Here is a 230686-nt window from a genome sequence, read left to right on the forward strand (position 1 = left end):
GCCTCGCCAGAACCTCAACGAAGGCGCCTTCCGCTGGGCTCTGAACGAGGACGCCATGGCCACCGAGAAACTGGCTGAGGGCATTCGCCTGTTCACCCGCGATCAGGAAAAGCTCGAAGCACTGCTGGCCGCCAAGGCCTGAAATGACGAAGGGGCGTCAGCCAAGCTGACGCCCCTTTCAATCTGAAAGCCTAATCGAGAACTCAGTGCCGTTCCAGCGCGCTGACCAGATCGTGGAACGCCTCGCGGTTGGAGTCGTTGAGCCCCATCAGGATGCGGTGCGCCTCCAATACCTTGGCCTTGACCACCTCTTCGGACTGATCCTGTGACGGAAGATCATCCAGGCATTCCGGGCACGGAATTGGCCGATCAACGATATTGAATACCTGATCGAAGCCCATGGATTCCAGAAGACGGGTAATGTCGTCGTGAGTGGTGACAACGGTCGGCAACAGACCAACTTTCTGCCGCGACAAAATGGACAATTTAGCCAGCAAGCCAAGAGTAGTACTGTCGATACTGCGAGTTTCGGTCAGGTCGATGACAATGGCCGAAAAATTCAACGCGGTAAAAATCTTTTCAATCGTGGCATCCAGTGCTGAACACAAGGTCAGACGGACTTCGCCGACGAACTTCAGGACGAATGTTCCGTCCTGCTCGGCAAATTGGATGCGACCGGGGCTTATCCCAGGGTTCATGCAAGGTTCCTGCTCAACACCAGCAAGGCGATATCATCCGGCATCTCGCCCAGATTGGCCAGACCGAGAACTTGACGCAAACCGCTTAGCGTACCGCCAGCCTGGCTAACCAGTTGTGGCAACGCCAGTTCCTTCTCTTTCAGCGTTTCGCCCGGCAACAGATCGAGAATGCCGTCCGACAGCAGGGTCAGGCTGAAAGACTCCGGCAACTCCATCACCAGATCACCGTATTCAGCCTCCTGAAACAGGCCGACCGGCAGGCCCCGGCCCTCCAGGTAACGCGCCTGGCCGTTCTCGAACAGCACCGGCAGGGGCAGATGCCCACCGACGCTGTAGGTAAGCATGCCGTTCTCCTCGTCGATCACCCCGCCAAGCATGGTTACATGTTTGCCCAGCTTGCAGTTGATCAGGCCACGATTGATGTGGCCGAGGACATCGGATGGTTTGAATTCAGGCAAGGTGCCGTTGCGCCGCCACTCGTAGAGCAGCCGGGTGGTCATGAACTTGAGCAGCACGGTGACGAATGCCGAGGATGCGCCATGCCCGGAAACGTCGGCCAGATAGAAGGCGATGCGCCGCTCGTCGATACGGAAGTAATCGACGAAGTCGCCGGACAGGTACAGCGAGGGAATAATCTGGTGCGCGAAGGTCAGTCCGTCAGTCTGCCAGGGCGTTCCCGGCAGCATGTTCATCTGCACCTGGCGGCCGGCATTCTGATCCTCCTGCAGCAGGTGCAGGCTGGCCTGCAGCTCGCGGTTGGTCGCCTCCAGCTTCTCGCGATAGCGCTGGTTCTCGACGCGCAGCCGCGAACGATCCAGCGCGCGGCGCACCGAGTGCTCCAGCACGGCGAGGTCTTCGAGGGGTTTGATCAGGTAGTCGGCAGCGCCAAGACGCAGGGCTTCGACGGCATCGTTCATCACGCCTGCCCCCGAGACCACGATCACCGGGACCTCGACGCCGAGCGCATTGATACGTCGGATCAGTTCAAGACCGTCGACCTGCGGCATGCGCAGGTCACAGATCATCAGGTCGGGGCCTTCCTGCTGGAACACTTCCAGCCCCTGCAAACCGTTGTTGGCCTGCAACACCTTGAAGCCGCTGTCCTCGAGGTAGGCCGCGAGGCTTGCACGCACGACATCGTCGTCGTCGATGATCAGCAGAGTGGCACTGGTTTTGTGCATGGGGTATCCAGGCAAACTGCGCCAGGGCAATTTTGGTCACTGCCCGTGGCGCGGCGCCGCTCATTGGCGCCAGGGCGATTTCAAGGGGCAGACGGTACTCCCATCTGCCAGCCGATTCAAGCCGGGACCGGTCGTCGTTCGGCGGCTTTACAGGTCAAATCGACGAGAGTTATAAGAGCCGCGGAAGAGCTCATAAGAAGAGGACAGGGTCCATGAGTCAGAATGATCGAGCGTACAGCGAGAAACGCGACTACATCCGCATGCGACTGGAAGCAGCAGTCGTCCTCCATCACGCTGGCCGGGAAATCCCTGCCCTGTGCCTGGATCTCTCCAGCACTGGCATGCAAATCGAGGCGGAAGTCGCCTTGAGCATGGGTGACAAGGTCAAAGTTCACATCCCTTCCGAACACAGCGAGCTGGCGGGTCTGGATGCCCAGGCTGAGGTGGTTCGGGTAAACGATCTGGGCGACGGTCGACAGTCGCTGGGCCTGGCTATCATATCCATGAGCTGAAATCTGCACTTACGAAAAAGGCGGCTTTGGGGCCGCCTTTTTTTTGTATCCACGGAGCGTTGCTTACGCAGCCGTGAGCTCATCGGATGCTCAGAAATCGTCTTCGACTTGTCCATCCTTGATCTTGTACTCACGGCTCTGCAGGTAGGCATTGCGGATGAAGATGTACTTGTCGCCGCTAATCAGGCGCTCGGCCTGCAGCAGATTGGCTCGGGTGTCGACTACCTGAACGCCCCGGGTAACGTTACGGGTCGGCACGTGATCCATGTACGGGTACGGCGTCAGCAAACTGTCCGGTACTCGCCCCGCGGCATCGCGCACCGTGCTTGGGCCGAGGAACGGGATGACCAGGTATGGGCCACTTTCCAGACCCCAGACGCCGAGGGTCTGACCGAAATCCTCGTTGTTCTTCTGCAGGCCCATGTGCTTGGCCACATCGAAAAAGCCAAGAATGCCGAACGTGGTGTTGAAGATCAGGCGACCGGTGTCGACACCGGCGTTATGCAGCTTGCCCTGCAGCAGGTTGTTGGCCAGGTTGCCGACGTCGCCGATATTGCCGAAGACGTTATGCACGCCATCTTCGAGAAACTGCGGCGTAACCGCCCGGTAACCCTGTGCCACGGGTTTCAGCGCATAGGTATCGAGGGTATCGTTGAAACGGAAGATCGGGCGATTGAAACCTTCCCAGGGGTCTTCTTCCGAAGCAGCCTGGCCCATGGCAGGCAACAGGCTCAGGCTCACCAGGGCCATCAGGCCACTCAGGCGCGCGATCCAGCGAGCACCGATCACATGCATTGAAATCTCTCCTTGAGGGAAATAAGGTGGCCACCGCCAGCGGCCCGAAGGGCGCGTAGTATAAAGCCTGGAGCCCGCATTGGGCAGCATAGCGAAGAAAAGCGATGAGCGATAAAACCCTGCTGCACACCGCGCATATCCCCGTACGCTGGGGCGACATGGACAGCTATGGGCATGTCAATAACATCATCTACATGCAGTATCTGGAAGAAGCCCGCGTCGCCTGGTTCAAACTGGCCGGGGTAGCCATAAGCAACGTGCCGTTCGGCCCAGTGGTGCTGCAGACCCAGCACACCTATCTCAAACCCGTGGTGCATCCCGCCACCGTGGTGGTGGAACTTAAGCCCGGTGCGGTAGGCCGCAGCAGCCTGGTGATCGAGCATCGGCTGAGCACCCTCGAGGATCCGCTGACGACCTACGGCGAGGGATACTGCAAGCTGGTATGGGTCGATCACGCCAGTGGCAAGTCAGTGACTCTGCCCGAGCACGTGCGCGCCCTGTTCACCGTCACCTGACGGTCATATTCCGGTCATCCGATGCCACTAGATTGGCCTGGGCCTTTGCCACGGATGATCCCATGCCCTTCTCCTGCACTGCCCTGATCTTTCAACTGTCCGGCTGCCTGGTCGATTTCGGTGCCCGCACGCTGCCTGTCGCACTGCAACGCTTGCATCCCGAGCACACTGACAGGCCTGTCGCTGGCACACCTCAACAAGCACTGGAAGCCTGGCTGGGCAAACCGGCGACAGCAGCGCAACTGCAGGCGCTGGAGCAGGCCCTTGGCGAAGTCGCAGGGGCGCATGCGGAGCTGACCCCTGGCGCTGCCGAGCTACTGCAAATTCTGCATGACAACCGCACGCCCTGCGCCTGGCTGGACCACCTGCCAGCCGATGCCAGCTTGCGCCTGGCTCAGGCACTACCGGCGTCCATCGAGGCGGTGACCACTGCCCAGACCAGGCCATGGCCTGCACCGGAAAGCTGCTGGCAGGCACTGACTCAATTGGGTGTCGAGCGCCTGGAAGGCTGCATCGTCGTCAGCGGCAATCCCTTGTTGCTGCAGGCTGGGCTCAATGCCGGCTGCTGGACCATCGGCCTGGCCGCCTGTGGCCCACTGTGCGGCCAGGCTCCAGCCGACTGGCAGGCACTCGAGGCAATCGAGCAGGAGCGCCTACGTGCCGAGGCTACACTGCAGCTCTATCGCCTGGGCGCTCATTCAGTGGTCGACCATCTGGGCGAGATCAAGGCCAGCCTCGAAGATATCGGCATGCGCCGCAGCAAGGGCGAAAAGCCCTGAGCGCTTGATCGGGATCAGGCAAAGCCGGCCCGCTTGGATTAACCTTGAGGTACGGGATGAAAACTTCCCGCAGCGCGGGGGGTCAATGTCTATGCCGATTCGACAAGGAGAGAACTCTATGCCAGCAAACGACCTGCAGCAGCAATTGGAAGCCCTCCAGCAGCACCTGGCTCAGGACACGCCTCTCAGTGAGGAAGAACGTGCATCGCTGTACCTGCTGACTCAGGAAATCGAAGTGCAACTGGCGCGTGAAGCCGCAGCGGCGCCCGACGCCACGCTGGTAGATGGCGTCAATCTGGCGGTGGAGCGTTTCGAGGCCAGCCATCCCACCCTCGCCGGCACCCTGCGCAATATCATGCAGAGCCTAGCCAACATGGGCATCTGAACGCCCGCGGAAGCTGCCGAGAACTCAAACAAAATGCCGCCCAATGGCGGCATTTTTCATGGACTACTGACGCGCCAGGCGAGCATTGTCCGGGGTGATCGCTTCGCTGCTGCGGTACGGGTTGATATCCAGCCCGCCGCGGCGCACATAGCGCGCATAGACACTGAGCGATTGCGGCTGCAGCAGGCGCTGCAGATCGAGGAAGATGCGTTCCACGCACTGCTCGTGAAAGTCGGCGTGCTGGCGGAAACTCACTAGGTAAGCCAGCAGACTGGCGTGATCCAGCGCGGCGCCATGATACTCGACCACCAGGCTGCCCCAGTCCGGCTGGCCGGTGACCGGGCAGTTGGACTTGAGCAGATGGCTGTGCAGGCGCTCCTCCACCACGCGACTCGCATCGCAACGCAGCAGCTCAGGCTGCGGCTGGTCGTACTGGCTGACGCGGATGTCCAGTTCATCGATGCATTGGCCCGGCAGCGTCGCCACGCCCTCTGCCGACACCTCGCCCAGCGAGCGCAGGCGCACTGCCACCGGCTTGCCGGCTACCGCGGAGAGGTCCCGCGCCAGGGTGGCCTGCACCTCATCCCAACTGGCGAACGCGGTCTGGTTCAGCGAGTTGAGGTAGAGCTTGAAGGACTTCGACTCGATGATGTTCGGCGAATCGGCCGGAATGGCGAACTCGCCAATGGCCACCACCGGTTTGCCGGACGGCAGCAGCCAGGAAAGCTCGTAGCAGTTCCAGTAGTCGACGCCCTGATAGGGCAAATTGGCGCCATCCAGGCCCAGCTCCGCCCACTTGGTGCTGCGTGAGATGGGGAACAGCAAATCGGGGCTGTACTCGGCGATGTACTGGCTGGACTTGCCCAGCGGGGAATGTTCGGCGGGGTGCTGCATGGCGCGCAATCCGGGGTAGCGAAAAACCGCGCGAGTTTAACGGGTTGCGCGCCAGGCCGCACCCGCGAAGCACGACGCCGGCCACCTGTAGGAGCGAGCTCTGCTCGCGAATTGCCTTACAGCCAGAAGCTTCGCGAGCAGAGCTCGCTCCTACAACAATGAGTTCCGCAGCGTCCTGTGGGAGAGGCTTTCGGCTCGGGCATCCTGCTTCGCTCTACCTCCTGCATCCCTGCAGTCGTAGCCGCGAAGGCTGCAAAAGCTCGCAGCTAAAGCGCCTCCCACAGGATTCAGACCGTCACCGGCTCCTGCTCGATCATCCGCAGCGGCGCCCAACGCCTGAGCAGCAGGTACAGCGTGGGGATCACATAGAGGGTGAAGAAGGTCCCCACCAGCAGCCCGCCGACGATCACCAGGCCGATCTGCTGACGGCTTTCGGCGCCGGCGCCGCTGGCGATGGCCAAAGGCAGCGAGCCGAGCACCATGGCGCCGGTGGTCATCAGGATCGGCCGCAGGCGCTGTACCGAAGCCTCGATCACCGCCTCGCGCAGTGCCCTGCCCTCACGCAGCAGGTGGTTGGCGAACTCGACGATGAGGATGCCGTGCTTGGTGATCAGGCCGATCAGGGTCACCAAACCGATCTGCGAATAGATGTTCCAGGTGCCGCCGAACAGCTTCAGCGCCAGCAAGGCGCCGGCCATCGACAGCGGTACGCTGAACAGGATGATCAGCGGATCGCTGAAGCTTTCGAACTGCGCCGCCAACACCAGGAAGATGAAGGCCAGGGCCAGGGCGAAGATCAGCAGGATACCCGAACTGGACTCCTTGAAATCTCGCGAAGTGCCGGTGTAGTCGTACTGCGTCTCCGGCGGGAATACCTCGCGGGCGGCCGCCTCCAGATGATTGAGCGCCTCGCCCAAGGTGTAGCCCGCCCCGACGTTGGCACTGATGGTCACCGCGCGCAGTTGGTTGAAGTGGTTGAGTTCGCGCGGCGCCACCGTCTCGCGCACTTCGATCAGGTTGGACAGCTGCACCATGCCGCCCTCGCGATCGCGCACGTAGACGCGATCCAGATCCTGCGGGTTGCTGCGGTCGATATCCTGCAACTGCACCAGCACGTCGTACTGCTCGCCGTTCTGCTTGAAGCGGGTCACCTGGCGACTACCGAACAGGCTCTCCAGACTGCGCCCGATCACCGACACGTCGGTGCCCACGGCCGCGGCCTGCTCGCGATTGACGGTGATCTTGAGCTGCGGCGAGTTGAGCTTGAGGTCGCTGTCCAAGCCCTCCAGGCCCGGATAATCACGCATGCGCTCCATCAGCTGGTCGACGTAGCCCTGCAGCTCGGCGTACTCCATGGACGAGCGGATAACGAAGTTGATCGGCTGGTTGCGCGCGCTCTGCCCCAACGGCGGGCGGTTGACCGGGGTGACACGCATGCCGGCAATGTCCTGCAACCTGGGCAGCAGCTCGTTACGTATCTCGAACTGGCTGCGCGCACGGTCGCCCCAGTCCTCCAGCTTCATGAAGGAAATGCCCTGGGCCACGGTCGGGAAGCCGGCTACCACCAGATAACGATTGGTCTCGGGAATGCTGGCATAAGCGGCCTCGACCTCGCGGGCATAGCGGGCGGTGTAGTCGATGGTGGCGCCATCCGGGCCATTGAACACGCCAACGATGGTGCCGGTGTCCTCGGTTGGCGCCAGCTCCGAACGCAGGCCGCTGAACAGCCAGGCACACAGCACGAAGGCCGCCAGCAGCACGCCAAGCACCAGTGGCCAGGCGTGCAGAGCACGATCCAGGCTGTGCTTGTAGCTATAGGTCAGGCCATTGAGGAAACCTTCGATCAGGTTGTACACGCGACCGTGGCGCTGCTCGTGCTGGTGCGGTTTGAGCATGACTGCGCACATCATCGGTGTCAGCGTCAGGGCAACGAAACCTGACACCAGCACCGAGCCAGCCAGGGTCCAGGCGAACTCGGTGAACAGCTTGCCCGTGGTGCCCTGCATGAAGCCGATCGGGGCGAACACGGCGGCCAGGGTCAGGGTCATGGCGATCACCGCGAAGGCGATCTCGCGGCTGCCCTTGAAGGCGGCCTGCATCGGCTTCATCCCCGCCTCGATATGCCGATGGATGTTCTCCAGCATGACGATGGCATCGTCCACCACCAGGCCGATGGCCAGGACCATGGCCAGCAACGTCAGCGTGTTGATGGTGAAGCCCATCAGCGACATCAGGGCGAAGGCGCCGATCAATGATACTGGGATGGTCACCAGCGGGATCAGCGTGGCGCGCAGCGAGCGCAGGAAGATGAAGATGATCAGGATGACCAGCGCCACGGCTTCCCAGATGGTGGTGAAGACGTTGTCGATGGACTCGCGGATGAACTGCGAGTTGTCATTGGCCACCGTCATGTTCATGCCGTCGGGCAACAGCGCCTTGACCTCGTCCCAGGCCGCCGCGAGGCCATCGGATATATCCAGCGGGTTGGCCGTAGCCTGCTTGACCAGACCGAGGGTCACCGCCGGCAAACCGTTGAAGCGCACCACCGACCTCTCGTCGCGCGGCCCCACTTCGGCGCGACCGACGTCGGACAGGCGCAGCAGGTAGCCTTGCGAGTCATCGAGGATCAGCTCGTTGAACTGCTCCGGCGTGCGCAGATCGGTTTCCGACAGCACGCTGAACTCACGCTCGCGCGACTCGATACGGCCGGCCGGGATCTCCACGTTCTGCCGGCGCAGGGCGTCCTCGACGTCCTGCACGGTCAGGTTGTGCGCGGCAAGCTTCTCCGGGTCGAGCCAGATGCGCATGGAAAACGTCCGGGCGCCGCGCACCTGCACTTCGGACACGCCGGGTATGGTCTGCAGACGGTCCTTGATCACCCGCTCCAGCACGTCGGTGATCTCCATCGCGCTGTGCTGCTGGCTGTGGAAGGCGATCCACACCACCGGCTGGGCATCGGCCTCGACCTTCTGCACGATGGGTTCGTCCACCTCGTCCGGCAGCAGGTTGCGCACCCGGCCCAGGCGATCACGTACGTCGTTGGCCGCTTCATCGGCGCTACGGCCGAGACGGAACTGCGCGGTGATCTGAGTGTTTTCCGCACGGCTGATGGAGGTGACGAAGTCCAGACCCTCGATACCCGAGAGCACATCCTCTACCGGCTGCGCCACCTGCGACTCCATGATTTCGGGGCTGGCACCGGGATAGGTGACCTGCACGGTGACGATGGGCACGTCGATATTGGGGTATTCGCGCACGTTGAGACGGTCGTAGGCCATCAGACCCAGCAGCACCACGATCAGCGACAGGACGGTGGCGAAGACCGGCCTGCGAATGCAGACGTCGGAGAGCGTCACGGCTGGCGCTCCCCGCTCTTGCTGCGCACCGCCAGCCCTTCGCGTACGCGCTGCCAGCCTGCGCTGATCACCGTCTCGTCACCCTGCAAACCCTCGCGCACCTCTACCAGGCCATCGAAACGCTTGCCCAGGATCACCTCGCGGCGCTCGACCTTGCCGTCCACCAGCAGATTCACCAGCAGCTTGTCGCCCTGCGGCATCACCGCCTCCTCGGGAATCACCAGCGCGTCGGGGCGCTCCTCGAGGATCACCGAAACGCGGACGAACTGGCCTGGGCGCAGACGGCGATCATCGTTGCCGATATGCGCGCGGATGGCCTGGCTGCGCCCGGCTTCGTCCAGACGCGGATTGATGGCGAAGATCTCGCCGCGAAAGCGCTCGCCAGGGTAGGTATCGAGGGTGATTTCCACGGTCTGGCCGAGCCGCACCTGAGCCACGGCCTTCTGCGGAATGCGGAAGTCGACCTTGAGCGGGTCGAGCTCCTCCAGATTGACGATGTTCTGTCCGGCGCTGAGGTAGTCGCCGACACTGGCCTGGCGCAGGCCGAGCGTGCCGTCGTAGGGTGCCTTGATCTGGGTCTTGTCGAGTCGCGCCTGAGCCAGGGCCTGGCTGGCACGCGCAGCCTGCAACTGGCTCTGCGCCTCATCCAACGCCTGTGCGTTGCTGGCGCCACGCTGGAACAGCATCTGCGCGCGCTGATGGTTCTTTTCGGCGAGATCGAGATTGGCCCGGGCCTGGGCAAACTCGGCCCGGGTAATGGCATCGTCGAGGCTGACCAGCAGATCGCCGGCAGTCACCGCCTGCCCCTCGCGAAAATGCAGGGTGGCCAGGCGCCCTTCCACTTCCGGACGAATCATCACCGACTCGTCGGAACGCAGCGAACCGAAGGTGATCAGCTCGTCGCGCACCTCCATCTGCCGCACCGGCACGACCTCGACCATCGGCCCTTCGGCGGCCACTGCAGGCAACGCGCAAAAGCCCAGCAACAGCCACGGAAGCGCACGCAACAGCCCGGTCATGATCAGCCCCTTCTTCTTGGTAGAAGCGGAGTCTAACCGGCTGCTGCGTCGGTGCCAGCCTTACAAGTTATTTCGCTATGTGTTGACGTGGACAGGCAGAGGATAGGCAGTTACGAAGAGGGCTTATAGGTGTTCAGCGGTGTAGACGGTGTCCGGCAGAATCGCGGCTGAAGCCGCTCCCACGGAATAGTGAAACCAGTAGGAGCGGCTTCAGCCGCGATGCTGTCGAAGCGCCCCGGATTACATCCGGACTACGCGATCAGGCGAAGAAATTCGCCTGATCGCGGCTCATCACTGACGCATGCCGCGACCGCTGATCAGCAGACGAATGCACAGGGTATAGAGCACGGCAGTGGCCAGCAGCATGAAGCCGATGGCTACGCCGATGCGGATGTCGGACACGCCGAGAATGCCGTAGCGGAAGGCGTTGACCATATGCAGGATGGGGTTGCCCATCGACACAGCCTGCCAGAACGGCGGCAGCAGGGAGATGGAATAGAACACCCCGCCCAGGTAGGTCAGCGGCGTCAGTACGAAGGTGGGGACGATGGAGATGTCGTCGAAGTTGCGTGCAAACACCGCGTTGACGAAACCGCCAAGGGAGAAGATGGTGGCCGTCAGCAGCACCACCAGCACCGTCACGCCGAGATGATGCACCTGTAGGTGGGTGAAGAACAGCGACAGGATGGTGACGATAACACCCACTGCCAGCCCGCGCAGCACGCCGCCGATGACGAAGCCGATGAGGATGGTGTGCGGTGATACCGGCGACACCAGCAGCTCCTCGACGTTGCGCTGAAACTTGCTGCCGAAGAAGCTCGACACCACGTTGCCGTAGCTGTTGGTGATCACCGACATCATGATCAGCCCCGGCACGATGTACTCCATGTAGGTGAAGCCGCCCATGTCGCCGATCTGCCGGCCGATCAGGTTACCGAAGATGACGAAGTACAAAACCATGGTGATGGCTGGCGGCAGCAGCGTCTGCGGCCAGATGCGCACGAAGCGGCGCACCTCGCGATGAACGATGGTACGCAGGGCCACCAGGTTGGCGGCAAACTCGCTGTTGATGTACTGGGTATTCATTGCGCCACCTTGGCCAGGTTCTTTTCCACCAGGGAGACGAACAGCTCCTCCAGGCGATTGGTCTTGTTGCGCAGGCTGAGCACCTGCACCTGCTGCTGCGCCAGCTGCTGGAACAGCGCGTTGAGGCCCTGGCTCTTCTCCACCTGCACTTCCAGGGTGTGGTGGTCGAGCAGGCGCGCCGGATAGCCCGTCAGCATCGGCGCCTCGCTGTAGGAGTCCTTCAGATCGAGCAGGAAGGTCTCGACATGCAGCTTCTTGAGCAGGTCCTTCATGCTGCTCAGCTCGACGATGCGGCCGTGGTCGATGATGCCGATGTTGCGGCACAGCTGCTCGGCCTCTTCAAGGTAGTGGGTGGTGAGGATGATGGTGATGCCCTGCTTGTTCAGCTCGGTGAGAAAGCTCCACATCGAGCGGCGCAGCTCGATATCCACCCCGGCGGTGGGCTCGTCGAGAATCAGCAGGCGCGGCTGATGCACCAGGGCGCGGGCGATCATCAGACGGCGTTTCATACCGCCGGACAGTTCGCGCGAAGCGACGTCGCGCTTTTCCCACAGGCCGAGCTGGGTCAGGTACTGCTCGGCCCTCTCCTTGGCGATGGAACGCGGAATGCCGTAGTAACCGGCCTGGGTGACGACGATGTCGAACACCTTCTCGAACTGGTTGAAGTTGAACTCCTGCGGCACCACGCCCAGGCAGCGCTTGAGCGCATAGGGTTCGCGGTCAAGGTCGTGGCCGAATACGCTGACCGTGCCGCTGCTCTTGTTCACCAGCGTGGAAAGGATGCCGATAGTGGTGGATTTGCCGGCGCCATTGGGGCCGAGCAAGGCAAAGAAATCACCTTCGGCGACGTCCAGATCGATACCGTGCAGGGCCTGGAAGCCGTTTCCGTAGGTCTTGGTCAACTGGCGGATGGTCAGGGCGGAGCTCATGAAGATGGGGTTTCCCGCGCGAGAGTGAAGTCTTGGTAGATGTGGGCGAAGGCGCTCGATTGCAACCGCGTGTTTCGCCCACTCTGTGCTGGCATGCACCCTACCGACCCTGACGCGCGGAGAAAAGGCCGTCCTGGCGATCTTGATTATCGACTCAGTCGATAACACCGGCCTCGCGCTGCATGTCGCCGCTCACTTCCAAGCCCCCAGCCTCGAACAGATGTGGATAGCAATCACGCAGGTGCGCGAAAAACAGCTGCTCCGGCAGATCCTCGAACTGGCCGTGGTCCTGCAGGTACTCCATATAGCGCTCGCCCCGCGCGTTGTAGGGATGAAAGACGCTATCGTGCACGCCATCGAACTCCAGCGGCGCCACCTTGAATACGCGGCACAGCGCCTCGTTGAACGCGGGCGTGGCCTTGACCCAACGCCCGCCCAGATACAGCTCGGTGTAGCCGTGCATGGCGAACACCTCGCTGCGCAGCAGCTCCAGCAGGCGCGGCGTCGACAGGTGATTGCGTACATCGGCCAGGCCGATACGCGCAGGAATGCCGCAATGCCGTGCGCATGCGGCAAGCAGATTGGCTTTGGGAACGCAGTAGGACTCCCCGGCCGTCAGCGCGTGGCTGGCCTTCAGCGTCTGCGCATCGAGGCTGAAGGCATAGGGGTTGTAGCGAATCTCGTCGCGCACCGCGAGATAGAGCGCAATGGCCTGACTGATCGGTTCTCGTGAGGCGCCACGCCAACGTTCGGCGAACTCGACTACCAATGGATGGTCACTGTCAATGAAGCGGCCGGGGCGAAGATAGATCTGCATGACGGGGTTCCTGAAGTTCGCTTCAGTCTAATCCGCCAATTGCGCGATGCTTACGACGATCCGGCCAAGCTCACCGCCCCTCGCGCCATTTATGGCTATGCTCGGGGCGTTGCCCGCTCGAATCATGGAGGAATGCACATGCTCGTCATCTGGTTGCTGGTGCTGCTGCTCGGGGTCATCTACCTGGCCCATAGTCGTACCGCCGCCCGCCCCGCCCTCGGCATCACCGCGGCCTATCTGGTGGCCATGGCCCTGTTCAGCCCGGTACCCGGCTGGCTGCAACTGCTGCTGTGGATCATCACTGGCGCAGTCGCCGCCTTCATCCTGCTCGGCGATCTGCGCCGGCAGCTGTTCACCCGCCCGTTGTTCGCCTGGTTCCAGCGCGTGCTGCCGCCCATGTCGGCCACCGAGCGCGACGCCATCGAAGCCGGCACGGTGTGGTGGGACGGTGAGCTGTTCAGTGGCAAACCGGACTGGGACAAGCTGCTGGCCTACCCCAAGGCCAGGCTGACCGAAGAGGAACAGGCCTTCATCGACGGCCCCACCGAAGAACTCTGCGCGATGATCAGCGACTGGCAGGTCGGCCAGGAAATGGACCTGCCGGAGAAAGCCTGGGAGCACATCAAGCAGCACGGTTTCTTCGCCCTGATCATTCCCAAGGAATATGGCGGCAAGGGCTTCTCCGCCTACGCCCACTCGCAGGTGGCGATGAAACTGGCCACGCGCAGCGGCGATCTGGCCTCCACCGTGATGGTGCCCAACTCCCTCGGCCCGGCTGAGCTGCTGCTGCACTACGGCACCGAAGAACAGCGCAACCATTACCTGCCACGCCTGGCGCGAGGTGAGGACATCCCCTGCTTCGCCCTTACCGGCCCGCTGGCCGGCTCCGACGCCGGTGCCATGCCGGACACCGGCGTCATCTGCAAGGGCCAGTTCAACGGCGAGGAAGTGATCGGCCTGCGCCTGAACTGGGAGAAGCGCTACATCACCCTCGGCCCCGTGGCCACCCTGCTCGGCCTGGCCTTCAAGGCCTACGACCCGGACCACCTGCTGGGCGACAAGGAAGACCTCGGTATCAGCCTGGCGCTGATTCCCACCGATACCCCCGGCGTGGAAATCGGCCGCCGCCACCTGCCGCTGGGCGCAGCCTTCATGAACGGGCCGAATTCGGGCAAGGACGTATTCATTCCGCTCGACTACCTGATCGGTGGCCAACAGTACCTCGGCAAGGGCTGGATGATGCTGATGAACTGCCTGTCGGTGGGCCGCTCCATTTCGCTGCCGGCCGTCGGCACGGGCGCGGCCAAGTTCACCAGCCTCGCCACCGGCCAGTACGCCCAGCTGCGTGAGCAGTTCAACGTACCGCTGGCGGCCTTCGAAGGCATCCAGGAAGCCCTGGCGCGCATCGGCGGCAACGCCTGGCTGATGGACAGCGCACGCATTCTCACCGCTAATGCCGTCGATCTGGGCGAGAAGCCCTCGGTGCTGTCGGCTGTGCTCAAGTACCACCTGACCGAGCGCGGCCGCGAGTGCATCAGCCATGCCATGGACGTGCACGGCGGCAAGGGCATCATCATGGGCCCGAACAACTACCTGGCCCGCTCCTGGCAGGGGGCGCCGATCTTCATCACCGTCGAGGGCGCCAACATCCTCTCGCGCAACCTGATGATCTTCGGCCAGGGCGCCATCCGCTGCCATCCCTACGTGCTCAAGGAAATGGCGCTGGCTGACCGTGAGGACAAGGACGAGGCACAGATCGAGTTCGATTCGCTGTTGATGAGTCATATCGGTTTTGCCGTGAGCAACGCGGCCAGCAGCTTCCTTCTCGGCCTGACCCTGAACCGCCTGGGCACGGTGCCGGGCGACGACCTCAGCCAGCCTTACTACCGCGCCCTCAACCGCCTGGCCGCGGCCTTCGCCCTGTGCGCCGACAGCAGCATGATGCTGCTCGGCGGTGACCTGAAGCGTCGCGAACGTCTGTCTGCGCGCCTGGGTGATGTGCTCAGCTACCTCTACCTGGGCTCGGCCGCACTCAAGCGCTACCACGATCTGGACTATCAGGAGTCCGTCAGACCGCTGCTGCGCTGGGCCCTGGAGGAAAACCTCTACCGCGCCGAGCAGGCACTCGATGACCTGCTGAGCAACTTCCCCAATCGTCTGTTCGGCTGCCTGCTGAAGGTACTGGTGTTCCCGCTGGGTCGTCGTCATAACGGCCCAAGCGATGAGCTGGATGCCGAAGTGGCCGCAATCATCGGCCGCCAGGCTGGCGACCCGGCACTGGAATCGGTGCTGGAAGGCTGCTATCGCCCGCAGGCCGATCAGGACTCGGTCGGCGCCCTGCAGCATGCACTGAACCTGGTGCAGGCCAGCCACGACGCGCGCAAGCGTCTGCACCAGGCACTCAAGGACGGCAGCCTGCAACCGGCTCCGGGCCAGGACGCCATCGAAGCGGCGATCGCTGCCGGCATTCTCGATGGCGAGCAGGGTCAACGCCTGCAGGCGGCCGAGGCGGCGCGGCGGCGGGTGATCGATGTCGACGACTTCGCCAAGGAAGAGCTCGAACTGGGCATTGGCAAGGTGCGCTGACGCAAACGGCTAGCGGGAGGGGCTTTACCGCGACTCAAGAAGCTCGCGGCCACGACTGCAGGGATGCAGGAGGCAGAGCGAAGCAGGATGCCCGGGCCGAAAGCCCCTCCCACGAAGGCCTGCTATGCAGGACAGCGGGCGCCAGGAACTCTATACTCCTGCGCCCGTTTTACCTTTCAGGACACTGCAACATGGCCAGCCATCTCGAACATCACCTCGCCCTGCTCAATCACCTGCGCGGTATCCTCGTTGCGCTGGGCGAAGCCGAACAGGTGCTCGACGACAGCCACGCCCTGTTCCTCGAGCGTTACGACGAACTGCTCGCCGAACTGCCGCGCGACCCGGTGTCCAGCCAATACCTGGGCCAGGACCTGATCAGCCAGGTATTCCATCGCTATCCGCAGATCGCCCATCTGGTACCGCGCGATCTGCTGTGGTTCTTCGGCGGCGACTGCCTGCACTTCATGCCGGACGAAGAGATCGCCCTGTACCAGGCCCTCGACGAGCGTCGCTTCGAGGCCGAAGAGAACGACGAACCCTTCGACTGGAATCAGGAAAAACAGCTGTTGGCCCTGCCCACAGACGGCGCCAAGCACTGATCGAAGCAACGACAAAAGGCCCGCACGGCAAACCGGCGGGCCTTTAGATTTGTCTTTGTAGAGGACAGAAACGAAAACGCCGCTCGATTGAGCGGCGTTTTCGTTTATTTGGAGCGGGAAACGAGACTCGAACTCGCGACCCCGACCTTGGCAAGGTCGTGCTCTACCAACTGAGCTATTCCCGCAGTACAACTTGAAGTGGCGTCCCCTAGGGGACTCGAACCCCTGTTACCGCCGTGAAAGGGCGGTGTCCTAGGCCACTAGACGAAGGGGACCTGGAACTTCTTTTGAAATCCTGCCGAAGCAGCATTTCTAAATTTTGGAGCGGGAAACGAGACTCGAACTCGCGACCCCGACCTTGGCAAGGTCGTGCTCTACCAACTGAGCTATTCCCGCAGTACAACTTGAAGTGGCGTCCCCTAGGGGACTCGAACCCCTGTTACCGCCGTGAAAGGGCGGTGTCCTAGGCCACTAGACGAAGGGGACACACCCCGGAACATCAAGCAACTTTCCGGCTTCCTTCGCTCTGCATCAGGCTTTGCGCTGGAAGTGGCGCGCATTCTATGGAGACTTTTAAAGGTCGTCAACCACTCTCTAAAAAATTTTTAAAATCAAAGACTTCAGCCCATAAATTGACATGACACTAGGAGCGATGCGAGCAAGCCACTACACTCGGTCGAAAAGTTGATTCTCGAGAGGTCCCAAGCAGTGTCCGCACTCGTGATAACCCTGCTGATAGCCGGCGGCATCGCCCTGTTGATGGTGATTGCCTACATCAACCACGCCGTCGAGAACAGCAAGCTGGAGAAAGCCCGCCAGCGCGCCGACCTGCTCGACCGCATTCGTCGCTGCCAGGACATTTCCGAACGCATGCCCGGCCAGTTGATGACGCCGCAGTTGAAGCTGCTGCTGAGCCAGCTGCAGCTTCAGGTCAGCGAACGGCTGCTGCCGCTGGATAAGCAGAACGCCACGCTGCAGAACGATATCGCTACGCTGAAGAGCGAGATCGCCAAGGGTGAATCCATTGCGGTGCAGAACCCTCCACAGCCCATCGTCAACGAGGCCAAGGCCAAGGACGTACGCTTCCTCCTGGAAAACCTCCATGCATTGATCACCGGCTCGGTACAGGGCGGCCTGCTGCCCGCCAGTGAGGGCAAGCAGTGGCTCAAGCAAATCCGCCAGATGCTGGTGCTGGTGCATATCGAGTTCTTCAGCACCCTTGGCCAGACGGCGATGCAGCAGAACCAGCCTGGTCAGGCGCGTCTGGCCTTCGAGCGCGGCGTGCAGTACCTGCGCAAACAACCCGAACCTGCGCTCTACCAGGCGCAACTCAAACGCTTCGAGGAGCAATTGGCGCGCGCCAATGCCATGGTCCTCAACAATAATGTACCCGCAGCGGAAGAACCGAGCGAGTTGACCGAAGGTCTGAAAGACCTGGAAGACGACGGCTGGAAAAAGAAGAACATCTACGACTGAGCGGCCACATGGCAACCATGGCCTTCGCTCAGAACACGCTGACAGAGGATTAGGAGCTGCAATGAGCATGACCGTATACGGGGCGCCACTCTCCCCGTTCGTCCGTAAAGTCTGTCTGTGCCTGATCGAAAAGGGCCTGGAGTACGAACTCGAAGTAGTCATGCCCTTCGGCCAGCCCGACTGGTACCGTGAGCTCAACCCACTGGGGCGGATTCCCGCCTTTCGCGACGGCGACCTCAAGCTGGCGGACTCCAGCGTGATCTGCCAGTACCTTGAAGAACAGCACCCCGAGCGCACGCCCCTCTACGGCGCAGATGCGCAGCAGCGGGCAAAGGTGCGCTGGCTGGAAAAGTATGCCGACTACGAGTTGGCGCCCCTTTGCACCTTTACCGTATTTCGCAACCGCGTGCTGAAAGCCACCATGGGCCAGCCGTGCGACGAGGAAAAGGTGCAGCAGGCGCTCAAGGACAAACTACCGAGTCACTTCGACTATCTTGAGGCCACGCTGGGTGATGCACCCTATTTCCTCGGTGAACAGCTATCGATGGCTGATCTGGCGCTCGCCTCCCAATTGATCAACATGGAGCACGGCGGCGAGGTACCGGACGCTACACGCTGGCCAAACCTGACCGCACACTTTCAGCGCATCAAGGCCGGCGCGTCCATGCAGCAACTCCTGCCACGCGAACTGCGCACTCTGGAGAAGATCGGCGCCAAGCGCTGAGCACGTCCTACCTGATCGAGTCCCGACCGACGAATCGCCACCGGCTGGGCCGCGCCAATACTCAGCAGTCGGTGGCGGCCAGAAAGATCTCCGCCAGTGCTTCGATGCCGGCCTGATCCGCCTCGGCAAAGCGCCCCACCGACGGGCTGTCCAGATCCAGCACGCCGATCAGGCGCCCGTCCTTCACCAAAGGGACCACCAGCTCGCTGTTCGACGCACTGTCGCAGGCAATGTGCCCGGCGAAGGCATGCACGTCTTCGACTCGCTGCGTCCGCAAAGTCGCCGCTGCAGCGCCGCAGACGCCACGACCGAAGGGAATGCGCACACAGGCCACCTTGCCCTGGAACGGACCGAGCACCAGTTCGCCATCCTTGACCAGATAGAAGCCAGCCCAGTTGAGGTCGGCCAGCTCATGAAACAGGAAGGCGGAGAACTGCGCGGCATTGGCGATGAAGTCGCGCTCACCGGACAGCAGCGCCTGCAGTTGCGCGCTCAGTAGCGGATAACCGTTGAGGTCAGCCCCAGCCTGGGAAAGATCGATCATGCCTGTTGCTCCAGCAGTTGCAGCCCGACCCAATGGCGGGCGAATTGATAGGCGCAGCGGCCATTGCGGTTGCCGCGGCCCAGCGCCCAGCGAATGGCGGCTTTCTCCAGCGCTTCGTCCCAGCTCCAGCTGAGCCCGACCTGGCGCGCCTGCACATCCACCCAGTGGCGCACGACGATCAGGAAGTGCTCCTGGCTGAAGGGATAGAACGACAACCACAGACCGAAGCGATCGGACAGCGCGATCTTGTCCTCCACCGCCTCGTTGGGATGCAGCTCGCCGTCGACCCTCTTCCAGTTCTCGTTATCGCTCTGATGCTCGGGCACCAGGTGCCGGCGGTTGGAGGTCGCATACAGCAGCACGTTGTCCGGCGCCTGCTCCAAGGAGCCGTCGAGCACGCTCTTGAGCACCCGGTAGTCGCCCTCACCCGCCTCGAATGACAGATCGTCACAGAACAGCACGAAGCGCTGCGGCAACCCGGCCAGCAGTTCCACCACGCGCGGCAGGTCGGCCAGGTGGTCGCGCTCGATCTCGATCAGGCGCAGGCCGGCCCTGGCGTGCTCGGCAAGCAGTGCGCGTACCAGCGAGGATTTACCCGTACCGCGGGCACCCCAGAGCAAGGCATGGTTGGCCGGCAGACCGGTAACGAACTGCCGCGTGTTGCGCGCCAGTTGCTCGCGCTGGGCGTCCACACCCAGCAGATCGCTCAATGACAGGTCGAGACTGACCTCCAGCGGCATCAGGTAGCCACTGCGGCCATCACGTACCCAACGTGCCGCCACGCACTTGTTCCAGTCTACCTGCGGGCGCAGCGCAGGCAGCAACGGCTCGAGACGCTCCAGCACCTGCTCGGCGCGGGCGAGAAAGTCCAGCAATCGGGAATCCACGGTCTACTACTCCTTTTGCGCAGAGCCGCACGTTGCAGGCTCTGCCGGTACAGGGTCGCTATCAGCTATGCTTGGCAAGGCGCCAAGGATCAGAGACTACGCACGCATTTATGGATATTTCGCTCACCAATCGCCTGTCATTCAAACAGGCCGGCCTGACCGTGCTGGTGGCGTTTATCCTTGGCACGCTGCTGAGTGTCACCCAGGTGGCGATCGATTATGCCAGCGAAGAGGCCTCCATCAACCGCGAGATTCGCGCGCTGCTGGAAATCAGCCACAACCCCGCTGCCCGTATCGCCTACAACATCGACGCGGAGCTGGCCCAGGAACTGGTGCTCGGCCTGCTGCGCTCACCGGCGGTAACCCGCGCCGAGCTGATCGACAACAGCGGCCTGGTGCTGGCCAGCGTCAGTCGTCCGCGTAGCGAGAGCCGTTACCGTTTCATGAGCGACAGCCTGTTTGGCGCCGAGCGCGCCTTTCAGGACCCGCTGTTCGTCTCCCACGCGCCCCACGAGCCGCTGGGTTTCCTGCGCCTGGAGATCGATACCTACGCTTTCGGCAGCCACTTTCTGCGGCGCTCGCTGCTGACCCTGCTCACCGGCTTCGCACGCAGCCTGCTGCTGTCGCTGATCCTGCTGGTGCTGTTCTATTTCATGCTGACCAAGCCCCTGACAGGCGTGATTCGCGCACTCAGCCAACGCAACCCGCAGGATCCACAGCATCGCCCCGTACCTTGCCCCAAGGGCCATGAGCGCGACGAGATCGGCATTCTGGTCGAAGTCACCAACCGCCAGCTATCGAGCATCGCCCAGGAGATCGAGCAGCGACGCAACGCCGAAGACCGGCTGACCCAATACCTCGGCGAGCTGGAAAACATCGTCTCGGCGCGCACCGCCGAGCTCAAGGCCACCAACGCCCGCCTCAGCCAGTCCAACAGCGAACTGGAGGCCGCGCGTACCACCGCGCTGAACATGGCGCAGGCTCGCTCGGCCTTCCTGGCCAACATGAGCCACGAGATCCGCACCCCGCTCAATGGCCTGCTGGGCATGCTGGCATTGGCGCTGGACGGTCCGCTCAGCGCCGAACAACGCCAACAACTCGGCATCGCCCACGACTCCGGCAAGGTGCTGGTGGAACTGCTCAACGACATCCTCGATCTGTCGAAATTCGAAGCCGGCCAGCTGGAGCTGGAAGAAATCCCCTTCGACCTCGGCGCCCTGGCGGAGGAAACCGCCAGCCTGCTGTCGCAGAACGCCGCCAGCGCGGTGGAGCTGACCTGCCTGATCGACCCGGCACTGCCGGCGCAGGTGCTGGGCGATCCGACGCGGGTGCGCCAGATCGTCAGCAACCTGCTGTCCAATGCACTCAAGTTCACCCGTTTCGGCCGTGTCGACCTGATCGTCTCCCGCAGCGCGGACGGCATCAGCATTCGCGTGCGCGATACCGGCATCGGCATCGCCGAAGACGCCCAGGCGCGCATCTTCCAGCCCTTCGCCCAGGCCGAGGTGGGCATTACCCGCGAGTACGGAGGCACCGGGCTGGGCCTGGCGCTGACACGGCGTCTTTGCCAGGCGATGCACGGCAGGCTGACCCTGCAATCGAAGGAAGGCTTCGGCAGCGAGTTCTGCGCCGAATTGCCGCTGCGCGCCCATGCGCAAACCGCCATCCAGCCCTCCCTACAGGGCCGCATCGTCGCCATGACGCCGGCCAGTAGCGGGCTGCAACAAATGCTCAGCCAATGGCTGCCCTCCTGGGGCCTGAGCTATCAGCGTCTGGACACCGATGCCAGCCTGCTCGGCGTGGAGGCCGATCTGCTGATCAGCGACTGCCCGGAGTGCCTGCTCGGCATTCGCCCGGCGATCACCACACCGGTGCTGCTGGTCACGGCCTACGGCAATTTCCTGCCCCATGACCAGGCACAACGTCTCACGCCCCTGTTGCAGATCGCCCGCCCCCTGGCGCGCAACGGGCTGTTGCAGATGCTGCGGCACATTCTGCAGAGCGACGACACCGACCCGAGTAACAACGCCCAGGCGCAACCTCGTCGCGAAAGCTCGGCGCGCGTACTGTTGGTCGAGGACAATCCGGTGAATCAGATGGTCGCCAAGGGCATGCTGGCCAAGCTCGGCTACCAGGTACTGGTCGCCGGCCACGGCGGTGAAGCGCTGGAAATACTGGAGCAACAGCCCGTCGACCTGATTCTCATGGACTGCAACATGCCGGTGATGGATGGCTACGAGGCCAGCCGGCGCATCCGCAGCAACGGCCGCTGGCCGGAACTGCCCATCGTTGCCCTGACGGCCAATGCGCTGTCCGACGAGCGCGAACGCTGCCGCGCCGCCGGGATGAACGACTACCTGGCCAAACCCTTCCGTCGTGAAGAACTGGCAGCCATGCTCGACACCTGGCTGCCCAGCGAGGTCACCCGCTGAGCCGCGCCAGCAGGCGATCCAGGCTACGACGCAGCCCTTCCATCTCCAGCAGGTCCTGATCACCGAACTGGCAGAGCAACTGCGCCTTGAGCGGCAGAACCTGCGCCTGCAGCGCCCTGCCGGTCTCGCTCAGCGCCAGATGCACCTCTCGCTCGTCCGCCTGGGCACGACGGCGCTGCACCAGGCCCATCTGCTCCAGACGCTTGAGCAGCGGCGTCAGGGTCCCGGAGTCCAACTGCAGGCGTTGTCCAAGCGCCTTGAGCGTCGGCTGCTCGGGCGCCCGCGCCTGCCACTCCCACAGCACCAGCATCGCGAGGTACTGCGGGTAGGTCAGGCCCAGGGCATCGAGCATCGGCTTGTAGGCACGGATCACGGCGCGCGAGGCGGCGTAGAGCTTGAAGCACAGCTGGTTGTCCAGCTGCAGGGTGGCGGTATCGAAAGCGGTCATTTCAGCAGCGCTTCGATCTCGCTGCTCAGTTCTTCCGGCTTGGTGGTCGGGGCGAAGCGCTTGACCACCTGGCCATCCTTGCCGATCAGGAACTTGGTGAAATTCCACTTGATGCCCTGACTACCCAGCAGGCCGGGCGCGCGCTTTTTCAGTTGCACGAACAGCGGGTGGGCGTCGGCGCCGTTGACGTCGACCTTCTTGAACAGCGGGAAACTGACGCCGAAGTTCAGCTCGCAGAATTCCGAGATGGCGCCCTCGTCACCCGGCTCCTGCTTGCCGAACTGGTTGCAGGGAAAACCCAGCACCACCAGCCCCTTGTCCTTGTATTGCTGCCACACGCTTTCCAGGCCCTTGTACTGCGGGGTGAAACCGCATTTGCTGGCTGTGTTGACCACCAGCACGGCCTTGCCACCGAAGTCGGCCAGGGTCTTCTGCTCGCCCTTGATGGTAGTGACCGGGATATCGAAAAGTGCATTGCTCATGGGGAATCGTCCTGATGGGCTGAAAGTGATGGACAAAATAGCGAGCAATTAAATTGCATGCAATTTAATTGCTGCAAGATAAGGCATGCAGATATCGCGCTATCCGTAGGGGCTAGCGGCGCCGACTGCCAGATTTCCAAAACGCAGATGAACTCAGCGGGCCTGACCCAGCAGGCGATCTATCGCGGCGCGCCGATGGTGGGTTACGCCGCACCGGACTGAGCAAACTGTTCGATAGACGTGACAGGCGGCTAACCCACCCTACGAAACGGTGGCGCCCAGAGCTCGCACCAATGCGGCCAGTGGTAACGAATCCCCCTGAATGCGCACGGTCAGCCCATCGATCTCGCGGCGCATCGGGTAGTGCTTGCGCAAGCGGTCGAACGCCGCGCGACGGGTATCGGCATCGCCCACCAGGCTACGGCGGAAATCCGCATCGTCGCGGCGCGGGTCGTATACCGCACGGCACAGGCTGGCCAGGGCCCAGGCCGGATCGGCGTTGCCGTCGATGCTCAGCTCGCGGAGCCAGGGCGCTGGCAGCAGCTCGGCCAGGCTCACCTGCTCAGGTACGCCCAGCACGCGGCAGCAGGCCTGGTAGATCTGCGCGGTACCGCGCAGCTTGCCATCCAGGCTGTAACCGGCGATATGCGGCGTGGCCAGTTGGCACAGGGCGGCCAGCTCGACATCGACCTGCGGCTCGCCTTCCCAGACGTCCAGCACCACTTTCAGGTCGGGACGTTGCGGCAGTAACGTGCGCAGCGCGGCATTGTCCACCACCGCACCGCGGCTGGCATTGATCAACCAGGTTCCCGGCTTCAGCGTCGCCAGGCGAGTCGCATCGAGCAGATGGCGCGTCGAGGCGTCCAGCGGCGTGTGCAGGCTGATAACGTCACACTCGTCGATGATCTGCTCCAGGCTGACGAAATCGCCACCCTCGGTGGCCTGGCGCGGCGGATCACAGACGCGCACCTGCCAGCCGAGACCACGCAGCAGATCGACCAGACGCCCACCGACCTGCCCCGCCCCGACCACGCCATAGACGCGCGCAGCCGGGTCGACGCCCTCGCGCTCGGCCAGGGTCAGCACGCTGCCCAGCACGTAATCCACCACGCCGCGGGCGTTGCAGCCCGGCGCGCTGCTCCAGGCGATGCCCGCCTCGGCGAAGTAATCGAGATCCAGATGGTCGGTGCCGATGGTGCAGGTACCGACGAAACGGACCCGGCTACCTTCGAGCAGCGCACGATTAACGGGAGTGACCGAGCGCACCAGCAGCAGGTCGGCATCGCGCACATCGGCCGCCGTGATGCCGCGCCCAGGCAGGCGGCGGATACTGCCGAACGCAGCGAAGAATTCATCGAGCAGGGGAATGTTTTCGTCGGCAACTATGTGCATGGCAGGCTCCATCGGGCAGGTCGCCATTCTATGCCAGCGTGATCACCAACGTCGCCCTGCAGAGCGCCGGACAGAGCCTCACGCCGCACTTTCCTGACCGCTGCGTCAAGGCGTAAACTACGCGGTTTCCTGTTATCCCGAAGAGTCGAAATGTCCACCGACACCCGCCTTGGCCGCGTGCGCACGGAACTGCGCAACCTGCTCATCCTGGCCACGCCCATCATCATCGCTCAGCTGGCGCACACCGCCATGGGCTTCGTCGATACCTTGATGGCCGGGCGCGTCAGCCCGCGGGACCTGGCAGCCGTGGCGCTGGGCAACTCGATCTGGGTGCCGGTGTTCCTGCTGATGACCGGTATCCTGCTGGCTACCACGCCCAAGGTGGCGCAGCGCTTCGGTGCCGGCGAGGAAGCAGAGATCGGCCCGCTGGTGCGTCAGGCCCTGTGGCTGGCACTGGCCGTAGGCGGCAGTGCCGCAACGCTGCTGTGGAACGCCGAGTTCATCCTGCGCATCATGAACGTCGACCCGGCGCTGATCGCTCCGGCCATGGGCTACCTGCGCGCCGTGGCCTGCGGCTTTCCAGCGGTAGCGCTGTATCACGTGCTGCGCTGCTTCAGCGATGGCCTGGGTCACACCCGCCCAAGCATGGTACTGGGTATTCTCGGCCTGCTGCTGAACATTCCGGCCAACTACATCTTCATCTACGGCAAGTTCGGCCTGCCGGCCATGGGCGGCGTCGGTTGCGGCTGGGCCACCGCACTGGTGATGGGCTTCATGCTGATCGGCATGCTGGTCTGGGTGAGGTGGGCGCCCTGCTACCGCGCCAGCGCGCTGTTCACCCATTTCGACTGGCCACAGTGGCCGGTCATCAAGCGCCTGCTGAGCATCGGCGTGCCGATCGGCGTGGCGGTGTTCGCCGAATCGAGCATCTTCGCGGTGATCGCCCTGCTCATCGGCGGCCTCGGTGCCACCGTGGTCGCCGGGCACCAGATCGCCCTGAACTTCAGTTCCATGGTGTTCATGATCCCCTACTCGCTGGCCATGGCCGCGACGGTGCGCGTCGGCCAGGCACTGGGCCGCGGCCAGCCACGCGAAGCGCGCTTCGCCGCCGGGGTGAGCATGGGCGCGGCACTGGGCTACGCCTGCGTATCGGCCAGCCTGATGTTCCTGCTGCGCGAACAGATCGCGCAGATCTATACCCCCGACAAGACGGTGATCGCCGTGGCGGCAACGCTGATCGTCTATGCAGCGCTGTTCCAGTTCTCCGATGCCATCCAGGTGACGGCAGCCGGCGCCCTGCGCGGCTATCAGGACACACGCATCACCATGCTGCTGACCCTGTTCGCCTACTGGGGCATCGGCTTGCCGGTGGGTTATGCGCTGGGGCTATCCGACCTGTTCGGCGAACCGAGCGGCCCCAGCGGCCTGTGGCAAGGTTTGGTGGTGGGCCTGACCTGCGCCGCAGCGATGCTCACCGTGCGCCTGGCACGCAGCGCGCGCAAGCGCATTCGCCGGGCCGGTTGAGATTGGATAGGTCGGGCATCCTCTCTAGACTGAGCAGATGATCCGACCTGCCCTGCTCCTCTGCTTCCTTCTGATCGCTGGCTGCGGCCCGGCCAACGACGGCCTGGCCCTGCAGAACGATTACCTCGCACGTCTGCAGCGCTCGCTCGATGCGGCCGACTTCCCCACTTTCGACAGCCGCAGCGCCAGCCAATATCGTTTACCGCCACGCCGCGAGCGCCTGCTGGAGTTGCCGGAACTGCGCATCGGCCTGCTCGATCTGGTCATCGATGCGCGGCGCTGTCCGCATCTGCAGCAGTTGATCAGCCAGCGCAACAGCAGCCTGGGCAAGCAACTGATGCCCAGCCAGCGCCTGGGCTACGAAGGCGACCTGCTGCGTGCCATCGATGACTGCCTGCCGCATCTGCAGGACGACTCCAGCCTCAAGGCCACTCTGCAGCGCCTGGCCAGCGACAAGCGCCAGCAACTGCCAGCGGTGTTCTGGAATGCCCTGAACGGCAGCCCGGAGTTCGAGAACTACCTGCGTTTTACCGACCAGGCCTTGCCGGTCGACAGCCAGGAAGACAGCGCGGCACTGGACGCCTTGCAGCGGCTGGCCAGCATCGGCGCCGGCATACCGGCACAGTTACCACCGAGCGCCGGGGAGCTGGAACCGCTGTTCTTCGCCCTCTATGCCAGCGAACAGGGCAGCCAGTTGATCACCAGCCTGGCCAGCCTGCGCCACACGCTCGACGCCGGCAGCGAAATGCTCGAGCAACGCCAACAAAATCGCCCGCTTTGCCCACTGGGCCAGGCGACCCCGCGCGGGCGCATCCTGCAGAACATCTTCATCAAGTTCTACGCCGGCGGCCTGCAGCCTTATCTGGCACAGGTCGACCAGCGCGGCCAGCAATGGCAGGCGGTGTTGCTGCAACTGCAGCGTATAGAGGGCATTCCGCCAGCTACCGGCGAACATCTGCAGCGGCTGGCTGGCGAGCAGGATTCGTTATGGCAGGATTTTCGCGCGGCCACGGCGCGCCATGTCAGGGCCTGGCAGAAGCTACTGAACAGTTGCGGTCTGGCGCCGGGACAGGCGGGATGGAATAGCGCGGAACGCGACGTGGAGCCTTAAGGGGTCACACGTTCAACCCAGCCTAATCGGCCTTCTTGCGAATCCAGTACAGATAGGTGCCGTCTTCCTCGGCCTGACCGAGCAGTTCATGGCCGAGAAACACGCAGAACTTGGGAATGTCACGGCGGGTCGAGGGGTCGGTGGCGATCACCTTGAGCAAGCCGCCCGGCGACAGGTCGCGCACCTTGTTGTGCAGCATCATCACCGGCTCCGGACAATTCAGGCCGCTGGCGTCGAGCAGGTCATCGTGGTTGAGGGTCAGGGCTTCGGACATAGGGGGCTCCACAGGCAGGCGCGCATTGTCGCGCAAAGCTGACCTCCAGGTCACCCCGCGCGCACAACCTTGGATGGGCAGCGCATGCCTGCCAACTGCGGCAAAGTGCCTGCGCTCCGGCGAATCATGGAGGGTTCGCACGCCAGCTTCGGGTGGAGCCCAAAGCGACGCGGGAGTCCGGGCCGGACGAATGTCCGCGCCCGGTTCACTCCGTTATTTGCCGTGACGACGCAGATGACAGGTCACTTCCTCACGATCGTGATACAGCTGCTTGCAGCCGATGCCGACCTTCAGACCGCGCTCGGCCAGCCCCGACTCGATGCGATCGAGCAGGCGCCGCACTTCGGCGTAACGCTGCTTCATCGGCAGCTTGAGGTTGACCACCGCCTCGCGGCACAGCCCCTCACCCAGCCAGGTTTCGATCATCGCCGCCGTTCGCGCCGGCTTCTCGACAATGTCGCAGACCATCCAGTGCACCGGATGGCGCGGGCGGAAGGTAAAGCCATCGGCGCGCTGGTGCACGACGAAGCCGGAATACATCAGGCTTTCGGCCATCGGCCCGTTGTCCACGGCAGTCACGCGAATCTCCCGATTGACCAGCTGCCAGGTCCAGCCACCGGGGGCCGCGCCCAGGTCGACGGCGGTCATGCCCGGCGCCAGGCGCTGATCCCATTGTTCACGCGGGATGAAATGGTGCCAGGCCTCCTCCAGTTTGAGCGTGGAACGGCTCGGCGCCTCGCGCGGAAACTTCAGACGCGGAATGCCCATGGGCCACATTGCCTGGTTGTCCGCCTCGGCGATACCGGCGAACACCTCGCGGCCGCTCTTGAAGGTCAGCAGCAGGCGCGGCTTCTTCGCGTCATCCACCAGCTTGCCGGCCTTGAGCAGTGCCTTGCGCAGCGGCGCTTCGAACTTCTTGCAAAAGGTCGAGACTTCCTTGCCCTCGTTGGTATCGACCACCTCCAGCCACAGACTGCCGCACACGGGATAGTCGGCCAGGGCGTCGAGCAACACGCTGATACGATCACTTTCCGGCAGGCTGACGAACGCGCCGCGCGCCCATTGTCTGGGGAAAATCAGCTGATTGAAACGTACGCTGCGCATCAGCCGCTCGCTATCAGCCGCCTCGCTGCAGACGAACTCGGCGCAGGCGCTGCCGGGCTTGGCCCTGGAGTAGCCCGGCACATCCAGACGCGCCGCAAGGTCGGTGATCTCGGCGCAAACCTCCCCTTCGAAACCGGGGCGGCAATGCAGAAACAGGGTATTCATCAAAGGGTCTCCTCGAGGCGCGCATGATACCCGAGACCGGAACCCCGAGCCGCTAAACCTGTCCAGCTACATATGCGCTGCCAGCGGATACGGAACCGCCATCATCGCTTCTCGATGAATTCCGGCCATCCATTCCGCGCCGTGCATAGCAACCGATAAAGGATATGCGCTAGCCAGACCGCCCAAGCCGAACTAGCTTGAAGGTCTGCCGCCATCAGACACAGCCCGAACCGTGCGGGCCCAAGGAGATGTGCAATGCCCTCCCTCGATAGCCTGAACTGCCGCCGCGAACTGAAAATCGGCGACGCCACCTACCACTATTTCAGCCTGCCCGAAGCCGCCCAGCGCCTCGGCAACATCGACCGCCTGCCCAAGTCGCTCAAGGTGCTGCTGGAAAACCTGCTGCGCAACGAAGACGGCAAGACCGTACAGCCGCAGGATCTGCAAGCCATGGTCGACTGGCTGGACAAGCGCGCCTCCGACCGCGAGATCCAGTACCGCCCGGCGCGCGTGCTGATGCAGGACTTCACCGGCGTGCCAGCGGTGGTCGACCTGGCCGCCATGCGCGACGCCATGGCCAAGGCCGGTGGCGATCCGCAGCGGATCAACCCGCTGTCACCGGTGGATCTGGTCATCGACCACTCGGTGATGGTCGACCGCTACGCCTCCTCCAGCGCCTTCCACGACAACGTCGAGCTGGAAATGCAGCGCAACGGCGAGCGCTACGCCTTCCTGCGCTGGGGTCAGCACGCCTTCGACAACTTCAGCGTGGTGCCACCGGGCACCGGCATCTGCCACCAGGTCAACCTCGAGTACCTGGCGCGCACGGTATGGACCAAGGAAGAAGACGGCACCACCCTCGCCTTCCCCGACACCCTGGTCGGCACCGACTCGCACACCACCATGATCAACGGCCTCGGCGTACTCGGCTGGGGCGTCGGCGGCATCGAGGCGGAAGCGGCCATGCTCGGCCAGCCGGTGTCGATGCTGATTCCCGAGGTGATCGGCTTCAAGCTCAGCGGCAAACTCAAGGAAGGCATCACCGCCACCGACCTGGTGCTCACCGTCACCCAGATGCTGCGCAAGAAGGGCGTGGTGGGTAAATTCGTCGAGTTCTACGGTGACGGCCTGGCCGACCTGCCGTTGGCCGACCGTGCCACCATCGCCAACATGGCCCCCGAGTACGGCGCCACCTGCGGCTTCTTCCCGGTCGATGAAATCACCCTTGGCTACCTGCGCCTGTCCGGCCGCCCGGATGCCACCGTGCAGCTGGTCGAGGCCTACAGCAAGGCCCAGGGCCTGTGGCGCGAACCCGGCGACGAGCCGCTGTTCACCGACAGCCTGAGCCTGGACATGGGCAGCGTCGAAGCCAGCCTGGCCGGGCCCAAGCGCCCACAAGACCGCGTCTCGCTGGGCCAGGTCGGCCAGGCTTTCGACGACTTCGTCGGCCTGCAGCTCAAGCCGAGCGCCAAGGAAGAAGGCCGTATGCTCAGCGAAGGCGGCGGCGGTACCGCCGTGGGCGGCGACAAGCAGAGCGGCGAAATCGACTACGAGGACGAGGGTCATACCCATCGTCTGAAAGATGGCGCGGTGGTGATCGCAGCCATCACCTCCTGCACCAACACCTCCAACCCCAGCGTGATGATGGCCGCCGGCCTGCTGGCCAAGAAGGCGGTGGAGAAAGGTCTGCAGCGCCAACCCTGGGTGAAAAGCTCCCTGGCACCCGGGTCCAAGGTGGTCACCGAGTACTTCAATGCAGCCGGTCTGACGCCCTATCTGGAGAAACTCGGCTTCGACCTGGTGGGCTACGGCTGCACCACCTGCATCGGCAACTCCGGCCCGCTGCGCGAGCCCATCGAGAAAGCCATCGCCCAGGCCGACCTGACCGTCGCCTCGGTACTGTCCGGCAACCGCAACTTCGAGGGCCGCGTGCATCCGCTGGTGAAAACCAACTGGCTGGCCTCACCACCCCTGGTGGTGGCCTATGCGCTGGCCGGCAGCGTGCGCATTGACCTGACCCGCGACGCCCTCGGCACCGGCAAGGACGGCCAGCCGGTGTACCTCAAGGACATCTGGCCAAGCCAGAACGAGATTGCCCAGGCCATCGCCCAGGTCGACACCGCCATGTTCCGCAAGGAATACGCCGAGGTCTTCGCCGGCGACGAAAAGTGGCAGGCGATCGACGTGCCCAAGGCCGACACCTATGCCTGGCAGGGCGACTCCACCTATATCCAGCATCCGCCGTTCTTCGAGGACATCGCCGGCGACCCGCCACGCATCACCGATATCCGCCAGGCACGCATCCTCGCCCTGCTCGGCGACTCGGTGACCACCGACCACATCTCGCCGGCCGGCAACATCAAGGCCGACAGCCCGGCCGGGCGCTACCTGCGTGACCATGGCGTGGACAAGGCCGACTTCAACTCCTACGGCTCACGCCGCGGCAACCATGAAGTGATGATGCGCGGCACCTTCGCCAATATCCGCATCCGCAACGAAATGCTCAGCGGCGAAGAAGGCGGCAACACCCTGCATGTGCCCAGCGGCGAGAAACTGGCGATCTATGACGCTGCCATGCGCTACCAGGCCGAAGGCACGCCGCTGGTGATCATCGCCGGCAAGGAATACGGCACCGGCTCCAGTCGCGACTGGGCGGCCAAGGGCACCAACCTGCTGGGGGTCAAGGCAGTGATCGCCGAGAGCTTCGAGCGTATCCACCGTTCCAACCTGGTGGGCATGGGCGTGCTGCCGCTGCAGTTCAATCCCGGCACCGACCGCAACAGCCTGAAACTGACCGGCAAGGAAGTGCTGGCCATCGAAGGGCTGGAAGGCGTGGAGCTGCGCCCGCAGATGCCGCTGACGCTGATCATCACCCGTGAAGACGGCCAGCATGAGGAAGTCGAAGTGCTCTGCCGCATCGACACCCTCAACGAAGTCGAGTACTTCAAGGCAGGGGGCATCCTGCATTACGTGCTCCGTCAGATGATCGCCAACTGATACACCCGCCCTGCTATCGCGGTAGCAGGGCATGCCAGCCTCCGTCGGGCCATGGATGGCCGACGTCGCGACAAAATGTGACGCCAGTCACAAAGCGATTACACTCGCGAAAACGGATTCAGCCCTCAACTTTGCCGCTCGGCGGCCGATGACAGGGGCATTACAACGACGGATACCTGCCATGCGTAACAACCAGCCGGTCACCCAGCGTGAGCGTACTTTTCCTGCACAACAACGTCTGATATCCACTACCGACCTCAAGGGCCAGATCACCTACTGCAACGACGCCTTCGTCGAAATCAGTGGTTTCAGCCGCGAAGAGCTGATGCGCGCGCCGCACAACATCGTGCGCCACCCGGACGTGCCGTCCGCCGTGTTCGACCACATGTGGACGACCCTGAAAAGCGGTCGCCCGTGGATGGGTATCGTCAAGAACCGCAGCAAGAATGGCGACCACTACTGGGTCAACGCCTACGTCACCCCGATGACCGAGAACAATCAGGTCGTCGGTTACGAATCCGTCCGCGTCAAACCTACAGCCGAACAGGTGCGCCGCGCCGAAGCGCTGTATGCACGTGTCAATGCCGGCAAATCGGCCGTGCCTGCCAGCAATCAGTGGCTGCCCGTCGTACAGGCGTGGATGCCCTTCATTCTGGTCAGCCAGATCGGCTTCATGATCGGTCACTGGATCGGCAGCAACTGGGGCTTCATCCTTGCTGCCATACTCTCCGTCCCGCTGGGGCTGGCCGGCATAGCCTGGCAGACCCGCGGCATCAAGCGCCTGCTGAAACTGGCCGAGCAAACCACTTCCGATCCATTGATCGCGCAGATGTACACCGACAGCCGCGGCGCCGAAGCGCGCCTGGAAATGGCCATGCTCAGCCAGAATGCGCGCCTGAAAACCTGTCTCACCCGCCTGCAGGACACTGCAGAGCAACTGACCCAGCAGGCGCGTGAAGCCGACCAGCTGGCGCACAACAGTTCCGATGGCCTCGAGCGCCAGCGCCAGGAGACCGAGCAGGTCGCCACGGCAGTCAACGAAATGGCTGCCACCACCCTGGAAGTGGCCAGCAACGTTGCCCGCACCGCCATCGCCACTCAGGAAGCCAACCGCCTGACCGGCGAAGGCCGCACCATCGCCGCGGAAACCCGCGAAGCCATCCAGCGCCTGTCGCAATCGGTGGGTAATACCGGGGAAACCGTCACCCGCCTCGCCCAGGACAGCAACGAGATCGGCGGTGTGGTCGACGTGATCAAGGGCATTGCCGATCAGACCAACCTGCTCGCTCTCAACGCCGCCATCGAAGCCGCACGTGCCGGCGAAATGGGCCGCGGCTTCGCCGTGGTGGCCGACGAGGTTCGTTCCCTCGCCCAGCGCACCGCCGAATCCACAGAACAGATTCACGGCCTGATCGCCAAACTGCAACGTACTGCCGAAGAGGCCGTACTGACCATGGAAATCGGCCGCAAACAGGCCGACGAAGGCGTCGAACGCGTCCTCAAAGCCGATCAGGCACTGTCCGGTATCAGTGACTCGGTCGCCAACATCGCCGACATGGCCAACCAGATCGCTGCGGCGGCGGAAGAACAAAGCGCCGTGGCCGACGAGATCAACCAGAACATCACCACCATCGCCCAACTGGCCGACCAGACCGCAGGCGAAGCGCAAAGCACCGCCAAACTCAGCGAAGCCCTGACCAAAACTGCACAGGGCCAATACGCACTGGTCGAACGCTTCAACCGTTGAAACAAAAGGCGCAGCGGCTCACCGCTGCGCCCTCTCTGCGACCGGCATTTGTGAGAGGGCCAACTGACTACGATCTTGCCCCGACTAATGCTCAGACCGACTATGCAAGAGTGTTCATGACCATACGACGTTTCCCGAATCCTTCAAACGCGAGGCAGTAGACCAGGCCCTTGCCGCTACGCCGCTTTGTCAAGTAGCCGAGACGCCGTAGATCGCTAAAAGCCTATTTGGCGAATGGAAGGCAGCAAGGTGATGATACCTCTCGGGGTAACAGCAGGCAGCGTGGGGAGCACACGTGACAGCGCCGTCTACGCCAACAACTGGCTCACCCTAGAGCGCGAAGTCTTAAAAAGGCGCTAGCCATTCAGCGAGAGAGAAGGCGAGTCGGCGCCTGAGCAAGGAGCTCAGTACAATGCACCGTGATGGGGACAGGTCAACGGCCAAACCGAATCAAGGCAGAGTTGGCGGCAATGAGGCATGCGCGCGGTCGACATAGATTGCGCTCGAACTCTATTCGCGATTCGCGCGCCTTTGTCGGTTGAGCGATACACCGCCGCATGCAGAAAATACTGGCACACGACGCGCTAGAGATTGCGCGTCGCATGGTTATATCTGAAATAAGAGTAGCGTCTGCATCCACGGCAGCAAACACTACACACTCGCACGCTAAGACCTAGTGCTGCGTTTTTAATTTGGCTCCGCGACCTGGACTCGAACCAGGGACCCAATGATTAACAGTCATTTGCTCTACCGACTGAGCTATCGCGGAACATAAGGCGTATGTTACTGATTAAAAAAGAAAAGTCAACCACTTGAAGTAAACATCCTACTGAGCTATGAGCTTGATGAGGCAGCTTCGTAAGATCATGAAGTTGCATTTCATACCTACGGGTGAGTTGAATCGTACGCGCCGCTAGCCAATAAGCGAGCGGGAGCGGGGGGAATCAGCCTTCGACTAAGGTCTCGCGGCTACGTCGCCTTCGCGCCGCCAAGTTGATGCACTTCGCGCTGCACTGCGCAGCCAAATCAATCTAACTGCTCAACCAGACCGTGGCCCTGCTGGCCGTAGCATTCTGAACACGCTGCGCAAGACCGCGTCAGCATTATCCACTTTCGTGCGCGTCGGTTGATGCAAGAGCCTGGCTTGATCAGCAACGACCAGGCTCGCAGGCCTACAAGCAGCCTAAGGTTAGTGGCTAGGCATCCCAAACGGGCTGAACCGCCAGCTTGGCTCCGAACACGGCAATTAGATCCGATGTGGCGACATCACTCACACATCCAAGCATAAGCCACTGGCATTACCTGACGGTGCCGCTGGATCTGCATGCAAGGCAAGCAATCGGTTAGGCGCTTTCTGCCAAGCCGGAGGCTAAACTGATTATCAAGTCGCCGAAGATTGCCCACGAACAACTAGGCAACCGCAGCAGGTGCTAGTTCATAAGATCAGAGCAGCCAGTACGCTAGCTGGCCCGGCAGAGTTCCATCTCAGATGGATCAGAACATGAACCTAAGGTAAATGCGCCAGCACAAAATTATTACTGGGCTAATCCGCTCACTTATATCATGCGGTTATTAAAATTACACAAATTACAGAGCCACTTAAAAAAATTGAGACTTACAATCTCTATTGAAAGCCGGCGAAGCCAAACACAGCCCGTTTCTACCTTAACGTTCTTTGCTTCTTAGATGAATCCAGTCAACAATTTCACCCTCAGGCACATAACCATGCACAATTTCGCGAAGTAGAGTGCGTACTAGAGTATAGTCATCACGACCGACTGCAGCGAGCAGCTCCTGCAAACGGGCCTTGAGCTCGTCCCAAGATAACATATCCTCCTCAGCGCGCATGATCATAGGATGCTCAGTGGGTTTCACATCCTCACCGATCAATAATTCCTCGTAAAGTTTCTCACCAGGCCTGAGGCCGGTAAATTCGATGGAAATATCACCAACAGGGTTACACTCATTTCGCACGCTCAGCCCAGAAAGGCGTATCATTTTCTCCGCAAGATCAGCAATTCTTACAGGCTCGCCCATATCCAGCACAAACACGTCCCCCCCTTGCCCCAACGAACCGGCTTGGATAACGAGCTGTGCTGCCTCAGGAATGGTCATAAAATAACGAGTAATATTTGGATGGGTGACAGTTACCGGTCCGCCGTACTTAATTTGCTCCCTAAACAACGGAATAACCGACCCAGAAGAACCCAGCACATTACCAAAGCGAACCATCGTAAAGCGCGTTTTATTTAGTTGATAGACCCCTCGATCTTGCCCCAAAAGTAGCGGAGCGGCTTCCCGACTCAGAGCCTGTAGAACCATCTCAGCTAAACGCTTAGTACTTCCCATGACATTGGTAGGTCGTACAGCCTTATCAGTTGAGATCAGTACAAAATTTGTAACGCCCGCCTTGATTGAAGCTTGCGCGGCATTAAGCGTTCCGACTAAATTATTGAGTACGCCTTCCGCAATGTTATGCTCGACCATAGGTACATGCTTGTAGGCAGCCGCGTGATAGACCGTATTAACTCGCCACGTATCCAAAACATGAAACAAGCGCTCAAAATCACGGACGGATCCCAGGATTGGAATCAGCGCGACTGGCAATGATTCGCGCTCAATACGTTGACGTAGCTCACCGTGAATAGCGTAAAGATTGAACTCGCTATGCTCGAACAGCAACAGCGTTCGAGCTTCACTGGCTAGAATTTGCCGGCACAATTCCGAGCCGATGGAGCCACCAGCGCCCGTCACGAGCACAACCTGCCCCTTAATACATCGTTCGAAAAGATCCTGACGGGGCGGTATCGAGTCTCGTCCTAAAAGATCGGATATATCTACTTCCTGAATATCCTCAACCTTCACACGCCCACTGGCCAAGTCGGTAAAGCTCGGAATACTACGCACATGCAAAGAATAAGACTCAAGCGCCTCAAGAACCTCACGCCGACGAGCATGAGAGATTGAAGGCATGGCCAGCAAAATCTCCTGCGCACCAGTTTCTTTAATCATCTGCTGGATATGTTTAGGAGTATAAACTCGCAAACCAGCAATCATACGGTTAGCCACACCCCCGTCATCATCAATAAAGGCTACTACTCGCATCGCCCTACTAAACCGCAGCGCAGCCAGCAGCTGGTTACCAGCGGTGCCCGCTCCATAAATCGCTACCTTAGCCACGTCAATCTCGTCATCATAATGCCGGCTTCGCGGTTCCAACCAGTCACCAATAAAGAACTGACGCATGGCAAGACGCAAACCGCCTAACAGTAAAAGACTTAGCCACCAATAGTTAAAAATCATTGAACGCGGCACCAACTCCGGCGACCCACGGTACCAATAGAGCACAAGCGCCAACACCAGAGCAGCCAAGGAAACAGCCTTAGCAATGGCGATTAGAGCATCGCTCCCAACATAACGCATTACGGCGCGATACATCCCCATCCTGATGAATATGGGCAAAGCGATTAGAGGCGCTGCAAGAAACAACCAGCCATGCCCACCAAATGGTTTAGCTGCAAAAAAATCACCCATACGTACAGCAAAAGAGAGCCACAGCGCCATCCACACTAAAAAAACGTCAGCGACCACTTGCAGAAGACGCTTGCGCCTTCTGGGCAATGACACAAGAAAATCACGCATAGCATCAACCTCTACCGAATTTAAAACATCATGAAAAATAACACAAATAGCCCACTAAGATTAATATCAGGCGCCCACAAACGAATAGAAATCCAAAATCATTTTGCCGTAACCAAAAATCTACCTATTCCAAGATCTCTGATCACAAGGCGAACCTTAGTTCAAATTAACGTTCAGCCCAAGATACCACGCACACTCTCTAAAAGCTTGATAGCGGCACTTGAAGGAGACTGTTCGGTACCTTGAAAAAAGCTGCGCTTCGCACAGCGATGCACGAACTGCCCCTTCGCAAAGGTTACTGCTATACAACGGCCACAAAACCAGCACATGCTGGAATCTAAGCCTCATGGTCCAAATTGAAGCGGTCGTCATGGGCGAACACGTCCTTGAATCTGGAGGCCAAGCTGCACTGTCTCCGAGCCGAAGTGAGGTGTGCCTCAGTATAATGGCGCATTTGAGTAACGAGGTTATTGATCGCCCCCGTTTCGAGCAAGCCAATCTGCGGCGGGACGATAACCGATGCGAAAGCCAGTGACATCCCCTTTCGCTGATTGCCGCTGCGCCCCCCTTAGACAGCCAAACCGCAGCGGCGATGATAGGTCACCTTAATCAACCATCGGACCACAGTTTATGTTCAACGAGGCACGAAAGAAGGCTTTATGCGTCTTGAGCCGTAAAAAACGGCAACCGATAGATGTTGATTAAGACATGCCCTTGACAGAGCCCTAGTAAGGCTCCGCCGTTTCTTCAAGAGCCTCGAGCCGCCTTGCCAGCGCCCTCCACCAGCACCTTACCAGCCTATCTCTACGACTTCCGGACTCGGATTATTTCCTCACCAAACCCGCGCTCCATGCCGTTCCTGCACCGCATCGGCGCGGAATCGGGCCGTTTTATCCGGCTTTTTCATCAACGCCTTGCAAGCACGCAACTGACCGCAAGGTCAAGTTTTTGATCACAAGAATGCTGTTTTTTGTGTGCAATTTATCCGAAAGCCATATTCAGCAACGAATTTTCTGTGTACAAGACAAACAGGTTCCTACCGAAATACTGTTGAAATGACTGTATACACAGATTCAGTCATGACGCGAATACAAATTCGGAACGAAACCTGCAGACAAACCTCCTCATACGCCATCGCGGCGCAAGAACAAAACTGGGAGCTGTCCATGTCCAATGCCGAAGATTTCCGCATCAAACACATCGATACCTCGCTGCACAATGAGGATCTCGCCCCCCTGGCTCCCGAGAAACGTACCTGGGGCTGGTTCGAGATCTTCAATGTCTGGTCGAACGACATTCAGAGCCTGTTCGGCTACACCCTGGCGGCGACACTGTTTATCTCTTACGGCCTAAATGGCTGGGCGGTATTGGCCGGCATCGTCCTTGCCGGCTTCATCGTCATGGGCCTGGTACAGCTGACCGGCAAACCCAGCGTCAAGTACGGCATTCCCTTCCCGGTGTTCGCCCGCGCCAGCATGGGTGTGCGCGGCGCCAACTTCCCCGCCCTGGTACGCGGTATCGTCGCCATCTTCTGGTACGGCGTGCAGACCTACTTCGCCTCCACCGCGGTGGCGCTGCTGCTCAATTCGCTGCTGCAACCGCAGGACCCGGCCGTATACATGGGCCTGACCGCCATCGGCTGGCTGTCCTACGTGATCGTCTGCCTGTTCCAGGTGGCGTTGTTCGTCTGCGGCATGAGCTGGATCACCCGCTTTCTCAACTGGGCCGGGCCGCTGGTCTACGTGGTGATGATCGCGCTGATGGGCCTGATCTGGTACAAGGCCGGCCCCAGCCTGCTCAGTGAACTGGGCAACATCTTCAGTGGTACGGGCGAATACAAGGCCGGCCCGGTGGCTGCCTTCTTCGCAGTAGTCGGGACCATGGTCGCCTACTTCGCCGCGGTGGTGATCAACTACGGCGACTTCGCCCGCTTCGTCAAAAGCGAGAAGCAAATGACCATCGGCAACTTCCTCGGCCTGCCGGTGAGCCTGGCGTTCTTCTCGCTGATCGCCCTGGTGATCACCGCCGGCACCGTGGTGGTGTTCGGCGAGACGCTGACCAACCCCACCGACATCGTGGCGCGCGTCGACAACCTGACCCTGACCATCATCGCCGCGCTCACCTTCTTCGCCGCGACCGTGGGCATCAACCTGGTGGCCAACTTCATCCCGCCGGCCTACGACCTGGCCAACCTGGCCCCGGCGCATATCAGCGCGCGCACCGGCGGCTTCATCACCGCCGGCATCGCCTTCTTCATCGGCGCATTGTGGGTCGCCTTTATCAGCAGCGTCGGCATCGCCGCCTTCGTCGACACTCTGGGCGCCGTGCTCGCGCCGCTGTACGGCATCATCGTCGCCGACTACTACCTGGTGCGCCGGCGCAAGCTCGACCTGCAGCAGCTGTTCAGTGCTGAAGTCGGTTCCGCCTACTACTTCGATGGCGGCTGGAACCGCAAGGCGCTGATCGCCTTCGCCATCGGCTCGGTGTTCTCCGTCGCCTCGGTCTGGGCGCCGGCACTGAGCCAGCTGTCGGGCTATGCCTGGCTGCTTGGCGCCCTGCTTGGCGCAGTGCTGCACTATGGCCTGATGCACGGCCAGGCGCAGGCGCTGAAACGCGCTACCGTCTGAACCCTCATCGAGCGGACGAAGCCGGTGCCTGTGCGCCGGCTTTGGCTTTCTGGCGTTCGAGAAAGTCCACCTTCCATTGCTCGACGCCCATGTATTCGCTATCCAGGTTGGCCTCAACGCGGTGACTCGCCTTGAGCGTCGCGACCTGAGCCGAGCGCTCGCTGAGGAAATGATCGAAGCGGGCGATCAGTTGCGGATGACGCTGGCTCGACAGATGAAAACTGCCGCGGGTGTGCGGCAAGCTGGGATCGAACACCAGCGCACCGGGCCGCGCGCGGATGTTGTCCAGATAATGCGTGGCCACCACCACATTGAAATAGGCGCCATCGGTGTCCTGCTTCAAGGCCTGGCGGATCATCTGGCGCAGATCGTCGCTGTAGCTCAGCTGGATCTGCCCGCTGTCGATGGCTTGCTCGTAACCGCGCGGCGTCCAGCCCTGGACCATGGCCAGGCGATGAACCTTCTCCAGCGCCTGGCCCTGACGCTGTGGCGCTACCAGCACACCGTCGACATAGGCGACCACGGCCCGGCTGTAATACAACGTCACGCCCGCCTTCTGCGCGCCGGCCCAGTGCGGGCTGTCGGGATACTTGAAGTCGATCTCGCCGCGCTGCAGGGCCGGCATCAGTTGATCCACCGGCAGAGCCCTGTAGGTCAGGCTGACACCGCTATCGGCGGCGAAGGCATCCAGCACCTCACGCGCGAAGCCACGGTATTGCCCATCGGCATCGAGGCTGTAGTGCGGCGCGAACGGCAGGTCCTCGACGCCGACCACATAGGTCTGGGCCAGGACATTCGGGCTCATCAGAACGGTAGATAACAGACACAGTCGTACGGGCTTCACGCAGAGCCTCCTTATTGTTGTTGTGAGAATCAGAAAGCGGGACTATCCGCCGGTCATGCTCATGAAGCGCACCACCTGGACCTGCTCGTCGGTGGCGAAGTGGTGTCTTTCGGGCTTCAGGCGCAGTGCCTCGACCAGAGCCTGACGCAGGCGTTCACCGTCGCCCGGATGGGCGCGCAACAGGCGCTTGAGATCCAGCGCGTTGTCGTGGCCAAGGCAGAGCACCAGCTTGCCCTCGGCGGTGACCCGCACACGATTGCAGTCGCCGCAGAAGTTGTGACTGTGCGGCGAGATAAAGCCGACTCGCGTATCGCTACCGACCACCTGCCAGTAGCGCGAGGGGCCGCCGGTTACGGTGCTGCTACGCAGCAGCGAGTGCCGCTGCTCGATACGCTGGCGCACCTCGTCGCTGGAGCAGAAGGTCTGCTCACGACTGTGGCTCACCACGCTGCCCAGCGGCATTTCCTCGATAAAGCTGATATCCAGACCACGGTCGATGGCGAACTCGACCAGATCGAGCACCTCGTCGTCGTTACGCCCGCTCTGCACCACGCTGTTGAGCTTGATCCTGTCGAAGCCGGCAGCACGCGCCGCGTCGATACCCGCCAGTACCTGGCCGAGTTTGTCGCGGCGGGTGAAGGCGGCGAAGCGCTCGCGCCGCAGCGAATCCAGGCTGATGTTCAGCCGGCGTACACCGGCCGCACGCAACTGCGGTGCGAGCGCGGCCAGCTGCGAACCGTTGGTGGTAATGGCCAGGTCATCCAGCTCGTCACGCTCGCCCAGGCGCTGCAGCAGGCTCAGCAGATTCTTGCGCACCAGCGGCTCGCCACCGGTGATGCGAATACGCCGTACGCCAAGGCCGATGAAGGCGTCGGCCACGGCGTAGAGCTCTTCCAGGCTGAGAATCTGCGCGCGCGGCGCGAACTGCATGTCTTCGCTCATGCAGTAGGTGCAGCGAAAATCGCAGCGGTCGGTCACCGACAAACGCAGGTAGGTGATGCGTCGACCGAAGGGATCGACGAGCTGACTGGTATTCACGTTGGTCTCCTGCAGCGTCGCGCGCCGAGACTTTTGCTCATGGATGTAACTGCTCGGGATAAGAACAGAAAAGCCATTTCCTGTACACAGAAATTTGACCCACAAGTCAGCTAAGCGCTGCGCAGCCCGTGGCCGCTGCCTTGAGCCTCGCGCAAAGCCGGTGCTACCATGCCCGACCGCCGCTCGGCGGCAGAGAAGACACAGGGCCTTATGACCAGCATTCGCGAGCGCAACAAAGAGCTCATCCTGCGCGCAGCCAGCGAGGAGTTCGCCGACAAGGGCTTCGCCGCCACCAAGACCAGTGACATCGCGGCCAAGGCAGGCCTGCCCAAGCCCAACGTCTACTACTACTTCAAATCCAAGGAAAACCTCTACCGCGAGGTCCTGGAAAGTATCGTCGAGCCGCTGCTGGCCGCCTCTGCCCCCTTCAACCAGCCGGGCCACCCGAGCGAAGTCCTGACTGCCTACATCCGCTCGAAGATCCGCATTTCCCGCGAGCTGCCGCATGCCTCCAAGGTGTTCGCCAGCGAGATCATGCACGGTGCGCCGCACCTGTCACCGGAACAGACCGAACAGCTCAACGCACAGGCCAAACACAACATCGCCTGCATCCAGCACTGGATAGACCAGGGCCTGATGGCAAAGGTCGACCCACATCATCTGCTGTTCAGCATCTGGGCTGCGACTCAGACCTACGCCGACTTCGACTGGCAAATCTCCACCGTCACCGGCAAGGCCAGCCTGGACGACGCCGATTACGAAGCCGCGGCGCAGACCATCATTCGCCTGGTGCTCAAAGGCTGTGACGTCGACCCGAAGGCCTCCGAACTGGTAAGCAGCGTCTAGGTGACTGTCCGTCTCAGTATGGATCGCGCTCTACCGATACACCTCTGGTGGATGTAAAAGGCGACATCCACCCTACGCAGCCCTGTAAACCGTGGGAGGCGCTTTAGCGGCGACGCTTCAATGCCCCAGTCGCGGCTGAAGCCCCTCCCACAGTCGTAGCCGGATGCAATCCAGGGCATCGCGCAGCCGCGATCAAGGCGGTGCGCAAAGCCTCCCTACGCCCCCGCATCCGCCTTCAGCCCAAGAGATTCCAGCGCGCTGACCGCACACTGCTCATCGATGTCCGAGGTGTCGCCGGTGATGCCGACGGCGCCGATCACCTGCCCCTGCGCGTCACGGATCAACACCCCACCCGGGGCCGGCACCAGGCTGCCCTGGGCCAGATTGTTCACCGCACCGATAAAGGCCGGGCGCTGCTGCGCATCGGCGGCGATCAGGCGCGAGCCCTTGCCCAGGGCCAGCGCGCCCCAGGCCTTGCCGATGGCGATCTGCGGACGCAACAGGCTGGCACCATCCTCACGCTGCAGGCTGATCAGATGCCCGCCGGCATCCAGCACCGCCACCGTCAGCGGCGCAGCGTGAAGCTCACGCCCGACGGCGAGCGCGTTGTGGGTAATGCTCACGGCTGTGGACAGGTTAAGCGCATTCATAAGGAGTCTCCGAAAACCGAACAGGAAGTCACCGCACGCACCAATGACGACGTGCGACATGAGAAAGCGCCTTATGCAATAGCCGAACAGAAGGATTGTTTCAACAAAAAAGAACAAAATAAATTGAAAATGTACACAATAAACTTATCTGATAAAAACAAGACAAGTATCGAATAACCTCTTCACCCTCCCCGTACTTCCCAGTACCCCGGCGCGTTGTAGATGTCCTTCAGGTAGTCGATGAAAAAGCGCACCTTGGCCGGCAGGTAACGTTGCTGTGGGTATACCGCCTGGATGTCATAGGCCGGGATTTCGTAATCATCGAGCACCGTGACCAGCTCGCCGGCCTTCAACTCCGCCTGGATTTCCCAGGTCGAGCGCCAGCCGATCCCCAGCCCCTGCTTGACCCAGTCGTAGAGCAGTTCGCCGTCGTTGCAATCGAGGTTGCCGGCCACCTTCACCGCCACCTGGCGTCCGTCGCGCAGGAAGGTCCAGCCACGCTGCTGACCCCCCTGCAGGTTGAACGCCAGGCAATTGTGCCGCGCCAGGTCTTCGAGGGTGCGCGGCACGCCATGCAGCTCGAAGTAACTGGGCGCACCACAGACCACGCGGCGGTTGGGGAAGAGCTTGACCGCAACGTAGTTGGGATCGGTCACCTCGCCGATGCGGATGCCCATGTCGTAACCCTGGCGCACCAGGTCGACCAGGCTGTCGGTGAAGTTGAACGACAGCTTCAGGTCCGGGTAGCGCTTGAGAAATGCCGGAGCATGAGGCGCGATATGCCGCCTGCCGAACGCCGCAGGCGCGGATACCACCAGGTGCCCGCGCACCGACCTGCCCCCACGGGCCACGCTGGCGTCGGCCTCGTCGAAGTCTTTGAGCAGGGCGCGGGCGCGATCGAGGTACTGCTCACCGAGGTCGGTCAACTGCAGGCCACGTGTGGAGCGATGCATCAGCTTGACGCCCAGGTGGCGCTCCAGCGCGTCCAGGCGGCGCCCCATGACCACCGGGGTGACACCTTCGCTCAGCGCAGCTGCGGCAAAGCTGCCGTTGTCGGCTACCAGAACGAAACTGCGGATGAGGGTATGACGGTCCATTCGGTACTCCAGGTATCGACAGAACTGAAGTATCCAACAATTCCGCCGCACCGGTACAGCCGTCATCCTTGCTCCCAAGAAGAAAAACCACTGACTCGGAGAACAATGGTCATGGCCAGAATGAGAGCAATCGAGGCAGCCGTACTGGTGATGCGCCGCGAAGGCGTCGATACCGCGTTCGGCGTCCCCGGCGCTGCCATCAACCCCCTGTATGCCGCCCTGAAGAAACTCGGTGGCATCGATCACGTCCTGGCCCGTCACGTCGAAGGCGCTTCGCACATGGCCGAGGGTTACACCCGCACCAATGCCGGCAATATTGGCGTGTGCATCGGCACCTCGGGCCCGGCCGGCACCGACATGGTCACCGGCCTGTACTCGGCCTCCGCCGACTCCATCCCGATCCTGTGCATCACCGGCCAGGCGCCGCGTGCGCGCATGCACAAGGAAGACTTCCAGGCGGTGGACATCACCAGCATCGTTGGCCCGGTGACCAAGTGGGCCACCACCGTGATGGAGCCCGGCCAGGTGCCGCGCGCCTTCCAGCGGGCCTTCCATGAAATGCGCAGCGGCCGCCCCGGCCCGGTGCTGATCGACCTGCCGTTCGACGTGCAGATGGCCGAGATCGAATTCGATATCGATGCCTACGAGCCGCTGCCGGTAGCCAAGCCGAGCACCAGCCGCGTCCAGGCCGAGAAGGCCATCGCCATGCTCAACGAGGCCGAGCGCCCGCTGCTGGTCGCCGGTGGCGGCATCTTCAACGCCGATGCGGCGGACAAGCTGGTGGAGTTCGCCGAGCTGACCGGCGTACCGGTGGTGCCGACCCTGATGGGCTGGGGCGCGATCCCCGACGACCACAAGCTGATGGTCGGCATGGTCGGCCTGCAGACCTCGCATCGCTACGGCAACGCCACCCTGCTCGCCTCCGACCTGGTGTTCGGCATCGGCAACCGCTGGGCCAACCGCCACACCGGCTCGGTCGACGTCTACACCGAGGGCCGCAAGTTCATCCACGTCGACATCGAACCGACGCAGATCGGCCGCGTGTTCAACCCGGATCTGGGCATCGTTTCTGACGCCGGTAGCGCACTGAATGCCTTCCTCCAGGTGGCCCGCGAGTGGAAAGCCGCCGGCAAGCTGAAGGACCGCAGTGCCTGGGTCGAAGCCTGCCGCGAGCGCAAGCGCACCCTGCAGCGCAAGACCCACTTCGACAACGTGCCGGCCAAGCCGCAGCGCGTGTACGAGGAAATGAACGAAGCCTTCGGCAAGGACACCTGCTATGTCAGCACCATCGGTCTGTCGCAGATCGCCGGCGCGCAGTTCCTCCACGTGTACAAGCCGCGCCACTGGATCAACTGCGGCCAGGCAGGTCCCTTGGGCTGGACCATTCCGGCAGCCCTCGGCGTGGTCAAGGCCGACCCGACTCGCAACGTGGTGGCGCTGTCCGGCGACTACGACTTCCAGTTCATGATCGAGGAGCTGGCCGTCGGCGCGCAGTTCAACCTGCCGTACATCCACGTGCTGGTGAACAACGCCTACCTGGGCCTGATTCGCCAGGCGCAGCGCGGCTTCGACATCGACTACTGCGTGCAGCTGGCGTTCGAGAACATCAACGCAGAGGAGCTGGGTGGTTACGGCGTCGATCACGTCGCCGTGGTCGAGGGCCTGGGCTGCAAGGCGATCCGCGTGTTCGACCCGAACGAGCTGCAGAACGCCTTTGCCGAAGCCAAGCGCCTGATGGCCGAGCACCGCGTACCAGTGGTGGTCGAGGTGATCCTGGAGCGTGTCACCAACATCTCCATGGGCACCGAGATCAACGCCATCAACGAGTTCGAGGAACTGGCCGAGCGCGGCGTCGACGCCCCGACCGCCATCTCGCTGCTGGATTGATCCGTACGCCGGGCTTGCCAAGCGCACCCGGCTACCACGACGTAGCCCGGATGCAATCCGGGAAGACCGCAACACCGCCCCGGATTGCATCCGGGCTACGACAAGGAGCACACCATGCCCCGTTTTGCTGCCAACCTGTCCATGCTGTTCACCGAAGTGGACTTCCTGGACCGTTTCGCCGCTGCCGCCGAAGCCGGTTTCAGCGGCGTGGAATACCTCTTCCCCTATGACTTCGCGGTGGAAGAAATCAAGGCCCGCCTGGACGCCAACAAGCTGGAACAGGTGCTGTTCAACCTGCCGGCCGGCGACTGGGGCAAGGGTGAGCGCGGCATCGCCTGCCATCCGGATCGCGTCGAGGAATTCCGCGCCGGCGTCGACAAGGCCATCGCCTACGCCAAGGTGCTGGGCAACAAGCAGATCAACTGCCTGGCCGGCATCCGCCCGCAGGGCGTGGATTGCGCGACCGTCGAGAAGACCTTCGTCGACAACCTGCGCTATGCGGCCGACAAGCTTGCCGGCGCCGGTATCCGCCTGGTGATGGAAGCCATCAACACCCGCGACATCTCCGGCTTCTACCTCAGCACCACCCAACAGGCCCTGGACATCCGCAACAAGGTCGGCAGCACCAACCTGTACCTGCAGTACGACATCTACCACATGCAGATCATGGAAGGTGACCTGGCCCGCACGGTTGAGAGCAACCTGGCCGCCATCAACCACGTGCAGCTGGCCGACAACCCGGGTCGCAACGAGCCGGGTACCGGCGAGATCAACTACCGCTTCCTCTTCGAGCACCTGGATCGCATCGGCTACCAGGGCTGGATCGGCTGTGAATACAAGCCGGCAACCACCACCGCTGCCGGCCTCGGCTGGATGAAAAGCCACAACGTGATCTGACGGCCGCATATGTAGGAGCGGATTCATCCGCGAACACCGGCGCAGCCGGTGCCATCACCGCGCTGTCTGCTTCGCGGGTAAACCCGCTCCTACAGGGCTCTGCGGCATCTGATTCAACACTTAAGACGAGGTTATCTCTCATGGCAAAAATCGGATTTATCGGCACCGGCATCATGGGCAAACCCATGGCGCAGAACCTGCAGAAAGCCGGCCATACCCTGTTCCTTTCCGAGCATCACGACCCGGCTCCGGCCGACCTCGTAGCTGCCGGGGCTATCGCGCTGGCCAACCCGCAGGAAGTCGCTCAGGAAGCCGAATTCATCATCGTCATGGTCCCGGACACCCCGCAGGTCGAGGACGTGCTGTTCCGCGCGGACGGCGTTGCCAGCGGTGTTGGCAGCGGCAAGGTGGTGATCGACATGAGCTCGATCTCGCCCTCCGCCACCAAGGCCTTCGCCGAGAAGATCAAGGCCACCGGCGCCGCCTACCTTGACGCCCCGGTATCCGGCGGCGAAGTCGGTGCCAAGGCCGCGACCCTGTCGATCATGGTCGGCGGCTGCCCGAACGCCTTCGAACGCGCACTGCCGCTGTTCCAGGCCATGGGTAAGAACATCACCCTCGTCGGCGGCAATGGTGACGGCCAGACCGCCAAGGTGGCCAACCAGATCATCGTCGCGCTGAACATCCAGGCGGTGGCCGAAGCGCTGCTGTTTGCTGCCAGGAACGGCGCCGACCCGGCCAAGGTGCGCGAGGCGCTGTCCGGTGGTTTCGCCGGCTCGAAGATCCTCGAAGTGCATGGCGAGCGCATGATCAAGGGCACCTTCGATCCGGGCTTCCGCATTAGCCTGCACCAGAAGGACCTCAACCTGGCGCTGTCCGGCGCACGCGAGCTGGGCCTGAACCTGCCCAACACCGCCAATGCTCAGCAGGTGTTCAGCACCTGCGCGGCCCTCGGCGGCAGCGGCTGGGACCACTCCGCCCTGATCAAGGGTCTGGAGCATATGGCCAACTTCAATATCCGCGGCGAGTAACAGAGCGCCCTCTCCCCCGGCCCCTCTCCCGTAAACGTGAGAGGGGAGACAAGCAGTTCGGCGTTACACGGATTTTCGGCGTACGCCAAGCCAGTCCCCTCCCATAAATGGGAGAGGAAGAGACAAGCAGCTTGGCGTTGCACGGACTTTCGGCTTACGCCAAGCCAGTCCCCTCTCCCATTTATGGGAGAGGGTTAGGGAGAGGGGCTTTGCTTCTGGCCCACCCTTTCGACCTTCCTGGCAGGAGGTGTCACGGCCCGATTGCCAGGTTGGTCGATTCCATTCCCCAGATGCTGCGCGCGGCATCTGCGGACTGGAATCGATCTGCAAGAGACCACCGCCATGACCTTCGACCCGCAACGCCTGCTGCGCGACCTGTTCGCCACCGCCATCGCTGCTGCCCATCCGCGCCAGGTACTGGCCGATCATCTGCCTGTCGACCGCAGCGGTCGTGTCATCGTCATCGGCGCCGGCAAGGCCGCCGCAGCGATGGCCGAGGTGATCGAGCAACAGTGGCAGGGCGAAGTCAGCGGCCTGGTGGTGACCCGCTACGAGCACGGCGCCGATTGCAGGAAGATCGAAGTGGTGGAAGCCTCCCACCCGGTGCCGGACGATGCCGGCGAGCGCGTGGCGCGCCGCGTGCTGGAGCTGGTGTCGAACCTGGCCGAAGACGACCGGGTGATCTTCCTCCTCTCCGGCGGCGGCTCCTCGCTGCTGGCCCTGCCGGCCGAAGGCATCAGCCTCCAGGACAAGCAGGCGATCAACAAGGCGCTGCTCAAATCCGGCGCCACCATTGGCGAGATGAACTGCGTGCGCAAGCACCTCTCGGCGATCAAGGGTGGCCGCCTGGCCAAGGCCTGCTGGCCGGCGACCGTCTACACCTACGCCATCTCCGACGTGCCCGGCGACGAGGCTACGGTGATCGCCTCCGGCCCCACCGTGGGCGACCCGACCACCTCGGCCGAAGCCCTGGCCATCCTCGCCCGTTACGGCATCGACATTCCCGCCAACGTGCGCGCCTGGCTGGAAGATCCGCGCTCGGAAACGGTCAAGCCGGGCGACCCGGTACTCGCCCGTAGCCACTTCCAGCTGATCGCCACCCCGCAGCAGTCGCTCGACGCCGCCGCAGCCAAGGCCGAAGCGGCCGGCCTGCCGGTGCTGATTCTTGGCGACCTGGAAGGCGAGTCGCGCGATGTGGCCAAGGTGCATGCCGGCATCGCTCGCCAGGTGCAGCTGCACGGCCAGCCGATCAAGCCGCCGTGCGTGATCCTCTCCGGTGGCGAAACCACCGTCACCGTGCGTGGTAATGGTCGCGGCGGGCGCAACGCCGAATTTCTCCTGAGCCTCACCGAGAGCCTCAAGGGCCTGCCCGGCGTCTACGCGCTGGCCGGCGACACCGACGGCATCGACGGTTCCGAAGACAACGCCGGCGCCATCATGACGCCCTACAGCTACGCCCGCGCCGGAATCAAGGGCCTGAGCGCCCGCGACGAGCTGGACAACAACAACGGCTATGGCTACTTCGCCGCCCTCGACGAGCTGATCGTCACCGGCCCGACCCGCACCAACGTCAACGATTTCCGCGCCATTCTGATTGTAGGGGCTGTTGACGCTCCGCTCGCGGCCGCGCCGGAACCTGCTTTTGCGCGAGACAAGGTGTGAAAAGAGATTTGTATTGCAAATAAATGACGAGTAGCACAGCGCGCAAAAACAGCCCCGGCCCTCCGGGTTGCGCGGCAAATGACGCCATGCGTCGTTACGGAACTTGGCAAGGGGACACCATTCCCTGCGTCCCGTGCCTAGCCTGGCGCCATTTGGCGCAGCAACGCGACTCGCGCCGAAACGTCAACAGCCCCTAGAGCCCTGCCCAATGAACGCCGACAAGAAAGTAAAGATCCTCGCCACCCTCGGCCCGGCCATCCGCGACGCCGCGCATATCCGCCAGTTGGTGGAGGCCGGGGTCAACCTGTTCCGCCTCAACTTCAGCCATGGCGAACACGCCGACCACGCACAGCGCTACCAGTGGGTGCGCGAGGTGGAGCGCGAGCTGAACCAGCCCATCGGCATTCTCATGGACCTGCAGGGGCCGAAGCTGCGCGTCGGCCGCATCAAAGGCGGCAAGGTGCATCTGGTCAATGGCCAGAGCCTGCGCCTGGATCTGGACGCCACGCCCGGCGACGCCAGCCGGGTCAACCTGCCCCATCCGGAAATCATCGAAGCCCTGCAGCCGGGCATGAGCCTGCTGCTGGACGACGGCCGCCTGCGCCTGAAAGTGACCGGCAAGCAGGCTGATGCCGTAGACACCTGCGTCATCGCCGGTGGCGAGCTGTCCGACCGCAAGGGCGTCAACGTCCCCGAGGCGGTGCTGCAGCTGTCGCCACTGACCGAGAAGGATCGTCGCGACCTGGCCTTCGGCCTGGAGCTGGGCGTGGACTGGGTGGCGCTGTCCTTCGTACAGCGCCCCGAGGACATCGTCGAAGCCCGTGAGCTGATCGGCGGCAAGGCCTTCCTGATGGCCAAGATCGAGAAGCCCTCGGCGGTGCAGCACCTCGAAGAAATCGCCCGTCTGTGCGACGCCATCATGGTGGCGCGCGGCGATCTGGGCGTGGAAGTGCCGGCCGAGAACGTGCCGCGCATTCAGAAGGATATCGTGCGCACCTGCCGCCAACTGGGCCGCCCGGTGGTGGTCGCCACGCAGATGCTGGAATCCATGCGCTTCTCCCCGGCGCCGACCCGCGCCGAGGTCACCGACGTGGCCAACGCCGTGGCCGAAGGCGCCGATGCGGTGATGCTGTCGGCCGAGACCGCCTCCGGCGACTACCCGCTGGAAACCGTGCACATGATGAGCAAGATCATCCGCCAGGTGGAGAACGGCCCGGACTACCAGAGCCAGCTCGACGTCGGTCGCCCGCAGGCCGAGGCCACCGCCAGCGACGCCATCAGCTGCGCCATCCGCCGCATCAGCTCGATCCTGCCGGTGGCGGCATTGGTCAACTACTCGGAATCCGGCAGCTCCAGCCTGCGCGCCTCGCGTGAGCGGCCCAAGGCGCCGATCTTGAGCCTGACGCCGAGCCTGACCACGGCCCGCCGCCTGACCGTGGCCTGGGGCATCTACTCGGTGGTCAACGAGCGCCTGCGCCGGGTCGAGGAAGTCACCAGCACCGCGCTGGAGATCGCCCAGGCCCAGGGCATGGCCAAGCGCGGCGAAACCGTGGTGATCACCGCCGGCGAACCCTTCGGCCAGCCCGGCAGTACCAACAGCCTGAGGATCGAAACGCTGCAGTGACGTCCGTAGCCCGGATGAAATCCGGGGGAAATGTTCCGCCCCCTGCCCCGGATTACATCCGGGCTAGGCACTGAGCCGGCGCGAACTACACCGCTCCTCCGGGCCACACGGACGGCTCCCCTCTCCCATTTATGGGAGAGGGGCTGGGGGAGAGGGCTCTCATGGCCAATACATCATGTCCCCATTACCAACATCCCACGTCATCCTGCAAAGCCTGCGCGCCCTGCTCTGCGGCTTCGCCCAGATCTTCCTGCAACAGAGCCCCGGCTGCGGAGCACTGGTGCTGCTCGCCATCCTGATCGGCGCACCCGAACTGCTGCCCGGTGCCCTGCTCGGCGGCCTGACCTCGATGCTGATTGCGCAACGCCACGGCTACCCCAAGGCGGACATCGCCATCGGCCTGTACGGCTACAACGGCGCCTTGCTAGGCCTGCTGCTCAGCCTGAAACTGCCATGGACGCCGCTGCTACCGGTGCTGATCGTCGCCAGCGCCGCCCTGTCCAGCCTGCTGCTGTCGCACTGGATGCGGCGCATGCGCCAGCATGGCTGGCTGCCCGCCTTCACCTTTCCCTTCGTGCTGCTGGGTTGGCTGTTGCTGGCGCTGTTCGCCCCACCCGATCAACCACATACAGCCCCATCGCACTCAGTTGAGCTCGAGGCTGCACAACTGCTGCAGGCCATCCTGCGTGGCCTGGGTCAAGTGATCTTCCTCGACTCGCCACTGGCCGGCCTGTGTCTGCTTATCGGTTTGCGCCTGGCCGATGGCCGCACGGCGCTGTGGGCGCTGCTGGGTTCCAGCGGAGGCCTTGCCCTGGCGATAGCGCATGGCTGGCCCAGCGATGCCGCCCTGGCCGGACTCCACGGCTACAACGCCACCCTCGCCGCCATCGCCCTGGCCCAGGTGTATCGCTGCGCCCTCGTGCCTGCTGGGGGAATCGTTCTCGCCCTGCTCCTGCAAGCCGGTTTCAGCGCACTGGGCCTATCAGCGCTGACCATGCCCTTCATCCTCGCCTGCTGGCTAATCAAAGCCTTTGCGCTGAGGTGGCAACGGGCAGTGAACAACAGAGTTTCATGACGCAGCGCTGAAATGCGACAAACAGCAGATGAACTCAGGCACGCAATAGCGCTCAGAATTTTCAGCCGTCAGGTTTATCGGCGGTGACCTTACTGGGTCAGCCCGGTTGTCTCTACCGAATGATCGGTATCGCGGAGCAGAATCGACCGAAGCCAGATAAAAATACGCACAGGGAGCGTTGCCCAATGATCCTCGAAAACAAGACAGGCGGATTGTCCGCTTTCGCGCTTGCTCTATTGGCCGGCTCGCTATCGTCAGCAGCGAGCGCTACGGATGCCGAATTCAACGCCACGCTTTCCGAGGCAGCCACTCGGGTGATGACGGCGCGGACGATCAAGGATCTTTGCGACGAACGCAGCCCGCAAAGCGAAAGCGCGCGACGCGATGCCTTGGCAAGCTGGAGCCATCGCAACGACATCGCCGACTACGACCAAGTCATTAGCGAACTGGTGCGCAGTAGCGAAGCGTTTCGCAAGGAAATGGAAAGCAACCTCGCGCGGGCCCGCACCCAGATCGCGCCACTGCTTGCTGCAGACCCCGCACCCTGTGCCGACCTGGCGACATTCCTCGCTGACGAGAAGTACGCCATCAAACCCCTCGTGCGCAAAATGCGCCGCCTCGCCGGCAACTACGGGCTGGACCTGGCGCAACCGGTAGCGGATTCGCCGCCAGGCAAGCTGCCGGTCATGGGGTTGGCGCACCTCACGGTACTGGCCGAGGCCGAGATGGCCAAGGTCGGCTCTTACGCGGGGGCGCTCGAGGATCGGAATCTGCGCAAAGCACGTGAGGATCGCCTGGAATCCTATCTGCAAAATCAGGGCGCGGTCGCCGGTTACGGTCGCGTCGTTTCCGACAATCGCCTGCGCGAGTGGCGCGGGGCTCGTCAATCGCGCTTCTCGCTATCCTGCCGCAGCTTCAAGGACAACACGCATAAAGCGCGGATGAACGAGTCACGCGGCAAGGACATGGTCGTCATTGGCCGGGTGCGCAATGTGATCGAAGGCAAGAACGCCGAGATCTCGCTGCGTGACTGCCAGCTCTTCACCCTGGAGCAAACCGGTGCGTCCCTTGCTCGAGTGGATGATCAGTCCGGTCTCGTGCACAGGCCACCGGAGGCCAACGAGGTGCATGCCGGACCGGGTAAAGGTATCGCCATGGCCGACGTCGATCGCGTGCTCTACGTCGCGGACTTCGCTCACCGTCTGGACGGTTTCGGCAATGGCTACACCAGCCGCGACGAGGATATCTATGTCCTGCTGTCGGACGCGAGCGCCTATCGCCATACCTGGAAATTCCCCTTTACAGACCTGGATGTGAGCGCCTCGAAGAGCCGCGAGCCAGAGAACTGGTTCACCTGGTCAAAGAACTGGACAGGCGAAATCGCGCTATCGCGTGACGGAGAGAAGGTCGACCTTTCCAAAGCACAGGAACTGGCACCGCTGCCGGCCGATACGCGGCTCCACCACAGCTATTACTTCCTCAATGTCGGCATGGGCGGCGCCCGCAGCGATCGCTCCTTCGTGTTCCGCTCCGATGGAACCGTCACGCACAAGCGCAGCGGCTTCGTCGCGGGAAGATTCGCCACCAGCTACATCATCACCGGCAGCAATCGCGACGACAGCGTTACCTCAAACTACCGCTTCGAGGATTACGCCCTGGTACTGTCGAGCCCTCATGGAGAGGAGCGCCGCTTCTTCGCAGTGTTCGACGATGCCGACAAGAGCAAGCCGGAGGACGTCATCGTCGACGGTCAGGTGTACTGGACGCGCAAGAAGGAGTAGCGCCAGCGCGGTCATCGGCGAAGAGGCTGGGCCGTGCATGAATCCCGAAGCCATGATGGAACAGATCATGCCGACGCTACCGATTCTGCACGATCGCTCGCCAGGTCGCGCAGCGATATCGGGCCATGTACCGCGACCTTCTGCTTCGGCAAGAAGTGAACTCCCGCTGCGTTCGGCGGGCTAAGTCATATCTGCCATGACGAGCGACGCCGATGCCCGGCCTTGTCCTTTACCCGACCCTGGCCCTTTCACCACTTGTCTACCCACACTCTCAGGGGGGGCGACGATGAGCCTGGCACCTGGCGACATCGAACTACCGGCCGACCTGCGCTATGTCGACGACAGCATGCCGGGCATCAGCCGCCGCAAGCTGCGTGGCAAGTTCTGCTACTTCGACACGCAGGGCCAGCGCATCCGCGACCCCAAGGAGGTGGCTCGCATCAATGCCCTGGCAGTGCCGCCCGCCTACACCGATGTCTGGATCTGCCCACTGGCCAACGGTCATCTGCAGGCAACCGGCCGCGATGCCCGCGGGCGCAAGCAATACCGTTACCACGCCCGCTGGCGCGAAATCCGCGATGCGGACAAGTACGCCAGCCTGCTGGCATTCGGCAAAGCCCTGCCGGCGCTGCGCGAAGCGCTGCAGCAGCACCTGAACCTGCGCGAACACCGCCGCGAGAAGGTGCTGGCAACCGTGATCATGCTGCTGGACAACACCCTGATCCGGGTCGGCAACGCCCGCTACGCGCGGGACAATCGCTCCTATGGGCTGACCACCCTGCGCAACCGTCACGTCGAGGTGCAAGGCAACACCATACGCTTTCACTTTCGTGGCAAGAGCGGCATCGAGCATGAGGTGCAGGTCAACGATCGACGCCTGGCGCGCATCATCCAGCGCTGTCTGGAACTGCCCGGGCAACACCTGTTCCAGTATCTGGACGAGCATGGCGAGCGTCGCGCGGTGACCTCCACCGATATCAACGAGTACCTGCGTGAACTCACCGGCGCCGACTTCACCGCCAAGCACTACCGCACCTGGGCCGGCAGCGCGCTGGCCCTGACGCTATTGCGCGAACTCGAATGGCAGCCGGAAAGCGCAGCCAAGAAGCATGTGGTGGCCATGGTCAAGGAGGTGGCGCAACAGCTGCGCAATACGCCGGCGGTCTGCCGCAAGTGCTACATCCATCCGGCGCTGATCGATGCCTTCCTCGCTGGCGAGCTGGCCGGCATCCGACTGGCGACATCGCGCAAGGGCCTGCGCGCCGAAGAAAGCCTGCTGATGCGCTTTCTGGAAAAACTGCCGCCCGCTTGAGCCTGATGCCCGGGGATGTTCTGAACACCAAGGCTGCACGACGCCTACCGGACGCAGAACGTCCGAGGGTCACGTACCCACACGGAGCTTGGCAACGGATCAACCGGACATGTGGCTTCTGTAGGAGCGGCTTCAGCCGCGATTATCTTGCACCGCATGATGCCGAGTAGCGCTGAAGCCTAGGCCCCAAGGACACAAGCGCTCCGGGGCGAGCCCACGCAGAGCGTGCCGACGATCCTGGCAGCGATTCGCGGCTGAAGCCGCTCATACAGAGGCGGCACATCGGCGCTCTGCCGCCGCGATCACTCCCCAGCGCCAGTATCCGCAGCCTGCACGCCCCCCGCCTGCCAGCCACCGCCCAGCGCTACGTACAACGCCACCTGCGCGGTCGCCAGTGCGGTGCGGCCTTCCAGTGCGCGCTGGCGCGCCTGCAGTGCGCCACGCTGGGCGTCCAGCACCTCGCTCAGGTTCGCCTCGCCCAGCTCGTAGCTGCGCTGCGCCAGCCGGTGCGCGCGCTCGCGGTGCGCGCGGGTGCGGCTGAGGGCAGCGTGCCGACGCTGTTGTCCGGCAATGCGCGTCAGGCCGCGTTCGACCTCCTCCAGCGCGCGGGCCAAGGCCTGCTCGAAGGCGATGTAGGCGCCCTCACCTTCGGCATCGGCCAGTTCGATGGCAGCGCCACGGTTTGCATAGTCCAGCAGCGGCAGACCGAAGGTGGCGCCGACCCGGGCGAAGTTCGAAGCGCTGGAAATGGTGTCGCCCAACGCGAAGCCGGAGCGCCCCACGGCAGCCTGTACCGCCAGTTTAGGGAACAGGTCGCGGCGGGCGGCCAGTGCCTGCAGTTCGGCGGCATCCAGCCGCGCCGCTTCGGCGATCAGGTCCGGGCGACGGCGCAACAGGTCGATGGGCTGACCGGCGGCGATGCGCGATTCGGCCAACGGCACCGCCGTACTGGCAGCGAGCTGGACGGCGGTACTGCCCGGCGGCTCGGCGAGCAGGGTATCCAGCGCCAGCTGCGCTTCGGCCAGGTGGATGTCCAGCTCGTCCAGGTCGGCTTCCAGCGATGCGCGTTCGGCGGATGTGGCCTCCACGTCCAGCCGCGTCACCTCGCCGGCATGAAACAGCAGCCCGGCGATGCGCTCCAGTTCGCGCGCCACTTCGATGCCTTCGACCAAGAGCGCGCGCTGCCCCTGCAGCGCGCGCAGCTGCAGATAGCCCTGCGCGGTGTTGGCAGCCACGGCCAGGCGTGCGGCCACCGTCTGCGCCTCGGCCGAACGCAGTTGCTGGGCGGCGCTGTCGCGCCGGGCTCGGGTGGCGCCGAACAGGTCCAGTTCCCAGGTCGCCTGCAGCGCCAGTTCCCAGCTGTCGAAGGCGATCGGGTCGTCATCCGGGATGAAGTCGGCCAGCGGGCTGCCGGGTTCGGCGTCCTGGTCGTTCTCGATCCACTGGCGGCTGGCCGAGCCCGGCAAATCGAAGCTCGGCAGCAGGCCGGCGCGCGCCTGGCGCAGCTGCGCGCGGGCGCTGTCGACCCGCGCCATGGCCAGGCGTACATCATGGTTCTGCTGCATGGCGCGGTGGACCAGCGCGGTGAGCTGCGGGTCGTGGAACTGACGCCACCAGCTGGCCAGCGACTCGGCATCGGCCGGGTGGGCGCCGGCGGCGCTGAACCAGGTATCCGGCAGTTGCGGCGCCGGATGCTGCGGGGCGCTGGAGCAGGCGCTCAGGGCCAGGGCGAGCAGCAGCGGAGCGGCCAGGGCCTTGGCAGTCATGCGGTTTCCTCCGGGCGCACTTTCATCAGCAGCAGGTACAGGCAGGGCACGGCCAGCAGCGTCAGCAGCGTGGCGAAGCCCAGGCCGCCCATGATGGTCACCGCCATGTTGGCGAAGAACGGGTCGAACAGCAGCGGCACCATGCCCAGCACCGTGGTGCCGGCGGCCATCGTCACCGGGCGCAAACGCGAGGCCGAAGCCTCGATGATGGCGGTCAGGCGCGGCACCTCGGCGGCGATCTGCCGGTCGATTTCGTCCACCAGCACCACGGCGTTCTTGATCAGCATGCCGGTCAGGCTGAGCAGGCCGAGCAGCGCCATGAAGCCGAAGGCCTGACCGGTGAGCAGCAGGCCGAAACTCACGCCGCAGATGGCCATGGGCACCACTGCCCAGATCATCAGCGGCTGACGCACCCTGGCGAACAGCAGCACGGTGACCAGCACCATCGCCAGATAAGGCACCGCCAGCGTGCTGGCCAGCGCCTGCTGGGCATCGGAGGACTGCTCGTAGTCGCCGCCCCATTTCAGGCTGTAGTTCACCGGCAGCTCGATGCCCTCGATCAGCGGACGGATGCGCTCATGCGCCTCGTTGGTGTTCTCGCCGTCGCGCGGTTCGGCGCGGATGGAGATGGTGCGCTCGCGGTCGTAGCGCACGATGATGCCGTCCTCGCTGCTCGGTTCGATGCGGTCGGCGACCTGCGCCAGCGGCACGTAACCGTTGCCGGCCGGGCTCCAGATCAGCCGCTGCAGCAGGTTGTCGGCGTCGATGCGGTCATCCGGCGCGGCGCGCAGCAGCACCGGGATCAGCTCGTCGCGCTCGCGCAGCAGGCTGACGCGCTGGCCCTCGCTGCCGGCAGCCAGTGCGCGCGCCACCGCCTGGCGGGTCAGCCCGGCATCGGCGAGGCGATCCAGCGCCAGCTGCGGGCGCAGCACCAGCACCGGCTGACGCCAGTCGTCGCGCACGTTGAGCACCTGGCCCTGCTCCTGCAGGCGCTTGCGCCCCTCGGCGGATATCTCGCGCAGCACCTCGATGTCCGGGCCGCTGATGCGCGCCTCCAGCTTGGCCTCGGCATTGGGGCCGAACATGAACTGGGCGGCGCTGACGTCCGCCGATGGATAGCGCTGCGGCAACTCCTGGTTGATCTGCCGGACCAGGCCGTCGATCCGCTCGGCATCCTCGGTGCGCACGAGAAAGTGCATCAGCGAGGCATTCGGCTGCTCCGGCATGTAGGTGAGCATGAAGCGCGAGGCCCCGGCGCCGATGAAGCTCGACACATCGCTCACGCCGTCCTGCTCGGCCAGGTACTGCTCGACCTCGTTGGCAGCGCGCGCGGTATCGCGGATATGCGTGCCCTGCGGCAGGAACAGGTTGACGTAGAACAGCGGCGTGCTCGACGGCGGGAAGAAGCTCTGCGGCAGGCGGGTGAAGATCACCGCGCTGATCACCGTCAGCACCAGCAGCGCGCCGATGGTCAGATTCGGCCGGCGCAGCACGCCTGTAGCCAGCCGGCGATAGCGCGCGTACCAGGGGCCGTCGTATGCGGCATCGGCATCCTCGTCGGCGCCGGCATTGCGCAGCAGGTAATGGCCGAACAGCGGTACCAGCAGCAGGGCCAGCAACCAGCTGAGCAGCAGCGACACGGCGATGACGAAGAACAGCGAGAAGAGGAACTCGCCGGTGGTGTCCTGGGACAGGCCGATGCCGGCGAAGGCCAGGATGCCGATGATGGTTGCCCCCAGCAGCGGCCACTGCGTCTGTTGCAGCGTCTGCTGCGACGCCTCGAGAATGCTCTTGCCCTGGCGCTGACGCACCAGCATGCCGTCGCAGACCACCACCGCGTTGTCCACCAGCATGCCCATGGCGATGATCAGTGCGCCGAGGGAAATCCGCTCCAGCTCGATGCCGACCAGCCACATCACCAGCAGCGTGCCGAGCACGGTGAGAAACAGCACCGCGCCGATGATCACGCCGGCGCGCAGGCCCATGGCGATGCACAGCACACCGACCACGATGGCCACCGAGAGAAAAACGTTGAGGGCGAAGCTGTTCACCGACTCGTCGACGATGCGGTGCTGCTCGTAAAGCGGGTGCAGCTCGGCGCCCAGCGGCATGCGGTGCTCAACGGCCTGCAGCACTGCCTCGACGCTGTGCCCGACCTCGACGATGTTCGCCCCGGACACCCCGCTGATACCCAGCGTCAGCGCTGGCTGGCCGTTGTGGCGGATGATCTGCTGCGGCCGCTCGGCGTAGTCGCGCGAGAGCTTGGCGATGGCGCCCAGCTCGACCCGCTGCGGACCCTGGCCGACCGGCAGCGCGCGCAGCTCCTCCAGAGAATCGAATGCCCCGCTGGGGCGCAGGCGCACGAAGAAGTCGCCGGCATTGACGCCGCCGGCCTCCACCGCGGCATCGGTATCGGCCAGCGCTGCGACGATCTCGTCCGGGGCGATGTTCATTGCCGCCAGCTGCGCCTGATCGACCTCCACCAGGATGCGTTCCTCCTGCACGCCGGCGATCTCCACCTTGCCGACGCCGTCGGCGGTGAGCAGCGCGCGGCGCAGGTCCTTGGCCGTTTCGTGCAGTTCCTTCAGCGTCAGACCGTCGCCGGTCAGGGCGTAGAAGATGCCGTAGACATCGCCGAAATCGTCGTTGACCTGCGGCGGCTCGATGCCCGGCGGCAGGTCGCCCTGGGCATCGTTGATCTTGTTGCGCAGCTCGTCCCAGATCTGCGGCAGCGCGTCACCGTCGTAGCGGTCTTGCATCTCCACGCGGATCTCGGCGATGCCCGGCATCGAGCGCGAGCGGATCTCCTTGATCTGCGACATCTGCTGGATGGCGCTTTCCAGCGGCTCGGTCACCTGCTGCTCTACCTCCAGCGCCGTGGCGCCGGGGTACTGCACGTTGACGATGGCCTGCTTGATGGTGAACTCGGGGTCTTCCAGGCGGCCGATCTCGAAGAAGGCGAGGATGCCGCCGAGCAGGCAGGTGAGCACCAGAATCCAGATATTGACCGGCCGAGTGATGGCGTAACGGGCGAAATCCATCGGCTCAGTTCCGCTCCCGCGCTTCGATCGGCTGGTCCTCGTGCAGCTTGCTGCCGCCGGCGACGATGATCGGCAGCTGCGCCTGCAGGCCCTCGCCGCGGATCAGCGCCTGGTCGCCTTCGACCTGCTGCAGCTGCACCACCAGCCGCCGCGCGCGACCTTCATCGGCCTGCCAGATGAAGTGCTTGCCGTCGCTGCCGGTCTGCAGCGCCGACAGCGGCAGGCGAAAGCCCTCCTCCTCTGTCTGTGACTGTGCGGGGCGCTGCAGACTGACGCGCATGGCCATGCCCGGCAGCAGGTTGTAGTCCTCGGGCGGCTCGCCCTGCAGCACCAGCCGGTAGGTGCGCGCACCTTCGCGCGGCTGGGTGCTGTGTTCCTTGTAGCGCAGCGGCAGGCGCAGGTCAGCGATCACCAGCTGCGCTTCGGCCTCAAGCTCGGGCCCGAGCGGAATGCTCAGCGCGGCGCTTTCCGGCAGATCGACGCCGACCTCGATCTGCCGGTTGTCCTGCATCTCGAACACCGGCGTGCCGACCGCTACCACCATGTCCGGCTCGGCCAGGCGGCGCGCCACCACGCCATCGAACGGCGCGTTCAGGGTGCTGTGGTCGATATTGCGCTGGGCGCTGTCGCGCGCCACCCGCGCGGCCACGGTGTTGGCCTCCAGCGCCTCGATGGCGGCGGGGGCGAGAATGCCTTCGGCAAGCAGGGTGCGCTTGCGCGCCAGATCCGCCTCCAGCTGACGCAGGCGCGCCTCGGCTTCACGCAGCTGCAGGCGGTAGTCGGTGCGATCCAGCTCGGCCAGCGGCTGCCCCCGCCTGACACGGGTGCCCTCATCGATCAGGATGCGCTCGATGCGCCCGGCCACCTCGAATGACAGCTGGGTGGTGGTCACGCTCTGCACCACCCCGGAGAAACGCAGCGCCTCGGCCTGCGGCGCGGCGGGCTGCAGCGGCTCGACCAGCGCCACCCGCGGCGGCTCGGGTGCCGGCTCGGCCTCGGAGGAACAGCCGCTGAGCAGCGGCAGCGCACAGGCGACGATCATCAACCAGGACTTGGGCAAGCGGGATGCTGGTATCGATGTCATCGGGACTCCTTGTCTGCGCTGCTTGACGACCACAGGTTCGGGCCGCGGGGACAGACAATAGAGCCCCCTTTATGCGCAGGAGTTCGGCGACAAGTTATGAACACCGGCGTGACCAGGCAGTCGCGCTTCGCCGCATGTACCGAACGCAAGCAGTCCGAAGCAGGCTGAACGCAATGATCAGGACGTTTCCCTGGCTACCGATGCCGCTGCCACGACTGGCTCGTCCCCAGGTCCCTGCTAGCGTGCATTACCTTTCACCCCTATCGAGCGAGAACGACATGCTGCACAGCATCAAGCAAGGCATCACCCTGGACGAACTGGAACTGGCCGGCACCCTCGAGGACATCGGCGTGGAAATGCTCGAAGGCGACAACGCCATGTTCGCCCTGACCACCTTCGCCACCGAAGACGAGTCGGTCAGCGCCGGCTACTTTGGCGTGCGCCGCAGCCGCTTCCGCCTGCCCTACACTTTTCACGAACAGGCTGTGGTGACCCTCGGCGAAGTGAAGATCACCGATGAAGCCACCGGCGAGACGGCGCACTACAAGGCTGGCGACTCCTTCTTCGTTGCCAGTGGCACCAACACCCTGTGGGAAGTGGTGAGCGACAGCTTTACCAAGCATTACCTGGCCGTCGACTGAAACCGCTTCAGAGCAAGCACTCGCTGCCCGGCGCAGTTCGTTGACCGGGCAACGACGCTCCCAAGGCCATGGGACGCATAGCAAAGGATCGCGAAAGACATGGATAGACGCACACTTGGCCTCAGCCTGCTACTGGCAAGCTGCAACGTAAGCGCAGAAAAAGATCCCCACCCTGCTCGGCCCGGTCAACGATATTCAGGTAAGCGAGGACGCACTCGGACCAGAGCAGGACAACTGCCGGGAATGCAAGGTCAGCGAAGAAACTGTCGCGGACTTCCTGCGCCACGCCATCCTCATCACCCATCGCCAGGAAAACGACTGGTACCTCTATGACCCCTGTCAGGCTAGAGGCACCTTCAGCACCCGCTACGGGGAATGGCAGTGGCAACTGCACAATCTGGGCACCGCACGTATCACGGCGGTGACGGGGGAACAATTCATACTGGCCGATCCGCGAGAGGAGTCATCACTCGCCGAGCACTGACGAGACACTTAACTCAGTACGGCGATGGCGCTAAGCTGGTTTTCCGCACATTCCGAAGCACCTTAATGAAAGTCTTCACCCTAACCCCGAGCACGCTCTCCGTGCCGGGCTTCTGAGCATCGCCTCATGCAACCAAGTACTGCCATGCAGCAGCCCTGGAATGGCCGGCTCTGGCTAGCGACTGATCACTGCCTGTTCGAAGGGCAGTCTGGGGATACCCGTCCGCACGCCCATTACGCTCACCAAATCCTGTTGGTCGACAAGGGCGAGCTGGGGATGAAGATTGCCGGAAAGTCATACCAAGGCTCGCGCCTAGTAGTACCCTCGCTGCAGCAACATGCTTTCTGCGAAGCGGGCCAACCACTGCTGGCTCTATACCTCGAGCCACAGGCGTTTCACCTGCAAACACTGCAGGCATGGCTAGCCAAAGCGCCGTGCGAGCCACAGGCAGTTCTTGCGCAGCTTCGTCATTGGTCACGTCCAGCACTGGATGGGCGTGTGCAGCAAACCCTGCAGACTATCGATGCGTTGCTACTGGAGCGTATCGACGCCAACGCACTAGCCAGCCGCGCCCATATCTCTTTGAGCCAGCTGGAGCGGCTGTTTGGCCATCAGGTCGGCCTGCCGGTGCGCAAACTGATACTCTGGCGCCGCCTGCGGCTGGCCCTGAGCCTGGTGCTGCGCGGCAGCAATCTCACCGAAGCAGCGCACGCGGCGAATTTCGCCGACCAGGCACACTTTTCACGCACGCTACGTGGCATGTTCGGCATCCAGGGCCAGACCCTGCGACAACTGCAGCTACAACTGCTCGACTGAACCTCTCAGCTCGGCTGGCGGCGCAGGTGATCGCTCAGATCGCGCCCGACAGACGAATGGCTCAAGCAGTTGAGCCAAGTAGCCATCGGGGTATTCCGGCTGGCTACCGATACCCAAGTCCTTGCTGCCAACCTTGTAGGGTGAGTCAAAAGCGGTACCAAGCAGGCGGTCCCAGAGACAGAAGAACATTGCGAAGTTCACGTCCCCCGCACGCCCATAGCGTAGGTGATGAAAACGATGCACGGGTGCCCAAGCAATCAGGTGGCGTAACGCGCCGATGCGCATGTCTACGTTGCTGTGCTGCAGCAATAACTGAATCGCGATGGCAAAAGCCAGTAGTGCCGCCACCGTCACCGGCATTCCCGCCAGCAGCAACGGCAGAGTTCCAGCCAGCGCCTCCAGCCCCTGATGCAGTGGGTGTTTCATCAGGCCGTTGAGCCCGTACATGCGGCGCACGCTGTGGTGTACGGCGTGCAATCGCCAAAGCAAGGCGCTACGGTGGCTGAGCCAGTGCATCAAGGTGATGCCCAGGTCGGCCACGACGATGGCAATCAGCACCTGCAACCATAACGGCAAGGTGTGAGGCCAAAGCGTATTGTCCGGCAGCAACCTGGCGAATAGTGGGATGCTCAAGATGCCCACGCAGTTGAGGGCCTCATTAACCAGCGCGTGCAATCGGTCACGGCCAATGTCGCCATGATTGAGGTTCCACTGGCGCTCATAGGGGGCCAACGCCTCTGCCAACATGGACAGACCGATGGCAAGCAAAAGTAGCACCGGCAGGCACCACAGGCCCATCGGCCAATGGCCTACCAGCCAAACCGACAGCCCCGTGAACCCCAGGCTGAAGCAGGGAGCGTAAAGATAGCGGAAGAAAAATAGGTGCATGTGACTCTCCATGGTGAAAGGAGCACACAGCCTGAAGACTCGCGGGCACTCAGCGCTTGAACAAACCGCGCACGCATTACCAACCCGTGCCTATTGCCTGCTCGGCCCTCTCCTGCCTAGGCTTGGCCCTCGCATCATTAGGAGAGTCACGCCGTGGAAAAACGCCAGACCTGGCGTCAGCGCCTCTACATCATCATCTTCGAGACCAGCACGCCCGCGGCTCAGCGCTTCGACAACTGGCTGCTGGTGACCATTCTCGCCAGCCTGGTGGTGGTGATGCTCGACAGCGTCGAGCACTTCCATAACCAGTACGCCGAGGTATTCAAAGCGCTGGAATGGTTCTTCACTGTGCTTTTCGCGATCGAATACGGCTTGCGTCTGTATATATCGCCCAAGCCCATGCGCTATGCCTTCAGTTTCTTCGGTCTGGTGGATCTGCTGGCGGTACTGCCTGCCATCCTCGCGCTGATGTTCGCCGATGCGCAGTACCTGATGATCGTTCGCGCCATACGCCTGATCCGCGTCTTCCGCGTGCTCAAGCTGCGTCAGTATCTGTCCCAGGCGAATTTCCTGCTGGTGGCGCTGCGCGGCAGCAAGCAGAAGATCATCGTCTTTCTGGTCAGCGTTTCGACCCTGGTCACGGTATATGGCGCGCTGATGTACGTGATCGAAGGCCCGGCCAACGGCTTCACCAGCATACCGATCAGCATCTACTGGGCGGTGGTGACGCTGACCACCGTGGGCTTCGGTGATATCACGCCGCAAACGCCCATCGGTCAGATGCTGGCCACGCTGGTGATGATCACCGGCTACTCGATCATCGCCGTGCCGACCGGCATCTTCACCGCCGAACTGGCCAATGCCATGCGGCTGGAGGGGCAGATGGAGCATGACTGCCCGCATTGCCGGAAAAAGCAACATGAATACAACGCGTCATTTTGCAGTCGTTGCGGAGGACCGCTGTTTGGCAGGCCGGCGGCCTCCGCATCGCCAGCACGAAGCTCACCTGAAACAGACTGAAGCAAAACCGAACGGCCATCGCGTGGTCATAAAGTCGCCCTGTGGGCTATAAAGCCCGACTTTTTTAGCTGAAGGAAGCGCGCGATGGCCGTTACCACCAATGAATCCACGGCGCCAGCCAAGGCCGCCTGGATTGGCCTGATTCTAGGCCCATTGTTACTGCTCGTTTGCCTGGTCACGGAGCCGCCGGGCAGCCTGTCCAGCGCCGCCTGGGCCACCATCGGCCTGACCCTGCTGATGGCCACCTGGTGGTCGACCGAGGCCATTCCGATTCCGGCCACCTCGCTGCTGCCGATCCTGCTGATCCCGGCGCTGGGCATCGATAGCCTCAATGCCGCCACCGCGCCTTACGCCAACCCGACCATCTACCTGTTCCTCGGTGGTTTCGTCCTGGGCCTGGCCATGGAGCGCTGGAATTTGCACAAGCGCATCGCCCTGATGACGCTGCTGGCCATGGGCAGCAAGCCAAGCAAGCAGATTGCCGGTTTCATGATGGCCACCGCCTTTCTCAGCATGTGGGTGAGCAACACCGCCACCACCATCATGATGCTGCCCATCGGTCTTTCTGTAATCGGTATGCTTACCGGCGAGAAGAGCGCGGGCGATGCCGACCGTGAACGCTTCGCCACCGCCCTGCTGCTGGCGATCGCCTACGCTGCCAGCGTCGGCGGCATCGCCACACTGATCGGTACGCCGCCCAATGCCCTGCTGGCGGCCTTCCTCGCCGACAACTATGACGTACAGATCGGTTTCGGCCAGTGGATGCTGCTGGGCGTGCCGGTGGCGGTAATCATGCTGGCGATCATCTGGTGGTGGCTGACCCGCGGCGGTTTCAACCTGGCCGGGCATGACAGCACGCAGCTGATCCGCAGCGAACTGGCCGCGCTCGGTCCGCTGAGCCGCGGCGAAAAACTGGTGGCGCTGGTATTCGTGATCACCGCGCTGGCCTGGGTGTTCCAGCCACTGATCGCCGGCTGGGTATCGGGCGTCAACGACACCAGCATCGCCATCGCTGCAGCGCTGGCGCTGTTCATCATTCCCGTGGATACCAAACAGCGGGTGTTCCTGATGGACTGGGAAAGCGCCAGCAAGCTGCCCTGGGGTGTACTGCTGCTGTTCGGCGGCGGCCTGTCGCTGGCCGGGGTGATTCGCAGCACCGGCCTGGCCGAGTGGATCGCACAAAGCCTCGGTGCCCTGGGCGCGCTGCCAGTAGTCGCGATGATCGGCGTGGTGGTACTGGTGATCATCTTCCTCACCGAAGTCACCTCCAACACCGCTACCGCGGCCGCTTTCCTGCCGCTGCTGGGGGCTCTGGCGGTGTCGCAGGGCATGCCGGCCGAACTGCTGGCCATTCCTGCCGCCATCGCTGCCAGCTGCGCCTTCATGATGCCGGTGGCGACGCCGCCCAATGCCATCGTGTTCGGCACCGGGCATATGAAGATACAGTCGATGATCAGGGCGGGCTTCGCCCTCAATCTGTTCGGCGTAGTGCTGGTGACGCTGATCAGCTACCTGCTGGTGGGCCTGATCTGGGCGCATTGAGCCTGGATCGCAGCCACAAAAACGGCGCCTTCGGGCGCCGTTTTCATTTGTGCAGGGCGACTCGCCAAGCTCATGTAGGCTTTACCCGCCCCGGAGATCAGCGACCCTGATACTGCCGGAACAGCCCCGGTGGAATGCCCGAGCTGTCGGTTTCCTTCCACGGCCCGCCAGCTTGCGGCGACCAGCTCCAGCCGCCGTCCCAGCGGTAGAAGACGCGCTCGCGATAGTAGAGATCGCGCGTTCCTTCGACCACGTACACGCCCAAGGCCGGATTCCAGTGGCTTTTCACCCCGGGCGGCGGCGCATAACGCGGGTGCGAGGGTTGCTGGACAGGCGGCAACTTGCCAGCGGGCGTACCGGGTTGCTGCACCGGTGGCAGCCCCCCGACCGGGGCGCTGGGCTGCTGCAATACGCAGCCACTCAAGCCAAGCCCGAGCGCGCAGGCCAGCGCCAGGCGCTTCACTGGGCCTGCCCGTCGCGGCTGTCGATCAGCAGCGTCTGCACGTCACGAGCGGTATTGGCAACGGGGCCGGTCTGGCCGACCCACTCGCCCTGAGTGGCATTACCCGCGCGGGAAACGCGCGCCACCAGTTGCACCTGGTCGAATTGCGACATTTTCAGTTCCGGCATCATTGCATCCACATCCGAGAGACTGATCTGCACCGGCAGATCGGAAACCTTCAGGCGTTTGGCCGCCAACGGCATCGGCGGGCCGCTGAGTGCACGGGCGAAGACGAACACGGCATCGTCCGGCTGCACCTTCTGCTGCACCTCGGGCGACAGCGACACGCTGACTTCCAGCGCATGCACCTTGGCGCTCGGCTCAGCGGCAGCGCTGGGCTGCTCGCCCTCACCCATCTGCTGCCGGGCGCGTTCGATACCGCCGGCGATGGCCGTGCGGGACGGGTCCTGCTCCGGCAGCACGGCGACCAGACGCTCCCAGTAGCGCACTGCATCAGCATAGCGCTGACTTTCATAGGCCGCGATGCCGAGTAGCCCCAGGCTGGTGACCTCTTCCGGATCGGCCTTCAACGCCTCGTCGGTGAGCCCCTGCAATTGCTCGTTCCACTGTTTGCCTTCGGCGAAATACAGCGCCTGCGCCCACTGGCCGAGCAGTTCCGGGGCACGCCCGGCGATCTCCACGGCGCGCTCGAAGGCCTTGGCGGCGTCGCCGGCACGCTCCTGCGCCATATAGGTACGGCCAAGGAAGTACCAGCCTTCGGCGGAGTCCGGCTGCTGTTTGACGGTCTGCTCCAGGCGCGCGGTCATTTCCTCGATGCTCTGCGGCTGCATGGCCGCCAGCTGACGGGTCTGCTCGACCTGATCGAGCGCGCCCCAGTGCAGGTACAGGGCCACGCCGAGCACCGGCACCAGCAACGCCGAAACCAGCGGGATCTTGCCGCCGAGCACACCGCTGCGGCGCTGCACGCCTTCGGTATCGTCGAGCAGCTCGCGCGCCGCTTCGGCACGACCGGCCTGCATCTGCGCTTCATCGAGCACACCGGCCTGGCGCTGGGCTTCCAGCTCCTGCAGGCGTTCCTGATAGAGGGTGACGTTGAGTGCGGTACGGTCTTCTTCGGCCTGCAGCTTGCGAATGCGCAGTACCGGAATCAGCAGAAACGCCAGGGCAGTCAGCAAAAGCAGCCCGGCGGGCAACCAGAAATCGATCATTGGTCTTTCTTGTCCTGAGAGGCTTGGGCGAGCAGCGCGTCGAGGCGCGCCTGCTCATCAAGGGAGAGGCCAGCGGCGGAGCGATCCTTCTGCTGGCCACGGCGGCGCAGGACGATCACCCCAAGCACGCCGAAACCTATCAGCAGCAGGCCGGCCGGACCGTACCAGAGCAACAGCGTGCGGCTGGTCAGTGGTGGCTTGTAGAGCACGAAGTCGCCGTAGCGGGAAACCAGGAAGTCGATGATCTCCTCGTTGCTCTTGCCCTCTTCGAGCATGCGATAGATTTCGCCACGCAGGTCCATGGCGATCGGCGCATCGGAGTCGGCGATGTTCTGGTTCTGGCATTTCGGGCAGCGCAGCTCTTCGATCAGGTTGCGATAGCGCTGGCGCTCGGCCTCGCTGGCGAACTCGAAGGTATCGATGGCGGCATGGGCGCTGGCCAACAGGCCCAGCGCCAGACCGGCGGACATCAGCAGACGTTTAGGCAGGCGCCATGAAAACGTCGCGAGCGAAGAGCAGGCAAGGCGAAAGCAGGCGAAGAAGCGGAGTTTACAAGTTGTAAATGAGCATTTGACCGGGCTGGCGCTCCAGCCTGCTTTCAACGCAGCATGATCGAGCGCAGTAGTTTTCATGGTGCCTGTGCCTCGTCGACCAGTTCTTGATAGATCGGCGCCAGCTTTTCGCGCCAGATGCGCTCGTCGATGGCCCCGACGTACTTGTGGCGGATGATGCCCTTGGCGTCGACGAAGAAGGTCTCCGGCGCGCCGTACACCCCCAGGTCCAGCCCCAGGCTGCCCTTGGCATCCTCGATATTGAGCTGGTAGGGGTTGTGCAGGTCACGCAGCCACTTCTGCGCCGGCTCGCGCTGATCCTTGTAGTTGATGCCGTGGATGACCACACCGGCCTCGGCCAGCTTGTTCAGCACCGGATGCTCGTGGCGGCAGGCCGGGCACCAGGTGGCCCAGACGTTGACCAGCGCGGGCCTGCCCTTGAGATCATCCGCGCTCAGGGTGCGCTCAGGGTCATCCAGCGCCGGCAGGCTGAAAGCCGGGAACGGCTTGCCGATCAGCGCCGAGGGCAGCTCGGACGGATCGAGAAACAGGCCGCGGTAGAGAAATACGGCAATCGCCAGAAATGCCAGCAGCGGCAACAGCAGCAGCAAACGTCTCATGCGCTGGCCTCCTGCAAGCCCAGGGCGTCGCGCACACGGGTGCGGACCTTGATCCGGTAGCGCTTGTCGGCCGCAGCGAGGAAGCCGCCGAAGGCCATCAACAGGCCGCCGAGCCAGATCCAGCGCACGAAGGGTTTGATGTGAATGCGCACGGCCCAGGCGCCCTGCTCCAGCGGCTCACCCAGGGCGACGAACAGATCGCGAGTGAAACCGGCATCGATGCCCGCCTCGGTCATGGTCGACTGCTGCACGGTGTACAGGCGCTTCTCCGGGTGCAGCACCTTGATCTGCCGCTCACCATCGAAGACACGCACCGTGCCCTTGTCGGAGATGAAGTTGGGGCCTTCGTGATGCACGGCGCCGTCGAACTGGAAGCGATAGCCCGCCAGCTCCACCGAATCACCCGGCGCCATGCGCAGGTCGCGCTCATAGCTGCCCAGGCTGGTCAGCACCACGCCCAGGGCACACACGGCGAACCCCAGGTGCGCCATCTGCATGCCCCAGTAGCTGCGACCGAGACTCGGCAGGCCCTTGAGCAGGCCTTTGTGGCGCGTCTTGTCGAGAATGTCGCGCACGCCGCCGAGGATCACCCAGAACGCCAGCAGGCAGACGGCCAGCACCGCCCAGTGGAAATCAGCATGCAGGAAGGTCGCGGCCACCGCCAGCACCACGCTGGCGACCAGCACCGGCGTCAGCATGCTGCCCAGCCATTTCAGCGGGGTGTCCTTCCAGCGCACCAGCACGCCGACGCTGATCACCGCCATCAGCAGCGCCATCAGCGGCAGGAACAGCGCGTTGAAGTAAGGTGGGCCGACCGACAGCTTGGCGCCGGTCAGGGCATCGAGCACCAGCGGGTAGAGGGTGCCGAGCAGGATCATCGCAGCCGACACCACCAGCACGATGTTGTTGACCAGCAGCAGGGTCTCACGCGACCACAGGCCAAAGCCGACCTGGCTCTTGACCACCGGTGCGCGCACGGCGAACAGCGCCAGCGAACCGCCGACCACCACCAGCAGGAAGGCAAGGATGAACACGCCGCGCTCGGGGTCGGTGGCAAAGGCATGCACCGAGGTCAGCACGCCGGAACGCACCAGGAAGGTCCCCAGCAGGCTGAGGGAAAACGCGGCGATGGCCAGCAGTACGGTCCAGCTCTTGAACACACCGCGCTTTTCGGTCACGGCCAGTGAGTGGATCAGCGCCGTCCCCACCAGCCAGGGCATGAACGAGGCGTTCTCCACCGGGTCCCAGAACCACCAGCCGCCCCAGCCCAGCTCGTAGTAGGCCCACCAGGAACCGAGCGCGATACCGATGCCGAGGAAGGCCCAGGCGACGATGGTCCAGGGACGCGACCAGCGCGCCCAGGCGGCGTCCAGCTTGCCGCCGAGCAGCGCGGCGATGGCGAAGGCGAAGGCCACCGAGAAGCCGACATAGCCCATGTACAGCATCGGCGGATGGACGATCAGACCGAAGTCCTGCAGCAGCGGGTTGAGGTCGCGGCCGTCGACAGGCGAGTTCGGCAGCAGACGCTCGAAGGGGTTGGAGGTGACGATCAGAAACAGCAGGAAGCCGACGCTGATCATGCCCATCACCGCCAGCACGCGGGCGAGCATCTCTTCCGGCAGGTGGCGCGAGAAGATCGCCACGGCGAAGGTCCAGCCGGCCAGGATCAAGGCCCACAGCAGCAGAGAGCCTTCGTGCGCGCCCCATACCGCGCTGAACTTGTAGTACCAGGGCAACGCGCTGTTGGAGTTGTTGGCCACGTAGGCGACGGAGAAGTCGTCGACCATGAAGGCGTAAGTCAGGCACAGGAAGGAGAACAACAGGAAGGCGAACTGACCCCAGGCGGCCGGCTGCGCCAGGCTCATCCACTGGTGGTCACCACGCCAGGCACCGATCAGCGGCAGCGTCGCCTGTACCAGGCACAGGCACAGCGCCAGGATCATCGCCAGATGGCCAAGCTCGGGGATCATTGTGCGCTCTCCTGCTGGTAGCCGCCTTGCTTGGCTGCTTTGGCCTCATCGTGCTTTTGCATCATCCCGCTCTTTTCCAGCGCCTGCATGACCTCAGGCGGCATGTAGTTCTCGTCGTGCTTGGCCAGCACCTCGTCAGCCACCAGCACGCCCTCTTCGTTGACGCGGCCCAGGGCAACGATGCCCTGCCCTTCACGGAACAGGTCCGGCAGGATGCCGCTGTAGCGGATGGTCACGCCATGGGCGCCGTCGGTGACGACGAAGTCCACTTCCAGCGAATCGGCCGAACGCTTCACCGAACCCTCCTCCACCAGACCACCGGCACGAATGCGGGTATCGACTGGCGCCTCGCCGTTGGCGATCTGGCTCGGGGTGTAGAACAGATTGATATTCTCCTGCAGCGCGGTCAGCGCCAGGGCGACGGCGATGCTGACGCCGCAGAGGATGGCCAGAACGATGTACAGGCGTTTCTTGCGAACCGGATTCACTTCGACTTCTCCCGGCGCAAACGGCGCGCCTCGTCTTGCAGGTAACGGCGGCGAGCCAGGATCGGCAGCACCACATTCAACGCCAGAATCGCCAGGCTGATGCCGTAGGCGCTCCAGACGTAGGCGCCATGGGTGCCCATGGCGAGGAATTCGGAAAAGGACGAAAAGCTCATGCCTTGCCCTCCACCAGGTTCTGCACTTCGGCCTTGACCCAGCTGCTGCGCGCTTCGCGCTTGAGTACTTCCAGACGCATGCGGTACAGCAGCACGGCGCCGAAGAAGCAGTAGAAACCCAGTACCGCCAGCAGCAGCGGCAGCCACATTTCCACCGGCATCGCGGGTTTTTCGGTGACCTTGAAGGTGGCGGTCTGGTGCAGCGAGTTCCACCACTCCACCGAGTACTTGATGATCGGGATATTGATCACACCGACGATGGCCAGCACGGCACAGGCCTTGGCGGCGCTGTCGCGGTTGCTGATGGCGTTGCCGAGGGCGATGACACCGAAATAGAGGAACAGCAGGATCAGCATCGAGGTCAGACGCGCATCCCATACCCAGTAGGTGCCCCAGGTCGGCTTGCCCCAGATGGCGCCGGTAAGCAGCGCGATGGCCGTCATCCAGGCGCCGATGGGGGCGGCCTGCTGCAGGGCGACATCGGCCAGTTTCATTTTCCAGACCAGGCCGACCAGGCCGGCGACGGCGAGCGTCACGTAGATGGATTGAGCCAGGAACGCGGCTGGAACATGAATGTAGATGATGCGAAAGCTGTTGCCCTGCTGGTAGTCCGGTGGCGCGAAGGCCAGGCCCCAGACCAGGCCGGCGACGGTCAGCAATACGGCAGCGATGCTGAGCCAGGGCAGCCAGCGGCCACTCATCTCATAGAACCACTTGGGCGAACCCCATTTGTGAAACCACGTCCAGTTCATGCTCGACTCATCATTCAGGCCTGGCTCGACTGCTGTCGGTCAGGTATCACGGTTCGTTCTTATTCGCCGACACTGATGGTCAGGCCGGCGGCTATCGCAAAAGGTGTCAGGGTAACCGCCAGAGCGGTGAGGCTCGCCAGCCACAACAGGTGACCGGTAGCCGGCAGTCCTTGCAGGGCCGCCTGCAACGCCCCGCTGCCAAGAATCAGCACCGGGATGTACAGCGGCAGGATCAGCAGCGCCAGCAGCAGGCCGCCGCGCTTGAGACCAACGGTAAGCGCCGCGCCCACCGCACCGAGCAGGCTCAACACCGGGGTGCCGAGCAGCAGGGAAATCAGCAGTACCGGCAGGCAACGCCCGGGCAGACCGAGCATCAGCGCCAGCACAGGCGCCAGCAAAACCAGCGCGAGACCGCTGAAAAGCCAGTGTGCCAGCACCTTGGCCAACACCAGAAGAGGCAGGGGGTGCGACGAAAGGACCCACTGCTCCAGCGAGCCGTCCTCGAAATCGCTGCGGAAAAGCCCGTCCAGCGAGAGCAGCACGGCCAAAAGCGCTGCCACCCATACCAGGCCAGGGGAAAGGGTTTGCAACAATTGCGTTTCCGGCCCTACCGCCAGCGGGAACAGCGCGATGACGATAGCGAAGAAAACCAGGGGGTTGGCCAGATCGGACGGACGGCGAGCGAGCAGACGCATTTCGCGTGAAAGCAGCTGTGTGAAAACGTTGCTCATGCCGCGTACTGCCCCAGATCCAGATCGCGATAGGTGGCCGGCTTGTGCTGCAGACTGTGGTGAGTGGTCAGTACCACCACACCACCGCGCTCGCAGTGGCCGGCCAGGTGCGCTTCGAGCTGCGCCACCCCGCTCTTGTCCAGCGCGGTGAAGGGCTCATCGAGCACCCACAACGGCGGCGTGTCTTCCAGATACAGGCGCGCCAGGGCCACCCGGCGCTGCTGACCGGCGGACAGGGTGTGACAGGGAACGTCCTCGAAACCGCGCAGGCCGACCGCTTCCAGCGCCTGCCAGATGGCGTCGCGGCCGGCCGGGCGATGCAACGCGCAAAGCCAGGCCAGGTTCTCTTCGGCGCTCAAGAGCCCCTTGATCCCGGCTGCATGGCCGATCCATAGAAGATTGCGCGCCAGTTCGCTGAGCTGCTCGGCCAGAGCCTGGCCCTGCAGGAGAATGTCGCCGGAGGTCGGCTGCCGCAGCCCGGCGATCAGTCGCAGCAGGCTGGTCTTGCCGCTGCCGTTGGGACCGCTGATCTGCAACATGTCGCCTGGCTGCAGGGCGAAATGCAGCTGCTCGAAAAGCATGCGCCAGTCCCGCTCACAGCTGAGCGCCACGGCTTCGAGAAGAGGAACAGGACGGGTCATCGATACCTGGCAGGGCTAAAGTCGACGGTGCTCCGGCCGCTATACTGACGCGTGCCGGAAGTGTGGTGCGCAGCGGGCCGGCATTATACATGGCGCATCGCTGTCCCCGCAGTCAGCATTTTCGACAGGGTGTTAATCGCGTAGGGTGTGCCATACGCACCAGCAGTCGAACCCCGTGCGCAGCGCCCCCTGCCGCACCTGCATAGGACGGAGCCTCAGCAAAGCCCATGAGCGAAATCAGCAGCCCACGCCCGCTTCCTCCTTCCACGCAGGTGATTCGCACCGCTGCGACCGCTGCCGACATGGCGGTGCGCCTGCTGCAGCCGCTGGAAGGCATGCTGGCAGCCGGCGAAAGCGCCAAGGCCGAAGTGGTCGCGGTTCGCGAGCAGGCACAGAGTTTCCAGCTGCTGCTGAAACTCACCCTCGAAGGCGGCAAGCAGGCGACTCTGCAAGCCGAAAGCCCCAGGCCGCTGGCTCAGGGCAGCGCCCTGGTGGTCACTGCGCTTTCCGACACCCGTCTGGCGCTGGCCCTGCAGGCAGGCGGCGACAAGCCGCTGACCAGCCTCGATCTGCAGCAACTGCCGCCCGGCACCCTGGTCCAGGGCAAAGTCGTCAGCCGCGACGTTTTGCCGCCGCAAGGCGCGCAGACGATCTATCGCCTGGTGGTCAATCTGCTCAACACGCCGCTCGCCAGCAAGCAGCTGGCGCTCGACAGCCCGCTCGCCTTGCCGCTCGGCAGCCTGCTCAGCGCCCAGGTCCAGAGCAGCCAGAGCCTTGCCTTCCTGCCGCTCAGTGGCCGTCTCGATCAACTGGTACTGGGCCAGCAACTGACCGCCCAGCAGAATCGCCAGGCTTCGCTGGAGGGGCTGTTCAAGGGCCTGCAGAATCTGAGCGGTGGCGATGAGGCACTGCGCGGCAGCATCGACAAGCTGCTCGGTGCCCTGCCCGACAGCACCCAACTGAGCACAGCCAAAGGTCTGGCGCAGGCCCTGGAAGGCAGCGGCGTACTGCTCGAAGCCAAGCTGTTGCAGGGCCAGACCAGCGCACTGGCGCAGGATCTGAAAGCCAACCTGCTGCGCCTGATTGCCCAACTGGTGCCACAGCTGCCTGGTGGTGCCGGTACCCTCGCCGGCCTGCAGAACGCACTCAACCAGAATCTGCCCAACCTGGCCCGGCAACTGCTCGGCGTCAACGCAGCCGGCTCGTCGCGGCAGCAGGCGCTGACCTTTCCCCTGCCCTCGCGCCTGCTGCAGAACATGGATGGTGAGGCCGATCTGGAAACCCTGCTGAAGCTCGCCGCGGCGGCCGTCTCGCGCTTGCAGACCCACCAGTTGTCGAGCCTGGCGCAAACCCAGGTGGACGCCAATGGCAACCTGCTGACCACCTGGCAGCTGGAGCTGCCCATGCGCCACCAGCAGGAAGTGATTCCCCTGCAGGTCAAATTGCAGCGCGAAGACAGCGGCAAGACGGAAAAACCGGAGCAGAAGGAGACGCTCTGGCGAGTGGAACTGGCCTTCGAACTCGATCATCTCGGCCCGTTGCAGGTACGTGCGCAACTGCTGCGCGGCAGCCTGTCCAGCCAGCTGTGGGCCGAACGCGCCGAAACCACCCATCTGATCAATGCAGAACTGGGTCATCTGCGTGAGCGTCTGCAGGCCGCCGGACTGGAAGTCGGTGAACTGGCCTGCAGCCAGGGCATGCCGCCACAGGGGCCGAAGACTTCACTGGAACAACGCTGGGTGGATGAAACCGCATGAGCCGCAAGCCGCAGCCCGAAGCCCGTCAGGCCATAGCCCTCAACTACGACGGGCAAAACGCGCCGGTGCTCAGCGCCAAGGGTGATGACGAACTGGCCGAAGCCATCCTCGCGATCGCCCGCGAGTACGAAGTTCCGATCTACGAGAATGCCGAGCTGGTGCGTCTGCTGGCGCGCCTGGAGTTGGGCGACGCAATTCCCGAAGCGCTGTATCGCTGCATAGCCGAAATAATCGCCTTCGCCTGGTACCTGCAGGGCAAGACCCCGCCCGGCTTCGAAGCGGACGCGGAGCGCGACGTCACGCCGCCACTGCGCCAGCTCAAGGGGCCGGCGAGCTGAGCAACTGCTGCCCTATGGACGCGTCGAATAAACCAAGTCTGGTAATTGCGCGGGCAGCAGCGCCTGCCCGGATACGCATCGACGATGCGCTCAAACGCAGAGTGTTATTGCGCCTGCCCTGCCTTCGGTTTGTGCAGACGACTGATCAGCTCGGCCTCGGCCTTGCTCAGGCCACAGGACTGGGTCAGGTCCTCGACGCTGGCACCCATGCCTACCAGGCGCGCCGCCTGGGTGAAGGACAGGCTGCTGGGGTCGCGCTGCTCGATCTGGCTGACCTTGTCCGGCAGCGGCGCCACCACACGGCGCAGCTCATGCAGCTCCTCGCCCATGCGGATGCTGCCGGTCAGGTAGGTATCGAGGCGCTTGCTCAGCTCCTTGATCCGCGCATCGCGCGCGGCATCACGCTTGGCCTGCTCGGCCAGCAGGCGCTGCTGGTTGCGATACAGACCATTGCAGACGATGCCCAGTGCCACGCATAGCAAGGCCACAAAGCCCAGGGCCGCAGCGAGCATGGCAAACTCGGACATGGCTCAGATGCTCTCCAGCTCCGACCACTCTTCCTCGGACATCATCTTGTCCAGCTCGACCAGGATCAGCAGTTCGCCGTTCTTGTTGCACACGCCCTGGATGAACTTGGCCGACTCGTCGTTACCGACGTTCGGTGCGGTCTCGATCTCGGACTGACGCAGGTAGACCACTTCGGCCACGCTGTCGACCAGGATGCCGACCACTTGCTTGTCCGCTTCGATGATGACGATACGGGTGTTGTCGGTCACCGGCGCCGAACCCAGGCCGAAACGCTGGCGAGTATCGATCACGGTCACCACGTTGCCACGCAGGTTGATGATGCCAAGCACATAGCTCGGCGCACCCGGTACCGGGGCGATCTCGGTGTAGCGCAGGACTTCCTGCACCTGCATCACATTGATGCCGTAGGTCTCGTTGTCCAGGCGAAAGGTCACCCACTGCAGAATCGGATCTTCGGCACCTTGTGCAGAACTTTTCTTCATGTCCCTAGCCTCATCAAAAACCGCTCAGTGCGGCATGTGCGGGTCGAACCGCTTGTCATCAACTATAGAGCCCGATGGCGCAGGCTCACCAATTCTTAATGCACTTTTCCGCCATTCAGGCGTTTCGCCGCGCCGCTGGCGATCAATTCCGCCAGCGCCGCCACGTCGAGCAGTGCACACATATGCTCGATCACCGTACCGGCCAGCCAGGGCCGCTGGGTACGCTGACTGCGCCATTTGACCTCGCTGGGGTCCAGGCGAATCGAGCGACTGACCTGATGCACCGCCAGCCCCCACTCGTAACCCTGCACGGAAATCACGTACTGCAGGCCTTCGCGGAAGTCCTCGCGGTAGCGATCGGGCATCACCCAGCGCGCAGTGTCCAGCACCTTCAGGTTGCCTGCCTGGCTCGGCAGGATACCGAGGAACCAATCCGGCTGACCGAACAGCGGCGTCAGCTCCTGGCCTTCGAGCGGATAGATCGAGCCCAGGCAGATCAGCGGTACCGCCAGGGTCAGCCCCGCAACGTCGAACAACAGACACTCGAAGGGTTCCTCGGCCCAGGCCGGACGACCATCAGCGAGCAAGGCAGCCGGTTGCGGCGCCAGTTCGACAAGGGGCGCAACCTCTGGCGGCGCCTCTTCGACCACCGGCGCCTGTACGGGCACGAGCAACTCTACCGGCGCAACGGGGGCCTGAACCTGCGGCTCGACCACAGCCGCGAGCGCGACTGGAGCAACAGTTGGCGCTACCGACTCGACCAGGCGGGCATCGCGTACCTGCTCCTCGAGCACCGCGGCCTCGAATTCGTCCAGGCTGACGGACACCTCCAGCTCGGCAGCGGCTTCCTGCAACAATCCGTCGAGGTAGGACTGCAGGGCCAGCTGGGAACGTGTAGCGGTGGCGAGGTTACGACTCATGACAGGAACCCGAGATAAGATCTTTACAGCCTATCGGCCGCAGCATGCTCCGACTTGAGCAACCAAGTTCAACACAGTCATACATTTCAAGCCACCTGCGCCGCCGGCTGATGGCTCAGCAGATGCTTGAGCAGCGCCCGGTAGGCGATCACGCCGCGACTATTGGCATCGAACTGCGACGGCGTACGCCCCGCCCGGCTGGCATCGCGCAAACGCGTATCGACCGGGATATAGGCCGGCCACAGGTGTTCCGGATAGGTGTTGCGCAGCACACGCAGGGTACTCATGGACGCCTGGGTCCGACGATCGAACAGCGTCGGCACTATGGTGTAGGGCAGCGCCTGCTTGCGCGAGCGATTGATCATCGCCAGCGTGGTGATCATGCGCTCCAGGCCCTTGACCGCGAGAAATTCGGTTTGCACCGGTATCGCTAGCTGCTGACTGGCCGCCAGGGCGTTGACCATCAATACGCCGAGCAATGGCGGGCTGTCGATGATCGCGTGATCGAAATCCTCCCACAGCTGCGCCAGGCTCTTGGCGATCACCAGGCCAAGGCCACTCTGCCCCGGCGACTGGCGTTCGAGCGTGGCCAGCGCGGTGCTCGACGGCAGCAGTGAGATATTCTCGTGGCTGGTGCTGTGCAAAAGCTGCTTGGGCAACCCTTGCGGCACATTGCCCTGATGCAGGAACAGATCGAAGCAACTGTGCTCCAGCGTATCGGGATCATGACCGAAATAACTGGTCATCGACCCATGCGGGTCGAGATCGACGACGATCACGCGCTTGCCGGCATCGGCCAACAGGCCCGCCAGCGCGATGGAGGTGGTGGTCTTGCCGACCCCACCCTTCTGATTGGCTACTGCCCAGACTTTCATCTTCTCTCATCCTCCCGGCAAGAGGCGCTCAGGCCGAGAATGGCTGTCGCACGCACACGGCAGGCGACTTGGATTTGACGGCTCACGACTGTGGAACCCCCGATGCTGACGCCGGTGCAGTTTGCGTGCCAGCCTCGGACTGCTGGGTCGCGGCACTGCCAGCGCCACGTCGGGTATCGAGGTTGCGCGAAATCACCAGCACAACCCGACGGTTTCGCCCCCTGCCCTCCGCAGTGGCATTGTCGGCCACCGGCTGAAATTCGCCATAACCCACTGCGGCCAGACGTGAAGGGTCGACACCATCCATGGCCAGCATACGCACGATGCTCGACGCGCGCGCCGAAGACAGCTCCCAGTTGGTCGGATACTGGGCGGTTTGGATCGGCAGATTGTCTGTGAAACCTTCGACCTTGACCGGATTCTGGTACGGCGCCAGGATTTTGGCGACCTTCTCGATGATATCGAACGCCTGGTTGTTCGGAATCGCATCGCCGCTGGGAAAAAGCAGACTGGAGCTGAGCTCGATCTCGATCCACATCTCGTTGCCGCGCACCGTCAGCTGATCGCTCTGGATCAGATCGCCAAAAGCCTCACGCACGCTGGAGGCGATACTCTGCAGGGTCGAGTCCGAGCTCGGGTCGTCCATCGAGGTGTCGTCCGGCTCGCTGGTACGCGGCCGTTCCTCGCCGACAGGAATCGGCTTGATCGAGCGATCCGGCTGATTGAACACGCCGGTCAGCGACTCCGAAAGAATCTTGTATTTGCCTTCGTTGATCGAAGAGATCGAGTACATCACCACGAAGAAGGCGAAGAGCAAGGTGATGAAGTCGGCGTAGGAAACCAGCCAACGCTCATGGTTCTCGTGCTCTTCATGTTGCCGCCTGCGTGCCATGCCATGCCTCCATCAGTCCATGAAGCCTTGCAGCTTCAGTTCGATGGAACGCGGATTCTCACCCTCGGCGATGGAGAGAATGCCCTCTAGCAGCATCTCGCGGTAACGCGACTGGCGCAGCGCGATGGACTTGAGCTTGTTGCCAGCCGGCAACAGCAACAGGTTGGCAAAGCCGACGCCATAGATGGTGGCAACAAAAGCCACGGCGATACCGCTGCCGAGCATGCTCGGATCGGCCAGGTTGCCCATCACGTGGATCAGCCCCATCACGGCACCGATGATGCCAATAGTCGGCGCATAGCCGCCCATGCTCTCGAATACCTTGGCGGCCTGTATATCGCAGGCCTCCTGGGTATAGAGATCGACCTCCAGAATGCTGCGAATGGACTCGGGCTCGGCACCATCGACGAGCAACTGCAAGCCTTTGCGCGCATACGGATCCGGCTCGGCATCGGCGACCGACTCCAGGCCCAGCAGGCCCTCCTTGCGCGCCACCATGCTCCAGCCAACCACGCGGTTGATGCCACCGATCAGATCGATGCGCGGCGGAAAGAAGATCCAGCGCAGGATGCCCATGGCACGCTTGAACACCTGCACAGGCGCCTGCAGGAAAGCAGCTCCCAGCGTACCGCCAATGACGATCAGCGCTGCCGGGCCGTTGAGCAAGGCCCCGGCATGACCGCCTTCCAGATAATTGCCGCCCAGAATGGCAACGAACGCCAGGATGACGCCGATCAGGCTCAGTACATCCATACGCTTGTTCCCGGCTTAACCCTGGTCACTGGCAGGCCTCGGTCAAGTGTCGACCGATATCGTCCAGGCCGTAGACCGCATCGGCCAGGTTGGCTTTGACCACCGCCATGGGCATGCCGTAGATCACGCAACTGGCCTCGTCCTGCGCCCACACCTGGCTGCCACCCTGCTTGAGCAGGCGCGCGCCTTCGCGGCCATCGGCGCCCATGCCGGTCAGAACCACGGCCAGTACCTTGTCGCCATAGGACTTGGCCGCCGAACCGAAGGTGATGTCGACACAGGGCTTGTAATTGAGGCGCTCGTCGCCCGGCAGGATTTTTACCGTGCCGCGGGCATCGACCATCATCTGCTTGCCGCCAGGCGCCAGCAGCGCCAGGCCGGGGCGCAAAATATCGCCATCCTCGGCTTCCTTGACCTGAATGCGGCACAGCTTGTCCAGGCGCTCGGCGAAGGCCTTGGTGAAGGCGGCCGGCATGTGCTGGATCAGCACAAGCGGTGCCGGGAAATTGGCTGGCAGCTGGGTCAGCACACGCTGCAGCGCCACCGGCCCGCCGGTCGAGGTACCGATGGCTACGAGCTTGTACGCCTTACGCTTGGGTGCGGCCGATGCGGCTGCCGGTGCGGGACGCGCCGGCGCAGGCGCCGCGGGGGCCGGCACAGCGGGCCGTGTCGAAACGGCTGGACGACTAATCGGCGCCGCACTCGGACTGGCCGCAGTTGGCGCCGGAGCCACCGCGGCCGAACTGAAACGACGGTTGCTGCGCGCGATGCTGTGCACCTTCTCGCAGAGCAGTTGCTTGACCTTCTCGGGATTGCGCGAGATGTCTTCGAAGTTCTTCGGCAGAAAATCCACCGCGCCGGCGTCCAGCGCATCGAGGGTCACTCGAGCGCCTTCGTGGGTCAGCGAGGAGAACATCAGTACCGGCGTCGGGCAGCGCTGCATGATGTTTCGAACCGCGGTGATGCCGTCCATCATCGGCATCTCGTAATCCATGGTGATCACGTCGGGCTTGAGCGCCAACGCCTGATCGATGGCTTCCCGCCCGTTGGTGGCCGTGCCCACAACCTGGATGCTGGGGTCAGCAGACAGGATTTCCGAGACGCGCCGGCGGAAGAAGCCGGAGTCGTCCACCACCAGAACCTTAACAGCCATACACACTCCTAGACGGCGCGAAGCCAATGGCCCGCGCCGCGAAACATCAGAACCGTCGAGCGTAGCGCTTGAGCATGCTCGGCACGTCGAGAATCAATGCGATACGTCCATCGCCAGTGATCGTGGCGCCAGACATCCCGGGCGTGCCTTGCAGCATCTTGCCCAGTGGCTTGATTACCACTTCTTCCTGCCCGACCAATTGATCGACGACAAAGCCGATGCGCTGACTGCCGACGGTGAGGATCACCACGTGACCTTCGCGCTGACCTTCGTGGAAGGCCTGCGGCACCAGCCAGCGCTTGAGATAGAACAGCGGCAGAGCCTTGTCGCGCACGATCACCACTTCCTGGCCGTCGACCACGTTGGTGCGCGACAGATCGAGGTGGAAGATCTCGTTGACGTTGACCAGCGGGAAGGCGAAGGCCTGGTTCTCCAGCATCACCATCAGGGTCGGCATGATCGCCAGGGTCAGCGGTACCTTGATGACGATCTTCGAGCCCTGGCCTTTCTGCGAGAACACGTTGACCGTGCCGTTGAGCTGGGAAATCTTGGTCTTCACCACGTCCATGCCGACGCCGCGGCCGGACACGTCGGAAATCTCGGTTTTGGTCGAGAAGCCCGGCGCGAAGATCAGGTTGTAACACTCGAACTCGTTGAGACGATCGGCCGCGTCCTTGTCCAGCAGGCCCTTCTCCACGGCCTTGGCCCGCAGCACGTCGGCGTCCATGCCCTTGCCGTCATCGGTGATCGACAAGAGGATGTGGTCACCTTCCTGCTCGGCTGACAGCACTACACGACCAGCGCGGGCCTTGCCAGCCTTCTCGCGCTCTTCGGGGGTTTCCACGCCATGGTCGACGGCGTTGCGCACCAGGTGCACCAGCGGGTCGGCCAGGGCCTCGACCAGGTTCTTGTCAAGGTCGGTTTCCTCGCCCACCAGCTCGAGGTTGATTTCCTTCTTCAGGTTACGCGCCAGGTCACGTACCAGACGCGGGAAGCGGCCGAAGACCTTCTTGATCGGCTGCATGCGGGTTTTCATCACCGAGGTCTGCAGATCAGCGGTCACAACATCGAGGTTCGACACGGCCTTGGACATGGCCTCGTCGCCGCTGTTGAGCCCCAGACGTACCAAGCGGTTACGTACCAACACCAGCTCGCCGACCATGTTCATGATCTCGTCGAGGCGCGCGGTATCGACCCGTACGGTGGTCTCCGCTTCGCTCGCTGCCGGTGCCTTGTCGGCACCTGCCGCGGGAGCGGCGGGCGCACGAGCGGCGGCCGGCTCGGCCTTGGCCGGCGCCGGTTTGGCAGCAGGCGCAGGTGCCTTGGGAGCAGCAGCAGGCTTGGCTACCGCAGCAGGAGCTGGCGCGGGCTCGCTGGGCGGCACGAACTTGCCCTTGCCGTGCAGCTGGTCGAGCAGCGACTCGAACTCGTCGTCGGTGATTTCGTCACTGGCCGGAGCGGGCGCTGCGGCAGCGGCCACCGGTGCCGTAACTTCGGCTGCTGCACCGGAGAACTGGCCCTTGCCATGCAACTGATCGAGCAGCGCTTCGAATTCGTCGTCGGTGATGTCGTCACCCGCCGGCGCGTCAGCCGCTACCGAAGCGACGGTAGCAGCAGGCGTCTCGACGGTGCCAGAGAACTGACCCTTGCCGTGCAGCTGGTCGAGCAGCGACTCGAACTCGTCATCAGTGATTTCGTCGCTGGCAGCGCTCTCCGCACTCGGAGCGGCCGCCGGCGCGTCACCCAGCGCATCGAGCAGTTGCTCGAACTCGCTGTCGGTGATGTCTCCCGAAGCAGCAGAGGGCGCGGCTTGGAATGCCGGCTCTGGCTCTGGCTCCGGCTCCGGTTCTGCTTGCTGCACCGGCGCAGGGGCCGCTTCGCCGCCGCCCGGTTCGGCCAGACGTGACAAGGCCGCCAGCAGTTCCGGCGACGCGGGCGTCGGCTCACGCCGCTCACGTACCTCGCCGAACATGCCATTGACTGCATCAAGAGCCTCGAGCACCACATCCATCAGCTCCGAATCGACGCGACGCTCACCCTTGCGCAGGATGTCGAAGACGTTTTCGGCGATATGGCAGCACTCCACCAGCTCATTGAGCTGGAGGAAGCCTGCTCCGCCCTTTACGGTATGGAAACCGCGAAAGATGGCGTTGAGCAGGTTCATGTCATCCGGTCGGCTTTCCAGCTCGACTAACTGTTCGGATAACTGTTCGAGAATCTCGCCGGCCTCTACCAGGAAATCCTGGAGGATCTCTTCATCGGCGCCGAAGCTCATATTGTGTGCTCCTTAGAACCCTAGACTGGACAGCAGGTCGTCGACATCGTCCTGGCTGGAGGCAACGTCATCACGCTTATCGGCATGAATCTGCGGACCTTCACCCCGCGATGGTTCTTTTAATTTTTCCTGTTCGGCGCGCAGCACTTCGTGGTCGTGCTGAATGCCGGCAAAACGGTCGACCTGGCTGGCCATAAGCACCAGCTTGAGCAGGTTGCTTTCCACTTCGGTCACCAGCTGGGTGACACGCTTGATCACCTGACCGGTAAGGTCCTGATAGTCCTGCGCCAGCAAAATGTCGTTGAGGTGGCCGGAAAGCTTGGCGCCGTCTCGCTCGCTACGGGCGAGGAATAGCTCGACACGCTTGGCCAGCTCGCGAAAGCCATCGGCACCGATTTCGCGGCGCATGAAGCGGCCCCATTCGACGCTCAGGCTGTGTGCCTCGTCGCTCAGGTCATTGACCAGCGGCGCGCTCTGCTCGACCAGATCCATGGTCCGGTTGGCGGCCTTCTCGGTCATGGTCACGACGTAGTTCAGGCGTTCGGTAGCGTCGGCGATCTGCGACAGCTCCTGAGCATGCGGCATACGCGGGTCGAGCTGAAAGTTGACGATAGCGTTGTGAAGCTCACGGGTCAGTTTGCCGACTTCGTGATAAAGCCCGCGGTCGCGGACCTTGTTGAGCTCGTTGATCAGTTGCACCGCGGCGCCGAAATTGCCTTGTTCGAGGCTGTCGACCAGATCGCGGGCGTTGTTTTTCAGGGTCGACTCAAGGTCACCCAGCGTGGAGTCATCGTGTTCCATAGCACCCTCGCGGCTGGCATCAGCCGTTGACCCGCTCGAAGATCTTCTCGATCTTTTCCTTCAGCACCTGGGCGGTGAAGGGTTTGACCACATAGCCATTCACGCCGGCCTGGGCCGCCTCGATGATCTGATCACGCTTGGCTTCAGCGGTCACCATCAGCACCGGCAAGTGCTTGAGACGCTCATCGGCACGCACGGCACGCAGCAGGTCGATGCCGGTCATGCCGGGCATGTTCCAGTCGGTCACCAGAAAGTCGAAGCTGCCGCTTTGCAGCATCGGCAGCGCCGAAGTCCCGTCATCGGCTTCCGCGGTGTTGGTGAAACCCAAGTCCCGCAAGAGGTTCTTGATGATCCGTCGCATCGTCGAGAAATCGTCAACGATGAGGATTTTCATGTTCTTGTCCAAGTCGACCTCCGTACAGTCCCAAACGTATTGCGCTCGCAACTACGTCCTTTAATCATGAAACCGTTTCTGCCTGCGAGTACGCCGCCTTCAGCCAGCGCGCCATTCACTCAGCCGCGAGCGCAAACGCGCCGCGCACTGACTGTGCAACTGGCTCACGCGCGACTCGCTAACCCCCAGCACTTCACCGATTTCCTTCAAGTTCAATTCTTCATCGTAATACAGCGCTAGCACCAGACGTTCACGCTCCGGCAAGCCGGCGATGGCGTTGGCCAAGGCCGCCTGGAAGCGTTCGTCTTCGAGGTCCCGCGAAGGTTCGAGGTGGGTGTGCCCGGCGTCTTCGTGCAGCCCGCCATGCTCGCCGTCCTGTAACAGGTCGTCGAAGCTGAACAGGCGGCTGCCCAAAGTGTCGCCAAGAATGCCGTAGTAATCCTCCAGACTCAATTGGAGTTCGGCCGCAACTTCCTGATCTTTAGCGTCACGCCCGGTTCTCGCTTCAACGGCGCGAATGGCATCGCTGACCATACGGCTGTTGCGGTGCACCGAACGCGGCGCCCAATCGCCCTTGCGCACCTCATCGAGCATCGAGCCACGAATACGAATACCGGCGAAGGTTTCGAAACTGGCACCTTTGCCGGAGTCGTATTTGCGTGAGGCTTCGAGCAGGCCGATCATGCCCGCCTGAATGAGATCGTCGACTTGCACGCTGGCCGGTAAACGGGCCAGCAGGTGATAAGCAATGCGCTTGACCAGAGGGGCATAGCGTTCGATCAGCTGATGCTGGGAGTCCTGCGCCTGCGCCTTGTTGTACATACGAAGTCCAGAGGCTGCTGTCATACGGCCGAGTCTGCGGTCGGTTGCTGCACCAGACGCTCGACGAAAAACTCCAGATGGCCACGGGGATTGGCCGGCAGCGGCCAGGTGTCAACCTTCTGGGCAATCGCCTTGAACGCCAGAGCGCACTTGGAACGAGGGAAGGCTTCATAGACTGCGCGCTGTTTCTGCACGGCTTTACGCACACATTCATCGTAGGGCACGGCACCGACGTACTGCAGGGCGACATCAAGGAAGCGATCCGTCACCTTGGTCAGCTTAGCAAAGAGATTGCGCCCTTCCTGCGGGCTGTGGGCCATATTGGCCAGAACACGGAAGCGACTGATGCCGTGATCACGGTTGAGCAGCTTGATCAGGGCGTACGCGTCGGTGATCGAAGTGGGTTCGTCGCATACCACCACGAGGATTTCCTGAGCGGCACGAACGAAGCTGACCACCGCATCGCCGATCCCGGCAGCGGTATCGATCACTAGCACGTCAAGATTTTCGCTGATATCGCTGAAAGCCTGGATCAGGCCGGCGTGCTGCATCGGCGTAAGGCTGACCATGCTCTGCGTGCCAGAAGCAGCCGGCACGATACGGATGCCGCCCGGCCCCTGTAGCAGAACATCACGCAGGTCGCACTCACCCGCGATGACATCGGCCAGCGTGCGCTTGGGCGCCAACCCCAGCAGCACGTCAACGTTGGCCAGCCCCAGGTCGGCGTCCAGCAGCATCACCCGACGGCCGAGATCGGCCAGGGCCATGGACAGATTCACCGACACATTGGTCTTGCCGACGCCACCTTTGCCGCCGGTCACCGCGATCACCTGTACGGGATGCATACCCATGTTCTCTCTACACCTTGTCTAACTTCGACTTGACCAAAAGGCCGTTCACTCTCGCGTAACGCGAAAGGGTGCAACACTCTCGCCGCTTCAGCCGGCTCGCTGCGCCGGGTTGTGGTAGAGGCCGGCGAACATCTGCGCCATGGCATCTTCACTCGGCTCCTCGGCAGCCTGCAGCCCTACCGCACGACTGACCAGCTGATGGCTGCGCGGCACTTGCAGGTCATCCGGAATTCGCGGCCCGTCTGTCACATAGGCTACCGGCAGTTGCTGGCCTATAGCCAGACCCAAAACCTCTCCCAGACTCGCAGCCTCGTCCAGTTTCGTCAGTATGCAGCCTGCGAGGCCACAACGCTTATAACTATGGTAGGCGGCCTTGAGCACCTGGCTCTGACTTGTTGCCGCCAGAACCAGATAATTTTTCGCGTTGATGCGTGCCGAGGCCAGGCTTTCCAGCTGCAGACGCAGCGCCGGATCGTTACCCGGCAGGCCGGCGGTGTCGACCAGCACCACGCGCTTCTTGGCCAGCGGCGCCAAAGCCTGCAACAGAGACTGACCGGGGTCGATCTGGGTCACCGACACGCCGAGGATACGCCCCAAGGTCTTGAGCTGCTCCTGCGCGCCGATACGGAAGCTGTCCATGCTCACCAGAGCGACCTGCTGCGCGCCATACTTAAGCACGTAGCGTGCGGCCAGCTTGGCCAGCGTAGTGGTCTTGCCCATGCCGGCCGGACCGACCAGCGCGATCACCCCGCCCTCTTCCAGCGGCTCGACCTTGGGCGTCTTGATTGCATGCGCCAGATGCGCCAGCAACATACGCCAGGCCTGGCGCGGCTCAGCGACCCCAGCGACCTTGCCCAGCAAGGCCTGCGACAGTTCGGCAGACAGCCCCATGCGTTGCAGGCGACGCCACAGGTTGGCCTGCTGCGGACGGCGACTCTGCAATTGCCCCCAGGCGATGGAGCCCAGCTGCACTTCGATCAGCTCACGCAAGCCGTTGAGCTCGAAGCGCATGGCATCCAGCGCACGCGGATCGACCGACGGTGCGGCAGGTGCAACGGCCTCGACCGGGCGCTGCGGCTTGACCGGCGTCGCTGGCAACTCGGGCGCCAGCAGGGATTCGTTGGCAAACAGTTGGCGGTCCTTGCCGGCATCCTGCTCGGCACGGGTGGTCAGCTCGGCCTGGGCACTGGCGATGCGCGCCTGGGTCTTGCGCAGCTCGGCTTCCAGCGCCGGGTTCGGACGTACCGGCGCCGGCGCCTGGTAATCCAGCGCGGCAGTCAGCTCGACGCCACCGGCGACGCGACGATTGCCGATGATCGAGGCATCAGCGCCCAGTTCGTCACGCACCAGTTTCATGGCGGTCCGCATATCGGCGGCGAAGAAGCGTTTGACCTGCATGACCCTTTACCTCAGTTCTGGCCAACCGTAGCGACTATGGTGACCTGCTTGTTGTCCGGAATTTCCTGGTACGCCAGCACATGCATGCTGGGAACCGCCAGCCGCGCGAAGCGCGACAGCATCGCCCGGACCGGTCCGGCCACCAGCAGAATCACCGGTTTGCCGAGCATTTCCTGGCGCTGCGCCGCTTCCACCAGGGAACGCTGCAGCTTCTCGGCCATGCCAGGTTCGAGGAGGATGCCATCCTCGCTGCCCTGACCGGCCTTCTGCAGACTATTGAGCAATATCTGTTCCAACCTTGGCTCAAGGGTGATCACAGGCAGCTCCGGCTCTAGTCCCACAATGCTTTGCACGATGGCGCGGGCCAGTGACACGCGAACAGCAGCGACCATAGCGGCGGGATCTTGACTCTTTGGCGCGACGTTGGCGATGGCCTCGGCAATGGTGCGGATATCGCGCACCGGCACCTGCTCCTGCAACAGCGCCTGCAGCACCTTGAGCAGGGTCGACAGCGACACCAGCCCCGGCACCAGCTCTTCGGCCAGCTTCGGCGAGCTCTTGGCCAGCAGCTGCATGAGCTGCTGCACTTCCTCGTGCCCGAGCAGCTCATGGGCGTGCTTGTGCAGGATCTGGTTGAGATGGGTGGCAACCACGGTGCTGGCATCGACCACGGTGTAACCCAGCGATTGCGCCTGATCCCGCTGACTCGGATCTATCCACACCGCTTCCAGGCCGAACGCCGGATCCTTGGCGGCGATGCCATTGAGCGGGCCGAATACCTGACCGGGGTTGATCGCCAATTCGCGGTCTGGATAGACCTCCGCTTCGGCGACACTGACGCCCATCAGCGTCAGACGATAGGCATTGGGCGCCAGATCGAGGTTGTCGCGGATATGCACCGAGGGCATGAGAAAGCCCATCTCCTGCGAGAGCTTCTTGCGTACGCCCTTGATCCGCGCCAGCAGTTGGCCACCCTGATTGCGGTCGACCAACGGGATCAGACGGTAGCCCACTTCCAGGCCAACCATGTCCACCGGAGTGACGTCGTCCCACCCCAACTCCTTGACCTCCTGCGCCTTCTGCGCCGGAAGCAGCTCCTGCTGGCGCTGGACCTCCTTGACCTCGGCTTCCTTGGCCTTGCGGTTCTTGTGCGCGATCCAGTAGGCGCCGCCAGCGGCGAGCAGGCCCAGGCTGATGAAGGAAAAGTGCGGCATGCCCGGCACCAGGCCCATGGCGATGAGAATGGCAGCGGCCACTGCCAGCGCACGCGGCGAGGCGAACATCTGCCGATTGACCTGGGCGCCCATGTCCTCGGAAGTGGAAACGCGGGTCACCATCACCGCAGCAGCGGTAGACAGCAACAGGGAAGGAATCTGCGCTACAAGGCCATCACCGATGGTCAGCAGGGTGTAGACCTTGCCCGCGTCAGCAAAGGCCAGGCTGTGCTGCAGCACGCCGATGGCGATACCGCCGATCAGATTGATGAACAGGATCAGCAGGCCGGCGATGGCGTCGCCACGGACGAACTTGCTGGCACCGTCCATCGAGCCGTAGAAGTCCGCTTCCTGCGCCACCTCCGAGCGGCGCTTCTTGGCCTCGGTCTGATCGATCAGACCGGCGTTGAGGTCGGCGTCAATGGCCATCTGTTTGCCGGGCATGGCATCGAGGGTAAAGCGTGCGCTGACCTCGGAAATACGCCCGGCGCCCTTGGTGACCACCACGAAGTTGATGATCATCAAGATGGCGAACACCACGATACCGACCACGTAGTTGCCGCCGATCACCACCTCACCGAAGGCCTGAATCACCTGCCCCGCCGCACCGTGCCCGTCATGACCGTTGAGCAGCACGACGCGGGTCGAGGCCACGTTCAGCGCCAGACGCAGCAGCGTCGCAGCCAGCAGGATGGTCGGGAATACCGCGAAATCCAGTGGGCGCAACGCGTAGATACTGACCAAGAGCACGACAATCGACAGCGCAATGCTGAAGGTGAACAGCACGTCGAGCAGAAACGGCGGGATCGGCAGCATGACCATGCCGAGCATGACCAGCAGCAACAGGGGGATGCCCAAGTTGCCGTGACGCAGCCCCGCCAGATTGCTGCGGACATCACCGATTAACTGTGCGCGATCTACTGCCACGTCCTACCTCAGCCATTCAATCTTTTGACGCGAAAGTGCGTCCTGAAGGGGTAATGGCAAGAAGCGTTCCAGAAATGACGGAGGGGCCAGCAGAAAGTGTTTAAGAGTCGCGACGCAGGTCCGCAGGAATCGGCAGATCCGGCAGCGGGCCCGGGCGCTTGCCCTTGCCGGCGCGGTACTGGCGCAGCTGATAGACGTAGGCCAGAACCTGGGCCACCGCCAGGTACAGGCCGGCCGGAATTTCCTGGTCCAGCTCGGTGGAGTAGTAAACGGCCCGCGCCAGTGCCGGCGATTCCAGCACCATCACCTGATGCTCCTGGGCGATCTCGCGGATCTTCAGTGCCAGGAAGTCGCCCCCCTTGGCCAGCAGCATCGGCGCGCCACCTTTCTCCGGGTCGTACTTGAGCGCTACGGCGAAGTGTGTCGGGTTGGTGATTACCACATCGGCCTGCGGCACGGCCTGCATCATCCGTCGCTCGGCCATTTCGCGCTGCAGCTGACGGATGCGCCCCTTGACCTCGGGCTTGCCCTCGGTGTCCTTGTACTCGTCACGCACCTCCTGCTTGGTCATCATCAGCTTCTGCTTGTGACTCCACAGCTGGAACGGGACATCCACGGCGGCGATCAGGATCAGGCCGCAGGACAACCAGAACGCGCTCCAGCCAACCACTCTGAGGCTATGCAGGATTGCCGGCTCCACAGGTTCGTTGGCGATCGCCAGCAAATCGTCCTGATCCACCGCAAGCACCACCAGCGCCACCGCGAGGATCACCAGGAACTTGGCCAGCGCCTTGACCAGCTCGACCAGGGCCTGAACCGAAAACATGCGTTTCAGCCCCGCCAAGGGGTTCATCCGACTGGCCTTGGGCTGCAGCGCTTCGGCGGAAAACAGCCAGCCGCCCAGGGCAATCGGGCCGGCGATGGAAGCGATCAGCAAGGCGATCAAGAATGGCTGAACCGCCAGCAGCGCCTCCTTGCCGGAGGCAAGCAGGTATAACGCCATGCTGCGCTCGCTCATCAACACCTCACGCGGCAGGCTGAAATTGCCGCGCATGATGTCCATCAGCACATTGCCCATGTAGGCGCCGAAGATGATCAGGGCCACGGTGCCGGTGAGAGTTACCGCCAGGGTATTGAGTTCCTTGGATCGAGCGATCTGGCCTTTCTTTCGCGACTCTTCAAGTCGCTTGCCTGTGGGTTCCTCGCTCTTGTCGGCGCCGCTCTCGCTTTCAGCCATGCTCGCCCCTCATCGCGTCAAAGCGAATTCGCCCAACTGCTGCAGGGCTTCGCTGGCCAGTGCCTGAAACAGGCTGCCGAAATCGGAGAGGCCCACCCAGAAAATCACCAGGCCCAGGGCCAGGGTCAGCGGGAAGCCGATGGAGAAGATGTTGAGCTGCGGCGCAGCCCGGGTCATTACACCGAACGCCAGGTTGATCACCAGCAGCGCCGTGACCATGGGCAGCGTCAGCAGCAGCCCGGCACCTATGACCCAGCCCAGCTTGCCGGCCAATATCCAGTAGTGATTGACCATCATCCCCTGCCCCGGAGGCAGGCTGATGAAGCTTTCCGCGAGAATCTCCAGCACCACCAGATGGCCATTGATCGCCAGGAACAGCAACGTCACCAGCATCAGCATGAACTGGCCGAGCACCGGCACCGACACGCCGTTGGTCGGGTCGACCATGGAGGCGAACCCCAGGCCCATCTGCATGGCGATGATCTGCCCAGCCACAGTGAACAGGTGGAAGAACAACTGCAGAATGAAGCCGAACATGGCGCCGATCAGTATCTGCTCGAGAATCAACAGCAGGCTGCGCAAGCTCAACGCATCGACCTGCGGCATAGGCGGCAGCGTCGGCACCAGTACCACGCTGATGGCCAGGGCCAGGTAGAGCCGCACACGGGTCGGCACCAGCTGGGTACCGATGATCGGCATCACCATCAGCATCGCCGCGATGCGGAACAACGGCAGCAGGAACTGGCCAACCCAGCCACTGATCTGCTCGCTGCTCAACTCCAGCATCCTGCCTCGCCTCAGCCTATGAGGTACGGAATGTTCTGGATCAGCGTCTGGGTGTACTCCATCAGCTGGCTCACCAGCCAGGGGCCGGCCCAGATCAGGGTGATCAGCATCACCATCAGACGCGGCAGAAAACTCAGGGTCTGTTCGTTGATCTGCGTGGCGGCCTGGAACATCGCCACGATCAGACCGACCACCAGACTCGGCACCACCGCCAGGCCGACGATCAACACGATCAGCCAAAGCGCTTCGCGAAACAGGTCAACCGCTACCTCGGGAGTCATCAAAGGCCTCGCTATAACGTGCCGAAACTGGCGGCCAGAGTGCCCATGATCAGCGCCCAGCCATCGACCAGGACGAACAGCATGATCTTGAACGGCAGGGAAATGATCAGCGGCGACAGCATCATCATACCCATCGCCATGAGGATACTGGCGACCACCATGTCGATGATCAAAAACGGAATGAAGATCATGAAACCGATCTGGAACGCGGTCTTCAGCTCGGAAGTGACGAATGCCGGCACCAGGATGGTCAGCGGCACATCTTCGACGCCTGCCAGGTCGGTACGCTTGGACAGTCTTACGAACAGCGCTAGGTCGCTTTCACGGGTCTGCGCCAGCATGAAGTCGCGGATCGGCCCTTCTGCACGGCTCAATGCCTCCTGGGCGACGATTTCTTCGTTGAGATAAGGCTGCAGTGCATCGGTGTTAATCCGGTCGAACACCGGCGCCATGATGAACAGGGTCAGAAACAGCGCCAGGCCGACCAGAATCTGGTTGGAGGGCGTCTGCTGCAGGCCCAGTGCCTGGCGCAAAATGGAAAAGACGATGATGATCCGGGTGAAGCTGGTCATCAGCATGACGAACGCCGGGATGAAACTCAGCGCCGTCATGATCAGCAGGATCTGCAGGCTGACCGAGTATTCCTGCTGACCCTCTGCGTCCGTCGATAGGGTAATGGCCGGGATAGACAGCGGGCTGTTGCCCTGCTGAATCAGCGAGCTGGCGCCAGGCGGGTCTTCGGCAAACGCCAGCGAAGCGGCCAGACTCAGCACCAGCACCAGCAACAAACGCAGCATCAGGATTTGTCCTTCTGATCCTTGCCCAGCAGCTCCATCAGGCGCTGGGCGAATTCCGGCGTGGCCGGCTCGGCATCGGCCAGATGCACGGGCTCCTTGAGCACATGCAGGGGCGTGATACGTCCAGCGGACAGGCCCAGCAGAATCTGCTCGCTACCCACCTGCACCAACACCAGGCGATCACGCGGCCCCAGCGGTTGCGTGGCCAGCAGCTTGATCACCTGCCCGCCGCGCGGTGCCAGTTGCTGCACGCGGCGCAGCAGCCAGGCCAGGACGAAGATCAGACCGATGACCAGCAGCAACCCCAGCAACAACTGGCCCAGCTGACCGGCCACATCGCTACCGGCCATGGGCGTGGCGGCTTTGCCAGCAGGCTCTGCAGCCAGCGCGAGCCCCGGCAGCGCAAGCAACAATGCGAATAGTCGAGCCATGATCAGCGCAGCTTCTTGATGCGTTCGCTGGGGCTGATGACGTCCGTCAGACGGATGCCGAACTTCTCGTTGACCACCACCACTTCACCGTGGGCGATCAGCGTGCCGTTGACCAGCACGTCGAGCGGCTCACCGGCCAGGCGATCCAGCTCGATCACAGAGCCCTGGTTGAGCTGCAGCAGGTTACGGATGGTGATATCGGTGTTGCCCACCTCCATGGAAATGGATACCGGAATGTCCAGAATCACGTCCAGATTCGGCCCATCCAGGTTGGCGGGCAGATTAGCGGGCGGTGGCGCGCTGCCGAACTCTTCCATTGGCGCGCGCGGCGTAGCCGGCTGCGCAGTAGCCTGCCCGGCCAGCATTGCATCGATGTCGTCCTGTCCGGCATCGCCCGCCTCGGCCAGCGCTGCGGCCCACTCATCGGCCAGCGCCTGTTCCTCTGGGGAGGTGTTTTCTTCGTCTGCCATCGTCTTTCCTCGCCTGGCTTCAGCTATTCGTTTGCATTGGGTCTGCCGACCCTACAGAGCTCCAGCGCGTCAGCGCTGGCGTTCGATTGGTTCTAAAACCTGCAGGGCCAGATTGCCCTTGTGCGCTCCCAGCTTGACCTTGAAGGTCGGCACGCCATTGGCGCGCATGATCACGTTCTCCGGCAGCTCCACCGGGATCACGTCACCCGGCTGCATGTGCAGGATATCGCGCAGCTTCAACTGACGGCGTGCCACGGTGGCGGCCAGCGGTACGCTGACATCGAGAATGTCTTCGCGCAAAGCCTTGATCCAGCGCTCGTCCTGATCGTCGACATCGGACTGGAAACCGGCATCGAGCATCTCGCGGATCGGCTCGATCATCGAATACGGAATAGTGATGTGCAGGTCACCACCACCGCCGTCCAACTCGATGTGGAAAGTGGACACCACCACCACCTCACTGGGGCTGACGATGTTGGCCAACGCCGGGTTGACCTCGGAGTTGACGTACTCGAAGTTGATGTCCATGACCGCGTGCCAGGCCTCACGCAAGTCGACGAAGGCCTGATCGAGCACCATGCGCACCACGCGCAGTTCGGTAGGGGTGAACTCGCGGCCCTCGATCTTGGCGTGACGACCGTCACCGCCGAAGAAGTTGTCCACCAGCTTGAACACCAGCTTGGCATCGAGGATGAACAGGCCGGTGCCGCGCAACGGCTTCATCTTCACCAGATTGAGACTGGTGGGTACATAGAGCGAATGCACGTATTCGCCGAACTTCATCACCTGTACGCCACCGACGGCGACATCGGCTGAGCGGCGCAGCAGATTGAACATGCTGATGCGCGTGTAACGGGCGAAACGCTCGTTGATCATTTCCAGGGTCGGCATGCGCCCACGGACGATACGATCCTGACTGGTCAGGTCGTACTGTTTGACGCTACCCGGCTCCGCAGCGTCCTCGGTTTCCACCAGGCCGTCATCGACGCCATGCAGCAGCGCATCGATCTCGTCCTGGGAAAGCAGGTCTTGCACGGCCATGTTCGGCTCCCGCTACTGCAACACGAAATTGGTGAACAGCACCTGCTCGACCACAGTGCTGCCGGTTTCCTTCTGCGCCAGCTCCTGCACACTGGCCAGCGCCTGCTGCAGGAGCATCTCCTTACCCAGCGGCGTTTGCAGCGCTGCGAAATCCTGACCGGAGAGCAGCATCACCAGACGGTTGCGCAGCACCGGCATATGCACCTTGAGCTTCTCCATCCCGGCGGCATCCCGGCTCATCAGGGCCATGCTCACCTGCAGATAACGGGTGCGGTTCTGGTAATTGAAATTGACCACGAAGGCTGGCATCAGGTCCTGGTAAGTGGCCGGCTGACGAACAGGAGCGGCAGCTGCAGCTTCTGCCGGCTTGGCCTCCTCATGCTTGTCGCCCTTGCTGAGAATGAACCAGGTACCGCCAACGGAAAGGCCGACGGCCAAAAGCAGTCCCACCACGATCAGGATGATGAGTTTGAGCTTGCTCTTGCCTGCAGGTTGTCCATCGGCAGCCGGTGCCGCTTGTTTCTTAGCCATGCCAATATTCCGTCAGTGCCTAGGTTCTTTCGGCATTCAAAGGGTTAAGAGCAAGTGTTATGCCAGCATATGAGCAGGCTTGTCTAACTCTGGGCTGCGGATTTAACAGCGCCTATCGCTTGCTGTCACCCAAAATGCATTCGCCCGAGCACCTTTCGGCCACTCGGGCAAATGCAAGTCTAGCGGAGGAATACCGATCGTCGGCGATTGCCTCGTGCGATGCAGCGCTACCCATCACCTCTGGAGGCAACCTGGAACGTTGGCAAGAGGCCTTCACGCATAGTAGTCGACCAGGCCGCGTCCCGTGCTTGGCCGCTCGCTACGCACCTCGTGCTGGGCACCGCCCTGCAGCTCCTCGCCGGCGAGCAGGCCATCTCGCGAACCGGACCCACCACGGCCACCCTCGCCCTGCCCCTGCCAGCCGCGGTTGAGCGACTGGTCGGAAACGTTGGCATCGGCCAGGTTCATGCCCTGCTGGGCGAACAGCTCACGCAGCCTGTGCATCTGACCCTCCAGCGCCTCCCGCACACCGGCATTGGGGCTGGCGAAGGTTACCTGGGCCTGATCCTGAGACAGGTTCACGCGCACCTCGAGGCGCCCCAGCTCGGCCGGGTCGAGCTGTATTTCAGCCGACTTGAGGTTCTGGCTCGACAACCACATGACGCGATCGACCACCGCCTCGCTCCAGCCGCCCTGCTGCATCGCCACCGGCTGCCCCGGCACCAATGGCAGACGCTGCGCGGCACCTGTCTGATGATTGAGCGCCTGGGTCAGCGCATTGAGCTTACTGACGAACTGATCCGGACGATTGGGCTGAACGCTGTCTTTGAGACTCTCCAGCGCGTCCTTTGCCAGGCTTTCCAATGGCAGGTCCAGCGTCGGCTCTTCGGTGTTCTCGACGGACTCCTCGCCCTTGCCCATCACCGCCATGGCAGCAGCGAAATCGGTACTGGTGGCGACCCTGGCGCTTTTGATCGCAGCATCCTGCGGAGCCTGGGCCTTGCTTGCCTCTTCAGCTGGCTGCTTGAGTAGCGCCAGCGAATCGAGGCTGTCATCCTCCAGCACCGGCTCGGCCTGCTCAGTGACGCCAAGGTTGGCGCCGGTGATCACCAAAGCCGGCACATCCGGTGACTCCTCGGCTACCGGAGCCTCCGGCGCCTGAGCCTGAATACCGCTCAACGCCATTGCCAGTAGCGGGTCGAGCTCTTCTTCAGCGCCCTCCTGGGTCGGCAAGGAATTGCCGGGGGCGGCAACCGCAGGCTGTTCGGCGGCAGTTGATGCGGCAGTCGAAGCGGTATCAGGCTCCCCTGAGGCTGGCGCAGAACTCTGCTCCTGGCTGGATTTATCGGTACTGCCTGCGCGCTCGCCAGGCTTGGCCTGACGCTCCTTGGCATATACCTCGGCAAAGCTGGAAGCACCGTTCTTGCTGGGTTCCGGCGCTTTGGCCGGCTGCTTCGCTTTGCTCTTCACCTCAGGCGCAGCCTGCAGGCGAATATCGGGCAACGCGGACATGGACGCTCTCCGTCTGATGGGTCGTGACGGGATCAGAGCAAAGGACGGGCCAACTCGTGAAGGCAGTCAGGCTCGGTAGCGCTGCCGCTCGGACTTGAACAGGATGCGCACAATGGCGAACTCGCGCTCGATCTGCTCGATCAGTGCCGGAGCCGGTTCCAGCGCCTCGCGCCGACCGGCATCCTCGAGCTCCTTGCACAGGCCGGCCAATATGATCGCGCCCATGTTGCTGCAACTGCCCTTGAAGCTGTGCGCAGCCAGACGCAAGCCCTGCGCATCGCCCTCGGCCAGCGCCTGATGCAGCAGGCGCAAACGCTCCTCGGAATCGGCAACGAAGGTATCGAGCAGAATCGGGTATTCGTCTTCCATGACGTCCTGTAGCGCCGCCAGGACGGCATCGTCGAGATGAATATCGGACACCGGGTCACTCCCTGAACATCAAGGCCCGGATTATGCCTCAGCGGACCAACAAAACTCCACGCTGACGCCCCGTCCGTCGGGACCGCAAGCAAAGCCGTCGCTCAACTCCCGAACCAGTGCCAGACCACGCCCGCAGAGCGCATTGTCTCGAGTTGCCATGATCCTGGCTGGATCGAAACCGGGCCCGCTGTCCTCCACCCCGACAACAAGGCGACCGCCATTTCCCGTTGGCAGCATCTGCAGGTGAAAGCGCACATAGCCATCCTGCAGTGAGGCCAGGCGCAGACGCCGCTCCCGGTAGTACTCGGCAAAACCGCTCGCATCCTGCTTGAGCGAGGAATCCAGGCCCATCACGCCATGCTCCAGCGCATTGGAATAAAGCTCGGCAAGCACCGTATACAGCTCTCCACCACGCGGGCGCAGCGCCTGCACGTCCAGCAGCAGCTGCAACAGGAACGGCAAGGGGTTGAAATGGCGCAGACTCAGCGCGCGAAACTCGAAACTGGCCGACCAGTCCATCACGCTACTCTGCCCGCTGTCGGCAAAGGCCAGCGGCCGCGGACGCTCCTCGTCCTCAGCGAGCCCCACCTGGACCAGACTGACATCGTCCTGCTGCTCGCCGCGAAACGCCACCAGCGCCTGCTGGATCTCCTCGAACAAGGCCTGCGGCTGACGATTGGCGTCCAACAGCCTGAGCAGGCGGTCCTCACCGAACAGCTGCCCCTGCTGATCACTGGCTTCAAGCACACCATCGCTGAGCAGAAAGATGCGATCTCCCGGCGACAGCGGATAAACCTCGCAACGATCACTGAACGCTGCGGGATCAAGGATGCCAAGCGGCAAGTGGCGTGACACCAGCGGCTGACGCGGACGGCCATCGGCATGCAGCAGATAGCCATCCGGCAAGCCACCATTCCACACCTCGAGCAGACCGCGCTTGCTGCTGATGTTGAGCACGGTGGCGCAGCAGAAAACGCCCACCGGCAGGATGCGCTTGAGCTTGGCGTTGATCTCGCGAAGGATTTCGGCCAGGGAGTGGCCCTTGGCCGTCATGCCGTAGAACACCTCGGCCAGTGGCATGGCGCCAATCGCCGCCGGCAAGCCATGGCCGGTGAAGTCACCGAGCATCACGTGCATGCCGCCGGAAGGCTTGTAGGCCGCCAGCAGCAAGTCACCGTTGAACAGCGCATAAGGCGATTGCATATAGCGGATGTTCGGCGCGTCCAGGCAGCCGGAATGCGCCACCTTGTCGAATACTGCCTTGGCTACGCGCTGCTCGCGCAGCAGGTGCTCGTTGTGCCGGGCAATCAGGTCGCGCTGGCGCAACACCGTGTCGTGCAGACGGCGCAGGCGATCCATCGCACCGATCTTGGCTTCGAGTATCACCCGGTTGTAGGGCTTGGCGAGAAAGTCGTCACCACCTGCCTCCAGGCAGCGCACAAGCGCCTCCCCCTCGGTAAGCGAGGTGAGAAAGATGATTGGCACCAGCGCCTCGCCGGCCTGCTCCTTGATTCGTCGCGCAGCCTCGAAGCCATCCATTACCGGCATCAGCGCATCCATCAGGACCAGATGCGGGCGCTCCTGCTCGAACAGAGCGACCGCTTCCAGACCATTGCTCGCGGTCAGGACCCGATGGCCCTGGCGACTGACGATGGTGGACAACAGCATGCGATCCGCGGCGTTGTCCTCGGCGATCAGGATCGCGAGACGATCAGGCATCAACTGATCTGGAACAGCTGCTCGAAATTGGAAATGGCGAGAATCTTGCGCACGTCGCTGCTGCAGTTGAGCAGGCGGATCTGCGCCGAATCGCCGCCCGCGTGATCACGCAAGAGCAGCAGCATGCCCAGTGCCGAGCTATCCAGATAGCTGGTGTCGCGCAGATCGACCTGATAACGCCTGGGCGTCACGTTGACGCGCTCGTAGGCGTCACGAAATTCCTGGTGGGAGGCGAAGTCGAAGCGTCCTCGAATCACGATGGTCAGCTCTTGCCCGTCCGCCGACGGTTGCGAGGTGATGGCCATGTCTACTCCTTTGTCGAGACTTTGCCAGATAGGGCGGTTCACGACTGAAGGTGTAGCATCTGACAGGCGCCGAAACAACTTCTAATCAGGGTTCGCCGCGATCAATCAGCCGCTGCGCCAGTTCGTCGAGCAGTTTCTGCTCGCGCTTGTCTTCAGCCAGACGCGCTTCGTCGATATAGCGCTGGACCAGTTTGCGCAGGCCCTCGAGGCGCGCGTAGCGCTGCTGCCACACGGCACGCACCTTCTCCAGGTTGGCACGATGCCACTCCAGACTTTGCTGCTGCTGACCAACCGCAGTCTCTAGCTGCGACAAAAAGCGCTGATAGTTCATCAGCCACTGGCCGGAAACGCCCTTGCTGCCCTCGCTGATCCACTGCTGCTGGTAATCGCCACGAAAGCGCTCCAGCTCCCCCAGTTTCGCCTCGGCCTGGCCGACTAGCCCCTGGCAATGCCCCAGTTGTCGGGCGGCCTCGCGCTCGGCTTTTTCTGCCATCTCGACAACCGGCTGCAGGCGCTTGGCGCGACTGAGACTCATCGCCGTGCAGCCTCACTGATATCGAGCAAATACATCGTCCACACCATCACTGCCCCAGCACGGCGGCCAATTGTTCACGGCTCTGCGGCATGCCCACGCTTTCGTCCAGCCGCTGACGCAGGTACTGAGCCATCGCCGGCTGGCGCGCGATGGCAAGGTCTGTGTCCGCATCGCCCCCCGGAACATAGGCGCCGACACTGATCAGATCGCGACTCTGCTGGTAGCGCGACCACAGCTGTTTGAAACGCTGCGCCTGTCTGAGCTGCTCCGCTGGCACCACCTGCGGCATGACGCGACTGATCGAGGACTCGATATCAATCGCCGGGTAGTGGCCCTCCTCCGCCAGACGGCGAGACAGAACGAAGTGCCCATCGAGCACACCGCGCGCGGCGTCGGCGATCGGATCCTGCTGATCATCGCCCTCGCTCAATACGGTATAGAACGCGGTGATCGAACCACCGCCAGCCTCGGCATTGCCGGCACGCTCGACCAGCTTGGGCAACTTGGCGAACACCGAAGGCGGATAACCTTTGGTGGCCGGCGGCTCACCGATGGCCAGAGCAATTTCACGCTGGGCCTGGGCATAGCGCGTGAGCGAGTCCATCAGCAGCAGGACGTTCTTACCCTTGTCGCGGAAATATTCGGCGATACGCGTGCAGTACTGCGCAGCGCGCAGCCGCATCAGCGGTGCATCATCGGCCGGCGAGGCCACGACAACGGAGCGCTTGAGCCCCTCTTCGCCGAGAATCTCGTCGATGAATTCCTTGACCTCCCGCCCCCGCTCGCCGATCAGCCCGACGACGATGATCTCGGCCTCCGTGAAGCGCGTCATCATGCCCAACAGCACCGACTTGCCGACACCGGTACCGGCGAACAGGCCGAGACGCTGGCCACGCCCAACGGTAAGCAGGCCGTTGATCGAACGAATGCCGACGTCCAGCGGCTGGCTGATGGGATCACGGTTGAGCGGGTTGATGGTCGGGCCGTCCATCGGCACCCAATCTTCGGCTTTCATGCCGCCCTTGCCGTCCAGCGCACGTCCGGCGCCATCGAGCACCCGGCCAAGCATGGTCATGCCCATGGGCAGGCGCCCGGCATCCGGCAAAGGCACCACGCGCGCGCCCGGCGCGATGCCGGCAAGGCTGCCCACCGGCATCAGATAGATCTTGCCTCCGGAGAAGCCCATCACCTCGGCTTCGACCTGAACCGGGTGGTAGCTGTCGTCGTTGATCACCAGACAACGGCTGCCAACCGCCGCACGCAGACCTTCAGCCTCCAGCGTAAGACCGACCATGCGCAAAAGACGGCCTTCGAGTATGGGTTGGCTGGGTAGGCTGATCGCATCGCTGTAGCCCTCCAGACGTCGGGCGAAGCTCACGCGGTCAAGACGCATCGTCGCTATCCAGATCCAGGTTGATGTCAGCCTCCGGCGGCTGGGTGCTTTGCGCACGCTGTTGCTCGAACAGTTGCTTGAGCGCCTGCGCCATACGTGTCTCGACGCTGGCGTCGATCTGGCTGTGTTCCGACTCGATACGGCAACCGCCAGGCAGCAGGCTGTCATCTTCTAGGATGCGCCAGCTTTCCTCATGACGCTCACGCAGCGCCTTGATCGTTTCGAAGTCTTGCGGGTTGACCTGGATGCGCACGTTGTCCGCCCCCATAGGCAGCAGCTTGAGCGCCTCGCGCAGAACCTGACGAATCTGGCTGGAATCGGTGCTCAGCTCACGCTGAATCACCTCGCGCACCATATGGCTGACCAGACGCACCATGGCCACTTCCATCTGCTGATCCTGTTCGGCAATCGGATCGAGCAGTTGCGTCATGAGTTTTTCCAGACTGCCTATCTTGAGCGCCAGGGCGGCGTCGGCCTCCTGCTTGGCCTTGATCTGGCCAGCATGAAAGCCGTCCTTCTCGCCGGTGGCGAAGCCTTCGTTGTAGGCGTCCTGGCGGATGGCTTCGAGCTCATCGAGCGTCAGCGGTTTGACATCCTCGATGGCGACCTCTTCCACCTGCCCGGTGTCCTGGGCTTCGGCTTCGGCAGCTGAGGGCGCTGGCTCGTCGGCCGGGACATCAACCTCGACCGGTTCCTCTCCCGGCGCGTCAAAGCTGGGCAAAGCCCAGCGGTCGACGGTGCCCAGATCCTTGGCGCGAATCAGCTCGCTCTCAGGCTCCTTGGCTGCCATGGTTTAGACCATCTCCTCGCCACCCTTGCCGCCGAGCACGATCTCTCCGGCCTCGGCCATGCGCCGGGCGATGGTGAGAATTTCCTTCTGCGCCGCTTCCACATCGCTGACCCGTACCGGCCCCTTGGCTTCCAGGTCGTCGCGCAGCAGCTCGGCCGCGCGCTTGGACATGTTCTTGAACACCTTGTCCTTGATCGCATCATCGGCGCCCTTGAGCGCCAGCACCAGCACCTCGGACGAGACCTCGCGCATCAGCGCCTGAATGCCGCGGTCGTCGACATCGGCCAGGTTGTCGAAAACGAACATCAGGTCTTCGATCTGCGTCGACAGGTCTTCGTCCACCTCGCGAATGGAATCCATCAGCTGACCTTCCACCGAGCTGTCGAGGAAGTTCATGATGTCCGCCGCCCGCTTGACACCGCCCATGGTGGCGCGCGTGGTGTTGGCACTGCCGGAGAATTGCTTCTCGAGAATCTGGTTGAGTTCCTTGAGCGCAGACGGCTGCACGGTATTCAGCGACGACACGCGCAGAATGATGTCCAGACGCACCTTGTGATCGAAATGGCTGAGCACCTCGCCGGCCTGATCCGGGTCGAGATAGGCGACGACGATGGCCTGAATCTGCGGGTGCTCATAGCGAATCACATCGGCAACGGCCCTTGGCTCCATCCACTTCAGGCTGTCCAGACCACTGGTGCTGCCGCCAAGGAGGATGCGGTCGATGAGGTTGCCGGCCTTGTCTTCGCCCAGCGCCGCGGTGAGCATCTTGCGGATGTAGCCGTCGGAGCCGACACCCAGGCTGGTCTGGTCGCCGACGATCTCGACGAACTCGCTCATGACCTGCTCGACCTGCTCGCGGTGGATGTTGCGCATGCCGGCCATGGCGACGCCGACGCGCTGCACTTCTTTCGGCCCGAGGTGACGTAGCACCTGCGCAGCGTCGGTCTCGCCCAGCGAAAGCAGCAGAATCGCCGCCTTGTCGACCTTGGTCAGCTTGGTAGCGGTACGATTGTCACTCATCTGCGTTGATCCACTCTTTGACGACCTGGGCTACGCGGCCAGGATCCTCCGCCACCAGACTCTTGATTGCGTTCAGTTGCGCATCATACCCCTCACTGGGGCTTGGCAACATGATGCTCTGCGGCCCACCGAGGCTGACACGATCATCGGACAGCTCGCCATCCAGACCGGCCATTTCGCCAAGCTCCACATCGCCGGCGCCTGCCAGTTCCTTGCCCTTGCCGCCGCCGGTGATGTTGTTGAGCACCGGCCGCAACACGCCGAACACCAGCACCAGGATGAACAGCACGCCGAGCACCTGCTTGACGATGTCCCAGAACCAGGGCTGGGTGTAGAACGGAATATCAGGAATTTCCTCGCCCTGCGACGCGTTGAAGGCCGTGTTGATCACGCTGACGCTATCGCCACGGCTGGCATCGAAGCCCACCGAGTCCTGTACCAGGCGGGTGAAGCGCGCCAGGTCATCGGCCGTCCACGGCACGCGAGTGGTCTCACCGGTAGCCGGATCGACCCGCACCTGGTCATCCACCACCACCGCCACCGACAGGCGACGCAGGCGCCCCTGTTGCTGGCGGGTATAGCTGATGGAGCGATCCAGCTCGAAGTTACGCGTGGACTGTTCGCGCTTGTCCGCCGGGTACGGCGCCAGCATCGGCTGACCGGTAACCGGGTCCATGATCTGCTGGCCATTGGCATCGACCAGCGGCTGGCCCGCGGCAACCGGACCAGCCGGTGCGGCGGCGCCAGCGGCCTGCTCGGGAGCGGCAGCCGGACCTGGCGGTTGATTGGACAGCGCGCCCGGCACACCCTGCGGCGGCAGGCTGCTCTGACGCTGCTCATTGACCTGCTGCTCGCTGCGCAGCGCAGGCTGATCCGGGTTGAACATCTCGGAGGTGGACTCGACCGAGCTGAAATCAACGTCAGCCGAAACTTCCGCCTTGTAGCGACCGTTGCCCAGCACCGGCTGCAGGATGTTGTGCACGCGCTGGGTGAACAGGCTCTCCATGCGCCGCGTGTAGTCGAACTGCTTGCCAGCCATGGTCAGCTCGGAGAGCTCCTGCTGATCGGAAAGCAGGTTGCCCTTCTGATCGACGACGGTGACCTGGCCCTTGTCCAACTCGGGCACGCTGGTAGCCACCAGATTGACGATCGCCATGACCTGACTCGGCTCCAGCGCGCGCCCGGGATAGAGCTCGACCAGAACCGAGGCGGACGGCTTGCGCTCGTCACGCACGAAAACCGACGCTTTGGGCATGGCCAGATGCACGCGTGCCGCCTTGACATTGTTGAGGCTGGCAACCGTGCGCGCCAGTTCGCCCTCGAGGCCACGGCGATAACGGGTCGCCTCCATGAACTGGCTGGTGCCCAGCCCCTGCTCGCGGTCGAGAATTTCGAAACCCACACTGTTGTCGGTCGGCGCCACGCCGGCAGCAGCCAGGCGCATACGCGCGCGCGCCAGGTCGTCCGCCTTGACCAGCAGTGCACCGGAGTTGGGTTCGATGGTGTAATCGATACCGGAAGCGGTCAGGGTCTCGACCACCTGGGTAGCGTCCATACCGTTGAGGCTGCCATAGAGCGGACGGTAATCCGGCTGCTGCGACCAGAGCACAACGGCAAAGCCGATGGCCACGCTGGCCGCCAGGCCGACCAGCAGGCCAAGCTGACGCAACACCGACATTTCGGCGAGATTTTCCAGGAAGCTAAGACCCAGCAGGGGCTTCTTCGGCTCCCCCGCTTCGGCCTTGGCCGGTACGTTTGCTACTGCTGCCTCAGCCATGAATCAACCCTCAGACCGGCATCTGCATGATGTCTTGATACGCCTGGACCAGCTTGTTACGCACTTGGGTCATGGCTTGAAAGGATACGCCGGCTTTCTGCGAGGCGATCATCACGTCGGTCAGATCAACCCCACTCTGGCCCATCTCGAAGGCAGTGGCGAGCTTACTGGATGCCTGCTGGGTCTCGTTGACCTTGTTCACCGCCTGGCCGAGCATTTCCGAGAAACTCGGCGCCCCTTGTACCGGCTCGCTCGCAACAGGTTTCTGGCGCGACATGGCCTCAGCCTGCATGGAACGCATTTCCAGCATCAAGCGATTGAATTCGACACCTTGGCTCATGACTTCCTCCACTGCCCGCTTTTTGACACTAGCGGCGCTATGCAGGGGTATTAGCAACAAGGGTGCCAACAGCGCAGGAAAAGATGGCAAGACTCAGACGACAGGCACAAGCGCCCTGAAGTCGAGCGAATGGACGGTAAAAGCGAAGAGGCAAACCAGACGCTGAAGAAAGCGCCTGGCTCGCCCTTGAAGGCAGGATTTGGACAAGGCCAGATTAACTGGCGTAAAGATATGCCTCGACATCCATACCGGCATCGCGCATCTGCGCCAGCTTGTAGCGCAGGGTGCGCGGGCTGATACCCAGGCGCTCCGCAGCTTCCTTGCGCCGACCACGCTCGGCACGCAGGGTATCGATGATGACTTGAAACTCGCGACGACGAAGATCCTCGCCCAATGCACCGGAGTCCACTACATTCGGCGACTCAACCGGCTGCGTCACCGGTGGCGCAACGCTGGGCACGACCGCCAGACGCGGGGCAGCGCTCTGCACCGTTTGCCCGATGGGTGCATGCAGGCACAGATCCTGCTCCTGAATCACCCCGCCCTGCTGCAGAATCAAGGCACGCTGAATGGCGTTGTCCAATTCACGCACATTGCCCGGCCATTGATGCTGGACCAGGCTTTGTGCAGCCGACTCGGACAAACGTACCGGCGCCTGATTCATTTTTTTGACGTGCTTGGCCAGCAGCCTCTCGGCCAGCGGCAGGATATCGGCAGGTCGCTCACGCAGAGGACGCCACGCCAACGGAAAAACCGACAGGCGATAGTAAAGATCTTCTCGGAAACGGCCGGCCGCCACTTCGCTGGCCAGATCACGGTTGCTGGTGGCCAGCACGCGAATATCCAGGTTGATAGGCTTGCGTGCCCCGACCCGCTCCACCTCACGTTCCTGCAGCACACGCAGCAACTTGGCCTGCAAGCCCAGCGGCATTTCGGAAATTTCATCGAGCAGAATGGTGCCGCCATCGGCCAGCTCGAACTTGCCGGGCTGCGCAGTGACAGCACCGGTGAAAGCCCCCTTCTCATGGCCGAACAGCGTGGCCTCGAGCATGTTGTCGGGAATCGCCGCACAGTTGATGGCGATGAATGGGCCGGCTGCACGTGGCGACTGCTGGTGGATATAGCGCGCCAATACTTCCTTACCAGTCCCGGACTCACCTGTGATCATCACCGTCGAATCGCTCTGCGCCACGCGCGACGCCAGCTCCAGCAGCTGCACGCTGGCCGGTTCGAGCGCTACAGGGCCGTCACGGTCACCGGCGGTCATTTTGCCCAGTGCGTGCTTGGCCACCAACTCCAGTAGCGTGCGCGGCTCGAACGGCTTGACCAGATAATCGGCCGCACCCTGGCGAATGGCATCTACCGCCCGCTCCACGGCGCCAAACGCCGTCATCAACAGTACCGGCAGCTGCGGGTAGCGGCTGCGAATCTGCGCCAACAACTGATGCCCATCCATACCCGGCATGTTGACATCACTGACGACCAGACCGAAGGGCTCCTCGGTCAGCGCGACCAAGGCCGCTTCGGCACAATCGACCGCCCGATAATCATGCCCGCCCAGGCACAGGGTGTCGGCCAGGGCTTCGCGCAGTGCGCGATCGTCTTCAACCAGCAGGACTTTGGCAGCCATGGGTTACTCCTGATTCGAGTGAGGCGCTGCATCGAGCAGCGGTAGAGAAACGATGGCGCAGGTGCCACGACCTGCACGTGATTGCAGCAGCAGTTGGCCCTGATGAGCACGCGCCACAGCCTTGACCACGGCCAGGCCGAGACCGGTTCCGGTGGTCTTGGTGGTAAAGAAGGGTTCGCCCAGACGCGCCAGGGTTTCCTGAGTCATCCCCGGCCCGTCGTCACTGACGCACAGGCGCAATTGGTTTTCGCGGCGATACAGATGAATCTTCAGACGCGCCTCGCGGCCAGCCGCCTGGATGGCATTGTCGATCAGGTTGAGCACGGTGCCGACCAGTGTGTCGCGATTGCACAACAACTCACCGTCGCGCACATCGCACTGCCAGCGCACGGCCATGCCACCGACATGCGCGTCGGCAGCCGCACGCAGCGCATCGAACAGGGCCGACGGCGCCAGACGATCCGGCAATGGCAGCTCTCCACGGGCGAAGATCAGCATGTCGCGTACCTGGTTCTCCAGCTCGTGCAGACGCTCCTTCAAGCGCCCAGCGAAACGCTGCTGCTGTTCGGCTGGCAGAACCTGCTCGTTGAGATGGCTGGCATAGAGCAAAGCAGCGGAGAGTGGCGTTCGAATCTGATGCGCGAGCGAAGCCACCATTCGCCCCAGCGCCGAGAGACGCTCATGACGAGATAGCTGATCCTGCAGGCGGCGGGTTTCCGTCAGGTCCGTCAGCAGTACCAACTGCCCCGGCTCCCCATGCAGGGAACGGGTCGCGATGGACAAACGACGTCCATCGCGCATGGAGATTTCGTGGCCGTCATCTTCGCGCGGCGCGAAATTGCGAGCGATCACCTGGCGCCAGAGCATGCCCACCAGCGGCTGGCCCAGCAATGCGCGGGCCACGGGGTTGGCTTCACGTACGACACCCTGACCATCGATGACGATCACGCCACCGGGCAGCAGATCCAGCAGGCTCTGCAAGCGATGCGCCAGACGTTCCTTCTCGGCCAACTCCTGCATACGCTGAGCGCTGACCAGCGCCAGCTGCCCCTTCAGCTCATTGACTCGTGCCTCGAGCAGGCTGTACGACTCGCTGAGCTGGCTGGACATCTGATTGAACAGGGCAAAGGCCTGCTCCAGTCCTGCACGACTGGCTTGTTCGAGCGGCGCAGCAAGGCTTGGCTCGGCTGACTCGGTAGGACGACGGTTGGCTTCCATCTGCTTCTCTCGTACGACGCACCGTCAGAAGACGGTCGGATACAAGAGCTTTAGCAATCCCCGTGCCTACTTTTTTATTGTTATTTTTCAATCACTTGAAAAAACGAAGCCGGAGCTTGCGTCAAAGCTCCGGCTTTCGTTCTGCTATCTAGCCTGCGCCAGAGGGATCAATCCTCCTCTTGGCCATCCTCTTCGCGACGACTCATACCGTACTTGCGCATTTTCTCCACCAAGGTGGTACGCCGAATACGCAGGCGTTCGGCCGCACGGGCCACCACGCCACCAGCATCGTCCAGCGCTTGCTGGATCAGCCCTTGCTCCAGGTTGCCAAGGTAGTCCTTCAGATCCAGACCTTCCGTCGGCAGCATCGCCGGCGTATCCAGGCCCGGCAGGCCGGCCATGATCGCCGCGCGCTCTTCCATCTCGTCACGCAGGCTGGCTGCAAGCTGCTCATCTTCATCGTCGACATGACGGAATTTCTTCGGCAGTTCGCCAACGCCGATCACGCCATAGGGATGCATGATTGCCATACGCTCCACCAGATTGGCTAGCTCGCGCACGTTGCCTGCCCAGTCATGGCGGCACAGCGACATGATAGCGGCGGAATTGAAGCGTATGGAGCCGCGCTTTTCGTGCTCCATGCGCGAGATCAGCTCGTTCATCAGCAGCGGGATGTCTTCGATGCGCTCGCGCAGCGGCGCCATTTCGATCGGGAAGACATTTAGGCGGTAGTACAGATCCTCGCGGAAGCTGCCGTCCTCGATCATCTTCTCCAGGTTCTTGTGCGTGGCAGCGATGATGCGCACATCAGCCGTCTGGGTCTTGTTGCTGCCAACGCGTTCGAAGGTTCGCTCCTGCAGCACACGCAACAGCTTGACCTGCATCGGCAGCGGCATGTCACCGATCTCGTCGAGGAACAGCGTACCGCCATTGGCCAGCTCGAAGCGCCCTGCCCGACTGGTGATGGCGCCGGTGAACGCGCCTTTCTCATGCCCAAACAGCTCGCTCTCCAGCAATTCGGCAGGAATGGCACCACAGTTGACCGGTACGAACGGCGCTTCACGGCGCTTGGAGTGATAGTGCAGGTTGCGCGCGACCACTTCCTTGCCGGTTCCGGACTCACCGAGAATCAACACGCTGGCCTCGGTATCGGCCACCTGCTGCATCATTTGCCTGACTTGCTGGATGGCGCGACTGGTGCCTACCAGGCTGCGAAACAGGTTGGGCTCGCGCTGACGGCCCCGGTCACGGGCCTGGTCGTACATTTCACGATAGACCTGGGCACGATGCAGGGAGTCGAGCAGTTTGTTGTAGCTGAGCGGGGTTTCCAGGCTGGCCAGCACCCGCCTACGCAGGTCTTCCGGCCACTCGGCGAAGCTGAATTCGCCAATCGTCAATAGCGGCAGAAACTCATCCCAGCCGGCGATCTGCTTGGTCAGCTCCAGCGCGCCGCCCTTGGCCTCGACATCGCCCAGCAAAACGCTGAGCACTTCGCGACTGGCCCCCAGCTCGGCGACCGCACTGCGCCAGTTCTGACTGGTGCAGGCCAGATGCTCTTCCCCGAGAAAGCTCAGAATGATCGCCAGCTCATGGCGGCGCGCGGCATTGTCATCGATCAACAGGATTTTGGTTTCACGCCACATCTTGTGCTTGTCTGACCCGAGGAGTAAGGAAATTGGATGCCAGTTCTTCGGCGCACACCGGCAACTTGCCACTAGTAAAGTCAAAAAATTGAAGCCAGTCAATTTTATGGCGTAATTTTTTGCTCCTTGTAAGCATCATTCAAGCAGCCGCTTGCAAAGCCAAGTAATCAGCAATCGATGAAAGGAGAGCAAACAGAAAGCGCAACGAGAGGAAACCGAGTCGAACCTGCTGGTTAAACTCGGTAAACGCGGAGAATTAGCCGAAAAGCTGATAGACCTTGGCGCCCTGGTGGGATTGATTGAGCTGCACCAGCTCACTGGCCAGACGCTGCTGCTCGGCCTGACAAACGGTGACCAGCTCACGGTAGAGTGCGAGGAGGTTTTCCAAGCCGCTGCGCAGGTCTTCCTCTTCGCGACTATCGACCATGGCTGCTTCGACTGCCATACGGCATTGCACATCGAGCGCGCCAATCGCGGCCCAGTCCTGATTGGCCAACGCATCACGCAGGGCCGACCCGGTGGCTTGCAGATGCTGGACGGATGAACTCATTCGCTTCTCCTCTGATGCCAGCTCATTACTGAGCGATGGCATCCCAACCCTGTTTGATGTTGCGCAGCAGCATCGATACTTCTTCGAGAAGTTCGGGCTCATTGCTGACGTTGGCCTCGGTCAAACGGGCGATCATGTATTCATACAGACTGTCCAGGTTACCAGCCAGCTCACCACCCTGCTGATGATCCAGACTCTCCCGCAAACCGGCGATGATGGCAATGCTCTTGCCGATCAGCTCGCCTTTCAGCGCAGTCTGCTCGCGCTCCATGGCGCCACGCGCCTGAGCGATGCGAGACAAGCCGCCCTCCATCAACATCTGAATCAGACGATGAGGGCTGGCCTCTGCAGCCTGGGCTTGGTTGTTGACGGTTTGATACTGCCTGAGGGCCGCCATTGCATTCATAATCGCTCTCGCTCTAACGATAGGCTTGATACTTAACGTATCGGCGAACGCGACTGAACCTTTAGCGAAAAATCACCCTGCCGTCGCCGGCTCGACCTCAGGGCCGATCGCATCCCAGGCGGTCTTGATATCGGTCAGCAGGGCCTGAACTTCGTCCAATGTACGAGGCGTTTCATCCAGCGCTACACCTGCCAGACGGCGAGTCATGTAGTCATAGAGCGCATCCAGATTCTCGGCGATCTCTCCGCCAAGTTCTTTGTCCAAAGCAGCCTGCAGCACACCCAAAATAGTGATGGTGCTGCCTACGGCCATGCCACGAATCTCGGTATCGCCTTCAGCGAGCGCTTGCTTGGCCAGCATCACACGTTGCAAGGCGCCTTCGAGCAACAGCTGCACCGTACGATAAGGGGACACCTCTTGGCTGGTTTTGACCTGCTTGTAGGCATCGATCGGGTTTTTGCTCATGAATTACTTATCCTTTCTGACGAAGCCGGGCAGGTTGGCGAGCATGCTGCTCAGGCTATTGCTGGTTTGCTTGAGCTGCCCGACCAGAGAATCCATGGCATTGAATTGCGAATAAAGACGCTTTTGCAGACTCTCGACACGCACGTCCAACGCCTTGCGCTGCTTGTCGACATCCTGCTTGGTGGCTTGTAGCGCATCGTTACGCTGCTTGAGCACCCCATCAGTAGCAACGTACGAGGAGGTAAAACTCGACAGGCGCCCCATCAAACCGCCGTTCCCAGTCAGATAAGCCCCTACCTCGTCGAAGTTCTTATCTAGCGCAGCAGTTAGCTTAGTGTCGTCCAGGGACAGTTTGCCGTCCTTTGCGGTGGTTATGCCCAACTCCGCAAGCGCTTGAATGCCGCCTTGCCCAGATGCACTCACCAATTCGTTACGCATTCCTGAGATAAGGCTACGTACGGATGTATCACCGAACAGAGGCCCCGTTACAGGCTTGGAACCATCCACCGGGACGAAAGCCGTCAGCTGCGAGGTAGTGGAGATTAGCGCATTGTAGGCATCGACGAACTTTTGAAGGCTGCTTTTTACAGTGCCTTTGTCGACGCCCACGGTAAGATTAATGGTCTTGCCATCGGCCAGATCGCTGGAGCTTTGGGCAGCAAGCAGATCAAGCGTTACACCTTCAAGGGCGTCCTCGATACGATTGTTGTTCCGAACCAATTGCAGACCGTCGATGGTCAATTTGGCAGACTTAGCTTGAGTAATGACCCCACCCGCACCGGAGGTCGAATCTGGCTTTAGATAGGCGCCGGGATTATCAGGATCATCGGCGGCGGTGAAAGCCAGCACGGAAAGCTGGTTATCGCCTGCTACTTCATCACCTGAAGGTGGCGGCACCGTCACCTTTACGTCATTACCCTGCCCTGTCTTGGTCGAACTCAATACCAAGCGAGAACCCGAGTCGTCTGTAATAATGGTTGCGCTGATACCACTGCTCTTACCGGCCTCATTGATCGAGTCGCGTATCCCGGCCAGAGTATTGTTGGCCTCCGTGACTTCGACATTGATACTCGTCGAACCGGCAGAAATCTCCAGGATACCACCACTAAACTTAGCGCCAGTGCCACCAGATACGGACTGCAGCGCTACCTTGCTGCTGGATGCCAGCTGCTGCACTTGCAAGCTGTAGCTACCGGCTGGAGCCGTGGATGTCGCCGAGGCTTTTACCACGCTGCTACTGGACGTGCTGGCCGTGCGCGATTCGAAGAGAGAGGCCTTGTTCAAGGAGTCAACGGCGCTTTTGAAGGTGTTGATCGCTCCAGTAAGCGTGCCGATTGCCGAAATCCGGGTAGTGGTTGCCTTCTCGAGATTGTCGAGCTGATTGGCCTTCGGCGCTTTTTCGGCATTGACCAGAGACTTGACGATCTCGTCAATGTTGAGTCCCGAGTTTATTCCTGTAATACCGGCCATGTTGCGCTACCTCGTCAAACATTCGACGTCACTCATCACTGGGACGAGCATCAATCAAAACTCATGCCAAGGTTTACTGCTTATGCCTCAGCCTTGAACAGTAGACTACGCACCTCCGACAGGTTCTCTGCCAGCTTGAGCGCTTCTTCTGATGGAATTTGTCGAATCACATCACCTGATCCAGCGTCCGTTACCTTTACCACGACCCGGCCAGAACCGTCGTCTACGGCAAAGTTAATGCTGCGTCGAACGCTTTGAACGAACTCCTGAATAGTCGCAACCGCATCCTCGACCTGCTTGCGACTCACACCCTGAGCAGGCTGGACGGTGCTTGCACCAGGCTGTGCAGCCTCGTCCACATCCTTAGCAGCGCCGGCATCGCCAGCAGCGGTGGATTTCTGGCGGACATCGACAGCACCAGATACGCTGCCATCGCGGCCAAGCGCAGGAAGTACAGGGAGCTTAACCGAACCAACGTCCATACATTTCTCCTCACAATGAGGTAACGGGGGAAAGAGCCAAGCCCTTCCCCCCGCAGTCTAGCGCCTTTACCTTAGCCCAGCAGGCTGAGCACGGCCTGCGGCAGCTGGTTGGCCTGGGCCAGGATCGCAGTACCTGCCTGCTGCAGGATCTGGTTCTTGGTCAGGTTCGCAGTCTCGGTAGCGAAGTCAGTGTCCTGAATTCGGCTGCGGGCGGCCGAGGAGTTCTCACTGATGCTCTGCAGATTCGAGATGGTGTTCTCGAAGCGATTCTGCACCGCACCAAGCTGAGCGCGCTGACTATCGATATTGGAGATCGCGCCGTTGATGATACCCAGAGCGGTCTGCGCGCCACCGGCGGTGCTGATATCGATGTCACGAACCGAGTCCAGGGTACTAAACTTGTCCTCACCCAGGCCGGCACTCATGCCGCGCACTTCAAAGGCATCAGCTGCTTCCAGTTGAACCTGGCCGTCAGCACGAGCACCGCCACCTGCCGTGATGCTGCCGGAGCTACCAACGTTCTCGTCACCAGCAAAGTTCTTGGTCTGCAGGCTTGCAGTCGCACCGCTACCGCCCTGGTAGTTCTTGATCGCGATGGCGTCACCACGGGAGTTGACCAGCTCAATCTTGTCACCTTTGGAGATGGCCGAGATACCAGTCTTGCCAGTTTCCCTGTTGATCGCGTCGGCCAGAGCACCAAGGTCCTTGGTATCGGTAACCACGGCGGAGATCACGGCCTTATCGGTATCTTTGGTGGTGCTATTGGCGCCATACAGTTCGAAGGAAATGGTGCCGCTTGCAGAAATGCTACCCAACTCGGCAACGGTGCGAGCGTTGGCAGTCACACCAGTCTCGTCACTCTTGGCATTGACGGCGCGAGCGATTTCACTGGCTGCGGCGCCACTGGCCGGACCGCTAATGTCGACCACACCACCGGATGCACCTGCGGTGAACTTGGAAGCGATCTGGAACGAAGTATCGGTGTAGGCAGAAGTACCGTAAGCAGCCGCACCACTGGCACCGCTGGCGATGGTGCCAGCACCACCACCGGAAGTGGTGACACGGTTGATGCCGATGCGGTCAGTCGCAGCCGAGCCGATGGAGACGTTGATGGTCTCGTAGGCGTTGGCACCCACCTGGAAGCTCTGGGAACCGAACGAACCGTCGAGGATCTTGCGGCCACCGAAGCTGGTGGTCTCGGAAATACGGTTCAGCTCCTGTTGCAGCTGGGACACTTCGGACTGCAGTGCAGCACGTTCGGTAGCACCGTTGGAGCCGTTGGCCGATTGCAGGGCCAGGTCACGCATACGCTGCAGAATACCGGTGGACTGCTGCAGGGCGCCTTCAGCGGTCTGGGCCAGAGAGATACCGTCGTTGGCGTTACGAGTGGCAACGCCCAGGCCGTTGATCTGGCTGGTCAGGCGATTGGAGATCTGCAGGCCTGCTGCGTCGTCCTTCGCGCTGTTGATGCGGAAGCCGGTAGAGAGACGCTGGAGGGAAGTGTCCAGGCCTTTGGAAGAGCTGTTCAGGTTACGCTGAGTGTTGAGGGACGCAACGTTAGTGTTGACTGTAAGGGCCATGGTATTGCCTCCAGATGACCTTAGAACCGTTTGTCTGAGCTTGCGAGCTCGGGCCTGCATGCTCAGACGCCCAGAGAGTTCGCATTCGATTTTTGTATCGGCGCAGGAGGCTAGAGCTTTAGCAGTAAATTTCAGTTTTTTTGATGATCTTTTTTCTTTCTAAAGAATCAATCAGTTAGACAGAAAAAAGGTCAGACTGGCATATATCGCCCCGGCGGGCCCGTTGCAGGCCCGCCAGCTCCCCCTCAATCCGGGGTCCAGGCCTCACGCCAGAGCAGCAGGTTATCGCCTTCAAGCATCCAGCGACTCTGTACGGCACCACGCAGCCGATCACCAAGGCGCGCGGTCTCATCGAGGTCGGCAAGATGCATACGAATGGCTTCCACCCAATCTCTGAAGCGGTTCTTCACCAGGGTCACCGGGAGGTTGCTGTTCTGGTAACAAAGCACATCACTGCAGATCACCGGGAAGCCGCAGGCACCGTACTCCAGCAGGCGAAGGTTGCTCTTGCAATCGTTGAACAGGTTCTGCTCCACCGGAGCGACGGCGAGATCCAAATTGAGCTGCGCCAGCTTCGCCGGGTAATCCCGGATGGGCACACCGGCGTGGTACTCATGCACATAGGGACGCAGCTTATCCGGGCACATGCCAAAGAAAACCCATTCCACCTCGTTGGCCAGCTCCTTAACCACATCGACGATCATTTCCAGGTCGCCGGTATGACTAACACCGCCAGCCCAGCCCACCCGGGGCTTGCCAGAGCAACGACGTTGACTGCTCAAGCCTCGCCACCAGCGCGTATCGAGACGATTATGAACCACCCGGATGTCGTCATGCAGACCGGCGAAGGCTTCGGCCAGCGGCTCGGTGGAAACCACGAAGCGATCAACGTAGCTCAAGCCGCGGCGTAGCGCCCTGACAATGTCCTTGGGCATATGGGCCTTGTGGATGCTCTTCATCGGCAGGTTGGGTAGATAGTCGTCCAGCTCGAAGACCTTGAAGGCATTGGAAAACGCCTTCATCCGGCGCATGCCTTCGATCTGAGACTCCCCCACCTGGCGTTGCAATACGATGCTGTCGGGTGCGAACCGCTCCAGCTCCGTCACGGACAGCTGGTTCCAGAGCAGCGTTCCGTCTATCAGCCCCTCGCGATCCATCGCCTCCAACGGCTGGATCACCCGATAATTGCCGCAACCTTGCTGGTCTGCCGCATGCCCCAGAATCGTCGGCACGGGGCGCCAGGATGAAAGAGGACGCCAGTTCATCTTGCTCGGCGCGATGCTGAACTCATCACCTGAGCCCAACGAGAAATTGGGGTTATACGCTGGATCACGAGCCAGCAAGGGCAACCAGCGAGCGTACATGGCATCTTCTTGCACGGTCGTGGCAGCAGGCTCCGGCTCTTCATTGATGAGCATCGGGGCACGCGGCGTCCAGACGTTCAGGAAACCTGCCGAATGCAGGCGCAGGCAAAGATCCACATCAGCCCAGGGCGCCAGATCAGCGTCTTCATCGAAACGTCCAGCGCTGAGGAACAGACTCTTGCGCAACATCAGGCATTTGCCACTGACAGCCGCGTAGTTCTGGTCCACCAGAAGGCGCTGGAGATAACCTGGGGCTTCCAATGGCTGACCGACGAATACACGCCCTACCGGCCCATTAAGCCCCAATATGATGCCAGCATGCCGAATGGTTTGGTCACCCGCCAGCAACTTGGCCCCCACGGCCCCGACTTCCTGGCGAGCCGCATGGTTGACCAGTTGATGCAACCAATTGGAATCCAGCACAGCAATGCCGACATCCAGCCACAGCAGTAGCTCACCTCTCGCATGCTCCGCCGCCTGGTTGCGCACCTGCGCCAAAGACAGCACATCGGAGAAACGCAGTACTCGGATCGAATCCGTACCTAACTGTTCAATACCGCTCAGCCAGCCTTGAAGGACCGAATCATCTGCACTCTGATCAAGCAGTAGCACTTCGTATGTGCGGTAGCTGGTTTTTTCCAGGATGGTTTCAATACAGCGGCGCGCCTTCGCCAGACTGCCCTGTGTGTGAACGAGAATGCTCACCAGTGCGCTGTCATCCACTCCATAGTCTAGATCGTAGTGACCAGGCAGGCGTGAGGTCACGGCGGCCTTCGGGAAACCGCGCGCCATTAAGTGGCGTTGGATGACCTCTCGCTCATCGACGCTGTCCCGCAACGGGGACGCCTCACGAATCAATAAAGGCTCACTGATATGGCCCAGCCCTTCCAGACCCTTGTCTTCGATCAGACGTAAGAGATAATCCAGTTCGAACGCTCTTCCGGCCTCGCGACGGAATCCGCCCATATCCCGCCAGGTCTTGCAATTGAACAACCAGTGGCAGGCCATTGCACTAGGCAGGCTGAGCAGCATGTCCAGATTCAATCCTGGCCGCAGAGCCAGGCCAAGATCATCGGAGTCCTGACGCACCACCTCGTCACCGTAAACGGCACGACATCCTGGGGCGCCAATCAGATCCAGCGCCGCTATCATCAAGCCGCTAGTGGTGAACTCACAACCGGCCTCGACCAGTACGAACCAGTCGAACCCACCCTCACGCAGCGCCAGGTCTATACCCGCCAGCGGTTGCTCACCATCGATTTGGATAAAGCGCAGCTTGTCTTGAACGCTAGTCTGCGGCACGTCCTGCGGGGTTAAGGCAACGATACGCAGCGCCGCATACAGATTGTTCTCCAGACTCAGACTCTTGATGGTCTTGCCCAGACGTGCGGGATCACCCTTGCGATCAACAATGAGCACACCAAAAGTTGGTGCATTGCTGGTCTGCAGGTGCTCGGCAATCAGACGATGCTGTGCATCTGTGGGCACGCGCTCGGCAAGCCAAGGAGTCAGTTGCCGCCGCCCCACTTGAGCAGCACGCTCACAGGCAGCCGCCTGCGTCTTGCGCATAAATACCGCAAGCTGCTCCCAGAACTGATCCTCCAGACCATTGAGTAGATCACGCGCATGAGGGAGTGAGGCTCTCGCCTCCGCCAAAGCCTCGGGGCTGTCTGAATAGGCAAATCCCCCACCAACATCGATTATCGTTTGCTCCGAAACGGCCAGCCGCTCATAACCTGGCAGCTTCAGGGCGACCACAGGACAACCGCACATAATCGCTTTGGAGCACGTAGAAGAAGACTCATAGCTATACAGCACCTCTGCTTCCTGAAGACGCTCAGCTAGCGCAGAGAGAGATAAAGGTGTTGCCATGGACAAAACTTCTATCGTTTCGGGAAACGAAGAAATATCCACCTGATCATATGGAATACGATTTAAGTACAGCAACTTTCGAAAGCGAGGCCGCGGTGGCTTGGGCAGCGAGAATAGCTCTACGTCTGTAGTCTGAAGCCGTAGCAGGTCCATGCCATCCGGATCATTACCGTCATAAAACTCGCGGCGAAAATAGAAGAGCAAGTCGTCCTCATTGCCCTTTTCCTTTTCGGCGAGCAGCCCTCTCTTGTTCAGGACGTAACGCACCACTACCGACGTATTGAGGCAATTTCCTGCCGTTACCTCTGGATACACAGCAATTGGCTCGAGCCCTTCTCGGCGATGACGCTCTCGAGTTGCCTCATCCAACAACGGCGTCTTCAGTTTGAGGCTGGTGACGCTCGTACCCGCGATATAGGCCTCTCGCCCCTCCAGATTAAGGGCGTGGCACAAATAGTGAAGCGCCTGAATACCAGACGAAGTTTCACGATATTCAGGGGCAACGATGTAGTAGGGATGCCCAGGTTTACGATGCAGACGACTCATGATTGCTCGCTAGAAAATCAAAAAATATGCGTGGGGCTATCAGGCTTGATGTAGTGATGTAAGCCAACACTCCATACGTGCCTTGGTATCCAGAACAATCTCGTTCTGAAAGAAAAGCCCATCCGAGATACCGCCTCCTACCACTAATGCGCGCGCCGGCAAGACATCTCCAACTTGCTTACGCAACGCCTGCAACGCTAGCGCATTACAATGGGTCGGCAAAGAAAACGGGCTGGGGGAAGGCTGGTAGCGAGTGAATACTGCACGCTGCCCTGAAAGAAATCCTACAGCCTGAAGTTTAGCCATGATGCAATCAATCTCACCTCTACATGGCGCATTAAGTATCTCGATGGAAATGCGGCAATCTGCCGAATCTCCAGAGAAAGCTCGATAATTGGTCAGACGATAAAAGCCGCTCCCTTCGTCGAAACCATAGAAGTAGGACAGGTCACTGAATACTGGCCGATCTAGCAATACGTCCAAAATTCTTAGAGGAACAGGCATTTCTAAGCCAAAATCCCGAATCGGCAAACCCAATTGGGCTGCAGCACCGACCAACCCGTTGGCAAGAACCACACCATCATAATGATCTTGATAAATGTAGCCGTTAGCAGTACGCCAGCTCGCTTCACCAGAAATTGGTGTATAGCCTTCGAGCTGCGCTCCAGTGACTACTGTTACGTCTAGTTCTTCCAGCAACGAAACAAAACCCCTAACGAACGAGCGGGTGCCCTGGTTACGCGAATAATAACGACGCAGGCCATTCTCAAAACGCACAGGCATCAAACGTTGGTCAGGAACCCCCAGCACCTCCCTAAAACGCTTGTCCTCAATCAGTGAGTACCACTCCTCATAATCATGAGCCACAAGCCGTGTAATGCCAGGGAGACACATAGCAAAACCCGCGAGCCGATCAGACGAACATTGATACAGCCGGCTGAGTATCGGCGCCAGAATTAGCTCCGTATAAGCTCGGCCGAAGCGAGCAACGCCATGTGCTAGCAAAGGACTACTGCGCTCGATATTCGCGGGTGCCGACAGCTCTCTGGTGTGAGTAACAACAGCGTCGCGCAATGCAACATGTTCGTCCACGCCCCTTACGTCCGGATAGTGTGTGTTGCTCTGCAGGCGCCCTGCGAAAATTGCCCCGTTATGCCCCCCCGTACCGGGCTCGAAATACAACAGATCCCCCGCGGGGACCAGCGAACTGAAAAGATGATCGATGTCGGCTGTACCACATTCTCGAAAGAGATGAGTGCCATGATCGAAATACAAGCCCTCATCCGGGTATTCAGTACCAGTCAACAAGCCGCCGCACATCGTATTGCGCTCAAGAAGGGTAACCTTCATCTGCGGATACAGCCGCTTGCCGTAGTAAGCAGCGACAAGCCCTGCCAAGCCTCCACCGACGATTAAGCATTTCATGGATGTACCCTCTCATAGAGCGTCGCGAACGAGGAAGTTAGGAAGATGCTTTACGCAAAAATAGCATGCCAGCGAAAACGAACGCGTAGTCAATGCCGCCTTCGCTCAGCATCTCGCCGCCTACACGCCGAGGTCCGCCACCAAAAAGCCCAAAGGTAATCGTCCAGCAGCAACCAGCCCCCTTGACAACCATCGGCCGTCAAGCCTGAACATTAGCCGCAACGCTTTCGTAGGCGTGATTACCATCGATATGTAATATACGATATAGAACCCGTCAGCGCACCGGCTGCTTGATGATAATATTCAATGCCCTGCTCAGAGGACAGGCGGATATAACCCAGAATTTTCACTTGCGATACTGAAACGAGGAAGTTTCTATATATACCCTCGAAATCAAAGGTAATACCGTTACCGTTAAGGATCGTGGCTTTCTCCCCCTGATCACGCGCACGAGCAAAGCCCCACGGATCAACACATACAGTGGTGCCGATCTCGTCGCGATATTCAACCGCGTGCGGTTGCGGCCGGTATAACTGCGACTCCAGAGCAGGCGAACTTCTGAACAGCGAAGGTAGAAGGTGATTCAAATGCGCCCAAACGCCCTGATGAGCGGTATAGATCCTGGTAACTCCCTCTAACGATACCAGGCACTGTAGAGAAGCATTGAACTCAGGACTGGTTATATAAGGAAGGTACTCCAGAGCATCAACATCGTAAATACCGGGATCCGCTGGTTCCGAGCTAGCCCCGATCACTCTGTATCCGAGCGTACGCGCAGTCCTAACCCACGCAGCCGAGGTATCTATATTGATGGGGAAGATAAGCAGCGAGCCACATACTGCCTGAGAGCGTTCGACCGACACGGTAGCCAAGTTCTTTTCTGATATCTTCATGATCTCCCGCCCCGCACACGGTTTATCCAAACCAGAATTCTCATCGACCCGCTGCAAATCAAGCCCCGACAATCAGCTTATGTAAACCGGCACCAACTGGGCTCATTTCTGGAAAATTGCTTGGCATTTTACAATTCACCAATGCAAAGCAGACGCTCGCTCTGCTCTAGGAAACGCGTACCGGATGCTTTGAGATAGGCATTCAAAATCGGGCCCTGGCCTAGCCCCCACCTGATCAATCGATCCTCATGTCGTTTCTTTGCCTTCCCAACTGGCACCACTGTTACACGCCGACAAACGGACCTCATAACCTCAAAAATTTCGTCACAATAAAAAAACTTGATATTGAATAGCGGATCATTCGGAGCAGTGCGCTCAAAGTAATCTTTAAACTGCACGTTATGGGCATTATGAACCGTGGCCACCATTCTCCGTCGACTTATACGCGCTTGCTCCCGTGCAAGCGCAATCATTTCCGCGGTGGAAAACAACCCCCAGAACCCGTTGTGATAAGTCAGATCGAATGCTTGATCTGGAAAATCAAAACGAAATGCATCCATTTCATAAATCTGACTTGCGAGCGACGGGAAACGCTCTCGCGCTAGGCTCACGGCTTCGGGAGAAAAATCCGCCCCGCTACAGTGAATGCCCATGCGATTCAAGGCAGCCATATCACGGAAGCTACCAGCAGCGATCTCAAGTAAACGCTGCTCGTCACGGAGTTTCAGAGCGCGTATGTAATACGCATGCCGCAGGTCTGCCTGATACTTGTCGAACACCTCGCCCCACTTCAGGTCCCAGTCGCGCGAACTGGATAGTTTAGATACCGGATCAGTCATTTCATCGCGTCTCGTAACTCATGATCTGTTCGTAATGACCGCGGGCGACAACCATATCGGGATAGAACACTGGCTGATCGACTTCCTCCCCCAAGAAACAACGCAGGGTGTTAAGCACCATGTCATACCCAGTCATGTTCGAAAATTTTACCCCTGCAGAGAACCTAGGATTTATATCCATCAATAAATAACTCCCAGAGCACTCGAGAAACTCCATACAAATACAGCCATGCACATCTAGCTGATCGGCCAGCCATTCGGCATGCGCGCTCAGAACAGGGCAGCTGTGAATAGCCACAGAAAGGCCAGCACCATTGCTGGTTCGAATAAGCTCTTTACGACAAATGATACTTACCGTACCGGTGCTGGTATTCCTGAGCACATCGACCACATGTACAATCCCAGCATAAAAAGGCTGAACAATGTAACGCTGATCCCGGTCACGCCAAAGTAAATACTCTAGGTCCTGCTTGTTATCCAGCCTCATCAGCCCTTCACTGCTTCTGCCGTCACGCGGCTTAGCCAAAAAAGGAAAATCACATCTGAGCTCCTGCCACTGAACCAAAGCTCGGCTTGGTATCGGCTGAATGATGTCATCGTTCACAAAGCGGTTGTGCAAGGCCAATTTGTCTCGGCAAATCTCGACGCAGGATGACGGAGGCAAACATACGACGACACCGAGATCGAGAAAGCGCTTACGTGAGGAGGAGATGACATCCACTTCCGGATCCGTCAATGGAATCAAATGGGTGACTAACTCCTGTCGACAAACCGTGAGAATCGCGTCGAGATACTCCTGCGCATCACGAGCAGATGGTAATTGATAGACCTTTTGTACAAGAGGGGACGTAACCAGCCAATCAGCAGGGTGCAGATCGCTGCCGAGCAGTCGAATACCTTTATACGAAGACAAACTGCGCAGAACGCACTCTGCCGACATAGATCCAATGGCCGTGACCAGTACAGTGACCGCCATATCAGCTCCATTCGCCCTAGATTCATACATGCAACGGATCACGAATTAACGAGATAATCCGGTCCTGCTGCTGCTCTTGCATATCGGGAAACATTGGCAAGCAGATCACATGATTAGATATGTTCTGCGCCTCAGGCAACTCGGCGTGACTGGAACCTTTGAACCCTCTATACATTGGAAAGTCGCTGAGCAAGGGATAAAAGTACCGCCTAGCCAAAATACCTTCACGGCGCAGCAACTCGTAAAGCTCATCTCTGGTGATCGGATAGACACCACTCACAAAAACTGGGCAATAGGCGTAATTCCAGTTCACGTCACTGGATATTTCCGGTAGACGCACCCCAGGCACCGCAGACAATTCAGCACGATAACGCTCAAACAGGTGTTCGCGCCGCGCCAGCGCCAGATCGATATGTTTGAGTTGTAAAAGCCCGAAGGCGGCCTGAACCTCGTTCATTTTGCCGTTAATACCCGGCGCCACTACCGTTGTTTCATTGGCAAAACCAAAGTTCTTCAAATAATTGATTCGCTGTTTGGTCTTCGCATCTGGGCAAATGATCGCTCCGCCCTCGAAGGTATTGAATACCTTCGTCGCATGAAAACTAAGAATAGACAAATCGCCATACTGAAGAATACTTCTTCCCGCCAGCCTTACAGCAAAGGCGTGAGCCGCGTCATAAATCACTTTCAGGCCATAGTTGTCCGCAATTCCCTGAATTCTCTCAACGTCACAAGGTACGCCGTAGCAATGCACAGGCATAATCGCAGTGGTTGCTGACGTTATGGCTTGCTCGATCTTGCTAGGATCCAAATTGCACGAAACGGGATCGATATCAACGAAAACGGGAGTCAGTCCATTCCAGAGAAGCGAATGGGACGTCGCAACAAAAGAATAAGGTGTCGTGATTACCTCACCGCTAATACGCAGTGCCTGCAAGGCTGTCACCAGCGCTAGCGTGCCATTTCCAAATAGGCATAGGTGCTCTACGCCTAAATAGTCCGCCAGCTCTCGCTCAAGCTGCTCGTGAAAAGGCCCACCATTGGTTAGGCGCTTACTGCTCCAAATCTGCTCGAGATAGGGAATGAACTCTTCGAGCGGAGGAAGCAAAGGGCTTGTAACAAAAATCGGATCGCCCATGTTCGTACCTTTGATGAGATCATTTGCTCAGTGATCCACTTAGCCAGTCCAGCGCCTGTGCCAAATGCCCAAAAACCGGCGCATCTATTTCTGTCAGACAATCATAGCAAGACACGCGCCAATTAGCGCCTGATGGCCAGACAAATAAGAACAGACGAAGCACACAGCGCCCGTCACAGTCGTCGCTGGCGATGAAGGTGCGCGTAGCAGAACGGATTGTAACCACTACCAGAATTTGGGAGTTATAGCCGAGCTACCTTAACTGGTTGAAAAGATTGAGCCCTGCGATCTTCACGTAGCTTTGTTGCGCGGCCTCGAGGACGATCGTCTGGAACGACAAACGAGACAGCGCCTCGGCATAATCCAGCTCGCGCAATTCCGCTTGCACGGACTTGTTCACCAGAGTGACGTCTTCATTGTCGACCTGGGTCGTGTCGATCAGGTTGCGTCTGGCACCGATCTCGGTGCGCACTTCGTCGACGTTGGCGATGCCGTTGTCGAAATTCTTCAGGGCAATGGCCACTTCGTCGCGGATGGCCAGGTTACCGGCTGGCGAGGTGGGTGAGGACTCCAGCGTCTGACGCAGGCGCGCGATGCTGTCGAGGATGCTGCGCTGCTGCTGAAATTGCGGCTGTATGCCGAACTCGTCGCCCCCAGCCGCGGCGGCCGGGCCGGACATCGTGAACTGCGCACCATAGATGTCGAAGGTCGCAGGATACGGCGCCGCTACCGAGCCGGTTGTGAGCACCGTACTGTTGGGTCCCAGCGGCCGAGCGTATACCTCGTAGTCGGTATCGTTGGTGAAACGCACCACCACACCCGAGGTGGGAAACTGGCCATCGAACACACCCTGGTTGACTATGGCGCCCCCGGACACCACGGCGGCCGAGGTGTTGGTCGAGGAGCGAGTCACGGCAAATTCGGTAGGTGCCGACTGCAGGGTGAAACTGTGGGTACCGATGCCCGGCGTGCCGGCGGTGGCGGGCAGCTGGATATCGGCCAGCAGGTTGTTCAGGTCCTGCGGGTTGTCACCTTCCTTGAGTACTACATCTAGCTGAAAACGCATGCCACGGAAGTTGATGGTGTTACCGTTGCTGGTCAGCGGATCGATCTTGCCGCCGCCCGGGATTTCCGAGGTCACGTCAGCACCGGAAGCGTCATAGATACGAAATTCGTTGCCGCTGACGAAGGCGAGCGAGTACGGCTCGCCATTGCGAAAGTCGGCGTTGAAGGCGCGATCATCCTCGACCAGACCGGGGGACATGAACACCCGCTGCTCATTGGCAGGTACCGGGGCAATGGTAGTGCCCGGCAAAGGCGGCGACGGCAGCGCCGGGTTGTTGACGCCGCCATTGCTGGCGGTGCGGTTGGCATTGGTCACGCTCTCGAACAGGCGTTTGCCGTTGTCGTTGATCGCCACGTTGGTTGAACTGGCGACCTGCAGACTGCGCTGGCCTTCGTCACCCATGTAGGAATAGGTGCCGTCGGGGTTGCGCACGAAGGGCTCGGTCTTGCCCAAGTTACCGCTGAACAGATATTCACCGCGGGCGTTCTGGCTGTTCATCAGGTTTAGCAACTCGGCTTCGCGCTCCTCCAGCTCCTTGGCGATGGACTGACGATCCTCGGCAGACAGTGCGCCACCACCGGCGCGCACGGCCAACTCGCGCACGCGCTGCATCACAGTGTTGACCGAATTTAAAGTGGTCTCCTCCTGCACCAGACTATTATCCGCTGCGATCAGGTTATCTTTGTATTGCTTGAGGACAGCCTGTTGCTGCTCGAGCTGCAACAGGCGCACCGAGGCGACCGGGTCGTCAGCAGGCGTGAGGATTCGGTTGCCGCTGCTGATCTGTTCCTGGGTGCGGATCAGGTTCGAATAGTTGCGCCCCAGGCCGGAAACACCGTTGTTGAACGCCTGAATGGAGGAAATGCGCATCACCATGGGACTTGCCTCTTGCCGAGCCTGCTTTCCACAGGCTACCCCTTCCCGCAGGAAGGGCAACTATCAGAATGAGTTGATCAGGGTATCGAACAGGCTACGCGCAACTTGAATGATCTGCGCCGATGCCTGGTAGTACTGCTCGAACTGAATCAGCTTGGCAGCCTCTTCATCGAGGTTCACGCCGGACACCGAGTCGCGGTTGTCGGTGGCCTGCTTGAGAATCGCACCCGTCGCCTCGCCGTCGACCCGCGCCTGGCTGGTCAGGGTGCCGACCCGCTCGACCAGGTCGCCATAGGCATCGGAGAAGCTGGCGCCGGTGGTGTCCGGGGCCGCCGGGTTGATGCCGATGACCGACTTTTTCTGCAGATCGACCAAGCTCAGGGCATTGCGGTTATCCGAAACGCCATTGGTGTTGAACGACACCGAGAAGTTGTCGCCCTGCGAGGGGCGACCGCCGATGCTGACGCCGTAGGAGAAGGCGCTGGGCACGTTCGGCGGGTTGGCCGGTACGTTGATGGTGATGTTGTTGCTCTGCCCCGGCGTGATGTTGCCGTTGTCGATCACGTTACCGTTGATGTCCAGCACTTCGTAGGACTGGGTCGCGCCGCCGGCGGGCCCCATGACGATGCGCATCGGTGGGGCATTGCGCAGGCTGGTTTCCATGTTGGCCTGGGCCGCTGGATCGTAGATATCGATCTCCGTGCTGAGCCGGGGCTGACTGACAGTTCCGGTGCCGGTGTTGCCGGGACTGGAGTCGGTCTTCAGCGGAGCGGCAAAGGCCAGCTCCTCCGGGTTCTTCATCTCGGCACGGGTGTCGCGCGCGGCATTGCGGGTCGGCATTACGGTGAAGCGGTCGCCAGCGGCGAAGGTGCCCTGCGCCACGCTCAGGGAAAAACCGTCGATTTCCGGCGTGGGCACCGTATTGATATCGAAGGTCGCCGGGCTGGCCGGGAACATCTTGCCATCGGAAGAACGCCGTACGACGTATTCGGTGGCGCTGGTGAACTGGACCTCGTAATCGCTGGTGGTCAGGCGCGTGGTGTCGGTGATGCTGACATTGAGATTGGCCGCCGGATCGCTGTTGCCGATGCGCGCCAGGCTGCGCTGGGAAAGCAGCAGTGGGTCGTTGATCGGACGGAACAACTCGTTGCCGAACTGGCCGTTGAGGTCGAGCCCCTGCCCCAGCTGGCGATTCATCTGGTCTGCGATGGACAGTGACAGACGGCCGATGGCGTTCATCGAGGTGTCCAGCACATCCTGGCGGTAACGCAGCAAGCCGCCCATCTCACCGCCAGTGATCAGCGAGCTGACATTCTGCCGGGAGTTGCCGCTGACGAACTGGATCTCGCTGCGCAGTGGGTCGGACTGCCCCGGCGTCACCTCCAGGCGCGCAGCGTTCTTGCCCACCACCAGCGGCTGGCCGGAACCGATAAAGAGGTTGTAGGTGTTGTCATCCTGCGGCACCACCGTCACGCCGACGAACTCGGAGAGCTTGCGCACCGCCTCTTCACGGGCATCGAGCAGGTCGTTAGGGGCCTGGCCATTGGAGGACGCCACGGCGATCGCATCGTTATAACCGGCGATCGAAGTCGCCAGCTGGTTGACCTGATCGGTCACTGCCGACAACTGCTTGTTAATGAACGCGTTCTGCTCGTACAACCGGTCGTAGATGTTGTTGAAGCGCTTTGCCAGACCTTCCGCTTCGGACAGCACCAACTGCCGGGCCGGAACATTGGCCGGGTCTTCCGCTGCGGTCTGCAGGGCTGCGAACAGCTTCTGCATGCCGGGAGTAACGCCCGTATTGCTACCGGCCAGCAACGAGTCGAGTTGGTTGATCTGACTCAGGTACGCCTTGGTATCGCTGTTGAGTGCAGTGCTGCTGCGCACCTGGGTATTGAGGAAGTCGTTATAAATGCGCCTTACATCGGTCAGGGTGGTACCCGAACCAATGTATCCGGCACCACTGAACTGCGGCGTACGCGTAGCCTGGATCGTCTCCTGACGAGAGAAACCCGGCGTATTGACGTTGACGATGTTATGGCCGGTAACGGCCAGCGATGTCTTGTTCGCAGCGAGACCGGAGAGACCGATGTTGAGTAGGTCAGCCATGGTTCAACCTCACGTCCTTGTAGTGGCGCTATCGGCAGCGGCGATTGCCTGATAGGTCTGCATCTTGCGAGCGATCTGCGAAATCTTGCGCGCGTAGTTCGGGTCGGTGGCGTAGCCGGCCTGCTGCAGTTCCTTGACGAAACGCTCGGGGTTTTCGGTGCTATTCAGGGCCTTTTCGTAGCGACCATTGTTCTGCAGAAAGCTGACGTAATCGTCGAAGCTTTGCGCATAGGAATCGTAAGCACGGAAGTTGGCCGCTTCTCTTACGGCCTTGCCGCCCTTGTATTCAGTCGTGAGCACCCGGGCCGACTCGCCGTCCCAGCTGTTGTGGGATTTGATGCCGAACAGGTTATGACTGCTCTGACCATCACCGGTACGGATGATCGATTTACCCCAACCGGTTTCCAGTGCCGCCTGGGCCACCAGATAACGCGGGTCGACACCGATTTTCTCGGCCGCCGCTTCAGCCATCGGCAGCATGGTGGCCACGAACTCCTGCGGTGAACTGAACGCCGCCTTGCCCGGCGCCAGCGGCGGCTGTGCGATACGGCGGCCAGTCAACGCGTCACTGTTGGCCAGGCTAAGCCCAGCATCCTTGGGCGCAGCGCTGGTTTGCGCCGGGATCCAGTCGTTGCCGGCCAGCGCCTTGCTCTCGCCTTCACCCGTCGAAGGTACGATGCCCGCCAACAGACGATCCGCCAGCTTGCCCGGCACGGCCAGGCGCCGACGGTTGATCAATGCCGCATCATCACGGAAGCCTTCACTGCTGGCGACCTTGTCGGCCTTCGACTCGCCCGCGGCGGAAACCGGTTGTTCGATCTGCGCGAAGGGATTCGGGCGACTCGACGGCTGCTTGATTTTCGACATCTGCCGCACCAGTACGTCAGCCAGACCGATACCGCGCCCTTCCTTGGACAGGGTCACGGCCAGTTGTTGGTCGTGCATGTCCTGATAGGTCTTGCTCTCGTTGCTGTTCATGAAGTTGCCCTCGCCGAACGCGGCGTTGGCCGAACGCATGGCCTTGAGCATTTCGTTCATGAACAGCGATTCGAACTCCTGAGCGACCTTGCGAATGTTCTGCTCGGTGTCGCCGCCCACCTTGAACTGGTTGAGGCGGTTCAGGTCGGTAAAAGCGCCGCTGTCGATGGGGCTTTTGCCGTTGCCGAGCAGACCGGCTGAGAGTCGAGAATCCATGGCAGCAATCCTCCTCAGATCACAATCAGGTCGGCCTGCAAAGCGCCGGCTTGCTTGAGCGCCTCCAGGATGGCCATCAGATCGGAAGGTGCAGCACCCACCTGGTTCACCGCCCGCACGATCTCGTCGAGACTGGTACCGGGGCCGAACTTGAACATCGGTTTGGCTTCCTCCTCGGCGCCCACACGTGAGCGCGGCACTACCGCGGTCTGCCCGCCGGACAGCGCTTCAGGCTGGCTGACGATGGGGTCTTCGGTGATGGTCACGGTCAGGCTGCCGTGGGTAACGGCAGCCGGCTGAACCTTGACGTCCTGGCCGATGACGATGGTGCCGGTGCGCGAGTTGATGATGACCTTGGCCACCGCCTTGCCCGCTTCGACCTGCAAGTTTTCCAGAATCGACAGATAGTCGACGCGCTGATTGGGATCGAGCGGCGCGCTGACGCGAATAGAGCCGCCATCGATGGCCTGGGCGACGCCAGGGCCAAGCAGGTCGTTGATCTGGTCGACGATATTCTTCGCTGTGGTGAAATCGGGGCGATTGAGGTTAAGGGTCAGGTAGTTGCCCTGATCAAAGCCGCTGGGTACCGGACGCTCCACAGTGGCGCCACCGGGAATACGGCCGGCAGACGGAACGTTGACGGTGATTCGCGAACCATCGGCGCCACTGGCATCGAAACCACCGACAACCAGGTTGCCCTGGGCGATGGCGTAGACGTTGCCATCGATGCCCTTTAGCGGCGTCATCAGCAGGCTGCCGCCACGCAGGCTCTTGGCATTACCGATGGAAGAAATCGTGATGTCGATGGTCTGTCCCGGCTTGGCGAACGCCGGTAGGTCAGCATGCACCGATACGGCTGCAACGTTCTTCAATTGCACGTTGCCACCCGGCGGCACCTTGATGCCGAACTGCGCCAGCATGTTATTGAAAGTCTGCACGGTGAACGGCGTTTGCGTGGTCTGATCACCGCTGCCATTAAGACCAACCACCAGGCCGTAACCGATCAGCTGGTTGCTACGCACCCCCTGAATCGATGCCAGGTCCTTCAGACGCTCGGCCTGGGTCGGCAGGCTCAGCAGCAGGCACGCGAGCATGGTCACCAGCAGCACCCAATCGTTGGCGCCGCGATGACGATAGCCGCGATGAGCAACGGCGAACTGACGACGGCATGCGCCGGCCTGCGCCGACTCGAGGCCATGGACTCGCAGCCCCCGCTTGGCAGTCGAGGTCACTGCGAATGCCTTGCGCGCAGACCCGCTTGCCGTGGCTCGCGAGTAGCACCGGGAAAGAAGGTTGAGCAAGGACGCGGAATGAGCCAGCCAGGATTTCATCGGTAACACTCCGATCAGAACGGCCACAGCGGGCTGACGAAGAAACGACTCAACCAGCCGGGCTGGCTGGCATCGGCGAACGCGCCGGTGCCCGAGTACGTGATGCGCGCATCGGCAATGCGGGTGGAGGCCACGGTATTGTCGGTGGCGATATCGTCGGCACGCACCAGACCGGAGATACGCACCAGCTCGTCACCGGTGTTGAGGGTCATCCACTTCTCGCCACGCACGGCGAGGATGCCATTGGGCAGCACTTCGGCGACGGTCACGGTAATCGAGCCGGACAGGCTGTTGCTCTGCCCGGCCTGGCCGGATCCGCTGGCCTCGCGCTCGCCGTTGAATTGGGCGCCGAGGTTCATGTTGCCGCCCGTCAGCGGGTTGGTAACCGAAGGGGTCGAACCGAACAGGGAAGTCACGCCAAGGTTGGCGCTACTGTCCTTCTGAATATTGCTGTTGGCGTTCTTGCTGGCCTGGGTACGCTCGTTAAGGGTGATGGTGATGATGTCACCGACACGGAACGCCTTACGGTCGTCATACAGGCCGTTTTCGAAACCAGCTTGGTAGATGGAGCCGTTGTTCTGCGCAGCAGGCAGCGGCGTGCGCGGCAGCACCGGCGCGTAATAAGGGTCGTCCGGCTTGGCTGTCGGCGCAACGCAGCCGCTGCTGAGCAGCAGACCAGCCAACAGGGGGTAATACAGAATTTGCCGGTTCATAACCACTACCTCGCGGCGTTCACAACAGTGTCAAAAGGAATCAGAGGTTCTGCGTCACGAAGGACAGCATCTGATCGGCGGTGGAAATCACCTTGGAGTTCATTTCGTAGGCGCGCTGGGTAGTGATCATGTTCACCAGCTCTTCCACCACGCTGACGTTGGAGTTTTCCAGGGTGTTTTGCAGGGTGGTGCCGAGGCCATTGAGGCCCGGATTGCCTACCTGCGGCGCGCCGCTGGAACCGGTCTCCAGGAACAGGTTGTTGCCGATGGCCTCAAGGCCTGCCGGGTTGACGAAATCAGCCAGCTGAATGTTGCCGATGATCTGCGGCTGCGGGTTACCCGCAGTCGTCACGGAGACGGTGCCGTCTTCGCCGACGGTGAAGGTGCGCACCTCGTTGGGCAGCACGATTGCCGGCTCAAGAGCAAAACCCTGAGAGGTGACGATCTGGCCATCGGAGTTAAGGTGGAAGCTGCCATCGCGGGTGTAGGAAACGGTCCCGTCAGGCTGCAGAATCTGGAAGAAGCCCCGGCCATTTACAGCCATGTCCAGAGGCTGCTCGGTGGTCTGCAGGCTGCCGGCGGTGAAGATTTTTTGCGTGCCGACTACGCGCACACCGGTACCCAGCTGCAGGCCGGACGGCAGTTCACTGTCCTGGCTGGACTGGCCACCCGGCTGACGACGGATCTGATACAGCAGATCCTCGAACTCGGCACGATCACGCTTGAAGCCGGTAGTCGCGACGTTGGCCAGGTTGTTGGAAATGGTGGTCAGGTTCATGTCCTGAGCGGACAAACCGGTCTTGCTGACCCACAGTGCCGGAAGCATATCGTTTCTCCTCGGGTGCCGGTTTTACGGCGCCGCGTACTGGTAATTAGCTAATCTGCAAAACCCGCGCCATGGCCGACGAGTTGTCTTCGGCAGTGCGCATCATCTTTACCGACAGTTCGAACTGTCGAGACAGGGACAGGATGGCGGTCATTTCTTCCACGGCGTTGACGTTGCTCGCCTCGAGGAAGCCCGAAGTCACCTGAACGGTGGCGTCAGCCTCGACCTCGGGCTGGCCCTTGACGCGAATCAAGCCATCGGTGCCCTTCTCCATGCTTTTGGGATCAGGGTTGACCAGCTTGATGCGGTCCACCTCGGCCAGTACGTTGGGGTTCTCGCCCAGCGCTCGAATGCTGATGGTGCCGTCCTGACCAATTTCAACCTTCTGCTCCGGCGGCACGGCGATCGGCCCGGCATTGCCCATCACCGGCAAACCGTTGCCGGTGCGCAGCACACCCAAGGCATCGATGTTCAGACTCGCGGTACGGACGTATGCCTCACTGCCATCGGGCGCCTGCACGGCGATCCAGCCCTTGCCACCAATGGCGACATCGAGATCACGACCGGTTTCCTGCAGCGTGCCGGCACGAAAGTCAGTGGCCGGGCGCTCGGTCATGGCAAATACACGCGCCGGATAGCTTTCACCGAACAAAGGCATCGAACGCGCCTGTTCGAAATCACGACGGAAACCGGACGTGGAAACGTTCGCCAGGTTATTGGCGTGGGCGCGCAGGCTCAGCGTGTTGTTCTGCGCTCCGGTCATGGAGACGTACAGCATCTTGTCCATGGTAATTCTCCGAGTGGGCGACGTGCCCTTGGCTCTTTGCAAGCAGTACAGCAAGCGCCGTGCCAGACTCGAGAAACGAACTCAAGACACTGATTTAGAAGGAATTAAAACAACGAGGAGAAGTGCCAGGGAATACCAGCGGCGAGGTTTTGCCGGCGCTGGAACGGCAAAGCGGCAAGCCCGGCTTGCCGCTTTGCTTCAACATCATTAACGCAGGTTGATGATGGTCTGGGTGATGGCGCTTTCAGTTTCGATGGTTTTGGCGTTGGCCTGGTAGTTGCGCTGAGCCACGATCAGGTTCACCAACTGGTCCGACAGCTCGACGTTGGAGTCTTCCAGCGCACCGGCCTGCAGGGCACCGAGCGTACTGCTTCGCGGCGTCCCGATCACCGGCTCACCGGACTCGAACGACTGTACCCAGGCGGTCTTGCCAACGGGAGTCAGGCCCTGCACGTTGGCGAAGTTCGCCAGCAGCACCTGACCTTGCACCTTGGACTGACCATTGGTGTAGCGAGCGAAGATCACCCCGGTATCGTCTACCTCCACCCCGGCGAGCTGACCGGTGGTGTAGCCATCCTGGCTGACCGCATTGACGCCGAATGATGCCGCGTATTGAGTCGAACCACGCATGTCGAACGTGAAGGCCGCGCTGTCCGCGCCATTGGCGACCATGGCACCCGGAGTGGCCGGGTCTTTCTCCGCCGGCGTCCAGTCCGCCGCTCCCAGGGCGAAAATACCGTTCGGAGTTCCGGCCGGAATGGGCGGAGCATCCAGGGCTGGATTCGCCGGCGCACCTGCAAGGGGAGTGAGGGCAGGTGTAGCGAACTGCCCGGCAGCATCGTAATTCACTGCGTAGCTGAACGGCCGAGTGCTGCTCGGATCACGAGGGTTAACCCCGTCAATCAGCACATGCATGGTCCAGCCGTTGTTGGCCGGCGCCTCGTTCTTGACGAAGTACTGGCTCATGACGTGGGCGTTGCCCTGCTCGTCATAGATATTGGTGGAAGTTGACCAGTTGAAGGACTGCGAGTCGCTCGGATCGAAGGTCGGCGCCGCCATGGTTCCGGCATTGGCCGGACGTACGGCGTTGGAGTTCAGGTTGATCGTCTGCGTGACCGAGGTAGTCGCCTTCGGCTCCTGCTGCCCGGCATTGACCCGCAGATCGCTGCGAACCGGCAGGATGTTGCCGTTCTCGTCCGCGCCATAGCCCTGCAGCCGATAGCCGAAATTGTTGACGATATAACCATCGCGATCGGTACCGAAGTAGCCGGCACGGGTATAGCTGATCTCGCCGTTGTTGCTGGTAACGAAGAAGCCGTTGCCGTTGACAGCCATGTCCAGGGCGTTCTGCGTGTAGTTGATGTTGCCCTGATTAAACATCTGCGCCACATCGCCCAGCAGCACGCCACTGCCCTGCGGGTTTTTGCCGGTGCCGAGCATCGACGAGGCGTAGAGATCGGCGAACTCGGCACGCGACTGCTTGAAGCCGGCAGTACCGGCGTTGGCAATGTTGTTGCCGGTGACGTTGAGGTCGCTGGTTGCCGCACGCAGACCACTGAGACCGATATTGAACGACATGGAAGACTCCTTTGCCGGAACGACCGGCGTCAATAATTACTGGCCGATGACCTGCACTTGGGAAAGCGGAACGTTGCCGAGGCCGGCGAGATTGAGCATCAGCTCGTTGCCGCCCAGCGTCACGCTGTCGACGTTGGCCGGCAGCATGGTGTAAAGACCTTTGGTTTCGGTGCCGTAGGTGGCCTGCGCCTCGAACTTGTAGGTGCCGGGCGGCGCCACATTGCCGCTCGAATCCTTGCCGTCCCAGATGAAGCTGACATTGCCAGCGGCCTGCTCGCCCAGGTTGATCCGGGTGACCAGTGAACCGGAGTTGTTATAAACGTTGACGTATACGTTGCTGCTGCTGACCGGCAGCACGGTGCTGGCCTTGAAGCTCTCACTGGTATCGACCACCGCCTTCTCGCCCGGCACGATAACCTTGCGGCCGACCAGGGAAGACGCCTGCAACGCCTGTGAAGACTGGAAGCTGGAGAGCATCGACCCCATGCTGGTGTTGAGTTTCTCGATCCCTTCCACCTGGCTGAACTGCGCCAGCTGGGCGATGAATTCGCCATTGCCCTGCGGCTCCAGCGGGTTCTGGTTGTTCAACTGCGCCACCAGCAGATTGAGAAACTCGTTTTTGCCGAGATCCTTGTTCTGCTTGGTGTCCTGCTTGATCTGATACTGGTCGAGTACCGAGCTGGTTCCGCCTACTGTGCTCATTCGAAATCTCCTCGATGCGTTACTGACCCAGAGTCAGTACGCGCTGCAACATTTGTTTGGCGGTATTCATCATTTCCACGTTGGTCTGGAAGGCGCGACTGGCGGAAATCATGTCGGCCATTTCCTCGACCACGTTGACGTTCGGGTAGTAGACATAACCGTCGCCGTTGGCCATGGGATGATCCGGCTCGTAGCGCGGCATCAGGCTGCTCTGATCCTCGATCACACCCAGCACCTGAACACCACGACCTGCCTCGTCCTGCTCGGCGAACAGAGAGCCACGGTCGCCGCCCTGCGCTTGCTGGAATACAGTCGCGAATACCGGATGACGGGCGCGGTAGGTCTGATCCAGGCTCGAAGACACGGTCTCGGCGTTGGCGATGTTGCTGGAAATGGTGTTCAGGCGAGTGCTCTGGGCGCTCATGCCGGTTCCGGCGATATTGAAGACACTGGCAAGGGACATGGTCGCGCTCCTTATTCGCCGCGCAGGGCTGCGGTCAGCCCTTTGAATTTGCTGTTGAGGAAGGTAAAGCTGGCCTGGAACTGCACGGCATTCTCCGCGTAGTTGGCCTGCTCGATCTGCAGGTCAACGGTGTTCTGATCCAGCGAGGCATGGAACGGGGTGCGATACGGCAGCTCAGCCTCACCGGTTTTCACGCCGTCGGCCGGAATATGGCGGCTGTCGGTGCGGTTCAGAGAAACGCCACCGCGCTGCATACGGCTGTTCTGCTCAGCCAGCACGCTGGCGAAGTCCAGGTCGCGCGCCTTGTAGTTCGGGGTATCGGCGTTGGCGATGTTGTTTGCCAGCACCTCGGCACGCTGGGAGCGGAAACCGAGTGCCTGTTCGTGGATGCCGAGTGCGCTACCGAAATTGATGCTCATGTTCGAACCTTTGCCGCTAAGGCCATGTGGTCACTGTTGCGAGCTATTCAGCAAAGGCTGTGCCAAGTTATTTAAATCAGTTAAATCAACTACTTAACATCATATAAGGCGAAGAAAAGCGGCAAAGCGGCAAGGCTTTACCGCTTGCTGGCAACGGGTGGCAAAGGACGTTTGGCAGACTGCCGCCTGTCGGTGCGGATCTATTCACGATAACAATCGCGCCCGCGCGCGAATAATTCCGCTCCTACAAATGCAAGCGGGAGGCCATGGGCCTCCCGCTTGTGATGATAACGAACGAGCCTCGCGGCTATTTCGCCTTGTAGATGATCCCAGGGCTGCATTGCACCATCTGATACTTATCCGGCAGGCCATTGAGCGCCTCGGAAGCGCCCAGGAACAGGTATCCGCCAGGTTTCAGCGTGGCGTGAATGCGAGTGAGGATGTCTTTCTTCACCTCGGCAGAAAAGTAGATCAGCACGTTGCGACAGAACACGATGTCGAACTTGCCCAGCGCCGCGTAACTGTCCAGCAGGTTGAGCGGCCGAAACTCGACCCGACTCTTGACCGGCCCCTTTACCTGCCAGCGACCCGGCCCTTTGGGGTCGAAGTAGCGCTGCAGACGCTCCTGCGAGAGGCCGCGCCCCATGGCCAGGCTGTCATACTCACCGGACTTGCAATTGGCCAGCATCGAAGGCGAAAGATCGGTGGCGACGATCTGCACACCCGCCTTGAGCTGACCAAGATTGGTACGCTCGAACTCATCGATGGACATCGACAGCGAGTATGGCTCCTGCCCCGACGAGCAGGCCGCCGACCAGATACGCAGGCGCTGAGCCGGATAGGCCTTGATCAACTCCGGCAGGACGCGGTTCTTGAGCACCTCGAATGGGTAGGTGTCGCGAAACCACAAGGTCTCGTTGGTGGTCATGGCATCCACCACCTGCTCGCGCAGCCCGCCGCGCGGCTGGCTTTGCATGCGCTGCACCAGCTCGCCCAAGGTTTTGATGCCGTTCTGTTCCATCAGCTTGTTCAAACGACTGGAAACCAGGTACTGCTTGTTGCTACCAAGCAAAATACCGCAGGCCTTTTCCAGAAACGTCCGGAACTGCTCGAAATCCAAATTACCTGAAGACACTAGCGCCGCCTCACCCACCATAACGTTCGCCGAAGGACGACCTTCAGCCCCCATCCGATACACGAATGCGATCGACCACACGTGCTGCCAAGTCATCTGGTTTGAACTTGGCGAGGAAATCGTCCGCGCCGACCTTCTTCACCATCGCCTGGTTGAACACACCGGAAAGCGAAGTATGCAGGAGGATATGCAGCTTCTGCATGCGCGGATCGCTGCGAATCTCCGTCGTCAGCGTGTAGCCATCCATTTCCGGCATCTCGATGTCGGAAATCAGCATCAGCAGCTCCTTGTCAGGATCGCGCCCCTCTTCCGCCATTTTCTTGAGGTAATTGAGCGCCTCTCGTCCATCATTCAGCGCCGTCACCTCGACGCCAACCGTCTGCAGACAGCGCGAAACCTGTTTGCGCGCCACCGAAGAGTCATCGACGATCAACACATGCTTGGTCACCGCCTGACTCTGAACCTGCTCATCGATGACGCCGGCGGAAATCACCTCGGAGGTAGGCGCAACCTCGGCAAGGATTTTCTCCACATCAATGATCTCGACCAGCTGCTGATCGAGCCGCGTGACGGCGGTCAGGTAATGATCGCGCCCGGTTCCCTTGGGTGGCGGATGGATCTCTTCCCAATTCATGTTGACGATACGCTCCACCGAACGCACCAGAAAACCCTGAACCTTGGTGTTGTACTCGGTAATGATGACGAAGCTGGTCTTGAGATCTTCCAGCGGCGCCCGCCCGGTGGCGATGGATAGATCAAGGATCGGGATGGTGCCGCCACGAATGTTGGCCACCCCCCGCACCACCCGACTGGACTTGGGCATAATGGTGAGGTTGGGGCATTGCAGCACCTCCTTCACCTTGAACACGTTGATACCGTATAGCTGTGGGCCTTCCAGGCGAAACAGCAACAACTCCAAGCGGTTCTGTCCCACCAGCTGAGTTCGCTGGTTAACCGAATCCATCAACCCGGCCATGCCCGGACTCCTTCTTGTTTAGTCACGCATCCCCATTGAGCCTAGCAGGCGGCACGGGGCTTGCTTTGCATTGCTTATGAAGCAGAGAACGTCATCATTCCGTCAGCTACTGGCAAAGTGCCTTGCCCCTTTGTCCGTTTTACTCGCTTTGCCAACACTCGGCTATAGCAGTACAGCGGCGGCCACCTTTACCAGCACTGAAGAGCTTATCGGCGCAACCGAGTCCTTTCTTGAGCAGGCAACCGCCGAATATCTACAGCGTAGCGAAATTCAGGGCCGCCATGAGATTCGCGTCAATCGTCTCGACCCACGGTTACGCCTGCCTTTGTGCGATCAACCACTGACCACCACGCTGGAAAGCCCGGCGCAGCCTCTGGGCCGCGTCACCACACGCGTGCGCTGCGATGGCAGCGCCCCCTGGACCGTGTTCGTGCCGGCTGAGATACGCTTGTACCGCCCGGTGGTCGTATTGACTCGCCCTCTCAAACGCATGAGCGTAGTCAAAGCCGCGGATCTCAGCATGATGGAACGCGACGTGGGGCCACTGGGTCAAAACTTCCTGACAGACCCTTCACAGGCAATTGGCAAGAAATTGACGCGGCAACTGGGCGGCGATCAGGTACTTGCGCCGAGCCATTTACAGATTGCCGAAGTCATACGTCGTGGCGATCAGGTCGTCATCAGCGCTCGCGGCACCACTGTCAATGTCCGTATGCCCGGGGAGGCTCTGGCTGACGGCGCACCGGGCGAACAGATCAATGTGCGTAACCTGCGCTCGCAGCGAGTGGTGCGAGCCCGCGTCGTCGGCCCTGGCCAAGTGGAAGTTTCCATGTAGGCATGTTTCTTGTAGCGCAAAGGTCTGGCGATTCCCTACACTAATGAACGACGCAGTGAAATTAGTCCTAAAGTTTTCTCGGCAACGGCCGAAAAGCATGGCAAGCGTCCACCAAATCGTCTGAGGTTCTGCATCATGGTCATCGACTTCAACCGGCTGAACAATGCCAATACGCCCGCTAATGCGGGGCGTACCGGCGCGACTCAGGCTGGCAATCGCAGTGATTCGGCGCAGCCGAACAAGGCGCCTGTCACCGGTACCGATGAACAAACCAACGCCAAGAGCGGCGAATCCGTGCAACTGAGCCGCGAGGCACAGCAGTTGCAGGCAATCGGCGAAAAGCTGCGCGATCAGCCCATCGTCAACAAGGAGCGTGTGGCCCAGCTGAAACAGGCCATCGCCGACGGCAGCTACCAGGTCGACAGCAAACGCGTCGCCCAGAAACTGCTCGACTTCGAATCCCAGCGCTAGTCCCAGGGCTGCGCTGGGGGTGTTGGACGCCCGACCCCCAAGAGCCCGCCATGCACGACACAGCCCTGCTTGACCTGTTCACCACCGATATCGGCACCGCCGAGCAATTGCTTGAGCTGATCGATAACGAATTCCAGGCCCTCACCGAACGCGACCTGTCCCGCCTCGATAGCCTGCTCAACGAAAAGCAACCTCTGCTTGCCCTGCTCCAACAGCATGGCAGTGAGCGAAGCCGCCTGCTGCAAAACGCCGGCCTGAGCGCTGATCGTGAGGGGCTTACTGCACTGGCAGGTAAATCTTCAGTGGGTGATCAGCTACTCGCTCGCAGCGAGGAACTTTCCGCCCTGCTCAAGCGCTGCCAGGACGCCAATCTGCGCAATGGCCGCCTGATCCGTGCCAACCAGGCCTCGGTGGGTAGCGTGCTCGGCATCCTGCGCGGTGGTGAAACGCCTGGCCTCTATGACAGTCGTGGCAGTGCCGCTAGAATCGCGCAGCAAAGGCCGCTCAGCCAGGCCTGAGCCCTCATCATAAAAAAGCACAGGGACATGCAGGCACTACGCCAGTATGCTGGTGCCGATGTAGTCCATGACTCGGAGAGTTCCGAACTGTGTCCAGTGCGTTCAACGACGAGAGCGGTCCTCAGCCGCCCAAGGTGCTCAAGACATCCGTCGAGATCATTACCACCCTACGACAATTGCAGCAAAACCATGACCCTCTGGTTATCCAGTTCAAGGACCGTGGTCAGCGTTTTCAAAGTTATCTTGTCGAGATCGACAAGGACCGAACGCGCATCGCCCTGGATGAAATTATTCCCACCGACGGTGAGCGTTTTCTCAAACAGGGGGAAACATTCAATGTCGAGGCTTATCGCGATGGTGTGCGCGTGGCCTGGACCTGTGACCATGACGTGCAGCTTGGCGAGCTCGATGGCGCTCCGTGCTACTGGGCTCCCCTACCCGTCGAAGTAATCTATCACCAGCGTCGCAGTGCCTATCGCGCACCACTGAAGCAGAGCGATCTGGTCAAGGTGGTTCTCAACGGCGACAAACTGCGTGAGCCGCTACCCGGTCATCTGCTGGACATTTCCGCCACAGGCTGCAAGCTGCGCTTTGCCGGCGATCTCGCCCAGCAGTTGAGTAATGGCCAGGTGCACGAACGTCTCACAGCCTATCTCCCCTTCGGCAATCTGACCTGCGCGGTGGAAATACGCCATGTGCAATACGAGGACAAGGTCGACATGACTTTCGTCGGCTGTCGCTTCCATCGCATCGGTGGCCTGGAACAACGTCAGGTCGAGCGTTTCGTCTATCAGCTGCAACGTGAGGCGCGCCGTACCGAGAGCGACGGCGCGCTCTAGGCGGTTGCTTGCAGGTAGCCTTAAAGGGCCGCCTGCCTCTTCTCCTGATCACTCTCAGCTGCCGCAGCTGCAGCAGGCTCCTGCATTTGCTCCTGCACGGTCTGCTCATCCACCCGCGGATCGAGCGCAGCAACCAATGGCGAGCTCGCGACATTGCCGGGCATGGCCATGTGCTGCAGCGGTGCGTCATCAACCTGATGCAGATGCGTCACCTTTTCAGGGCGAATGCGCCAGACCAGGATAAGCGCACAGACGCTGACGAATACGTACAGCATGTTGGCCCCGTAAAACCGCATCAGCACTCCCGTCAGCAAGGGACCGATACAGGCACCAACGCCGAAGGTGACCAGCAGCATCGCTGTAAGCGATACACGTCGCTCCGGCTCCACGTGGTCGTTGGCCAGGGCTACTGCCAGTGGATAGAGACTGAACTGCATCAGACTCACCAGAAAACCGATGCAGATCAGCAGGCCCAGAAAGACGTTTGGCAATGCCGCCAGCGGCAAGGCTGCGAACAGGAGCAGTACTGCGCAGCCGCGAATCAGGCGCACGCGATCATGGCGATCGGACAACCAGCCCAGAGGCCACTGCACCAGCAAGCCGGCGAGAATGCAGCTCCCCATGAACAGGCCCACCTCCTCCGTGGAAAGCCCCATGCGCGTGGCATACAGCGGCGCCAGACCGTAGAACGAGCCGATCAGCAGGCCAGCCACCGAAATGGTGGTGAGCGAAAGCGGTACCCGCTTTAGAAAAAAGCGCAGCTCCAGCGGAGCCGGGTGCAAAGGTGCCGGGTGCAGGCGGCGAGTTAGTGCGACCGGTACCAGGCACAGGGCGAAACACAGCGCCACCAGCATCAGCAGCTCCAGCCCCAACGTCGGATGCACCACCAGCGTCAGCTGTCCGAGGATCAGCCCCAGGTAGGAAGCGGCCATGTAACCACTGAACACCAGACCGCGCTGCCTGGCTTCGGCCTGCTCGTTGAGCCAGCTCTCGATCACCATGTACTGGCACATCATGCCCAAGCCCACCAGCATGCGCAGGAACAGCCAGAACGGCAGCCACTCCACCAGACCGTGGCCCAGCACCGCCGCGGTAACCACCCCGGCGCAGGCCACGTAAGCGCGGATGTGCCCCACCCGGCCGATCAGCCGATGACCCAGTTTGCCGCCCAGCACCAGACCGAAATAGTTGGCGGCCATCAATGCACCCACCCACAGACCGTCCACCGTATCGGCCAGGCGCAGTGCCAGGTAGGTACTGAGCAGGCCGGAGCCAAGCAACATCAGCAGAGTGGCGAAATAAAGCGAGCGGAATGACTTCCAGATCAGTCGCATTGGCGGGTAAAGCTCCTTGTACGCGGTAACGATTAACGGCGTCAGACGTGCCCAGCCGGAACACGACACTGCCGTAATCCTGAAAGCGGGCCACAAGCTTGCTGGCGATGTACCCTTCGATGAATTACTCACCAAACAGTTCGACTGTCAGCTCGCTTCGCTTAGGATGCTCAATAGCGGTGGCGATGGTACAGCGTAGCGTCAATTCCCCTGGCGTCTCGAATGCCCTCGGAATCTCAGGTTATGGCTACAACTCGCGCCCCAGACCATGCCTCCGGGCCTAGCGCGATAGTCTGATTCGCTTATGCAATATCTGGCGCGGTCAAGCTTACCGAGATGCGACACCGGCTTGCACCCTGTCGTCCAGATGTTCCTTCCGAGACTCGAAGCCTGGCAAGGCTGTGCTAGAGTCGCGCGCTATTTTTTCAGCAGGCCTTTCACTGTCTTCGCTGAAAACCTCTCGAACCAGGCACGACGCCACTTGCAACGCGCCCAGCAACCAGAGAACAACGCGATGTCCCAAGCCATCCACCCTGTCCTGCAGCTCCTCAACCGCACCAGCCTGGTGACGCAGATCATCATCGGCCTGCTCGCAGGTATAGCCCTTGCCGTTATTGCCCCGCAGGCAGCACTGTCCGTCGGCTTCATCGGTAACGTGTTCGTCTCGGCGCTCAAGGCGGTCGCTCCGGTGCTGGTATTCATCTTGGTGATGTCGTCCATCGCCAACCACCAGCAAGGCCAGCAGACCCATATCCGCCCGATCCTGCTGATGTACCTGATCGGCACCTTCAGCGCCGCGCTGGTGGCGGTGGTTGCGAGCTTCGCCTTTCCGTCGTCGCTGGTGCTGAGCAGCCAAGCCGCAGAGCTGACCCCGCCCGGAGGAATCGGCGAGGTACTCAAGACGCTGCTGATGAATGTGGTCGACAACCCGGTCAACGCCCTGCTGCGCGGCAACTTCATCGGCATCCTGGCTTGGGCCATCGGCCTCGGCTTCGCCTTCCGCCACGCCAGCGCCGGCAGCAAGCAGCTGCTCGGCGACCTGGCCAACGGCGTGACCGCCATCGTCAAGCTGGTGATTCGCCTGGCGCCGCTGGGCATCTTCGGCCTGGTCGCGGCGACCCTTGCCGAGTCCGGCTTCGACGCCCTGCTCGGCTACCTGCACCTGCTGGTGGTGCTGGTCGGCTGCATGCTGCTGGTAGCGCTGCTGATCAACCCTGCGCTGGTCTATTGGAAGCTGCGCCGCAACCCTTACCCGCTGGTGTTCACCTGCCTGCGCGAGAGCGGCATCACCGCCTTCTTCACCCGCAGCTCGGCCGCCAACATTCCGGTCAACCTGCAGCTGTGCCAGCGCCTGGGCCTGCACGAGGAAACCTATTCGGTCTCCATCCCGCTGGGCGCCACCATCAACATGGCCGGCGCGGCGATCACCATCACCGTACTGACCATGGCCGCGGTGCATACCCTGGGCATCGCCGTCGACCTGCCCACCGCCCTGTTGCTGAGCGTGTTGGCCTCGATCAGTGCCTGCGGCGCCTCGGGCGTGGCCGGCGGCTCGCTGCTGTTGATCCCGCTGGCCTGCAGCCTGTTCGGCATCCCCAACGACGTCGCCATGCAGATCGTCGCCATCGGCTTCATCATCGGCATCGTTCAGGATTCGGCGGAGACCGCGCTGAACTCCTCTACCGACGCCCTGTTCACCGCCGCCGCATGCATGGCGGAAGAACAGCGTCAGGCCTGATGACAAAGGACAGAAGGCTTGCATGAAGTGCAGGCCTTCTGCTCTACGGACGGCAGATTCCGGCAAGGCAAAATTGATAACGATTAGCGTTTGAATTAGATTGACGCCCTTCGCACACCGACCGCGGACGGCTTCATGTTCGAATTGCAAAGCGTCAGTTTCAGCATTCCTGAACGCACCCTGCTGCATCCCCTGAACCTGCACATCGATGCCGGGCGCATGGTCGGCCTGATCGGTCATAACGGTTCAGGCAAGTCCACCCTGATCAAACTGCTTGCCCGCCAGCAGTCGCCCAGCAGCGGCCAGATCCTGCTCGACGGCAAACCGTTGCCAGCGTGGGGTCAGCGCGACTTCGCCCGCCAGGTGGCCTACCTGCCGCAGCAGTTGCCGCCAACCGAAGGCCTGAGCGTTCGCGAACTGGTGGGTTTCGGCCGCTATCCCTGGCATGGCGCCCTGGGCCGTCTGGGCAGTGAAGACCGCGCGCACATCGAGCGCGCCCTGGACCTGACCGACACCGGCATGTTTGCCGATCGTCTGGTGGATCATCTGTCCGGTGGCGAGCGCCAGCGTGTCTGGCTGGCCATGCTGCTGGCGCAGAACACCCGCTACCTGCTGCTCGACGAACCCACCTCGGCGCTGGACATCGCCCACCAGGTGGAAGTCCTCTCTCGGGTTCATGACCTCAGCCGCGAGCTGGGCCTCGGCGTGCTGGTGGTGCTGCACGACATCAACATGGCTGCGCGCTACTGCGACCATCTGCTGGCGCTGCACAGCGGTCGACTGCTGGCGCAAGGCAGCCCGACCGAGCTAATGCATGGCGAGACCCTGGAGCGCATCTACGGCGTGCCGATGGGGGTGATGGCCAATCCGGTGGACGGCTCGCCGATCAGCTACCTGCACTGACCGGCACGCCTCAGGAGGCCGAACCGACCGCCTGCGCCGGGGGCTCGTCGAGCAGCGGGCAGTTCTCGCACAGTTCGAGTTCGGGCAGCAGATAGCGAATGCAGCACACCCGCCGCTGTCGCCACGGCAGCGCAGCGCCCTGCAGCTCGACATAACGCACCGGCTGATACAGCGGATTGCGTCGCCCATCAGGCAGCGTGGCCGCTTGCAGGAGGCTGAAACCGTCAGTCAGCAATGGGGCCGGCAGGACCTTGCCCAGCGCCGTCAGAATCCACTCGAAATAGTTGCCGGCATTGCTCCAGAGCACCTTGGGCGCGACCTTCACCTGCGCGGTGAAGGCCTGGATCAGGGGTGCCAGATGTTCGTGCTGGAGATGGGCGAAACGCTCGAACGGATCGCCAGGGGCGAACGGCTGCCCCGCATCGCGCAGCTTGAACGCCTGTGGCAGATGCTCCTCATCGAGCACTACCTCGATGTCATCGAGGTTTAGCGGCAGGCGCCGGTTCAGCACCAGCGCGGCGGCCACCACCGGCGGGATCAGGCGCACGAAATAATACTTCGACCACTGCGACAGCAGCGCGCGGCGGTCACCGCCCGGATATGCCTCGCCGAAGCGCGCCAGCAGCGCCGGCAGCCCTTCGGCGCTGAGCAGTTCGCGCAGCGGCACCGAGGGCCGTGGATCATCGCGCAACACCAGTGTGTCCCGATAGGACGAAAAATCGCCGATGAACAGCGGCGCCAGTGCCTCAATCACGCTGAGCGATTCCCGATACGTTCAACACAGTGCCCCGCTATCAAAAAAGCGCTCGCGACCGATCGCCATCAGCGCGGCGCGCTTGTGAGGGAAATCGAACTCCTTTTCCCGGTAGTAACCCAGCGTTTGCATATAGGCGATCATCTTCGCATTGTCGGCGCGCGGTTCGGCTACTACCAGACGAGTGCGCGGATCGTCGAGAAAGGCGTAATGGGTCAACGCCGCCAGCCAGCTGGCCACCTTGTGCGGCCCGCGATGCGCCTGCTCACCCACCAGCATGTGGATGCCGCGATCATAATCGTCCGCGACATAGAAAGGCGCAATGCGGTCTTCCTTGGCCCAGTAGAGCTCGAAGTAAGCGAAAGGCTGGTCGTCGAAGCAGCCGATGAGGCTGTAGACATGCGGATCGGCAGCGATGCTTTCGAGATAGCTGCGATGCTGTGCGAGATCGCCACCTTCCTGCCAGAAATGCAGGACACGCGGCGTGTTCTGCCAACGACTGAAGCGCTCCAGGTCCTGATCGATGTCCAGCATACGCAGGGATATCCAGGCGCCCAGACGCGCATCGAAACGCCGGTAAACCTCGCCCTCGGGCTTGGGCCGGCGCCGCGGATGGCGCTTGCCGTCGCTCATCAGCATCTGCTGCGGATACGGCGGTAGCGCCTGGCGCAGCCAGGGCTGCGGCAGTTGCCAGAACAGGCTGCGCTCGACCTGCGCACTGGCGCTACCGACATCGCCACGCAGCCAGTCGCCACAGGCCTGTAACGCCTGCGGATCCAGCCCCTGCCACTGCAGGCGCGGCGCCTGCGGATGAGCGGCGAGCCACCAGTAGCTGGCGCACCACAGCGCATCGGCCAGATCGTCCGTGGCCACTTCTAACATCTGCACAGCGTTGGTCTCGCAAATGCGCAACTGCATTAGCGGCTGGCCGTCGCAGGTCAGCCAGATCGCAGAGTCGCGCGATTCGCCTTGCAGCAGGCGCCCATCAGGCAGTGGTAATGCATTCATTGGAAGCCCTCCTGACCGAAAGCCTCGGCCATCGCCACAACTACCTTGCGCGGCCCCTTGAAGGGATCGCGGGCATGGGCCGTGAGCATGTTATCGAGCATCAGAATGTCGCCGTCGCGCCAAGGGAAACGAATGGTGCAGGCGTCCAGCACGCCGCGCACCTCATCCAGCAGGCTCGCCTCGATGGGCGTACCGTCGCCGAAGTAGACGTTACGCGGCAGCCCCTCGAGACCGACCGCATCGATCAGCACCTCCTGGGTATCGGCATCCAGGGCCGACAGATGGAACAGGTGCGCCTGGTTGAACCAGACCCAGTCACCGGTACGCGGATGCTGGGCAACGCCCTGGCAGAGCTGACGCGTGCGCAGCTCGTCATCGCCGAGCCATTCGAAGTCGATACGGCGGGCACTGCAGTAGCGCTCCACCTCCTGGCGATCCTCGGTATTGAAGACCTGCTGCCAGGGCAGATCCAGACCGTTGCCGTAATTGCGCACGTAAAGCAGGCCGCGCTCGGCGAAGCGCTGGCGGATGGCCGGATCGATACGCCGGAACACCTCACGGCTGTCGGCAATGGGTGTCTCGCCGCCCTGCTCGGCCGCCTGGGCGCAATAGAACCAGATACGCAGCGGCCATTCGGTGGTGTAGGCCTGCTCGTTATGCAGCGGAATCGGGCGATGAGCGGGAAATTCGGTGGAGGTGTACACGCCACCTGCGCTTACCCGGCTTCGCGGCGTGGAACCGAACTCGTAACTCAACAGCGGATGGCCAAAGGCGCCGGCAAACTGCTGGAAGCGGTCCACATCGACATCGGCAAAGCCGCTGAACAGCAGGCCACCGCACACTTCGAGATGCTCGGCCACCAGTTGCTGCAAAGTCGGCAGATGTTCGTGCAAGCCCTGCCCGGCCTGCAGCGGGCTGACCCGCGTGGGCAGGCCGGCTTCGATGCTCAGGGCGGCATGCGCCAGATCGGTCACTTGATTCATCGTCGCGCTCCCCGCAGGTCGCTGTTCACGCCATGGCCTGGCGCAGGCTCAGCGGGCGCATGTCGGTCCAGACCTTTTCGATGTGGGCCAGGCAGGTGGCCTTGTCGCCGGACACCCCCACGGCCGACCAACCTTCGGGAATGGCCTTGTATTCGGGCCAGATGGAATACTGCTGCTCATGATTGATCACGACCAGAAAGCGCGCGTTTTCGTTGTCGAAGCTCATGCGATGACCTCTGTGAAAGTGACTTGCCCCTGGCCATTAGTAATAGCCACCGGGATCCTCTTAAAAGACGAATGGCCGAGGGCAAAATTCAACGATTCATCGCCTCGATGGCCTCGCGCACCTGGGTCGCGATAGCGGCTGTCGAGCGTGGGCCACCAAAGGTCCAGTACGGCGTGGCAAGAAAGGCGTAACGCTGCTGCTGGGCGACCGGCAGGGCCTTCCACAGAGGGCTCGCGAAGAACGGCGCCCGCTCCTGCCCACCGATGAACAGCACGCGCAGCCCCTCCTCGCTAGCGACGCTGCGCATATCGATGCGCCGGTGCAGGCTGTGTGCAGAACTTAGCGTCCAGGGCGAGCGCACCTCCAGGCGGTTCATCAGGCTGCCGATCAGCGTCTGCTGGTTGAGGGCGATGAAACTGCCCTGCTGCACCAGCGGATAGAGCACGGCAACCGGCTCGCCCTGCAGGCCTCGCTCACGAACGGACTGACGCGCTGCTTCCACTGCCAGCTGACCGTCGCGGATCACTGCAGCAGCCTGCTCATGGCGCCCGGTCAGACGCCCGAGGTGCTCCAGCATGGCCTCGCCGATGGCCACGCCGTCATAGCCTGCCGATGCCAGCGACACCTGATAGATGAGGGTCGGTGCCAGGCCATCGAGACGCTCGAACAACGGCAGGTGCAGGTAGGCCACACCGACGATCAGATCCGGCTTGAGCCGGGCGATGGCCTCCAGATTGGGTTGCTGCGCGCTGCCCAGCGCCACACTGCGCTCGAGCAGGTCGTTGCCGATGCCGATGTAACGGCGATAGCTGGCCAGGTTGGCGACGCCGACCGGCTCTATCCCCAGCGACACCAGCAGCTCGGTACTCAGCTCATCGAGGCTGACGATGCGCTGTGGCGCGCCTCCAACGCCGGCCGACTGTCGGGCCACCAGTTGCGCATCGGCCGCCCAGGCACCCTGCGCCAGACAGAGCAGCAATGCCCCAAAGAAAAGACGCAGCATCGCCACCGCACTAGCTCCTTTTGTCACTGAAATAGACACGGCTGAGCAACAGCAGGAACAACGGCGCACCGATGGCGGCCGTGGCGATTCCCAGCGGGATGTCCAGCGGTGCCAGCAGCACGCGCCCGAGCAAGTCAGCCGAGGCCAGCAGGGTCGCGCCCAACAGCGGCGCCGCCACCAAGCGTTGGCGAGCGCGATGAAAGCCCAGCAAACGCACGCCATGTGGCACCAGCAAGCCGACGAACGCCACCGGGCCGACCACCGCCACAGCCGCTGCAATCAATGCACTGGCCAGCACGATCAGCAACACGCGCCTGCTCGGCACCGACAGTCCGAGGCTGCCGGCTACACCATCGCCCAGCTGCAGCAGATCCATCCAGCGCATGGTCGCCGCGCACAGCGCCAGGCCGATCACCAACCAGGGCAGCATGGCCTGCAGATCACTCCAGGTTCGCCCATAACTGCTGCCCACCATCCAGATCAGCGCCTGGGCTATATTGCTGGTGAACTGCGCCATCAGCAGGCTCACCACGGCAAGCACCACGCCGCTGATGGCAAAGCCGGTGAGCGTTACGCGCAGCGGCTCCAGGCCGTGACGCAGGTTGAGGCCGATGACGATCACCAGCGCCAGGCCGGCGCCCAGCCAGGCCAGCGGGAACCGCCAGGCAACGGCCAGCTCGGGCATGAAGATCAGGGCCAGCAGCACCACCAGCGCTGCCATCTGGCTCACCCCGAGAATTTCCGGGCCGGCCAGCGGGTTGCGTGTCACCGCCTGCAACAGCATCCCGGCAGTTGCCAGCAGCGCGCCAGCGGCCATGTCCACCAGCAGGCGCGGCAGGCGCAAATCGAGCAACGTCATGGCCATGGGCTCGCCGCTCCAGACCCGTTGCCAGAACACCCAGACACCCGACTCCCCCTGCGCCGTGCCCGCTACCAGCAGCGCCAGGCAGATCAGCACCGCGAGCACGACGAACGACCACAAGGGCAAGCGCATGGCACGGCTCTCGCCCGGCATGCTCGCTGTGACCGCCGCCACCGGCGCGCTGCGCCCGTAACGCAGCAGCAAGAGGATCGCCAGCGAACCGAGAATGGCCGACAGCACCCCCAGCGGCAATTGGAACCAGGGCTCTACCGCAGCTACGAGCGCATCGGCGAGTAACGTAAGCAGTGCGCCCCATATCGCGCACAAGGGGATCAGTCGAGAAGGCCGCACCACAGCGAAGGCAAAGCGCAACAGGTTCGGCGTGATAAGCCCGATGAAGCCCAGCGGCCCGGCCAGATGAATGGCCAGCGCCGCCAGCAGGCTGCCGAGGACGATGCTCAGCCCTTTCAGCCAGGCCGGCGAGAGCCCCAGCGAGCGCATCTGCCCGTCGCCCAGCACCGCCAGGTTCATCGGCCGCATCAGCACCAGCAGAGCCAGTGCAATCAGCGGCAACAGATACAGCACCGGATGCATCGCGCCCCAGCCCAACTGCTGCAGCGAACCGGTGTTCCACAGCGACACCACCATCGCGGCCTGGTCGTTGAGGCTGAGAAACAGTGCGATCAGCGCGGCGAAGGTCTGCGCCACTGCCACTCCGGCCAGGGTCAGGCGCAGCGGCGAGGTGTTCCAGCCGCCGGCCATGAGAAAGGTGAACAAGGCCGCCAGCAGGCCGCCGACAAAGATCAGCGGCAAACCCAGCGAGCCGGGCAGAAGCATGCCGAGGATCACGCCCAGTTGCGCCCCGGCGGTGATGCCGAGCAGATCCGGCGACACCAGTGGGTTGCGCGTGATCAGCTGCATGATCGCCCCGGAAACGCCCAGGCAGGCGCCCACCAGCACTCCGGCAAAAGCGCGTGGCAGCTGGGTCCACCACAGCAATAGGCCGTCGAGCGACGGCTGCGACGACAGCGGCGCCAACCAGGCCTCGGCCGTTGGCCAGGGATGGCGCAACACGCCCTGCCACAGCAGAATGGCCAGCAGCAGTGCCAGCCCCAGCAGCGCCAGGCCAGCATGACCGAACCCACGTACAGCGGCGGGCTGGCCGGGGCGGCTCAAACTCGTCATCCATTGTCCTTACTTATGCAAAAAGGCGAAGGGTTGCCCCCTCGCCTTGGTTTGCCCACTCGGTTGCCGCTTACCAGCGCAGCGACACGGTACCGAGGAAGGTGCGTTCATCACCCCAGTAGCAGCGTCCGGCATTGTTGCAACCTGCGACGTACTCTTTATCGAAGAGGTTCTTGGCGTTGAGATCGACCGACCAGTTCTCGTCGATGTCATAGCCGATAGCGGCATCGACCAGGGTGACGTCGCCGGTATCCAAACGGCCATAGGAGACGACAGCGGGGTTGGTACCGGGCGGGTTGGTGTAAGCGAAGGTACTGTCGAAATGACGCACACCACCACCCAGACGCAGACCACGCAGGGCCCCATCGAGGAAGCGGTAGTTGGCCCAGACCGATGCCTGGTTGCGCGGTACGCCGGTCATCTGATTGCCTTCGAGCAGTGAGCCCGGCGCATCCTTGGTGACACGTGCATCGGTGTAGGTATAGGCAGCGGTGATATTCAGATTGGCGCTGATATCACTGCTGACCTCCAGCTCGACGCCCTTGGAGCGGCTCTCACCAACCTGACGGTAATCATTGATCCCCGCCTCGAAATAAACGTCATTCTCCTTACGCAGGTCGAATACAGCGGCAGTGAACATGGTGTTCCAGCCCTTTGGCTCGTACTTCAGACCCACCTCGTACTGCTCGGCGGTGATTGGGTCCAGAGGACCGTTGGTGGCGGAGGTTTCCTGCACCGGTACGAAAGCCGTGGAGTAACTGAAGTAGGGCGACAGACCGTTTTCGAACTGGTACATCACACCGCCCTGCCAGGTCCCCTTGTGATCGCTGAAATCAAGATCGGAGGCCGGCGCCAGTTTGTTGCGGTACTCGTTGTCGACCGAGTCGAAACGACCGCCGAGCAAAAAAATCCAGTTCTCATACTTGCTCTGCAACTGGCTGTAGACGCCAGTCATCTTCTGCTCAAGCAAGGTATTGCCTTGAGCAATCGGAGTGGTCGGTTCACCCACCACGCCCCAGGCCGGATTGTAGTAATCAATCAGCGGGATGACACCGACGTCCTGATTCTGATTGAAGGAAGTGCGGTCGAAGGCCAGCCCCATCAGCAGGGTGTGCTGTAGAGCACCCGTGACAAATTTGCCCTCCAGCTGATTATCCAGCGAGTAGGTCATGGACTTGTTGTAACGATCACGTGCCAGGTTGGTGCCCACAGTACTGCTGTAATTGGCACTGGACAAACTGCTGCTCGGCCAGACTTCGTTGCGCTGGATACGCGACTGCATATAGCGCGAGTTCTGGCGGAACTGCCAATCGTCGTTGAAGCGGTGAGTGTACTCGTAGCCCAGCGTCCAGACTTCGCGATCGAAGTCGTCCCAGTCCGGGTGACCCACAAGGGTGTCCTTGTCCAGCTTACCGTTGGGGTTGGGTAGCAGCGTACCGGCAGCCGGCAAGCCCAGCTGAATCTTAGTGCGATCCTTCTGATAGTTGGCCAGCAAGGTCAAACTGTTGTAATCGTCAAAGTTCAAGGTCAGCGACGGCGCGACGTAGATACGGTCATCTTGTACGTGGTCGACCGCAGTGTCGGCATTACGCCCCAACAACACCACGCGCCCCAGCACATTGCCGCTATCGTTCAATGGGCCCGAAACATCTACGCCAAGTTGACGGCGGTTGTTGGAGCCATAACTGAGCTGTACTTCGCCCTGCGAAGCAGCGGTCGGGCGCTTGCTGACCAGGTTGACCAGACCACCCGGTGCGTTCTCGCCATAGAGGATCGAGGTCGGCCCGCGAAACACTTCCACCCGTTCCAGACCATAAGGCTCGCTGGTGGTGTCGTAGCGGTTGCCTTGCACACGCAAACCGTCGCGCAGCAGGCCATAGCCGTAGTCGGTGGCATTGAAACCACGGATAAAGAAGTAGTCACCCGCCAGGCCGTCGCCCACGGCGAATGGTGGCGCGAAGATACCTGGCACATAGCCCAGCACATCGGTGAGGCTCTGCGATTTCTGGTCTTCGATACGCTTGCGGGTCACCACCGACACCGAGCGCGGCGTTTCCGACAGCGGCGTGCTGGTCTTGCTGGCGGTCAGACTTTTCTCGGCCTTGTAACCGTAGTCCGGGCCTTGCGGACGGTCCAGTTCGCCGGTGACCGTCTGCGACGGCAGCGTCACCTGGTCATCTTGCGCCTGAACCATTCCATGGCATGTGGCAGCAATTACCACGGCCAGACACTTCAGTTGAAAACGTCCAGCACCCTGCACTGCTTTCGACATCATCTTCTCCCCCGATACCGCCAGCCAATCCGCTGGCCTGTCAAAAAACGCTCGCTAGCCTAACCAATACCAGACTTAAACTAAATAGTAATTTTTATCATTTAGATGGCAATTTGAAACAACCTGCCCGGTTGACGACGAACGGACAGATTCGTGGTTTTGATTTCCTCAGCGGCCAAGCACAGCGTCGAGGGCACTGGCGAAGATCTCCGCTACCTGATCCACCTGCGCCGCGGTGATAATCAGCGGCGGCAGCAGGCGCAAGACGCTGGAATGGCGCCCGCCCACCTCCAGAATCAAGCCCCGACGCAGGCACTGCTGCTGCACGGCCGAGGCCAGCGCGCGACTGTGTGGCGCATGGCCCATGGGGTCCGCCTTGCCCTGTGGATCGACCATCTCCACCCCGAGCATCAACCCCTTGCCGCGCACTTCGCCAATCTGCGGGTAGCGCGCCTGCAAGGCCTGCAGATGAGCACAGAGGCGTTCGCCCATGGCCGCGGCGTGCTGATCCAGACGCTCCTCGCGGATCAGGCGCAAGGTGGCCGCGCCTGCCGCCATCGCCATCTGGTTGCCACGGAAGGTGCCGGCGTGGGCGCCTGGCTGCCAGTGGTCGAGATCCTTGTGATAGACCACCACCGCCAGCGGCAGGCTGCCGCCGATGGCCTTGGACAGTACCAGCACGTCCGGCGTGATGCCGGCATGCTCGAAGGCGAACAGCTTGCCGGTGCGGCCGATGCCGCACTGCACCTCGTCGAGAATCAGCGGCATACCGGCCTCGCGGGTAATACGCCGAATGCCGCGCAACCAGTCGGCGGACGGGGCGATCACCCCGCCCTCGCCCTGTACCGTTTCGAGAATCATGCCGGCAGCCGGCAACACGCCACTTTCCGGGTCGCGCAGCTGGTTCTCGATGTAATGCAGGCCGACCCGTTCGCCCTCGGTACCGCCCAGACCGAACGGGCAGCGATAGCCGTAGGGGTACGGCAGCATCTGCACGCCACTGATCATGCCGTCCAGATACTGCTTGGGCCCCAGGCTGCCCATCAGGCTCAGGGCACCCTGGGTCATGCCATGGTAGGCGCCATGAAAGGCCAGCATCTGGCTACGTCCGGTGGCCGTGCGCACCAGCTTCAATGCCGCCTCCACCGCATCGGTGCCGGCCGGCCCGCAGAACTGGATGCGCGCATCGCGGGCGAACTCGGCCGGCAGACAGGCGAACAGCTCGTTGATGAATTCGTCCTTGGCTTCAGTCATCAGGTCCAGGGTGTGCAGCGGTCGCTTGCCATCGAGCAGGCCGCGAATGGCCTGCAGAACGACGGGATGGTTATGCCCAAGGGCCAGGGTGCCGGCACCGGCCAGACAATCGATGAACCAGCGTCCCTCGCTATCCTGCACATGGATGCCCTCGGCGCGGCGTAGCTCCAGCGGGATGCGCCTCGGATAGCTGCGCGCGTTGGACTCCACCTCGCTCTGGTGCTGCAGCCTGGCCGTGCTGGCGAAGCGGTAGTCGGCGCCACGCAGCGTGGCCTCCGGGCCAAGATCGAGCGCGACAGGCATGGGCAGCGGATCGTAATGCGGTTCAATTTGCATAATCGTGACTCTCCAGGCCCAGCGGCCGTGAGGATTGGTCGAGCGCGGCCAGTTGCCGGCTCAGGTGTGTGATGAAGGAGGGATCGCGGACGATGCCCAGGTGGTCGGCCTGAACCCAGCTCGACAAGTGCAACTCGCGGCCCAGCGCAGCCTGCAGCAGCGCCTCGCCATTGCGGTTGTTCTCCGGCGAATGCGCGGCCCACCAGGCCTGCACCGGGCTGCGCAGCGGCTGGATATGCCGATGCTGCGCGGCCAGCGCGTGCATGTGCCGCTCCAGGGCAAGCAACTGTTGCCAGTCGTCGCCTGTGGCCGAGGCCTCTGCCACGTCAGCGCGTGGTGCACGGGCCAGGCCGGCACCGGGGACGTAACCGTCCACCAGGCCGACGAAGGCCACCGTCTTGCCCAGGCGTTCCAACAGCCGGACCATGGCCAGCACCAGAGCACCGCCCATCGACCAGCCGAGCAGGTGGTAAGGCCCCTGCGGCTGGGTTTCCAGCATCACCCTGATGTAATCGCGGGCCATCTGTTCGAGGCTCTGATCACGCCAGGCCGGCTGCAGCAATTGCCGGTTCTGCAGGCCGAACACCTGCCAGTGCGGCGCCAGGGCGCGGGCCAAGGGGTAGTAGCCGACCAGCGTGCCGCTCACCGGATGAACGCAGAACAGCGTGGGTCGCCCGGCATCCGCCTGGTTCAGGCGCAGCAACGGGCTGGGCGCGGCAGCCGTCGTAGCTTCCTGGCGAGGGGCAGAAGCGGCCGGCGTGCCGTCGATCAGGGCTTGCAGTGCATCGCCCACCGCCGCCAGCAACGCCTCGATACGCTGCACGCGATGGCGCTGCGCACTGAATCGACAACTGAGGCTCAGACGACCGGCGAATACCTGGCCGTTGATCTCCAGCTCGCGGGTCAGCGCCGTGGCCGGGTCGACCAGGGTGCCCGGCGACTCGCTGGCGGGCGCGAAGTGACCATCGCCAAGCTGCGCATCGAACTGCCCCAGGTAGTTGAAGGCGATATCCGGCTCACCCAACTCGGCCAGGCTGCGCCGCTGTTCGGCGTTACCCAGGTGGCGCAGCAGGCCATAACCCAGGCCCTTGTTGGGCACGCTGCGCAGGCGCTGACGCACATCGGCCAGCGTCTGTGGCAGGGTTTCCTGCGGCTGCAGACGCAGCGGGTAGAGACTGGTGAACCAGCCCAGCGTACGCGCTATGTCCTGCTCGGCCTGTTCGTCGAGCCATTCGCGTCCATGCCCTTCCAGGGCAATCAGGCTGTCATCGAGGCCACTCCAACGACGCAACCCTTCGGCCAGCGCGGCGAGCAGCACTTCGTCCATGCGCGCATCCTGCTGTTTCAGGGTCTCGCGTAGCAGACGCCGGGTCTGCGCTTCGCTCAGTTGCCAGGTGCAGGTCTGCACCTGGGCATGGCTGGCTTCGCCGGCCGGGTGATCCACGGGCACACGCTGGCTGGCGCGCTGCGCCTGCCAGTAGCCCATCTCGCTGGCCAGTTGGGCTCCCTGCGCATGGCGCCAAAGGTGCTCGGCCCAGGTCTGGTAGCTGCCCGGCCTGTCACCGAGATCGACCGGCTGGCCGATCACAGCCTGCTGGTAGGCGCGGGCCAGATCATCCAGCAGGACGCGCCAGGAAACGCCATCGATGATCAGGTGATGAGCGGCGAGCAGCAGGCGTTGGCTGCCATCCGCCATGTCCGCGAGCAGCACTCGCAGCAGCGGGCCGTGCTGCAGATCAAGGCTGCGCTGTGCTGCCTCGCATTGCGCCAGCAGGGCTGCGTCCGAGTCGATGCGGCACTGCCAGAACAGCCGCTCGGCCTGCTCGTTGTCCCGGTAGAAGGCCTGCCAGTTGCCCGTTTCATCCTGACGGAAGGCCAGGCGTAGCGCATCGTGATGCTCGATCAGCCCCTGCAGCGCGCTCAGCAAATGGGCAGCGTGCAGTGGTCGGCGGACATCCAGCAGCAAGGCCTGATTCCAGTGCGCACGGTTGGCCATGGGCAAGGAGAAGAAATGCGCCTGGATCGGCGTCAGCGGCAGCTCGCCACTGGCGCGCGCCACCGCCACGGCTTGAGTGCCGAGCGGCGTCATCGCCGCAGCCAGATCGGCCAGACGCGGATGCTGGAACACCGCCTTGGGCGTCAGCTCCCAACCGGCCTTGCGCAGCCGTGTCACCAGGCTCAGGGACTGGATCGAATCACCGCCCAGGGCGAAAAACTGCGCATCGCGGCTGATCTGGCCAATACCGAGCAATTCGCTCCACAGCTCGGCCAGTAATTGCTCCTGCTCGGTGCGCGGCGCTTGGTACTCGCCCGCGTCCACCTGCGGCTCCGGCAGGCTCTGTCGGTCCAGCTTGCCGTTGGGCAGCAGCGGCAGGCGCTCCAGCGCCAGGATATGGCTCGGCACCATATGCGCCGGCAGGCGCTGCTTGAGCTGCGTTTTCAACTCGCTTTCACTCAAACCCTGGCCGCTGACGTAGCCCACCAGGCGCTTGCCTGCGGCACTGTCCTTGACCACCACCAGCGCTTCACCCACACCGGCGCAGGCTTTCAGCGCCGCCTCGACTTCACCGATCTCGATGCGGAAACCGCGCAGCTTGATCTGCTGATCCAGCCGACCCAGGTACTCCAGCTGGCCATCGGTGCCCAGGCGCACGCGGTCGCCGGTGCGGTACAGGCGCTCACCGGCGCGGTACGGATTGGGCACGAAACGCTCGGCGGTAGCGCCCGGTCGATCCAGATAACCACGAGCCAGCAGGCCGCCCAGGTACAGCTCTCCGGCCACGCCGACCGGCAACAAGTTGAGGTCTGCATCCAGCACGTAGCCCTGGCGCGCGCCGACGCGGTCGCCAATCGGCGCATGGGCGGTAGTGAAATCGGCCGTGGCCGCCGGCACTCGCCACAGAGTCGGGGTGACCACGGTTTCGGTTGGGCCGTAGCCGTTGATGATCCATTGCGGTTGCAGGCTGCGAATCACCTGGCGCAACAGCTCGCGGCTGAAGGCTTCACCGGCGAAGCAATAAGTCTTCACCCCAGGCGCTCGACCGCATTGCTCGGCCCATTCGGCCAGCTGGCGCAGGTAGCTCGGTGGCAAGGCCACCACGCTGATGCCTTCCGCGATCAGGCAGTCGTAGGTCTGCTGCACGCTCCACAGTTGCTGGTCGCGGATCACCACCCGCGCGCCATGGCTCAGTGGCGTCAGCCAGCGCTCGTGGGCGCCGTCGAAACTGACCGAGAGGAAATGCAGTTCGCGGTCCTCGGCGGTCAGTTCGTAACGCTCGCCAATCGCCTGGCAATGCAGGGCAATCGCACCATGAGCCACCGCAACGCCCTTGGGCTTGCCGGTGGAGCCGGAGGTGTAGATCAGGTAGGCCAGTTGCTCGGGATGGATATTCACCTCGGGCGCCTGCTCTGGCTGATCGTTCAACTCCAACTGATCGAGGTCAAGCACCTCGATACCGGTCACTTCAGGCAAACGTGGCAAGGCCGCCTGGTGGCTCAGCAGCAGCTTCACCCCGGCGTCTTCGAGCATGTAGCGCAGGCGCTCGCCGGGATAATCCGGGTCCAGCGGCACGTAGGCACCGCCGGCCTTGAGCACTGCCAGCAGTGCGACAAACAGGTCGATACCGCGCTCCAGCGCCACACCGACACGCACCTCGGCGTCGACGCCACGGGCGATCAGTTGATGGGCCAGACGATTGGCGCGAGCGTCCAGCTCGGCGAAGCTCAGGCGCTGCTGGCCATGAACCAGGGCAATGGCCGTCGGGCTCAGACGCGCCTGCTCGGCGATACGCTGTGGCAATAGCTGAGGGGTATCGGGAGCTGGAGAAGCATCATTCCAGTCCTCGACCTCGGCCACCTCCGACTCACTCAACAATGGCAGATCGGCCAGCGACGCCCGTGGCATACGGCACGCTCCATCGAGCAGATGTAGGAACCGGCCGGCCAGGCGCTCGACGCTGGAGGCGTCGAACAGATCGGTGGCGTAATCCAGGTAGGCCTCGATGCGGCCATCGGCCTGTTCGAGGGTGCCCAGCACCAGGTCGAAGTGAGCGCTCTGCCCCTGGCAGTCGAGGTTTTCGCACTGCAGGCCGGGCAACGTCTGCAGGGCGCTCTGGTCCTGCCGTTGATGGTTGTACGCCACCTGGAACAGCGGGTTGTGGCTCAGACTGCGCTCCGGCTGCAGGGCATCGACCAGCTGCTCGAAAGGCACATCCTGATGGGCCTGGGCACCAACCACCCGCGACTTGACCTGACGCAGCAGGTCGACGAACGAGTGCTGCGGATCTACTTCACTGCGAATCACCAGGGTGTTGACGAACAGGCCGATCAGCCCCTCGCTCTCGCCCTGGGTACGCCCGGCCACCGGCACGCCAATGCGCAGGTCGTGCTGGCCTGTCAGGCGATACAGCAGGCTCTGGTAGACCGCCAGGATCAGCATGAACGGCGTCACTTCGTGCAGTTGCGCCTGCTCACGCAGTCGTTCGGCCAGGCTGGCCGGCACGCTGAAGGCATGCCGCGCTCCCTGCCCCAGACGCACGGCCGGACGCGGCCGGTCTGCCGGCAGCTCCAGCAGCGGCTGTTCGCTGCCGAGCTGCTCGCGCCACCACTGCACCTGTTCGGCCAGACGACTGCCAGCAAGATGATCGCGCTGCCATAGGGCGTAGTCGGCGTACTGAATCGGCAGTGCCGCCTGCTCAACCGGCTGCCCTTCGGCATGGCCCCGATAGAGCGCGGCGAACTCGTCGAGCAGCACCTGGATCGACCAACCGTCGGCGATGATGTGATGCAGGCAGAGCACCAGTACATGCTGCTGCGAGCCCTCTTCGATCAGCGCCACACGCCAGGGCGGGCTCTGTTCCAGATCGAAGGGACGTCGATTAACGCCATCGATCTGCTGCCGCAGTTGCGCCTCGCCTTGCGCCTGCAGGCGCTCGATGACCACTGCTGCCGGCTGTTGCACACATTGCAAAGGCTCACCCGCATCGCCGCTGGTGAAGGTGGTGCGCAGGCTCTCATGGCGCTCGGCCAGGGTATCGAAGCTGCGTTGCAGCGCCTGGATATCCAATGCCCCCGTCAGGCGCACGGCGCAAGGCAGGTGGTAGGCCAGGCTGTCGGGCTCCAACTGGGCGAGGAACCACAGGCGCTGCTGAGCGAAGGACTGCGGGCTACGGGTTGCACGCTGGCGAGCCTGCAGACCGAAGTCAGGCGCAGCCTCGGCGGCCGCCAGCTGCAAGGCCTGGGCACTGAGAGTGCTGGCTTCGAAGGCGGCGCGTAGCGGCAGCTCGAGTTGCAGTTGGCGACGAATCTGCGACACCAGTTGCGTGGCCAGCAGCGAATGACCGCCGAGGGCGAAGAAGTCATCCTCACGCCCTACCCGTTCTACAGCCAATAGTTCCTGCCAGATGTTTGCGAGCTGGCTTTCCAGGCCGGGGCGCGGGGCCTGGTAATCGCGCTGGATGCGCTGCGGTTCCGGCAGAGCCTTACGCTCCAGTTTGCCATTGGGCGACAGCGGCAGACGTTCGAGCGGGACGAAGTAGCTCGGCACCATGAACTCTGGCAACCGCTGTTTCAGCCGCGCTCGCAGCTCGCTTTCGTCGTAATCGCCACCGACCACATAGGCCACCAGCTGTTGATCACGTACCAGCACCACCGCTTCGCTTAGCGCCGGATGTTCCAGCAGCGCGGCCTCGATCTCGCCCAGCTCGATACGCAGGCCACGCAGCTTCACCTGATGGTCGATACGACCGAGGTACTCCAGCACGCCCTCTTCGGTCCAGCGCGCCAGGTCGCCGCTGCGGTACAGACGCTGACCATCGCCGAAGGGGCTGGCGACGAAGCGTTCGGCGGTCAGCCCCGGACGACGGTGATAACCGCGAGCCAGGCCAATGCCACCGATATACAGCTCGCCAGCCACGCCAATCGGCTGCGGGTTGAGGCGTTCGTCGAGGATATGAATCTGCAGGTTGGCGATCGGTCGGCCAATCGGCACGCTGCGCCGTTCCTGGCCGCTGCAGCGCCAGTGGGTGACGTCGATGGCTGCTTCGGTCGGGCCATACAGGTTGTACAGCTCGGCATGCGGCAGCAGTTGCCGCGTGCTGCTGGCCAGTTCCGCCGGCAGCGCTTCACCGCTGCAGACGATACGCCGCAGGCTCTCGCAGCCGTGCAGCTCGCCATGGCCGACAAAGGCCGCCAGCATCGAGGGGACGAAGTGCAAGGTGCTGATGCCTTCGCGCGCGATCAGCTCGACCAGCTTGGCCGGATCGCGATGATCGCCCGGCTGCGCCACCACCAGGCGCGCACCGCTGATCAATGGCCAGAAGAACTCCCACACCGACACGTCGAAACTGAACGGGGTCTTCTGCAGCACCCGATCGTCAGCCGTCAGGTTGTAGGCCTGCTGCATCCAGGCCAGGCGGTTGTACAGTGCCGCATGGCTGTTGCCGGCGCCCTTGGGCTTGCCGGTGGAGCCGGAGGTGTAGATCAGGTAGGCCAGCTGCTCGGGGTGAATGTCCACCTCGGGCGCGGTCTGCGGCTCGCCGCTGACATCCAGATGATCGAGGTTGAGCACCTGTACGCCGCAGACGTCCGGCAGGCTGTCGATCACCGCCTCGTGGCTCAACAGCAGGCTGACGCCGGCATCCTCGAGCATGTAGCGCAGGCGTTCGGCCGGATATTCCGGGTCCATCGGCACGTAGGCGCCGCCCGCCTTGAGGATGGCGTACAGCGCCACCACCATCTCCACCGAACGCAGCGCCGCCACGCCCACCAGGCTGTCGCGGCTCACACCGAGCTTTTGCAGATGGTGAGCCAGCTGGTTGGCGCGCAGGTCCAGCTCGGCGTAGCTCAGACGCGGCTCGCCGAACACCAGGGCGATGGCCTGCGGCTGCGCCTGCACGCGCTTCTCGAACTGACGATGCACCGGCTCCACCGCGCCGTAATCGACGCGGGTGGCGTTGAAGCTGGTCAGGGCCAGGCGATCCTGATCATCGTCCAGGCGGTGCTCGCCGATGGCCAGCTGCGGCTGTTCCAGCAACTGCGCCAGCAAGCGGATAAAGCGCTGGTGCAGGCGTTCCACCGTCGCTGCCTCGAACAGATCCAGGGCGTAGTTCCAGTTGCCGCTGAACTGACCGTGGCGATCTTCCTGGGTGTTGAGCGCCAGGTCGAACTGGCTGCCGCCATCGGCTAGGGTCAGCACCTCGGCGTGCAGATCCTGCAACTGCCCCAGCGCTTCGTGGCGCACCTGCTGATGGTCATAGGCCACCTGGAACAGCGGGTTGTGGCTGAGGCTGCGCTCGGGCTGCAACGCCTCGACCAGTTGCTCGAAGGGCAGTTCCTGATGCGCCTGAGCCTCCAGGCTGGTGCGCCTGATCTGCTCGACCAGCGCCGTGAAGCTCCGCTGCGGAGCAACCTCGCTGCGCAGCACCTGGGTGTTGACGAACAAGCCGATCAGCCCTTCGACCTCGGTGCGCGTACGCCCGGCGATGGGCACGCCGACGCGCAAATCGCGCTGGCCGCTCAGGCGATGCAGCAACACCTTGTAGGCGCCCAGCAACACCATGAAGGGCGTCGCGTTCTGCGCCTGGGCCAATTCGCGCAGGCGCTCGCCCAGTGCCGCGCCGAGACGGAAATGCACCCGCCCACCGCGAAAACTCTGCCGCGCCGGTCGCGGATGGTCGCAAGGCAGTTCCAGCAGCGGCTGCTCGTCGCCCAGCTGCTCGCGCCAGTAGGCCAGTTGCCGCGCGCCTTCGCCGCCCGCCAGCCACTCTCGCTGCCAGGCCGCGTAATCGGCGTATTGCACGGCCAGCGCCGGCAGTGCAGCCGCCACGCCAGCGCGGGCGGCGTTGTACAGGGCGGCGAATTCGGCGAGCAGAATTTGCACGGACCAGCCATCGGACAGCAGGTGATGCAGGCACAGCAGCAGGCGCTGCTCGCCCGGCTCCAGGGTCACCAGGGCAACACGCCAGGGCGGCGACTGCTGCAGCTCGAAAGGCTTTTCCATAAATGCCCGCGCCAGGGCCTGGAAGGCGTGCTCGCCCCTGGCCTGGAGCATCTCCAGATTCACCGACGCCTGCGGCTGTATGCATTGCAGCGGCTGGCCTTCGGCGTCCTGAGTGAAGGTGGTACGCAGAATCCAGTGACGCTCGGCCAGGGCTTCGAAGGCCTGCTGCAGCGCCTGCCGGTCCACCTCACCACGCAGACGCAGCACGCCCGGCAGGTGGTAGGCACTGCTGCTCGGCTCCAGTTGCTGGAGGAACCATAGGCGCTGCTGAGCGAAAGACTGTGGCGCCTGCGTTCGCTCGCCGCTGGCCTGCAGAGGCAGGTCGACAGCGCTTCCAGCCTGTTCTAGCCGCCTGGCCAGATCGCTGAGCAGCGGCGCCTCGAACACGGCGCGCAGCGGCAAATCCAGCCCGTGCGCATGGCGCAGGCGGGAGATCAGTTGCGTCGCCAGCAGCGAGTGACCGCCCAATTCGAAGAAGTGATCGTCACGGCCGATACGCGGCTGCTCCAGCAACTCGCTCCACAGCTCAGCCAGCAACTGTTCCTGCTCGGTGCGCGGTGCCTGGTACTCGCCCGCCTCCACCTGTGGCTCCGGCAGGCTCTGCCGGTCCAGCTTGCCGTTGGGCAACAGCGGCAGGCGCTCCAGTGCCAGGATATGACTCGGCACCATATGCGCCGGCAGGCGCTGCTTGAGCTGCGCTTTCAGTGCACTCTCGCTCAGCCCCTGACCGCTGACGTAGCCCACCAGGCGCTTACCTGCGGCACTGTCCTTGACCACCACCAGCGCTTCGCCAACACCGGCACAGGCTTTCAGCGCCGCCTCGACTTCACCGATTTCGATGCGGAAGCCGCGCAGCTTGATCTGCTGATCCAGCCGACCCAGGTACTCCAGCTGGCCATCGGTGCCCAGGCGCACGCGGTCGCCGGTGCGGTACAGGCGCTCACCGGGGCGATACGGATTGGGCACGAAGCGCTCGGCGGTAGCAGCCGGCCGATCCAGATAACCACGAGCCAGCAGGCCGCCCAGGTACAGCTCGCCGGCCACGCCGACCGGCAACAGGTTGAGGTCTGCATCCAGCACGTAGCCCTGGCGCGCGCCGACGCGGTCGCCAATCGGCGCATAGGCGGTAGTGAAATCGGCCGTGGCCGCCGGCACTCGCCACAGAGTCGGGGTGACCACGGTTTCGGTTGGGCCGTAGCCGTTGATGATCCATTGCGGTTGCAGGCTGCGAATCACCTGGCGCAACAGCTCGCGGCTGAAGGCTTCACCGGCGAAGCAATAAGTCTTCACCCCAGGCGCTCGACCGCATTGCTCGGCCCATTCGGCCAGCTGGCGCAGGTAGCTCGGCGGCAAGGCCACCACGCTGATGCCTTCTGCGATCAGGCAGTCGTAGGTTTGCTGCACGCTCCACAGCTGCTGGTCGCGGATCACCACCCGCGCGCCATGGCTCAGTGGCGTGAGCCAGCGCTCGTGGGCGCCGTCAAAGCTGACCGAAAGGAAATGCAGCTCGCGATCCTCGGCGGTCAGTTCGTAACGCTCGCCAATGGCCTGGCAATGCAGTGCAATGGCGCCGTGGGCCACGGCTACGCCCTTGGGCTTGCCAGTGGAGCCGGAGGTGTAGATCAGGTAGGCCAGTTGCTCGGGATGGATATTCACCTCGGGCGCCTGCTCTGGCTGATCGTTCAACTCCAACTGATCGAGGTCAAGCACCTCGATACCGGCCACGTCGGGCAGGCGTGGCAGACACGCCTGGTGGCTCAGCAGCAGCTTCACCCCGGCGTCTTCGAGCATGTAACGCAGGCGCTCTTCGGGGTAGTCCGGGTCCAGCGGCACATAGGCGCCGCCGGCCTTGAGCACCGCCAGCAGGGCGACGAACAGCTCGATACCGCGCTCCAGCGCCACGCCAACGCGCACCTCGGCGTCGACGCCACGGGCGATCAGCTGATGGGCCAGACGATTGGCGCGGGCTTCCAGCTCGGCGAAGCTCAGGCACCGCTGGCCGTGCACCAGGGCAATGGCCGTTGGGCGCAGACGGGCCTGCTCGGCGATACGCTGAGGCAATAGCTGAGTGGTATCGGGAGCTGGAGAAGCATCATTCCAGTCCTCGACCTCGGCCACCTCGCTTTCATCCAGCAAGGGCAGTTCACCGATGCAGCGCTGCGCATCGGCGCACAGGGCTTGCAGCAGTCGCTCGAACTGGCGACTCATGCCGGCGATCTGCCGGTCGCTGAAATGCGCGCGCTGATAATGCCAGTGCACCTGCAGTTCGTTGCCGGACATCACCGCCAGGCTCAGCGGGTAATGGGTCTGCTCGTGCGCCTGCAGATTGGTGAAGCGCAAGCCTTCGCCCTGCCCCTGCAGCACCTGATCCACCGGGTAGTTCTCGAACACCAGCAGGGTGTCGAACAGCTCGCGCCCGGCGTGGCCGGCCAGTTGTTGCAGGCGGAACAGCGGCACCTGCTCGTGCTCGCGCAGCGCCAGGTTGTGCGCCTGCAGCGCGTCGAGCCAGTCACCGACAGGCTCATGAGGCTGCGGCGCCTGCACCACCGGCAGGGTATTGACGAACAGGCCAAGCATGTGTTCGATGCCCGCCACACTCGCCGGCCGCCCCGCTACGGTGGCACCGAAGGCGACCTGACGGCGCCCGCAATAACGCTGCAGAAGCAGCGTCCAGGTCGCCTGGATCAGGGTATTGAGGGTGATGCGTCGAGCCTTGGCAAAGGCTTCCAGTTCAGCACGCGGCAGGTTCAGGATATGCACGCCGCTGCCGCTTGCAGACAACTCGCTGCGCAGACTGCCAGTCAGCAGCGTCGGCTCATCGAAGCCCTGCAGCTGCTCACGCCAGAACGCCTCGCTGACAGCGAGATCCTGGCGTTGCAGCCAGGCCAGGTAATCCGGGTAATGCCCGACCTCGTGCGCGCCGCCCTCGCCGCGCGTGTCCTGCAGTACCTGCGCCAGCAGCGCGGCACTGCTCCAGCCGTCGAGCAGGATATGGTGCAGGGTCCAGATCAGTTGATGACGCCCTTCCCCCAGGCGTACCAGCACCAGACGCATCAGCGGTGGCCGCGTCAGGTCGAATGGCGTCTCGCGCTCCTCGCGCAGCAGTGCCTGAAGATCGAGGTCGCTTCCCTCCAGTTCGCGAATCGTCAGCTGCGTCTCGCGCTGCACCAGCTGCACCGCCTGTTGATCGGCGCCCAGGCGCAGGAATGCTGCGCGCAGCAGCGGATGGCGATGTAGCGCAGCCGCCCAGGCCGCCTTGAAACGCGCCACCGGCAAGCCCTCGACCTCCAGGCTGAGCTGATTGACGTAGGCACCATCGGCCACCTGCAGTTCGCTGTGGAACAACAGGCCCTGCTGCATCGGTGTCAGCGGATAGATGTCTTCGATCTGCCGGGCCGGTAGCGGCAGGCTGTCGAGATCGGCCTGGCTGAGCGGCACGAAGGGGAAATCGCTGGGGGTGACAGCCGCCTGCGTGCAGCAGTGCTGCACCAGCTCGACGAGCGCGCAGCGGTACGCCTCGAGCAGTTCGACGATGCGCTCGCGGTCGAAGCGCTCATGGCTGAAGGTGCAGGTGAACTGCAGGCAGCCGCCCGTGACGCGACCGTCCAGAGCAAGGGCACAGGCCAGCGGTGCGCTGGCGTCGCGTTGTGCGCCGGACGCTTCCTCAGCCAGAGCGAACAACTGCCCGCTGGTCTGCAGGCGGCCCAGGTAGTTGAACAGCAGCGCATCATCCAGCGCCGGCAGGTCCTCGCCCTGCAGGTATTTCAGCAGGCCGTAACCGATGCCGCCGCGCGGCACCCGGCGCAGGTTCTCCTTGGTGCCCTTGAGGGTCGCATCCCAGTCATCACCGGCCTGCAGCAGCAGCGGGTAGAGGCTGGTGAACCAGCCCAGGGTCTGGCTCAGGTCCAGCGCCTCGAACAGCGCTTCGCGGCCATGGCCTTCGAGGGCGATCAGGGTTTGCGCCTGCCCGTTCCAGTCACGCAGGGCATGGGCCAGCGCACTGAGCAGCAGGTCGTTGATCTGCGTGCGGTACGCCGCCGGCGCCTGTGTCAGCAGCGCCTCGGTGGTGGTGAGGTCGAGCTGCACCTCCAACCGTTCAGCGCAGGCCGTCAGGTTGCGCCCTTGCGGGTGGTCGCAGGGCAGCCCACGATCAGCCGGCAGTGCCTGCCAGTAAGCGCGTTCGGCGGCCACTTCGGGGCTGGATGCATAGGCCGCCAGACGCTCGCTCCAGCTCTGCCAGGCACTGCTCTTGCGCCCCAGATCGGCAGCAGCGCCCACACCCAGCTGCGCGTAGGCACGCTGCAGGTCATCGAGCAGGATGCGCCAGGAAACGCCATCGATCACCAGGTGATGGACCACCAGCAACAGGCGTTCACCGCCTTCGTGCAACTGCACCAGCACGGGGCGTAGCAGCGGGCCATGGCTCAGATCGAGGCTGGCCTGCACCTCGTCGCACAGCGCGCTCAGCTCGGCCAGGCTGCAGCGCTCGACGCGCAGTTCGAGCGTTTCGGGCTCAGCCGCATAGTGCTGGCGCCAGCTGTCGCCTTGCTGCTGGAAACGCAGGCGCAAGGCGTCGTGTTGCTCCAGCACGGCCTGCAGGGCAGCGCTCAGGCGCTGCGGATGCAGCGGCTCGCGTGCACTGAGCAGCACGGACTGATTCCAGTGCTGACGATTGTTCATCGGCTGGGTGAAGAACCAGTGCTGGATCGGCGTCAGCGGGATGTCGCGCTGACTGTCGATGACGCAGCCCGACGTCTCGGCGCTGCGGGTTGCGAACTGGGCCAGTTCGGCGATGCTCTGGCGTTCGAACAGCTGCCGTGGCGTCAGCTCAATGCCCTGACGGCGGGCACGGGCAATGATCTGCAGGCTGAGAATGGAGTCGCCACCCAGTTCGAAAAAGTTGTCGTCGCGACCTACCCGTTCCACGCCCAGCAGTTCCTGCCAGATGTTTGCGAGCTGGCTTTCCAGCCCGGGGCGCGGCGCCTGGTAATCGCGCTGAACGCGCTGCGGTTCCGGCAGCGCCTTGCGCTCCAGCTTGCCGTTGGGCGACAGCGGCAGGCGTTCGAGCTGCATCACATGGCTCGGCAGCATGAACTCGGGCAGGCGCTGTTTCAGCCGCGCCCGCAGCTCGACCTCGTCGTAATCGCTGCCGACCACATAGGCCACCAGTTGTTGGTCGCGCACCAGCACCACCGCTTCGCGTAGCGCCGGGTGTTCCAGCAGCGCGGCTTCGATCTCGCCCAGTTCGATGCGTAGACCGCGCAACTTCACCTGATGATCGATACGGCCCAGGTATTCCAGCACGCCCCCTTCGGTCCAGCGCGCCAGGTCACCGCTGCGGTACAGACGCTGGCCATCGCCGAAGGGGCTGGCGACGAAGCGTTCGGCGGTCAGCCCCGGACGACGGTGGTAACCCCGCGCCAGGCCGACACCACCGATATACAGCTCCCCTGCTACGCCGATGGGCTGCGGGTTGAGGCGTTCGTCGAGGATATGGATCTGCAGGTTGGCGATCGGCCGACCAATCGGCACGCTGCGCCGTTCCTGGCCGCTACAGCGCCAGTAGGTCACGTCGATGGCCGCTTCGGTCGGGCCATACAGGTTGTACAGCTCGGCCTGCGGCAGCAGTTGCCGCGTGCTGCTGGCCAGTTCCGCCGGCAGCGCTTCACCGCTGCAGACGATACGCCGCAGGCTCTCGCAGCCGTGCAGCTCGCCATGACCGACAAAGGCCGCCAGCATCGAGGGCACGAAGTGCAAGGTGCTGATGCTCTCGCGCGCGATCAGCTCGACCAGCTTGGCGGGATCGCGATGATCGCCCGGCTGCGCCATCACCAGGCGCGCGCCCGTGATCAGCGGCCAGAAGAATTCCCACACCGACACGTCGAAGCTGAACGGGGTTTTCTGCAGCACTCGATCTTCAGTCGTCAGGTTGTAGGCCTGCTGCATCCAGGCCAGGCGGTTGTACAGCGCCGCATGGCTGTTGCCGGCGCCCTTGGGCTTGCCGGTGGAGCCGGAGGTGTAGATCAGGTAGGCCAGTTGCTCGGGATGAATCGCTACGTCGGGCGAGGTATGCGGCTCACCGCTGACATCCAGATGATCGAGATTGAGCACCTGCACGCCGCTCACCTGCGGCAGGCTGTCGATCACCGCATCATGGCTCAGCAACAAACTCACACCAGAGTCTTCAAGCATGTAGCGCAAGCGTTCGGCCGGATACTCCGGGTCCATCGGCACGTAGGCGCCGCCGGCCTTGAGGATGGCGTACAGCCCCACCACCATCTCCACCGAACGCAGCGCCGCCACGCCCACCAGGCTGTCGCGGCTCACACCGAGCTTTTGCAGATGGTGAGCCAGCTGGTTGGCGCGCAGGTCCAGCTCGGCGTAGCTCAGACGCTGCTCGCCGAACACCAGGGCGATGGCCTCAGGCTGCGCCTGCACGCGGCGTTCGAACTGACGGTGCACCGGCTCGACCGCGCCGTAATCGACGCGGGTGGCATTGAAGCTGGTCAGGGCCAGGCGATCCTGATCATCGTCCAGGCGGTGCTCGCCGATGGCCAGTTGCGGCTGTTCCAGCAACTGCTCCAGCAGGCGGATAAAGCGCTGGTGCAGACGCTCGACCGTGGCTGCCTCGAACAGATCCAGGACGTAGTTCCAGTTGCCGGCCAGCTCCTCGCCCGGGCCTTCCCAGGTGTGCAGGGCCAGGTCGAACTGCGCGCTGCCGCTGTCCAGCGCGATCAGCTCGGCACGCAGATCGGCCGTCAGTTGCAGGCTGTCCTGCGGGCGCTGCTGGTGGTTGTACAGCACCTGGAACAGCGGGTTATGGCTGAGGCTGCGCTCGGGCTGCAACGCCTCGACCAGTTGCTCGAAGGGCAGCGCCTGATTCGCCTGGGCACCCTGCGCCGTGCGCAGCACCTGCGCCAGCAGTGCGTTGAAACTCTGCTCGCCGCTCAGCTCGCTGCGCAACACCTGGGTGTTGACGAAGAAGCCGATCAGCCCCTGGGTTTCGCTCTGCGTACGCCCGGCAATGGGCACGCCGACACGCAGGTCGCGCTGGCCGCTCAGGCGATGCAGCAACACCTTGTAGGCCGCCAACAGCACGGTGAACGGCGTGCAGCCCTGTTGCCGCGCCAGCTCGCGCACGCGCGCGGCAAGCGCGGACTCCACGCGAAAGGCCAGGCGCGCGCCACGAAAGCTCTGCTGCGCCGGGCGCGAATGATCGCAAGGCAGCTCCAGCAACGGCTGCTCGTCGCCCAGTTGCTCACGCCAGTAGGCCAGTTGCCGCTCGCCTTCACCGGCATCCAGGCAGGCGCGCTGCCACAGGGCATGGTCGGCGTAGCTCAGCGGCAGCTCGGTGAGTGCGGCAGGCTCGCCCTGCACACGCGCGCGGTAGAACTGCGCCAGCTCGGTCAACAACAGCTGGATCGACCAGCCGTCGGCGATGATGTGGTGCAGACAGACCAACAGCACATGCCTTTGCTCGTCCTCGCGCAGCAGGCCGATGCGCCACAGCGGCGCCTGTTCGAGGTCGAACGGACGTTGGGCAAACTCTCGCGCCAGGGCGGCAAAGTCATCGCCCTGCAGCGGTTCCAGGGTCAGTGCCGGCGCCGCGTCGATGCACTGGCGCGGGTTGCCGTCGGCATCGGCGAAGAAACGCGTGCGCAGGCTCGCATGACGTTGCGCCAGATCGCTGAAGGCGCCCAGCAACGCGGTCTCGTCCAATGGCCCCTGCAACTGCAGGGCGCCCGGCAGGTGATAGGCGCTGTTGCACGGCTGCAGCTGTTCGAGGAACCACAGGCGCTGCTGCGAATAGGACAGCACGCTGCCCTCGGCATCGGCCGCTCCTGGCGGAATCGGCAGTGCCGAGGCCTCTAGCCCCTGCTCGCGCAGCTTGTCGAGGAAGGCGCGGCGCTGCTGCGGCGCCAGGCCGAGAAAGCGACGCGACAGCAGCAGGGCTTTGTCATGCAACAGATTCACTGAATTTCCTCCAGAGCGCTCATCAGGTCGTCGAGCGCATCCAGCCGTTCATCGTTGAGGGCCTGGCTTTCCAGGCTGCGGATCAGGCTGGCCATGCTGGCCACGGTGGTAGCCTCGAACGCCTGCGCCAGCGGCACCGTGACGCCGCGCGTTTCGCGGATAAGCGCCAGCAGGCGGGTGGCCAGCAGCGAGTGGCCGCCGAGTTCGAAGAAGTGGTCGTGACGGCCGACCTGCTCCACCTTGAGCAGGTCACGCCAGAGTTGCGCCAGGTGCTGCTCCAGCTCGCCCTGGGGCGCCTCGACGCTGCGTACCTGCGCCTGTGGCGCCGGCAGTGCGCGGCGATCCAGCTTGCCGTTGGCGTTGAGCGGCAGGCACGGCAACAGGATGATCTGCGCCGGTACCATGAAGGCTGGCAACTGCGCAGCCAGGGCCTCGCGCAGCGCCTGTAGCTCGACCTGCCGGCCGGCCTCGGCCACGCCATAGGCGATCAGCTGCGTACCGGCAGCCCCTTCGTGAGCGAGCACCACGGCCTGGCGCAAGGGCGCGCTGGCCAGTAGGCAGGCTTCGATCTCGCCCAGCTCGATGCGCTGGCCACGGATCTTCACCTGGAAGTCCACCCGGCCGACGTATTCGAGCTGGCCCTCGGCATTCCAGCGCGCCAGGTCGCCACTGCGATACAGACGCTCGCCCGCTGCGCCAAAGGGGTCGGGCACGAAGCGTTCGGCCGTCAGCCCCGGGCGCGCGGCATAGCCACGGCCCACACCGGTGCCGCCGATGTACAGCTCGCCGACCACACCGCTGGGCAGCAGCTCGAGGTCGCCACCCAGCACGTACAGGCGGTTGTTGTCGGTGGGCTGGCCAATGGCGATGAGCTGTCGCCGTGGCGGCGCCGCATCCAGGCGGTAAAGCGCCACGTCATCGGCGCACTCGGCCGGGCCGTAGGCGTTGATCATCGGCACCTGCGGGTAGCGGGCGAACCAGCGCGTGGCCAGCTCATGACTCAGCGCCTCGCCGGTGGGCAACAGCCAGCGCAGCGCCGGCAGCGCCACGGGCGACGCGTCGAGCATGCCGTCGATCACCGCCGGCACCGCCTCCAGCACGCTTACCCCGGTATCAGCGACGCACGCGAGCAGGGCCTGCGGATCATGGGTGATGGCATCCGGGATGATCTCCAGCGCGCCACCGAACAGCGGTGCCGTGAGCAGCTGCCAGACCGAGATATCGAAGCCGGTGGCGGCGGTCTGGGCGATCACGTCCGCTTCGCCGAGTTGCAGGTAAGGCACCTTGGCCAACTGGTTGTTGAGCATGCCGCGCTGGTTGACCATCACTCCCTTGGGCTCGCCGGTGGAGCCGGAGGTGTAGATCAGGTAGGCCAGGTGCTCGGGGCCGGCGTAGCGCCCGGGATTGTCGCGGCGGCCGTGCTCCAGCAAGTCTTCATAGACCAGAACGCGCGGCGGCTGCGGCAGTTCGGCGAGCATCGCCTTAACCTGCGCCAGTTGCTCCCGCGGGGTGATCAGCACCGGCGCGGCGCTGCTGGCCAACATGCGCGCGCTGCGCGCCGGCGGATGGCGCTCGTCCAGCGCCAGGTAGGCAGCACCGGCCTTGAAGGCGCCGATGATCAGGCTCAGCAGCGGCAGACCACGGGGCGCAAACAGCGCCACCACGTCATCGAACTGCACACCGCACTCGATCAGGCCATGACCGATACGGTTGGCCCGCTCGTTGAGCGCGAAGTAGGACAGCGTCTGCCCCTGGCAGCGGGCGACAGTACGTGCGCCCTGCTGCTCGACCTGCGCCTCGAAACGCGCCAGGTAGCTTTGCGCATACCATTGCGGCTGCATCTCGCCCTGGCCCAGCTGGCACAGGGCGGCGCGCTCGCTGTCATCGAGCAGGCGCAGCTCGCTCAAGGGACGCTGCGGCGCCTCGCTCAGCTGCAGCAGCAGACGACGGAAATGCCCGACTACTACCTGCATGTCGACCACGGCGAACTGCTGGGTATCGAAGCTCAGTTGCAGGGTCAGACTGGCACCCGGCAGCAGCACTACGGTCAACGGATAGTTGGTGTGGGTGCGGTTGGCCAGCGGCGTGATGCGGTAGGTTTCGACGGCCTCCTGCACCTCGCCACCGAGCGGCACGTTCTCGAACACGAACAGGCTGTCGAACAGCGGCTGGCCGCGCGGGGTGTCGGCGAGGTTCTGCACCTCGGCCAGAGACAACTGCTCATGCTGACGCATGCCGGCATTCTGCGCCTGCAGCGCTTGCAGCAATTGCAGCCCGGTCGCGCCCGCGCCCGGCACTCGGACGCGCAGCGGCAAGGTATTGATGAAAAGCCCCAGCGCCTCTTCGATGCCCTCAAGCTCAGTCGGGCGCCCGGCCACGGTGACGCCGAACAGCACGTCGTCGCGCCCGCTGTAGCGCATCAGCAGCAGCGCCCAGGCGGCCTGAACGAAGGTGTTGACGGTCAGCTGATGACGCCGCGCCTGCTCGGCCAGGGAGCGGGTCTGCTCGGCATCGAGCGCGAGGCTGACGTCATGCATGCCCGCCTCGCCCTGCTGGTGGCGATAAGGCAGTGGCGTGACCGTGTCGAAGCCGGCCAGCTCGTCTCGCCAGTAGCGACGACTGGACGCCTCGTCCTGGCGTGCGAGCCAGGCGATGAAGTCGCGATAGGGTCGCGCCGGCGGCAGTTGCAGGCTGCGCCCAAGCAGGCGAGCGCGGTACTGGGCGAAGAACTCGGCCAGCATCAGGCCGCGGCACCAGGCGTCGATCAGCACATGGTGATGGCTCTGCACGATGCGCAGATCGGCGTCGGCGAACTTCACCAGGCGCAGGCGCAGCAAAGGCGCCTGAGTGAAATCGAAGCCGCGCTGACGCTCCTCGCGCAGGATCGCCTGCAACCTGGCCTCGGCTTCATCGCGCGGCAGCTCGCTGAAGTCGAGGAACTGCACGGGCGAAGGCACCTGGCGCAGCACCAGCTGATGCGGCGTCCCTTCCAGGTTGCAGAAGGCCGTGCGCAACGCCGGGTGACGCTGCACCACCTGCTGCCAGGCATGGGTGAAGGCCTCCACATCCAGGGCACTGGCCACGGCGTACTGGTCCTGCATCAGGTAGATGCCGCTGCCCTGCTCCAGCTGGCTGTGCAGGAGAATGCCCTGCTGCATCGGCGCCAGCGGGAACAGATCCTCGATCTGCTGCGGCGCATAAGGCAAGGCGTCGAGTTGCGCCTGACCGAGCGTTGCCAGCGGGAAATCGGAAGGCGTCAGGCCACCGGCTCCGGGCGCGCAGCAATGCTCGATCAACTGCCGCAGCGCCTGCTCGTACAGATCCAGCAAACGCTCGACGGTGCTCGTCTCGAAGCGCGCACGGCTGTAGGTCAGCATCAGTTGCAGGCAACCGCCACGCACCTGACCGTCGATGGCCAGGGCATTGGCCAGCGGGCCGCTGCCGTCGCGTGGCGCGCCGCTCGCTTCGTCAGCCAGACGCCAGCGTGCACCGGCCTGGTCATCGAAACGGCCCAGGTAGTTGAAGGTCAATCCCTGTCCCGTCAGCTCCTCCAGCGGAGCCTTGGCCAGATACTTGAGCACGCCGTAGCCGATGCCCTTGTCCGGCACCTGACGCAGCCCCTCCTTGACCTGCTTGAGGGTCGTGCCAAGGTCATCCCCGGCCTGCAGCGCCACGGGGTACAGACTGGTGAACCAGCCCAGCGTGTGGCTCAGGTCGAGCTGATCGTCCTCGCGGCCATGGCCCTCCAGGCTGATTACCGTACGCCGGCGCCCACTCCACTGCCACAAGGCCTGGGCCAGCGCCGCCAGCAGCACGTCGTTGATCTGCGTGCGGTAGGCCGCCGGCACTTCGCCGAGCAGGCGCGCAGTGATGGCAGCATCTAGCTGCAGCTGCAATTGGCCGGCATCGGCGACCTTGGCGCTGCCTTCGGGCCGTTCGCAGGGCAGACAGGCTTCGGCGGCGCTGAAACCCTGCCAATACTCCAGTTGCGTCGCCAGCTGCGGGCTGCTGGCCAGGGCCTGCAGATGCGCCGACCATTGCTGGAAGCTGGTCGCAACGGCGGCGAGGCTGATCGCCTGCCCGGCCAGTCGCTGCGCGTAGGCCTGCTGCAGATCCTCGAGCAGCACGCGCCAGGACACGCCATCGACCGCCAGATGGTGGACGGCCAGCAGCAGGCGGTTAAGCCCGTCCGGCAACTGCGCCAGTACCGCGCGCAGCATTGGGCCGCGCTCGATATCAAGGCTGCGCTGGGCTTCGTCGCACAGCGCCGACAGGTCTTCGTTGGCGGCCACCTGGCATACCCACAAAAGCTCCTGCGTCGGCTGCACGTCACGATAGCGCTGCTGCCTATTGCCCTGCGCATCGCGCTGGAAGCTCAGGCGCAGGCTGGCGTGATGACGCACCACGGCCTGAAGCGCTTCCCCCAGTGCACGGGCGTCGAGCGGCTCCTCCGCCGCCAGCAGCAAAGACTGGTTCCAGTGGCCGATGCGCGCCGGAGGCTGGGCGAAGAAGCGTGCCTGAATCGGTGTCAGGGCGAAGGCGTCGGTCACCTCTGCGCTGGCACTTGCGGGTGCCGCCGGCGTCTCTGCCACGACGGCGACCTGCGCCAGTTCGGCGATGCTCTGCTTCTCGAACAACTGCTTGGGCGTCAGGCGAATACCCTGGCGTCGCGCTCGGGCGATGATCTGCAGACTGAGGATGGAGTCGCCGCCAAGGGCGAAGAAGTTGTCGTGACGGCCGACGCGCTCGACCTTCAGCACCTGCTGCCAGAGCGCTGCTAGTTGCGCTTCGACGCCCTCGTGCGGCGCCTCGAAGCCCTGCTCTGCCGCCTGCGGCTGCGGCAGCGCCTGACGGTCGAGCTTGCCATTGGCGGTCAGCGGGAAGCGTTCGAGCAGCAGCACATGGCTCGGCAGCATATAGTCAGGTAGACGCTCGGCCAGTTGCGCCTGCACCTGCGCGAAGTCGAGAGAAGACTCCTGCGCGACCACATAGGCGAGCAACTGGCCGCGTTCGTCCAGTTGCACATGGGCATCGACGACGCCCGCCAGGCCGCGCAGCTGCGCCACGATCTCGCCAAGAGCGACACGGTAGCCGCGCACCTTGACCTGGTCGTCACCACGCCCGAGAAATTCGATACGCCCGTCGGCCAGCAGGCGCGCACGGTCGCCGGTGCGATACAGACGCTCACCCTTGGCGAAGGGATCGGGCAGAAAGCTCGCCGCCGTCAGCCCCGGACGATCGAGATAGCCGCGCGCCAGACCAGGCCCGCCCAGGTACAGCTCGCCAACCGCACCTTGCGGCAGCGGCGTCAGGGCCGCATCCAGTACCAGGGCGCGGACGTTGGGCAAAGGCCGGCCAATCGGCACCACGCCGCTCAACGCTGCCAGCTCGGCGTCCGTGGTCTCGTGAGTCAGCACACCGACCGTGGTCTCACTGGGGCCGTAGTGATTGATCACCCGGCACTGCGGACGCAGACGCTTGACCTCTTTTACCAGCTCGGCCGGCAGCGCCTCGCCGCCAAAGATCAGGGCATGCGCAGGTATCGCCCGCGCACCTGCGCCGGCCTGCAGCAGACCGGCCAGGTGGGTCGGCACGATTTTGAGAATGCCGACCTGCCGGGTGCTCAGGTAGTCCGCCAGGCTATCGGCATCGGCCACGGTTTCCGCGCTCAGCAGGTGCAGGGTACGCCCGGACAACAACGCGCCGAACAGCACGGTATGGCCCAGGTCGGCCGCAACGGTAGACACCATCGCCATGCTCGCCTCAGGCGCCAGGGACAGTTGTTCCAGCAGGCCCTGCACGTAGTCGGCCAGAGCTGCATGACTGATCACCGCGCCCTTGGGCTGGCCGGTGGTGCCGGAGGTGTAGATCAGATAGCCCGCCTGCTGCGGGTGCACCGGCACGCTCGGCGCAGCGCTGGTCTGCTGACGCCACGGCGCATCGGCGCTGAAGTCCAGCTGCGGGCCATTGAAGCCTTGCACCGACGCGGACTCACAGAGCAATACCACACAGGCACTGTCGGCCAGGACGAACGCCTGACGCTGCGCCGGCCAGGCCGGATCGAGTGGCACGAAGGCAGCGCCGACCTTGAGCGCAGCCAGCAGGCCGATGACGAAAGCCGGCGAACGCTGCAGGCACAGCCCGACCCGCTGCTCCGGTGCCACACCCAGGGCAAGCAGGTGCTGCGCCAGTTGATTGGCCTGGGCTTCCAGCGCGGCGAAGCTGTAGGGCACGCCGTCGTGCATCAATGCCACGGCCTCGCCGCGCACCTGCGGCAGCCACAGATCGAGCACGGTCGCAGCGGCGAACTTGCGCTCTACGCCCGCGACCTGCGCCGGCTGCGCCGCGAGTTGCAGGCTGGCCAGCGGCGCTTGTGGCTGCGCCAGCAATTGCTCCAGCAGATGTTCGAAATCGGCGGCGAAGGCATCGATGCGCTCGGCTTCGAACAGATCCTGCGCATAGGTAAAGGCCGCCTCGATACCCTCGGGCAGGTCGGTGATATCCAGCCCCAGATCGAAGTGCGCCGCCTGCTCGTCCAGCTGACTCGCGCTGAGGGCCACGCCAGGCAAGGCCAGATCCTGAGCCAGGGCGAACTGCTGGGTGAACTTCACCTGGAACAGCGGGTTGTGGCTGAGGCTGCGCTGCGGCGCCAGCGCATCGACCAGTTGCTCGAACGGCAGCAACTGGTGATCCTGCGCGCCGAGGGCCGCCGCCCGCACCTGCGCCACGACATCGACGAAGCTGTGCTCGCCGCCGAACTCGCTGCGCAGCACCTGAGTGTTGACGAAGAAGCCGATCAGCGCCTCGGTTTCCCGGCACACGCGCCCGGAACTGGGCACGCCGACGCGGATATCACGCTCGCCGCTGTAACGCTGCAGCTGCACCTTGAAGGCGGCCAGCAGCAACATGAACTGAGTGACGCCCTGATCGGCAGCGTGCGCGCGCAGACGCTGGCTCAGCGCCTCATCGAGACGGATGGCATGGCGCGCGCCGCGGTGGCTCTGCCGCGCCGGGCGCGGGTGGTCGGCAGGCAGCTGCAGCAACGGCTGTTCGTCACCCAGCTGCTGCTTCCAGTAATCCAACTGACGCGCGCCCTCGCCCGCCTGCAGCCAGCGCCGCTGCCAGATGGCGTAGTCGGCGTACTGCACCGGCAGTGCCGGCAGCTTCGGCACCTGGCCGAGGACATGGGCCGCATAGAGTTGGGCGAACTCGCGGATCAGTACCTGAATCGACCAGCCGTCGCAGATGATGTGATGCATCACCAGCAGCAGACGCTGATCGTCCTCGCCCACTCGCACCAGGGTGAGATGCCACAAGGGCCCTTGCTGCAGATCCAGCGGCAGGTTCATCCGTTCCTCGCGCAGGCGCGCCAGGGCCGCCTCGCCATCTGCCTCGCCACGCAGATCGAAACGCGCCAGGTCGACGCTAAAGGACGGATCGATGCGCTGCAGCGGCACGCCGTCCTCTTCGCCAGCGTCGAAGCGCGTGCGCAGGCTCTCGTGGCGACTGACCAGATCATCGAAGCTGCGCTGCAGCGCCGTCTCGTCGAGCTGGCCCTGAAAACGCAGCTCACCGCCCAGCCGGTAGGCGCTGGCGTCACCCTGCAGACGCTCGAGAAACCACAGGCGCTGCTGCGCATAGGATTGCGCGCACTGCGCGTCACGCACCTCGGCCTGCAGGGGCGGTACCTGCCGGGCCGTGCGCGGCTGCGCCGCGACCCAGGCGCTGAAATCCCCCAGACGCGGCCGTTCGAACAGGCTGTCGGCCTGCAGCTCCAGCCCCAGCTCGGCGTTGAGACGCGCCAGCACCTGCATCACGCCCACCGAATCCCCGCCGCGTGCGAAGAAGCGATCGCCCTCCTCCAGGTCCGTGCAGTCCAATACTTCCTGCCAGGCCTGCAGCACCTGCGGCAACACGGCGCCGGCTTGCGGCGCGTGGCTCGCCGCCTCGGCACCCCGCAGGCGCCCCTTGTACCACTGCGCGAAGGTGGCCAGGCTGCCGTTCTGCCAGCCGCTGCGGCAGGCCGAACGCTGCAGCTTGCCGCTAGTGGTGCGCGGCAAGGTGCCCGGTTCGAGCAGCAGAATCAGCTGCGGCGCCAGCTGGAAACGGTCGCCCATCCCGTCGGCGATGCGCTGGCAGATCATCTCGGCGCTGATCAGCTTGCGCACGTTGCGGCTGACCTCCAGCGCCAGGCCGACACCCTCCAGCCCCTGCTCATCGGTGACGGCGAACGCGGCGATACGCCCCTGGCGCAGCAGTTCGATATCCTGCTCCAGCGCCTGTTCGATGTCCTGCGGGTAATGGTTCTGACCATTGAGGATGATCAGATCCTTCAGACGCCCGGCGATGAACAGCTGACGCTCGCGTACCACACCCAGATCGCCAGTGCGCAGCCAGCGCTGGCCATCACGCTCGACGAAGGCCTCGGCGGTCGCTTCGGGGTTGCGCCAGTAGCCCTGGGCGATGCTCGGCCCGGCAATCCAGATCTCACCGACCTGATCGTCCCCCAGCACCTGAAGCGTCTTCGGCTCGACGATGCGCAGCGGGTGCTCGGCATCGCTCCAGCCACAGGCCGGCAAACGGCTGTCCGCCTGACCCGCTGTGGTACTGGCGAACGTCTCCACCTGCGGCTCACGCTCGGCGGCGTCGACGCACACATACAGCGTCGCTTCGGCCAGACCGTAGCTCGGCGCCAGTGCCTCGGCACTGAAGCCCGCCGCCGCGAAGCGCTGACTGAAGGCCTCAAGGGTATCCAGCCGAATCGGCTCGGAGCCGGAAAACGCCAGGCGCCAACTGCTCAGATCGAGCGTCTCCAGACTGCTTTGCGGGATACGCTCGGCGCACAGGCGGTAGGCGAAATCCGGCCCGCCGGAGAAGGTGCCACCATATTGACTGATTGCCTGCAACCAGCGCGCCGGTCTGGCGAGAAAGAAGCTCGGCGCCATCAGCGTGAGGCTTCCGCCATGCAGGATCGGCAGCAGCAGACCAGCCATTAGTCCCATGTCATGGTACAGCGGCAGCCAGCTGACCCAGGATTCCTCCCGAATTGCGCTGAAGCCGCGGCTCATGCTGCGCTCGTTGGCCAGCAGGTTGGCGTGGCTGACCATCACCCCCTTGGGCGCACGGGTGGAACCCGAGGTGTATTGCAGGAAGGCCAGCGCATCACTGGTGATCAGCCGTGGCTGGTAGCCGGCGCGGTCGTGGGCATCGACATCCTCGATGGCGATCACCTGCGCCCCGGGTGCGAGCAGCGGCTGCAGGTCGGCCTGGCAACGCCGGATCACCTCACGCGGCGCCAGCACCACCATGGGCTGGGCATCGAGCAGAATGCCGGTGAGGCGCTCGATGTGCATCTGCCGGTTGTTTTCCGGCGGAAAGGCCGGCACCGCGATCACGCCGGCGTACAGGCAACCGAAGAAGGCGGCGGCATAATCTGCGCCGCTGGGCAGCATCAGCACGCAACGCTCGCCGGCCTGACAGCCCAGGCGCTGCAGCAGGCCAGCCACGGCCAGTGCCTGCTCGCGCAGCTCGGCATAGGTCGTCAACAGCGGCTCGCCCTGATCCGCCACGATATGCCGGATGGCCACACGGCCCGGCACGCGCTCGGCGTGATAATCCAGAATGTCGGCAAAGTGCTGCGCCTGATCCACCATCAATCTCATCTCGTCACCCGTGAAAACTCGTGCCTGCACAGCGGCCCGGCAGTGGCTGCCGACCGCTCGCGGAAGAAGGAAAACTGCGTCTGTCGATCAGCTGAGCGAAGCCGCGGCCAGACGCAGCGAATCGCGCACCTGTACACCAGCGGGTTCGACGAACATCGAAGCGACCAACTCTTCGGAGCGCATGGCCAGTACCGACAGCAGGGTATCGCTGAGGCCGTGACTGCCCTCGCAGCCGCCTTGCAGGAAGATCTGCGCCTGGCAGTCCGCCCGCAGCGGCAGGCGATATTGGCGGTCAACCGCATCGCCCTCGATGAAGTCAGCGAAGCCCGCCAACAGGGTGCGGTGATAGTCGCGGCGATAGCCGGTGGCGAGGATCACCGCATCGAAACGCTCGCGATGCTGATCGCCACCCAAAGTGTTGCGTAGGGTCAGCTCCACGCCGCCGTCATCGGCGGCAACGGCCATGACTTCACGGTGAGTGAGCAAGCGGTGAGGATGCTGACCGCGCACCTTCTGCTGGTAGAACAGGTGGTAGATCTTCTCGATCAGCTCCAGATCGACCACCGAATAGTTGGTATTGCGGTACTCGCTGAGCATCTGTGCGCGCTGCGCGGGATCCTGGGCGAAGATGCGGTCGGTGAAGTCGGCATTGAAGATTTCGTTGACGAACGGGCTGTCGTCCGACGGCTTGAGGCTGCCGCCCCGTACCAGCAGGCTGGCCTCGACCTGCGGGAAGCGGCATGCCAGGTCATGGAAGATTTCTGCGGCGCTCTGCCCACCACCGATCACGGCGACACGGCGCGGACGACTGCCATCGCCCAGCATGGCATCGAGCGCGCCCAGATAACGCGAGGAATGCACGATGCGCGGGTCAGTCATGCCGGCGAAGGCCGCCGGAATCTGCGCCACACCGCCAATGCCCAGCACCAGGTTGCGCGCGCGACGCCGCGTGCTCTGCCCGTCCGCACCGCGCGAAACCACCTCGACGCCGGCACAGGTGCCGGCGCTGTAGAACGGCTCGATGCTGGTCACCTCTTCGCCGTAATGCACCTGCCCGGCGAACGCATCGGCAGCCCAGCCGAGGTAGTCGTTGAACTCTTCACGGCTGGGATAGAAGGTCTTCAGGTTGATGAAATCCTCCAGGCGCCCGCATGCCTTGAGGTAGCTGATGAAGGTGAAACGGCTGGCGGGGTTGCGCAGCGTGGCGAGATCCTTGAGGAAGGAGATCTGCATGCTCGAGCCGTCGATCAGCATGCCTTCATGCCAGCTGAAGGCAGGCTTGCGCTCGATGAAGCAGACGTTGGGCTCTCGCCCGCTGCACTGGGCGAACTCTTCGGTGGCGATGGCCAGAGCCAGGTTCGAGGGCCCGAAGCCAACCCCGATATAGTCGTAAACGAGCCCCATAAATCCTCCCGATATCTGTGCTGAATGGGCGGTTCGCCAGCCGGAATGAACTGGAAAACATTCTCATTAACACTGACGAACGAAGGAGAGGAATGTTTAGGGCGATTGCCTGCGGAATGCGAAATCACTCCGGCAAAAACGACTGCGCCCGCATGATGCGGGCGCAGCGCGGGCAATCGGCATTCAGGAACGGGCGGCGCCACCGATCTCCAGCAGCGCGTTGCGACTGGCCCGGGCGCGGTGCTCGCCCTGCAGTTCGTGGAGCTGCCCACCATCCATCTTCAGCAGGCGGTCGGCCTGGTCGAAGTAGTGATCGTCGTGGCTGATGGCGAATACGGTCTTGCCAGCGGCCTTCAACTGAGGCAACAGCTCGCGGTAGAACACCTGTCGGAACAGCGGATCCTGGTCGGCGGCCCATTCGTCGAGCAGCAGGACGTCGCGCGCTTCGAGCAACGCCAGGAGCAAGGCCAGACGCTTGCGCTGACCGGCGGACAGACGTGTATCACGCAGGCGCCCCGCCGCCACCTGCACCTTGTGGCGGATGTGCAAGCTGCCCAGCCAGTGATCGAGTTCCTCATCCGACGCCGCCACGCCGTGTGGGCCAAGCAGCTGCGAGAACAGGTGATAGTCGGTGAACACCGATGCGAACAGCTGGCGGTAGGCCGGCCACTCCTGCGGCCCGAGCACCCGGCCATCGACACGGATCTCGCCGCGCTGCGGGATGTACAGGCCCGTCAGCAGACGCGCCAGAGTCGACTTGCCGCTGCCGTTGCCGCCGACCAGAAACACCGTTTCGCCGCGCTCAAGGCGCAGACTGACCGGGCCTACGTCGAAGCCGGGCTCGCCGTCCTGTGCCGGATAGCGGTACTCCACCTCATGCAGTTCCAGCACCTGCCACTGTCCGCTCAAGGGGTCGGCTGGATGCTCGAACGCCTCCACATGCGGTGCCAGCGCCAGCGACTCGACCTTGTCCAGCGCCACGCGCCCGGCGATCTGCGTCGGAATCGCCGCCACCGCCGAAACCAATGGCGTGCGCATGAACAGAATGGTCAGCGCATAGGTCGAGGCCACCGCTGTGGAGGCCCAACCCAGGCCGTTGGCCAGGTAGAACACCAGGCCGATGGTGCCCAGCACCATGATGTTGGCCCAGTTGCTGGCCAGGCCGTGGTAACGGTCTGCCAGCGTCACGTGATCGCGATAGGCGCGCGCGCTGAGGTCGAACTCGTCCTCGTACAGGCGCTGCGCGCGGTCGCGGTTGAGGGTCAGCTCCTTGCGCCCGTCGATCACCGCCTGGTAGTCGCCGTAGAGACGATCCTCGGACTCACGCAGCATGCGCAGGTGATGATTGAGGCGCCCGACCAGTAGCCAGCCTACGCCGAGGGTGAAACTCATCCACAGCAATGTGGTGACGAACAGCCCCGGCGACAGCCAGGCCAGATAGGCGAACGCCGCCAGCGTCAGCACGCCGCCGTAGATCAGTTCGGGCAGATGGACGAAGGCCAGGGTGATATTGCGGATGTCGCTGGAAAGACTGGCGATGATGTTGGAGCCACCGATGATCTCCAGACGCTCGATGCTGGTGTCCAGCACCCGCTTCACCAACGCGCGGCGCAGGCGATAGACGAAGCGATGGCCCAGCGCCGTCAGCGACAGTTGCGCCGCCGAGGCCAGCACCAGCAGCAAGGCCAGCAAGGCGACGAACTGCCCCAGCGCTACCCCCGGATTGCTCGCCGGGGTAAGCATGCGCTGATTGATGAAGGCGATCACCGCCACGCTGAGCAATGCGCTGCCCAGGCTGAGCCCCAGCACCAGTGCGATGGACCAGCGATATTCGTGGAAAACCAGACGCAGCAGCTTCATTCAGAACCTCTTGGCCAGGGGGCAGGTGCGCGAGCACTGCCCGTCGAGTCGAACACGGCAATGCCCTAGGGTATCGCGCAGAATCAGATTGATGAGCGCCGGCGAGGTACCCAGCCGCGTCGCCACCTCGCGCTGGGTGAGGCCATCGAGCTGACTGAGGGTGAATACCCGGCGCATGCGCGGGGTCAGCTCGGCCAGCGCATCGAGCAACTGGCGCACCGCCTGCTGCCCACCTACGGTCTGCTCTGGGGAAATTTCCGAAGGCTGCAGGTCGGCCAGCTCAGCGGCCGCACCGTAGCGCTGCTCCAGTTGCAGGCGGCGCAGATGATCGATGGCCAGATTACGCACCAGGCGCGTCAGGTACCGCTCGGGCGACTCGACCCGAGACAGCTTGAGACCGCCCTCCCACAATTTGAGAAAGGCATCCTGCAGCACATCCTCGGCCCTGCTGCGACAGCCCAGTACGCGCGTCGCCAGGTTAAGCAACCCATGCCGCTGCGCCTGATAGGCACTCAGCAACGCCTTGCGGTCGATGACCGCAGCAGGCTGCTCGTAGGCGGGTGCATTGGCTGCAAAAGACGGTCGAAAACCTCGGCCCAAGGCTGGCAGTGACTGCTGAGAACATTCCATGCTAGGTCAGGCTCTTTGGCAAAGAGCGCCAATCCTGAATGCAAACACTTCTCATTGCAATAATGGCGAGACGCCTTGATTTGGCGAGGCCCTGCCGACAATTGAAATGGCCGCACGGCATCACGCCGCTGTGACATCAGCGGATAAGCAGCATGGCTGCAGGTGATCGAGGAATACGTGTGGAACAGCGCGTTGCGACGAGCGCTTGCTGAACGCGAAGGAAAGCAATCAGGATGGCGTCCCCTGCTGGAATCGAACCAGCATCTAGCCCTTAGGAGGGGCTTATTCTATCCGTTGAACTAAGGGGACACGGCCGTATTGGCAACGGCCGGGCCGCATCTTAGCGGCGGCGCGCACATTTGTCATGTCGCCACCGCCCACTTCCTAGCGCTGCCAACCCTGGGAGACGATCTTGGCGGTTGCAGCACGCACTGGCTGCAGGCCACCGCGCAAGCGCTCCAGCGCCATGCGGTCGGCGACCGCGATGGTGGTCTCCCCCTCGCGCTCGGCCCGCTGGAAGATCTCCGTGAGAGTCGGGCCAATCCCTTCGATATGCGCCTTGAGCTCTGCGGCGCTGCCACCGGTGCGCTCATAGCAGACATCGATGATGCCGCCGGCATTGATCGCGTAGTCCGGCGCATACAGGCATTCACGACGACGCAGCAGCTCGGCCAGGCTGGCGTCGGCCAGCTGGTTGTTGGCCGCGCCGGCGATGATTGGCGCGCGCAGGGCTTCCAGCGTCTGCAGGTTGATGATGGCCCCCAGTGCGCACGGCGCGAATACGTCCACATCGAGGCGGTAGATCTCGTGCTGGCCAACCGCTGTAGCGCCCAGCTGGCTGACGGCGCGCTGCACGTTGGCCTCGACGATATCCGTCACCCAAAGCTGGGCACCGGCCTCCTTGAGCAGTTTGGCCAGGCCGAAACCAACCTGCCCCACGCCCTGGATGGCCACGCGTACGCCCTCAAGATCCTGACGCCCCAGGCGATGCGCCACCGCTGCCTTAATGCCGATAAATACGCCGTAGGCGGTCGAGGGCGACGGATCGCCGTCACGGCTGCCACCACCGAAGGCTTCGCGCTGCCCGGCGCCGGACACGTGGCGGGTGCGCTCGGCCATGATGCGCATCTCGGCCACGCCGGTACCGGAGTCCGCCGCCGTGATGTAGCGGCCGCCCAGGCTGTCGACGAAATCGCCCATGGCCTGGAACAGCGCCTCGCTCTTGCCGGTGTGCGGGTCGCCGATGATCACCGCCTTGCCGCCGCCCAGCGGCAAGCGGGCCAGCGCCGATTTGTAAGTCATGCCGCGCGACAAGCGCAGCACATCGCGTAGCGCCTCCTCGTCCGTGGCGTAGTCCCACATGCGGCAGCCGCCCAGCGCCGGGCCAAGAGTGCTGTCGTGAATGGCGATGATGGCTTTCAGGCCACTGGCCTTGTCATGGCCGTAGATCACCTGTTCGTGATGGTCGAAGTCGACGTGAGTGAAGACGGACATCGGGTTACCTCGGATGTAAAAGGCCGCCCCCCCCCGAATGGGAGAGGGTGGCAAAGGGGATGGATTTGCGGCTCAGGCAGCCGGTTCGAACAGCTGCACCGCGGCGATCTCGCTGACGGTCAGACGTGCCTTGAGCTGCGTCGCCTGCTCGCGCGCCTTGGTCAGCGCCGCTTCCTTGACATGACCGTAGCCGCGGATCTGCTCGGGAATCTCGGCCAGCGCCACTGCCGTGCGGTAGTTGCTGCCATTGAGCTCGGCGAGCAGATAGGCCACGTTGGCCTCGTATTCCTCGATCAGTTCACGTTCCAGGCGGCGTTCGGCACTGTGGCCGAACGGATCGAGGGCGCTGCCACGCAGGAACTTGAAGCGCGCCAGCACCGCGAAGGCCTTTAGCATCCAGGGGCCGAAACTGCGCTTGCGCGGTTCGCCGGTAACGGCATCCGGCTTGCTCAGCCAGCTCGGCGCCAGATGGAACTGCAAGCGGTAATCGCCTTCGAACTGGGCTTCGAGCTGCTTGCGGAAGGTCGCATCGCTGTAAAGCCGCGCCACTTCATACTCGTCCTTGTAGGCCAGCAGCTTGAAGTAATAACGCGCGACGGCCTTGCTCAGGCGCTGCTCGGCATCGGTGTCGGCCTTGCGCACGCGCTCGACCAGCTCGCGATAGCGCTCGGCATAGGCAGCGTTCTGGTAGGCGGTCAGACGCTGCATACGGTCGGCGACGATTTCCTCCAGCGTGCTGCAATGTGGCGCCTCGACCACCTTGGGTGCAGCGACTTTCTCCACTGCAGCCAAGTCATGCGCAGCACGACGCCCCCAGAGGAACGCCTGCTGGTTTAGCTCGATGGCCACACCATTGAGTTCGATGGCCTTGTTGATCGCCTCGGCCGACACCGGCACCAATCCTTTTTGGTATGCATAGCCGAGCATGAACAGGTTGGTGGCGATACTGTCGCCGAGCAGGCGAGTGGCCAGGCGGGTAGCGTCGACGAAGCGGGTCTTGCCCTCGCCGACCGCCTCGCTGATCGCTTCGCGCATGGCCGCACCGGGCACCTGGGCGTCCGGGTTGCGGGTGAACTCGGCGGTGGCCGCTTCATGGCTGTTGATCACCGCATGGGCAATCTTGTCGTTGAGCTTGGCCAGTGCCTCTTCACTGGACGACACCACCAGGTCGCAGCCCAGCAGCAGGTCGGTTTCCCCCGCGGCGATACGCACGGCGTAGATGTCGCTCTGCCGCGCGGCGATGCGAATGTGGGTGATCACCGGGCCGAACTTCTGCGCCAGCCCAGCCTGATCGAGCACAGTGCAGCCCTTGCCTTCGATGTGCGCGGCCATGCCCAGCAGGGCACCGACGGTGGTCACGCCACTACCGCCGACACCCGGCAGGAGGATGTTCCAGGGCCGACTCAGAGCCGGTTGTTTCGGCTCCGGCAAGGCGATGAACAGCGCGCCCAGGCCAACGGCCTCTGGCTTGCGCAGGCTGCCTCCATGCACGGTAACGAAGCTCGGGCAGAAGCCTTCGAGGCAGCTGAAGTCCTTGTTGCAGGCGCTCTGGTCGATCTCGCGCTTGCGCCCCAGTTCGGTCTCCAGCGGCAGCACCGACAGGCAGTTGGATTTCACGCTGCAGTCGCCACACCCCTCGCACACCGCCGGGTTGATGAAGGCGCGCTTCGCCGGGTCAACCATCTTGCCGCGCTTGCGCCGACGCCGTTTCTCGGTGGCGCAAGTCTGGTCGTAGAGGATCACCGACACGCCCTTGAACTCGCGCAACTCGCGCTGCACGGCGTCCAGCTCGCGGCGGTGATGGAAGGTCACGCCCGGCGCGAAAGTGGCGCGGGTCGGGTACTTGTCCGGCTCGTCGCTGACCAGGGCGATGCGCTTGACACCCTCGGCATGCACCTGCTGGCTGAGCTGGTCGATGCGCAACTCGCCGTCGATGGGCTGGCCGCCGGTCATGGCCACCGCGTCGTTGTAGAGAATCTTGTAGGTGATGTTGACCCCGGCGGCCACGGCCGCGCGCAGGGCCAGATGGCCGGAGTGGAAGTAGGTGCCGTCGCCGAGGTTCTGGAACACGTGCGGCGTGTCGGTGAACGGCGCCTGGCCGATCCAGGTGGCGCCCTCGCCGCCCATCTGGGTGAAGGTGTCGGTGCTGCGATCCATCCATTGGGTCATGTAGTGGCAGCCGATACCGCCGAGGGCACGGCTGCCTTCCGGCACCTTGGTCGAGCTGTTGTGCGGGCAGCCGGAGCAGAAATGCGGGGTGCGCACGGTCTTGTGCTTGGGCGCGGCCAGAGCCTTTTCCTTGGCATCGAGAAAGGCCAGGCGCTCCTCGATGGTCGGGCTGCTGTAGATCGGCGCCAGGCGCTTGGCGATCACCCGGGCGATCATTGCCGGTGTCAGTTCGCCCAGGTTGGGCAACAGCGAATTACCCTGCTCGTCGAATTCACCGACCACCCGCGGGCGCTTGCCCACCGGCCAGTTGTAGAGCTGACCAGTGAGCTGGTCTTCGATGATGCTGCGTTTTTCTTCCACCACCAGAATTTCGTCCAGGCCTTCGGCGAACTGGTGCACCGAGACCGGCTCCAGCGGCCAGCTCATGCCGACCTTGAGCACGCGCAGGCCGACCTTGGCGCACAGCGCCTCGTCCAGACCGAGGTCATCCAGAGCCTGACGCACGTCGAGGTAGGACTTACCGGTGGTGATGATGCCCAGACGCGGGTTGGGCGAATCGAGCTTGACCTGATTGAGGTTGTTGGCCAGAGCGAAGGCGCGCGCAGCGTAGATCTTGTAGACGTTGAGGCGCTTTTCCTGCGCCAGGGGCGGATCCGGCCAGCGAATGTGCACCCCGTCTTCCGGCAGTTGGAAGTCTTCGGGAATCTTCACCTGGACGCGCAGCGGATCGACGTCCACTACGGCCGAAGAATCGACGTTCTCGGCAATGGTCTTCAGCGCCACCCAGCAGCCGCTGTAGCGCGACAGCTCCCAGCCGATGATGCCGTAGTCCAGTACTTCCTGGACGTTGGCCGGGTTGAGCACCGGGATCGACGCCGCGATGAAGGCGTGCTCGCTCTGGTGGGCAATGGTCGAGGACTTGCAGCCATGGTCGTCACCGGCCAGCAGCAATACGCCGCCGTGCTTGGACACGCCGGCCGAGTTGCCGTGCTTGAACACATCACCGCTGCGGTCGACGCCCGGCCCCTTGCCGTACCACATGGCGAAAACGCCGTCATAGCGGGCGCCGGGGAACAGATTGGCCTGCTGGCTGCCCCACACTGCGGTGGCGCCCAGTTCTTCATTGACGCCGGGCTGGAAGTGGATGTGGTTCTGCTTGAGGTACTCGCGCGCGTCCCACAGGCTCTTGTCCAGGCCGCCCAGGGGCGAGCCGCGATAGCCGGATATGAAGCAGGCGGTATTGAGTCCGTAGGCGGCATCACGCTGCTTCTGCAGCATGGGCAGGCGGGTGAGCGCCTGAGTGCCGGTCAGGTAGAGGTGACCAGTCGCGAGGCGGTATTTGTCATCCAGGCGGATTTCGGCCAGTGACATGGAGCGCTCCTTTTATTCTTATGGCGAGCACGGGGAGCGCGACGGTAGACACGCTCCATTGGTTTCCACAGCAGGATCGCTGCCGTGGATTTACCTAAATCATGACCGGAGGGTTCCGCTTTTTTCTTTCTATTTTCGGGCAGCAGAGACAATACTTCGCATGATCCTTCCAACAATCACAAGAAAATGGAAACAATCATGCAGGACAAGCTCAGCCCCATCGACAGGCGGATTCTCCGCCTGCTACAACACGATGCCGACCTCTCTGCAGCCGAAGTGGCGGAAAAGGTCGAGCTGTCGCAATCGCCCTGTTGGCGGCGTATTCATCGGATGCAGGAAGAAGGGCTGATCGAGCGCAAGGTCGCCCTGCTCAACCACAAGCGTCTGGGATTCGGCATCACGGTGTTCGTCGACATCAAGCTGTCGGCCCATGGTCGCGGCAATCTGGACGAGTTCGAACAGGCCGTGGTCGGCTACCCGCAGGTGCTGGAGTGCTACAGCATGGCCGGCGGCTCGGACTACCTGCTCAAGGTGGTGGCCAAGGACATAGGCGATTACGAGCGCTTCCTGCGCGATCACCTGCTGCAGCGTCCGCACGTACATGAAGCGCACTCGCACATCGCCATGAGCGAGGTCAAACGCACCACCGAGTTGCCGCTGGATTAGATCCCGGCCTGCCGCCTGGCCCTGCGTGCTCGCAGGGCCTCCATAAGCGATGGGCCAAGGGCGGTTAGCGCCGAGCCAAGCACGACGACCACGGCACCTGCGTAGGCGATCCAGTTGACCTGTTCGGGCAACACGTGGTCCGGCCACCAGGTCGACGCCAGGGCCACGGAGACGAAGGTCACCAGCGGCGTCAGGGCCAGGGTCGCGCTCACTCTTGAAGCCTCCCAGTGCGCCAACGCCTCGGCGAAGGCGCCATAAGCCACCAGGGTATTCAGGCAGCAGGCCAGCAGCAGCCAGCCTTGTAGCGGGCTCAGCTCCAGCACTTGCAAGGGATGCGCCCAGGGCGTCAGCAGGAGTGCGCAGGCCAGGTAGATGACCATCATCACCTGCACCGAACTCCACGAGGTCAGCAGTTGCTTCTGCGCCAGACCGTAGAAAGTCCAGACGAAGGCAGCGGCCAGCACGGTCAGCACGCCGGTGGTGTAAGCGGTGAGCGAAGTCAGCAACTCAGCCAGGCGCTGATTGAAGAACAGGCCGAAGCCCAGCAACATCACCATCAGGCCGAGTGCCTGGCCCAGACTGAAGCGTTCGCGAAAGACAAACAGGCTGCTGATCAGCAACAGGATCGGCGCCACCTGGATCACCAGTTGCGTGGTACCGGGGCTGAGCAGATTGAGCCCGACCAGATACAACACGTAGTTGGAGGTCAGCCCGCCGATGGCCAGCGCCAGCAGCCAGCCACCCTTGCGCCCGAGCGGGCGAAAGCTCGGCAGGCGGCGGCTCGCGGCGAGATAGGCCAGCAACAGCGAACCGGCGACCGCCAGGCGGTACCAGGTGACCGTGACCGGATCCATTACCTGGAGAACTTCTTTGAGTTTGATTGGCAGGATGCCCCATAGCACCGATGTGACCAAGGCAAGTAGCAGGCCGTACATCCAACGGCCGGAGGAAATGTGCATGACGACCTCAGGCAGGCGGCCAACAGGACATGTCGACCGCAGCAGACCATTCTAGGAGAGGTCAGGATACCGACACAGCAACAGTTAAGCCCGGTAGTCGGGCACAACTGTACCGCCAGGCGCGCAACCTGACAAACGGCCGGCGCCAAAAATCCATAAAATCGGCCAAAAGACGCTAAAAGGCCGACAAAAGCAACCATCTATCGCTTTGCCATGCGCACCGCTTCGCTTGCATTAAACTCAGACCATCCAGCCCCACAGATGGAGCTTTCGCCATGTTCGGCCAACGTACCGCCGACCCGCAACCGGGTACGCATTACCGCAGTTCACGGCTCAGCGCCGTCAATGGTCAGTACTTTTTCGCCACCCGCGAAGGCACGCTGGAAGGCCCCTTCCCCTCCCGCCACGATGCCGAGCAAAGCATCACCCGCTACATCGAGCGCATGGCCATGGCCGAGAAGCTGCTGCGCCACAGCAGCGAGCACATCGATAACCTGCAGCGCCGCGAAGCGATCAAGCACAACCAGGAGTTGTGAACTACAAACGCGCCAACCCCAGATCCTCCCGGTGCGCCGCAAGATGCGGCAACACGGCGGCCAGCAGTGGCTCCTTGAAGGCGTCCTGAAAACGATGCGCAAGCCCCGGAATCAGCTTGAGTTCGGCGCCCTTGATATGCGCGGCTACATGCACGCCGTGCATCACCGGCAGGAGCGGGTCGGCGGTGCCGTGCACCACCAGCGTCGGCACTTTCAGGCGATTGAGCAGCTCGACCCGGCTCGACTCGGCGAGAATCGCCAGCAACTGCCGCTGCACGCCTTCGGGATTGAAGGCACGGTCATAGGCCACTTCGGCCTGATGCAGAAGCAAGGCGCGATCATCATGTACCGAAGGGCTGCCGAGCGCCGCGAGCAGATCGGCCTGCTGCTGCAGAGCGGCCTCGCGACTACCGGCCTCACGTCGTGCCAACAGGGCAACCAGGGCATCGCTTGGCGCTGGCAAGCCTTGCGCACCTGAGCTGGTCATCACCAGCGTCAGGCTGAGCACGCGCTGCGGCGCCAGATCGGCCAGGTGCTGGGCGATCATGCCGCCCATGCTCGCGCCCAGCACGTGGAAGGCATCGACCCCGAGGCTGTCCATCAATCCCAGGGCATCGCCGGCCATGTCACGCAGGTGATAAGGCGCGCCGAGCGAGAGGCCCAGCCGGTAGCGCAGCACTTCATAAGGCAGATTGATGCTCGGCGCGGGCTTGCGCCAGGTACTCAGCCCCACATCGCGATTGTCGAAACGCACCACGCGAAAGCCCTGCTGGCAAAGGCGCTCGACCACCTCATCAGGCCAGTGAATCAACTGGCCACCCAGGCCCATGACCAGTAGCAGAGCCGGGTCGTGCTCGCTGCCGACGCTCTGATAGGCCAGGCGTATGTCGCCCACGTCGGCATACCGGGTCGGCTCGGAAAGATCACAACGGTTGGCCGCAAAAGACGGCAGGCCGCAAAGCATTGCGACCACAAAGATGAATGCACGCATGAAAACACCAGAAACGCAGAACCCCACTGGAACGCGATTCTGGTGAAAGTCATTCGACGGCGCTGCCACACAAGCATGACAATTTAATGAAGGAGGACGAACGGTCGGCGATCGGGGTGACGATAGCGGCCAGCCAGAGCGTCGCGCCGTGAAGCCCCTCGCTACGTGGGAGGGGCTTTAGCCGCGACGACCTGGAGCATCAGGCCAGCTCGGCACGCAACTGCCTGGCCGCCGCGACCATGTTCACCAGCGCTGCTTCGGTCTCCGGCCAGGCGCGGGTTTTCAGGCCGCAATCGGGGTTGACCCAAAGACGCTCCAGCGGGATACGCCGCACCGCCTTGCGCAGCAGGTTGGCCATCTCGGCGCTGTCCGGCACCCGTGGCGAGTGGATGTCGTAGACGCCTGGGCCAATCTCGTTGGGATAATCAAAGCGCTCGAAGGCCTCCAGCAACTCCATATCCGAACGCGACGTCTCGATGGTGATCACGTCGGCATCCATAGCCGCGATGGCCTCGATCACATCGTTGAACTCGCTGTAGCACATATGAGTGTGGATCTGGGTTTCGTCACGCACGCCGCTGGCGGTCAGACGGAAGGCTTCGGTGGCCCAGTCCAGGTAATGCTGCCAGGCGGCCCGACGCAGCGGCAGCCCTTCGCGAAACGCGGCCTCGTCGATCTGGATGATCTTGATGCCCGCCGCCTCCAGATCCATCACCTCATCGCGAATCGCCAGCGCCAGTTGCCTGGCCTGTACTTCGCGGGCAACGTCCTCGCGCGGGAAGGACCACATCAGCATGGTCACCGGGCCGGTCAGCATGCCCTTCACTACCTTGTCGGTCAGACTTTGGGCATAGCGAATCCACTCCACGCTCATGGCCTGCGGGCGACTCAGATCGCCGACGATCACTGCCGGTTTCACGCAGCGCGAACCATAGCTCTGCACCCAGCCGAAGCGGGTGAAGGCGTAGCCGTCGAGCTGCTCGGCGAAGTACTCGACCATGTCGTTGCGCTCGGCCTCGCCGTGCACCAGCACATCCAGGCCGAGGCGTTCCTGGGTCCGTATGGCTTCACGTATTTCGCCGTGCATGGCCTCAAGGTAATCGGCGGCGCCGAGCTTGCCCTGCTTGAACGCCTGGCGTGCCAGGCGAATGGCCGAAGTCTGCGGGAAGGAGCCGATGCTGGTAGTCGGCAGCACCGGCAACTGCAGGCGCTCGCGCTGTTTGCCGATGCGCTCGGCGAATGGCGACTGGCGCTGGGCATGACGCGGAAGGATCGCTGCCAGACGCGCCTGCACCTCAGGCTTGTGAATGCGCGTCGATGCAGCACGTGCGGCCTGTACCGCACGGCTGGCTTCCAGCGCAGCCTGTACAGCGGCGTCGTCCGGCGCCTCCAGTGCCCTGCCGAGCACGGCGACCTCCTGGCACTTCTGCACGGCGAAGGCGAGCCAGCTCTTCAGTTCGGCGTCGAGCTGATCTTCACGCGCCAGGTCCACCGGGCTGTGCAACAGCGAGCAGGACGGCGCCACCCACAAGCGCTCGCCCAGACGTTCGTGAGCGTGACGCAACACTTCGAGGGCCTTGTCCAGATCGCAGCGCCAGACGTTGCGGCCATTGACCAGACCCAGCGACAACACTTTATAAGCCGGCAGACGGTCGAGAATGGTCGGATACTGCTCCGGCGCCCGCACCAGATCGATATGCAGACCATCCACCGGCAGATTGGCGGCCAGACCGAGGTTGTCTTCCAGGCCACCGAAATAGGTGGCGATCAGCTTCTTGCAGGGTTCACGCTGAATCAGGTTGTAGGCGCGCTCGAAGGCGTTCTTCCAGTCCTGCGGCAGGTCCAGCACCAGGATCGGCTCGTCGATCTGCACCCACTCCACGCCTTGCCCAGCCAGGCGCTGGAGAATTTCGCCATACACCGGCAGCAGGCGCTCGAGCAGCTCCAGCCGGTCGAAGTCGGCGCCTTTGGCCTTGCCCAGCCATAAATAGGTCAGCGGGCCGATCAGCACCGGTTTGACCTGGTGGCCAAGGGCGTGCGCCTCCTCCACTTCCTCGAACAACTGCTCCCAGCTCAGGGCGAACTGCTGATCAACGCCGAATTCCGGTACCAGGTAGTGATAGTTGGTATCGAACCACTTGGTCAGCTCCTGCGCATGAGCGCCACAGCAGTTGCCGCTGCTCTTATTTGCAACGGCCCCACGGGCCATGGCGAACAGCGTCTCCAACGTCGGCTTGCCGGCGGCCGGGCGAAAACGCTCGGGAATCACGCCGAAGGCCAGCGAATGGCCAAGCACCTGGTCGTACCAGGCAAAGTCGCCCACCGGCAGCAGGTCGATGCCGGCGTCTTTCTGCAACTGCCAGTGTTCGGCGCGCAGACGCTGGCCGACCGCGCGCAGCCCGGTTTCATCCAGCTCACCTCGCCAATGCGCTTCGAGCGCTTTTTTCAGTTCGCGGTCGCGACCGATGCGCGGGAAACCGAGGGAATGGGACAGGGCCATGACTTAACGCTCCATACTAAATCGAGATGGCGCCATTCTCGGCATCGGCCATGAGTGAGACAAACTCAAGATTTTCGTCTTGATCTAAAGATTTACTCATGTAGGCTGTATGAAGCATTTTCATCCAGCACCGAAACTGGATGAGTGAAACCTTCGCAGAGACCCGCCATGCTCGAGCTACGTCACCTGAAAACCCTGCACGCCCTGCGCGAAACCGACAGCCTGGTCGAAGCGGCCGAGCGCCTGCACCTGACCCAGTCGGCACTGTCGCATCAGTTCAAGGAGCTGGAAGAACGCCTCGGCCTGCAGCTGTTCGTGCGCAAGACCAAACCGGTGCGTTTCACCAGTGCCGGCCTGCGCCTGCTGCAACTAGCCGACGCCACCCTGCCCCTGCTGCGCAGCGCAGAACGCGACCTGGCACGCCTGGCCGGCGGCACTGCCGGGCGCCTGCACATGGCGATCGAATGCCACAGCTGCTTTCAGTGGCTGATGCCGACCATCGACCAGTTCCGCGATGCCTGGCCGGAAGTGGAGCTGGACCTGGCCTCGGGCTTCTCCTTCGCCCCGCTGCCGGCGCTGGCCCGTGGCGACCTGGACCTGGTGGTGACTTCGGACCCCATCGAACTGGCAGGCATCACCTACGTACCGCTGTTCACCTACGAAGCCCAGCTGGCGGTCGCCAATCAGCATCGCCTGGCGTCCAAGGCCTATATCCAGCCCGAGGATCTGGCCAGGGAAACCCTGATCACCTATCCCATCGAGCGCGACCGCCTGGACATCTTCACCCGCTTCCTCGAGCCGGCCGATGTAGAGCCGGCGCAGGTGCGCACTTCCGAGCTGACGGTCATGATGATGCAACTGGTCGCCAGCGGCCGAGGCGTATGCGGCCTGCCCAACTGGGCGCTTCACGAATACAGCTCGCGCGGCTACGTCAGCGCCAAGCGCCTGGGCGAGAAAGGTTTGTACTGCACGCTGTATGCAGCGATCCGCAGCGACATGCTCGACGCGCCCTTCATGCGTGATTTCCTGCTGACCGCCAAGGACACCTCCTTCGCCAGCCTCGAAGGTGTCAGCGTGGCGCGCTAAGCGCCGCCCTCATAAGGCAGCTGGCGGCCCAGCGAAATTTTTTGGGCTGTCAGCATGCTTGGCCCCGTGACGCTGCTGTAGGCACCTCGCACCTGGCGCAGCCCTCAGCCTAGGTGGCACCCCGCAATTGCCTTGTTACAACTCCCCGCTTGCCGCATCGTGACCAACAGTCATAGCATGACCGCCGGTCACAAGTTGCCGCGGAATACCCATGCGCTATCAGGATCAACTCTTCCAGCAACGGGAAAACGCCCTGCTCCAATCCGCTCGCCTGCTGTTTCAGGAACAATCCTGGGATCGGGTCACCATCGCCGACGTGGCGCGTCACGCGGGTATCGGCAAAGGCACCGTGTACAAACACTTCACCAGCAAGGAAGCGCTCTATGCGCGCCTTGTCCTGGACTGCTCACGCCAACACCTGGCCGAGCTGCAGGAAATCGCCCGCAGCGCACCTGAGCAAGAGGCCATGCGCCGAGTGATTCGCCGCGCCTTTGAATTGCTGCAGGCCGACCCGCTGCAGGCGCAGCTTTGCCTGCTATGTGACCGCCCGGCATTTCAGGAGCGCCTGGAGCCACCCTACCGCGAGCAGTTCATCGAGCTCGAAGGCCAGTACATGAACCTGTTCAGCGGCCTGCTGCAGAGCAGCTTCCGCGATCTGCAGCTCTCCCCTGTGCACTGCCAGCATCTGCTGTGGGGTGTGGAGGCCTGCGTCAATGGTGTCATGGCGCGCATTGCCTCCGGCGGTTTCGCGCACTGGGCCGAGTACATCGAGCTCGGCGCGTACTTCGACCGCGTTACCGACTTCATCATCGCCGGCCTGCAGGGCCAGGCCGCCGCGCTGCTGGCAGCGCCCGCCAACAACGAGTAAGCCATCGCCATGTTCGCGCAACTCAGCAAACGTCCCTGGATCATCGCCGTCGTCATCGCCATCGTGCTGCTGCTCTGGCTGCTCAGCGGCGACCGCTTCGTCGCACGCGACGAGGTACAGGCCGAGCCCGATAAAACGGCCACGAGCGCCGAACTGGCACGGGTGGAGGTGACCTGGCTGGAAGCGCAGCCCATGCAGCGCCAGCATGTGGTGCAGGGCCAGATCGAGGCCTGGCGCCGCGTGGAACTGCGCGCCCAGGTCAGCGGCAGCGTGCAGAACCTGGATCAGGACAAGGGCAACCGCGTCGCCGCCGATCAGTTGCTGCTCAGCCTCTCGCCGGACGACCGCCCGGCGCAGGTCGCACGCAGCGAGGCCGATGTCCGGCAACGGCAAAGCGACGTCACCGCGGCCAAACGCCTGCGTGAGCGCAGCCTGGTCTCGGCCAACGAACTGATGCGCCTGGAAAGCGAGCTGGCCAAGGCACGCGCCGAACTCGACAGCGCCCGCCTGCAGCAACGCAACACCAAGATCAGGGCGCCGTTCGCCGGCATTTACGACCAGCGCATGGTCGAGCTGGGAGACTTCGTCCAACCCGGCCAGAGCCTGCTGACCCTGGTAGACATCGACCGCCTCAAGGTCAGCGCGCAGATCGCCCAGCAACAGGTGACCCAGCTCGAGCTGGGCCAGCCGGTGAAGGTGGAACTGCTCGACGGCCGCACGCTGCAGGGCGAACTGCACTTCATCGCCGCCGCAGCCGACCCGGGCTCGCGCAGCTTCCGCATCGAGGTCAAGGTGGACAACCCGGACGGCTTGCGCCTGGCCGGGGCCAGCGCCACGCTGCATATCCAGACCGGCGAAGCCATGGCTCATCGCCTGTCCCCTGCCCTGCTCAGCCTGGATGAAAACGGCCGTCATGGCGTCAAGTGGGTCAACGATGCGCAGCGTGTGCAGTTCACCCCGGTCGAGCTGATCAGCGTCGACAACCAGGGCGCCTGGGTCAGCGGCCTGCCGCCGAAGGTCGCGCTGATCACCCTTGGCCAGGGATTCGTCCAGCCCGGCCAGCAGGTGCGCACGCAACTTGCCGAGGGCAGCTGAGATGCACGCACTGATCGCCGCCGCCCTCGACCGCAGCCGCACCACCATCCTCATCCTGCTATTCCTGCTCTGCGGCGGGCTGGTGGCCTACATCGCCATGCCCAAGGAGTCCAACCCCGACGTCACCATCCCGATGATCTATGTCTCGGTGACCCTCGAAGGCATCAGCCCGGAAGACGGCGAGCGCCTGCTGGTACGCCCGCTGGAACAGGAGCTGCGCAGCCTGGAGGGCGTCAAGGAAATGCGCTCGATGTCCAGCGAGGGTCACGCCTCGGTGATCCTGGAGTTCGATGCCGGCTTCGATGCCAAGGTGGCGCTGGCCGATGTACGCGAGAAGGTCGACACCGCACGCAGCAAACTGCCTGAGGAGGCCGACGAGCCGACCGTCACCGAAGTCAACGTGGCGCTGTTCCCGGTGCTGTCGGTGGGCCTTTCCGGGCCGATCGCCGAGAACGAGCTGGTGTACATCGCCAGGCGCCTGAAGGAGAACATCGAAGGCATCGCCGAGGTGTTGTCGGTGGAGATCGGTGGCGACCGCGAAGACCTGCTGGAAATCGTCGTCGACCCGCAGGTGCTGGACAGCTACGGGATCGACTACAACGAGCTGTTCAACCTGGTCAGCCGCAACAACCGCCTGGTCGCTGCCGGCAGCCTGGATACCGGCGCCGGGCGCATGAGCATGAAGGTGCCCGGCGTCATCGAAGACCTCGAAGACGTGATGCGCATGCCGATCAAGGTGGTCGGCGACAGCGTGGTCACCTTCGCCGACGTCGCCACCATCCGTCGCACCTTCAAGGACCCCACCGGTTTCGCTCGCATCAACGGCCAGCCGGCCATCGTGCTGGAAGTAGCCAAACGCAGCGGCGCCAACATCATCGAGACCATCGACCAGGTCAAGGCGCTGATGGAACAGGCGGGGCCCCTGCTGCCGCCGGGCGTTGAAGTCAGCTACATCATGGACCAGTCGCAGGAGGTGCAGGGCATGCTCGGCGATCTCCTCAACAATGTGCTGACCGCCATCGTTCTGGTGCTGATCCTGGTGGTGGCGAGCATGGGCATGCGCTCGGCGCTGCTGGTCGGCCTGACCATTCCCGGCGCCTTCCTGACCGGCATCCTGCTGATCTGGATGCTCGGCTTCACCCTCAATATCGTCGTACTGTTCAGCCTGATCCTGGTAGCCGGCATGCTGGTGGACGGCGCCATCGTCGTCTCCGAACTGGCCGACCGCTACCTGCAACAGGGCCAGACGCCTCGTCAGGCCTGGGCCAACGCCGCCACACGGATGGCCTGGCCGGTGATCGCCTCCACCGCCACCACCCTCGTGGTGTTCCTGCCGCTGCTGTTCTGGCCAGGCGTGGTCGGCCAGTTCATGAAGTACCTGCCGGCCACCGTGATTCTCTGCCTGCTGGCATCGCTGGCCATGGCGTTGGTCTTTCTACCCGTGCTCGGCGCCGTCACCGGCGGCCAGGCACGCCCACAAGCGCCCACCGCCAACCGCGCCGGCAACGCCTACCGCAATCTGCTGGCTACCCTACTCAAGCGCCCGGGCCTGACCCTGCTCGGCATGCTGGCGCTGATCGCCCTGATCTACGTTGGCTACGGGCGCTTCAACCATGGCGTGGAATTCTTCCCCGACGTCGAGCCGGAAAGCGCGCAGATCTGGCTACGCGCCCGTGGCGATCTGTCGGTGCAGGAGAAGGACAGCCTGCTCCAGCAGGTGGAAAAGCAGGTGCTCGGCATGCGTGAGGTCAAGGCGCTGTATGCGCGCTCACTGGCCCAGCCGGAAGGCCAGCAAGGCCAACTCGGCGCCGACGTGATCGGCACATTGCAGTTCCAGTTCGTCGACTGGCACCAACGCCGGCCGGCCAAGGACATTCTCGCCGAAATGAGCCAGCGCACCGCCGGCATTCCCGGCGTCCTCCTGGAGTTCCGCAAGCAGGAACAGGGGCCCACCGACGGCAAGCCGGTGAAGCTGCAGATCAGCTCGCTGGACCCGGCATTGAGCGAGCAATGGGTCGAACGTATTCGCGGCGAGATGCAGAACCTCGGCGGCTTCGTCGACATCGAAGACGACCGTGCCCTGCCCGGCATCGAGTGGCGCATCAAGGTCGATCGCGAGGCCGCCGCGCGCTTCGGCGCCGACGTGCTCAGCGTCGGCAACGCGGTGCAGATGATCACCAACGGCCTGAAGCTGGCCACCTACCGGCCCGAGGATGCCACCGACGAAGTCGACATCCGTGTGCGTCTGCCCGGCAATTGGCGTTCGCTCGATCAGCTCGGCCGTCTGACACTTAATACACCGTCAGGTCAGGTGCCGCTGAGCAACTTCGTCGACCTGCAACCCGCGCCCAAGGTCGGCACCCTGCGCCGCGTCGACGGCGACCGCACCATCACCCTGCAGGCCGACCTGGCCGAAGGTGCACGCCTGGATGAACGCCTCAAGGCACTACGCGAAACGCTCGGCGAGGTTCCAGCCGAGGTCAAGGTGAAATTCGCAGGGGAAGATGCCGACCAGCGTGAAGCGGCCACCTTCCTGATGACCGCCTTCGTTGTCGCCATCTTCCTCATGACGATCATCCTGGTGACCCAGTTCAACAGCCTGTACCAGGCCGCGCTGGTCCTGTCGGCCATCGTCCTGTCCACCGCCGGCGTGCTGATGGGCCTGCTGGTCAACGGCCAGTCGTTCGGCATCGTCATGGTGGGCATGGGCCTGATCGCCCTGGCCGGCATCGTGGTAAACAACAACATCATTCTGATCGACACCTACAACCAGTTGCGCCGCCAGGGCCTGGAGCCGCGCGAGGCGGCGCTGGAAACCGGCAGCCTGCGCCTGCGCCCGGTGCTGCTCACGGCAGTGACCACCATCCTCGGCCTGATGCCCATGGTGCTCAGCATCAACGTCGACCTGGTGACGCCAAGCCTCGGCTTCGGGGCGCCCTCGACGCAGTGGTGGACGCAACTGTCGAGCGCCATCGCCGGCGGCCTGGCCTTTGCCACGGTGCTGACCCTGCTGCTCACGCCCTGCCTGCTGGTGCTTGGCGCCCGCTTCGAACGCCGCCCGCCACCGCTGGAGAGCTACGACACCGACCTGCTCGACCTACCCGAGCATCTGATCGCACAACGCGCGGACAAGCCGCACCTGCAACGCGCCGACTGAGGCGCCCAGGCAAGACACGGCAAATCGCCAGGTATCGCCTGGGCTAGATAGCCACGACGGCTAAGGTAGGGGTTGGAGAATTTTTCAAGCGCGAGGCGCGCAATGCGCCTCGCACAAACGACAAAGCCCTCTTCTGGAGGGCTTTGTCGTTTCCGCTCGCCTCGTATCAGCCAGCGGAAACAATGAACACCGAGCTAACGAAGTGTGTGGGGTCGGCATCCTGCCTGTTGGCCACTTCGTTAGCCCGGTGATCGGAGAGTAGATCAGGCAGTGGCGTTTTGCCAAGTATCAAGGTGAGACCTGTTCAGCGACTCTCGAAGCCTGCTCGGTACAATGCAAAGCCCAGCAACAGCTGCGCCCGAAACGAATCTGAAGCAGATCAGGACGAACGTCTACCACTTTTTCTGCGTAGCAACTGCAACGCTGATATCGATACCGGCAGGCACTATCAACCAAGCCGATAATCCAAATGCACGATAGGCATTCAAATTTCGGGCGCAATCCAGATAGCCTTGGCCGCGACTGCACCCTTCACATGTCGACAAGCGAGGCATCGATGACTCAATCCACCTACGTACCGCCGAAGGTCTGGCAACACCTGGAGGCATCCGGCGGCCAGTTCTCCAAAATCAACCGTCCGGTTGCAGGCGCGACCCATGACAAGGAGTTACCGGTCGGCAAGCATCCATTGCAGCTCTATTCCATGGCGACACCCAATGGCGTAAAGGTGACCATCCTTCTGGAGGAACTGCTCGCGCAGGGCCATGAGGGCGCCGAATACGACGCCTGGCTCATTCGCATCAGCGAAGGTGACCAGTTTTCCAGCGGCTTCGTTGGCGTAAACCCGAACTCGAAAATCCCCGCCCTGCTCGACCGCAGCACGGATAAACCCATCCGTGTCTTCGAGTCAGGTTCGATCCTGCTTTACCTGGCGGAAAAATTCGACGCCTTCCTGCCCAAAGACCCGGCAGGTCGTACCGAAACCCTCAACTGGCTGTTCTGGCAAATGGGTTCGGCGCCCTACCTGGGGGGCGGTTTCGGGCACTTTTACGTCTACGCCCCGGAAAAGTTCGAATACGCCATCAACCGCTTCACCATGGAAGCCAAGCGCCAACTCGACGTCCTCAACCAGCGGCTCGCCAATAACCGCTATCTGGCCGGCGACACTTACACCATCGCCGATATCGCCGTATGGCCCTGGTATGGCGAACTTGTGAGAAACAACGTCTACTCGGCCGCGGAATTCCTCGCCGTTCACGAATACCCGCACGTTCTGCGCTGGGCCGAAGAAATCGCCGGGCGCGAGGCCGTGCAACGCGGCAGGCGAGTCAACCGCACCTGGGGCGATGAATCGGAACAAGTGCCCGAGCGGCATCAGGCTTCTGATCTGAACACTATCTGAGGCGGGAAAGCGATCGCGAATCCCGAAGCGCTCCCCAGCCGAGAAACAAAGCCCCGGATCGCTATGCGATCCGGGGCTTTTTGCTGTGACATAAGATATGACTTACTCCAGCAGGACTAACGCCGGTGCGGTGCAGATCGCCGCAACTCATGATCGACAATTGAGAATGGGGCCTCGCCCCCCACCTGATTACACCCAGCCTCATCCCTCAAACTTCGTCCGCCCAATTTCCGCGAACGCAATAAAAGGATACCAAGGCAGATTGGTGTGAAAAGTAAATCTCTTAAAAACAGCGCCAAGCATTATTACAGCGCCGAAGTGCGTCAGGTCAGCTGGTATCGATGGCAACATCAGATCACTCCGCGGTAATCAAGAGCCGCAGCTTGCACGATAGCGTTATGCCTGCTCATGCATTTTGCACTCCGCACCAGCGGTCGAAACCCAGGCAAAGCCAGAAAATACAGGGCCTGAACAATCGACGCAGCCTGGCATAAATCCTGCCATTGGACTCGAACCAGAATTATGGAGTTCACTCGTCATGGAACACGCTATCCGTTGTTTGAACGAAAGTTTCCCTGGGCATGAAGTTGCATTCAAGTCGCGTCCCGACGGCAAGCTGCTAGTGTCTCTCAGCCAAAATGGCAAGAGCCTCTACATGAAGGCAATTGACCCGTGCACACTCCTGCATGAGCGAGATTTGAGATCGTTGATCAATGAGTTCAATCTCAGCCGGAAATCAGCCAACGGAACCATTCGCAAGGAAGATATCTATGAGCAGTTACTGCAAAGCGCTCTTCCTACCTTTAGCGGAAGCCCAATCAACCCGACCGCGGCGAAAATGATCTGGATAAAACGTGAAGGAAGGCCTACCACGCACCGCTAGATGCTAGGAATGGCCTGAATTAGCCCTGAATTTCCGGTCTCTGCCGATTTGCGAACGCGGCCAACCGATCAGAAAGTCGATCAGGTCGCGCGCACATTTCTGAGTTTTTAGATGCCGCAGGCCCCGCGGCTGCCATTTCACGTATTACAGATGCACCTCTCGTGCGGTAGTCAGGAAATACCGGCGCGCCATTCATAGATTCGCCCGCACCCTGAGCGATGGTGAGACAAGGCGTCGCCTGCTGGATACGTTGGCCAAGAGCTGGGCGACCCGGTGGCCATCAAGATGACCGCAACGAGTACGCCGAATATCGAACCCAAGCCATCAAAGCCGGTGCCAATCCGAACCTTGAACAACCGCCTGGGCTACCTGCGCTCAGTCTTCAACGTACTGCACCAGCTCAGCGAAATCGACTACGCCAATCCGCTGGCTCGCGTCCGTCCTCTGCGTCTGCAGGAGAAGGAATTGGCCTACCTGACCGATGGCCAGATAGAGACGCTGTTCTCCACCATTCACCGTTATTGCAGGACGCCCCATGTCGCCATGGTCGCTGCCATCTGCTTGGCTACAGGTGCTCGTTGGGGTGAGGCTCAGGCACTGACGCCCGACCGGGTACGCAACCAATTGGTTACGTTCGTGAACACCAAAGGCAAGCGTGTCCGCTCGATCCCCATCGCCTTGGAGCTGGAACAACAGATACACCGGCACTTTAAGCAGCATGGCCAGTTCAGCAACTGCCTGAACAGCTTCGACAAGGCATTGGGCGAGTCCCGTTTGCCGGTGCCTGCTGGCCAGTCATCACACGTGTTACGGCACACCTTCGCCAGCCACTTCGTCATGAACGGCGGCAATATCTCACCCCGCAGAAAATCCTGGGTCATACCACCTTGGCCATGTCCATGCGCTACGCGCACCTCGCGCCCGATCACCTGCAGGATGTTGTCAGATTCGGACCGGCTAGCGATCACCAACGATTTCTCGGCGTCATCACCCCGGCCGGCTGAATGCTTTCCTGTGCCAGGTGCTTAGCTTAAGATGCATACAACGTATATACGTTGTAGATACAGCTAAGACATGAGGTGACTCACCATGGCCAAAGAAGCCGTTTTCAATCTGAAGCTTGAACCCGAGTTGCGCGAAGGCTTCATGGCTGCCGCTCAAGCTGCACACCGGCCCGCCTCTCAGGTCATGCGTGACCTTATGCGCGACTTCATTCGCCAGCAGCAACAGGCCAAAGAGCATGATGAATTCGTGCAACGCAAGGTCGCTGCTGCCAGGGCATCGGTAGAGGCTGGTCGTGGCCGATCCAATGACGATGTAGAAGCTGAATTCGCCGCTCGCCGTGCTAAGGCCCTGGGTCACTGATGCAGGTTATTTGGACGCCCGAGGCCTTGCAGGATCGTCTGGATATCTGGGAGTACATCGCCACTGAAAACCCTCGCGCTGCCGTGCACATGGACGAGCTATTCAGTGCTGCTGCAGCCTCACTGGCTGACTTTCCCGACAAGGGCAGGCTGGGTTTGGTCGCCGGTACTAGAGAGCTGATCCCTCACGAGAATTACCGTCTGGTCTATCAGGCTGAGCGTGAAGCAGTCTGAATTCTCGCCCTGGTACACGTCGCCAGGATGTGGCCGCCGATCCAGGGCTAGCTGCAGTCTCTAGCCGCTTTCGACACTTCTTCGACACCTTGCATGCCGCAGATAGCAAAAACCCCCGAAACTCTAGGAATTTCAGGGGCTTAGGCTTGAGATATGGCGGGAAGATAGGGATTTGAACGCTGCCTACTGCACGTCCACGCCGCTCCAAGCATCGCTACAGCCCAGTGAATCCGGCGTCTGCTGGTTTGGGAAGGTTTGCAGCGGCCTGGATTTTGCCCCCAGTTTTGCCCCCAAAATACGCGGGGCAAAAATGCATCAGTTGATCCCTAGGGAAGGCGTATACCCCATTCTCCAAAAGGGACAAACCGTTTGCGGCTACGACTGCACCTAATAGACTCATACTATCATCAGGGCCTTACCCCATTTCAGCCACCTAGGCAGCCATGATTCAAAAGCTGCCGCTCAACGGTGTCTACCAAACTAGGGCGATTCAGGCCCGCATTATTAGGCGGGTGTACCGAGTGCGATTTTCCGCTCTCGGAGGCGACTACCCCTAAGCCGCTTCAGCGCGTCGCTTGTTCAAGCCGTCACGCCAGGCCTTGAGTGCTTCCAAGTCCTGACGCAGCTCTGGCTCCTCCGGAATAAACACAGGTATCTCGCTCGATTGACTGTGCTCGTAGCAGCTGTACTTGGTCATCAGCGTATCAATCAGTTCGCAGTCCTTTGGCTCAATGTCCTGGACAGCATGCAGCCGGTTATCGGTAGTAATGCTACGCCGGTGTCTGGCCACCAATGCAGCAATGTCCGTCGCCCCCAGTTCTCCATTTTTCAGAAGTCTGTCAGCGGCCTCTTGCAGCCAGTCATTTTGCTTAAGCAGCCATGTACGAATCTCTGCCTGGACATCCACTGTATTCCCTCCCTGATGGTAGCCAATGGCAAAAAGCTATCAGAGCCAGCAAGGCGGAGCTAGACCATTTACAGATGTGGACTACCCCCGCTCCGGTAGACATCCCCGGCCATTTGGCAGCCATGGAGAGCTCTGCTGTTGTAAGTCCTGCGCCGCCTTCTACTCCGTCAGGTCATGCAAACAGGCATGCCGGGAGCATAAAAAGCATCACTCTGAACCTAGTATACCGAGTATACTAAATAATTTTCATTATCATCTATTGACAGCTCAAGGGAGGGTTCGTAAGATGAAAGTGTTCTCGCAACCTTCACTGCCCTTGAGGCAGCTTAGAATGAGACAACGCAAAGCCTTCGGCCTGAGCGAGATCCGAAAGGATCAACTGCTTCACTACTTCACTGCCGTATGGCAGCTTAGAAAAAGGTGTTGGAAGCCTTGGCTTACAACCCTATTTCCCCACTAAAGTGGGGGTGTGTTCAAAACCGCCTTCGGGCGGTTTTGTCGTTTTGGCGGCGCGTATAACGGGCGCCTTTTTCAATCATCCCCTGCTCAAGACCTTTCCCGTTCCACCTTCGCCCTCAACAGCTTTAAGCCCGCAATCATTTAAGATGGATCGACATCTGAACCTCCCTGGTTCCGATTGCGCAATTGCACCCATCTGACCAGTCCATTGCATTGGCACTGACCACCGTGTGCATCTGACTTGACCACCGGACAGCAGCGATGCAACAGGCAGAAAACGGCCAGTAGCGGACATCAGCTACTCACCACAAGCCTCGCATCGAACCGTCTTCCCCACTTCTGATCACGGGAATGCTCGATCAGGTGATCAATGAACGCCCTTGTCTTGGCCGGTAACAGCTTCTGGCTGGCAAAGTAGAGCGAGATGGGGCCGGCATCGACATACCAGTCCGGTAAGACACGTTGCAGCGCACCGCTTTGCAGATGCGCCAGCACATCCGGTACGGCAAGCAGGGCTACGCCCAGCCCGAGCAACGCGCTCTGACATAGTGCTTGAGGATCGTTTACTAGCATCCTCGGGCGTAACTCCAGCGGCAGTCGCTCGCCCTTGGAGTTTTGCAGCATCCAGCTGCGCACCTTGCCGCTCTGAGCCGACCGCATGCCCAAGTGATCGAACTCCGCTAGCTGTTCTGGTCGACCTGGCGCTAACCGCCCGGCCAAATAATCCGGCGACGCCACCAGTACCAGATGCGCTGGCGCCAATTCCCGCGCCACCACGCCGGGCGTCAATTCGATGCCGCCGCCAATAGCTGCATCAAAGCCATCGGTGATCAGCTCTACCTGGCGGTTGTCGAAATGCCATTCAGGCGTGACTGCCGGGTAGCGGGCCAGGAACTCGGGCATCAGGGGGAGCAGATAGTCGCGTCCAAAGGCAGGTGCCGCCGACAGACGCAGCATCCCGGCCGGGGCACCGGCGCTACTGGTGAGATCGGCAATCGCCGCCTGGATGCTTTCAAGCCCGCCGCCCACATTGCCGAGAAAGCGTTCGCCAGCTTCAGTCAGAGTCAGGCGTCGGGTGCTGCGCTGAAACAGGCGCACGCCGAGGTTGCTTTCCAGCTGAGCCACGTTGCGGCTGATGGCCGCCGGCGTCAGACCCAGGCGACGTGCGGCTGCGGAGAAGCTACCGCACTCGGCGCTACGCACGAAGGACTCCAAATTAGCTAAGGTCTCCATAACCACACCTTCAATCATTGATTGAAGGTAATTCTAGTCATTACCCGCTACTGCGCGGAAAGCGAAAGGCGTTTCATGAGGACACCCACCACCCAAACGAGGTATGCATCATGAACCACATCAATCTTCCCCTGAACGGCCAGGTCGCCCTGGTGACCGGCGGATCGCGCAGCATCGGAGCCGCCATCGCCAAACGCCTGGCCGCCGACGGAGCCAGTGTCGCCATCACCTACAACGCCTCGCCAGCCAAGGCCGAGGCACTGGTCGGCGAGATAGTTGCCGCCGGTGGCAGGGCAATGGCTATTGCCGCCGATGCGGGCGACCCTCAGGCGGTGCGCAATGCGGTACAGAAGGTCGTCGGCACTTTCGGTCGGCTGGACATTCTGGTCAACAACGCCGGCATCAGCGTACTCGGCGCCCCGGAGGAGATCGCCTTCGAGGATTTCCAGCGCATTCTCGCGGTGAATGTGACCGGCGTGTTCGTCGCCACCCAGGAGGCGCTTAAGCACATGGGGCGCGGCGGGCGCATCATTCATATCGGCAGCTCCATGGTGCAGTACGCCGCCTTTGCCACCGCCTCAGCCTACACCCTGACCAAGGGCGCCTTGGCCGGTTTCAGTCGCGGGCTGGTGCGCGATCTCGGCCCGCGCGGCATCACGGTCAATACCGTGCATCCAGGCCCGACCGACAGTGACATGAACCCGGCGGATGGCCCAGTGGCCGATTTCGTCCGCCCCAACATTGCCGTCGGCCGCTACGGCGAGGGTCGCGATATCGCGGCTGCCGTGGCCTGGCTGGCCAGCCCCGAGGCGGCCTTCGTCAGCGGCGCCGAGCTGCTGGTAGACGGCGGTTTCACCGCCTGAGGAGAGATGACATGAAGATTGGGATCATCGGCGCTGGCGCCATAGGCACCGCCATCGCTCGCGCCCTGAGCAAGGCGGGTATCGAAGTCGCCATCGCCAATAGCCGTGGGCCGGACAGCTTGCAGAGCCTGGTTGACGAATTGGGGCCGAAGGTCATAGCGGTAAGCCGGGAGCAAGCCGCCCAGGCTGACATCGTATTTCTCGCGGTGAACTGGTCGAAAATTCCCGCCGCGCTAGAAAACCTGTCTCCCTGGAATGGACGCATCGTGGTCGACGCCAACAATCCCATCGAGGCACCGACTTTTCGTCCCTTCGATCTGGGCGGCGAGAGCTCTAGCGAAGTGGTTGCGCGGATGCTTCCCGGGGCGCGCTTGGTCAAGGCGTTCAACCACCTGCAACCGGCGCTGCTAAGTGGCGATCCCACGGCCGAGGGAGGCCGAAGGGTGCTGTTCTACTCAGGCGAGGATGCCGAGGCCAAAGTCGAAGTAGCACAGTTGATCGAGCGACTGGGGTTCGCCGGTATCGACCTGGGTGGCCTAAGCGAAGGGCGCTTGGCGCAGTTCCCCGGAGGGCCATTACCAGCACTTAACCTGGTGAAGCACGGATGACCCACAGTCGGCGGACGCTCCAGGCGTCCGCTTCTGGCCGATTCTGTTGAAAAAGTCGGTTCCGTCCCGACGCACTCGCCTGAAGTCGGAAAAATGCCCGAATGACGCGTTGCTATGCGGAATCTGGAGCAATTCAGTGCCGGCATTGGCTCAGATTTCAACGTAGGCCGCCCACTTTCGCGGGCGAAAATCACAGAGGGACTTTTTCAACAGAATCGGCCGGGACTTGCCCATCGCATCAGGCTTAAACCAGCCAAAAGCAGACAGTAGCTAACGGGCGAACACCGCATTATTTGATCGGGCGAGAAATCTAGTTATGACTGCCAGCACGGTTTCCGGGTGCTCCCGATGTGGTACATGTCCGCAATCAAGCAGAATTCGCAACTCACTGGGGCCGGGTGCCAACGCACAGATACGCTCGGGATGAAGCCGTGAACCGTATTCGTCATGATCGCCATGTAGGGCAAGCAGTGGGCACTCGACCTTAGCCAGTTGCCCGTCCAGGCTCCACTGGCTAAAGGCGTCCGACAGCCAGGTGTCGATCCAGGCGCGCAGCACCCAATCTGCTTTTTCGGCGTGATAGCGCTGTAGCCGTTCCAGCTGCCCCGGCATTGCGAATTGCTGCTCCGCGACACGAATCCCATCCAATGTCGCGGTATCCACGAAGGCTTGCGCAGCTTCGGTGATTAGTCCCCGGCAAGCCTCTGCATAAACAGCCGCACAGCCAACTGCCATACCGCCACCGACGCTGTGGCCGAGTAGCACGAACTGGCTCAGGCCAAGTTGTTGGTAAAGGGCGCGAAAACTGCCATGAGCCTCATCCTCGATAAAGCTTGGCGGCAGCATACCCGAGTAGGCGGCAGAGCGCCCAAAGCCCAGACGGTCGTACGCGATCACACGGCGCCCACTGGCTTGCGCCAGGCGAACAGGGAAGTCTCGCCACAAGGCCACGCAGCCCAGCGAATCGTGCAACAGTACGATTGGAGTACCGCAATCCTCGGATGGAGTCCAGCTCTGGGCAAAGAGCTGTCCGTGTGCAGTATCGATCCAGTGTTGGCAGGTAGATATCTGGTGCATGGGAACGTATTCCACTACTCGCTGAGGCGGTAGGCCGAGGCGCTGAAAAGGGCGATACGCGTGTCCCGAATGTCCGTCACCAGCACCTGGTAGTGAGCGATTCTTTTTGAACTACCCATTAGGGTTGCGGTGGCGATCAGTACATCTCCCTCGGCTTTGCTCATGTAGCGCACCTCGGCTTGCAGACCGATGTACACCGCAGTGCCAGCATTGCAGGCCGCAGCAAAAGCGACATCGGCCAGGGAAAAAATCAGCCCCCCATGGACACCGCCCAGTGCATTGCGATGTTGTTCTCCGATATGTAGCTGGCACGCCGACTGCTCGAAGCTGCTGTGCAGCGGCTCGATCCCAAGAAGCTCGGCGAAATGATCCTGAGCACCGGTGCTGCCTGCTTGCATCTTTGTATCCCCAACGACTGACTGTATCTGCATGAATGCTCGAAAGAGTATTCTTAAAGCAGAGCGAGAGCAGTGTTCTAAAGGGATTATCGATAGTCTGATCAGGCCATATAGCTCATGAGGAAGGTTGCAATTCTGTCCTACGAAGGTTGCTGGGGCATGGGGGTGTTCACTGCGACGGATTTCTTCCGCATCGTCGCTTTGCTCGAACAGCATTTGGGCCTGACGCAAACCTATGTGGTCGAAGTGCTTTCCTCGGACGGCGCAGAAGTTTGTGCGGCCAGTGGACACATTATCCAGCCCGATGCCGCCATCACCGAGACAGGCGATTACGATCTGCTGGTGATACCCCCGGTTGAAGGCGCACGCCTTTCCGCAGGCTTCTCTCCTGATGCCCATGTGCTGGCCTGGCTGATCGCTCACCAAGCAAATGGTGCACGAGTGCTGGCAATGACCACTGGCGTCTGCTTTGTGGCGGCGGCAGGTCTTGCCGACCATGTGCTGCTGGCTACGCACTGGGCCTATGCACGTCAGCTGAAGAGGCGCTATCCCGCATGCCAATTCGTCCCACAGCAGTCCTATCTACAAGCTGGAGGCATCTGGAGTACGGGGACACTGAACGGCGCATTCGATGCACTGCTGGAGATACTGGCCCAGGATCGTGGTGACCAGTTCGCACAACTGTGTGCCACCCACCTGCTGGTTTCGGCACCAGAACGGCTCAACCCCATCCTTCCCGGCCATCGCAATCACTGTGACGAAGCGATTCTCAAGCTACAAGACTGGATCGAATCGCATCATGCCGAAGCTATCACCATCGAGCGAATGGGCCGCGAGGTGGGGCTCGCAGAGCGCACGTTGAAGCGCCGTTTCCAGCAGGCCACCCGGCTGCCCCCCAACCTCTATGTGCAAAAAGTGCGAATCGACAAAGCCAAGAAGCTGCTTTTGGCCAGCAATCTGTCGGTCAAGGTAATTGCTTATGAGGTGGGCTATGAAAACGTAAGTTTCTTCGTGCGACTGTTCAAAACCCAGGTAGGGCAGACACCGTCAGAATGGCGAAAGTGCGTGGCCATATCCACGCCTTAGCAGTTGTTCTTGCTGACCGCGCCGAGGGGCTGCTGTTGGCCGCTTTCTGCCTATTGCGGCGCTGCTTTCCGGTGGTCAAGTCAGATGCACACGGTGATCAGCGCCAATGCAAAAGACCGGTCAGGTGGGTGAAATTACGCATCCAATAGCCCACCTTAAAGTTTCCATTTCAATTCCCTATTTTGAGACCAGGCTGTTTCCGATACTGACCCCGCACGCAAATTCCTGCGGGCAGCCATTGGAGGAGACGGCCATGAGCCAGAAAAGTGATCAAGACAACCACGCTAACCAGCTGAACCCCAACCATGACTCCTACTGGGAGTCACGTGGGTACGATGAGCGTCCTGAGGACTGGGAGGATCGAATCTGATCACCCGAATTGAAGGCGCCTTTACGGCGCCTTCAGTTTTCTATGGGCTTGCCCAACAAGCAGCGAGCTTTCCGGTACTCGGCTTCATACACGCCCATGAGCGAAATCAGTAACTCAGTCGGCCAACCAGCGCGCTGCAAATCTCGAATGACTATGGACATGGTCTCGGCAAAACGAAACACGCAGGCTCCCTCCCAGTAATTTGCTTGTGCATCGAGCGGCAGCTCACCTCTTTGCTTGATGTGCAGGTCATAACTGACCTTGATCAGATCCAGAAGCATCTGGAAAGACGGACGCCCTCCTTTGAGTTGCACCCAGTTCCGAAGCAGGCGAATTCTTGATTCCGGCCCCATGTCATCGTGTGCAGCCCAGAGCTTTCCGAGATAAGTGACAGGCCCTGGCCTTTTCTTGGTTGAGCCTGCAAGGGACGCGAGCTTTTCGAGTGCTGCCTCCATAGGGTTTGACCATGACTGGGTTGATACGCACCACTTCGGTATGACCCAGGTTGCACGGATTACATTCTGTGTCCCTTCCTCTACTTCGAACTCCCAGTTAGCTACCTGCGAATCCGCCATGAACCATGCGGCCAGCCTGAGTAGCGCCGCCCAGCTATCGGCAGACATCAGATGAGCAAGTGCTCTGCTCTGCACGAGCTCGTCTTCGTTGAGGTCATGCAGCAGATCAAGCATCGGCTGACGGCTTGCCGGACATCCGAGCAGGTCAACCACCTCTGATGAGGTGTAGGCTAGAAAACGATCACGCTTATTTGGCAATGAGCGAATCACTCGCCCACTGAGCTCGGAGAGTGAGTACAGCTTGTCCTTCCAGTAGTTCAGTACTGCCGGGTTAAGGCGAGACAGCTCAAGCAACCCAAGCCAGCTTGTGATTGTTGGAACGGTGAAGCCTTTTTCCATTTGAGCTCTGGAGAGCTCTATTGACTGCCTGGGTATAGGCACAGCCCGGATGAACCGGTGTTGCGCCTTGATAGAAATATCTGAAGCTGGTTGCGAAAGATACTTCAGCGCAGTTTTACTCGTTGGAAGCCCTTTGCGAATCGACCTGCTTGCCTCCCAGACAGAGCGGAGGTTGATATCAAGCAAGGCAAAGACCTTCTCCACTGGAAGCAACAGCACCGCTTCGCGGAGGTAAACCTCCTTGTCGCCAAATTCTGCCAGGTACTCTGATAATTCATCCTGGCTGAGCAGAACGCTGTCTTCATATGTCGAAGAATTCGCATTCATTACGCCGGGTTACCCAAGCCATCAACTGGAGCGAAGATCCAGCCTTCCTTGACGGGTACATTTGGCTCCGGCTGGAGCAGCTTTTCCGGCTGAAAGTGAAATAGCCAGGCGATCAGGGCGCAGGTCAATGCGTCCAGTTCATCCCCATGATGGAATCCCTCTGGCAGTTCACCACCGGCTTGCCCCCTAACACCGAATTCATGATGCAATTCGGCCATACTGGTCGAGCGCTTGCAGCCACTGGGATATGCCTCAATTGCACGCAAGCCCGCACCATCCGTCCATACCCCGCAGGTCTCAATTTGAGGGGCGAAACGGGCCAGCACATGCATGCCCTTGGTGGCCTGGCTACCGATCATGTCTTTCAACGCTGACAGTGGACTCAGCCCCCGCTCAAATAGAAGACGCTCAGTTCGGCGGAACAGGTATGGATTCTCTGATGATCGATCAATTGAGTCAGCCGCATGGCTGTTTATCAACAGATCGATGAATCCTTGAGAAAAACCCAACGGGGTATCGATGGCCAAGACCACCGGTGCGGATTGGCCATGGTCATCCAGTTCGCAAAGTCCCAAGAGCCGATTGATAAAATCATCTGTACCCACTGACTGATTGATTACACGGCGAAGGCTTCCGCGCCAGGGCCTCCCCATGAGCTTCCGCTGGCTATCGAGAACGACCAGGGCATCGCGACTGCTGGGGTTCTTGTCGCAGTTCCAGGCTCCTACGTCCCAGCCAATGAAAAGCCCTGAGCTTGCATAAGCAGCCATGCTTTACCCTCTTGCTTAGTGGTGTACATAGGTCAATCCCCGCACCGCGCATCAGCGCTGAGCGAGGAAAGAGCCACTCAATCCTTGGGGAAGCGTCTATTCCATTCTCAAAGCAGGCCTCACCATGTGCGGCCATGACGGCATGGCATAGACGCAGGCTTGCATCAGGGCCTTTCCCCGTTCCGCCAGTGCCCTCAGCGGCGGCGGTCTTTCGCAGCGGGCTTCTTGCGCAGCCAAGCATATTGAACAGGATCAATACTCAGCAGTTGGCCAATCACAGAATCTCGTTTCTCATGCGGCATACGCCCTAACAGAGATCGAATTTCTGACTCGATGCTGCCAGGTTTAGCGCCCCGCTCCTCAGCCTTCGAATACCAGTCATGGCCCACGGCGATGTGCCCCAACTCAATATTCAATGCCCCCAGAAGAGTGCAGGGTCGAAAACTATTCGGCAAAAGCCGATGCGCTTCATCCGCCAACTGGAGTGCATCGTTATAGCGACCTAGATCGCGCATCACGCCACCATGGGTGGTGCGAACCGCCGACTTCAGCTTGGCTTGCTTAAGGGCCCCATCCTGGATCTTATTCAGGAGATCATGCGCTTCCTGCGAGGCATCGCATTTGCGCAGGTGACCACTAGCATTCACTAACTGCCAGATATCTCCCGCCTTGCGAAACTCGCCCAGGTAGTAGTTGGCCTCAAGCCGATTGTGGGCATGGAGGATTTCCTCAGTTGCGTACTCCCTGCCCTCGCTTTTCAGCCACACTGCGTCTTCTTCTGAAAGACGCTTTGCGCCGTCCAGCTTGCGCAAAATCGCCATCAGTTGCCTGAAATCAGACTCATCGACGAAGCCGTCAACACCATACCGCTCTCGCAGCTCGCGATTTCTTTGACGAGCTATATATTTCGGATCGCTTTCTCGCTGAAGCCTCTCGGCATGGAGGCGAGCCATCATGGCTGCGTGGCGAGCCTCAGCCTCCTCCCGCTCAACCTGCCTCTGTTGATCAACAGTCTTCTGGCGCTCTAAAGCAGCTGCAACCCTATACGACTGCTCAATCGGTGCAAGCTGAAGAAACTGTGATTCAGAAATATCGCCAGCAACGAATTGCGCCAGACTCTTGAGCCCATTTTCAGTCAGAAAGCGCAGCCCTAGGGCAGTCAATGATTTACCGTGGGAAACAGTTTCCAATAGGTTAGACAGGCGTGAACCAGTGACTGAAGCCCCCGGTAGATCATCAACCCAAAACCGTTTGGCAAGGGTCAAATGGTTGTCTGACATCAGCACTGTCCTTAGCAGAATGGTACGCACGGTAATGCCATCATACCCCATCACAGCTGCCCACGAGTCAGCCATGGAAAAACGACCTACGCTTACCAATACATCATTCGAGAGAACTGCTATATTAAACATCAACACCCAGCATTGACGCATGTCCGTGCTTTCTGCCGAACAGGCAGCTGTATCACTCCCACTTACATATAGGAGTTAGCAATGCTAATCCAGCTGCTTGACTATTCGATTGAAAATGAAGGCTCTACCAATGCCTGGGCTAACATTTCGATTAAAATTGATAACATTGGCCCGATAAGGTGGCACATAACTCCAAGCGAATGGAACCAACAGGATTTCGACATTGGAATTGGCGCCCCATCGGATGCAATTGACATCTCCGGCCTTTCCGCCGCAGAGAAAACCCAGCTTTTCGGAGCAGTCATGGAGGATGAGGACATCTACGACTTGGAGTCCAAAGTTTCTCAAGCCCTGAAATCCGAATTTAAAGAGATCATGAGCAAAATCAAAAGCTAACCCATAGTAGCCACTGAGCAAATATAGACCCACTTAAGCCCGCAGCCTCGCTCGGGCTTTTTCAGCTCAAAGGCCATTTATTGGATCCTTCCCACGCACCACTACTAGTTAATCAACGTCTGCACAAACCAGAAGCTTCCGCCCCCCATCACACCTCCTATCAGCAGTAAGAAAGACGCCAATATCCATCCGAAACTGCCTACGGAATTTTTCTTTTTTCTTACTGCCCGTCTTTTCGAGCACGCGGCCAACAGCTCCTCAATCCTTAACACCCGCTCATCCAACTCCTTTGACGAGTTACTAGACAGTTCAGTTCCAATGCGTTCCACCCTTGAGGCTTCAAAGGAAAGCCACTCGATGATCTCGATTAATCCAGGAGCCCCTTCAGCCCCATGAAGCATGACTTCTAAGCGCTCAAGCTTATCAACAGATGCATTTATGAAATCCAACCTTCCTATAATTTCATCAACGTACTCATAGAGAAGCCGAATTTGGTTTTCATGTCTTGTCAAGGGTCGCTTAAACTCACTCATACCCACCCCCACACAAAACCAAGAAAGCCTCATCAAGCTGACGCGAAGTAGACTCTGCCTTCTTGCCAACGTTGAGCATTTTTACCAGTCGATAATATTCATCAGGACTGGACGCATGCTTCCTCAACCCCTCTTTTATTTCCTTTAGATTTGGTACAAGCTTTTCACAAGCGACCTTAATACTCATCTTCAAATCAGCCAGATCCGCATAAATATCATTCTCGAAAACCATGCAACGTGGATCCGCAATGAATTCCCCCGTGCTTTGAGCAGCGTGGATAATTTCAGGAAATTCCTCAGAAACGTCTCTTTTGACCCTATTAAAAACGACTCTGATTCGCTCCTTTTCCACCCCCATCGCAGCCAGCATACGCGCAGTTAGAATGGACTCTGCTTGCTCTTTAGCTCCAGGAACAACCGGAACCATGAACAGGTCGACCTCGTCATGGCCAGCATTGAATGACGTCAGCCCCTCGAAAAATGCTTCAGAATTGGAGGCACCAACATCGACGACCAGATCATCGTTCACTACCATTTCCAAATAAATCTTCTTGAACTCCTCGCCCCTTAACATTCCAGAAGCGCTCACTAAGTCACGAGAGTCCTGATTAATTGACTCCACAACCAATAGCTTTGCACCGTTCATTCGCGGAACAAGCATATGAGCTGACAATGTAGACTTACCTTGATTCCCACTGATACCCGCAACAACCACCTTCATAATAATCACCTATTTTTAAAAAATTTATATAATTCAACCGGATTACTAATTGACTCCTTCCTAGCCACTGGCAACCCTACACCCTCAACTCTACTTAGCTCTCGCTGCACAGTAGCATCGAGACCACTCCTATTCCTGATCAACCCTCGCCCCGCGATCCTCAAATAGATTTCATATTCCTCTTTCATGTCATTAACCAAAAATCGATATAGACTCGATAGAGAAATAGTGACCCCATCATTTGCCAGACAATCTCTAATCTCCTGCAACGTTTTATACGCCATTAACGATTCGCTCAAAAAATCACGCCTGGAATGTAGAGCAATTCTTGCCTTCCCCTTCGACATACCGCCCCCTCTTTTTAATCATTATGCGCACACTTAAATAACAATAGAAGTTTACAGACTTGGAATACTGGTTATATAAACAAGTATTTTTGAAAACATGCCATTGCACGTGAAAACTCAAGGCAACACGTGAGCACACGAGACCACAAACGAAAGCAATCAAAAGCACGAAAACAAGAAAGAAAAACTTTTAACACTGCTGCACCTTCTTCGAAGGTTGCATCAGCGTAAAACCCCAGCCCACAAACATGCAGTTGCACCAATGCATGCTCATATGCATTTACTAAATGCGTAGTAAGCATATTTAACGAGGCATGCCATGAGAAAGATTTACAGCCAAAGCATTAACAACCACTCAACCCAGGTAGCGATAGATAATCTCGCCAAATCCTTGGATGTAGCTCAAAGCCGTATTCTTGAGACAATTCTAAACGCCATTGATATAGACGACTTGGTGGCCTTGATCACCCGCCAACTATCATTAAAAAGCACTAATACAATCAGACTAGACAGCCCCACATCTCAACTTATTCGAGACGAAATCGCTCATTCGATTTCGCTACTAAGCAACAGGGTAATAGATGCGGCAGCCGAGGGAGCCAAAACAGGCGTCATGTCCCTTCTTGAGACTGGGGAAACGATATGAGTATTTTTACGATTGATAAATTTTGCTCAAAAGATATTGCATCACGAGCCGAATACAATGAAATCGGCCTTGAACTAACATATTCTCGATCAGGGTCAGAGGACTATTACTTTAAAGCCAACAGCGACACACTGCTGGCTGCTCTAGTTGGAAGCGGGGCACGTAAACTTAATCTTGGGATAATGCCCAGACCTGGGGACTACCAAGCATTGATGTCCGGTATAAATCCTAGAACTGATCAGGCGTTCTGTAGCAAGACAAGACAAACTCAACTACAAACTGACAATCACGCCCTGGCCGGATTTTCCACATCATTCAACGTCGAAAAATCGCTCTCATTGCTCTACGCCACCCTCCCCCGTGATCAGCAGATCAAATTTGAGCAAGCGATGATGGAGGCCGCCAGCCGCACCATCCAGCACCTCGAAGAAGGTGGCCACTTTGCATACCGAACAGGTGCGCAAGGAAGCGAGACGCATCCTGGTGAGGTCGTTGCTGCGACATACCTCCACTTCACAAATCGCAACCAAGAACCGCATCTTCACGTCCACGCCGAAATCCCCAATTTGATTCTAGGCATCGACGGCCAGTGGAGAACACTTGATGCCCGTGAGCTATACCGACGCCAGGTTGAGATTGGAGCTCTGTTTGATGCCAGCCTCGCCAGCATCCTGCAACGCGATCTTCCAGAAGTAGCCGATCATCTTGAGTGCGCTCCTGAACGTAGTGGGTTGGTTGTCGCTGGCATTGATCGCAATACTGTCATGCGCTTTTCGACACGCCGCCAGGAAATTCAGGATGGCCTGCAAGCCATGGGAGCTTCAGGTGCGGACGCAGCGCGAGCTGTCGCCAAAAGAACACGCCAAGCCAAGGCAGGGGTGGAAGGAACGGTACTGCGTCAGGAATGGAAATCCTGCCTTTCAGATATTTCCCCCACCCAGGGAGATCTCACGCCAGCCACTTTGCTAGCCGTCGAGGCCATGGTCTTCAAGAACAGCAGCGTCTTCAAAAAGCATGATCTTGACCGTGCTGTCGCGATGCTCAGCATCCTCCACGGCGGAATCGGATCACTCCCCGAAATTGAGTCTGCCGTCGCGCAGCAGCTGGGAGTTGTGCGGCTGCCAGCCAGTCCTGGAGCAGAACCATTATTTACGACCGAAACCTTCAGGCAGCTCGAAGTCGATCTGCTGCGCTTTGCTCGCAAAGCGTCAAGACATAGTCAGCACTTCGCCCTGTCCGACCTGCAAATCCAACAGGCATTGCGACAATGCGAACAGGAGAAAGGTTTTCCCCTACGCGATGAGCAGGTTCAGGCCATGCTACACGCCACAGATGGCAAGCAGATCTCAATAATTCAGGGCGCTGCGGGTACCGGAAAGTCTGCGTCACTCGCTGCGCTCAATATCGCCTACAGCTCAGCTGGGCATCGTGTACTGGGTCTTGCACCATCAGGTGCCGCGGCGGCAGAACTTCAAAAAAGCTCCGGCATTGACTCGCAGACTATTCATGCGCTGCTCATGCAACTTGAGAACGATAACGCCCGGAAACCATTCCATCTGACCGACCGTGACGTGCTCGTCCTGGATGAAGCCGGCATGGTCGATACCCGTACGCTGCACAAGCTCATGAGTCATGTGGATGCAGCAGGGGCAAAGATCGTGCTGGTAGGGGACTCTAAACAGCTGGAAGCGGTTGGCTCTGCCTCAACGCTGCACATGCTCACCCAGCATTTGGGCTCTGCACGACTTGAGCAGATAGCTCGCCAGCGCGACAGCGCGGACAGGGCAATCAGTCAGGCTTGGTTCTCAGATACTCAAGATGCGCCGGCAATGATGCAGCAGCGCGGGTTACTCCGCGTCGCCAGCCCTGACCAACCATCCCCGATTGAACAAATGCTCATCGATGCTGCTCAGGTGCACAAGGAAGGCGCAGCCTGGAACGAAATCCTCCTGCTCGCTGATCGCAACCGTGACGTGACCATGCTCAACCAACGCGTACGAGAAATACGTATGGCAAACGCTGAGCTGGACAGTTCAGCCGAAAAGGTTATCCAGGTGAGCAGTGACAAAGGGTATACCCGACAGCTTGCGCTTTGTCCGGGCGACCGCATCATGCTGCGCAAAAACGCAAAGCTTGATGGCACCCCAGTCTTCAATGGAGACCGTGCAAGCGTCACTCGGATCGAATTTCGCACGTCGAGCACTGATGAATCCCAGGTAGAAACGCTCCTGCATGCTCGCCTGGATCGCTCCGGCGCGGAAATATGCTGGCGGCTTGGCGACTACGATAAGCTGGATCACGCTTACGCCATGACCGTGCACAAATCCCAAGGGCTCACTGTCGAACATGCGTTTTACTTGGTGAGCGAAACAACGGATCGCCGCTCTGCATACGTCGCGTTCACGCGCGCCAAAGAGGCCTGCCCGTTTTACCTGTCCCCCGTGTGCGAATCCGCATTCGCGAACAGAACGAGTGCGTTCAAGTCAAAAATGACGGCACTTGACGCTGATCCAGAAACTAAGAAGCGAGTGCTCAAGCTACCCGTTGGATTAGATGAGACAGCCATCCGCACCCAGCAACCAGCAGTAAAAGAATTACTGGAGAAGGCCGGAGCTCATTTTTCATACTCTGATAAAACCGAAACACCCCAGCCTGCCGCCCCAGATCCGTTAGCAAATCCAATTAGCATCCCCCCGCCTCAGCCGGGGTCACGGACAAAGCTAAACTTCCTGATTGAGCGTCTAAGGGAACGCTTGGGCATTGTCAGGCAGACAGGAAAAACTATTCAGAGCTCCAAATCGTCTTGGCCGCTAGCTGATGCATCAGTCGAAGATTCGCGTGTCGTAAAGCATCGCCACAGCGCCACTCCAAGATCACATCTAGCGGTATCACCTTCGCCGGAGCACGCCTGATGCGCCTGTACTTGGATACGGAATTTACACAACTCAACCCCCTTACCTACCAACTGATCAGCCTTGCTTTGGTTTCGGAGGACGGTCAGGAGTTCTATGTAGAGTTGGTGGACAACTGGACGGAAGACGAATGCTCCGACTTCACTCGATCCATCGTTCTGCCCCAGCTCGACTTGCCCCGCTACGGTAGGACTACAGAGCAGGCCAGGAGGGAGTTACTCTCATTTCTCAGCTTGATTGGTCACGCTGAAATCATCAGCGACGCCATGAACTGGGATTGGCCACTGCTCCTTGGGTTGGCGGGGTCAAAAGGCCTCCCTGAAGGTATTGAGGCGGGTAGCATCCCCGCCGAAATTCAAGGCGATATTGGAGATCTCAGCGATGCCCCGCACCATGCACTTTTGGACGCTCGGCAGCTAGCAGCAATCGTGGAGCACCATATCCACAGCCCTGGCACCGTAAACCTGGAGTGAACCGATGAATGTCGCTCAACTGATTCAGCTACTCAGCGATTACCCTGCCGATACGGAAGTTCTCGTGGAGGGCTACGAAAACGGTTACGACCCAGTTCACTCGCTGTCCACAAAGACAGTAGCCAAGGTTCTGAATGCCGCTGACTATGATGGCCTTTTCGATACCCCGGACAACCTTGAGCTGGAAGCCCCTGGCGAAAAACTGACAGGCTTTAAAGCTATGGCGCGAAAAGAAAATGGCGAACGCATGAACTGCGTTGTGATCGCCGGTCTGCGAGGCCACAAACGATAACCTACGGCAGCTTGCAACCGGCGCTCATGGCCACCGCTCCCTGACTAAAACCAAGCTTGCGGGGAACTCTCCGGTGGCCGGTAGCCACGATGGCTAAGTGCAGCGACCACTGCCTACCCACGCACCCCGATCACCTCATCCCAGCGCGTCGTGTATCTCTGGCTCAGCATATCCCGACGCATCGCCCAAGCAGGTTTCGCAGGCACACGGCCAATGCGCAAAGTGCCACGGCCTTCACGCTGATTAATCTGGTCAACAACAGCCATGAGCCGGTCGGCGCCACGCCTTGGTTTAGGCGCAAATAGATCGGGCGTCAGCTCTCCTCGCTGGCTCAGATCCATCAGCAGGATGCTGCATTTTGAGAAGGGATACCCTGGCCGGTAGATTTGACTTAAGCCCCGCTGGGCGAGCGCAAGAATCTCGCGAGTATCATCAGTTGCAGCAGGCAGAGCTAGGGTGATTGCGTTGGCGTAACGCGGCCCATCGGTATCTGCCAATTGAGTCTGGAGACCCACCTGGATTGTGCTGCACAGCGAGCTCTGAGCCCGTAGTTTCTCGGCGGCACGGGTTACGTAGGCGGCCAGGGCCTCGCGAATCGGGGGCAACTCCGTCAAGCGCACACCAAACATTTTGCTGCTGCCAATTGCCTCCTTTGGCGGTGGGCCTCCGTTGAGTCCGATGCAGCTCACACCCCGCAACTCACGCGCCGTGCGCTCCATGGTCACACCGAACGTCTTGCGCAGAGTGCCAATATCGAACTGGGCTAAATCCCATGCCGTGGTGATATTCAGGGCCACCAGCTTGGCCGCCGAGCGATGACCTACACCCCAGACCTCAGACACGGGAGCCAAGCGAAGAAGCTTCTCCTGGCGGACAGGGTCAGTCAGATCGAGCACACCACCAGTGCCTTTCCACTTCTTCGCCGCCCAGTTCGCCAACTTAGCCAGGGTTTTGGTCGTACTGATGCCCACGCCAACCGGCATACCAATCTCACGAGCCAGGCGCTCGCGGATGCTGCGGCCCAACGCCTCGGGATCAGCCACACCGGTCATGTCGCCCCATGCCTCATCAATGGAATACACCTCGATGCCTGGCAGCATGTCGGCCATCACGCGCATCACCCGGTTGCTGATGTCGGCGTACAGCGTGTAGTTGCTGGATAGCGCGACCACACCTTGGCGGCGCATTTCATCGCGCACCTTGAAGTATGCAGCGCCCATGCCGATGCCCAGCGCCTTGGCCTCAGCTGAGCGAGCGATTACGCAGCCATCGTTGTTGGAGAGCACCACCACAGGTCGGCGCTTGAGCTCGGGTTGGCAGATGCGCTCGCAGCTGCAATAAAACGAGTTGCAGTCGATCAGTGCAAATACTTGGCGCGGAATGATCATGACGCCACACAGCTGACCACCCAGGACACCACACCCCAGACCTCGATGATCTCTTCACCATCGAGCTGGACATCGGGAACAGTGGGATCTGCGGCCTTAAGCCAGCGACCTCCGAACAAGTCGCGTTGAACTAGTCGCACCCGGTAGCCCTCTCCACCTAGGTCGACTACCACCAACTTGTCGTCCAGATGGCTTGCTGCTCTGTTCACAATCAGTCGATCACCGGGGAAGATCCCGAAGCCCAGCAGCGTGTCATCAAGTACGCGCACGCCCCAGACATGCGGAGCTCCCAGTCCTGTGAGGCGATCTAGAGAAAGCCCTTCCTCCTTCTCGTCTTCAGCAGGCGACTGGAAGCCGGTGATACGAAGATCAGCCACATCGGCGAGCAGGCGCTCTCGCAGACGTTCGCCCCGGGCAAGGATGGAAAGAGACATCTGAGCACTTCCGCAAAAACTGTATATATGTACAGCATAAAAAAGAAGATGAATCGGTCAACCGAAGACCAAGGCAACTCCGACAAGAGGGCGTGCCCAGCGATCAGGCGTCGATTAGCTCATCCCGGAGGATGAGCACCTGCTTGGGCGCCTCGATGCTGATGCGTACCTGGCTTTGGCCTTGGAAAGCACCGACATGTACGGTAATTCCATCGCGCAGCAACTCTTTGAGTAGCTTTTCGGTATCGACGCCAGGGTCGATGGTCAGGCGGATCATCTCGCCTTCACGGCGAGTCACAGTCAGATATCCCATGGGGCAAGTCCTTTGCTAATGAGGCGATGTGCTTCCTGCTTCGGCAGTCTAGAACAAGGTGACGGATGTCGAATGTGCAACTGCGCAGCGAGAGGAGCCAGGTATGTGCGGAGGTCTAGAGGCCCGTGAGGCCGACAAGGTCTGGAAGATCTACTTCCCGAACCCAAAGGCAGCTATCCCTGTGCTGATTGAGGGCAGCGGCCAGTTGGACTGGATCACTTGGGGTAGACGCAGCGAGCAACCTGGCTACGGCCCACCAGGTGGCTGGGCGAAGCTCAGCACGGTGCAGTCAGGTGGCTGGGATAAGTACCGGCCTCGCCGTGGCTTCGGCATCGTTCAACGCTTCATGGAGAAGGAAGGTCAACCAGGTGAGAAGAATCGGATATCACACTGGTTCGATGTACCGGAAGGCTTCGGACTGGAGTGTCTGGTGATCGGTGAAGGAGAACAGCAGAGAGTCTATGTGGTGACAACGACACCTCCAGCGGAGCATGCATGGATACATGATCGCTGGCCTCTGCTGACAATGCTGAACGGCGAGTGAAGACATCCACCTGGGACGTGGCGAGGTCGCCTATTCTTGAGAATAGAACCCCATATGCTCACACGATCATCCAGGAATTTCTTTTGGCTGCTCACAATGACGCCTGTTGATAAGATGGAAAGATTTAGCGCCTGAGATCTGCGCTAGCTGTAATCAAAAGGAATTCGCAATGTCCGCCCTCTCCGCTCTGCTCGATAACTTTCGTTCCGCCTCAGTTACTGAACGCGAAAAAGGCACTTACTTCGAGGAGCTGATCTGCGCGTACCTGCGCAACGAAGCCACCTACCGTGATCTGTACGACAAGGTGTGGATGTACGCTGACTGGGCCAAGGAGCAGGGCCTCAGCGGTAAGGACGCGGGTATCGACCTGGTAGCACGCACCCAGGGCACCGGCGAATACCATGCCATCCAGTGCAAGCTGTACGCCGAGGACTACAAGCTCCAGAAGAAGGACATCGACAGCTTCTTCACAGCCTCGGGGAAGGCGCCGTTTTCGCACCGCATCATCGTGACCACTACCAACAACTGGAGCGAGCACGCAGAGGACGCTTTGCAGGGCCAGCAGCCTCCGGTCAGCAAGATCGACCTGCAAGCCCTGGAAGACAGCCAAATCGACTGGGCCAAGTACCAGCCCAATCAGGCTGTTGCTTTCAAGGCGCGCAAGCAGCTGCGCGATCACCAGCAGACGGCACTGAACGCCGTAGCTGCTGGCTTGAAGGATGCCGAGCGCGGCAAGCTGATCATGGCTTGCGGTACCGGCAAGACCTTCACCAGCTTGAAGATCGCCGAGCAGCAAGCTGGCAAGGGCAAGCGTGTACTGTTCCTGGTGCCCAGCTTGTCGCTGCTGTCACAGACCCTCACCGAGTGGACGCAGGAAAGCGCCACCCCGCTCCATAGCTTTGCCGTCTGCTCCGACAGCGACGTAGGCAAGAAGCGCAAGGCAGAGGATGACGCGGTTCAGGTGTTCACTCACGAGCTGCGTTATCCGGCCACCACAAAGGCGGATCGCCTCGCGGCGGAAATGCTCAAGCGCCACGATGCCGAGCACATGAGCGTGGTGTTCTCCACCTATCACTCCATCGACGTGATTAGCCGCGCCCAGGCAGATCATGGCCTGCCCGCTTTTGATCTGGTGATCTGCGATGAAGCGCACCGCACTACCGGCGCCACCTTTGGCGACGATGACGAAAGCAACTTCGTGCGCGTTCATGATGGCGACTACATCCGCGCGGCCAAACGCCTGTACATGACCGCTACGCCTCGCATCTACGGTGACAGCGCAAAGATCAAGGCTGAGTCCGGCGAAGTCACCCTGTGCTCGATGGATGATGAGGCGCTGTACGGCAAAGAGCTGTTCGTCATCAACTTTTCCGAGGCCGTTCAGCGTGGCTTGCTCACCGATTACAAGGTGCTGGTACTCACAGTTGAAGAGAGTGTGATTAACCGCCGCCTTCAGGAGCTGCTGAAGGACGAAGACAACCAGCTCAAGGTTGACGACGCCGCGAAGATCGTCGGCTGCTGGAAGGCATTGGCCAAGCAGGGCCTGCATGAGCAGCTAGTAGGTGATGACGAGCCGATGAAACGTGCCGTGGCCTTCTGCCAGGTCATTTCACCCAACTACAAGGGCACCAAGCACAAGGTCAGCTCGATCAACATCGCCAGCATGTTCCAGGCGGTGGTCGAGGCCTATCAGGAGTCCGAAAACATCGACGAAGCCTCGCGCCTGATTTGCGAGGCCGAGCACGTGGATGGAGGCATGAACGCCAGCGCCAAGGAAGCCAAGCTCAATTGGCTGAAGGAGGAACCTCCGGCCAACACCTGTCGCATTCTCAGCAACGTACGCTGCTTGTCTGAAGGCGTGGATGTGCCGGCGCTGGACGCCGTGCTCTTCCTCACCCCACGCAACTCCCAAGTGGACGTGGTGCAATCGGTGGGCCGGGTGATGCGCAACGCACCGGGCAAGAAGCGCGGCTATGTCGTGCTGCCGGTGGTCATCCCAGCCGGCATGGAGCCGCACGAAGCACTCAACGATAACCAGACCTACAAGGTCGTCTGGCAAGTGCTCCAGGCGCTGCGCTCGCACGACGACAGCTTCGACGCCATGGTCAACAAGCTCGATCTGATCGGCTCCGACCCACGCAAGATGGAAGTCATCGCCATCACCGACAAGGCCGAGAAGAAGGCCAAGAAAGCCACCGGCACCAGCAACGGCAAAGCCGGTAAAGGCCAGTACGGGATCGGTAGCAAGAACCATGATGCTCCCGGCCAGATGACTCAGCAGGCCGAGCTGACCTACGAGGTCGGCGAAATCGAGAAGGCCATCTACGCCAAGATCGTCGAGAAGTGCGGCAACCGCCATCATTGGGAAGACTGGGCCAACGACATTGCCAAGATCGCTCGCACCCATATCGACCGTATCCAGGGCATTCTAGAGAACCCGGCTAACACCCAGGAGCGGGCCGCCTTCAACGCTTTCGCCGCCGAACTGCGCGACGATCTCAACGACAGCATCAGCGATGGCGAGATTGTCGAAATGCTCGCCCAGCACCTGGTAACCAAGCCGGTGTTCGATGCGCTGTTCGACGAGTACAGCTTTGCCAGCCACAACCCCATGTCCAAGGCCATGCAAGGCGTGCTGGACGCGCTGCATGAGCACCACTTGGCCAAGGAAGCCGACACCCTGGAGAAGTTCTACACCAGCGTGCGTCAACGCGCTGCTGGCATCAATAACGCTCAAGGCAAGCAGAAGATCATCGTCGAGCTGTACGACAAGTTCTTCCGCAACGCCTTCCCCAAGATGACCGAGCGCTTGGGCATCGTTTACACCCCGGTCGAAGTGGTCGACTTCATCCTCCATAGCGTCAACCACCTACTGCAACAGGAGTTCGGCCAGACCCTGGGCAGCAAGGGCGTCCACATCATCGACCCCTTCACCGGCACAGGCACCTTCATCACCCGCCTGATCCAGTCCGGCCTGATTAAGCCAGAAGAGCTTCCGCACAAGTACAAGCACGAGATCCACGCCAACGAGCTGGTACTGCTGGCCTACTACATCGCTGCCATCAATATCGAAGCTGCCTACCATGGCGAAGTGATCGACGAGTACACCCCGTTCGAAGGAATCTGCCTGACCGATACCTTCCAGATGTATGAGAAGGACGATTTGGTAGACGCTCTGCTGGAAGACAACAGTGCCCGGCGCAAGCGTCAGAAGGAGTTGGATATTCGGGTGATTGTGGGGAATCCGCCGTACTCGGCAGGGCAAGCCAGCGCCAACGACAACAATGCCAATGTGGCCTACCCATCATTGGATGCGCGTATTCGGGATACCTATGCTGCTGGATCAGTAATGACTTCAGTTAGGCAGATCTATGACAGCTACATCCGTGCCATTCGCTGGGCCAGTGATCGCATTGGCGATGCCGGCATTATCGGCTTTGTCACCAATGCGGGGTTTCTTGAAGCCAATCAAGCGGATGGCCTGCGCAAGTGTCTGGCCGATGAGTTCTCCAGCCTCTATGTGTTCCACCTACGCGGCAACCAACGAACCAGTGGCGAAGCATCGCGCAAAGAAGGCGGCAAGATTTTTGGCAGCGGCAGCCGCGCCCCGATTGCCATCTCGCTGTTGGTGAAAAACCCCGACGCTCAGGCGCACGGGAAGATTTATTTCCATGACATTGGCGACTACCTTAGCCGCGAAGAAAAGCTGGAAAAAATCGAACAGTTCGCCAGCGTGGCTGGCATCGAAAACTGGCAAAGCATTACCCCGGATGAACATGGAGATTGGTTAAAACAGCGCGACGACAGCTTCAACCATTTCATCGTCTTGGGCGACAAGAAGGGCGATGCCCCCAAGCTGTTCGACAGCTTCTCACTGGCTATTGTGACCGGGCGCGACTCTTGGGCCTACAACTCCAGCCAGTCCAAGCTGGTGAGCAACATGTCCCGCATGATTGGCTTCTACAACGCCGAAGTAGAGCGTTTCAATGCGGCGCATCCGGGGCTGGATAGCAAGGCACGGCAGACCAAGGTTGATGGTTTTATTGATACCGATCCGTCCCGCATCAGCTGGACGCGCGCACTGAAGCAGGATTTGGGCAAAGATCGCAGTTATGCCTTCGAGGCCGACTGCCTGGTGCCCGGCCTGTATCGCCCATTCACCAAGCAATGGCTGTACTTCAACCGCCGTTTCAACGAAATGGTCTACCAGATACCGAGGATATTTCCGTATGCAGAAGTGGAAAACTTGGTAATAAATACAACATCAGTAAACGGTCTATTCTCTGTGCTCATTGCCGATATGCTGCCAAGCAAGTTTGTTGGCGAAGATGTTGTGCAATGGTTCCCCCTCTACCTCTACGACGAAGTCGCTCAAGCCTCAGATAACGACCTCTTTGCTGGGCCCGCTGAAGGTGGTCTGCGACGACGCGACGCTATCACCGACGCTGGCCTGGCCCACTTCCAGAGCGCTTACCCTGGCGAGCAAATCAGCAAGGAAGATCTGTTCTACTACGTCTACGGCATCCTCCATTCCCCGGATTACCGCGAGCGCTTTGCCGACAACCTCAGCAAGGAACTGCCGCGCATCCCGGCCGTGAAAAAGGCCACCGATTTCTGGGCCTTCAGCAAGGCGGGGCGCGCCCTGGCTGACCTTCACCTGAACTACGAAACCGTCGAGCCCTACCCGCTGACCATCGAGGCCAAGGGCACCCTCACCGATGCTGACTACCGCGTAGAGAAGATGAAGTTCGCCAAGAAGGGCGACAAGAGCACGGTCATCTACAACCACCGCATAACTCTCAAAGGCATCCCTGATGCAGCCTGGGACTATGTGGTCAACGGCAAGGCGGCACTCGATTGGGTCATGGAGCGCCAGGCAGTGCGTACCGACAAAGCCAGCGGCATCGTCAACGACGCCAACGACTGGGCCGTAGAAACCATGGGTAACCCCAAGTACCCGCTGGAGCTGTTCCAGCGCGTGGTCACCGTGAGCCTGGAAACCCAGAAGATCGTCAACAGCCTGCCAGAACTGGATATCTGATCGTGGCAGACCCGAAGCAGGAGGAGCTGTTTTCTCCACTTAGCGACTTACAGGCTGCCCAGTGGTTAATCGGGGAACTGCATGATGACCTGCGGGGACGTGTAGCGCGCTTTCAGCAACTCAATGACCTCTGCGTAAATCTTGGCAGCACAGGCACGATGATCCCTGGCGAGGTCGCCTATTCAGCGTGGATTGAAGCGCGTTCCAGCTTCGTTAACGGGAACTATGTCGCGACTGTGATGCTATGCCAGGGGCTTGCTGAGCAGATGCTTGCGAGCCATCTGACATTGAGTCTGAATGCCCCAGAGCTACCGAAGAAAATAGGCTTCCAGGACACGCTAAGTCGCTGCGTGGAACAGGGCGTGATCGAACCATCGCTGGCTGGGCAGTTAAAGCAGCTTATGGGGTTGCGAAACCCGCTTTCCCACTTTCGGCGCGTCGATGATCCAGAGAGCCTTTCTCGGCGTGCGCTGGATAGCCAAACGCCTGCTCAAGTCACGTTGCTGCGTGATGCTACGTTTGCGATTGGTGTTGCGGTTGACCTTCTTGCCTCAGCCGCATTCAGGCTTGGACGGTAGCGATGACGGGTTATAGCAATGACTCCAAATGA

The 230686-nt window shown here is 61.9% G+C and carries 184 protein-coding genes and 6 tRNA genes (1 of these 190 running past the window's edge); 58 read left to right on the forward strand and 132 right to left on the reverse strand.

The features are described from left to right. Positions 1-142, forward strand: partial view of a transaldolase gene (gene tal, locus GYB81_RS09535; RefSeq protein ID WP_161867796.1) — the final stretch only. Its footprint begins 785 nt before the window's first position; the window shows 142 of its 927 coding nt (coding positions 786-927); its start codon lies off the left edge, out of view; the stop codon is at positions 140-142. A gap of 61 nt (positions 143-203) precedes the next feature. Here the strand turns inward: tal and rssC are convergent, their stop codons facing one another. Then, a complete protein-coding gene (gene rssC, locus GYB81_RS09540; protein WP_024308595.1) occupies positions 204-686 on the reverse strand; it encodes an anti-sigma factor antagonist RssC in 483 nt (160 codons plus the stop codon). A gap of 8 nt (positions 687-694) precedes the next feature. After that, a complete protein-coding gene (rssB, locus tag GYB81_RS09545) occupies positions 695-1879 on the reverse strand; it encodes a two-component system response regulator RssB (RefSeq protein WP_161867797.1) in 1185 nt (394 codons plus the stop codon). Positions 1880-2091: 212 nt separating this feature from the next. Between rssB and GYB81_RS09550 the strand changes: the two genes are divergently transcribed. Then, complete coding sequence (locus tag GYB81_RS09550) at positions 2092-2391, forward strand: PilZ domain-containing protein (protein ID WP_161867798.1); 300 nt, start codon at positions 2092-2094, stop codon at positions 2389-2391. Between the two features lie 90 nt (positions 2392-2481). Here GYB81_RS09550 and GYB81_RS09555 read toward each other — a convergent pair whose 3' ends face one another. Next, positions 2482-3186, reverse strand: a complete 705-nt coding sequence (locus GYB81_RS09555) for an MlaA family lipoprotein (protein WP_161867799.1) — start codon at positions 3184-3186, stop codon at positions 2482-2484. 104 nt (positions 3187-3290) lie between these two features. On the opposite strand from GYB81_RS09555, the gene GYB81_RS09560 reads away from it, so the two are divergent. From GYB81_RS09560 to GYB81_RS09570, 3 genes are all read left to right on the forward strand, one after another. Beyond that, positions 3291-3701, forward strand: a complete 411-nt coding sequence (locus GYB81_RS09560; RefSeq protein WP_161867800.1) for an acyl-CoA thioesterase — start codon at positions 3291-3293, stop codon at positions 3699-3701. A 62-nt stretch (positions 3702-3763) separates the two neighbouring features. Continuing rightward, the gene (pcrP, locus tag GYB81_RS09565) at positions 3764-4480 is read left to right on the forward strand and encodes an HAD superfamily inactivated hydrolase PcrP (protein ID WP_161867801.1); all 717 of its coding nucleotides are present in this window, start codon (positions 3764-3766) and stop codon (positions 4478-4480) included. Between the two features lie 118 nt (positions 4481-4598). Then, entirely contained in the window at positions 4599-4865 is a 267-nt protein-coding gene (locus GYB81_RS09570; RefSeq protein ID WP_161867802.1) for a DUF4404 family protein, read from the forward strand. A gap of 63 nt (positions 4866-4928) precedes the next feature. Here GYB81_RS09570 and queF read toward each other — a convergent pair whose 3' ends face one another. The 6 genes from queF to GYB81_RS09600 form a co-directional block, all read right to left on the reverse strand. Beyond that, a complete protein-coding gene (gene queF / locus GYB81_RS09575; protein WP_161868033.1) occupies positions 4929-5759 on the reverse strand; it encodes an NADPH-dependent 7-cyano-7-deazaguanine reductase QueF in 831 nt (276 codons plus the stop codon). A 287-nt stretch (positions 5760-6046) separates the two neighbouring features. Next, on the reverse strand, positions 6047-9115 hold the full coding sequence (locus GYB81_RS09580; protein ID WP_161868032.1) for an efflux RND transporter permease subunit: 3069 nt from the start codon (positions 9113-9115) through the stop codon (positions 6047-6049). Next, entirely contained in the window at positions 9112-10134 is a 1023-nt protein-coding gene (locus tag GYB81_RS09585; RefSeq protein WP_161868031.1) for an efflux RND transporter periplasmic adaptor subunit, read from the reverse strand. The genes GYB81_RS09580 and GYB81_RS09585 overlap by 4 nt, the downstream gene beginning before the upstream one ends. Positions 10135-10425: 291 nt before the next feature. After that, on the reverse strand, positions 10426-11205 hold the full coding sequence (locus GYB81_RS09590) for an ABC transporter permease (RefSeq protein WP_161868034.1): 780 nt from the start codon (positions 11203-11205) through the stop codon (positions 10426-10428). 11 nt (positions 11206-11216) lie between these two features. Next, positions 11217-12149: an ABC transporter ATP-binding protein gene (locus GYB81_RS09595; RefSeq protein ID WP_161868030.1), complete on the reverse strand. Its 933-nt coding sequence runs from the start codon at positions 12147-12149 to the stop codon at positions 11217-11219. 154 nt (positions 12150-12303) lie between these two features. Further along, positions 12304-12966, reverse strand: a complete 663-nt coding sequence (locus GYB81_RS09600) for a transglutaminase-like domain-containing protein (RefSeq protein WP_161868029.1) — start codon at positions 12964-12966, stop codon at positions 12304-12306. A gap of 138 nt (positions 12967-13104) precedes the next feature. On the opposite strand from GYB81_RS09600, the gene GYB81_RS09605 reads away from it, so the two are divergent. Next, complete coding sequence (locus GYB81_RS09605; RefSeq protein ID WP_161868028.1) at positions 13105-15552, forward strand: acyl-CoA dehydrogenase; 2448 nt, start codon at positions 13105-13107, stop codon at positions 15550-15552. 191 nt (positions 15553-15743) lie between these two features. After that, positions 15744-16151 (forward strand): PA2817 family protein, encoded by a 408-nt coding sequence (locus GYB81_RS09610; RefSeq protein WP_013716082.1) that lies wholly within the window; start codon positions 15744-15746, stop codon positions 16149-16151. Positions 16152-16260: 109 nt separating this feature from the next. Here the strand turns inward: GYB81_RS09610 and GYB81_RS09615 are convergent. The 4 genes from GYB81_RS09615 to GYB81_RS09630 form a co-directional block, all read right to left on the reverse strand. Continuing rightward, positions 16261-16336, reverse strand: a tRNA-Gly gene (locus GYB81_RS09615). A 14-nt stretch (positions 16337-16350) separates the two neighbouring features. After that, a tRNA-Glu gene (locus GYB81_RS09620) sits at positions 16351-16426 on the reverse strand. Between the two features lie 45 nt (positions 16427-16471). Further along, positions 16472-16547 (reverse strand) — tRNA-Gly (locus GYB81_RS09625). A 14-nt stretch (positions 16548-16561) separates the two neighbouring features. Continuing rightward, a tRNA-Glu gene (locus GYB81_RS09630) sits at positions 16562-16637 on the reverse strand. A gap of 222 nt (positions 16638-16859) precedes the next feature. Between GYB81_RS09630 and GYB81_RS09635 the strand changes: the two genes are divergently transcribed. Both GYB81_RS09635 and GYB81_RS09640 read left to right on the forward strand, forming a co-directional pair. Beyond that, on the forward strand, positions 16860-17627 hold the full coding sequence (locus GYB81_RS09635; RefSeq protein WP_233787538.1) for a hypothetical protein: 768 nt from the start codon (positions 16860-16862) through the stop codon (positions 17625-17627). A 61-nt stretch (positions 17628-17688) separates the two neighbouring features. Next, positions 17689-18351, forward strand: coding sequence for a glutathione S-transferase family protein (locus GYB81_RS09640; RefSeq protein WP_161865638.1), 663 nt, complete (start codon positions 17689-17691; stop codon positions 18349-18351). Between the two features lie 61 nt (positions 18352-18412). Here GYB81_RS09640 and GYB81_RS09645 read toward each other — a convergent pair whose 3' ends face one another. Further along, positions 18413-18895 carry a free L-methionine (R)-S-oxide reductase MsrC gene (locus GYB81_RS09645; RefSeq protein WP_161865637.1) on the reverse strand — a complete coding sequence of 161 codons (483 nt, stop codon included), beginning with the start codon at positions 18893-18895 and terminating at the stop codon, positions 18413-18415. Further along, positions 18892-19782 (reverse strand): ATP-binding protein, encoded by an 891-nt coding sequence (locus GYB81_RS09650; RefSeq protein ID WP_161865636.1) that lies wholly within the window; start codon positions 19780-19782, stop codon positions 18892-18894. Before GYB81_RS09650 ends, GYB81_RS09645 begins: the two co-directional genes overlap by 4 nt. A 110-nt stretch (positions 19783-19892) precedes the next feature. Here GYB81_RS09650 and GYB81_RS09655 point away from each other — a divergent pair, with 110 nt between their 5' ends. Next, the gene (locus GYB81_RS09655; protein WP_161865635.1) at positions 19893-22214 is read left to right on the forward strand and encodes a response regulator; all 2322 of its coding nucleotides are present in this window, start codon (positions 19893-19895) and stop codon (positions 22212-22214) included. Here the strand turns inward: GYB81_RS09655 and GYB81_RS09660 are convergent. The 3 genes from GYB81_RS09660 to pdxB all read right to left on the reverse strand — a co-directional run bounded on the left by GYB81_RS09660 (position 22204) and on the right by pdxB (position 24536). Continuing rightward, the gene (locus GYB81_RS09660; protein WP_161865634.1) at positions 22204-22662 is read right to left on the reverse strand and encodes a MarR family winged helix-turn-helix transcriptional regulator; all 459 of its coding nucleotides are present in this window, start codon (positions 22660-22662) and stop codon (positions 22204-22206) included. The genes GYB81_RS09655 and GYB81_RS09660 overlap by 11 nt on opposite strands. Further along, positions 22659-23144 carry a glutathione peroxidase gene (locus GYB81_RS09665; RefSeq protein WP_024307809.1) on the reverse strand — a complete coding sequence of 162 codons (486 nt, stop codon included), beginning with the start codon at positions 23142-23144 and terminating at the stop codon, positions 22659-22661. Before GYB81_RS09665 ends, GYB81_RS09660 begins: the two co-directional genes overlap by 4 nt. A gap of 261 nt (positions 23145-23405) precedes the next feature. Then, a complete protein-coding gene (gene pdxB / locus GYB81_RS09670; protein ID WP_161865633.1) occupies positions 23406-24536 on the reverse strand; it encodes a 4-phosphoerythronate dehydrogenase PdxB in 1131 nt (376 codons plus the stop codon). A 150-nt stretch (positions 24537-24686) separates the two neighbouring features. Between pdxB and GYB81_RS09675 the strand changes: the two genes are divergently transcribed. Continuing rightward, complete coding sequence (locus tag GYB81_RS09675; protein WP_161865632.1) at positions 24687-26060, forward strand: MATE family efflux transporter; 1374 nt, start codon at positions 24687-24689, stop codon at positions 26058-26060. A gap of 37 nt (positions 26061-26097) precedes the next feature. Then, positions 26098-27171 (forward strand): DUF3080 domain-containing protein, encoded by a 1074-nt coding sequence (locus GYB81_RS09680; RefSeq protein ID WP_161865631.1) that lies wholly within the window; start codon positions 26098-26100, stop codon positions 27169-27171. A 22-nt stretch (positions 27172-27193) separates the two neighbouring features. Here the strand turns inward: GYB81_RS09680 and tusA are convergent, their stop codons facing one another. Together tusA and rlmM are read right to left on the reverse strand one after the other, a co-directional pair. Beyond that, positions 27194-27445 carry a sulfurtransferase TusA gene (gene tusA / locus GYB81_RS09685; RefSeq protein ID WP_003460892.1) on the reverse strand — a complete coding sequence of 84 codons (252 nt, stop codon included), beginning with the start codon at positions 27443-27445 and terminating at the stop codon, positions 27194-27196. 213 nt (positions 27446-27658) lie between these two features. After that, positions 27659-28714: a 23S rRNA (cytidine(2498)-2'-O)-methyltransferase RlmM gene (gene rlmM, locus GYB81_RS09690; protein ID WP_161865630.1), complete on the reverse strand. Its 1056-nt coding sequence runs from the start codon at positions 28712-28714 to the stop codon at positions 27659-27661. A 255-nt stretch (positions 28715-28969) separates the two neighbouring features. Here rlmM and acnA point away from each other — a divergent pair, with 255 nt between their 5' ends. Together acnA and GYB81_RS09700 are read left to right on the forward strand one after the other, a co-directional pair. Then, a complete protein-coding gene (gene acnA, locus GYB81_RS09695) occupies positions 28970-31711 on the forward strand; it encodes an aconitate hydratase AcnA (protein ID WP_161865629.1) in 2742 nt (913 codons plus the stop codon). Positions 31712-31892: 181 nt separating this feature from the next. Beyond that, positions 31893-33458, forward strand: a complete 1566-nt coding sequence (locus GYB81_RS09700; protein WP_161865628.1) for a methyl-accepting chemotaxis protein — start codon at positions 31893-31895, stop codon at positions 33456-33458. Positions 33459-34151: 693 nt separating this feature from the next. Here GYB81_RS09700 and GYB81_RS09705 read toward each other — a convergent pair. Together GYB81_RS09705 and GYB81_RS09710 are read right to left on the reverse strand one after the other, a co-directional pair. Then, positions 34152-34227 (reverse strand) — tRNA-Asn (locus tag GYB81_RS09705). Positions 34228-35123: 896 nt separating this feature from the next. Next, the gene (locus GYB81_RS09710; protein WP_161865627.1) at positions 35124-37100 is read right to left on the reverse strand and encodes a polysaccharide biosynthesis protein; all 1977 of its coding nucleotides are present in this window, start codon (positions 37098-37100) and stop codon (positions 35124-35126) included. Positions 37101-38266: 1166 nt separating this feature from the next. Between GYB81_RS09710 and GYB81_RS09715 the strand changes: the two genes are divergently transcribed. Then, positions 38267-39727 carry an NCS1 family nucleobase:cation symporter-1 gene (locus GYB81_RS09715; RefSeq protein ID WP_161865626.1) on the forward strand — a complete coding sequence of 487 codons (1461 nt, stop codon included), beginning with the start codon at positions 38267-38269 and terminating at the stop codon, positions 39725-39727. 4 nt (positions 39728-39731) lie between these two features. Here GYB81_RS09715 and GYB81_RS09720 read toward each other — a convergent pair whose 3' ends face one another. Together GYB81_RS09720 and moaA are read right to left on the reverse strand one after the other, a co-directional pair. Further along, positions 39732-40571 (reverse strand): substrate-binding periplasmic protein, encoded by an 840-nt coding sequence (locus GYB81_RS09720; protein WP_161865625.1) that lies wholly within the window; start codon positions 40569-40571, stop codon positions 39732-39734. Positions 40572-40613: 42 nt separating this feature from the next. Then, entirely contained in the window at positions 40614-41609 is a 996-nt protein-coding gene (gene moaA / locus GYB81_RS09725) for a GTP 3',8-cyclase MoaA (protein ID WP_161865624.1), read from the reverse strand. Positions 41610-41819: 210 nt separating this feature from the next. On the opposite strand from moaA, the gene GYB81_RS09730 reads away from it, so the two are divergent. Continuing rightward, positions 41820-42455 carry a TetR/AcrR family transcriptional regulator gene (locus GYB81_RS09730; RefSeq protein WP_161865644.1) on the forward strand — a complete coding sequence of 212 codons (636 nt, stop codon included), beginning with the start codon at positions 41820-41822 and terminating at the stop codon, positions 42453-42455. Positions 42456-42670: 215 nt separating this feature from the next. Here the strand turns inward: GYB81_RS09730 and GYB81_RS09735 are convergent, their stop codons facing one another. Both GYB81_RS09735 and GYB81_RS09740 read right to left on the reverse strand, forming a co-directional pair. Then, positions 42671-43105 carry a GlcG/HbpS family heme-binding protein gene (locus tag GYB81_RS09735; protein WP_161865623.1) on the reverse strand — a complete coding sequence of 145 codons (435 nt, stop codon included), beginning with the start codon at positions 43103-43105 and terminating at the stop codon, positions 42671-42673. 182 nt (positions 43106-43287) lie between these two features. Continuing rightward, positions 43288-44202 carry a LysR family transcriptional regulator gene (locus GYB81_RS09740; RefSeq protein WP_013715037.1) on the reverse strand — a complete coding sequence of 305 codons (915 nt, stop codon included), beginning with the start codon at positions 44200-44202 and terminating at the stop codon, positions 43288-43290. A 111-nt stretch (positions 44203-44313) separates the two neighbouring features. On the opposite strand from GYB81_RS09740, the gene gcl reads away from it, so the two are divergent. The 8 genes from gcl (at position 44314) to GYB81_RS09780 (ending at position 55471) form a co-directional block, all read left to right on the forward strand. Further along, the gene (gcl, locus tag GYB81_RS09745) at positions 44314-46089 is read left to right on the forward strand and encodes a glyoxylate carboligase (protein WP_161865622.1); all 1776 of its coding nucleotides are present in this window, start codon (positions 44314-44316) and stop codon (positions 46087-46089) included. 114 nt (positions 46090-46203) lie between these two features. Then, complete coding sequence (gene hyi, locus GYB81_RS09750; RefSeq protein WP_161865621.1) at positions 46204-46986, forward strand: hydroxypyruvate isomerase; 783 nt, start codon at positions 46204-46206, stop codon at positions 46984-46986. 140 nt (positions 46987-47126) lie between these two features. Next, positions 47127-48017: a 2-hydroxy-3-oxopropionate reductase gene (locus GYB81_RS09755; protein WP_161865620.1), complete on the forward strand. Its 891-nt coding sequence runs from the start codon at positions 47127-47129 to the stop codon at positions 48015-48017. 342 nt (positions 48018-48359) lie between these two features. Beyond that, positions 48360-49679: a glycerate kinase type-2 family protein gene (locus GYB81_RS09760; RefSeq protein ID WP_161865619.1), complete on the forward strand. Its 1320-nt coding sequence runs from the start codon at positions 48360-48362 to the stop codon at positions 49677-49679. 208 nt (positions 49680-49887) lie between these two features. Further along, the gene (pyk, locus tag GYB81_RS09765; protein WP_161865618.1) at positions 49888-51303 is read left to right on the forward strand and encodes a pyruvate kinase; all 1416 of its coding nucleotides are present in this window, start codon (positions 49888-49890) and stop codon (positions 51301-51303) included. 175 nt (positions 51304-51478) lie between these two features. Beyond that, positions 51479-52378 carry an urea transporter gene (locus GYB81_RS09770; RefSeq protein WP_161865617.1) on the forward strand — a complete coding sequence of 300 codons (900 nt, stop codon included), beginning with the start codon at positions 51479-51481 and terminating at the stop codon, positions 52376-52378. 185 nt (positions 52379-52563) lie between these two features. Next, positions 52564-54159: a hypothetical protein gene (locus GYB81_RS09775; RefSeq protein ID WP_233787539.1), complete on the forward strand. Its 1596-nt coding sequence runs from the start codon at positions 52564-52566 to the stop codon at positions 54157-54159. Positions 54160-54445: 286 nt separating this feature from the next. Beyond that, on the forward strand, positions 54446-55471 hold the full coding sequence (locus GYB81_RS09780) for a DNA topoisomerase IB (protein ID WP_012018988.1): 1026 nt from the start codon (positions 54446-54448) through the stop codon (positions 55469-55471). A gap of 302 nt (positions 55472-55773) precedes the next feature. Here the strand turns inward: GYB81_RS09780 and GYB81_RS09785 are convergent, their stop codons facing one another. Genes GYB81_RS09785 through GYB81_RS09795 form a run of 3 tightly spaced genes read right to left on the reverse strand, consistent with a single transcriptional unit; the run spans position 55774 to position 61362 of the window. Beyond that, positions 55774-57237 (reverse strand): efflux transporter outer membrane subunit, encoded by a 1464-nt coding sequence (locus tag GYB81_RS09785; RefSeq protein ID WP_161865616.1) that lies wholly within the window; start codon positions 57235-57237, stop codon positions 55774-55776. Beyond that, a complete protein-coding gene (locus tag GYB81_RS09790; protein ID WP_161865615.1) occupies positions 57234-60278 on the reverse strand; it encodes an efflux RND transporter permease subunit in 3045 nt (1014 codons plus the stop codon). The genes GYB81_RS09785 and GYB81_RS09790 overlap by 4 nt, the downstream gene beginning before the upstream one ends. Before the next feature lie 4 nt (positions 60279-60282). Continuing rightward, positions 60283-61362, reverse strand: a complete 1080-nt coding sequence (locus GYB81_RS09795; RefSeq protein ID WP_161865614.1) for an efflux RND transporter periplasmic adaptor subunit — start codon at positions 61360-61362, stop codon at positions 60283-60285. 278 nt (positions 61363-61640) lie between these two features. Between GYB81_RS09795 and GYB81_RS09800 the strand changes: the two genes are divergently transcribed. Next, positions 61641-62003, forward strand: coding sequence for a cupin domain-containing protein (locus GYB81_RS09800; RefSeq protein ID WP_161865613.1), 363 nt, complete (start codon positions 61641-61643; stop codon positions 62001-62003). A 628-nt stretch (positions 62004-62631) separates the two neighbouring features. Then, complete coding sequence (locus tag GYB81_RS09805) at positions 62632-63303, forward strand: AraC family transcriptional regulator (RefSeq protein ID WP_161865642.1); 672 nt, start codon at positions 62632-62634, stop codon at positions 63301-63303. Here the strand turns inward: GYB81_RS09805 and GYB81_RS09810 are convergent. Further along, positions 63286-64191: a sterol desaturase family protein gene (locus tag GYB81_RS09810; RefSeq protein ID WP_161865612.1), complete on the reverse strand. Its 906-nt coding sequence runs from the start codon at positions 64189-64191 to the stop codon at positions 63286-63288. The genes GYB81_RS09805 and GYB81_RS09810 overlap by 18 nt on opposite strands. Before the next feature lie 153 nt (positions 64192-64344). Between GYB81_RS09810 and GYB81_RS09815 the strand changes: the two genes are divergently transcribed. Then, the gene (locus GYB81_RS09815; protein ID WP_161865611.1) at positions 64345-65211 is read left to right on the forward strand and encodes an ion transporter; all 867 of its coding nucleotides are present in this window, start codon (positions 64345-64347) and stop codon (positions 65209-65211) included. An 84-nt stretch (positions 65212-65295) separates the two neighbouring features. Then, entirely contained in the window at positions 65296-66753 is a 1458-nt protein-coding gene (locus GYB81_RS09820; RefSeq protein WP_161865610.1) for an SLC13 family permease, read from the forward strand. Positions 66754-66850: 97 nt separating this feature from the next. Here GYB81_RS09820 and GYB81_RS09825 read toward each other — a convergent pair whose 3' ends face one another. The 10 genes from GYB81_RS09825 to ccmA form a co-directional block, all read right to left on the reverse strand. Next, positions 66851-67216, reverse strand: coding sequence for a hypothetical protein (locus tag GYB81_RS09825; RefSeq protein ID WP_161865609.1), 366 nt, complete (start codon positions 67214-67216; stop codon positions 66851-66853). Continuing rightward, positions 67213-68424: a c-type cytochrome biogenesis protein CcmI gene (gene ccmI / locus GYB81_RS09830; protein ID WP_161865608.1), complete on the reverse strand. Its 1212-nt coding sequence runs from the start codon at positions 68422-68424 to the stop codon at positions 67213-67215. Before ccmI ends, GYB81_RS09825 begins: the two co-directional genes overlap by 4 nt. Then, a complete protein-coding gene (locus GYB81_RS09835; RefSeq protein WP_161865607.1) occupies positions 68421-68894 on the reverse strand; it encodes a cytochrome c-type biogenesis protein in 474 nt (157 codons plus the stop codon). The genes ccmI and GYB81_RS09835 overlap by 4 nt, the downstream gene beginning before the upstream one ends. 158 nt (positions 68895-69052) lie before the next feature. Further along, positions 69053-69595 carry a DsbE family thiol:disulfide interchange protein gene (locus tag GYB81_RS09840; RefSeq protein ID WP_161865606.1) on the reverse strand — a complete coding sequence of 181 codons (543 nt, stop codon included), beginning with the start codon at positions 69593-69595 and terminating at the stop codon, positions 69053-69055. Next, positions 69592-71565: a heme lyase CcmF/NrfE family subunit gene (locus GYB81_RS09845; protein ID WP_161865605.1), complete on the reverse strand. Its 1974-nt coding sequence runs from the start codon at positions 71563-71565 to the stop codon at positions 69592-69594. The genes GYB81_RS09840 and GYB81_RS09845 overlap by 4 nt, the downstream gene beginning before the upstream one ends. Further along, complete coding sequence (gene ccmE, locus GYB81_RS09850; RefSeq protein WP_161865604.1) at positions 71562-72053, reverse strand: cytochrome c maturation protein CcmE; 492 nt, start codon at positions 72051-72053, stop codon at positions 71562-71564. Before ccmE ends, GYB81_RS09845 begins: the two co-directional genes overlap by 4 nt. Further along, on the reverse strand, positions 72050-72226 hold the full coding sequence (ccmD, locus tag GYB81_RS09855; protein ID WP_013715013.1) for a heme exporter protein CcmD: 177 nt from the start codon (positions 72224-72226) through the stop codon (positions 72050-72052). The genes ccmE and ccmD overlap by 4 nt, the downstream gene beginning before the upstream one ends. Further along, on the reverse strand, positions 72223-72978 hold the full coding sequence (locus GYB81_RS09860; protein ID WP_161865603.1) for a heme ABC transporter permease: 756 nt from the start codon (positions 72976-72978) through the stop codon (positions 72223-72225). Before GYB81_RS09860 ends, ccmD begins: the two co-directional genes overlap by 4 nt. 59 nt (positions 72979-73037) lie before the next feature. Beyond that, on the reverse strand, positions 73038-73709 hold the full coding sequence (ccmB, locus tag GYB81_RS09865) for a heme exporter protein CcmB (protein WP_013715011.1): 672 nt from the start codon (positions 73707-73709) through the stop codon (positions 73038-73040). Then, positions 73706-74350, reverse strand: a complete 645-nt coding sequence (gene ccmA / locus GYB81_RS09870) for a cytochrome c biogenesis heme-transporting ATPase CcmA (RefSeq protein WP_161865602.1) — start codon at positions 74348-74350, stop codon at positions 73706-73708. The genes ccmB and ccmA overlap by 4 nt, the downstream gene beginning before the upstream one ends. Positions 74351-74577: 227 nt before the next feature. Here ccmA and fliK point away from each other — a divergent pair, with 227 nt between their 5' ends. Further along, positions 74578-76107: a flagellar hook-length control protein FliK gene (fliK, locus tag GYB81_RS09875; RefSeq protein ID WP_161865601.1), complete on the forward strand. Its 1530-nt coding sequence runs from the start codon at positions 74578-74580 to the stop codon at positions 76105-76107. Then, the gene (locus GYB81_RS09880) at positions 76104-76445 is read left to right on the forward strand and encodes an EscU/YscU/HrcU family type III secretion system export apparatus switch protein (protein ID WP_161865600.1); all 342 of its coding nucleotides are present in this window, start codon (positions 76104-76106) and stop codon (positions 76443-76445) included. The genes fliK and GYB81_RS09880 overlap by 4 nt, the downstream gene beginning before the upstream one ends. Before the next feature lie 104 nt (positions 76446-76549). Here GYB81_RS09880 and GYB81_RS09885 read toward each other — a convergent pair whose 3' ends face one another. The 60 genes from GYB81_RS09885 to GYB81_RS10180 form a co-directional block, all read right to left on the reverse strand. Continuing rightward, positions 76550-76972: a DUF2802 domain-containing protein gene (locus tag GYB81_RS09885; protein ID WP_161865599.1), complete on the reverse strand. Its 423-nt coding sequence runs from the start codon at positions 76970-76972 to the stop codon at positions 76550-76552. 3 nt (positions 76973-76975) lie between these two features. Next, positions 76976-77455, reverse strand: coding sequence for a chemotaxis protein CheW (locus GYB81_RS09890; protein ID WP_003243242.1), 480 nt, complete (start codon positions 77453-77455; stop codon positions 76976-76978). A 95-nt stretch (positions 77456-77550) separates the two neighbouring features. Further along, on the reverse strand, positions 77551-78375 hold the full coding sequence (locus tag GYB81_RS09895) for a CheW domain-containing protein (protein ID WP_161865598.1): 825 nt from the start codon (positions 78373-78375) through the stop codon (positions 77551-77553). Between the two features lie 86 nt (positions 78376-78461). After that, positions 78462-79250, reverse strand: a complete 789-nt coding sequence (locus GYB81_RS09900) for a ParA family protein (RefSeq protein WP_161865597.1) — start codon at positions 79248-79250, stop codon at positions 78462-78464. Positions 79251-79332: 82 nt separating this feature from the next. Beyond that, positions 79333-80142 carry a flagellar motor protein MotD gene (gene motD, locus GYB81_RS09905; protein ID WP_161865596.1) on the reverse strand — a complete coding sequence of 270 codons (810 nt, stop codon included), beginning with the start codon at positions 80140-80142 and terminating at the stop codon, positions 79333-79335. A gap of 12 nt (positions 80143-80154) precedes the next feature. Beyond that, positions 80155-80895, reverse strand: a complete 741-nt coding sequence (locus GYB81_RS09910) for a flagellar motor protein (RefSeq protein WP_161897813.1) — start codon at positions 80893-80895, stop codon at positions 80155-80157. A gap of 25 nt (positions 80896-80920) precedes the next feature. Continuing rightward, complete coding sequence (locus GYB81_RS09915; protein ID WP_161865594.1) at positions 80921-82048, reverse strand: protein-glutamate methylesterase/protein-glutamine glutaminase; 1128 nt, start codon at positions 82046-82048, stop codon at positions 80921-80923. 46 nt (positions 82049-82094) lie between these two features. After that, complete coding sequence (locus tag GYB81_RS09920; protein ID WP_161865593.1) at positions 82095-84323, reverse strand: chemotaxis protein CheA; 2229 nt, start codon at positions 84321-84323, stop codon at positions 82095-82097. 12 nt (positions 84324-84335) lie between these two features. Next, positions 84336-85124: a protein phosphatase CheZ gene (locus GYB81_RS09925; protein WP_161865592.1), complete on the reverse strand. Its 789-nt coding sequence runs from the start codon at positions 85122-85124 to the stop codon at positions 84336-84338. 19 nt (positions 85125-85143) lie between these two features. After that, the gene (locus GYB81_RS09930; RefSeq protein ID WP_169968482.1) at positions 85144-85518 is read right to left on the reverse strand and encodes a chemotaxis response regulator CheY; all 375 of its coding nucleotides are present in this window, start codon (positions 85516-85518) and stop codon (positions 85144-85146) included. A 99-nt stretch (positions 85519-85617) separates the two neighbouring features. Continuing rightward, positions 85618-86364, reverse strand: coding sequence for an RNA polymerase sigma factor FliA (gene fliA, locus GYB81_RS09935; protein WP_161865591.1), 747 nt, complete (start codon positions 86362-86364; stop codon positions 85618-85620). Next, positions 86361-87191 carry a flagellar synthesis regulator FleN gene (fleN, locus tag GYB81_RS09940; RefSeq protein ID WP_161865590.1) on the reverse strand — a complete coding sequence of 277 codons (831 nt, stop codon included), beginning with the start codon at positions 87189-87191 and terminating at the stop codon, positions 86361-86363. Before fleN ends, fliA begins: the two co-directional genes overlap by 4 nt. A gap of 87 nt (positions 87192-87278) precedes the next feature. Next, positions 87279-88589, reverse strand: coding sequence for a flagellar biosynthesis GTPase FlhF (gene flhF / locus GYB81_RS09945; protein WP_161865589.1), 1311 nt, complete (start codon positions 88587-88589; stop codon positions 87279-87281). A gap of 11 nt (positions 88590-88600) precedes the next feature. Continuing rightward, positions 88601-90730, reverse strand: coding sequence for a flagellar biosynthesis protein FlhA (flhA, locus tag GYB81_RS09950; protein ID WP_161865588.1), 2130 nt, complete (start codon positions 90728-90730; stop codon positions 88601-88603). A 100-nt stretch (positions 90731-90830) separates the two neighbouring features. Further along, positions 90831-91967: a flagellar biosynthesis protein FlhB gene (flhB, locus tag GYB81_RS09955; protein WP_161865587.1), complete on the reverse strand. Its 1137-nt coding sequence runs from the start codon at positions 91965-91967 to the stop codon at positions 90831-90833. A gap of 9 nt (positions 91968-91976) precedes the next feature. After that, entirely contained in the window at positions 91977-92753 is a 777-nt protein-coding gene (fliR, locus tag GYB81_RS09960) for a flagellar biosynthetic protein FliR (RefSeq protein ID WP_161865586.1), read from the reverse strand. Positions 92754-92764: 11 nt separating this feature from the next. Then, on the reverse strand, positions 92765-93034 hold the full coding sequence (gene fliQ / locus GYB81_RS09965) for a flagellar biosynthesis protein FliQ (protein ID WP_013714993.1): 270 nt from the start codon (positions 93032-93034) through the stop codon (positions 92765-92767). An 11-nt stretch (positions 93035-93045) separates the two neighbouring features. Continuing rightward, on the reverse strand, positions 93046-93831 hold the full coding sequence (gene fliP, locus GYB81_RS09970) for a flagellar type III secretion system pore protein FliP (protein WP_161865585.1): 786 nt from the start codon (positions 93829-93831) through the stop codon (positions 93046-93048). Further along, entirely contained in the window at positions 93831-94262 is a 432-nt protein-coding gene (gene fliO / locus GYB81_RS09975; protein ID WP_161865584.1) for a flagellar biosynthetic protein FliO, read from the reverse strand. Before fliO ends, fliP begins: the two co-directional genes overlap by 1 nt. A 2-nt stretch (positions 94263-94264) precedes the next feature. After that, on the reverse strand, positions 94265-94732 hold the full coding sequence (gene fliN, locus GYB81_RS09980; protein ID WP_161865583.1) for a flagellar motor switch protein FliN: 468 nt from the start codon (positions 94730-94732) through the stop codon (positions 94265-94267). 69 nt (positions 94733-94801) lie between these two features. Continuing rightward, a complete protein-coding gene (gene fliM / locus GYB81_RS09985; RefSeq protein WP_161865582.1) occupies positions 94802-95773 on the reverse strand; it encodes a flagellar motor switch protein FliM in 972 nt (323 codons plus the stop codon). Between the two features lie 12 nt (positions 95774-95785). After that, positions 95786-96304, reverse strand: coding sequence for a flagellar basal body-associated protein FliL (gene fliL / locus GYB81_RS09990; RefSeq protein WP_161865581.1), 519 nt, complete (start codon positions 96302-96304; stop codon positions 95786-95788). 273 nt (positions 96305-96577) lie between these two features. Then, positions 96578-97816 carry a flagellar hook-length control protein FliK gene (locus tag GYB81_RS09995; protein WP_161865580.1) on the reverse strand — a complete coding sequence of 413 codons (1239 nt, stop codon included), beginning with the start codon at positions 97814-97816 and terminating at the stop codon, positions 96578-96580. Positions 97817-97882: 66 nt separating this feature from the next. Next, positions 97883-98236: an Hpt domain-containing protein gene (locus GYB81_RS10000; protein WP_161865579.1), complete on the reverse strand. Its 354-nt coding sequence runs from the start codon at positions 98234-98236 to the stop codon at positions 97883-97885. Positions 98237-98266: 30 nt separating this feature from the next. Continuing rightward, on the reverse strand, positions 98267-99955 hold the full coding sequence (locus GYB81_RS10005) for a fused response regulator/phosphatase (protein WP_161865578.1): 1689 nt from the start codon (positions 99953-99955) through the stop codon (positions 98267-98269). Further along, complete coding sequence (locus tag GYB81_RS10010) at positions 99955-100260, reverse strand: STAS domain-containing protein (RefSeq protein WP_161865577.1); 306 nt, start codon at positions 100258-100260, stop codon at positions 99955-99957. Before GYB81_RS10010 ends, GYB81_RS10005 begins: the two co-directional genes overlap by 1 nt. Positions 100261-100345: 85 nt before the next feature. Beyond that, on the reverse strand, positions 100346-100795 hold the full coding sequence (gene fliJ / locus GYB81_RS10015) for a flagellar export protein FliJ (protein ID WP_021489636.1): 450 nt from the start codon (positions 100793-100795) through the stop codon (positions 100346-100348). A 46-nt stretch (positions 100796-100841) separates the two neighbouring features. Further along, positions 100842-102188: a flagellar protein export ATPase FliI gene (gene fliI, locus GYB81_RS10020; protein ID WP_161865576.1), complete on the reverse strand. Its 1347-nt coding sequence runs from the start codon at positions 102186-102188 to the stop codon at positions 100842-100844. Next, positions 102178-102978 (reverse strand): flagellar assembly protein FliH, encoded by an 801-nt coding sequence (gene fliH / locus GYB81_RS10025; protein ID WP_161865575.1) that lies wholly within the window; start codon positions 102976-102978, stop codon positions 102178-102180. The genes fliI and fliH overlap by 11 nt, the downstream gene beginning before the upstream one ends. Positions 102979-102981: 3 nt before the next feature. Beyond that, a complete protein-coding gene (gene fliG / locus GYB81_RS10030) occupies positions 102982-103998 on the reverse strand; it encodes a flagellar motor switch protein FliG (RefSeq protein WP_024307703.1) in 1017 nt (338 codons plus the stop codon). After that, a complete protein-coding gene (fliF, locus tag GYB81_RS10035) occupies positions 103991-105775 on the reverse strand; it encodes a flagellar basal-body MS-ring/collar protein FliF (RefSeq protein ID WP_161865574.1) in 1785 nt (594 codons plus the stop codon). The genes fliG and fliF overlap by 8 nt, the downstream gene beginning before the upstream one ends. 10 nt (positions 105776-105785) lie before the next feature. After that, a complete protein-coding gene (gene fliE, locus GYB81_RS10040; protein ID WP_161865573.1) occupies positions 105786-106115 on the reverse strand; it encodes a flagellar hook-basal body complex protein FliE in 330 nt (109 codons plus the stop codon). A 214-nt stretch (positions 106116-106329) separates the two neighbouring features. Beyond that, positions 106330-107745, reverse strand: coding sequence for a sigma-54-dependent response regulator transcription factor FleR (fleR, locus tag GYB81_RS10045; RefSeq protein ID WP_161865572.1), 1416 nt, complete (start codon positions 107743-107745; stop codon positions 106330-106332). Positions 107746-107748: 3 nt separating this feature from the next. Continuing rightward, complete coding sequence (locus GYB81_RS10050; protein ID WP_161865571.1) at positions 107749-108963, reverse strand: sensor histidine kinase; 1215 nt, start codon at positions 108961-108963, stop codon at positions 107749-107751. A gap of 167 nt (positions 108964-109130) precedes the next feature. After that, complete coding sequence (locus GYB81_RS10055) at positions 109131-110606, reverse strand: sigma-54 dependent transcriptional regulator (protein WP_161897814.1); 1476 nt, start codon at positions 110604-110606, stop codon at positions 109131-109133. Between the two features lie 256 nt (positions 110607-110862). Then, positions 110863-111156: a flagellar protein FliT gene (gene fliT / locus GYB81_RS10060; RefSeq protein WP_161865569.1), complete on the reverse strand. Its 294-nt coding sequence runs from the start codon at positions 111154-111156 to the stop codon at positions 110863-110865. A 25-nt stretch (positions 111157-111181) separates the two neighbouring features. After that, complete coding sequence (gene fliS / locus GYB81_RS10065; RefSeq protein ID WP_161865568.1) at positions 111182-111562, reverse strand: flagellar export chaperone FliS; 381 nt, start codon at positions 111560-111562, stop codon at positions 111182-111184. 72 nt (positions 111563-111634) lie between these two features. Beyond that, positions 111635-112027: a flagellar export chaperone FliS gene (gene fliS, locus GYB81_RS10070; protein WP_161865567.1), complete on the reverse strand. Its 393-nt coding sequence runs from the start codon at positions 112025-112027 to the stop codon at positions 111635-111637. 3 nt (positions 112028-112030) lie between these two features. Then, positions 112031-113497, reverse strand: coding sequence for a flagellar filament capping protein FliD (gene fliD / locus GYB81_RS10075; RefSeq protein WP_161865566.1), 1467 nt, complete (start codon positions 113495-113497; stop codon positions 112031-112033). An 80-nt stretch (positions 113498-113577) separates the two neighbouring features. Beyond that, positions 113578-113979, reverse strand: a complete 402-nt coding sequence (locus GYB81_RS10080) for a flagellar protein FlaG (protein ID WP_161865565.1) — start codon at positions 113977-113979, stop codon at positions 113578-113580. Between the two features lie 71 nt (positions 113980-114050). Beyond that, complete coding sequence (locus GYB81_RS25185; RefSeq protein WP_161865564.1) at positions 114051-115559, reverse strand: flagellin; 1509 nt, start codon at positions 115557-115559, stop codon at positions 114051-114053. A 245-nt stretch (positions 115560-115804) separates the two neighbouring features. Continuing rightward, a complete protein-coding gene (locus tag GYB81_RS10090) occupies positions 115805-119341 on the reverse strand; it encodes a glycosyltransferase family 2 protein (RefSeq protein ID WP_233787540.1) in 3537 nt (1178 codons plus the stop codon). 39 nt (positions 119342-119380) lie between these two features. After that, positions 119381-120766 carry an NAD(P)-binding protein gene (locus tag GYB81_RS10095; protein WP_161865563.1) on the reverse strand — a complete coding sequence of 462 codons (1386 nt, stop codon included), beginning with the start codon at positions 120764-120766 and terminating at the stop codon, positions 119381-119383. Positions 120767-121005: 239 nt separating this feature from the next. Beyond that, the gene (locus GYB81_RS10100) at positions 121006-121659 is read right to left on the reverse strand and encodes a hypothetical protein (RefSeq protein ID WP_218573853.1); all 654 of its coding nucleotides are present in this window, start codon (positions 121657-121659) and stop codon (positions 121006-121008) included. A gap of 128 nt (positions 121660-121787) precedes the next feature. After that, entirely contained in the window at positions 121788-122498 is a 711-nt protein-coding gene (locus tag GYB81_RS10105; RefSeq protein WP_161865562.1) for a class I SAM-dependent methyltransferase, read from the reverse strand. A gap of 1 nt (position 122499) precedes the next feature. Next, positions 122500-123474: an ATP-grasp domain-containing protein gene (locus tag GYB81_RS10110; protein ID WP_161865561.1), complete on the reverse strand. Its 975-nt coding sequence runs from the start codon at positions 123472-123474 to the stop codon at positions 122500-122502. A gap of 22 nt (positions 123475-123496) precedes the next feature. Beyond that, entirely contained in the window at positions 123497-124612 is a 1116-nt protein-coding gene (locus tag GYB81_RS10115; RefSeq protein WP_161865560.1) for a DegT/DnrJ/EryC1/StrS family aminotransferase, read from the reverse strand. Between the two features lie 253 nt (positions 124613-124865). Further along, positions 124866-126554: a flagellar hook-associated protein 3 gene (locus tag GYB81_RS10120; protein ID WP_161865559.1), complete on the reverse strand. Its 1689-nt coding sequence runs from the start codon at positions 126552-126554 to the stop codon at positions 124866-124868. 63 nt (positions 126555-126617) lie between these two features. Further along, positions 126618-128663 carry a flagellar hook-associated protein FlgK gene (gene flgK, locus GYB81_RS10125; RefSeq protein WP_161897815.1) on the reverse strand — a complete coding sequence of 682 codons (2046 nt, stop codon included), beginning with the start codon at positions 128661-128663 and terminating at the stop codon, positions 126618-126620. 9 nt (positions 128664-128672) lie between these two features. Next, the gene (flgJ, locus tag GYB81_RS10130; RefSeq protein ID WP_161865557.1) at positions 128673-129857 is read right to left on the reverse strand and encodes a flagellar assembly peptidoglycan hydrolase FlgJ; all 1185 of its coding nucleotides are present in this window, start codon (positions 129855-129857) and stop codon (positions 128673-128675) included. A gap of 14 nt (positions 129858-129871) precedes the next feature. After that, complete coding sequence (locus GYB81_RS10135) at positions 129872-130951, reverse strand: flagellar basal body P-ring protein FlgI (RefSeq protein WP_074681540.1); 1080 nt, start codon at positions 130949-130951, stop codon at positions 129872-129874. A gap of 251 nt (positions 130952-131202) precedes the next feature. Further along, positions 131203-131901, reverse strand: a complete 699-nt coding sequence (gene flgH / locus GYB81_RS10140; protein ID WP_161865556.1) for a flagellar basal body L-ring protein FlgH — start codon at positions 131899-131901, stop codon at positions 131203-131205. A gap of 40 nt (positions 131902-131941) precedes the next feature. Beyond that, complete coding sequence (gene flgG / locus GYB81_RS10145) at positions 131942-132727, reverse strand: flagellar basal-body rod protein FlgG (RefSeq protein WP_024307671.1); 786 nt, start codon at positions 132725-132727, stop codon at positions 131942-131944. Between the two features lie 46 nt (positions 132728-132773). Continuing rightward, positions 132774-133514 carry a flagellar basal body rod protein FlgF gene (locus GYB81_RS10150; RefSeq protein WP_143502044.1) on the reverse strand — a complete coding sequence of 247 codons (741 nt, stop codon included), beginning with the start codon at positions 133512-133514 and terminating at the stop codon, positions 132774-132776. Positions 133515-133721: 207 nt separating this feature from the next. Then, positions 133722-135092 (reverse strand): flagellar hook protein FlgE, encoded by a 1371-nt coding sequence (gene flgE, locus GYB81_RS10155; RefSeq protein ID WP_161865555.1) that lies wholly within the window; start codon positions 135090-135092, stop codon positions 133722-133724. Positions 135093-135128: 36 nt separating this feature from the next. After that, positions 135129-135794 carry a flagellar hook assembly protein FlgD gene (gene flgD, locus GYB81_RS10160; RefSeq protein WP_161865554.1) on the reverse strand — a complete coding sequence of 222 codons (666 nt, stop codon included), beginning with the start codon at positions 135792-135794 and terminating at the stop codon, positions 135129-135131. Between the two features lie 19 nt (positions 135795-135813). Further along, positions 135814-136257, reverse strand: coding sequence for a flagellar basal body rod protein FlgC (flgC, locus tag GYB81_RS10165; RefSeq protein ID WP_143508575.1), 444 nt, complete (start codon positions 136255-136257; stop codon positions 135814-135816). A gap of 11 nt (positions 136258-136268) precedes the next feature. Then, positions 136269-136676 carry a flagellar basal body rod protein FlgB gene (flgB, locus tag GYB81_RS10170; RefSeq protein ID WP_161865553.1) on the reverse strand — a complete coding sequence of 136 codons (408 nt, stop codon included), beginning with the start codon at positions 136674-136676 and terminating at the stop codon, positions 136269-136271. Positions 136677-136983: 307 nt separating this feature from the next. Further along, positions 136984-137811 carry a protein-glutamate O-methyltransferase CheR gene (cheR, locus tag GYB81_RS10175; protein ID WP_161865552.1) on the reverse strand — a complete coding sequence of 276 codons (828 nt, stop codon included), beginning with the start codon at positions 137809-137811 and terminating at the stop codon, positions 136984-136986. A 43-nt stretch (positions 137812-137854) separates the two neighbouring features. Further along, the gene (locus tag GYB81_RS10180) at positions 137855-138787 is read right to left on the reverse strand and encodes a chemotaxis protein CheV (protein WP_161865551.1); all 933 of its coding nucleotides are present in this window, start codon (positions 138785-138787) and stop codon (positions 137855-137857) included. A gap of 76 nt (positions 138788-138863) precedes the next feature. On the opposite strand from GYB81_RS10180, the gene flgA reads away from it, so the two are divergent. The 4 genes from flgA to GYB81_RS10200 all read left to right on the forward strand — a co-directional run bounded on the left by flgA (position 138864) and on the right by GYB81_RS10200 (position 141450). Beyond that, positions 138864-139622, forward strand: coding sequence for a flagellar basal body P-ring formation chaperone FlgA (flgA, locus tag GYB81_RS10185; RefSeq protein WP_161865550.1), 759 nt, complete (start codon positions 138864-138866; stop codon positions 139620-139622). A gap of 135 nt (positions 139623-139757) precedes the next feature. Next, on the forward strand, positions 139758-140093 hold the full coding sequence (gene flgM, locus GYB81_RS10190) for a flagellar biosynthesis anti-sigma factor FlgM (RefSeq protein WP_161865549.1): 336 nt from the start codon (positions 139758-139760) through the stop codon (positions 140091-140093). Between the two features lie 50 nt (positions 140094-140143). Next, positions 140144-140611, forward strand: a complete 468-nt coding sequence (locus GYB81_RS10195; protein WP_161865548.1) for a flagella synthesis protein FlgN — start codon at positions 140144-140146, stop codon at positions 140609-140611. 89 nt (positions 140612-140700) lie between these two features. Further along, positions 140701-141450 carry a flagellar brake protein gene (locus GYB81_RS10200; protein WP_161865547.1) on the forward strand — a complete coding sequence of 250 codons (750 nt, stop codon included), beginning with the start codon at positions 140701-140703 and terminating at the stop codon, positions 141448-141450. 20 nt (positions 141451-141470) lie between these two features. Here GYB81_RS10200 and GYB81_RS10205 read toward each other — a convergent pair whose 3' ends face one another. Further along, positions 141471-142784: an MFS transporter gene (locus tag GYB81_RS10205; RefSeq protein WP_161865546.1), complete on the reverse strand. Its 1314-nt coding sequence runs from the start codon at positions 142782-142784 to the stop codon at positions 141471-141473. A gap of 514 nt (positions 142785-143298) precedes the next feature. Between GYB81_RS10205 and sstT the strand changes: the two genes are divergently transcribed. Together sstT and GYB81_RS10215 are read left to right on the forward strand one after the other, a co-directional pair. Then, on the forward strand, positions 143299-144522 hold the full coding sequence (sstT, locus tag GYB81_RS10210) for a serine/threonine transporter SstT (protein WP_161865545.1): 1224 nt from the start codon (positions 143299-143301) through the stop codon (positions 144520-144522). A 135-nt stretch (positions 144523-144657) separates the two neighbouring features. After that, positions 144658-145425: an ATP-binding cassette domain-containing protein gene (locus tag GYB81_RS10215; protein ID WP_161865544.1), complete on the forward strand. Its 768-nt coding sequence runs from the start codon at positions 144658-144660 to the stop codon at positions 145423-145425. Positions 145426-145435: 10 nt separating this feature from the next. On the opposite strand, the gene fhuF is transcribed toward GYB81_RS10215, so the two are convergent. The 16 genes from fhuF to GYB81_RS10295 all read right to left on the reverse strand — a co-directional run bounded on the left by fhuF (position 145436) and on the right by GYB81_RS10295 (position 189871). Beyond that, the gene (gene fhuF / locus GYB81_RS10220) at positions 145436-146179 is read right to left on the reverse strand and encodes a siderophore-iron reductase FhuF (protein ID WP_161865543.1); all 744 of its coding nucleotides are present in this window, start codon (positions 146177-146179) and stop codon (positions 145436-145438) included. Positions 146180-146200: 21 nt separating this feature from the next. Continuing rightward, positions 146201-147187 (reverse strand): GNAT family N-acetyltransferase, encoded by a 987-nt coding sequence (locus GYB81_RS10225; protein ID WP_161865542.1) that lies wholly within the window; start codon positions 147185-147187, stop codon positions 146201-146203. Then, positions 147184-148170: a TauD/TfdA family dioxygenase gene (locus GYB81_RS10230; protein ID WP_161865541.1), complete on the reverse strand. Its 987-nt coding sequence runs from the start codon at positions 148168-148170 to the stop codon at positions 147184-147186. The genes GYB81_RS10225 and GYB81_RS10230 overlap by 4 nt, the downstream gene beginning before the upstream one ends. Before the next feature lie 25 nt (positions 148171-148195). Continuing rightward, the gene (locus GYB81_RS10235) at positions 148196-148396 is read right to left on the reverse strand and encodes an MbtH family protein (protein WP_161865540.1); all 201 of its coding nucleotides are present in this window, start codon (positions 148394-148396) and stop codon (positions 148196-148198) included. A gap of 88 nt (positions 148397-148484) precedes the next feature. Then, positions 148485-149399, reverse strand: coding sequence for an iron-siderophore ABC transporter substrate-binding protein (locus GYB81_RS10240; RefSeq protein ID WP_178101813.1), 915 nt, complete (start codon positions 149397-149399; stop codon positions 148485-148487). 10 nt (positions 149400-149409) lie between these two features. Continuing rightward, positions 149410-151446, reverse strand: a complete 2037-nt coding sequence (gene fhuB, locus GYB81_RS10245; RefSeq protein ID WP_161865539.1) for a Fe(3+)-hydroxamate ABC transporter permease FhuB — start codon at positions 151444-151446, stop codon at positions 149410-149412. A gap of 70 nt (positions 151447-151516) precedes the next feature. After that, positions 151517-153640, reverse strand: a complete 2124-nt coding sequence (locus GYB81_RS10250) for a TonB-dependent siderophore receptor (RefSeq protein WP_161865538.1) — start codon at positions 153638-153640, stop codon at positions 151517-151519. A gap of 246 nt (positions 153641-153886) precedes the next feature. Beyond that, positions 153887-155308 (reverse strand): aspartate aminotransferase family protein, encoded by a 1422-nt coding sequence (locus tag GYB81_RS10255; RefSeq protein ID WP_161865537.1) that lies wholly within the window; start codon positions 155306-155308, stop codon positions 153887-153889. Further along, entirely contained in the window at positions 155298-171281 is a 15984-nt protein-coding gene (locus GYB81_RS10260; RefSeq protein WP_161897816.1) for a non-ribosomal peptide synthase/polyketide synthase, read from the reverse strand. Before GYB81_RS10260 ends, GYB81_RS10255 begins: the two co-directional genes overlap by 11 nt. Further along, positions 171278-180934, reverse strand: coding sequence for a non-ribosomal peptide synthetase (locus tag GYB81_RS10265; protein ID WP_161865639.1), 9657 nt, complete (start codon positions 180932-180934; stop codon positions 171278-171280). Before GYB81_RS10265 ends, GYB81_RS10260 begins: the two co-directional genes overlap by 4 nt. A gap of 96 nt (positions 180935-181030) precedes the next feature. Then, the gene (locus tag GYB81_RS10270; RefSeq protein ID WP_161865535.1) at positions 181031-182347 is read right to left on the reverse strand and encodes a lysine N(6)-hydroxylase/L-ornithine N(5)-oxygenase family protein; all 1317 of its coding nucleotides are present in this window, start codon (positions 182345-182347) and stop codon (positions 181031-181033) included. A gap of 183 nt (positions 182348-182530) precedes the next feature. Continuing rightward, positions 182531-184207, reverse strand: a complete 1677-nt coding sequence (locus GYB81_RS10275; protein ID WP_161865534.1) for a multidrug ABC transporter permease/ATP-binding protein — start codon at positions 184205-184207, stop codon at positions 182531-182533. Then, positions 184208-184837 carry a sigma-70 family RNA polymerase sigma factor gene (locus GYB81_RS10280; protein WP_161865533.1) on the reverse strand — a complete coding sequence of 210 codons (630 nt, stop codon included), beginning with the start codon at positions 184835-184837 and terminating at the stop codon, positions 184208-184210. A gap of 234 nt (positions 184838-185071) precedes the next feature. Next, positions 185072-185146: transfer RNA gene (locus GYB81_RS10285), tRNA-Arg, on the reverse strand. A 75-nt stretch (positions 185147-185221) separates the two neighbouring features. After that, on the reverse strand, positions 185222-186331 hold the full coding sequence (locus GYB81_RS10290; RefSeq protein ID WP_161865532.1) for a Leu/Phe/Val dehydrogenase: 1110 nt from the start codon (positions 186329-186331) through the stop codon (positions 185222-185224). 72 nt (positions 186332-186403) lie between these two features. Continuing rightward, positions 186404-189871: an indolepyruvate ferredoxin oxidoreductase family protein gene (locus tag GYB81_RS10295; RefSeq protein WP_161865531.1), complete on the reverse strand. Its 3468-nt coding sequence runs from the start codon at positions 189869-189871 to the stop codon at positions 186404-186406. Between the two features lie 198 nt (positions 189872-190069). Between GYB81_RS10295 and GYB81_RS10300 the strand changes: the two genes are divergently transcribed. Next, positions 190070-190537, forward strand: a complete 468-nt coding sequence (locus tag GYB81_RS10300) for an Lrp/AsnC family transcriptional regulator (RefSeq protein ID WP_024308775.1) — start codon at positions 190070-190072, stop codon at positions 190535-190537. Here GYB81_RS10300 and GYB81_RS10305 read toward each other — a convergent pair. Then, complete coding sequence (locus GYB81_RS10305) at positions 190534-191496, reverse strand: DMT family transporter (protein ID WP_161865530.1); 963 nt, start codon at positions 191494-191496, stop codon at positions 190534-190536. The two genes, GYB81_RS10300 and GYB81_RS10305, sit on opposite strands and share 4 nt — an antisense overlap. 275 nt (positions 191497-191771) lie before the next feature. Here GYB81_RS10305 and GYB81_RS10310 point away from each other — a divergent pair, with 275 nt between their 5' ends. Beyond that, positions 191772-192032 carry a DUF6316 family protein gene (locus tag GYB81_RS10310; RefSeq protein WP_161865529.1) on the forward strand — a complete coding sequence of 87 codons (261 nt, stop codon included), beginning with the start codon at positions 191772-191774 and terminating at the stop codon, positions 192030-192032. A 1-nt stretch (position 192033) separates the two neighbouring features. Here the strand turns inward: GYB81_RS10310 and GYB81_RS10315 are convergent, their stop codons facing one another. Both GYB81_RS10315 and metE read right to left on the reverse strand, forming a co-directional pair. Then, positions 192034-193023, reverse strand: a complete 990-nt coding sequence (locus tag GYB81_RS10315; RefSeq protein WP_161865528.1) for an alpha/beta fold hydrolase — start codon at positions 193021-193023, stop codon at positions 192034-192036. A gap of 199 nt (positions 193024-193222) precedes the next feature. Then, complete coding sequence (gene metE / locus GYB81_RS10320) at positions 193223-195523, reverse strand: 5-methyltetrahydropteroyltriglutamate--homocysteine S-methyltransferase (protein ID WP_161865527.1); 2301 nt, start codon at positions 195521-195523, stop codon at positions 193223-193225. Between the two features lie 168 nt (positions 195524-195691). Between metE and metR the strand changes: the two genes are divergently transcribed. The 9 genes from metR to GYB81_RS10365 all read left to right on the forward strand — a co-directional run bounded on the left by metR (position 195692) and on the right by GYB81_RS10365 (position 205612). Beyond that, a complete protein-coding gene (gene metR / locus GYB81_RS10325) occupies positions 195692-196609 on the forward strand; it encodes a transcriptional regulator MetR (protein WP_024308780.1) in 918 nt (305 codons plus the stop codon). A gap of 211 nt (positions 196610-196820) precedes the next feature. Continuing rightward, positions 196821-197477, forward strand: a complete 657-nt coding sequence (locus GYB81_RS10330) for a TetR/AcrR family transcriptional regulator (RefSeq protein WP_161865526.1) — start codon at positions 196821-196823, stop codon at positions 197475-197477. Positions 197478-197486: 9 nt separating this feature from the next. Then, positions 197487-198572, forward strand: coding sequence for an efflux RND transporter periplasmic adaptor subunit (locus tag GYB81_RS10335; RefSeq protein ID WP_161865525.1), 1086 nt, complete (start codon positions 197487-197489; stop codon positions 198570-198572). A 1-nt stretch (position 198573) separates the two neighbouring features. Further along, complete coding sequence (locus GYB81_RS10340; protein WP_161865524.1) at positions 198574-201729, forward strand: efflux RND transporter permease subunit; 3156 nt, start codon at positions 198574-198576, stop codon at positions 201727-201729. Between the two features lie 556 nt (positions 201730-202285). Beyond that, entirely contained in the window at positions 202286-203131 is an 846-nt protein-coding gene (gene yghU / locus GYB81_RS10345; RefSeq protein ID WP_161865523.1) for a glutathione-dependent disulfide-bond oxidoreductase, read from the forward strand. A gap of 538 nt (positions 203132-203669) precedes the next feature. Continuing rightward, on the forward strand, positions 203670-204014 hold the full coding sequence (locus tag GYB81_RS10350) for a hypothetical protein (RefSeq protein ID WP_161865522.1): 345 nt from the start codon (positions 203670-203672) through the stop codon (positions 204012-204014). Between the two features lie 273 nt (positions 204015-204287). Continuing rightward, positions 204288-205043, forward strand: a complete 756-nt coding sequence (locus GYB81_RS10355; protein WP_233787541.1) for a phage integrase — start codon at positions 204288-204290, stop codon at positions 205041-205043. Between the two features lie 60 nt (positions 205044-205103). Beyond that, positions 205104-205379: a hypothetical protein gene (locus GYB81_RS10360; protein ID WP_013716284.1), complete on the forward strand. Its 276-nt coding sequence runs from the start codon at positions 205104-205106 to the stop codon at positions 205377-205379. Further along, positions 205379-205612 carry a type II toxin-antitoxin system RelE/ParE family toxin gene (locus tag GYB81_RS10365; protein ID WP_161865521.1) on the forward strand — a complete coding sequence of 78 codons (234 nt, stop codon included), beginning with the start codon at positions 205379-205381 and terminating at the stop codon, positions 205610-205612. The genes GYB81_RS10360 and GYB81_RS10365 overlap by 1 nt, the downstream gene beginning before the upstream one ends. 553 nt (positions 205613-206165) lie before the next feature. On the opposite strand, the gene GYB81_RS10370 is transcribed toward GYB81_RS10365, so the two are convergent. Next, the gene (locus tag GYB81_RS10370) at positions 206166-206519 is read right to left on the reverse strand and encodes a hypothetical protein (RefSeq protein ID WP_178101812.1); all 354 of its coding nucleotides are present in this window, start codon (positions 206517-206519) and stop codon (positions 206166-206168) included. Between the two features lie 753 nt (positions 206520-207272). Next, entirely contained in the window at positions 207273-208211 is a 939-nt protein-coding gene (locus GYB81_RS10375) for a LysR family transcriptional regulator (protein ID WP_161865515.1), read from the reverse strand. A gap of 110 nt (positions 208212-208321) precedes the next feature. Between GYB81_RS10375 and GYB81_RS10380 the strand changes: the two genes are divergently transcribed. Continuing rightward, positions 208322-209074 carry a 3-oxoacyl-ACP reductase family protein gene (locus tag GYB81_RS10380; protein WP_161865516.1) on the forward strand — a complete coding sequence of 251 codons (753 nt, stop codon included), beginning with the start codon at positions 208322-208324 and terminating at the stop codon, positions 209072-209074. A gap of 11 nt (positions 209075-209085) precedes the next feature. Beyond that, positions 209086-209682, forward strand: a complete 597-nt coding sequence (locus tag GYB81_RS10385) for an NADPH-dependent F420 reductase (protein WP_161865517.1) — start codon at positions 209086-209088, stop codon at positions 209680-209682. A 270-nt stretch (positions 209683-209952) separates the two neighbouring features. Here the strand turns inward: GYB81_RS10385 and GYB81_RS10390 are convergent, their stop codons facing one another. After that, entirely contained in the window at positions 209953-210759 is an 807-nt protein-coding gene (locus GYB81_RS10390) for an alpha/beta fold hydrolase (RefSeq protein ID WP_161865518.1), read from the reverse strand. A 14-nt stretch (positions 210760-210773) separates the two neighbouring features. Next, positions 210774-211157: a PaaI family thioesterase gene (locus GYB81_RS10395; protein WP_161865519.1), complete on the reverse strand. Its 384-nt coding sequence runs from the start codon at positions 211155-211157 to the stop codon at positions 210774-210776. Positions 211158-211274: 117 nt separating this feature from the next. On the opposite strand from GYB81_RS10395, the gene GYB81_RS10400 reads away from it, so the two are divergent. After that, on the forward strand, positions 211275-212243 hold the full coding sequence (locus GYB81_RS10400; RefSeq protein ID WP_161865520.1) for a GlxA family transcriptional regulator: 969 nt from the start codon (positions 211275-211277) through the stop codon (positions 212241-212243). 402 nt (positions 212244-212645) lie between these two features. Here the strand turns inward: GYB81_RS10400 and GYB81_RS10405 are convergent, their stop codons facing one another. The 3 genes from GYB81_RS10405 to GYB81_RS10415 form a co-directional block, all read right to left on the reverse strand. Beyond that, on the reverse strand, positions 212646-213854 hold the full coding sequence (locus GYB81_RS10405) for a hypothetical protein (protein ID WP_161865514.1): 1209 nt from the start codon (positions 213852-213854) through the stop codon (positions 212646-212648). Continuing rightward, a complete protein-coding gene (locus GYB81_RS10410; RefSeq protein ID WP_161865513.1) occupies positions 213854-214624 on the reverse strand; it encodes a DUF429 domain-containing protein in 771 nt (256 codons plus the stop codon). The genes GYB81_RS10405 and GYB81_RS10410 overlap by 1 nt, the downstream gene beginning before the upstream one ends. Before the next feature lie 194 nt (positions 214625-214818). Further along, the gene (locus GYB81_RS10415; RefSeq protein WP_161865512.1) at positions 214819-216057 is read right to left on the reverse strand and encodes a hypothetical protein; all 1239 of its coding nucleotides are present in this window, start codon (positions 216055-216057) and stop codon (positions 214819-214821) included. 60 nt (positions 216058-216117) lie between these two features. Between GYB81_RS10415 and GYB81_RS10420 the strand changes: the two genes are divergently transcribed. Next, entirely contained in the window at positions 216118-216432 is a 315-nt protein-coding gene (locus GYB81_RS10420; protein WP_161865511.1) for a hypothetical protein, read from the forward strand. A 104-nt stretch (positions 216433-216536) separates the two neighbouring features. On the opposite strand, the gene GYB81_RS10425 is transcribed toward GYB81_RS10420, so the two are convergent. Continuing rightward, positions 216537-216965, reverse strand: coding sequence for a hypothetical protein (locus GYB81_RS10425; RefSeq protein ID WP_161865510.1), 429 nt, complete (start codon positions 216963-216965; stop codon positions 216537-216539). Next, on the reverse strand, positions 216958-217686 hold the full coding sequence (gene stbB / locus GYB81_RS10430) for a StbB family protein (RefSeq protein ID WP_161865509.1): 729 nt from the start codon (positions 217684-217686) through the stop codon (positions 216958-216960). The genes GYB81_RS10425 and stbB overlap by 8 nt, the downstream gene beginning before the upstream one ends. Positions 217687-218352: 666 nt before the next feature. Here stbB and GYB81_RS10435 point away from each other — a divergent pair. From GYB81_RS10435 to GYB81_RS10450, 4 genes are read left to right on the forward strand one after another with little or no spacing between them, the layout of a single operon-like run. Continuing rightward, positions 218353-218679, forward strand: a complete 327-nt coding sequence (locus GYB81_RS10435) for a hypothetical protein (RefSeq protein ID WP_161865508.1) — start codon at positions 218353-218355, stop codon at positions 218677-218679. Next, entirely contained in the window at positions 218676-221591 is a 2916-nt protein-coding gene (gene mobF / locus GYB81_RS10440; protein ID WP_161865507.1) for a MobF family relaxase, read from the forward strand. Before GYB81_RS10435 ends, mobF begins: the two co-directional genes overlap by 4 nt. Continuing rightward, positions 221591-222064: a 3'-5' exonuclease family protein gene (locus tag GYB81_RS10445; RefSeq protein ID WP_161865506.1), complete on the forward strand. Its 474-nt coding sequence runs from the start codon at positions 221591-221593 to the stop codon at positions 222062-222064. The genes mobF and GYB81_RS10445 overlap by 1 nt, the downstream gene beginning before the upstream one ends. A 4-nt stretch (positions 222065-222068) precedes the next feature. After that, a complete protein-coding gene (locus GYB81_RS10450; protein ID WP_161865505.1) occupies positions 222069-222356 on the forward strand; it encodes a hypothetical protein in 288 nt (95 codons plus the stop codon). Between the two features lie 113 nt (positions 222357-222469). Here the strand turns inward: GYB81_RS10450 and umuC are convergent, their stop codons facing one another. From umuC to GYB81_RS10465, 3 genes are all read right to left on the reverse strand, one after another. Further along, entirely contained in the window at positions 222470-223744 is a 1275-nt protein-coding gene (gene umuC, locus GYB81_RS10455; protein WP_125836769.1) for a translesion error-prone DNA polymerase V subunit UmuC, read from the reverse strand. Beyond that, a complete protein-coding gene (locus GYB81_RS10460) occupies positions 223741-224178 on the reverse strand; it encodes a LexA family protein (RefSeq protein ID WP_161865504.1) in 438 nt (145 codons plus the stop codon). Before GYB81_RS10460 ends, umuC begins: the two co-directional genes overlap by 4 nt. Positions 224179-224281: 103 nt before the next feature. After that, positions 224282-224491, reverse strand: a complete 210-nt coding sequence (locus tag GYB81_RS10465; RefSeq protein ID WP_125836771.1) for a carbon storage regulator — start codon at positions 224489-224491, stop codon at positions 224282-224284. 103 nt (positions 224492-224594) lie between these two features. Here GYB81_RS10465 and GYB81_RS24570 point away from each other — a divergent pair, with 103 nt between their 5' ends. The 3 genes from GYB81_RS24570 to GYB81_RS10485 all read left to right on the forward strand — a co-directional run bounded on the left by GYB81_RS24570 (position 224595) and on the right by GYB81_RS10485 (position 230654). Beyond that, positions 224595-225035, forward strand: a complete 441-nt coding sequence (locus GYB81_RS24570; protein ID WP_218565894.1) for a hypothetical protein — start codon at positions 224595-224597, stop codon at positions 225033-225035. Between the two features lie 169 nt (positions 225036-225204). Further along, on the forward strand, positions 225205-230076 hold the full coding sequence (locus tag GYB81_RS10480) for a DEAD/DEAH box helicase (protein WP_161865503.1): 4872 nt from the start codon (positions 225205-225207) through the stop codon (positions 230074-230076). Positions 230077-230078: 2 nt separating this feature from the next. After that, a complete protein-coding gene (locus GYB81_RS10485) occupies positions 230079-230654 on the forward strand; it encodes a hypothetical protein (protein WP_161865502.1) in 576 nt (191 codons plus the stop codon). The last annotated feature ends 32 nt before the right edge of the window (positions 230655-230686 follow it).

Origin of the sequence: Pseudomonas yangonensis (assembly GCF_009932725.1) — a bacterium.
GTDB classification, from domain to species: Bacteria; Pseudomonadota; Gammaproteobacteria; order Pseudomonadales; family Pseudomonadaceae; genus Aquipseudomonas; species Aquipseudomonas yangonensis.

Excerpts from the sequence above, each read along its gene's own strand:
- fliS (WP_161865568.1), bottom strand. The coding sequence starts at position 111,562 with ATGAATGCAATGGCGGCCCTCAGGCAGTATCAAACCGTCAACAACCAA.
- GYB81_RS09795 (WP_161865614.1), bottom strand. The coding sequence starts at position 61,362 with ATGACATCGATACCAGCATCCCGCTTGCCCAAGTCCTGGTTGATGATC.
- GYB81_RS09890 (WP_003243242.1), bottom strand. The coding sequence starts at position 77,455 with ATGAAGAAAAGTTCTGCACAAGGTGCCGAAGATCCGATTCTGCAGTGG.
- GYB81_RS09760 (WP_161865619.1), top strand. The coding sequence starts at position 48,360 with ATGACCTTCGACCCGCAACGCCTGCTGCGCGACCTGTTCGCCACCGCC.
- GYB81_RS10350 (WP_161865522.1), top strand. The coding sequence starts at position 203,670 with ATGGAACACGCTATCCGTTGTTTGAACGAAAGTTTCCCTGGGCATGAA.
- fliH (WP_161865575.1), bottom strand. The coding sequence starts at position 102,978 with ATGGCAGCCAAGGAGCCTGAGAGCGAGCTGATTCGCGCCAAGGATCTG.
- GYB81_RS10330 (WP_161865526.1), top strand. The coding sequence starts at position 196,821 with ATGCGCTATCAGGATCAACTCTTCCAGCAACGGGAAAACGCCCTGCTC.
- GYB81_RS09680 (WP_161865631.1), top strand. The coding sequence starts at position 26,098 with ATGATCCGACCTGCCCTGCTCCTCTGCTTCCTTCTGATCGCTGGCTGC.
- GYB81_RS09775 (WP_233787539.1), top strand. The coding sequence starts at position 52,564 with ATGATCCTCGAAAACAAGACAGGCGGATTGTCCGCTTTCGCGCTTGCT.
- GYB81_RS09910 (WP_161897813.1), bottom strand. The coding sequence starts at position 80,895 with ATGGATGTACTGAGCCTGATCGGCGTCATCCTGGCGTTCGTTGCCATT.
- fliA (WP_161865591.1), bottom strand. The coding sequence starts at position 86,364 with ATGACAGCAGCCTCTGGACTTCGTATGTACAACAAGGCGCAGGCGCAG.
- fliQ (WP_013714993.1), bottom strand. The coding sequence starts at position 93,034 with ATGACTCCCGAGGTAGCGGTTGACCTGTTTCGCGAAGCGCTTTGGCTG.
- GYB81_RS10195 (WP_161865548.1), top strand. The coding sequence starts at position 140,144 with ATGCACGACACAGCCCTGCTTGACCTGTTCACCACCGATATCGGCACC.
- GYB81_RS10255 (WP_161865537.1), bottom strand. The coding sequence starts at position 155,308 with ATGCAAATTGAACCGCATTACGATCCGCTGCCCATGCCTGTCGCGCTC.
- yghU (WP_161865523.1), top strand. The coding sequence starts at position 202,286 with ATGACTCAATCCACCTACGTACCGCCGAAGGTCTGGCAACACCTGGAG.
- GYB81_RS09805 (WP_161865642.1), top strand. The coding sequence starts at position 62,632 with ATGCAGCAGCCCTGGAATGGCCGGCTCTGGCTAGCGACTGATCACTGC.
- GYB81_RS10135 (WP_074681540.1), bottom strand. The coding sequence starts at position 130,951 with ATGCTCGCGTGCCTGCTGCTGAGCCTGCCGACCCAGGCCGAGCGTCTG.
- metE (WP_161865527.1), bottom strand. The coding sequence starts at position 195,523 with ATGGCCCTGTCCCATTCCCTCGGTTTCCCGCGCATCGGTCGCGACCGC.
- fliE (WP_161865573.1), bottom strand. The coding sequence starts at position 106,115 with ATGAGCCAAGGTGTCGAATTCAATCGCTTGATGCTGGAAATGCGTTCC.
- GYB81_RS10420 (WP_161865511.1), top strand. The coding sequence starts at position 216,118 with ATGCTAATCCAGCTGCTTGACTATTCGATTGAAAATGAAGGCTCTACC.
- fliO (WP_161865584.1), bottom strand. The coding sequence starts at position 94,262 with ATGGCTCGACTATTCGCATTGTTGCTTGCGCTGCCGGGGCTCGCGCTG.
- fliK (WP_161865601.1), top strand. The coding sequence starts at position 74,578 with ATGAGCGAAATCAGCAGCCCACGCCCGCTTCCTCCTTCCACGCAGGTG.
- sstT (WP_161865545.1), top strand. The coding sequence starts at position 143,299 with ATGTCCCAAGCCATCCACCCTGTCCTGCAGCTCCTCAACCGCACCAGC.
- GYB81_RS09560 (WP_161867800.1), top strand. The coding sequence starts at position 3,291 with ATGAGCGATAAAACCCTGCTGCACACCGCGCATATCCCCGTACGCTGG.
- GYB81_RS09730 (WP_161865644.1), top strand. The coding sequence starts at position 41,820 with ATGACCAGCATTCGCGAGCGCAACAAAGAGCTCATCCTGCGCGCAGCC.
- GYB81_RS09710 (WP_161865627.1), bottom strand. The coding sequence starts at position 37,100 with ATGCGTGATTTTCTTGTGTCATTGCCCAGAAGGCGCAAGCGTCTTCTG.
- GYB81_RS10375 (WP_161865515.1), bottom strand. The coding sequence starts at position 208,211 with ATGGAGACCTTAGCTAATTTGGAGTCCTTCGTGCGTAGCGCCGAGTGC.
- GYB81_RS10090 (WP_233787540.1), bottom strand. The coding sequence starts at position 119,341 with ATGAGTCGTCTGCATCGTAAACCTGGGCATCCCTACTACATCGTTGCC.
- GYB81_RS10300 (WP_024308775.1), top strand. The coding sequence starts at position 190,070 with ATGCAGGACAAGCTCAGCCCCATCGACAGGCGGATTCTCCGCCTGCTA.
- GYB81_RS10335 (WP_161865525.1), top strand. The coding sequence starts at position 197,487 with ATGTTCGCGCAACTCAGCAAACGTCCCTGGATCATCGCCGTCGTCATC.
- fliT (WP_161865569.1), bottom strand. The coding sequence starts at position 111,156 with ATGAGTTCATCCGTCCAGCATCTGCAAGCCACCGGGTCGGCCCTGCGT.
- GYB81_RS09770 (WP_161865617.1), top strand. The coding sequence starts at position 51,479 with ATGTCCCCATTACCAACATCCCACGTCATCCTGCAAAGCCTGCGCGCC.
- flgK (WP_161897815.1), bottom strand. The coding sequence starts at position 128,663 with ATGGCTGACCTACTCAACATCGGTCTCTCCGGTCTCGCTGCGAACAAG.
- GYB81_RS10400 (WP_161865520.1), top strand. The coding sequence starts at position 211,275 with ATGAGGAAGGTTGCAATTCTGTCCTACGAAGGTTGCTGGGGCATGGGG.
- GYB81_RS09835 (WP_161865607.1), bottom strand. The coding sequence starts at position 68,894 with ATGTCCGCCGGTCTGGCGCTGGGCCTGTTGGCCAGCGCCCATGCCGCC.
- GYB81_RS10280 (WP_161865533.1), bottom strand. The coding sequence starts at position 184,837 with ATGGAATGTTCTCAGCAGTCACTGCCAGCCTTGGGCCGAGGTTTTCGA.
- GYB81_RS09585 (WP_161868031.1), bottom strand. The coding sequence starts at position 10,134 with ATGACCGGGCTGTTGCGTGCGCTTCCGTGGCTGTTGCTGGGCTTTTGC.
- GYB81_RS10080 (WP_161865565.1), bottom strand. The coding sequence starts at position 113,979 with ATGGACGTTGGTTCGGTTAAGCTCCCTGTACTTCCTGCGCTTGGCCGC.
- GYB81_RS10310 (WP_161865529.1), top strand. The coding sequence starts at position 191,772 with ATGTTCGGCCAACGTACCGCCGACCCGCAACCGGGTACGCATTACCGC.
- GYB81_RS09555 (WP_161867799.1), bottom strand. The coding sequence starts at position 3,186 with ATGCATGTGATCGGTGCTCGCTGGATCGCGCGCCTGAGTGGCCTGATG.
- fliR (WP_161865586.1), bottom strand. The coding sequence starts at position 92,753 with ATGCTGGAGTTGAGCAGCGAGCAGATCAGTGGCTGGGTTGGCCAGTTC.
- GYB81_RS10395 (WP_161865519.1), bottom strand. The coding sequence starts at position 211,157 with ATGCAAGCAGGCAGCACCGGTGCTCAGGATCATTTCGCCGAGCTTCTT.
- GYB81_RS10435 (WP_161865508.1), top strand. The coding sequence starts at position 218,353 with ATGAGAAAGATTTACAGCCAAAGCATTAACAACCACTCAACCCAGGTA.
- flgB (WP_161865553.1), bottom strand. The coding sequence starts at position 136,676 with ATGAGCATCAATTTCGGTAGCGCACTCGGCATCCACGAACAGGCACTC.
- ccmB (WP_013715011.1), bottom strand. The coding sequence starts at position 73,709 with ATGAGCAACGTTTTCACACAGCTGCTTTCACGCGAAATGCGTCTGCTC.
- GYB81_RS09895 (WP_161865598.1), bottom strand. The coding sequence starts at position 78,375 with ATGAGTCGTAACCTCGCCACCGCTACACGTTCCCAGCTGGCCCTGCAG.
- GYB81_RS10450 (WP_161865505.1), top strand. The coding sequence starts at position 222,069 with ATGAATGTCGCTCAACTGATTCAGCTACTCAGCGATTACCCTGCCGAT.
- GYB81_RS10275 (WP_161865534.1), bottom strand. The coding sequence starts at position 184,207 with ATGAAGCTGCTGCGTCTGGTTTTCCACGAATATCGCTGGTCCATCGCA.
- flgH (WP_161865556.1), bottom strand. The coding sequence starts at position 131,901 with ATGAACCGGCAAATTCTGTATTACCCCCTGTTGGCTGGTCTGCTGCTC.
- GYB81_RS10380 (WP_161865516.1), top strand. The coding sequence starts at position 208,322 with ATGAACCACATCAATCTTCCCCTGAACGGCCAGGTCGCCCTGGTGACC.
- GYB81_RS09845 (WP_161865605.1), bottom strand. The coding sequence starts at position 71,565 with ATGATCCCCGAGCTTGGCCATCTGGCGATGATCCTGGCGCTGTGCCTG.
- fliD (WP_161865566.1), bottom strand. The coding sequence starts at position 113,497 with ATGGCCGGTATTACAGGAATAAACTCGGGACTCAACATTGACGAGATC.
- GYB81_RS09550 (WP_161867798.1), top strand. The coding sequence starts at position 2,092 with ATGAGTCAGAATGATCGAGCGTACAGCGAGAAACGCGACTACATCCGC.
- GYB81_RS09715 (WP_161865626.1), top strand. The coding sequence starts at position 38,267 with ATGTCCAATGCCGAAGATTTCCGCATCAAACACATCGATACCTCGCTG.
- fliG (WP_024307703.1), bottom strand. The coding sequence starts at position 103,998 with ATGAGTGACAATCGTACCGCTACCAAGCTGACCAAGGTCGACAAGGCG.
- GYB81_RS10405 (WP_161865514.1), bottom strand. The coding sequence starts at position 213,854 with ATGAATGCGAATTCTTCGACATATGAAGACAGCGTTCTGCTCAGCCAG.
- acnA (WP_161865629.1), top strand. The coding sequence starts at position 28,970 with ATGCCCTCCCTCGATAGCCTGAACTGCCGCCGCGAACTGAAAATCGGC.
- GYB81_RS10005 (WP_161865578.1), bottom strand. The coding sequence starts at position 99,955 with ATGCCTGATCGTCTCGCGATCCTGATCGCCGAGGACAACGCCGCGGAT.
- GYB81_RS10445 (WP_161865506.1), top strand. The coding sequence starts at position 221,591 with ATGCGCCTGTACTTGGATACGGAATTTACACAACTCAACCCCCTTACC.
- ccmD (WP_013715013.1), bottom strand. The coding sequence starts at position 72,226 with ATGAGCTTTTCGTCCTTTTCCGAATTCCTCGCCATGGGCACCCATGGC.
- gcl (WP_161865622.1), top strand. The coding sequence starts at position 44,314 with ATGGCCAGAATGAGAGCAATCGAGGCAGCCGTACTGGTGATGCGCCGC.
- GYB81_RS10050 (WP_161865571.1), bottom strand. The coding sequence starts at position 108,963 with ATGGAAGCCAACCGTCGTCCTACCGAGTCAGCCGAGCCAAGCCTTGCT.
- GYB81_RS09610 (WP_013716082.1), top strand. The coding sequence starts at position 15,744 with ATGGCCAGCCATCTCGAACATCACCTCGCCCTGCTCAATCACCTGCGC.
- GYB81_RS10425 (WP_161865510.1), bottom strand. The coding sequence starts at position 216,965 with ATGAGTGAGTTTAAGCGACCCTTGACAAGACATGAAAACCAAATTCGG.
- ccmA (WP_161865602.1), bottom strand. The coding sequence starts at position 74,350 with ATGACCCGTCCTGTTCCTCTTCTCGAAGCCGTGGCGCTCAGCTGTGAG.
- rlmM (WP_161865630.1), bottom strand. The coding sequence starts at position 28,714 with ATGAATACCCTGTTTCTGCATTGCCGCCCCGGTTTCGAAGGGGAGGTT.
- GYB81_RS09810 (WP_161865612.1), bottom strand. The coding sequence starts at position 64,191 with ATGCACCTATTTTTCTTCCGCTATCTTTACGCTCCCTGCTTCAGCCTG.
- GYB81_RS09600 (WP_161868029.1), bottom strand. The coding sequence starts at position 12,966 with ATGCAGATCTATCTTCGCCCCGGCCGCTTCATTGACAGTGACCATCCA.
- GYB81_RS09645 (WP_161865637.1), bottom strand. The coding sequence starts at position 18,895 with ATGATCGATCTTTCCCAGGCTGGGGCTGACCTCAACGGTTATCCGCTA.
- GYB81_RS10100 (WP_218573853.1), bottom strand. The coding sequence starts at position 121,659 with ATGAAGATATCAGAAAAGAACTTGGCTACCGTGTCGGTCGAACGCTCT.
- GYB81_RS09605 (WP_161868028.1), top strand. The coding sequence starts at position 13,105 with ATGCTCGTCATCTGGTTGCTGGTGCTGCTGCTCGGGGTCATCTACCTG.
- GYB81_RS10390 (WP_161865518.1), bottom strand. The coding sequence starts at position 210,759 with ATGCACCAGATATCTACCTGCCAACACTGGATCGATACTGCACACGGA.
- GYB81_RS09995 (WP_161865580.1), bottom strand. The coding sequence starts at position 97,816 with ATGTCCGCGTTGCCCGATATTCGCCTGCAGGCTGCGCCTGAGGTGAAG.
- GYB81_RS09740 (WP_013715037.1), bottom strand. The coding sequence starts at position 44,202 with ATGGACCGTCATACCCTCATCCGCAGTTTCGTTCTGGTAGCCGACAAC.
- GYB81_RS10315 (WP_161865528.1), bottom strand. The coding sequence starts at position 193,023 with ATGCGTGCATTCATCTTTGTGGTCGCAATGCTTTGCGGCCTGCCGTCT.
- fliN (WP_161865583.1), bottom strand. The coding sequence starts at position 94,732 with ATGGCAGACGAAGAAAACACCTCCCCAGAGGAACAGGCGCTGGCCGAT.
- ccmI (WP_161865608.1), bottom strand. The coding sequence starts at position 68,424 with ATGATCGATTTCTGGTTGCCCGCCGGGCTGCTTTTGCTGACTGCCCTG.
- GYB81_RS10095 (WP_161865563.1), bottom strand. The coding sequence starts at position 120,766 with ATGAAATGCTTAATCGTCGGTGGAGGCTTGGCAGGGCTTGTCGCTGCT.
- GYB81_RS10110 (WP_161865561.1), bottom strand. The coding sequence starts at position 123,474 with ATGGCGGTCACTGTACTGGTCACGGCCATTGGATCTATGTCGGCAGAG.
- flhF (WP_161865589.1), bottom strand. The coding sequence starts at position 88,589 with ATGCAGGTCAAACGCTTCTTCGCCGCCGATATGCGGACCGCCATGAAA.
- queF (WP_161868033.1), bottom strand. The coding sequence starts at position 5,759 with ATGCAGCACCCCGCCGAACATTCCCCGCTGGGCAAGTCCAGCCAGTAC.
- GYB81_RS09915 (WP_161865594.1), bottom strand. The coding sequence starts at position 82,048 with ATGGCTGTTAAGGTTCTGGTGGTGGACGACTCCGGCTTCTTCCGCCGG.
- GYB81_RS09735 (WP_161865623.1), bottom strand. The coding sequence starts at position 43,105 with ATGAATGCGCTTAACCTGTCCACAGCCGTGAGCATTACCCACAACGCG.
- GYB81_RS10180 (WP_161865551.1), bottom strand. The coding sequence starts at position 138,787 with ATGGCCGGGTTGATGGATTCGGTTAACCAGCGAACTCAGCTGGTGGGA.
- GYB81_RS10115 (WP_161865560.1), bottom strand. The coding sequence starts at position 124,612 with ATGGGCGATCCGATTTTTGTTACAAGCCCTTTGCTTCCTCCGCTCGAA.
- flgC (WP_143508575.1), bottom strand. The coding sequence starts at position 136,257 with ATGTCCCTTGCCAGTGTCTTCAATATCGCCGGAACCGGCATGAGCGCC.
- GYB81_RS10150 (WP_143502044.1), bottom strand. The coding sequence starts at position 133,514 with ATGGACAAGATGCTGTACGTCTCCATGACCGGAGCGCAGAACAACACG.
- GYB81_RS09800 (WP_161865613.1), top strand. The coding sequence starts at position 61,641 with ATGCTGCACAGCATCAAGCAAGGCATCACCCTGGACGAACTGGAACTG.
- GYB81_RS10360 (WP_013716284.1), top strand. The coding sequence starts at position 205,104 with ATGGCCAAAGAAGCCGTTTTCAATCTGAAGCTTGAACCCGAGTTGCGC.
- GYB81_RS25185 (WP_161865564.1), bottom strand. The coding sequence starts at position 115,559 with ATGGCCCTTACAGTCAACACTAACGTTGCGTCCCTCAACACTCAGCGT.
- GYB81_RS09920 (WP_161865593.1), bottom strand. The coding sequence starts at position 84,323 with ATGAGCTTCGGCGCCGATGAAGAGATCCTCCAGGATTTCCTGGTAGAG.
- rssB (WP_161867797.1), bottom strand. The coding sequence starts at position 1,879 with ATGCACAAAACCAGTGCCACTCTGCTGATCATCGACGACGACGATGTC.
- GYB81_RS09655 (WP_161865635.1), top strand. The coding sequence starts at position 19,893 with ATGGATATTTCGCTCACCAATCGCCTGTCATTCAAACAGGCCGGCCTG.
- GYB81_RS10415 (WP_161865512.1), bottom strand. The coding sequence starts at position 216,057 with ATGCGTCAATGCTGGGTGTTGATGTTTAATATAGCAGTTCTCTCGAAT.
- GYB81_RS10290 (WP_161865532.1), bottom strand. The coding sequence starts at position 186,331 with ATGTCCGTCTTCACTCACGTCGACTTCGACCATCACGAACAGGTGATC.
- GYB81_RS10270 (WP_161865535.1), bottom strand. The coding sequence starts at position 182,347 with ATGGGGCTCGTTTACGACTATATCGGGGTTGGCTTCGGGCCCTCGAAC.
- GYB81_RS10215 (WP_161865544.1), top strand. The coding sequence starts at position 144,658 with ATGTTCGAATTGCAAAGCGTCAGTTTCAGCATTCCTGAACGCACCCTG.
- tusA (WP_003460892.1), bottom strand. The coding sequence starts at position 27,445 with ATGTCCGAAGCCCTGACCCTCAACCACGATGACCTGCTCGACGCCAGC.
- hyi (WP_161865621.1), top strand. The coding sequence starts at position 46,204 with ATGCCCCGTTTTGCTGCCAACCTGTCCATGCTGTTCACCGAAGTGGAC.
- GYB81_RS09820 (WP_161865610.1), top strand. The coding sequence starts at position 65,296 with ATGGCCGTTACCACCAATGAATCCACGGCGCCAGCCAAGGCCGCCTGG.
- stbB (WP_161865509.1), bottom strand. The coding sequence starts at position 217,686 with ATGAAGGTGGTTGTTGCGGGTATCAGTGGGAATCAAGGTAAGTCTACA.
- GYB81_RS09660 (WP_161865634.1), bottom strand. The coding sequence starts at position 22,662 with ATGACCGCTTTCGATACCGCCACCCTGCAGCTGGACAACCAGCTGTGC.
- fleN (WP_161865590.1), bottom strand. The coding sequence starts at position 87,191 with ATGGGTATGCATCCCGTACAGGTGATCGCGGTGACCGGCGGCAAAGGT.
- GYB81_RS24570 (WP_218565894.1), top strand. The coding sequence starts at position 224,595 with ATGTGCGGAGGTCTAGAGGCCCGTGAGGCCGACAAGGTCTGGAAGATC.
- GYB81_RS10055 (WP_161897814.1), bottom strand. The coding sequence starts at position 110,606 with ATGTGGCGTGAAACCAAAATCCTGTTGATCGATGACAATGCCGCGCGC.
- flgM (WP_161865549.1), top strand. The coding sequence starts at position 139,758 with ATGGTCATCGACTTCAACCGGCTGAACAATGCCAATACGCCCGCTAAT.
- GYB81_RS10465 (WP_125836771.1), bottom strand. The coding sequence starts at position 224,491 with ATGGGATATCTGACTGTGACTCGCCGTGAAGGCGAGATGATCCGCCTG.
- fliP (WP_161865585.1), bottom strand. The coding sequence starts at position 93,831 with ATGCTGCGTTTGTTGCTGGTGCTGGTGCTGAGTCTGGCCGCTTCGCTG.
- GYB81_RS10225 (WP_161865542.1), bottom strand. The coding sequence starts at position 147,187 with ATGAATGCATTACCACTGCCTGATGGGCGCCTGCTGCAAGGCGAATCG.
- GYB81_RS09595 (WP_161868030.1), bottom strand. The coding sequence starts at position 12,149 with ATGAGCTCCGCCCTGACCATCCGCCAGTTGACCAAGACCTACGGAAAC.
- flgD (WP_161865554.1), bottom strand. The coding sequence starts at position 135,794 with ATGAGCACAGTAGGCGGAACCAGCTCGGTACTCGACCAGTATCAGATC.
- GYB81_RS10250 (WP_161865538.1), bottom strand. The coding sequence starts at position 153,640 with ATGGTTCAGGCGCAAGATGACCAGGTGACGCTGCCGTCGCAGACGGTC.
- pcrP (WP_161867801.1), top strand. The coding sequence starts at position 3,764 with ATGCCCTTCTCCTGCACTGCCCTGATCTTTCAACTGTCCGGCTGCCTG.
- motD (WP_161865596.1), bottom strand. The coding sequence starts at position 80,142 with ATGGCACGCAGGCGGCAACATGAAGAGCACGAGAACCATGAGCGTTGG.
- flgE (WP_161865555.1), bottom strand. The coding sequence starts at position 135,092 with ATGTCGTTCAATATCGGTCTCAGTGGTCTGCGTGCGGCAACCAGCGAC.
- fliL (WP_161865581.1), bottom strand. The coding sequence starts at position 96,304 with ATGGCTAAGAAACAAGCGGCACCGGCTGCCGATGGACAACCTGCAGGC.
- GYB81_RS09930 (WP_169968482.1), bottom strand. The coding sequence starts at position 85,518 with ATGAAAATCCTCATCGTTGACGATTTCTCGACGATGCGACGGATCATC.
- fliI (WP_161865576.1), bottom strand. The coding sequence starts at position 102,188 with ATGCGTCTTGACCGCGTGAGCTTCGCCCGACGTCTGGAGGGCTACAGC.
- GYB81_RS09840 (WP_161865606.1), bottom strand. The coding sequence starts at position 69,595 with ATGAGACGTTTGCTGCTGCTGTTGCCGCTGCTGGCATTTCTGGCGATT.
- GYB81_RS10305 (WP_161865530.1), bottom strand. The coding sequence starts at position 191,496 with ATGCACATTTCCTCCGGCCGTTGGATGTACGGCCTGCTACTTGCCTTG.
- GYB81_RS10235 (WP_161865540.1), bottom strand. The coding sequence starts at position 148,396 with ATGAGCTTCGACAACGAAAACGCGCGCTTTCTGGTCGTGATCAATCAT.
- GYB81_RS09665 (WP_024307809.1), bottom strand. The coding sequence starts at position 23,144 with ATGAGCAATGCACTTTTCGATATCCCGGTCACTACCATCAAGGGCGAG.
- GYB81_RS09885 (WP_161865599.1), bottom strand. The coding sequence starts at position 76,972 with ATGTCCGAGTTTGCCATGCTCGCTGCGGCCCTGGGCTTTGTGGCCTTG.
- GYB81_RS09675 (WP_161865632.1), top strand. The coding sequence starts at position 24,687 with ATGTCCACCGACACCCGCCTTGGCCGCGTGCGCACGGAACTGCGCAAC.
- GYB81_RS10410 (WP_161865513.1), bottom strand. The coding sequence starts at position 214,624 with ATGGCTGCTTATGCAAGCTCAGGGCTTTTCATTGGCTGGGACGTAGGA.
- GYB81_RS09755 (WP_161865620.1), top strand. The coding sequence starts at position 47,127 with ATGGCAAAAATCGGATTTATCGGCACCGGCATCATGGGCAAACCCATG.
- GYB81_RS09570 (WP_161867802.1), top strand. The coding sequence starts at position 4,599 with ATGCCAGCAAACGACCTGCAGCAGCAATTGGAAGCCCTCCAGCAGCAC.
- GYB81_RS10295 (WP_161865531.1), bottom strand. The coding sequence starts at position 189,871 with ATGTCACTGGCCGAAATCCGCCTGGATGACAAATACCGCCTCGCGACT.
- GYB81_RS10480 (WP_161865503.1), top strand. The coding sequence starts at position 225,205 with ATGTCCGCCCTCTCCGCTCTGCTCGATAACTTTCGTTCCGCCTCAGTT.
- GYB81_RS10340 (WP_161865524.1), top strand. The coding sequence starts at position 198,574 with ATGCACGCACTGATCGCCGCCGCCCTCGACCGCAGCCGCACCACCATC.
- GYB81_RS09790 (WP_161865615.1), bottom strand. The coding sequence starts at position 60,278 with ATGGATTTCGCCCGTTACGCCATCACTCGGCCGGTCAATATCTGGATT.
- GYB81_RS10105 (WP_161865562.1), bottom strand. The coding sequence starts at position 122,498 with ATGACTGATCCGGTATCTAAACTATCCAGTTCGCGCGACTGGGACCTG.
- GYB81_RS10010 (WP_161865577.1), bottom strand. The coding sequence starts at position 100,260 with ATGGCCATCACCTCGCAACCGTCGGCGGACGGGCAAGAGCTGACCATC.
- flgG (WP_024307671.1), bottom strand. The coding sequence starts at position 132,727 with ATGCTTCCGGCACTGTGGGTCAGCAAGACCGGTTTGTCCGCTCAGGAC.
- fhuB (WP_161865539.1), bottom strand. The coding sequence starts at position 151,446 with ATGACGAGTTTGAGCCGCCCCGGCCAGCCCGCCGCTGTACGTGGGTTC.
- flgJ (WP_161865557.1), bottom strand. The coding sequence starts at position 129,857 with ATGGATTCTCGACTCTCAGCCGGTCTGCTCGGCAACGGCAAAAGCCCC.
- GYB81_RS10265 (WP_161865639.1), bottom strand. The coding sequence starts at position 180,934 with ATGGTGGATCAGGCGCAGCACTTTGCCGACATTCTGGATTATCACGCC.
- GYB81_RS10205 (WP_161865546.1), bottom strand. The coding sequence starts at position 142,784 with ATGCGACTGATCTGGAAGTCATTCCGCTCGCTTTATTTCGCCACTCTG.
- GYB81_RS10120 (WP_161865559.1), bottom strand. The coding sequence starts at position 126,554 with ATGGTGATGCGCATTTCCTCCATTCAGGCGTTCAACAACGGTGTTTCC.
- GYB81_RS10240 (WP_178101813.1), bottom strand. The coding sequence starts at position 149,399 with ATGCTGCGTCTTTTCTTTGGGGCATTGCTGCTCTGTCTGGCGCAGGGT.
- flgA (WP_161865550.1), top strand. The coding sequence starts at position 138,864 with ATGAAGCAGAGAACGTCATCATTCCGTCAGCTACTGGCAAAGTGCCTT.
- GYB81_RS09780 (WP_012018988.1), top strand. The coding sequence starts at position 54,446 with ATGAGCCTGGCACCTGGCGACATCGAACTACCGGCCGACCTGCGCTAT.
- mobF (WP_161865507.1), top strand. The coding sequence starts at position 218,676 with ATGAGTATTTTTACGATTGATAAATTTTGCTCAAAAGATATTGCATCA.
- GYB81_RS10365 (WP_161865521.1), top strand. The coding sequence starts at position 205,379 with ATGCAGGTTATTTGGACGCCCGAGGCCTTGCAGGATCGTCTGGATATC.
- flhB (WP_161865587.1), bottom strand. The coding sequence starts at position 91,967 with ATGGCTGAAAGCGAGAGCGGCGCCGACAAGAGCGAGGAACCCACAGGC.
- fliF (WP_161865574.1), bottom strand. The coding sequence starts at position 105,775 with ATGGCTGAGGCAGCAGTAGCAAACGTACCGGCCAAGGCCGAAGCGGGG.
- GYB81_RS09880 (WP_161865600.1), top strand. The coding sequence starts at position 76,104 with ATGAGCCGCAAGCCGCAGCCCGAAGCCCGTCAGGCCATAGCCCTCAAC.
- pyk (WP_161865618.1), top strand. The coding sequence starts at position 49,888 with ATGAACGCCGACAAGAAAGTAAAGATCCTCGCCACCCTCGGCCCGGCC.
- GYB81_RS10460 (WP_161865504.1), bottom strand. The coding sequence starts at position 224,178 with ATGTCTCTTTCCATCCTTGCCCGGGGCGAACGTCTGCGAGAGCGCCTG.
- GYB81_RS10230 (WP_161865541.1), bottom strand. The coding sequence starts at position 148,170 with ATGAATCAAGTGACCGATCTGGCGCATGCCGCCCTGAGCATCGAAGCC.
- GYB81_RS10385 (WP_161865517.1), top strand. The coding sequence starts at position 209,086 with ATGAAGATTGGGATCATCGGCGCTGGCGCCATAGGCACCGCCATCGCT.
- GYB81_RS09900 (WP_161865597.1), bottom strand. The coding sequence starts at position 79,250 with ATGAAAGTCTGGGCAGTAGCCAATCAGAAGGGTGGGGTCGGCAAGACC.
- GYB81_RS09925 (WP_161865592.1), bottom strand. The coding sequence starts at position 85,124 with ATGGAACACGATGACTCCACGCTGGGTGACCTTGAGTCGACCCTGAAA.
- GYB81_RS09860 (WP_161865603.1), bottom strand. The coding sequence starts at position 72,978 with ATGAACTGGACGTGGTTTCACAAATGGGGTTCGCCCAAGTGGTTCTAT.
- GYB81_RS09700 (WP_161865628.1), top strand. The coding sequence starts at position 31,893 with ATGCGTAACAACCAGCCGGTCACCCAGCGTGAGCGTACTTTTCCTGCA.
- fliJ (WP_021489636.1), bottom strand. The coding sequence starts at position 100,795 with ATGAGTCTCAGTCGCGCCAAGCGCCTGCAGCCGGTTGTCGAGATGGCA.
- fleR (WP_161865572.1), bottom strand. The coding sequence starts at position 107,745 with ATGGCTGCCAAAGTCCTGCTGGTTGAAGACGATCGCGCACTGCGCGAA.
- metR (WP_024308780.1), top strand. The coding sequence starts at position 195,692 with ATGCTCGAGCTACGTCACCTGAAAACCCTGCACGCCCTGCGCGAAACC.
- pdxB (WP_161865633.1), bottom strand. The coding sequence starts at position 24,536 with ATGCACATAGTTGCCGACGAAAACATTCCCCTGCTCGATGAATTCTTC.
- GYB81_RS09640 (WP_161865638.1), top strand. The coding sequence starts at position 17,689 with ATGAGCATGACCGTATACGGGGCGCCACTCTCCCCGTTCGTCCGTAAA.
- umuC (WP_125836769.1), bottom strand. The coding sequence starts at position 223,744 with ATGATCATTCCGCGCCAAGTATTTGCACTGATCGACTGCAACTCGTTT.
- fliS (WP_161865567.1), bottom strand. The coding sequence starts at position 112,027 with ATGAGCAAAAACCCGATCGATGCCTACAAGCAGGTCAAAACCAGCCAA.
- fliM (WP_161865582.1), bottom strand. The coding sequence starts at position 95,773 with ATGGCCGTGCAAGACCTGCTTTCCCAGGACGAGATCGATGCGCTGCTG.
- GYB81_RS09785 (WP_161865616.1), bottom strand. The coding sequence starts at position 57,237 with ATGACTGCCAAGGCCCTGGCCGCTCCGCTGCTGCTCGCCCTGGCCCTG.